This window comes from Flagellimonas taeanensis, assembly GCF_003584105.1.
In the GTDB taxonomy this organism is placed as follows: domain Bacteria; phylum Bacteroidota; class Bacteroidia; order Flavobacteriales; family Flavobacteriaceae; genus Flagellimonas; species Flagellimonas taeanensis.
This window is the reverse complement of sequence record NZ_QXFO01000006.1, coordinates 115,343-299,234: the sequence shown is the minus strand read 5'-3', so window position 1 is coordinate 299,234 and position 183,892 is coordinate 115,343. Positions and strand designations below refer to the sequence as shown.

The window sequence follows — 183,892 nt, the reverse complement described above, 5'->3', positions numbered from 1 at the left end:
AACGGCAACATGACTTCCGACCTGAATCGGGGGATAGCAGCAGGCGGTATCGAGTACAACCACCTGAACATGCCAGTCAAGATCACGGTGAGTAGTGGCGGCAATGCGGGAGTGCTTGACTATGTTTACGATGCCACCGGTGTAAAGCTCAGAAAGGTCAACAGCAACGGTACCACCACTGATTATGTTGGTAATTACGTTTATGAGAACGGTAACCTGAAACAGATAACCCATCCCGGGGGCTACATCGAACCCGATGGACAGGGCGGCTATGACTATGTGTACCGTTACGTTGACATCTGGGGCAATACCCGTGTCACCTATGCCGATGACAATGGCAACGGTTCCATTGATGGTGCTTCCGAGATACGGAGGGAGCAGAACTACTACCCCTTTGGATTGGAGCACAAGGGGTACAACTCGGCCTCGTATGGTGTGGAAAACAATTTGAAGACCTATCAGGGACAGGAGTTCACCGATGACCTTGGGCTGAACACCCATGAATGGAGATACCGTATCGGAGACCCGGCCATTGGCAGGTTCTGGCAGGTGGATCCATTGGCGGAGGACTATATGTACAACTCCACCTATGCCTTCCAAGAGAACAAGCTTGGCATGGGGGTTGAACTGGAGGGATTAGAGTTGGCGGAATGGTTCATGGACAATGTTTGGCACGGTCTTTTGGGTCAACCACGGGGAGGGAACACCAACACCCATTTGGACAACACTTTTACGGCCAACACTCCGACCAAGAACAAGACGGGGAACTATTTTGGCGATGTAGTTTATAATTTAGCCGGGGGCGAGACCATATCAAAGGCAATAGACGGAGATGACAGGGCCGAAGGTCAAGTGATAATGAACGCTATACTCTTGTTCCAGCCGGGACCTAAAGGAAGTGGGGCTGCTGATGACGTGGTCAAAAACACTGCTGATGATGTTGTAAATGCCAGCACAAAAAAAATGAGGGGTCGATTAGGGAATGCCACGACGAGAGCCCAAAATAGTGCAATAGCTGACGAACTTGAATCAAGAGGATATGAAATTACAGGTGGTGGGGGAAGAACGAAGGAGGAATATCTAAAGCCTTTAGATGGCGGAAGCACAGGAGGTTCTTATCCTGATATTACAGCAACAAAGGATGGGCGAACATTGAGAGTTAACACCGTAGATACAAAAGTAAGCGGAGCTATGACAAAGCGTGAGGCTGAGAATGCCGAAAGAATAAGAGCTCAAAGACCATATGATCACTTATTGATTATACCGAAAAGCCAATAATGGGAAAGGAAATATTTTTGTTGGAAACAAAAGAAGGCTTGATGAAACTATTAGATTTCATTGAGTCTTCTTTTGAAATAAAATATATCAGGGCAGGTTTATTAGATGAACACCCAAAAACTAAAAATTCCTTAACGGATAAATTAGAGTTAGGGATTGTGGATCACAAAGACTGGAACTTTAACGAGAAATATTTGATTTTAAAACAAAACGATGAGTTACATGTTCGAGAAGTTCCTCAAAAAAAGGGGGGCATCAAATATGCTATCGACCAGATGAAGAATGCAGATAGTTTGATTATCAGTCTGGGAGGTTATAACAAAACAGAGAATGCAATAATTGCGAGCAAAATAACTACTAAAAACAACACTTCGTTCACTAATCTTTTCTTTAAAAAGCTTAATGAGTTTTTAAAGGCTAACAATAAAAAAGTGGAGAGTTTTTACATTGGTGCCGATGCCTTAATCATGGCAAAAGAGGGAACCCGTTTAACGGAAGACGCACGCTTGGAAGAAACTCATGACATAAGTGCCTAAAGCGGTTCGAATATTGCATTTTCCACTTGATAGGTGATAAAATCTATCTCTTGTCTTACGCATTCCGAATCCAATTCTTCGGAAAGCACGGTATAGGAGAAGTTGACCAATCTGGTTTTATTGAATTGGATAGACTGGACTAAAGACCAATAATAGATGGTTATATCTAACCCATCATCCGTTGCCTCTTCATAGAACATTTTGTAGGCGTTTTTATTGGGTAGCACCATGGTTTTTGACCCTTTGTTAAGGGTCAAATCGTTTAATACATCAGCGGTATTTACGATATTGGAACTCTCAGGAACTTTAATTGAAATGATTTTTACTCTTAATGTGCCGGACTTTGGGGAGTTTTTGTAGAAAGTTCCACCATCGTTATCGTCGTATTCTTCAATCCAATTTTTTGGAATCTCAAAACTCAATATACCACGATAAGTTATTAGTTTTTTGTTTTTTAAATCTGAACTCATTGTATGGATTAAGCATACGCTTTTTTTGCCTTAAAATCACGAATGGACATGTCGATAAAGTAGAAGAGTTTCTCCCTAACCTCTTGTGGAAGTTCCTGCACTTCAAGGATGCGCTGCAAGGTCTTGGTGTCCAGTTCCACATCGGTCTTGCCCACCAAATAATCGAGGGAGACTTCTAAAAGGTCTGCTAATTTAGTGGCAGTCTCTATCGAAGGCTTCATCTCATCACGTTCATAACGGCCGATGACGGGTGCCTTGGTGCCAAGGTGCTTGGCGACTTCTTCCTGCGACAGTCCCTTGGACTTCCTTACTTCCGATAGGCGTTTGCCAAAACTCATAAGTACTGTTTGTTACGGATAAACCTAGTGTTCAACAAATGTACAGAACCTAAAAGTATTTATCAAATAGTATAAGTGTTGTCAATTTAGAATTGATTAGTTACTTTTGATACTGAAAAGTACTATCAAAATATTTTTGCGATGCTGAACACCACCGACCCGAACAATTACGAATACACCACAGAGCACCTAGAAATCCATATCCTCGGGGGCATGAAGGCCACCAAACTCGAAACCTTACGAGTGACGCTAAGCGTTCAGAAGCCAAAGTCCCACAACATCCTGCGCCACTCGATAGACCTGTACAACGACAACCAGACCGAAAGGTTGGTGAGGAAGGTGGCCGAAAGGTTGGAGATTGGTACGACCATCGTAAGGCGCACCTTGCAGGAACTGACCAAGGAACTGGAAAACCACCGCTTCCTGTTGTTGGAGCAACAGCAAGTCGCCTCACCCTCCAAGGAGTTGAACGCAAGGGAAACCAAAGAGGCTGAAACCTTCCTAAAGAAAAAGAACCTGTTACAACTCACCAATGAACTCATCGGAAAATCGGGTGTCATCGGGGAGCATACCAACCGATTGCTGATGTACCTGATATTCACGAGCAGAAAGACCAACAACCCGTTGCACTGCATCAGCCTAGGGAGCAGCGGGGCGGGAAAGACCCACCTACAATCCAAGGTGGCCGAACTCATACCACAGGAGGACAAAGTGGAGATTACCGTTTTAAGTGCCAATGCCTTTTATTACTTCAACAGAACGGAACTGCAACATAAGTTGATACTCATCGAGGACTTGGACGGGGCGGAATCCGTACTCTATCCGCTCAGGGAACTCCAATCCAAAAAGCGCATCACGAAAACGGTCGTCCACAAGGATGCCAAAGGAACCACCAAGACCATACACCTAACGGTAGAAGGTCCGGTGAGCGTTGCGGGCTGTACCACCCAAGAGTCCGTTTACGAGGACAACAGCAACCGAAGCTTCCTTTTGTACATTGACGAATCCGCCGAGCAGGACAAGCGTATCATGGACTACCAGCGGTTGGCAAGTGCGGGCAAAATCGATGAACAGGGACAACTAGAGGCTGCCGAACTGTTGTGCAACGTGCAACGGGTATTGAGGCCCATCAAAGTGATAAACCCCTATGCGGAATTTTTGGAACTACCGGGATCGGTGTTCAAGCCACGACGGACGAACAGCCACTACTTACAATTTATAGAGGCGATTACCTTTTACAAGCAATGCCAACGGGAATCGAAGGTCGATTCCCAAACAGGGGAAATGTATATTGAGACTACGATTGAGGACATCAGGGAGGCCAACGAACTTATCATGGATGTGCTGCTGCGAAAATCCGACATCATCACAGGGGCCTGTAGGAACTACTTGGAGGAACTCAAAAAACAAGGTGACCGCTTCACCGCCCTTGAAATGCGACGGAAACTGAAAGTGAAGAAAACGACCCAATGGCGTTACCATCAACAACTGTTGGAGAACGGTTATATCAAGAAAGTAAAAAAGAAGGGGGAGGGCCTTGTGAGCTACGAAGTGGCCGACCCCGACGAATACAGGGCATTGGAGGAAACCATATCCCAAGCCCTAAAGACCTGCCTTGATAAGATAACCGTCAACGGCGACCCTGCCCGTTCCACCGTTCCAAGGCGTTCCACTGCCAAAATGGAACAGGTAAAACACAGAAATAGAGCCAGTTGAACCATCTGTTCCACTAAAACTCCAAAAACACATACCCATGCAAAAATTACCGTTGCACAATCGTACCTATAAAGCATTGCTGCTCTCCTTCAAGGAATGGCTGGGCATCCTCGGATATAGCAAGAGCTGTACAAAATACTCGCCCCTTTACCTACGGGAGTTCTTCCACTGGTTGGAACAGAACGGACATACCGACCTGAACACGGTAATGCAACAGGACATCACCGAATACTATGTCTATCTGCGCCAACGTCCCAACCAAAGCTATGGCGGGGCACTGGGCAATCATAGCCTGAACAACCATATCAGTGCCCTGAAACGTTTTAACGAATACCTGAAAAGACACAATGCCAGACCGCTGTCCATCCACCTGCGTTCCGAAAAGACGGACAAACTGGATGCGACCGACATCGTGAGCCAAGAAGAGATAAAGGAAATGTTCGCCGCTGCCGAACACAGCTATGTGATGCCCCACGTATGCCTGCGTGACAGGGCCATGTTGGTGGTGCTGTACAGTTGTGGGCTTAGAAGAAATGAAGCCGTGCACTTGAACCTTGGCGATGTGCTCTTTGGACGCAATCGTATACTGGCACGATGGACGAAGAACGGAAAGGAACGCCATGTACCGCTCAACGACCACAACATGGAAATCCTCGAGGAATATATCTATGACGGTCGCCCGGTCTTCTACAAGGCCAACGAAACGGATGCCCTCTTTGTTAACCAACAGGGCGGACGGATGGGAGGGCAGAGCTTTAAGCTACGGTTGCGTGCCATCATAAGGGCCACGGGGAACCCCGAACTGATGGAGCGGCGTATCACGCCCCATAAAATGAGGCACAGTATTGCCACCCATTTATTGGAGAACGGGGTGGCCATCGAAACGGTCAGCCGCTTCCTAGGGCATACCTCATTGGAATCCACCCAAGTATATACCCACTTGGCAATGCCAAGAGATAATTAAGATGATATGGACTTTAGAGAATATTTATTGCAGAACCGATACAGTGAAAGCACCATCAGGGTACATCTGTTACGAATCGGACGTTTAGGGGACTGGCTAAAAAAGCAGGGCATCAAAGAAAACGGGATGACCTATCCGCAAATGTTGCAGTACACCAAATACCTACAAACGGAAAAGGGCTACGAAAGGCAATCCATCAACAACGAGCTGCGGGCGGTAAAACTCTACCACGATCATCTGATAGAGGAAAACAGGGCCATGGAGAACCCCGCCACCGATATGTCCATAAGGGGAACCCGTACCAAGGCCATCGGTGATGTATTGGACGAAGAGGAACTGGAAGACCTGTACTACAGTTATGGAACGGAGCACCATGATACTTTTTTTAGGGCAAGCAAATTGAGGGACAAAACCGTGGTCGGGCTAATGGTCTTCCAAGGTGTCACTGTCATGGAACTGCACCATATGCAGGAAGAGCACTTACAGTTGAAAAAGGGCAAAGTGGATGTTCCCAGTACCCGAAGGAGCAATGCACGTACCTTGAACCTACAGCCCTGCCAAATGATGGAGCTGTTGCAGTACATGCAGGAGGCCCGTCCCTATCTATCGGAAAGGGACAGGGGAGGCAATCCGGAGAAACTGTTCTTTGGCAGCATTGACCAGATGCACAGCATAACCAGTAGGATATTGAAGGCCATGAAAGGGAACAACCAAAAAGTAAAGGGATGTTCCTCACTGCGGACAAGCATCATCATCAACTGGCTAAAGAACCACAGCCTTAGAAAGGTCCAGTACATGGCGGGGCACCGATACATTAGCAGCACAGAAAAATATGTCCAGGACGACTTGGAAAACCTGCACGACATCGTGGAGAACTTCCATCCGATAAACTAAGGGCCTTCCACTTGCCACCACACCGCCCAAGCTATGTTTACATAACGTTGCATTATGCCTCCAAAAATGGCGCATAATAACGCTATGTAAAATAGCCGCTCCCTCCACTTCCAAAACCCGAAATAATACCAATATCAAGATGTGTGCGTGTCATGACAAACACCCCGTTCTCGCATGACGCTCAATCGCCGCTTGGCTACCATTTTTAAAGCTGACGGACGCCACCGCTCGACCCCTTGCAGTCCATCAACTTTAAAAACGTCCAGAAGCTCGATAACGTTTTAAAGAACGACAGGGGAAGTGGATGGCGGGCGGAGCCCTGTCGGTCTTTAAAATGCAACAACCCCGAGCCTGTCGAGGGGGCGTTAGATCACTTCATGTGTATATAGTGGGCGATTGCCTTCGGTAAATTGATAAGCTCGCCATAAATGAAGTGGTTCAATTGCATGTTTTGATCATTAAGGCGTGCATTTACATAGTTGATGTAAGCCTCAATATTGGTTTTTTTATCAAGTCCCGTATCACGCTTAAAATCTTGTTCAAAAGCGTTGAAATTGTTGTGAATTTTTTTTGCCATGACTCTGGTTTTAAAATTAATAAAGGCAAAGTAGCCATAAAAAAATAGAAAGGAATCTGGCATTGGTAATGTAGGTGCCTTAAACAATACTTTTATGTTTTTGAAATAAAACCTTCATGTTACAACTGAATCCAAGAACTCTTTGTTGATTAGCGAAATCCCAATAAACATGGGTGTGCAGGGGTGTTACTAGGCAATGTCCTTTTAAAGTGGAACTAAAAGACATAGCTTAAACCCGCCCGATTGAAAAGTTTTATCGCTTAAGGGGGCGAATCTTTAAAACATCGCTTATGGATAACAACGTTTTATACATCTTGATATGGTCGCTGGTGCTGGTGGTGTACCTGACCCAATTGCCCAAATGGCGGTTGGACATGTTCGGGAACTTCTTGAAGAAAGTGCTGGCCGTACTGCCCATTACAAAGGTGGCCGAGGCCATAATGAGGGGTCTGAAAGACCGACAAAGTCCCCGATAGGTATAACGGGGACTAACTCGACGCGTGAAATTTTTATGGTATAATATGCTGTAAACAAATGGGTTGCAATGATAGTAAAAATCGGTCGAACCACCGCAATCAGAAATGGGAACCCATCCCATGAACACATTTAGCAAGCTATGTTTTTGCTATCAAAAACCCTGTTCACTCTGTTCGTCAACAACAGGAATAGGGTTATCTTTATGCCACGTTCTTTTACATTTTTGGCGGCCCGATGTTCCAAAAAATGGTGTCGATAAATGCTTTTTTGCATAGGGTATGACCAAAACGGCAATATGACAAAAGATGATAACAAAGGAATCACCTCCATTGCCTATAACCATCTGAATCTTCCTACAAGCATTGCAACAGGTTCGGGAACTATTTCGTATGTTTACGATGCTGCGGGCACCAAGTTGGAAAAAGAGGTGTCTGTGGGAAGTTCTGTGACAGTCTATGCGGGCAACTTTATATACTTGGGCAACGCCACAACACAGACTCTACAGTTTTTCTCCACTCCCGAAGGGTATGTGACCCCGGACGGTATGGGAGGGTATGATTATGTGTACCAGTACAAGGACCATTTGGGGAATGTACGCTTGAGCTATTCGGATGGCAATGGGGACGGGGACATTGATGTCACGGCCGACCCCATGACCACGGAAATCATCGAGGAGAACAACTATTACCCATTCGGCCTTAAGCATAAAGGCTATAATGAGGGCACCTCAGCACTTGGAAACGATGTGGCGCAGAAGTTGAAGTTTGGTGGCAAGGAGCTATCGGAAGAACTGGGATTGGAGACCTACGACTTTGGTGCAAGGAACTACGACCCTGCATTGGGCAGGTGGATGAATATTGATCCGTTGGCCGAGGTAATGAGGAGGCATAGTCCGTACAATTATGCGTTTGATAATCCGGTGTATTTTGAGGATCCTGACGGTATGATGCCAATCGGTCCTGGAAAAGGCATATTAAAAGCAACAAAAAGCCTGAAAAGACAAGGAAGATGCGGTAGTCAGGCAAGATTAAGATCTCTGTTAAGTGATAATAATGTTAGCAAAGCTGACAAAGGATGGATAAGACAGGAAATTAATCAAATAAAAAGAGGGAAAAGGACATCAATTAGGAACCCCAAGGGAAAAGTGTTGGCCCATGAAAGAGGCAGAGAAGCAGCTAAAGGTTATAGTTATGAGCATTCTAAATTAAATGACAAAATGCTACATGATATTCAACACAAATTTGATGATAATGGCAAAAAGAATAAAGAAAGACCTATTGCAGAAGCAATTGTAGCTTTTTCCGAATCTACGGGAATAAGTTTAGAAGTAAATTCGGACAATACTAATACTGGAAGTAAAAATGCAGATACTGTTAGTGAAGGAATGTCTCTTGGAGAATCCATATCATCCGTTGCGGCTGAAGGTACTGGTAATGAAACTATTGATGGTGTATTTCAGTTTTCGTTAGGAACTATTGAAACAATAGATAATTTTGGCAAGAAAATATTTGGAAATAATGCTCTTGGTAATGCTGTAGATGATTTATTAAATCCATCTCCTGGGTTATCAGAAATCTGGCTAGATTCTAAAAAGAGGAAAGAAAATGGCAATAATACTAATGATGCAAACCAGCCCAAATAAAATTTATAATACCGCAATACTTTTGTAATGAATTCAAATAGTTGGAAAAAGTTATGAAATTAAACATAAAAGAAATTGAAACAGTATCAAATTTAGAGTCTTTTGCGAGATATAAGTACTTTTTAAAAAAGATTGCTGATTTTGAGGAATTCTGGACCATTGTCGACAAAAATGGTGAGATAGCTTTATCTGAAATAGAAGATGATACACTTATGTCATTTTGGACTGCGGAAGATTTTATTAAAAGTAATCTATTTGGCAATTGGGAAAAGTACAATCCATTTAAAGTTACCTTAGACGATTTTGAAGATACGTTAATCCCTTTAATTGAGAATAATAACTACTTGTTGAATATTTTTCCAGTTGATGGGAAATCTGGCTTTGTTGTAAATCTAGATGAATTCATAAGAGATTTGAATAATGAATTGGAACAATATTAATAGAATGTTTCACAATGGCAGTTCGGTTTAAACTGTAACTAAATAGATTTTTAACTTAACATAATAATCAACAGCAGCTCTTATTGGGTTGCTGTTTTGTTTTTGGCACTTTCAACCCTTTCAATGTTTTAAGTTGGAAACGTTTGCTTCTTTGGGTTAATAGGTGATAGGTTTTTTTAGAAATTTAACTGCTGTCCCAAGGATTAATGATTCAAATTGGTCTTGCACATAATACATTACATAGAAATCTTTTGAGTACATGAAAGAAAAATCCTATTTTTAATGGTAAACTAAACACAAACCACCAGTACTTGAACCTACGACCACCATTTTTCTTTTTTCTTGTCTTCTTTTGTTTTCCCTTCCTGTCGCTAGCGCAGTTGGAAGCATCTGTATGGTATTTTGGTAATAAGGCTGGGTTGGATTTTCGCAGTGGAACCCCGGTAGCCCTCCCTGATGGACAAATGGAAACCAAAGAAGGATGTGCCACGATTTCAGATTCTTCGGGCAAACTTTTGTTTTATACGGATGGCAGCAATATTTGGAACCGAGACCATCAAATCATGCCCAATGGTTCAGGCCTACTGGGCGATACCAGTTCCAGCCAATCTGCCATCATAGTTCCCAAACCAGAAGATTCGAATGTCTATTATGTTTTTACTGTGGACGAAGAACGGGGTCCCCATGGAATCAACTTTTCTGAGGTCAATATGGGGTTAGATGGCGGTCTTGGGGATATAGTTGTAAAGAACGTTCCTTTATATACCCCTTCCATGGAAAAATTGACGGCTGTGAAACATGCCAATGGTAGGGATGTTTGGGTGTTGACACACGATTGGTTCAATGCGGATTTTAAGGTATTCTTGGTCACACCAGCTGGGGTAAATACCACCCCGGTGGTCAGTACTGCAGGTTTGTTTATGACTTACTCAACCAATGGTACTGAGGGAATAGGATATTTGAAAGTATCTCCCAATGGAAAAAAAGTGGCCATATGCCATAGATTTAGGGCTTTGGAACTACTGGATTTTGACACCTCAACAGGAAGGCTCAGCAACGCCTTGGTTTTATCAAGGCATAGTGCAAACTATGGGGTCGAATTTTCTCCATCAAGTCAGGTACTCTACATGTCAGATCTTGATGGACCTATCTATCAATATGATCTAAGTGCTTCGGATATACCAGGGAGTGAAATTGCAATCAACCAAAACAACTTTGGCGAACATGCCTTGCAAGTTGGTATCGATGGAAAAATTTATATAACCAATCGCTACAGAAACACATTGAGTGTTGTCCATGACCCGGATGAAGTGGGCGCAGCCTGCAATTATGAATATGCGGCCATAGACCTAGGTACAGGTATTAGTGTTTCAGGACTTCCACAATTTATACAGTCCTATTTCTTGATCAGTGGAATAGTGGCCGACAAGCTTTGTTTGGGGGACACCACGGAATTCCACATCAGTTCGTCCCAACCCATTACTTCCATTTTATGGAATTTTGGGGATGGCGATACTTCTACGGATGTAAGCCCGACCCATTCCTATGCTGCACCCGGGACTTATACGATAACTTGCGCGGTGACAACAGCTCTGGGAACCGAAACAGAGACTAAGATCATCAGTATATCCGAAGTCCCAGTGGCGAATACAGTTTCCGATATTGAACGTTGCCAAGCAGGATCAACTTTCGATTTGGATTTGACAACATTGGATGCCCAGGTGTTGGGAACCCAATCCCCTTCTGAATTTTCCATACGCTATTTTGCCACTCAGCAAGATGCCGATGGCAATATAGATTCACTTGATCCCGTTACGGTTTTTAATGAAGGTACCACAACAATTTTCGCACGGATTTCAAATACTCAAAATCCAAGTTGCTACGATACCACAGGGTTTGATGTGACGGTAAAACAAGCTCCCCAGTTGTTTGTCCCGACAGATTGGATTGTCTGCGATGATGATGGGGACGGGACCTACCTTTTTGATTTGGGCATAAAGGACAGCGAAATTTTAAACGCTCAGGATGAAAGTGTTTTCAATGTTTCCTACTACCGCTCACAAACGGATGCGGACAATGGGACGAATTCGATCAATATGGATTATAGCGTTTCCGTTCCGAGCGAGACCATATTTTACCGAATAGAGAATACAATCCATACCAATTGTTATGAAACAGGCGATTTTGCCATAGGAGTCATTGACCAAGTGGTGGCCAACCCGCCCTCCGACTTGGAAATTTGTGACCCTGACAATGATGGGGTGGCCGAATTTGACCTGACCGAAGTGGAACCGGAAGTTTTAGGGGCACAGAGTGCCAGTGGGGTGACCATTACCTATCATGCATCACAAGCCGATGCGGACAGCAATAGCAATCCGTTGCCGACTGACTATACAAGCAGTACGTACCAACAAACCATTTTCGTACGCGTGTCCAATGCGCTGGATGTTTCCTGTTACGCCACGACTTCGTACCAACTGAACATTTTTGATACCCCTGTGGTCCCAGAAGTCTCCAATTGGTGGGTCTGCGATGATGATAACGATGGCCGCTATTGGTTTGACCTTGAAGAAAAAGCAGGTGAGATTTCTGGAGGTGCGAGTGCAGTTGCTGTAGCCTTTTACACCACTGAGGAGGATGCACAGTTGGCCCAGGATCCGATTCTTGGCAATTACCAGAACACTGCCAATCCCCAAACCGTTTATTTTCGGACAAGCAACAGCAACAATTCCAATTGTTTTTCGGTAGGAAGCTTTCAATTAAAGGTGTTCGATGTCCCAACGGCATACCGACCGGCCGATATCGTGGCCTGTGACGATGCGGAAACAGGTAGCTATGCATTTGTTTTATCCACCAAGGACGGTGAGGTCCTCAATGGCCAAGATCCCCTCATCTATCAAGTGGATTATTATGCTTCCGAAGAGGATGCGCTTAATTCCATCAATCCGTTATCCAAAGAGGCATATGCCAATGGCACACTGCAAGAGACTGTTTATGCCAGGGTACAGCACAGCCAACTTATGGATTGTTACGATGTCACAAGTTTCAATATCATCATAAATGAGTTGCCCAGACCTGACTTGGAGGAAATCTATGTAATTTGTCCGGACAGTCCCGATCTAGTTGTGGATGGAGGGGTTTTTGAGACCTATTCATGGGGTACGGAGGAAGGGAACGTCATCGGTAACCAGCAATTTTTGGAGGTCACTGAGCTTGGGACCTATGAATTGACGGTGACCGAAACCAAAAATGGGATCACTTGTTCGAATACATTGGCTTTTGAAGTGGTTTCCTCCGGAGCACCCGATAGTTTTACGGTGAACATGGATGGGTTTTCAGACCAGATCACATTGAACATTGAGGCAGTGGGAATTGGGGAATTTGAATACTCCATTGACGGATACAACTACCAAACAGCCAACCAATTTCAAGTGTTCCCAGGACGATACACACTTTATGTGAGGGACCCATACGGTTGCAGGACATTGACCAATGAAATTGTGGCCATAGGCTACCAAAAGTTCTTTACCCCGAACGGCGATGGGGTCAATGACCATTGGAACATTATAGGAGGGGAGTCGTCTCCCAATTCCCTGCTTTATATCTACGATCGGTACGGAAAGCTACTGCGCCAACTGTCCACGACGGCACAGGGTTGGGACGGCACATTTTTGGGAAAGTTGATGCCCTCGGCCGATTATTGGTTCCGCTATGAGGATGAAAATGGCATGGTCCAGACCGGTCATTTTTCATTAAAACGGTGAAACAATAAGTTTTAGAGCTTCCACACAACACTTTTGCAATAATTACGTTTTTTCTTTACCAGAATCTTATACATGAAGCCTACTATCCCATTAATGCTGATGGTATTGTTGTTTACGGCCTGTGGCCCATTACGGCAATTCCAGCAACCGGAACAGGGAATCCCAAGCTTAGGTTCCATTGGAAAACACAATGCAGGGCTGTTCAAAAAAGACGTGCAGAAAATCGGGGCACCTGTTTTGGGAACCCCTGTTGAAGTGGCCGTCCGATTTGTCCCATTTTCCAAAAAAAAGTGGAACCACTATGCAAAATATCGGGAAAACCAAGGATTGGAACCCATGCCCGCGGAGAAAGATACCACGAACACTAAAGAACAATACTATTTCGAGGCCAAAATCAGTGATGTGGTCGGCTTGACCGCCCAATTGAACCAATCCAATAATAAAGACTTGCTGGAATACCTAAGCGAGGACACCGACTTGGCACTCATATCGCAGATTTCATTTATGACTGATGAGGGGACAGCCGAAAAACTCAGTTCCGGAAAGCCCTTGTATTTGGCAGAAAATGCCCATGGTACTTTGGAGCTCCTATTGGGAAACGGTCCCAAGGCCCAGACCCTAGACTTGACCACCTTGCAGGTTTTTGACTTTGAGACTGCAGGATTCTGTTGGAAAAAGGACCAAAGAGGCCGATCCAGAATTGCCCATATCCTGATGGATGGTGGCACCTGCCCGGGAGAGACCGAAAAAGACCCTAGAAAGCTGGACAAAACCCCTGATTATTTAAAGCCATGAAAACAACCAAGATATGGATCTCATCCCTCATATTGATGGTGATGGTTGCCTGTGAGGATATTCTGGAGGTACCCGATATTTCAGAGCAACAGGTGACCCTTTTGGCACCGACTAGCGGAAGTGTACTGGAGACCAACACCGTGAACTTTAACTGGGAGACCGTGGAAGAGGCCACGGGCTATGCCGTGCAGGTGGCCACCCCCAATTTTGAGAATGCGGCACAATTGGTATTGGACAGTATTGTGGAGTTGGACACCCTTGGGTATGTGACCAAGCGTATGGAAATGAGCCTTTTCAACGGCAACTACGAGTGGCGGGTAAAGGCTTTCAACAGCGATTTTGAAACAGGATATTCCAGCAGTGCCTTTCAGGTCAACGGCGATGATGACCTGGACCTGGTCCCCCCGAACACCCCGCAATTGATCGCTCCGGCCAATGGAACATCACAGGCCAATACCACAGTGAATTTTTCATGGAGTCGGACCGATGTCCCCGGGACAGCGGAAAGGGACAGCATATTCATTTTTTCGGACGAGAATCTGGAAAATTTGGCCACCAAGGCACTGGGGGCCAACAAGACCTACTCGGGCACGGTGGCCGCAGGGGAATATTTTTGGTTCGTGCGTGCCTACGATGCGGCGGGCAATGAAAGTGATGCCAGCAACACCTTTTCCTTTACCATTGAATAATTGAGCAAGAATGTAAAGACATACGCACTTTTGGGCCTCGTACTGATTGTATGGGGAATTATCGGCTTTAAGGTGGTCAAGGCCCTGTCACCTCAGCCGGAACCCGTTGCTGCTTTTTCCCCAACAACCCTTTTTGCCGAACCTGTAGGGAAGAGGGATACTTTTGCATTACTGTCGGATTATCGAGACCCCTTTTTGGGTACCCTTCCCGCCGCACAAAGAAAAACCCCACCCAGACCAGCTCCCAAAAAGGCAGTGCCCAAGAAAAATATTGTCTATTCCGGGCTGGTCTCGCAGTCGGACAACGTGATGTTTTTTGTATCCATCGATGGGCAGCAGCACATCATGTCCAAAAACCAAAAGATCAACGATGTTTCCCTTTTATCGGGAAATGAAAAGAGCATCAGGGTACGGTACAACGGGATCACGGAAACCATAGCACGTTCGCAATGATATGGTCCAAGAAAATAAAGGCAGGGGCATTACAGTTCGTACTTTTTATAGGCGCCATCATTGCCGTGCTTTTATTGGCCTTTGTCCTACTTTCCCACACCCACGCCCTTTTTGACAAGAAAACGGACATTACGGTAGATCTTATCCAAGCAGTGGACAGGGCCATGTACCGATCCTTTGATCAAAATGAAGAACGTGGCCATCCTTGGGAGCCATCAAAAACAAATGAGCTCGGAATCCAGACCAATGTTCAAAAGGAATATTGGGGCGTATTGGAAAAAAGGAGCGTCACGGCCCAAAAAGGAAAGATCCAGTTCACCAAAACAAGTTTTGTGGGCCATGGAGATGACGACCGCTATGCCCTTTACCTGAAGGACAACCAACGTCCTATGGTCATTGCAGGGAGTGCCAAGATCACGGGGGATGCCCTTTTGCCCCAACGGGGCATAAAAATGGGCAATATCCAAGGATTTGGATATACGAGGTCACAATTGGTCTATGGGAGAACAAAACAAAGCAATGCTGCCCTTCCAAAATTGAACGATGGAATGCAACGGCAACTGGATAGGTTGACCAATTCTAGGGAGTTGCCCAAAGGAGACGGGCTGGACTTGGAGAAGAATATGGTGGTGGCAAATAGTTTTCTGGAGGAGCCCAAAGTGGTCCAAGGGGATTTTATCGACCTGGCAGAAGTTTCTCTGTCGGGAAACATATTGGTATGGGCCACAGATGCGATCAGGGTCCACCAATCGGCACAACTAAGGGATGTGGTCCTAATTGCCCCTAAAATCGAGGTGACCGATGGTGTTGCAGGCAGCTTTCAGGCCATTGCCAGTGAATGGATCACCGTGGGCCGTGACTGTACATTGGATTATCCTACTGTGCTCGCCGTGCAACGTTCCCGAACATATGGTGAAAAGATGAGCACGGAGCAAGACACAAGGATACTGGTGGAACGAGGGAGTTGGGTTTCTGGGATGCTCATTTACATGGACCAAAATGAGTATAAAGGGAACAGTCCATATATCAAGATTGAAGAAGAAGTGACCATAAAAGGGGAAATCCATTGCACCCAAAATCTGGAGCTCAAAGGAAGCGTGCTCGGCAGTGTGACCACCAATGCCTTTGTGGCCAAGGAGAATGGTAATGTTTATCTCAACCACCTCTTCCATGGAAGAGTGGATGCAAGTCTGTTTCCCATTGAATATGGAGGGATTTGTTATGAAAACAGCAACGCAAACCGTATCATGAAATGGCTGTACTGAAAAAATTGAGGGCATCGACCCTGATGGAGACCCTGGTCGCCACGGTATTGATCGTGGTCGTGTTCATGATGGCCAGCATGACCCTGAATTCGTTGTTCGCCAATACCATTGCCCAGAATGATGATGAGATCAGGCAGGAGCTGTTGTATCTGCAGTACCAATATGAGAATAGAAGGTTGTCCTTGCCCTATTATGGTGAAATGGGACCATGGAGCATAGCAGTGGAACAGGTGGCCAGTGTTTCCGATGTGGTCAAGTTTTCTGCAGTAAATGGCACAAGTGAAAAGAAAGTATCCTATAGCATTGGCAATGAATAAACGGATAAGAAAAATCAAAGCCTTTACACTCAACGAAATGCTGGTGGTTTTATTGATCACGGTCTTAGTGGTCGGTATGGCCTTTAGTGTACTGCGGTTGGTCCAAGTGCAGATGCACGGTATTTCTTCAAATTATGAAAAGAATACCGAACTGAACCTACTGCGCCAGAGCCTATGGGTTGATTTTAATCGATTTGACAGGATTTGGTATGATGGTGCCGAACAGAGAATGGTGTTAGAGAACGAAGTAACCAAGTCCTCATATCAAATATTGCCGGAAGCTGTTGTAAAGGAAAAAGATACATTTTGGGCCCCGGTTTCCCGGTGGGAGGTTTATTTCAATGGGGAAACCGTCGGAAAGGGGGAAATCGATGCCATCGATCTATATATAGGAAAAGAAGAGGAAGGTGGAAAAAGGGTTTTTGTTTTTAAACGCAATGCAGCGACCAGCTACATAAACCAATAGGCTATGGGATTTAAATTGGAACAATCACTGGATACCAAAGTTTCGTCGACCGATACCAAACAAGGTGTGGAAAAATGGCTGCAGAAAGAGATTGTTCTTTTCGGTACATTTTTCAACAATAAGCGCAAGGAGGACTTTTATGGAGAACTGTCCATTCTTTTGAAGGCTGGTGTCCAGCTTCGGGAAGCATTGGATATTTTAAGGGAAAACCAAAATAAAGAAAAGCTCAGGACCTTCTACGCCCAAATGCTGGAGGCTCTGGATGGCGGTAGAAGCTTTTCCCAGATATTGAGGTCGTTGAAGGAGTTTACCGAATACGAATATTACTCGGTACAGATAGGGGAGGAGAGTGGCAACCTGACGGCCATTTTTCATGAACTGTCCATTTTTTTTGCACAGAAGAATGAACAGCGCAGGAACCTGATCAACGCACTTACCTATCCGATGATCATCCTTTGTACGGCAATCCTTGTGGTCATCTTTATGCTGCGGATGGTGGTGCCCATGTTCGAGGATATTTTTAGGCAGAACAAAGTGGAACTGCCTACCATCACCCGATGGATCATTGCGGTGTCCAATTTTATCGGTGATTATGGGGGGGTCGCAATAATTGTACTGATTGTTTTGACCCTGCTCCGAAAGCCCATTTTCTATAGGGAAAGTTTGAAACGGAAAAAAGATTATATTACTTTAAAGCTTCCCTATGTGGGCAATTTTGTGCGGTCCATCTATTTGGCACAGTTTACACAGGCCGTGGCGTTGTTGACCTCCTCCAAGGTACCTCTTTTGAACAGTATCCAGATGGTCAAACGGATGATCCGGTTCTATCCACTGCAAGATGCCTTAGATCACATGGAAACAAGGATCATGCAAGGGGTAAGCCTACATGCGAGTATGAAAGAGGGCAAAATATTCGACAATAAGATGACCGCACTCATCAAGGTGGCGGAGGAGACCAATCAAACGGAGTATATCTTCGAAAAGCTCAACCAGCAGTATGCCCTTGAGGTGCAGCAAAAATCAAAGCTGCTCTCCGCCTTGATGGAACCCTTGATCATCGTCCTCATCGGTTTTTTTGTAGGGGTCATCTTGGTTTCCATGTACCTGCCAATGTTCCGATTGAGCAGTGTTCTGGGAGGGTGACACACATTCATTTTGTATTTGAAAAAATGATCGTGTCCAAAAATTCATATATTTATACCCGCAAAGCATCCATAAGTTTTGCCACTGAATGTACTGTTTTGATTACAGTTTAGAGTTCGGTTAATCAGTTTTTTAGGCTAGTGTAAAATATTGATTGTTAGCATGTTGAATTTTCAAATTTCTTCCAGTCATCCCGACGAACCGCCATATAGGCAGAAACAAAGCACTGTTAATTGAATGATTATCAGTGCTTTTCATTTTTTATGATACCATTTGATATCATTTGAAACCAAGTTTTTGGTGTACAATAAGGTGTGCACACTGGTGCACAGATTGTTGTAATTTTAGGTATGAACGATTGAGGTTAAAGGGCAGTCCGACCAGTATTGTTCACTTAAAAGATAACAACTTGTGGATATAAATCATCTATGCATCTTCTTTGACGTTACCCAACAGTTTCCAATAGAAACTGTTCCAAAAACTCTTGGACCGCACTAAAATTATTACTGAGAGGGTGTTGGGGTAAAAGTTCAGCAAAGTCATGCAAAGTCTGTGAATGACATTGGGGTCAGGAAATTAATATGCTGCAAGTAACCAAAAAAGGCCAACAATTTGATTTTGACTTTTGCCTGGTCGATATACAGATAAAAGGGGGGCAGGGGCCTATTCAAAATTTTACTGCTCACATTTTTCCATTTTTGGAGGTATACCATGACCGTTTTTCGCATATTGTGCTTTCAACCCGATCAACGCAGAAACATTGGAGCAAAAGAATGACCCCGCCGACAATTTAATGGGCAAAACCAATTCTGAACGGCTATATTTCATTGATGCACTTCGTGCTTGGGCCATTCTGATGATGCTTCAAGGACACTTTGTGTCCGCGTTATTGGTAAATAGCTATCGGGAAGAAGGAGGCCCTGTTTATTACGCATGGGCTTACCTTAGGGGAGTCACCGCCCCCGTGTTCTTTACCGTATCGGGATTTATATTCACATATTTGCTCTTCGGCAATTATGGAATGGGATGGTCAAATCCCCGTGTAAAGAAAGGAATCAGAAGAGGAGGACTGCTCATTGTCATAGGGTATATATTGCAGATCAAGTTTGGACTATTGTGGAAAGGTTCCATCAACCCGAGTTTCGATATCGTCCATGTTCTCCAATGTTTAGGACTCTCTATGATATTGATTGTTGTTCTATATTTGATGACCTACAGGCTCAACAGGTATATTTTCCAAACTTTATTGGGGTCGATTACCATTTTCCTTTTCATTTTTAGTGGAGCAATAAACCAGGGGGAGTACAACTTTCTGCCGATAGGCATTTCCAATTACCTTACAAGGGAAAACGGTTCGGTCTTTACAATGGCACCCTGGTTTGGCTTTGCAACGGCAGGTGCTTGTATTTCTGGATTTTTCCATTCTAATCTCATTAAGCAGGGGTTTTATCAGAAAGCCCTTCTGATCATCTTGTCCATGGGTTTGCTGCTGATCTTCCAATCCTACGAATTCATAAAGGATCTTGGAAACTTGGTTGATATAGAGGTTTTTCACGGGGCTCTTGAAAAAAGTTACCTTTTTGCCCGTTTGGGTGTGGTCCTTTTGGTTTTTGCAATCTTCATTTGCTTGAGAAATTTCTTTAGACATAAAATTGTGCTTAAAATTGGCCAGAATACATTGGCCATCTATATTCTCCACTCCATTTTACTCTACGGTAGTGTCACAGGGTATGGCCTGAGCAGATATTACCATCACTCCCTTTCCCTTTACCAAGTTATTCTTGGATCCGTGTTTTTTGTTACGGTGATTTGCGCTTTGGTCCTGATGGTCAGTAAAAAAGCAAAACAATTTTTTGGCTAAAAGACCATTTGGATAGCGAGGCCCCAACAGTATCTACCACGGACGGTACTCCCTTTATTTTATGGATGAAACCAGAATTTCAACTGAAAGCGACAATATCGGGATGCGATATGGTTTGCGGCAAACTGGGTTGGTTCCTTCAAATACAGATCAGACTTACCTGATTTAAATTTCTTATGTAAATCGATTACCTTAACGAGCCATTTAACTAGACTAAAGTAAAAATTGAAACGTAAGCTAACATTACTATTTATATGGATTTTTTTCCAGACTGCTTTTTCACAGGTCAGTAAACAGGTAACGTTTAAGCAATTGACCGTTGAGGATGGCCTGTCCCAGAACAGTGTGATGAGCATTGCCCAGGACAGTGTCGGTTTTATATGGTTCAATACGGAGGATGGCCTCAATAAATATGACGGACGGGAATTTACACACTACAATATTCCCACCAGTGATGCAAAGCGGGAAGTAAAGTACATATCGGGGGAAGTGTTCGTCGATAGAGCGGGCATTTTATGGGTGGTGGCAAGCTCTGGAAAATTGAATCGCTACCAACAAAAAACAGATAGTTTTCAAGAAGTTTCAAAATTTGAGCAGGTAATCACAATTGCCCAGGACAAAAAACACAATTACTATATCGGCACTTATGGCGAGGGACTTTTCAAAATTGACCACCAAACCAAGGATACAATTCAAATTTTAAAACCTGAAGACCGGCATTTTGCAGTTTGCAGCTTTGTTGAAACGGACAACAAGACCATTTTGGCCACTACCGATGACGGCATCATTGAGATAAAGGATAATGATTATACGTTTGTTGAGCTCGCCCCAGAGACCATATTCAGCCGATTTGCCAAGTCCGAAGCGGGGACTATTTTTCTTGGAAGCTATGAAAAAGGACTCTATTTAAAAACTCCAAATGATAAGGGATTTGAATCGTTTGCAGGTTTTGATGGTTTTCCCATTCCCTGGGATTTAATCGTTAAGGATTTGTTGGTTGATAAACAGGATCGACTATGGATTACCACAGAAAGGCACGGCATGTACCTGGTTGATTTCAATTTAAAAACCATCCAAAATTTCACCGATAGCAAGAAGGATCCAAATGCCTTGGGTTCCAATTCTTTGTATTTTTTACATGAAGACAGTGCCGGGACCATTTGGATAGGAACGCAAGGTGCCGGTGTGTGTTATTACGATGCGTATTTGACAAAATTCAATGTATTGACTGACGACCAAGTGCCTCATAATGTCAATATTGATGTCATAAGAGCTATAACCACAGATGACAAAAACGCTATATGGGTAGGTACAGAAGGCAAAGGATTGACGAAAATAAATCCATACGACCAAGAGTTTTTCACATATACAACTGCCAATTCCGATCTTTTGGGAGATAGGATTGCGAGTTTGTTTTACGATAGTGGAAACTTATGGATAGGGCATCTAAACAATGGACTCCAAATGATGGATGCCAACGGAAAAATAACCTCTTTTGAAGAAACGGCGCCCTTTACAGTCCTGAAGATCTTTAAAGATGCTACCGACAATATGTGGCTTTGCACCAACCGTGGTCTGCTACAGTTTGATAAGCACAAAGGCATTGTTAAGCAATTTACCTCTGAATATTCAAACCTGGCTTCAAATTATTATATCAGTACCATTGAGCAAGATATCAACACCATTGCGCAGGGTGACACAAATACCCTTTGGGTAGGGACGGAATTTGACGGATTATACAAGTTGGACACCAAAGAGAACAAGTTTTCCAAGATTGATGGAATACCTGATAGAATTTTTTCTTTGCATTACGATGATACTGTGCTTTGGGTAGGGACAAACGGCAATGGATTAAAGGCATTCGATATAAAGAAAGGTACTGTAACCACCTATACCAAAAAAGATGGTCTGCCCAATGATATCATTTATGGGATTTTATCAGATTCCGATGGAAATTTATGGTTGAGCTCCAATAGGGGCATCACCAAGTTAAACATTGAAAACGGGACCATATCGGCAATTGCAAACTATAGCAACTACTTTGGACTACAGTCCTACGAATTCAACGCAGGAGCTTATCACAAAGATGCAAATGGCATCCTGTATTTTGGGGGAATAAAGGGGCTTAATTGGTTTGACCCAAAACAGCTTGAAACAAATCCGTCCCGTCCCAAAACGGTCATTACCAAAATGGAGGTCTTCAATGAAGAACGTCCATTAGAGGATGGATTGAAATTACAACACGACCAAAATACGGTGTCGTTTACTTTTGCATCCCTGCAGTTTTCACAGCCAGAGCTGAGTCAATACAAATACCGACTTGTCAACAACGATGGTAACTGGATTGATGCTGGCAACAACAACGAGGCACATTATACCAACCTGCCACCAAATGATTATAAATTTGAGGTATTGTCCAGCAATTATGATGGTGTTTGGGGCATTGAGCCTACATCATATTCGTTCACCATTTTAAAACCCTGGTACGCAACCAACCTTGCCAGGACAATGTATGCACTTTTAATTTTACTGCTCGGTTATCTTTTATATTATTACTTGAAATGGCGGTGGAACCTAAAAAACCAATTGCGATTGGAACACGAAGAAACACATCGCCTCAAAAAATTGGATGAACTCAAGACCAATCTGTATGCCAACATCTCCCACGAGTTCCGTACACCGCTTACCCTGATTGCGGGCCCTGTTGAAAACCAATTGAAGAAACCCAACTTGACAGAAAGCGACAAAAAAGAACTCGGCCTGGTCAAGCAATATACCGACCGACTTGTGGAACTGATCAACCAGATGATGGACATCTCCATATTGGATTCTGGACAACGAAGGCTCAATCTCACCCAAGGCAATTTAAAGGCACTATTGATGCAACTTGTGGAGGCTTTTCAATACAAGGCCCAAGACAGAAAAATTTCCATACGAAGTACCATTCAGGGTTTGGATGATTGTTGGTTTGACAGGGATATGATGGAAAAAACCGTGTCCAACCTCCTTTCAAATGCCATCAAGTATGCGCCTGAAAACAGTGATGTGTCCATCCGTGCAAATAAACATAACGGAGACTTGGTCTTGATTGTGGAAAACGAAACCGAGCATCTGAACAGCAAAAATCCATCAAGGTTTTTTGAGCGGTTCTACCAAGGCAATGAAACCTCGGAAGGTGTAGGTATTGGACTGGCATTGGTCAAGGAGTTGGTGGAATTGGCCCAAGGCACCATTACGGCCAATACAATGGAAGATTCCAAAATACAGTTTACGCTACATATTCCCGTGGAGCAATCTACATCAATGGAAGGCAGTGTGCCGAATATTGGGCAAACAATGCAGACAAATACAGATAATTTTCAAACCGATACCGTTGCAAAGGTGCCCCGGGCTGTCAAAGAAAGCAAAAATCTGCCCCAATTGTTGATTGTTGATGACACGGCGGATGTCCGGATGTTTATTGCTTCAAATTTTGAAGATGAATATCAAATATTGGAAGCAGATAACGGGAAGACAGGCGTTGATTTGGCGCAAAAACATCTCCCCAGCCTAATAATCAGTGATGTGATGATGCCCATTAAAAACGGGTTTGAACTTTGCGATGAAATCAAACAAAACGCACTGACCAGCCACATTCCCGTAATCTTGTTGACTGCCAAAGTGGGAGAGGAAAACGAGATACAGGGATTTAAGACAGGGGCCGATGCCTATATTACCAAGCCATTCAATACCGAAAAACTAAAAATTAGAACCGAAAAACTCATTGATGCCCAAAAACGCTTGGCCGAACATTACAAAAGCACATTTAGCATCAATCCTGATTTGGCCATTACCAATACCGAAGCTGAATTTTTAAAGCGCTTGAAAAGTATATTGGACGAGCACATCACCGACACGGAATTCAACAATGAATCCTTTTGTGGTTTGATGCATATGAGCGAACGGCAATTGCACCGTAAACTAAAGGCCATTATTGGGATGACCCCCTCAGAATTCATCCGCAACGAACGCCTAAAATTGGCAGCGGAACTCCTTAAAAAATCAGATGCAACAGTTTCTGAAATTGCCTATCAGGTAGGTTTTAATACACCTTCTTACTTCATCAAATGTTTCAAGGAAATCCATGGGTATACCCCGAGTGAGTTCTCTTCCAACCTATAGCCTTACCCAGTTTACCAAATGTAAAAATTACGGACACGTATTTTACGATGTCTGAAAATACTACGCTTTTTAGGGATTGTCCGTTTTATTGCATCCTTTGGCAAATATGTGGTATTCGTCCGAATCCAGTGCCGCTACTTTTATCCCCAACGAATTGGAAGGCCTTTGTTGGTTTTAACAAAATCATAGAGACAATTATGGAGGATACAACCGGACCAAAAGAACCCTTTAAGGACAATAAGATTTATATGAGCATAGACCACCTAAAAAAAGGCATCTATTCACTTAATATTTTGGAAAAGGATAAAGTCATCAAATTGATAAAAATAAGAAAACAGTAATCCCACAAGTATACTAAAATCAAATAAAATGAAAACAAAAACAGTGATAACAACCCTACTGGTGCTGTGTTTTGCTGTGTCTTCACAGGCACAGTTCTTAAAAAAACTCAAAAAAGCTGCTGAAAATGCTGCGGAGCGCACCATCCTGAACCGCACGGACGAAGAAGTTTCCAAAGGAACGGACAACACCATCGATTCCATCACAAAAGGGAAAAAGGGCAAGAAGAACGAAAATGCCAACACCAAGGAAATAGGGGAAACCGAGAAAAACCTTGATTCAACAAAACAACAGAACCAAGCCAAGGAAGCTGCCATGCAGAAAAAAATGGCCGGACTTCTGGGCGGCGGAGGTCTGAAGGGCATTCCGGACATCTATGAATTCTCATACAGGGCCACCATGAAGATCACCACCCAAAAAGAGGAGACCGAGATACACTATTGGATGGAACCGGGCCAACGCTATTTTGGCAACAGGTACAACGACGGCAGAACAAATAGCATCACGGTCATGGATATGGAAAACCAGGCCATGGTGATGTTCACTGACGATGGCAAACAAAAAATGGCCATGAAAATCCCTGCAGGCAAAAAAAACATTGAAAAGCTGACCAAAAAAATGGAAGAAAAGGGCAAGAACTCCATGGAGGACATCAAGGTGATTCCCATTGGAGACAAGACCATTCTGGGCTACAACTGCAAAGGCTACCAAATCACCTCTAAAGATGGAGTATCCAAGGTTTGGATTACCAATGAAACACCTGTGGGGTACTTAGGTGGAATTGCCAACACAGAAAGTTTGCCCAGCAGTGTATTGCCACTTGGCGAGAACACTATGTTCATGGAAATGAAGTTTGAGTCGGCCAAGAAGAAAAAGGACAATTTCAGCATGGTATGTACCGAGCTAAAAGCAGAGAGCATGTCCATTACTAAAGGAGAATATTCAACCATGGGTGGGTTTTAAGACTACCCTGTAATAGTAAACAACAGAAAAAATGAAACAACCTGTATTTATAATTATTGGACTACTTCTTATATGTTCACTTACACTAAATGCCCAGGACAAGAAGTTGGGTGACGGAGGCACCGATACGGACCATGGCAATGATTTTGGCATCCCCATGGATGATCTGAACCTCACCATGGATGACATCAACGACATTTTTGGTGATTCCGATGACACCAATAGTTGGAGGCTTCCTTATAAGGGTTTTCTCGAAGATAGAAATAGGGAAGAATTTGCAATTTATAAATCCATTTTTAAAAACAAATTCCAAAAATATAACGAGTACATCACCAATCTGGACAACTACTCCCCCTATACCAAATGCTTTTACCTGATGGTGCGCTACATAAATGAATTGGAAGCGGTGAAAGCGGAAACGGCAAACGACAATGACTGTCGGAGGACCTACGATTTGTACGGGATGCAGTTGACGATGATGATGTCCAGCACCACCATCATGTTCTGTACGGAGGAATTATTCAATGCTATGAGTAGTGTGAACCACCTGGAATATTCGGGTGTTGAAATATTGGACAAACCGGAGGAACTCAAGCGGTTCGTGGAAGAAATGAATGCCGTAATCCAACTAGTACCGGACATGAATCGCGAAAGCAAAACAGATTTTGACAAAAGGATGGAAAAGTATACAGAATTTGAAAGGACATTGATTGTGTTCTTTCAGGTATATCCCGAGCTTAGGAATGAGGATAAGTTCCGTTTATACCAACTGAACGCCCTGTTAGAAAAATATTTTCATCCACTGTCCCTTATGAAAGATGGCGTGGCCATCAGTCAACAAATGGATAGGCTCAAACCCTGCACAGGGTATTAATGGCCAATCAAATCCCAAAAATAGTAAACATGAAAAATTTGAAATTTTTTGTTGCCCTTTTAGTGGCGATGACCGTTGCATCCTGCGGCAATAAGGCCGAAAAGGAAACCCACCAAAAATCCAACACCGTTGTAGAAAAAGTAAAACCGGGCAATAATTTGGTGAAAGGCGCACGTGAATTGGCAGCTGAATCGGAAGCCCTAAAAAAACTCGACCCAATTGCAATTGAGGACCTTAAGAAATGGTTTCCCGAATCTATTGGCGGCTTATCCAAAACCAATAGTGATGCCATAGCAATGGCTGGTGCCGTAACTGCATTTGTGACTTATGGCACACACACCAACAAGCAAATCAATTTGCAGATGATCGATGGGGCGGGAGATAAAGGAGCCGCAGCCACAGGAGTCTTCAGGGCCATCAAGTATGATAAAACCAACAATGAAAGTTATGGCGATTACAATAAAATAAAAGAGTATGAAGGTACTGTGGTAAGGGAAGATTTTGACAAAAACCAGAACAGATATATCCTGGGCTTTTTCTACAACGACCGTTTTGCCATAAAACTAAAAGTAACGGGGTTTGAGCAACATGAGATTTGGAACATTTTCAAGGAATTCAAGCTTGACGGTTTAACCAATTGATATACTAAATTAAATCACCCATGAAAACAAAAACCATTGTATTCGTATTCACATGCCTGATTATCAACACATTTATACAGGCGCAATCAAAGTCGACACCACTCAAAAATGGTGAAAAAATAATTTTGGCCATTGATGATGACACAAAAACCATTGTGGACGTCCTACCAGTGGAAGCCTTGCCCGACAAAGCCACGGCGGCCAAAAAATACCCCGGAAGCACATTTTTTACCGGCATGTTATACGGTGAGTCCAGTCGTTCGGTACGGCCTTATGAGTTTTCGGATATAAAAAAGAGAAAATTCGCCGTCACTAGTTCCGAATCGGGTTCCCGCTCGGTGCTTCCTTATGAGTTTTCGGATGTTGAAAAAAGACATTTTATGACCCTGAATGATACCAAAAAGCTTTCGGTCATGCCCCAAAAAGACGCCATACTGGTTTTTGATCTTTCGAAAAGCTACACTCCGGGTGGTCCATTTTTATTTAGGGATTATGTGTTGGAAAAACTCAACTTTACCCTAGGAAATCAGTTTCTTGTCATGTTTGATGAGAAACAGAAAATGGTAGTTTTAAAAGCAAGGTAACCCCAGCTAAAAATCAGATGATGTATTTTAAAAGATTAAATCCCTACAATTACCTCTTATCAGTTTTCATGGCAGTAGCATTGTTGGTTTCCTGTAAAAATATCGAGAAAAAGGATGTTACAGGCCTTACTGACAAGCCTACGGGCACCCATGCCGTTGAAGTTACCATGGAAAACCAGGTCTTCCACATACGCCAAGAAAACCTGTTATCGGTAAAGTCAACATTTACAAAAGACAGCATTTTGCTTTTGTTCAGAGCGGATAAGAACCCGTTTCAACTTAACTTGAACCTTACCCATACGGATATTTTGAATATGCAAAAGGCGACCTTTATAATTCCGGACACCAATGCCGGGAAGATAAAGGTGGACCTGAATTTCTTCAACGCCGACAGGGATGTCAGCAGGATAAACAAACGGGTCGTATTCAAAAAAGGAACCATAGAAATTAAAAAACTAACAGAAAACAAACTGGAAATGATCTTTACCGGCGAAGGTAGTGGAATGACGGAGTGGGGCGGTAATTTTCCCATTTCGGGCCAAATAAACGCGACCCTTAATCCATAAAACCAAGACAGATGAAGAAAACTTTAAAAACACTAAGCTTATTGCTCCTATTATTTTTAACAACAGATTGTAAGCAGAATAAAAAGCAATCCAAGATGGTGGAAGATCCTTCCGCAATGACTCAACCTGTGGCTAAAGTTGAAAAATCCATCCGTATTATAACCCGAAGCATGGAGTTTCAATCGGTGGACACCATTTCTTCAGGATGGAACACCTTTGTATACGACAATCTGTCCAACGAAGCCCATTTTTTTCTATTGGACAAATATCCTGACGGCAAGACCATTAAGAATACGCTCAGTGATGTGGCCCCTGTTTTTGCAGAAGGAATGGACTTGATCAACGCAGGAAGAGCAGAAGAAGGTTTTGCCGCTTTTGGCAAACTCCCCGCTTGGTACTTTGATATTGTTTTTAGCGGAGGATCTGGATTGATCTCCCCCAAACATACAGCGGTCAGTACCTTGAAATTAGATCCTGGGTATTATGTGATGGAATGCTATGTGAAAATGCCGAATGGCAAGTTCCACACCCTCATGGGTATGGCCAAACCACTTATAGTTACCGAAGAGGACAGCGGCCATGAACCCCCAGAACCGTCGGTGGATATAGTGCTTTCGAGTGAGGACGGTATCAGTTGGGATAGGCCCATTACCAAAGGCAAACATACCTTCTCTGTCTATGTGAAAGACCAAAAGCCACACGAGAATTTTATCTGGCACGATATCAATATTGCACGATTGGCCCCGAACGCCGATTTGGAAGCTTTGGAAAAATGGATGGATTGGTCGCACCCCAAAGGGCTCATCACCCCAGTTCCCGATGGAGTCACATTTCTGGGAGGTGTAAACGATATGCCTGCAGGCAGCACGGGGTATTTTACCGTGGATTTAGAACCTGGGAAATATGTGTTCATTTCCGAAGTGCCCAATACAAAGAAAAAAGGACTGCTGAAGGTCTTTGAAATTGCTGAATAACGGGATTCAATATGGAAGCGAAATGTGACAGAAGGGAGTTTATTGAATTGGTAGGGCTTGGTTCAGCTGGACTCTATTTGTCACCGTTAGTGTTCACAAGCTGTCAGAACAATGACTTATTGGTGCCGTTTGATGTTTGGAACGAAATGATAACCGCATTGGAGCAAAGTCCGGATCATCTCCCCGGCAGAAGAAAGGCTTTGGTGGCTGCCAAAGACCCTAAGGCCATGATTCAATTTGTGCGTGATGGCCTGCAAATGATCCCTGAAATTGGCCAGTTTCTCCACCAAGCCAACCGTTTGTCCATTTATGGTACGGATGCGGCCCTGCGTTGTGGATTGGCCACACCGCGCGAAAAAGCTGAAATATTGAAGGAGATGCTGAGCGAGGCCGGTTTTGAGGCAAAAGTGGTCTTGGAAGAAACCGAAATTACTGAAGAGGAGGTGAAGAATATCGTATTTCGTGAAAATCATGCGGTATTTGCACCACCCATCAGTAAAAAACAACTCAAGAAATGGAAAAGATTGTTAGGGGCGAATGATAGCAATGGAAGCGTTGATCAATTGTTGGATCTCGATGAAAAATGCACCCATTTGGCAGACGGCCTTATTTCAAATCTGAATGAAAAGCACTATTCCGCTATTAAACCCAATTCCTTCCGTTTCCACAAAAGCGAAGTCCCTTCAGTGGTATATGTCTTGAATGGAAAAGAACATTATGCCCATGTTTTTGATCCAAATGTAACGGTGGGGCAATTGCATCCAAGCAATAAGGGCAATACGTTTAAGGACGCTCCAAAAATTTCCGAGGTACGCGAGGAGGATATCAAGATTTCGTTGACCTATAGGACCGCCATTGATTATTGGGAAGAAAAAGAGCTCCTTTCCGGAACCTGGAAATTGAGCGAATTGATTGGTAGCACAATGCAGATCTTGTTTATGAAGAATATGGATTTTGCCCAGCAGGCCACAAAGTCCATTTCCGACATCAGCACATTCACACCCTGCTTTGCCTATCAGAAATTTGATCAGGACCTGTCCTACATGGAAGAACGCTCACTTGTGGGCGAGCCCATTACCTTGGAGGGCAAAGAAATTCTTAAAAACGTGGTCGTGAAAGAGAACAATGGAGCGTTTGGGGATGTTTCACAAGTGAAGACCTTTGAAATAAAGGCTACCCCCATGGCTTTTCCGAAAGTGAAATTGGAACTATACCCAAAAGATGGGTCGGGAACCATTGTTGAAGGATTGTCCGCTGCCAATTTTAAGATTACCGATAATGGTAAAGCCGTTACCGGATGGTTGGAACAAAATGTATTTTCTCCAAAGATCATGCTGCTCTATGATACCTCACTGAGTATGCCACAAGAATATCGGGGAGATGGTGCAAAAGAATTTGCGGCGTCGCTTGAGGAAATGGTAAAGGAAATGTACCCAAATGCGAGCGTCAGGAGCAAGGCGACCACTTCCAATGTGTATACGTCGCTTTTAAAGGCCAAACAAAGTAGTGCGGACTTGATATTGTACGCTACCGATGGCCACAATGACGACCAATTCCAGACCGAGTACAAAGATGTATACGAAACGGGGCCACCTGCCATTTTGTTGAATGTATTCAATGTTGATACCTTTTATAAACACTTGCGGGAAAATTTTGAGTTCAAGGAGATTCCTGCCGACGACCAATTAAAAACGAAAGAGGAGATTCGAAACATCATTTCGCAGATGTCATTTCCCCCGTATGTACTTACCTACCATTCTTTTGAAGAAGAAAACGAACATAGGATCAATGTGTCCATTAAAGAGAAAGAGCTTTCGGATGAGGCAACTATTGTATTTCCCAAACCAAATGATCTTTATTTAGGGGAACGGATTATTGGTTTATATGTAGAGATCAGTTGGAGAAGTAACCGAATAAAGCGCACTTTGGCAGGGTGGGACAATTACTTGGACAGAGACCGATTGACGCCCAGTAGAAAATATATTGAAGATGTGCACGAAATGATGTTGGGCGGTGCCATGCTGGCCTTTGAACGGGAAGCTCCCACCTTGTCTGTCAGACTTACCGAGTACCTCTGCTCCTTGGTAAGCAATAAAGAGTGGTTTATGGCCCAGCAGATGAACGATACCAAAAAAGCAGTGGAGGCACTTGAAAAAGGCACGCTTGGCTATCCACCCTTGTTGCTTACCATGATGCAACCTTTGAATCATCATGTTACAGAAAAATCAGTTACTTATCCTACCCAATTCCGTTCCTGTCTGTTAAGGATGAAGCCTGGCTATTATAAAGACAGCACTAAAATCCTGTTCGATTATCTACCGACCGCAAAATATGCCAGCATGAGCCGATCGGGGACCAAAAGGGAAAATCTGTACGAAACGGTTAAAAAGACGGCCCAGTTTGCCTTTTTGGAAGAGATGGAGTTTGATGACAGCGCGGTTAGGCAATTGCAGGGGCATGACTTGGTAAGTTTGCACAATATCAGAAACGAACCCGAATACGGGTATAACATATTGAAAAATAAGCACAAAGTCTTCCAGAACCGGATTTTTAGGGAGAACCAGTTGTCATTTTTTGATAAGGAAATGAATGTTCCATCCTATTTTGAAGTAGATCGGAACTCAGGTGAGTTGCGTGGAATCCTACCCGATGGCAGCGGCGGTGGAAGTTCTTCCACGGCGGAACAACTAAAAGCCCTAAAGAATGTGATCGACGAATACCAAAAAGTATTGGCCGGAATCCAACTCATGATGATGATCCCTGGTGCAGCTACCTCGGCGGCCCCAATAGTGGCATTGTACAGCATGACCTTGGTAAAATTATATGCCTTTGCCACAGAGGCCATTATAGTGATGAATCCCGATAAACTGGAAGGACAGGTAAGCATGGCCTTGAAAGAATTGGCCTGTAATGTATATAAAAGCATCATCATGACTTTTATCGGAAAAATGGGAAGAGGAGAAGCACAGGGAGTCATCAACGGCATGGACGGACTGGAAAACTTGATTGCCATGATGGGGGGTAACTTTTCATTTTTACCATGCCCTTCGGCGTGAACGTGTAACAATGAAAATCGTACTAAACCATTTGTATATCAAATCGTTGTGGTATTTTGAGTCACTGGTTAAATCTCGATCCTAGTGAAAATACCTATCACAACAGGTCATTTGATATGCTAGGTCTTCGCAATTTTTAGTGGTAGTGATTGTTGTAATTTTAGGGATGGACAATTGAGGTGAAAGAGTACTCCAACCAGTACTAATTGTTCAACTAATAACATTACAACATACAGGCATACAGCAGCATGATGATGAAAATTCAATGGATGTCAACTAAGTATGGTGGATTGTTATCTGTTCCCAGTAATCAAGAGACCGATCAATGCTGGAAGGGGGTTGCCAAAGCCAGCACCTGTTTTGAGAAGAGGTAATGATTCCCAAGATCAAATACGATCATTTGGAAGAAATGCAGCCTCACTTCAAAGAGATTTAAAGGATATTCTTGAAAATGGAAAGTTCATCTGAAGGTTTTTTGGGCCCTTTCAGTGCGAAACAAGTTTTGCTCGTTGACCTTCAAGACGATAGATCAATTAAATGATCCAGTACTGGAAATAATTATTTCAAAGGGCATCCTTTCTCAAAAAAAAACTGCAATTGAAGACGCATGGTTTTTCAAATAAAGACTTCCCATCAAATCAATAATGTTAATCAACAAATAAATGCTGTACTTCTGCAAATATGTATTCAAACATTACGGATATACATTGAAAGCATTTCATGGTTAAGAAAACCGGTATAATGTCATTCTAAGAAAACAGAAAAAACGTAATTTGCCATACATTGGAAAGAAATATAAACTATCCCATTGTAGGTATTTTACGAATATCACCATACATTTCTTGACCATCCATGGACCACAACAAACCAAAAAGTTGCTGACAAACTTTATGAACCTAACCCGTAACTTAGCGCTTTTTTGGTTTTGTTTTTTCCTTTTTGTTTGGAATGTAAAATCGCAAGGCAAAAAAATCGATAGTTTAAAAAATGCGTTGTCCGTTCATTCTGAAAAAGATACCACTAGGTTCAATTTACTATATGACTTGGCATTTTCCTATTTCCAAAGAGATTTGGAATCGACCTATCCCTATCTTGAAGAAGCCGAGCTATTGAGCGAAGAACTTGACTACACCCGGGGTAAGGCCCGAGTATTTTATTTAAAAGGAATCCTGGAAAACATCAAATCCAACTACGATAAAAGTCTTGAATATTTTGAGCGTTCCCTCGGCTATTATAGGTCCATTGGGGATGAGGATGGAATTGCCTCGAGTTATACCGCTTTTGGGATTACCTTTTACGACCAATCAAAATATGACGAAGCTATAAACTCCTATGGCAAAGCGTTCGATATTTATAAAAAAAGTGGTAATAAAAGAGAGCAGGTGACCATTCTCATAAATAGTGCCAATGCCTACTCCGAGATGGGGAGGTTGAATGAGGCAGTCTCAAATTATAAAAGGGCATTGGAGGAGAGCAAAGCACTGAATGACGAGGACGGTATTTCTTATGTTCATTCCAATTTGGGGGTGGTGTACAAAGTGCAGGGCAACTACCCTTTGGCCATAGATAACTTTAACAAAAGCTTGGATTATGACATAAAAACCCAAGACACTATGGGGATGGCCTTTAAGATGAATGACTTGGGCGAAGTATATAGTTTTCTGAAAAAATATGACAAGGCATTGGATTATTATGAGAAATCCTTGGAGTTTTCATCAAAACAAGGGAATGATCGGCTCATGGCGATTATCAATGGCAATATTGGAAAGATATACTTTCTTAAAAAAGAATATTTAAAAGCATTGGAATACCACAATACATCCTTGAAATCGAGTCAAGAGATCGGGAACTTAAAACAAATGGCCATATGCTTGAATAACATTGGAGGAATCAATCTGTTGCTCAATGAACCTTTGGCAGCACGAGATAATTTTGTGAAGGCAAAAGATATTTGTCAGCAAACGAACAACAAGCATGTCCTGCCCGAAAGTCTTTTAGGTATAGCCGAAAGTCACATTCATGAAAAGGACTATCGCAAAGCACTTTCCTTTACCGAAGAGGCCAAAAAGATAGGAGAGGAACTGAAGCTATTGGAAATACAGAAAAAAGCGTCGGAGCTACTCTCCGTCATTTATGGGAATACGGGGCAATATAAAAAAGCACTCGAGAACCATCAATTGTTCAAAACCCTAAACGACAGCCTGTTCAATAAAGAAAACATTGAAAAAATAACCCAGATCGAGTATGAATATAAGTACAAACAGGCCCTTGATTCTGCAAACATCCGGGAACTGAAACTTACAAAAACAGTTCTGGCAACCTCCCAAGATCTGGCAAAGTCCAGGCAAAACCTCCTGTGGGCCATAATAAGTATTCTTATGGTTTCCATACTATTGGGGTCCATGATTTTCTATCAGAAATTCACTAACATCAAGACCAAAAACCAAAACATCATTACCGAGCAAAAATTACTGCGATCGCAAATGAACCCCCATTTTGTATTTAATTCCTTGTCCGTTTTACAAGGAATGATTTTGAATAAAGAGGAGAAAAAATCAATCGATTACCTGTCGAAATTCTCAAGATTACTGCGTATAACCCTCGAGAATTCAAGGGACAAAATGGTCTTGCTCTCACAGGAATTAACGGCCATAGAAAATTATATGGCCCTTCAGAATCTGGAAAATGACGCCTATAAATTCTCGATTGCCATAGATGAAGACATTGATGGTTCTTTGTTTAAAATTCCCCCCATGCTTATCCAGCCATTTATTGAGAATGCCATAGAACATGCTTTTACAAGTCAAAAAGAGGATAGAAAAATTGACATGCACTTAAAATATTTTAACGAAGAGTTGATATGCATTATAACGGATAATGGTATTGGTATCAATTCCCAAAAAGAGCATAATGGCAACGGCAAGAAATCACTGGCCACCCAAATCACTACAGAGCGATTGAATATATTATCTACATATTTCAAAATGAAAGGGTCCGTTACCATTGAGGATAGGATCAAGTATAATGAGAAAGGAACGGTTGTAACATTAGTTTTACCCCACGAAAAACTTAAAATGGCATGAAAGCGTTATTGGTAGAGGACAAAGTATATGTTAGAAAAGGACTGCTTCATTTGTTACAGTCCATAGAAACAGATGTGGAGGTCATGGGGGAGTGCGGATCGGTACAAGACGCCGTTGTGGTCGCGAACACATGTAAGCCACAACTTGTTTTTTTGGATATCAACCTTATGGATGGTACCGGTTTTGATTTTTTAGACCAGACCGAGCACCTCGATTTCAAGGTCATCTTTATTACCGCTTATGAAGAATACGCCCTCAGGGCCCTAAAGATAGGGGCTGTTGATTATCTCTTAAAACCCGTTGATGTTGAAGAATTACGATTGGCCTTGGAAAAAATCAAAAAACTTCCGGTTGGTGAACAGAAAAAACAAATAAAAACCGCAAAGCAAGTCTGGCTTCAAAATGACTCCACATTGGTATTGTCACTTAGTGATAGCTTTCAGGTGATAGATCTTCAAGAATTATTGTTCTGCGAATCCGATAAGGGCTATACCACCTTCCATTTGGCCAATGGCAAAAAATATGTGGTGTCCAAACCCATAAAAGAATATGAGGAGCAACTTGAAAACGTAAATTTTACAAGACCCCACCAGTCCTTTATGGTTAACCTGAAATTCATAGATAAATATGATAAATCGGGCATTATTTTCTTAAAGGACGGAAGAAAAATACCGGTCTCTTCCCGTAAAAAAGAAGCTTTTGTGACCACCTTTCTCAAATACAATAACCTCTAGGATTTTCAGTAGAGGATACGTCACGGATATCGTTTTGGCATTTTCCGAAATACGCATACAAATTTAAACCCAACAAATATAGGTTGGCAGTTCACAGATATGAATTGCCTGTTTTTTGGTCAATTGCATTGTTGCACCTTTAGCATGCAATAACCATTTCTTACTCAAGCTAACCTATGAAAAATTCCATTTTTCCTTGGACAACCTTTGGTCTGAAATGCTATCAACCTAAAATTCATGGAAAATATTAAATCGCGATTAGGCCAGGTGGGCCTTTTGGCCGCTGCAATGGGCATTATTTCAATGCTATTGTCAATTTTCAACTACAACATAAGGCTTTTGGCCTGGATAGACATTTGGGGAAGTACCGCAGGATGGGTGATAAGGATACTCTTGATACTTGTGGGAGGCCTTCTATTCTTTCAATTTGGAAGAGATAACGAGTAATCAATTCAAAAATCATAAATAATGAAAAAACTGAAGATAAGTCTTTTAGGATTTATGCTGACCCTATTCTCCTGTGGAGGGGGAGCAAGCACACAAGAGGCAAATGCCAAAGGATTTGAAGCCATTGAAGACGTGCTAAAGAGCAAATTTGGGGACGAAGCCCATTATACAGAGTTGACCATAACCTATAATGAAACCATTGGAAATATTGTAGGGGTTACCGCGACCAAAGCCCCCGAATCCTTAAAAATGGAGCAATGGAGCCTTTCCCAAGATAATTGGACGCAAACCTCGGACGTAACCATTCAGGTGCCGGAGAACAGTAATGCATCAGACTTTATGTTTCAACTTGGAGATATGGTCAATCTGGAAAAGTTGGGGGGATTGGTCGAAAAATCAAGAGAAAAGCTGATAGCCGAAAAGGAGATTGAAAATCCTTCAATGCATATGGCGCTTATACAAATGCCAAAAAATGGTGATCGTTCCAAGATGGAATACGTAGTGATGCTTCGTCCCAAAAACGGAGGAACCACTTTTACATTCAATTACGCGTTGGATGGAACACTCACAAACATGGATTATTGAAAATTGAATATGAAATATATAAATCCCAAAATCATGAATAACAAAAACAGACTAAGCTATTTTTTTATTTTGACACTATTGTTAACAGCCCTAGGTTGTAGCAGTGATGATGCAAATATTGAAGTTAACCTCCAGAATTTGGAAACTACCTTGGATGAAAACCCTGCCGAAGGTTATACGGTGGGTACTATTGAGGCCACTGGTGGTACAGCGGTGAATTTTAGTATTACTTCGCAAAGTCCTTCCGGGGCTATGAACATCGATGCCAGCTCAGGTGAAATCACCGTTGCAGATGCATCCTTGTTCGACTTTGAGACCAATCCGATCATTACGGCAACAGTTACAGCCAACAATGCGGAAAATACGGCAACGCTTACTGTTAACCTGAACAATGTAGGTGAAGTGTCCGCCCAAAGTTTTGAGGCCACTATTGACGAAAACCCCGCAGATGGGCAAGTTATTGGAGCTATTCAGGCGGGTGGAAGTGCTTCCGGTTTTAGTATATCCTCACAATCTCCCAGTGGAGCTTTGAGCATTGATGCAAATTCGGGTGAATTGACTGTGGCAGATGCTTCATTGTTCGATTTTGAAACAAATCCGATCATTACGGCGACCATTTCCATAAATGATGCGGATAACCCTGCTACGGTGACCATCAATCTTAATGATGTTATGGAATGGAGTACCCAAGATTTTACCGCCGACCTGGATGAAAACCCAACTGATGGGCAAGTGGTAGGGACCATCCAAGTTAGTGGTGGGGGCACCTTTGGTTTTTCCATTACTTCCCAAACCCCGGCAGGCGCATTAAGTATAGATGCGACCACAGGAGCATTGTCCGTGTTGGACCCCAATTTGTTCGATTATGAGACCAACCCGGTAATCACGGCAACCATACTTGTCGATGATGGGGTGTTTACGGACACTGCTACCGCCACCATCAATCTAAACGACGTAGATGAAATCGTGGTTCAGCAAGCCAACTTTACCGTCGATGAAAACCCATCAAATGGAGATGTTGTGGGTACTGTACAGGCAACAAGTAATGGTAGTTTAACCTATGCGATCACGTTTCAAAATCCTGCAGGCGCCTTTACAATTGATCAAAACACAGGTGAGCTGACTGTTGCTGATGAAAGCTTGTTCGATTATGAGGCCAATCCCAATATGCTTGCGACCATTTCTGTGGATAATGGCACATATTCAGTATCGGCGAATGCATTTGTTGTCCTGACAAACATCAATGAGGTTGGTGACTTTAACCATGGTGGTGTTATTTTCTGGGTGGATCCTGTAGACAATGACCATGGTTTGGTTAGTTCAATTGCTGACCAAGGGGTAGCACAGTGGGGTTGCGATAGTGTTTTTATAAATGGTGCTACAGGAACCGCATTGGGTACTGGTAAAATCAATACCGAAGCGATAGTATCCGCATGCCCCGAAGTACAAATTGCGGCAAAACTCGCCGCAGAACTTTCCCTAAATGGGTTTGATGATTGGTTTCTACCAAGTGCAGATGAGCTTAATGAATTGTATCTAAACAAAAGCATTGTAAATGCGACCATAACCGCCAATGGAGGAAATGCTTTTACCAATTCGACCTATTGGAGCTCCACTCAAGACAATATTGAACCTGGCTTTGCCCTTTTTAAAGGTTTTAATGGGTTTGAAGGCAGCGATCTAAAGTACCTTACGTTCCATGTCAGGGCAATCAGAGAATTTGACCTTGGTAATTGATTGTAAATCAAACACCTCCGGCTGAAATAGTCGGAGGTATTTGTGCTTTGGAATCGACCACAAAACAGGTTTTGTTGACTTATGTGGTTTGTAACCGAATTTGCTTCTAGAATCACTCTGCTTAGTAAATAAAAGAAGAGTATGGAGAGTACAATAGTATGGTAAACAGAGCATAATGACACTGGTCCAAATAATACTTACCGCATCCGCAATATTTACCGCTCTGATATTGGGGCTTTTGACTTTGTCAAAAAGGAAATGGGTTACCGTAACATTGCTTTTAATGGCGGTACTTTTCCTTATGGCATCATCATTTTTTGCTTATTCAGAGTATTCGGCCTATCAAAAAAGAAAGGACCGCTATACCCTTCAAGCAATGAGGATTCTTGAAGCACCTAATGAGAATGGTTCCAGCCAAAATTCGCTTGACCATTTTAAGCCCTTTCAAGAATATCGAAATGTTTTGTACGGGTACGAGGCCTTCCTTTTGGATTTGGGGATGAATTATATGGGCTCTGTTTCCTATAAAAATACCATAAGGGATGAAATAATGGCCGGTCTGGAAAACCAAGAATATGGGGAAACCTACTGGAACACTGTGTTTAACATCACCTTTGAATATGAAAAGAATACCAAAGCGTTTCACAGGTCAAAATACGGGATATTCTATGTTGTGCCCGCTGATCTAGAACCACTGGATATGGAAGAGACGGATTACGGTGATTTGAACGATGCGGAAAACTATGCCTTTTTTGAACGTATGAGCCAACTATTATACATAGGCCAAAAGATAAAATCGTTTGACCGATCGCCAGAAAATATCGGTAACCTCTGGAATCACAACAAATCCCATATCTATACTTTTTTCTCCAAAAGCAAATACGACGAACTCTGCAAACAAGTTGTGGACGATTTAATAGAAGTACATGATAGCATAACCACAAAATCAAACTATGAAGAGTTTTATAAGATGTACGATGTTTCCGATGACGTTTTCCTGGATTTCCCATCAGTGGAGTATACCAGTTCCTTTGAATATTCATGGCCCTTCAGTTTTTGGGACCGTCGTTTTGCGGAAGACAACGCCTCCAAGGTGTATGCTATTTTAAAGGAAATTCAAAATCATTATAAAAATTGAAATGAAAAGCGCAATTGTCATTTTGGTGATCATCGGTCTTGGCTTGGTAGGCGTGGCCTATTATTTCTCCTTGGAATCGTTCAAGTTGATCGAAAGGAAGCAAGAAGGCGATTATCTCAACGAAGTAATTCTTGAGAACGAAATGATTGCGGAAGAATCTGCTAGGGAAGAATTGGTCTATGGGAATACCATCATCAATCAATACATGGATCTCACCAAACCCGAATATGCTGTTATCAACCCTTGTATGCAAAAATTTCACCATACAGGAAAATTGGATGCCTTGTGTTTAAATGAGGTATTGGACGCTGTGGTTGATGATTTTGGGGAAGATAGTTTTATAAAGGCAGTGATCGGCTCCAGTATTGATTATGAGAATCTTGCTTTGGACCATACTTTTTTAGAAAAGCTGTTTTCCGAACGCAGCTCGCTGGCCGATAAGCTCAGACTTGGTTTTTTGAACAGGTATCGAAACCCCGACTGTTTACAAAGGGCATTTGATAGATACAAGGACAATCTTTTCGGAAGTATTCCCAAAAGTCTCTATCAGAAAATCTTTGAAAAAAAGCTTGTTGAGTGTCTGTCCGCTTATGAAGAGATAGCCCGTCAAACCAATAAAGAGGCCTTTTTTGAAGACATTTATTATAAAGCGGACATGCGAAATCTGCATGCTCAATATTGGAAATATACTTTTTGGAAAAGAAGGGCGATCGAAAAGAACGACAAGATGCTGTATGCCATCTTGACCGAGATCAAAAACCATTACAATGACCAATAGCTTTTGTGCCAGGATTGTACAACCAATATCTTTCAAATGGAGATAATCATCATCGCCGTACTGATTTTGTTATTGGTTGTCTTGGTATTCCTCGGCTACAAACTACTACGGTTTATGTTCAAAAGTAAAGGGCATACCGTCGTCTCGCTTTCATTGTGTGTCCTTGGACTTTTGATTATGGGCTCCTACCACGTTTTTTTTAAAAAAATGGAATTCGTTCCGTCCAAGGTGTACCCTGATCTATACCTGATAAAAAATCCGTTCAAGAACAAAAACGAATTGGATACTGCTATAAAAGAGTTTGTTATTGATCATATGAAAGAAAAGTTCAGCGGTTTAAATGATTCGACCAAAAGTGTATCCCCATCTACTTATTCCTTGCGCTTTTATGAGTATACCAGAAGTTGGAGTATCCACCTATTTGCAGATGCAGGAACGGCCTATTTTTTAGAAAACGAGGAAGATCCCAGTGGTTTTGTCGTGGAAGAATTGTCCATGTACAGCGCATATCGGTTGGCACAGTTCCATGGAGACCTTTGTGAAAATGACCCTGGACAATATTGTGGCGAACTGATTTTTTTTGACAATGGAGAGATTTCAAACTCCTTGATAATGAAGGATATAACCCCAGACCAATCCAATGATCCCCAAGCGAAATGAGCATGGGAAAAATCAGATCACGGCCGTGGCGAACCAAAATAGTTTTGGAATATACCTTGTGGACAATAGTTGCTCTAATTATGGGCATTGGCTATATGTACCTTGTTTTGGGGCCATTGCCGGAAGCAAACAACCTTTGGGATTTTTTCTTTGGTAAACTGTACCTCTTCGGCCTCGTCCGTGTTGGACTTACCATTGGGAGTATTGTAGCGGTGTTGTTTATACTGTTCGATGTCTTTCTCATAAATAAGAAACAGATTTTCGGCAAGCGCAAAATGATGGTGCGGATGCTGACCTTGTTACTTATCCTGGCTGTTGTGGCCATTTTGCATTATCTGTTGGAAAAAACCTTTAACCTAATATAAACGCAATGAAATTAACGTATGCTGTCGTGATCATCTTATTGATGTCCTGTAATCAAAGGACAAAAGAGGAAAAAAGACCGGAGGTTATTGAAAATGAGCAGGATAAAAAGGCCACACATTTGGAATCCATGATTAACAATCAGGAAACCACGCTAAGCTTTGTTGAGGTAATTGCCCTTACCAAAACCAAGGAATTACCCCATATCGATACTACAAATTTTGACCGTTTTATTGAGGAAGAGGATATCAAAAAGGTCGATACCAGAGCGTTAAGCATCGAAAAGATATATCCTGATTTTTACGCTGAGGCCTCCAGATATCGGGCAATGGACTCGTACAAAGTGGCATTGTCCCCCGACTTTCATACGGTGGTGGTGACCTTTAGAAAAGGAGATTTTGAGATGGAATCCACATTGATCAACTATGATTTGGAGGGTAACATCATCGACCATCAATTAATTGCTTACGACGAAGTAGCCGAAGGTATGTCCAGAATCGAGTCAAGGATCAGTGGGAACAAAATCACAATGAACCGTATTTTTTGGACAGAAAAAAAGGAGATTGAACAAGAGGAATTCAGCATTAAGGACAATGGGAAAATTGAAGCATTGGATTCCAGGTCCCTAAGTGAAACTCTTACGGACTATACCATGGTTTTATCCGTTTTGAAAACGCTCGGTCTTCATCCTTTGGAGGTTAAAACGGATTTGATTGTCTCCAAGACCTGGAACCAATATCCGGGCAGTGAAATTGTGGTGATTCCAGAGATCGTAGATGAAGGGGAGCACTTTTTTGAACTCAACACTCATATCGCCATTGTCGATAATCAAACAGGAAATATTACACACCGTTTCTTTGAAAGTGTCAAAACGAACCAATGGGTTTCTGATGCTGTGGTACTTAAAGAAATAAAAATTGATACAGCACCTTACCAACTTTCCGAAGAGAAAATGGCTTTTGGCATACGGGTGCACTATTACGGGATGTCAAGGGCAAATCCATATGAGAATGAGACCCTATCGCTTTTTGTGAAATCCGGGGGTAGCCTACAAAAAGTCCTGACCAATTATAGTGTTATCGATTATGGTGGCGAATGGGATACCAATTGTCAGGGAGAATTTATGCGTACCGGGGGGACCCTCATTTTGTCCGAAGAGCGGACTAATGGCTGGTTTGATATTTTGGCGAAAAGTAAGATCACCAAAACCAAAAATGAAGAGAATGAGAATGGGGAATGCGTTGCCACAGAAACAACTTCAACCGAAACCATAGTCTTGAAATTCAATGGGGAGGAATACAAAACCGAATAAAACTTAAGTATGACAGCTATAATTATCATTTCCGTTGCGGCACTTATCGGCGTGATTGCCATTGTTGCCAATAACCAGATCATTGCAAGGAAGAACCAAGTTGCGCAAGCCTTTGGAAGTATTGAGATTTATCTAAAAAAGCGATTTGATTTAATTCCCAACCTTGTGGCCATGCTCAATAAATACATGGCCCACGAAAAGGAAGTACTGGTCAAAGTGACCCAGCTTCGCGGTCAAGTGGGCACGGCCACAGAACCGGAAGAAAAAATTCAGGTTTCCAACGAATTGACAAAGATTTTGGGTGGCATTCACCTAAATCTGGAAAACTACCCGAATCTTAAGGCAGATACCCAGTTCCTTGACCTGCAGTATAAACTGACCGATATAGAGGACCATATTTCCGCGGCGCGCAGGGCCTATAACGCGGCGGTTACGGTTTACAACACCAAAATTCAGGTATTTCCGGTAAACCTTGTGGCGCAAATGCGAAAGGACAAAGCTGCGGTATTGCTGGAAATACCCAAAGAGGAACAGAAAGCAATACACATTGACCAATTATTAAACCCGTAAACCATGCAAATGTTCGAGAACTTACCTTGGTACAGCTATCTGATACTGATTGTGGCGATTGCTTCATATGGCTATCGCTATTTTAAAATTGGAAAGAAGGAATATGATGCACCAGATTTGAAGGAAGCAAAATTCAAAAAGTCTTCCAACAGCAACCTGAATGAAGAACAACGCTTTGCCATTGCCCTGTACACACCAATTTCGGAATGGTGGGAGGCAGATTGTAATACCTTATCATTCCTAAATGCGAATGATGTAAAACCGTACCTCGAAGGTTGGTGGATCGATACTCCAGAAGGCTATTGGGGACTTACAGAGTATTTTATGAAAGATGGGCGTCGTTGGTATTTTGATTTCATCTATAATATGATTCAAAACGCACCTAAGGAGCAGTGGGAAAGCCTGATGGATGAAAAATTTGGCCATAATGAACGTGCTGACCGTTTTTTTGAATTTTTGAGTACAGGTGTAGTTTTGGATACGTTGAAGCAAAAAGGCATCTTACTGTTCGACTCCGAATTGGAACTCGGCGTAGCGGGTTATGATGCGGCGGTGTTGGTGGGGCAGGCCAGAAAGGCCTATACCGCAGGCCTCATTTCCGAAAAGGACGCATGGAAGGTCATCAATTTTGCAAGTGGACTGGCACAGCAGAATTTTTCATCTTGGGAAGAATTCGGGAAAAGCTTTGTAATCGGTTTTTCATTGGATATGAAAGCTGAGTATAATCCCTATAAAGAAGAGATATACCACATCTACAAACAGGTTCTGGAAAATCCAAACAGTCCTTGGAACACCATTGATTGGCCAAGATAAGACCATGCAGCACATCATACAAAAAGCCTATAACGAAACTAGTGGGGCGCTAAACGAGATTTATAAGAAGAGAAAACGTACGCTATTTTTTCAAAGAATAATGTGGGGCATTATGGGTTTGTACCTAGTGTTTATGACACTCCTGTTGGTGAGCAATTATTCTCCATCCCTGAAGCTTGGGATGCAATCCGTTTTAAAACCGATTCTGCCCACCCAAGACAACCCATATGCGAACGTTTACCCAATTGTGGGATTGTTGGTTTTGCTATACCCGACCACTTTTCTTTTTGTCAAAGCATTTCAAAAGTTTAAACGGAAGGAAAAGGAGACCATGGGCAAAATGATAAAGACGTTGTTCCCACAGGTGGAATTTAGCCAAGGTACTGCTGCGCCCATAAAAGAGGTCGCCTATAGTAAATTCTTTGCTTGGGTCAAAAAAGAAACACCAATGTACAGTTACGGGCAAATTAGGGGAAAGGTGAACGATACCTATGTTAATATAGCGGATATAGGAATTGTGGAACAGCATATATCCAATAAAGTGACAGAGGGTTTATTGCGCATTCCGGTTTTGAACATGCTTGTTGTATCATATCGATATGTGTTGAAGAATATGACTTCAAATACCTTGGCCGATAATCAATATTTCACATTTCGTGGAATGTTTTGTTGGCTACAGTTTAAGGGGAAACTGGATGGTCACACCGTGGTTTTGCCAAATGATCAAATGATGAAATTGGATAGGATTACAGGCTTTAACTTTAAGCAAGAGCATAGAATATATTTGGAAGACCCACGGTTTACCGAAAGCTTTGTAGTGTACGGTACAGATCAAGTGGAAGCCCGTTATGTCCTGTCTTCCTCCCTTATGGAAAGGATAGTGGCACTGAAGGAAAAATTTGCCCGTCCCATCTACTTATCATTCCAGAATAGGCAGATGTATTTGGCCGTGGTGAATGATAATGGAATATTCTCATTCCCTTCGGGGAAGCTGGAAGGGATAAAAATCGTAGAGGAGTTGGCAAAGGAAATTGAAACAGCTATGGAGATTCCTGAAGGACTAAACTTGTAAATGATATTTTATTGGTCAAAATTGATTCTATTCGGTAATTGGTCGAACTAGGCTAATTATTCTTATTCTTACCTTGTAAAAAAAATCAATAAGTTTTGCCACTGAATGTGCTGTTTTATGGACAGTTTAGAGTTCGGTTAATCAGTTTTTTAGAGTGGTTTAAAATATTGATTGTTAGAATGTTGTAAGTAACGCTTTCTTCCAGTCATGTAACTGAACTTTTGTATTTCTTTCTAAAATCTGTTGGTGTGGATCCTGCTTTGACTTTAAAAACTTTAGAGAAATGGGCATAATCCTTAAAGCCCAGAAAATCAGAGATATTTACTAAAGAATTTTCTGAATGTACCAAGAGTCGTTTGGCTTCCAATAATAAACGTTCTTGGATTAGTTCTGAGGGCGACTTGCCAATGGAGGCCATGGTGATTCTGTTCAAATGCTTTGTAGTGATGTTAAGTCTTTCCGCATAATACCGCACCGTTTTTTCCTTGCGATAATTTTTTTGGATCAAGGTTTCCAAGTTTCTTAGTGTATTGAGATAGGTTGTTGAAGCTATAATATTGTGCGATTCAAATGAGGAATATAAGCGGGTCAGGTCAATATAGATTAGTCTTATTAAGCTCTGTAACTTTTGTTCTTTAAAGGGTAGGTTCCTATAGTATTCGGAATTCAATTCGGCAAACCGTATCTTGAGTTGTTCAAGATTATCATAATTTATGTGAAGGTTTGGTGGATTTTCGTTGGAAAAGTAAAAAGGAAATTGTTCAAGTTTGGTATCCGAAAAGCCAATTTCAAAGAAATCCCTTGTGTGGAAAAATATGAAACCCTCTGGCTCGCTGTCAAATTTCCATAAATGGGTTTGGCCGGGTTTTAAGAAAAACACACTCCCTGGGCCAAGGTCATAATTGTTGAAATCAATTTCATGCGTACCTCTTCCCTTGGTAAAAAGGACGCATAAGAAAAAATCATGTTTATGGGCCGTACGGACTATATCGCTGTTGTTCATCAGGTGCTTTCCCAGTTCATTGCTGTATACCTCATTTGAGCGTATCTTTTTTTCAAACTCCGATATGTTTAAAATTGGAATCATGGATTTATTGCATGTAAATGTCCTAAATGTACAAATAATGGAGAGTATTGTATAAGACTAAAAATGTTTTCGTTTTTACCTTTGTTATTTAAATTAAAAAGGTTACCATTTTTAAAAACTGATTATGGAAATTTTTGAGGGTACAAAGGTCTATAGTGTTTTTACTGGTAAATGTCCTGTTTGTCAAAATGAAAGTATGTATGAGGAACCAAATCCTTATAGATTGCACAGTACATTGAAAATGAAAGAAAGATGCAGCCACTGTAAAACGAAGTATAAGATAGAACCTTCCTTTTTTTACGGTGCTATGTATGTAAGCTATCCTGTGGGCCTAGTTTTTGCCATTGCAACATTTGTGTTCGGATTTCTTATTTTTGATTTAAGCTTAATTACGACCTATTGTGCAATTGTGGTAGTAATGATCTTGGCATTACCCGTGATTTTAAGGATTTCAAGAAACATTTGGATCAATTTCTTTATGTCTTTTGACAAGAACAATAGGATTGCAGATTGAATGTATCTGGATGCTAATCTGGATTTATCAATTTAAAGCACGCACACTTATCGACCAACAAATAGTCAACTTATACCATTTAATATGAGATATTTTATTGTTCTAGGGGTCATTTTATGGAATACTTTGTCTGTAAATGCCCAAAATCAAGGAAAGGTTTATGAAGCCAAGACTCTTGAAAGCTCCATTCTAAAGAAAGAACGACACTATTCCATTTATTTGCCACAGGGTTATGATACTTCCGATAGGACCTATCCGGTTCTATATCTGTTGCATCCCGCTGGACCTCGAAACACGGTTCCAGATCATCGGTCTTGGCTCTATTATGGGGAATTGAAGCATTACTTGGACAATGCCATCGCAAATGGAGATATAGTGCCAATGATAGTGGTGACACCGGATGCCAACTATGGAGCAAAGAGAATCAGTTATTTTAATGATCCCGAAGGCGATTTTGATTTTGAGGATTTCTTTTTCAAGGAATTCATTCCACATATCGAACAAAACTATCGATGCCGTAAAGATAGGGATAGCAAGGCCATTGCCGGGGCTTCCTTGGGGGGTGTGGCCGTGATCCAATATGCCGTTCACCAACCGGAAGAATTCTCGGTGGCCTGCGCTTTGAGCGGAGCGGTAAGAAAATATGATTCCCAATACCTGAAAGGAAGGTATCCGAATGTCAGTGAAAAGATATTGATGGATTGGTACAAACCTTATGATGTGATATCATTTTTTGAAAACCAACCTAAGGATGCGGAACAAAACATAAAATGGTACATAAGCTGTGGTGATGATGATCATTTGTCGTCCAACAATGTAATGTTGCATACCGTGCTGAAGGCCAAGGGTCTGGAGCATGAGTTCAGAATTCAAAATGGTGCCCATGATTGGACCTATTGGCGTGGAATATTGCCCGACTTTATGACCTTTATATCAGATTCTTTCAAGAAATAATTTATCTTTTAAAGATAATTGGTGTTGCTTATGCAAAATATGGATTTAACCTTATGACAATGAAAAAGATAAGTTCCCTTACACTGTTACTGTTGATGGTATGCCTTACCTACGGGCAGTCGAAGGATGAAATGGAAATTCGAAAATTGGAAAAACAGTGGACGAAATTGCTGGACGAAGGGGATACAGCCGCATTGTTGGATATTTGGTCTCCTGATTATGTTGTGAACAATACCAAAGGAAAAATATTGACTCCAAGGAGATAGTCGCACTAATGGAAAATGGACATAAATTTCCCAAGGTAAAACGAATCATCGAGAGAATAACCTTTAATGCCAATGTTACCGTGGTTATGGGAAAGGAGTTGCAGCAACCACCGAGTATGACCACAGATGAAAATCAATGGATACCAAGGAGATTCACGAATATTTGGATATCCAGCGATAGGGGTTGGCTTTTGGCGGCAAGGCAATCATCAACCATAGTTTTGAATTAGGGTTAGACTATGGACAGGTCTATGGATTGAGAAATAATTTTAAATAGAGAATAGATTATTACTGTTTTTATCGAAGTTTAAACACATAAGATTTGTGTTCAAAAGTTGTTTTTTGCTTTTCGTGTCCATAATGGAATTATCTTCAAGATAGCAGTGGTTTCAAACAAATAAGATTTTGTCGATGATCCATTCACTCCGACTTAACCTTTTCAAGCAAAACCAAATCACTGTTAATGTCATGATTTTCAGTTTTTTATATCTCTATCTAACATCAATTAAAACCATGCTCTTGATGGCAATCAACTTTTGGCCTAGCTTATTTCTTTTTCAATGGCGCCTTAAAACTGTAAAGGTAAGGGGCCTTATGTGCACCCCCGTTATATCTTTTTTCATGGCGCTCCAAGGTGTTCGTGGCCAACATTCTTCTTTGAAATGCAGTGCGCTTTAACGGTTCTCCGTAAATACCCTCATAGAAGTTTTGCAATTCCTTCATGGTGAATTTTTCGGGCAACAAGTTCATGCCAAGCAATTTTCTGTCCAAATTGTCACGCAGGGTGTCGAGTGCTTTTTGAACAATTTCCTCATGGTCCATCATTAATGGGGGAAGTTTGTTTAGGGAATACCAATCAATGCTGTCTGCCAGGGCATCTGGGACCGGATTCACTTCTTCAAAATTGATAAGGGCATAATAGGCAACGGATATAAATCGGTCCAATAACCAATCATGGGCCTTGATGTTCATTCCATTCATTTCCAGTATTTGTTTCATTGCCTCAGGGTTGGCCCGACCGGGATTACTAAAGGTGTGAAACTGTTCTAGGTACAGGTTGTTGATTCCAGTTCGCTGTTTTACCCCATTGGCCACCGCTTCTTCCAAACTTTCGTTTCGTCCCAGAAATCCCCCAGGCAATGCAAATAGGCCGGTATTTTGATACTCCAATACTAATATCTTTAAATCCTTTCCATTGAAACCGAAGATGACAGAATCAAACGCGATATGGGGAAGATAGTCCTCTTTGTTGAGGCTAGTTAAATGCTTTTCGCTGTCCAAATTGTAGTTTTTTGTAAATAAAGCATACAAAGTCGAAAAAACAAAGTATTATTGTAACAACTTGTTACAATAACGAACTAATAAACGCACATGAAAAAATTAGCTGCAATCTTATTGATACTACACGGGTTTTGCATTACCGTTTCTGCACAGACTATCAATGCTTTTCCGGTACAAGTAGAACTGAAGAAAGGAACTATAGAGGGGCTTTACGATACCCATACGGGCATCCAAAAATATTTTGGGGTTCCCTTTGCAAAGCCCCCGGTGGGTGAATTGCGATGGAAGGCTCCCCAGCCCTTGGACGCCTGGGAAGGGATCAAGGAAACCAAAGAATTTGGTCCGCGTCCGGTACAGGCCATGGTATTCGGGGATATGAAATCCCGATCCAATGGGTTGAGCGAAGACTGTCTTTACCTTAATGTATGGACGCCGGCCAAACAAAATGATAAGGACCTCCCAGTATTGGTATATTTCTATGGTGGAGGCAATGTGGCAGGAGATGCCTCGGAATACCGTTACGATGGTGAGAGTATGGCCAAAAAAGGCATTGTGGTGGTGACCACTAACTATCGCCTGAACATATTTGGAAACTTGGCACATCCAGAGTTGACCGCAGAGGCACCGTACAAAGCGTCTGGAAATTATGGTCAATTGGATCAAAACATGGCGCTACAATGGGTACAGGACAACATATCCGCTTTTGGTGGAGACCCCAAAAAAGTGACCATAGCGGGAGAATCCGCTGGTTCTATCGGAGTGAGCGTCCAGATGGCCTCCCCCTTGTCCAAAGGACTGATCGCAGGTGCGATAGGGGAGAGCGGTGCTGCGATTTCACCAACCATGGCTCCTGTTTCATTGGCGGAGGCCGAAAAGCAGGGAATCCAATTTCTTGAAAATGCAGGCGTGGCCAATATTGCCGCACTAAGGAAACTCAGTACGCGGGAAATCTATGAAAAGTACAATGATTCCAAACGGTTCGGGTTTCCCATGGTCATTGATGGCTATCTGCTCCCTAAGCCATTGCCCGAAATTTTTGCTTCACAGCAACAGGCCCAGGTACCTCTATTGGTAGGCTGGAATTCGGCCGAAATACCTGGCATGGCATTTACGCAAGGTCCGATCACAAAGGAGACTTTTGTTGAAAAGGTAAAACAAAACTATCCAAATGATCATCAGGAAGTATTGGATCTCTATCCCCATGATACGCCCACAGAGGTCCAATGGGCGGCGACCGATTTGGCCTCCGATAGCTTCATTGCCTACAGTACCTGGAAATGGTTCGATCTGCACCGTAAAAACTCAAATCAACCGGTATATCGCTATTTGTACAGCAAAGTACGCCCCCCATTGCGGGACCAAAACCTCGTTTCGGGATTGGCCGGGGGAACGGTGCAAAAAGATTCCAATGCCCCTCAAATGCCCAAACCGATTGGAGCACCGCATGCCGCAGAAATTGAATATGCCATGGGCAATTTGCATCTCGTGGACGATTATGCATGGACTGCCGAGGATTATAAAGCTTCCGGGACCATGCAGCAATTTTTTGCGAACTTCATTAAAACTGGAGACCCCAACGGAGGCGAACTTCCCATTTGGGATGCAGCCAAAGCAAACGAAAGCAACCCCCCGGTGATGATCATCGATACGGAGAGTAAGTTGATCAAGGCATCAAATGATGCACGCTATAATTTTTTAGACAAAGTCTATAAGAATTGATTCTCTTTGCTGGAATAGCGATAACGGCAGTATTGCTGGCACTGATTCTCTCCAAAAAGGTCAGTGCCCTCTCCGCTTTGATCCTTGTGCCCCTCATCGGCTCAATGGTTGCTGGGTTTGGTTTGGATACCGCTGATTTTGCCTTACAGGGAATCAAGAATATTGCCCCGGTGGTCGCCATGTTCGTCTTCGCTATCCTGTTTTTTGGCGTTTTGACGGATGCCGGGATGTTCGACCCGATCATCAATACCATCCTTAGGTTGGTGGGGCGCAATCCAGTTAAAATTACCATAGGTACTGCCGTATTGTCGATGATTGTTCACTTGGACGGTTCTGGAGCGGTCACTTTTTTGGTTGCCATCCCAGCCATGTTGCCCCTTTTTGAGGAGCTGAAGATGGATAATAGGGTTTTGGCATGTGTTGTTGCCCTTGGGGCCGGGACCATGAACTTGGTCCCATGGGGAGGTCCAACCATTAGGGCAGCTACGGCATTACAGGTTGATATAACGGAATTGTATACCCCTGTTATAATACCCCAACTATTCGGAATATTGTTCGTTTTGGCCATTGCGTGGTATTTGGGGTCCAAGGAGGCCAAAAGGCTTCGGTTGGATTCCATGCATGTCAAGGGCAAGAGCTATCAACGTACAGTTTCCAAAGAGGAAATGCGCCTAAGAAGACCAAGATTGTTCTGGTTCAATATCGTGTTGACCATTGCGGTGATCGTATTTCTGATCATGGGCATTGTTCCCCCGGCACTACCATTTATGTTGGGGACCATTATAGCCTTAATGGTGAATTATCCGGACCTAAAAGAGCAAGCCTCTCGAATAGATTCGCATGCAAAGGCCTCACTATTGATGGCAAGTATACTATTGGCGGCCGGTGTCTTTATGGGTATCATGACCGAATCTGGTATGATTGCTGAAATGGCCACTGCCATGGCCAATGTCATTCCTGCAGGGGCCGGGGAGCAAATACCCGTTTTAATGGCGTTGACCAGCATGCCCTTGAGCTTTGTTTTTGATCCAGATTCCTTCTATTTTGGATTTCTACCGGTACTGTCGGAAGTTGCTGGTCAGTTCAATGTGGAACCCATTAAGGTGGGGCAGGCCGCTATTTTAGGGCAAATGACCACTGGGTTTCCCTTGAGTCCATTGACGGCCACTACATTCTTGCTCATTGGTTTGGCAAAGGTGGATTTGGCGGAACACCAACGGTTCACTTTCAAATATGCTTTTAGCGTGACCATCGTTATGACCATCGTATCCATTCTAATAGGGACTATCCCCATATAAAATTGATCATGCCAAAAAAAACCATTCGTATAGGATCGGGGGCAGGGTATTCGGGAGACCGGATCGAACCCGCTGTGGATTTGATAGAAAAGGGGAATTTGGATTATATCGTCTTTGAATGTTTGGCAGAGCGCACCATAGCATTGGCACAATTACAAAAATTACAAAACCCAGACCTTGGCTATGATCCATTGTTGGAAAATAGGATGAGGGCCTGCCTGCCGATCTGCGCAGGGAAGAAAGTGAAGCTGATCAGCAATATGGGAGCTGCCAATCCAACAGCAGCAGCGAAGAGAACCGCCACCTTGGCCAAAGAACTGGGACTGGAAAAAATTAAGATAGCGGCCGTATCCGGTGATGATGTGATATCCTTGCTTGATTACGGTTCACATACCTTTTTGGAGAGCGGCGATGCTATTTCAACTGTAATGGACGAAATCATTTCTGCAAATGCCTATTTGGGCGTAACGGGAATTTTATCGGCCTTAAAGGGTGGGGCGGATGTCATCCTCACTGGTAGGGTTGCCGATCCAGCTCTCTTCTTGGCACCTATCATATACGAATTTGGATGGTCCTTGGACAATTATCCCCTATTGGGCAAGGGTACGGCCCTGGGCCATTTAATGGAATGTGCAGGACAGGTATGCGGGGGCTATTTTGCCGATGGGGTAAAAAAACAAGTGCCGGATTTAGGAAATCTAGGTTTTCCCTTTGCAGAAATTATGGAAGAGGGTTCTTTTTACATAGGCAAGTTAAAAGATTCTGGGGGAATGGTGACCACAGGAACCTGCAAGGAACAGTTGTTGTACGAGGTCCATGATCCTTCCGAATATCTGACGCCGGATGTGGTCGCAGACTTTTCTGGGGTTACATTTCAGGAATTGGAAAAAGATAAGATTCAAGTTTCGGGTGCCACTGGAAAACCTCTGACGGGAAAATTAAAGGCATCCATTGGCTATCGTGATGGCTATAGGGCAGATGCCCAGATAAGCTACGGGGGGAGTTATGCCATTGAACGGGCCAACTTGGCTATCCAAATCATGAAGCAACGGCTTAGGGACACGAATTTGGATACAGCGGATGTTTTATTTGATATGATTGGGGTCAACAGTCTTTTTAAGGAGGATATTCCCAACATAGAGCCTCAAGAGGTGCGATTGCGTGTAGCTGCCAAGACAAAGACAAGGGAAGAGGCCATCCAATTGGTAAATGAGGTGGAAACTCTATATACCAATGGCCCAGCGGCAGGAGGAGGTGTCTCTAAATTGGTCGAGGAAATCATAGCCATTCAATCTATTTTGATCGATAGGAACAAGGTGACCGAAAACATTGAATATTTTGAAAGTTGATATATGAAACTAAAGGAGATAGCGCATTCACGTACAGGCGATAAAGGGGATATCATAAATATCTCTGTCATTGCCTTTGATGAAAAGAATTATTCCATACTGCAAGAGCAGGTAACCGTCACAAAAGTGAAAAAGTTTCTTGGGGAAACCGTCCAAGGTGAAATAAGACGATATGAGGTCCCAACTTTGGGAGCGATGAACTTTGTTATGCAAAAAGCCTTGCGGGGAGGGGTTACCCGCTCACTGCGATTGGACAGACACGGCAAGACATTATCCTCGATTTTGTTGGAAATGCCCATAGGTGATACGAACAATTAAAAACCAGATCGATGAAGACTTTTTTGAATATAGCTTTTATTCTCTTTGCCCTTCAGTTGACCCATGCACAAACAGTTGGGGGAACTATAGTGGTCGATTCCATTTACTCGGCGAATTTGGTCAATGATTTTGGGGAGAACCCAACGCGTAAAGTAGGGGTGTACCTGCCACCGGATTATGGGGACGGGACCAAAACATATCCAGTGATCTATTTTTTACATGGATTTTATGGTGACCATACCATGCTGGAGCCCATGAAGGAGATTTTGGATTTTGCCATTGCGACCAAACGGATCCGACCTTTTATTTTGGTGATTCCCAATCAAAGGACAACTTATGAGGGTAGTTTCTATTCCAATTCGGGAGTGTTTGGAAATTGGGAGGACTTTACCGTACAGGATTTGGTGACCTACATGGACAAGAATTATAGGACCATCGCCAAAAAGGAAGCCCGGGGAATAACGGGACACAGCATGGGGGGGTATGGTGCCCTGAACATTGCCATGAAACATCCAGATGTCTTCAATACGGTGTATGCCATCAGTCCAGGGGCCCTGGCCATTGTTAGGGAATATGGTCCCAATAGTGATACGTTTAGGGAAATATCGGAAGCATCCACTTTGGAAGCGTTGGGAAAAACATACTTCGGCAAAGTAATGATGGCCTTTGCACGCTCCTGGTCACCCAATCCAGATAACCCTCCTTTTTATTGTGATTTTCCATTTGGTTACCAGAATGGGGAATTGGTCATCCATCAAGAAACGCTTAAGAAGTGGCATGACAACATGCCTTTTTACAACCTTGAAAACTATATCGACAACCTGAAACGTTTAAAGGCCATCAAAATGGATTGGGGTCGGAATGCGGGGGAACGGTTCACCCAGCAATGTAAGATGTTCAGCCTCAAATTGGAAAATTTGGGCATTGACCATTTCGCAGAAGAATACATTGGGACGCATGTGAACAATATTTACACAAAAGATGGCCGTATTCCACAACAAGTATTGCCCTTCTTCGAATACTACTTAGAATTCAACTAGGTTGAATGGGGCCAGACCCGTCAGATGTTCATCAAAAAACCAGTAAGATTTTCTTTTCTGGACAGACCAAGTTTCTTTCTCAACCGGTACCGGGCCAATTCCACACCTCCATTGGATATGTTCATTACTTCGGCTATTTCCTTGGTGGACATGTTCATGAGCAAGTAGGTGGAGAGGTCCAGTTCCCTTGGTGAAATATTGGGGTATTTCTCCTTGAGCCTTTTCAAAAACTCAAAATGTACATTTTTGATGTGCTTTTCCAGGTCTTTCCAGCTATTGCCACTGATTTCCTTTGTTATACTTTTTTTCAATGTTGTCAGTTGGGACTTGGTTTCCTCGTTCATGGACTCAACATCCATTTCCTTTAGTTTCTGTACAATGTTGCTGAGGGTCTTGTTCTTTTTTACCACTTGGAGCGAGTTGTTCACCAATTCTTTGTCCTTGGCCAAGATCTTGGTCTTTAACCTGTCCCTGTTGAGTTTCTGTATCTTTTTCTCCAAGCGGTACTGTTCCATTCGGATTTTTGATTCCTTTTCCAGGTACAATTTACGTTGTTCAATGGTCTCATAATATTTGTTCTTCCTGATTTTGACCTGGACCTGTAGCCTGATCAAATAAATAATTAAACAGCCAAGCATAACATAGGCAGTATAGGCAAGGTAATGTCGGTACCAAGGAGGGTTTATGGTAAAAATCAGTGAGGCTTGGTCGGACACTACACCATAGCTGTTCTTTTCCCTTACTTTCATGGTATAGGTGCCTTCCTTGAGATTGGTGTATTCCTTTAGGGCCTGTTTGGACCAATTGCTCCACTCTTTATCAAAAGGTTCCAATTGGTAGGAATATTGGATGTTGTCACTGCTTTCAAAATCAGGGGATGAAAAAGTGAACCTTACGTTGTTATCGGAATAAGGAAGTTCATGCTCCTTGCTTTTATGTTGTGGATTGCCTTGGACAATGGTTTTATCCCCATAGGAAAAGCTTCGGATAAAGGCTTTGGGGCGGACCATATTTTCCCTGGAAAACTGAGAATCATAATGTGCCAGACCATTGATCAGACCTATGAATATATTTTTTGGGTCAATGGTGTTGACCGATAAATAATTGAACACAAGATTTCCTGAAAGGTTGGAAAAGGGTTCTAGCACATTGGTATATCCAGGTCCCTCCGACTTCATCAGAACACCAATTCCATTGGATTGCCCGTAGGTGTACCATAGATTTCCGTATGCATCTTTATAAATTGAATTTATTATAGGTAGATCACTGAACAATTCGCTCAAGGCCGTATCTTCCTTAAAGACACCCAACTCCTTGGAATAGGTGTAAAAGTGGTTTTCAGAAATGAAGTAAAGGGTGTCGTCAATTTTTTTAAGGGTATTTATTCCTGAGCCTTTACCATTCAAGGAAGTGAACTTGTTCTTTGTTGCAAATTCATTCAGATTTTCGGAGAATTCCAATTGGAACAGAAACTGATCGCGTAGGAGCCAAACATAATCAGTGTCCAACTCAAAATCCTTGGAAGAATTATTGAATCCAACAATCCTGTTCTGAAATTCCAGACCTTCGGGGCCTGTCTTGAAAAGAGCGAACCCCCCATAGTGGGATCCAATGATATGATCGGGATGGCCAGGGATTTCCTTGAACCCAAAATAACCGGTATGGTCCAATACCCGATCCACCCTGTCTTTATCGATGACCAGCGCCCCTTTGTTATTGGCGCAGATCAGTTGGTCCGCGATTACCTGTATATTCCATGATTGGGCAGTAGTCCCTTCGACCAAATTAAAAGAATCATCTTTGAAAGAGGCGTTTAACTTATGGTAGAAGACCCCTTGGTTGGTGGCCACATAAAGAAGTCCATTGTGGACAACAGTGGCATAGACAGAGCTCAAATTGAGGCTGGAACTAAAATAGGTAAAAGGGGAATTGATGTTCAGGTAGGAAATCCCATTATCCAGGCCTAGCCAAAGATTGTTCGAACTATCAATGAAAGAACTCAGGACCGTATTGTTTTTCAGGCCCTTGTTCAAGTCAATTTGCTGTACCACCTCACCTTCGGCGTTGCAGATAAGGATACCCCCCAGAACCGTGTTCAGCACAAAAAAATCGTCGTTGACCTTTACGCCTCCCAAAGAGCTGTTGTTTTTGATAAATTGGTTGGCTTCGGTGTCCCAAGGAAAAACAGCTTGTCCATCATGGATGAAAAGACCCGCCTCCAACGTTGCGATGAGCAGTTTGTTGGCCCCTAAGGAAAAAATCCCCCATATTTCATAGGCATTGAACACAGTTGTGCCCGGTAATTGGACCAAGCTACCATTTCTATACTCCAATAGTCCCTTGGTCACCTCTTGAAAGTAGAGTTTTTCTGCAGCCTTAAAGGAAAACTGAAACCTGCCATTCGAAGGTAACGGGGTTATGGTGTCATTTTTTAGGATATAAGCAGCTCCAAAAGACTGAAAGATGACCTCGTCCTCAAAAAGATGGATTTTCCAGATAAAATCAGTCGATCTGAATGCGGTATCCTCGATTTTTGGGATCAAAGAAACATAGGAGAGCGTACCACTTTCGTCAGATTCAAAATATCCAAACTCATTGTATGCCCCAACATAGACCCTCCCGGATTTGGGATCGAACTTTACGGACCTGACATTGTTGGAGTTGGGAATCTTATAGGTCTGCCATGTGGAACCGTCAAATTGCAACAAGCCATTATTGTTGGCAAAATACACATTGCCGTTGGTGTCCTGATCGATATCCCAATTTTGTGTGCCACTCTGGTACGTTGTTTTTGTATAATTGGTGATGCTGGGCAGTCCTATGCCCTTGATTTGACCATACAGTGGCGAAAGGCATTCCATAAAAATGAAAAAAGTGAAGAGGCATTTGAATGCGAATCTTTCACTGCCTTTCTTGATTCTCCAATCTAGTGTATAAAGCATATGCAAATGGAGGAAAACCGCTTGGTGACTACTCATATTGCCTTTGTTTAAGTGCCTGATGCGCAATTTATCGGTTTGTTGTGTTTTTTGCAAAATGAGTATAAGCTAAGATAAGTATTAATGTTAATATAAAATATTGATATATAGATAAATATGATATTATCTGATGTGTTTTTGTAAGATTAAATGTTTGACTTGATGTGTTTTTGTAGGGGAGTTTTATTGTGACATTGATAAAATCATACCTATTATCGCTGCAAAATGCACATTTTTTTAACAATAATTAACTTAAACTAACAACACATGAAGCTAACAAAGTCATATGTATTATGTGCTTTATCTTTACTGTTTACCATGCTCGTACAGGCCCAGGACACAACGGTCAAGGGCATGGTCAAGGATGAAAGTGGTGTCCCGCTTCCAGGGGCATCGGTTATTCTCAAAAACACATCCAAGGGTACCACCACGGATTTTGATGGGAATTTTGAAATTGATGTTCCACTGGATGGAACATTGGTGTTCAGCTACATTGGTTACAAGCCAGTGGAAGAGGCCATTGGAGGTAGGACCCAAATTGAGGTCACATTACAATCCGATGTGAGCCTTTTGGAGGAAATAGTGGTTGTTGGGTATGGCACCCAAAAGAAGAGCGTGGTGACCGGGGCAATTTCTGGGGTCAAGGAAAGTGATCTGCAGGATTTGCCGATCAACCGTGTGGAACAATCCTTGCAAGGAAGGGCCTCAGGGATTACCATTGCTGCAAATTCAGGGCAGCCTGGTTCAGCATCTACCATACGTGTCAGGGGAATCACCACCCTGAACAATAATGAACCTCTTTGGGTAGTTGATGGTGTAATTGTGGATGCTGGGGGCATTGGCTACCTTAACCAATCCGACATTGCTTCCATTGAAGTATTGAAGGATGCAGCCTCCGCAGCCATCTATGGATCGAGGGCAGCAGCAGGGGTCATCCTTGTTACCACCAAAAGTGGTAAATCTGGCAAGTTGTCCATCAATTATAATGGATACACGGGCATGTCGGCGCCAGCAAGAAAATTGGATCTGGTCAATGCAACCCAATATGCCACCTTGCGAAACGAGGCCTCTGTGGCCGGGGGAGGAAATATCCTCTTCCCAAATCCAGATTCTTATGGTAAGGGAACAGATTGGCAGGAACAGATTTTTAGCAATAGTGCCAAACGGGAGAACCATGAGATCAGTGTAAGTGGCGGAAGTGAAAAGTCTACATTTTATGCATCTTTTGGATACTTGGACCAAGAGGGTATCGTGGTTTCGGATATCTCACACTATATCCGAAAAAATTTCCGGTTGAATTCCACACACCAAATCAACGATTACATCAGGGTAGGCCAGACCTTTGGGTATTCCAATGAAAAAAATGCAGCTATTGATGGGAACACATTTTATGGTGGTCCACTATCCTCAGCGGTCAATTTGGACCCCATAACACCGGCTATAGAGACCGATCCCGCCGTTTTGGCGGGGGTTCCCTATGTGGATGGGACCGGAGGTTTGCGGCCAGACCTTATCTTGGCGCCGAATGGCTTTCCCTATGGTATTTCCACTTTGGTAGGGCAAGAGATGACCAATCCTTTGGCTTTCACCAAGACAAGGTTGGGGAACCATAGCTGGTCGGACAACTTTGTGGGCAATGCCTATGTTGAGGTAGAGCCTATCGAGAATTTGAGGGTAAGGAGCACCTTTGGTGGAAAGTTGGCCTATTGGGGTGGACAATCCTTTAACCCTGTGGCTTTTTTGACCTCTTCTTTTGTGACTTCACAAAATAGTCTGAGCAGGAACACCAACAAAGGATTTGGTTGGAACATTGAAAATACCGCTTCCTACAACAAGGCCCTTGGAGGACACGATTTTACCGTCCTGTTGGGCCAGGGGGTATATGTGGACAATATCACCGAAGGGCAGTCCATAACGTACAACAATATCCCGGTGAACAATTACAAGGATGCATCCTTCAATTTTGACATTCCCACGGAGCAGATCAATGCAGGCGCCTACACAGGGGTTGTTCATAAGGTTACTTCGCTTTTTGCCAGATTAAACTATGCCTACAAGGAAAAATACCTGTTCACGGGTATTGTACGAAGGGATGGTTCAAGTAGGTTCGGATCGAACAACAAATTTGGGGTATTTCCTTCATTCTCATTGGGCTGGGTAGCCGATAGGGAAAGCTTCTGGCCAGAGAACGATATTGTGAACCAATTGAAGATCCGTGGAAGTTATGGGGTCACGGGCAGTGACCAAATCGGGGATTTCAAATACCTCTCCACCATAGGTGATGGCCGAAATTATGCTGTGGGCAACACAGGATCTGTGGTCATAGGGAACAGTCCCGATGCACCTGCAAACCCTGATTTGAAATGGGAAGAGACCAGTCAGACCAATATTGGATTGGATGCCACCCTGTTCAATGGATTGAGTGTGACCTTTGATTGGTATTACAAAAAGACAACCGGCATTTTAAGGGATGTGCCCCTTCCAGGGTATGTCGGTGCCACAGGAAGCCCTGCTGGAAATGTGGCCGATATGGAAAACAAAGGAGTGGATTTCGGGTTGAGCTATAACAGAAGCTTTGGGGATTTTAGATTTTCATTGAGTGGCAATATGTCCACGGTGGACAACAAGGTCACCTTTTTGGGGGAAGGCGTCGAATTTTTATCAGGTGGCACCACAGTGCAGGCCAGTACCTTTCCCATTACCCGAACCCAGGTGGGGCAGCCTGTCAATTCATTTTATGGATTTGTGACCGATGGGATCTTCCAGAACCAAGCCGAGATAGATGCTTATGTGAATTCTGATGGGGAACCGATGCAACCTATTGCCAGACCTGGTGATTTCAGGTGGAAAGATGTCAATGGCGATGGTTCGATAACAGATGATGACAGGGATTTCATAGGAAGCTCCATCCCCAAAGTGACCTTCGGTATCAACCTCAATTTAAACTACAAGAATTTTGACCTGCTCATCTTTGCACAGGGAGCAGCGGGGAACAAGATTTTCCAAGCCTTGCGACGATTGGATATCGGTAGTGCCAATTTCCAGACCTCGGCCTTGGGCAGATGGTCCGGGGAGGGGTCGTCCAATTCCTTTCCAAGGCTCACCACCAACGATACCAACAAGAACTTTACCAATCCCTCCGATTTCTATTTGGAAGATGGGGATTACCTGAGGTTCAAGACCATACAGTTTGGGTACACCCTGCCACAAGAAGTTCTGGGCAAGGTGGGCATCTCCAAAATACGGTTATATGTGACAGGTGAAAACCTCATCACCTTTACAAAATATACAGGATTTGACCCGGAAATAGGGGGCAATGTATTTGGGATAGACCGTGGCTATTACCCACAGGCAAGGTCTGGAATGTTGGGCATTAATCTACAATTCTAAAAAAAAGAGTATGAAACTGAGAAACATAAATAAGCTGGTTTTTGGTTCAATCTTGGTTTTGGCATTCACTTCCTGTACCAAGGAGTTTTTGGATGTGGAACCAAAAGGGACCTATTTGGAAGAGAACTATTATAGCAACGAAAATCAAGCCTATTCCGGTTTGATAGCCATTTACGACGTTTTGGGAAAGGAATCCAAAGGATTTGAGAATATGGTCACCATGATGAACGCTGGATCCGACGATCACTACGCTGGCGGTGGAGGACCCGATGATGGCGCAGGGATCCATGCCTTTTCTCATTATACCATAACCGCGTCCAACATCCCGGCAAGTTATTGGAACGATTATTTTCAAGGGATATTCAGGGCCAATGTCTTGTTGTCAAAGTTGCCCGAAATCCCTATGGGCGAAGGCAATAGGACAAGGTTTACCGCAGAGGCCAAAGCCTTAAGGGCCTATTTTTACTTTCAACTGGTACGGATGTTCGGCAACATTCCCTTGATCGTGGAACCGCTTCCAACCGCGGACATATACAATGTGGAGCAAGCCTCAAAAGAAGCTGTATATGCACAGATCGAGACCGATTTGGAAGAGGCAAAGAACGGCCTTCCCGATATGGTGAACCTTTCCACAGAGGCAGGACGCTTCTCCAAAGGAGCGGCACAGGCTTTGTTGGGCAAGGTATATCTCTACAATGGCAAGAGCAGTCAAGCGGCCGCAGAACTGGCGGAAGTAAATGGAACACCCGGAGGTACCAGCAAATATGGGTACCGTTTGTTGGACGATTTTGCTGATCTATGGGATTTCTCCAACACGTTCAATTCGGAATCCATTTTGGAGACCACCAATACCAATCAGAGTAACGCGGATTGGAGTTTTTGGGGCTCAGGTGCCGATGAGGGGAACAGTATCAATATCATGGTGGGACCTCGTAGTTATGTAAGAAGCGCCACTTCCACCGCACCGGACTTTGCACCGGGATGGAGTTTCAATGTCTTTACCGAGGAGTTCTATGCCGTGATCGAGAACGACCCCAGGTTTGATGAAACCATAGCGAATTTGAAAGCATATGAAGAGGCAGGGGAAATAGAATACTTGAAAGGTGACCAGGACACAGGGTACTATTTGAAGAAGTTCATGCCACTGAACAGTGATGCAACTACGGGCGGTGGTGTGAAGGAACTGAACTATCAACAACACGTCTACATGATTCGTTTGGCGGACACCTACCTCTTGGAGGCAGAAGCCTTGGGTGGTTCCGGGACAAGGGCCCAGGCCCTATTGGATGCAGTCCGTGCCAGGGTAGGTTTGCCCTCGGTTCCTGTGTCCATGCAGGCCATATGGAATGAAAGACGGATCGAGTTGGCCGGGGAAGGACACCGATGGTTCGATTTGGTCCGTACAGGGAATGCTGCCACTGCCTTGGCAGATAAAGGGTTTGTTGCAGGTAAAAACGAAGTGCTCCCCATTCCATTGCGGGAAATGGAAAACACTTTGATCGTTCAAAATCCCAATTATTGATCAACAGTTAAATGAATTCTATTATGAGTTTAAAATATAAAATAACCAGTAAGTATAGATTGATCATTCTGGTCATATTTGGCATGATTACATTGACCTCATGTACCCCAGAAGATTCTTTTGGGAATAATGGATTGACCGATACCCATGTGGATGCATCCTTTACCATAACCCCGGTTGAGGGGCAAGCCAATAGATATGTGCTGAAAGCACAGACCACCAATGTCATTGCCTCCAAATGGAACATAGGCGAGGGGATATTCCAGGGCAAATCCACCGAGGAAATCTTTCTACCTGACGCGGGGAGCTACACCATTACCCACATTGCCATCGGCAGAGGAGGTTCAACCATAAGCAGTTCCCAAGAGTTGGTTGTGGAGGAATCGGACCCCAATGCAGGAAACCTGGTCGTAGGGGGCAAGTTTGAAACCGATGAGGATATTGCCCAATGGACCATTTTGAGCATAAGTGCATCAGGGGCAAATTGGACCTTCGGTTCAGGCACCGCTACCATTACGGCAAGTGATTGGAACCAACAGGGCCTCTTTCAGGCCATAGAGGTACAAGGCGGTAAAAACTATGCCGTTGATATGTCTGTACAGGGTGAAGGATCGGTGGATACCTGGTTTGAGGTCTATGTGTCCACAACAGCACCGGTCCAAGGATCCGATTATTCCGCCGATGGCACCAAGATAGGCCTGAACACTTGGAACGGTTGTGGCAATGCACCGTTTAGTGGAAAACTCTCCCAGCTAAGTTGCGCTGGTGAGGGAAACATGGTAAGTTTTGATACCGACACTACGGTCTATCTGGTCATCAAATGTGGAGGTGGAAACGTGGGAGCCATCACAATCGATAATGTGGAGCTTAGAGGAACCAATTGAAAAATGATTTAGTTGATTATTTGAGTAGAGTTAGTTTTTTAATTCAAGGCCCATGGTCTACTTGGCCATGGGCTATTTTTAAAATATTGAAGCAGTAAGGAGATGGTTGGGACACATGATCGTATATGCCCCTATCATCAAATGAAGAGGATGAAAATTTGTCCACCCAAAGGTTGGCTATAGAAAAAAATAAGCATATGATTAGAAAGAATATAGTTGTAATGGCAGTCTGGGTACTTCTACTTCCCATGACCTACTGCTCCTCTTCAGGGGACAGTGGTACCGATGATACAGGACAGACCCCGGATGATAACCCTCCGGGCAACAATCCACCAGCTACCACAAGTGATGTGGAAACTTGGCTGACGCTATCGGACCGGACCGTGTTGTTAAAAAAACAGGACAAGGTCCTGTCCTTTGGGACGACTACCAACACTTTTCCCACCATTACAGTGGACGAATCCTTGACCTATCAGGCCATAGATGGTTTTGGATTTACGTTGACAGGTGGTAGTGCAGCGGTCATCAATGAATTGGACACAAGTAAGAAAAATGCACTGTTGCAGGAACTTTTTGGTACTTCGAAAGGTGATATAGGCATAAGCTATCTCAGGATAAGTATTGGGGCATCAGACCTTAATGAGGCTCCTTTTACCTATAATGATATGCCAGATGGGGAAACCGATGAAGCACTGGCCCATTTTAGCTTGGAACCGGATATGGACGGTGTTGTATCCGTTCTCAAGGAAATTTTGAAAATCAACCCCAATATCAAGATCATGGGCTCTCCATGGTCCGCCCCAGTTTGGATGAAGGATAACGGGAGCTTTGTGGGAGGTAGTCTTCAATCGCAATACTATAGTGTATATGCGCAATATTTTGTAAAGTATCTCGAAGCTATGGAAACCGAAGGGATAGTTTTGGACGCCATCACCATACAGAACGAACCCATGCATGACGGGAACAATCCCAGTATGTTTATGACTGCCGAGGAACAGTCGGATTTTATCAAAAACCACCTTGGCCCCGCCTTTGCCGCCGCAGGGATTACCACCAAGATCATTGTGTGGGACCATAATTGTGACAATCCACAATACCCCATCACGGTACTGAGTGACCCGGATACCAATCCCTATGTGGATGGTTCCGCATTCCACCTCTACAATGGGGATATTGGTGCGCTCTCCACCGTACACAATGCCTTCCCTGAAAAAAATCTCTACTTCACGGAACAATATACCTCTTCGAGTGGCTCTTTTGATGGCGACTTGAAATGGCACCTGAAGAATGTGATCATTGGATCCATGCGCAACTGGAGCAAGAATGCCTTGGAATGGAACTTGGCCAATAACGAAAATTTTGGTCCGCATACCGATGGAGGATGCACCGTTTGTAAAGGAGGCCTAACGATCAGTTCTGGAGGGAACATTACCCGCAATGTGGGCTACTATATTGTGGCCCATGCCTCTAAATTTGTACCTTCGGGTTCGGTCCGGGTGGGCTCCAATATACAGGGCAACCTTCAAAATGTGGCCTTTATCACACCTGAGGGGAATATGGTCCTTATCGTGGAAAATGATGGTGACGCCATCACATCCTTTAACATCAAGTACAACAGCAAATGGGTGACCACCACTTTGGGCGGTGGGGCCGTTGCCACCTATATTTGGAAACAATAGCAATACTCGCATGAAAAAATCTATATTCTTTTTCTTTATTTTGATCAATTCCGTCGTTTTTGGACAAGGGTTTCTGCACACCGATGGACAGAAGATCGTTGATGCACAAGGAAACAATGTGCTCTTGAGAGGTCTCGGACTTGGTGGGTGGATGGTGCAGGAAGGCTATATGTTGCAGACGGCCAGTTTTGCCGGACCACAACATGTCATTAAACAAAAGATCACGGAACTCATTGGTAAGGAAAACACCGAAGCCTTCTATGAGGCCTATCTGGCCAATGGGATTACCAAACGGGACATAGATTCGCTTAAGGCGTGGGGTTTCAATTCGGTGCGGTTGCCCATGCACTACAATTTATATACACCACCTATTGAGGAGGAAAAGAATGGGGAGATCACTTGGTTGGAAAAGGGGTTTACCATGACGGATGATCTTTTGGAATGGTGTGCGGAGAATGAAATGTACCTTATCCTTGACCTTCATGCGGCGCCAGGGGGACAGGGTCACGACGCCAATATTTCCGACTATGATGCCACCAAACCTTCCCTATGGGAAAGTGAGGCCAATAAGCAGAAGATGATAGCCTTTTGGGAAAAGATGGCCGAACGTTACAAAGATCATCCATGGATGGGAGGATACGATATTGTCAATGAACCCAACTGGAACTTTGAAGGGGAAAACCCAAACGGCTGTGACGAAAAGAACAACGCACCCTTGCGCCAGTTGATGGTGGACATCACAAAAGCCATCCGTAAGATCGATACCAACCACATCATCTACATCGAAGGGAATTGCTGGGGCAATAACTACAATGGCATCTTCCCGCTTTGGGATGACAATATGGTCATCAGTTTCCATAAATATTGGAACTTCAATACCACGGAATCCATCCAGCAAGTGTTGGAATATCGCGAAAAGTACAACGCCCCGATATGGTTGGGGGAAAGCGGCGAAAATTCCAATGTGTGGTTCAAGGACGCATTGACCTTGATGGAATCCCACAATATCGGTTGGGCTTTTTGGCCCATGAAAAAAGTGGAAAACATTGCTGGGGTCACTTCGGTCACCAAAAACCCCGGATATGAAACGCTCTTGGACTATTGGCAAAATGGAGGGAAAAAACCTACGGCCGACTTCGCCAAAAAAGCCTTGATGCAGTTGGCCGAAAACTACAAAATGGAAAATGTGACGGTCAAGCCCGATGTAATTGACGCCATGTTCAGACAGGTACAGACTTTTGAGGCCAAGGCCTACAAGGACCATTCCATCCCTGGCCTCATCTATGCCACGGAGTATGACATGGGCACCAACAATTATGCCTACAGTGATGTGGATTACATCAACTATCGCGTAAGCACTGGGGAACAGGGCACGTGGAACAAAGGGCGTAAAATGCGCAATGATGGTGTGGACATCCAGAATTGTGCGGACAGCAAGAGCAATGGCTATGAAGTTTTTGATATTCAGGATGGTGAATGGTTGCTCTTCACCGCGCAAGTGAAAAAATCAGGCACCTATGCCATGGATGTCAGATACTCCAGCACCGTGGCCACAGGAAAACTTCATGTAAAGGTTGATGGGGCTGCCACTTCGGAAACCGTAACCTTGGGAACAACAGGAGGCGCAACCACGTATAAAACGGTCACCCTTTCAGGAATAGATCTCAAAGAAGGGACCCACAAGATAAAAGTGGCATTTGAAAAGGGCGGTTTCAATCTCAACTATGTGGAGTTTTTTGGAGAGTGATGAGTCACATAGGCATACAGCTTCAACAGTTTTATGAACTATAAGAACAGGATGCTATCTTATTCTTAAATACCATGATTTCTGTAGGGTATTTGGTGGAAACATATTCAGCGGGTTAGAATCTTTAGTCTGTAAAAAATCCATAGTGCCAAAAGTGCAAGTAGCAAGGCAGTGCAAAGAGGGATATAGAAGGCTCCGTCCAAGCCCAACGAAAGGGAGATGACCAGTGAACCGACAGAGATCAAAACGGCTGCTATGGCATAACCCATCTCGTCATAGAGCCAAGCATACGGGAAAAGATGGGCCCCGGTGATGATGGCATATCCCATAATAAAATATTCCGGATTCCTGTACAAAAGGAAAAACAGGAAGGGAAAATAGATCAATTGGGCAAAATTGAGCCAAAGTCCCAAGGGCTGAAGCGGGTTATTCTTTATCTTCCATTCGGTCTTGAATATCTTGGAGAACCCCAATGCCAAGGGTAGTAATAAGGCCCCTATCATGAACGTAAATATGCTTTTTGAAAAGGCAGGGCTGTCCAGTGTCCAGATACCATAGATCAAGAGCCATACCAGACTTGCGGCGGTTATAAAATCAATACCGTTCTTGGCCTTGTGTTGCAATTCGCTTTTCAGCACCTCAAATGTCTTCTGTTCCATTTTTTTAATAGGATATGGTTGATAAGTGAAACCGTTTTTGATTCATTCCAGATTCACGGGAAGTGTCAAGAAATTCTCCCTTTGCTTCAAAAAGCTCCGGGGATTGGTTCCCGCCAATTGCCTGAACTCACGGATGAAATGGGATTGGTCCGAAAAACCGGTGTCATAGGAAAGTTCTGTAAGATTCACCATCTCTGTTCCTTGCATGTATTGTTGGATAGCATTGAGCCTAGAAAGTCGCATATATTCCTTGGCCGTGATTCCGAACCTTCTTTTGAATTCCCTTTGGAGTTGCCTTGGGCTGATGGGCACCTGTTGAATCAATTCTTCCAAGGTCAACATCCCATGGTGTTTTCGGATTGTCTCCGAAGCCAATCGCACATAATCAAAATCCTGGGCGTGATCGGACATTTTTTTCAAAAGAAAATCTTCGGTCAACCGGATCTTTTGTTGTATGCTTTTTGCTTCCCGTAACCACGAACAATAATCCTTAAAGGCCACCCCAAGGATATCGGAACTATCCTCAAAGGTCGCGGTGAAAAGGGCAGGGGGGACCCCAAAAATATTGTAAATGCCCTCTGGATTGAACCGGATCCCAAAAATCTGGACCATATCATGGAACTTGACCTCATAGGGTTTGGTCTGTAGGCCGATCAATGTAAATTCAGGGGACTTCCCCCAACTTTCACTTTTGACAAGTTCACAGTGATCATGGGTCAAATGGATGATCATTTCGATACACCCGTTGGGCACTACCGATTGTACAAAGTTGTCTTCAGAATACAGGTTAAAATCACCTGTATAGTAAGCCTGTACAAAAGGGCTCAATGCATAGGATGGCCTGTATTCTGAAAACCTGACGTTCATGGAATAACTTTATTGCTCTATTTTAGGGTTTTAGTGTCGCTAAATTAAATATAAACATCTAATTATCAGCTAAAAAGAAGGGATGTATCCACGATATTGGATTCTGTCGGCAACATGGCTTTGTCGAAAGTAGCAACAATGTTATTGGCCCCTCCAAAAACTCCTAAGATCTTTGCGGTATTTGTGCCTGTGTTTTTTAAGTCATGGGGTACCATTTCAGGTACCAGGACCAATCCACCACTTTTGGCTGTTCTGGTCTCCGATCCAATTGTAACTTCCACTTTACCCTCCAATACGATCAACAATTCCTCGGCACTGTCCGTATGCTTTCCCAGGTTGTCCCCAGGTTCCAATTCGAAATATACAGTAGCCAATTGCTTGGAGCCGTGTGCTCCTATAAGGGGAAAGGTGGCCTTGCAGTGTTGGTTTTTGTCATCCTTTCCGATGAATTCGTTCAGCTCGATCTCGTTTATGTTTACGGTTATCATGATTCGTTTTTTAAAGTGAATATCCTTTTACGATCGCTTGGCCCGTGTTGAAGTCCACGGTTCCCAATCCTAGGACTTGTGTCCGGTTCAACCAGGTGTACCGCTTATCGTTGGTGTGGAATTCCATGTTCAGTTTCAAGGCCCCATTGTCATTGATGCCTGTTTCGGTGACCTGGATTTGAGCTCCGTCATCGGTCATGATTTTGGCATGCAGGTCAAGAAAGAACCGCCCATCCGTTCTTACTTCCAAATAATCGACCCCACTGATCTTTCCGTTGATCTTTTCCCCGATAAGGTCCCCTTCAAAATAAATATCAAATCGGGCCCCTTCTTCGGGAATAGGCTCCCCATTGACCAAGTCCTGCATGCTAAAACCGTATTCCACAAAATCGGTAAGCACTACCTGCTCCTCGAACAATAGGGCCAAATCTGTTTTTTCCAATGTATTTTCCATTATTATTTGTTTTTAAATGATAAGGCAAATCTAGAGTTACGGTGTTTCATGCAATTGTAAAAAAACGACTTTGAGCCCTTTGATTTACTTAGAAAGGGATTGCATTGCACTGGCAATGATTTGGTACAAATTGTCAATTTCCTTTTGACCTGTACGCCAGTTGGAAACTGCTACCCGGATGGCAAAACGGTCTTTGTATACTGTAGGTGTCAGGAAGACCTTGTTCGTTGCATTGATGTGCTCCAATAGGACTTTGGTATCGATTCCAGAATCGATTTTTGCAGCAAAACAGACAATGTTGAGCCGTACCTCTCCAAGAAGGTCCAATTGTTCATGGTCCTTGATCCGATGTCCAAGTTCACTGGCCAAATGACAGTTTCGGCCAACAATTTCTGCATATCCTTCCTTCCCATAGGCCAATAAGGTAAACCAAGCAGGAAGGGATCTCCATCGCCTACTGTTCTCGGGGACATAGTTCATGAAATCTTGGGTGGCCCCATCTCCTTCCAGATAAGGAACGTTTCCGTTTTGGAAGACCTGCCTTTGTAAACCTGGGTGTTTGGTGAATTGAAAAGCCGCATCATATGGTACATTTAACCATTTATGGGCATCGATGGCAATGGAATCAGCAGATTCCCAGCCACTGACAAGGTATTTATAATCATCGGCTACCGAGGCAAAGCCCCCAAAGGCACCATCGATGTGCAACCAGAAATTATATTTTTCCTTTAGCTTGCCCAAGGCGAGAAAATCATCAAAATCCCCTGTATTGACTGTTCCTGCACTGGCTACGACTATGCTTGGTTTTTCTGGGTTAACGGATAGGCGTTTTTCTAAATCGGATACATCTATGGCCTCCCGATTGGGAAGGCGTTGGACCAACTCCAGGTTGTCACGTCCAATACCCAAAATAGAAAGGGATTTATAGGTGCTGGAGTGTGGAGTGGCCGCAAACACCTTCAAGGTCCCTGAGCTGGTGTCCAGACCATTTTTAGACCCATCCTGGCCCAATTGTTGGTAGACCCATTGCCTTGCTCCGGCCAGGTTGACCATGTTCGATGTGGTACCCCCCGTGACAAAGCTCCCAAAAAAGTCGGTTGGCAACCCAAAAAGTTCTCGATAAAGGGCTATGGTATCCGATTCATGTTTTGCTGTGATAGGGGTCACGGAACTTACTTGGTCGTATGCAGAGGTCAACCAATCCCCCAATAAGGCAGCTGGGGTGGACCCTCCCGTTACATATCCATAAAAATTGGGTCCCGCAGTAGCTGAAATGTAGGGTGCATAATGGGACTTGAACAAATCCAAGGCTTTTTTTGCCCCTATACCTGCTTTAATGTTCCATGTTTGTTTGGACATGTTGGATACTCCGATGTTCGGAACGGCTTCGTTCAGATGGTCTAAATAGGATAATGAAGTGGCTTTGGCACCTTCCAGGATTTCGTCTATCTGCTCCAGATCTTTTTTAAGTAATGTGTCCATAATCTTCTATTTTTTAAGTTGTCATTGCTTATGGTCAGCGCTTCAATTTGTTCATTGAAAGTTGAACAGTCGTTTGAATTTCATTTTTCTTAGCTTAAGTTGGAAAGGAATCTCTATGTTGTGATAGGACCAGGCCGCTGAAACCATGTTCACGAACAGGAGGGACATCACCAAGGCAAGAAGGGTCCAAGTATCCGGGACGATTCCTGGCCTATCCGCCAACCAACTATCCAGTCCCATCCAATACAAACTCAACCAAAGACCCTGCATCATGTAAATGGAATAGGATATCTCTCCAAGGTATTGTGCCATGGGCCATTTCATCACCTGTTGTACCTTACCTTGGTTATAGGCAGCGGTCAATATTACGAGGGCAAAACAGGGAATGATCCAAACATCGTTTATTTTGATATGGAGCCCTAAAAGTGTGATAAGGGCTATCACAACAAAGGCTAGGTCCTTGGCCAGCCATTTTTTAAGAAAGCCTTCTTGGTACAGATTGTAAACAACGATACCCAATGTAAATTCTGCAAAGCACCTAAAAATGCCCCAATCAAAAGTGGTATCCAGAGAATGTTTCACATGGAAGTGGACGATCGATCCCAAGATTGTAAAGGAAATTATGGCCATGACCCATGGCCAAACCCCTTTCTTTTTGAAAAGGAACAAAAATAGCACCGGGGATAACATATAAATAGCCCATTCTGCGCTGATGGACCAAGATGGGACATTCCAAGTGAGCCAATAGTCAGAACCCCAAGCTTGACCTAGGAACAAATGCACAGGGATGCCCTTAAGAGCATACATATGACTGAATTTATCCCATACATTTGGAAATCCAAGAATCAAGAAGCAGGCGACCAATACATGGGTCAACAAGCAAAAAACATGCAGGGGATACAATCGACTGAACCGGGCCCAGAGATAATTCCACGAACTTCTGAGGTTGATTCCATGTTGAAAACGGCTTCCATAAACATGGGCCAGAATAAAGCCACTCAAAAGAAAAAAGAAGTCCACGAAAAGGTATCCCTTTGCCAAGAGCATGGTGGAGTCTTGGGGTACCAAATGGTCCAGTCCCGTGAATGTGGTCAATTGGTCATAATGGTACAGTACCACCCAAAGAGCGGCAATACCCCTTAATGGGGTCAAAGTATCAATATAGTTTGAGTTTTCCATAATGTATCAATATTTCACTTCCTGGAAATCCTTGACCAATAATGGACCCAATTGAGCAAGTTGCTGGTGTTTTGGATGTTCCTGATATAGTTTTTCCGCTGCCTCCGAACGGAATTTTAGTACAAAGGCCGTTTCAAATCTTTGGGAATAAGTAATCTCCAAGACCTCAAAAAGGTCAAAACCATCCACTTCCTTCACCAAGTCTTCAAACAAGGCGGCCATATGTTTTTTTTGCTCTTCGGAGACCTGTTCGTTCCATTTGAACAGCAACATTTTGGTGATGGGTCCATCATGGTGGATTACAATTTGCTGTTGGGAATGGCCTTGATTGGCAACTAGAAGACTTAGGGAAATCCATAGGATCGTTGCAATTGTTTTCATGTGTTTGATATATTTCATTTTGATGTCAAAAGTAGTTGGGGTACAAGGGCCTGAATTGTGAAAAAACGACATATTGCCCATGGGTTTTAAACCTTTGCCCTGGGTAGGCTTACAGAAATTTATTTTTTATGTAATACCCATCCAGGATTTGTAAAATTTGACTGAAGATGTTTTATTTACCGGAAAGGGGCACTATTCTTGCTTTTAGGACAATGCCCCTGAACAAAGGGGACGACCACGTCGAAAACCGATATGAAGTGCGAATTGTCATCTTATCCGGGATGGACCTTCCCAGTCCAAAGAGGACATTGCGTCTATAATGGTTTGCCAATGACGATACATTTTTTCTTTCCATTTTCTCATGGCTTTCCGCTATTTTTTAATTTCTAAAATGAGATTGACAGGGGTCCTTTGTGCGATTCGGAATTGGCTGAACCCAGCCTCTCCAATTATTTGTCTTACCCGTTCCGGTCCGGCTTGGGCCCCAAGACAATACCCTCCATCCTGTGAATGGGAGTGGGGGACACATAGGGTAGTTGAGGCCGCATAGAACATCCTGCCAATGGGATTGAAGTTTTTTTCAGGTTCATCAAAGGAAGCAGGTTCCACCAGCATGATGCTGCCCTCATCCGTCAATTTGGATTTGGCATGTTGAATGGCATTGAGTGGGTTGCCAAAATCATGAAAAGCATCCATATAACAAATAAGGTCGAATCCCGATTCCTCGAAATCCTGGGCAGATGCTACTTCAAAGATTGCATTGGTGAGCCCCGCTTCACTTGCCCTTAGTTTGGCTGTATCTATGGATTCAGCATGGTAGTCAAAACCATAAAAGAAGGAATTGGGGTATTTTGTGGCCATCAGGATAGTGGAGGCCCCGTGGCCGCATCCGATATCGGCCACTTTTGCGCCCTGCATCAATTTGTCCTCGACCCCTTCCAAGGCCGGAATCCATTCATTGACCAAGTTGGCACGATACCCAGATCGGAAAAAGGCCTCGGTTCCAAAAAACAGGTTATGATGGTGTTGGTGCCACCCAATTCCTTTACCTTCCTTGAAATCCTGTACCATTTTATCCTTGTCGTACCAAAGACTGGACACTACTTGGAACCCCGGGGCCATAAAGAAAGGACTGTTGCTGTCTGCCAAGATAAGAGCGTGTTCCTCGGGCAGGCTATACGTTTTTTGCTCCGGATTATAATCGATGTAGCCTCCTGCAGCCTGATTGTTGAGCCATTCTTGGATATAACGCTCAAAAGTTCCGGTTTTCAGGGACAATTTTTTTGCATTGGTTGGCCCAAGTTCTTGCAAGGCCCCGTATAGTCCCAGTTCGTCGCCTATTTGGACCAAAACTCCCGACATCCCCGCAGATAGGTCATCGATTACTTGTCCTGCAAAAGCTTGGACCTTTTCCATGTCAAGTTCCTTTTTCATGTTCTCTGAATTTGTCATTTCTAATTATTTAGAAGGCAAATCTAGAGTGAAGGCTCCCGAGCTAATTGGAGAAAAACGACATAAGCAGTTTTGTACTGAACAACCCGATAAAGTGAATGCAAAAGTTTAACACCCATTGGAGAAAAGATAAAACCATCCCAAGGACATAGGGCCATTGGTGGCATTTTTGGCATCGGCCGATGCCAATTTCATCACCGCGTCCATTCTTACCATTGATGGGGGAATGAATGCCTAATCAAATCCCCCTTTTTTAGCACAAAAGGGGGATTAAAAAGAACCTTAACGGATTGTTGAAATCATAATATATTGATTTATATATACTTAAATCTATTTTGATTGATAAGGCCAGAAACCGTACAATATTAGATTTTGGTCATTTATGGAAATATAATGGTTACCCCACAAGGGGGTGACCGGTATAATTTTGTCAGCAAAAGTAAAATCAAATAAGTAAGTCATGATAAAACTAGAATTCAACACAAAAAGAAATCTTTTCCTGGGAGTGGGAGGAGTACTGTTGGCATCTTTGATAGCCTTGGCGTTTACCACCACGGCTGATGAAGAAACAGTCTCACAAGCAGAGGTACCTGCCCTTCCCGTTGAAATAGCTGCCCCACTGCATGAAATGATCACGGAGTGGGATGAATATACAGGTAGGTTCGAGGCCAGTAGCCGCGTTGAGGTGAGGGCCCGGGTAAGTGGTTTTTTGGAGCAGGTGAACTTCACTGATGGGGAGCTTGTAAAAAAAGGCCAGGTACTTTTTGTCATCGATCAAAGACCTTTTAAAATTGAGTTGGACCAAGCAAGGGCGAACCATGCACAAGCCTTGGCCACTTTAAAGACTGCCCAGGACAATTTCCAAAGGGTTGAATCCTTGAGGGAAACGGGAGCCGTTTCCACGGAAGAATACGATCGCAGAAAACAGGCCTTGGTGCATGCAGAAGCAAGTGTGCAGTTGGCCCAAGCAACCGTTGATAATGCCAAACTGAACTTGGAATTTACCCAAGTCAAGGCCCCCATCTCCGGTTTGGTGAGCAGGGACAGAGTAAATGAAGGGAACTTGGTGGATGGTGGCAGCGCCAATTCAACCTTGTTGACCACCATAGTAGCCACAAGCCCTATACATTTTTATTTCACCGGGAGCGAATCCGATTATCTAAAATATGTACGCTTGGCCAAAGATGGAAAGCGAGGGTCGGCACGATCTGAAGGTTTGCCGGTACAGATCAAGCTTTTGGACGAGGATGAATTTTTGCACGAAGCCACATTGGATTTTGTGGACAATGAGATCGATAGTCAGACAGGGACCATTGAAAGCCGAGCGGTTTTGAGAAATGAAGATCACTTGTTAGAGCCCGGTATGTTTGGAAAAGCAAGGATCATAGGTAGTGATGAGCATAAGGCGATCATGGTTCCCGATGAGATCATCGGTACCAATCAATCGCTACGCTTTATTTATGTTTTAGGAGAAAACAATCAGGTAATGACCAAGAACGTGATTTTGGGACCGTTACATTCCAACGGGCTCAGGATTGTCAGGGAAGGACTGTCCCCCAACGACAAGATCATTACCAACAACCTCCAAAAAATTGGTCCCGGCATGGTGGTGAATCCACAGGAGTCGACCATCAGTCCACAAAAAGCAGATTTGGCATCTGTTCACTGATTTGATCGATATAGATAGTAATACTGAAAAATAGATTGCCCTTTTGGTAGGGAGCTCCTTTTCACCAGGTCACAATAGGTTTGGATATAAGGGAGCAAGGGAATCCTATTTCCCAACCTCAAATGACATAGAATTATGAAGTTTAGTCACATTTTTATAAAAAGACCAATTTTTGCAGCGGTATTGAGTGTACTCATACTCATCGTTGGAGGATTGGCATACATCTCCTTGCCCACTTCGCAATTTCCCGATGTGGCACCGCCCACTATAGAGGTGGTTGCCATGTACCCGGGAGCGAACGCAAAGACACTTTCAGAAACTGTGGCTGCGCCACTCGAGAAGGAAATCAATGGGGTGGAGGACATGATCTATATGACCTCGCAATCATCCGCTGACGGACGTGTCATTCTACAGGTAACCTTTGAGCTCGGCACAGATTTGGACAAGGCGCAGGTACAGGTACAGAACAGGGTGGCCATTGCAGAGCCCCGTTTGCCCGAATCTGTGAGAAGGTTGGGGATTACTACCAAAAAGGTGTCTCCCGATATGCTCATGGTGGTCAATATGTATTCGCCCAACAATACGTACGATCAAATCTACATGGGGAACTATGCCGTACTTCAATTAAAGGATGAATTGGCGCGGATCAAAGGTATTGGGGACATACAGATTTTTGGGGCCGCGGAATATGCCATGCGGATTTGGCTGGATCCCGACAAGATCTCCAGTCTCGATATGACGGCGGGAGAGGTAGTGGCGGCCTTACGTTCCCAAAACGTGCAGATTGCCGGTGGTACACTAAATGCTCTACCATCGGGAAGCCAAACTGCCTTTGAGGTGAACATCCAGACCCAAGGAAAATTGGTGACGACGGAGCAGTTTGAGAACGTGATCATCAAATCCCAGGACAATGGTCGTATTGTCCGGCTAAAAGATGTGGGAAGGGCAGAACTGGGTGCACAGAATTATGCCACTCGTGGCTATCTGGGAAAAAATCCCGCCATTGCCATGCCCATTTTCCAGCAACCGGGAGGGAACGCTTTGGAAACTGCTGCGGAGATCCAAGATCGGATGAAAGAGCTTTCAAAGAACTTTCCAGAGGACCTGAAGTATGAAATTGCCTATAATCCGACCGAGTTTATCCAAAAATCGGTGGATGAGGTCTACCGTACTATATTCGAGGCCATTATCCTGGTCGTATTGGTCATTCTGCTGTTCCTACAATCTTGGCGTGCAGCGATCATCCCAATTTTGGCCATCCCTGTTTCCTTGGTGGGAACCTTTGCCGTGATGCAGGCCATTGGGTTTTCCCTCAACACCCTGACCCTCTTTGGCTTGGTGTTGGCCATTGGTATAGTGGTAGATGATGCTATTGTGGTGGTGGAAAATATGGAACGGTATCTAAAGAAAGGATATTCTCCAAAAGAAGCGGCCTTCAAGACCATGGATGAAGTTGGAGGTGCATTGGTGGCCATAGGTTTGGTACTGATCGCTGTTTTTATTCCAACGGCTTTTCTCGAAGGTATATCCGGGCAGTTCTACAAACAGTTTGGGGTGACTATTGCGGTGGCCACGGCAATATCAGTTTTTGTTTCATTGACCTTGAGTCCCGCTATGGCCGCATTGTTGATGCGTCACGAAGAAAAAGAAGAGGGGAGAAAGACAATTCCCCTGCTCAAGCCTTTTGCTTACGTAGGAAACAAGTTCAATCAGTTCATGGAAACCCTTTCGGAACGGTATGGAAGAGGGGTCCAGAGATTAGTGAGGACATCGGTAATGGTATTGGTGGTCTATTTTGGACTGATCTTGCTCACTGGGTTGGAATTTGGCAGGGTACCCAAAGGGTTCATTCCTGCTATGGACCAGCAATATTTCATCACCCTGATCCAATTGCCCTCGGGGTCTTCCTTGTCACGGACGGATGAAGTGGTTCAGGATGTATTGGACATTTCCTTGGAGATCGAAGGTATTGATACCGCTGTGTCCTTCACGGGTTTCGACCCGGCATCGTTTACCAATGCGTCCCATTCGGCGGCAGTGTTCCAAACACTTGATGATTTTGAGGAAAGGAATGACAAAGGGATTGGATATGAGGAACTGTTGGCGACGATGCGTGGAAAATTGGCCCAAATCGATGATGCCATCGTCTTTGTGATACCACCTCCATCTGTGAGCGGTATCGGTAATGCCGGGGGATTCAAGATGATGGTGCAAGACAGGGCGAACTTGGGTACGGATAAGCTATTGGAAGCCACTAATGCACTTGCCATGGCCGCCAACCAAGATCCCGTGTTGAGCAACGTCTTTACCTTCTTCAACAACCAAACACCGCAGTTGTACCTGGACATAGACCGGGTGAAGGCAGAAAAATTGGGGGTTGATGTAGAGGACATATTCCAGTCCCTTGAAATCTTTATGGGTTCCGCGTTTGTCAATGAGTTCAATTACTTGGGACGGACATTCCAGGTGACCGCCCAGGCCGATGCCCCAAACCGGTTGACCCCTGAGGACATATCCAAGATAAGGGTACGCAACAATGCGGGGGATATGGTGCCCTTGGGAACCATTGCCAAGCAGGAGAATATTGCCGGTGCCTCGCGGATACCCAGGTTCAACTTGTATCCATCCGCCTCTTTGAACGGTGATTTTTCACCAGGATACAGTTCCGGGCAGGCATTGGAACGGATGGAGCAGTTGGCCGAGGAGATACTGCCCCAGGGCATTTCCTTCCAATGGACAGAAATTGCCTATCAGGAGAAAAAAGCAGGAAATACGGCAGGTATAGCATTCCTTTTGGCCGTGATCTTTGTCTTTCTGTTGCTCGCGGCACAATTTGAGAGCTTGGTCCTCCCACTTGCCGTGATCTTTATCGTGCCTATGGTACTGTTGTTCGCCATTTTGGGAATAGACCTTGCCGGATTGGACAATAACATCATGGTGCAGATCGGATTGGTGGTACTCGTGGGACTGGCCAGTAAGAACGCCATTCTGATCGTGGAATTCGCAAAACAATTGGAAGAGCAGGGAACGGAATTGAAAACAGCGGTGATAGAGGCATCCAAATTGAGGTTACGTCCCATTTTAATGACCGCAATGGCCTTCATTCTAGGCGTTGTGCCTTTGGCCCTGGCCACTGGTGCAGGTGCTGAGCTTAGGGTTTCTTTGGGAATTGCCGTGTTCAGTGGAATGCTCGGTGTGACCTTGTTCGGAGTTTTCCTTACCCCGGTATTCTACTATTTGGGAAGGAAATGGACGACACGTAGCAAAGAAAGAGAAATAGAACCGGTACCAAATGCATTGGAAGCATAAAAAATAAGATGATGAAGAATACACTATTAGTAATTGTTCTTTCGCTGTTGGTCAGCTCTTGTGGCATACAGAAGAAGACACACGACACAAGGGATATCATTTCGGTACAGAAGGATTTTCTCAAGACCGAATTGGAGGACGAAACATTTGAAAGTACTGCCATTGCGAAGGAATGGTGGTCGGAGTTCAACGATCCCGTATTGGATAGCCTGATCAATAGGGCAAGGGCACATAATTTAGATATCAACTCAGCGGTTGCCAATTTTCAGGCATCAAGGGCCATGCTGAAGGAGACCAAGTGGGACCGAGTGCCAAGCATCACCGCCAATGGCGATTATACAAGAACACGTTTGGGTGAAAATGTTTTTGTGTCGGGTGTCAACCCCACCTACAGCACCTACAACGCCAGTTTTGATGCTTTCTGGGAAGCGGATGTCTTTGGAAGGGTGTCCAATAGGATCAAAGGAGCTTATGCCAACAGGCAACAGGCCTTGGCCGATATGCATGGGGTGTACATCAGTATTTTTGCCGAAGTGGCGAACAACTATCTAGAGCTCAGGGGCAACCAATATTTATTGGACATCGCCAAACGAAATCTGGAAGGCCAGCAAGAGACCTATGATCTGACGGTCAAATTATCCGAGGCCGGTACCAGCAACAGTCTGGACGTATCGCGGGCACTGGCCCAATTGGAAATGACTCGGGCGAGCATCCCTCCGATAGAGGCAAGGATAGAAGCCTTGAAAAATAGCCTGAGCGTCCTAGTGGGCAGCGTTCCCGGAAATTTGGATGCTTCGGTGGTGGATAAGCAGCCGTTGCCAAGTTTGCCGGCTTCCGTCGCCCTGGGAGAAATTGGTGAAATGTTGCGGCGAAGACCAGATGTCAGACGTGCCGAAGCCATATTGCAACAACGAATAGCCCAGTATAATATTTCCGTGGCCAACCTTTACCCAAAGATTGCATTTGGAGGTTCCATTGGCTTTTCGGCCATAGATTTTTCGAACTTTGGTAGCAAGGAGTCGTTCACATGGAGCATTTTCCCCAATATTAGCTGGGCCGCCTTTGATTTAGGGCGTGTAAGGCAGCAGATCAAACGGGATGATGCCTTAACTTTGGCAGCGCTCAACCAGTATGAAAAAGCGGTTTTGGAAGGACTGGAGGAGATCAAGACCTCATTGAGCAATTTCACGCAGGAGATCAGAAGAAGGGAAATTTTACGAACTTCGTCCAAGGCCAGTGCCGATGCGGCCACTTTTGCCCAGCAACGTTTCAATGCCGGACTGGATAATTTCATTGATTACCTTAGTGCGGACAATGCATTGTTGCAGGCGGAGAATTCGTTGGCACTGAGCGAGATATCCTCTGCCAGATCATTGGTCGCCATTTATAAGGCCCTAGGTGGGGGATGGGAAATCGTTTCCGAGGAAGAATTGAACAACAAGTTGGAGGCCATGGACCTTGTAGGGGCCAAGCAGGACTGAAAAGAGTAAGACTATCAATTTGATGTGGACTAATGCATTGTCCATGTAAATAGAATATGGAGAAAAACTTGAGCAAGGCAGACATCCCTGTTTTTGAGAACCCACATGATCATCATGAGGCTATCGGTTTTGCTCATAAAAGTCATATTCCAAACTTTGATGTTTTTCAGATAGAGGATATGGGGCCATCCATCAGAAGCTGCATGCCCCCTTACCGACAAGGGTTTTTCCAAATTGGGTTACTCAATTATACCGGCGAGAGCAAGTTCAACCTCAATACGCATTTGCTGGATTTTGATGGACTCCCTCTTTGGTTCGTTGTTCCGGGGCAGGTTGTTTCGTGGTTTAGGGACAAGAACATCTCTGGCTTCTTTGTCATGTTCCGAAGGGAATTTCTGATCAATTCATTTCCAGATTTGACCCATGATTTCCCGTTTCTGAAAATGACGGAAAACAGTGTCATGATGCTCACAAAGGAGGAACACGAATCGTTGAACCTGGACATGGAAAGGATGCACTCCGTGTTCAAGAACCCACATCCTTATCAAGAAAGGATGTTGGAGGGTATGCTGGGCTCGTTGCTCTTTTTTTGCAAAGCGATCTATGAACGGCACAAGACGACCGAGAACCATCTGTCCAGGGCGCAGGTCATTGCAAATCAATTTGAGGCATTGGTCGATAAAATGTATGTGGATACCAAAAATGTGGGGGACTATGCGGAAGAACTGAACATAACGCCCAATTATTTGACGACGACCATAAAAAGATTAACGGGCAAAAGTGCCAAGGATATTATCCAGGAACGACTTTTGATGGAGAGTAAGAGCCTCCTAAAATACTCGGGATTGGATATTGCGGAGATTGCCTATCGATTGAATTTTCAGGAACCAACACATTTTACCAGATTTTTTAAGAACATGAGTGGAACCACACCCAACAAATTTAGAAAGATGTAAAAAGCAAAGTGCCATGTTTAGCAGCCATACCAATTGCATTATTTCGCAGGATTACTGCTGAAAAGCCAAATAGGTTTGATAAACTTGTGCACCATTTAAAACAGATTACCATGGATGAGAAGCATATTGCAGTGGTCACTGAAGCGGGGAACAGTTTGGGAAAGAAATTTGCCAATATCCTTTTGGAGCAAGGTTATGAAGTAATCCTTGCCGCTTGTCATGATAGTTTTGTACAACTTTCGCGGGATGAGCCCCAGCGCTCCTATGACTTGGTCGAGATTGACTTTACTTCATGTGCCAGTATGAACGACTTGAAGGAAAAAATAAGCACCTCGTATGGAAAACTGGACCTGCTCATCAATAATGCGGAAGTAGTCAATGGATTTGGACAAAAGATAGATCAGTTGAACATCGATGATGTCAGGGAGGTGTATGAGATCAATCTATTTTCTGTCATACGGATCATCCAATTGTTAAAGCCTTTGTTGGAAAAAGGCGAAAATCCAAAGATCATCAACATTACCAGTTCGTTGGGGGACATCAATAAGATGAAGGATGAAGACTTTTGTTATTCCAATTACTGCCTCACTGCATATTCCACTTCAAAGGCAGCGCTCAATTTGTTCACACATTTACAGTGCAAGGAGTTCAAACCCTCCAAGATCAATATATATGGCTTTGATCCTGTGGCCATGAAGAATTGCACCTATAACTCGGTTGCCATCAGTGATGGTGTCAAAGACGAGTTTATTTCACTGGTCAGATAAGCCCAGCCCCGAATAAGAACGGTCGTCAAAGAGCTGGACTCGTTAGTAGACTCTTCCTCCCCGAATGATTTTTCAGCACATAATGCATCCGTTCGGCTTGGTCATTTGTAAAAATGTTCATCATGGCGTCATCGCTGTAATTCATATAGTTACCGATCATGATGGTTTCCCCAGAGCAACCTTTGAAGGCGGTTGGGCCAAAAACAGGTCTATCCACGGCCGGAGTGTCATTGCAATAGTCGTTATGGACACAGTCTTTTCCACCCCAAGTATGTAAAAGTCCCAAATAATGTCCCATTTCATGGGTCAATGTCCTTCCAAACCTAGCGTGGCAATCGATATCCGATTCCCCAAAATGGATCCAGTTCACAAGAATGCCTTCGGCATCACCAGGTTGTGGCAATAAAAGTAAATCGGATCCAGATAAGTCAGTTTTCGGGCCCGTGGATGAACCCAATACCATACATGTAGTTTCCAAGGGCAATGGAGCGACCCAGATATTGATGTACTGTTCAGGATTCCAATAGGCGTATTGCGCAAAGTGGTTCTGGTTGTATCCTAAATCATCCACTTGTTTTTTTGAAACATCAATTCGGTTGATGCCATCAAAAGGTTCAGACTCAGGGTTGGATTTGGCCAATACAAATTCAATTTGGGTATCCGCTCCATCGGGATGCTCATTGTGTCCTTTTGTACCCTTTTTTTTGCGAAAATCCTCATTTAGTATTTCTATTTGTCGCAGAATACGCTCCTTGGACAAATTTGGTCCCTGGCCAATATCCTCCCCATTATGGATCATATGTACCACAACGGGAAGCTGTACCAATTGCTGTCCGGGAATGGGGATGTCTATCGGTTCAGGGCCAGCATCATTTTTGCTGCAACAGATCACGGTGATGCTGAGCAAAGCCCCGAGGAGGAGTTTGCATTTCATGCCGTCTTAATTAAGAAGTTGTACGTGAGTTGATTACTGGATACTCTTTTCGCAAGGGATGAATGCTCTTAAGATTATGGCTCAATCAAAAAGGCCCTGACGGCTTCGCCTATTTTGTCCATATCACACCCAAAGGTGTAATGGCCGCAATCGGAGTTCAGGTCCAGGGATTTGGCCTTTAAATCAGCTATGGCATCCAAATTTGCTGATGGGGCTACCAGATTGTCCGTGCTTGAATAGATGATCAAGGCCCTTCCCTTGAATACTTCTGACAAGGATTTTGCATTTCGCCTTTCCAGGTCCTCTTCCAAATTGTGCTTGGAAATGGCCTGTATTTGACTGTAAAGGTCCCGAACATCATAGTGTTGGGCTTCATCTTTGATTTTTCGCAAAACTTCATCGATGGATTCAGTACCATCCTGATAGTATTGAGGGGTAAGCCCCAATGAATACTCCAACATCAAAAAAGTTTCTTCCTTTGTGCCATGCAGTATCTCGCTGTTCAGTATTTTTTTGAAGATTTCATAGTTCAGTTGGTCATAGACGGATAGTTTGGGCGAGCCCACAATTGGGATGGCCCTATCAAAAAAATCTGGATAACTGGCCATCCATTTGTAGGTCTGCATGCCTCCCATAGATATTCCGATGACCGCGTATAAATGGTCGATCTTCAAAACATCCTTCACTAGTTTGTGCTGAAGGTCGACCATGTCACCAATACCAAATTCCGGAAATTTCGTGCCAGGTTTTGTGCTTGCATTGGAGGGAGATGAAGAAATACCATCACCCAGTGCATCCACTACGATGAGGTAAAATTTCGTGGTGTCTATCATGGTTTCCCTGCCAATGTATGGCTTTAGGCTTTCTCCCGTGCCACCATACCATGTAGGGAACAGTATGGCATTGCTCTTTTCGGGGTTGAGTGTTCCATAGGTCTGATATCCCAGTTTTACGTTTACCAAAATTTCTCCGTTCCTCAAGGTATGGTCTCCAATTTCTGCCATCTGGACTTGGGCAGTTATGCTTGAGATGAATATGATATATGCGGCCATTGCCAATAGTGTTTTTTTCATTTTTAAATAATAGGGTTTTGTGGTGTTTGTCTCCAATATCCAAGGTAGGTGAACAAGGAGCGGCACCTTTAATAGATATAGGTGCCGTCCATGATCATCGTATTTGATGGACATGGCAATGATTATCCATTGCCGGTACAAATGCCGTTAGTTATCCTTTGTACCGTTTTCTTCCGATACATCTTTGAACAGTAACATCTCCTTGATCCTCTTCGACGCCCCGATATAAAATCCAGTTTCGTGCGTATACCCCTTGGGATTGTTGAACGTCCCAAAGATGATATCGTATATGGGCAGGTCGGAATAGTTGTAGGCATGGATGCCCTTGGCATGGTGGACCGTATGGCTTTCGGGCCGTTGGATGATATATCCGAGCCATTGTGGGGTCACAATGTTGCTGTGCTGAAAAATTCCCAGAAAAACAGTGGTCAATAGAATAATCGTTGAGGCCCCAGGGGTGAAGCCTGCAACTCCTACAAGGCATAAGCTGCCCAAAAGGGTGAAACCGGCCACATCCATCGGACTAAAGTAGAATGCGCCATAGGTATCTATCCGCTCCGCACTGTGGTGCATTTGGTGAAATATCTTCCACAAAAAATTGCTTTTGTGTAGACTGTAATGCCAGAGGAAAAGCCCAAACTCATAAATGAGCACTCCAACTATGGCTCCTCCTACATCCCCCAAATAGGATAGGTCAAAAATCTGGTATTTGGAGATGGAACCGTCCCAGATAATGGGTAGATAGCTGGACAGGTAAAAGAAGACGGCAAAGGTCAACAATCCCCTTATCTTCCAGTTTTTGATCTTTGGGAGCTCCCTGGCCGGAAACAATGCTTCCCAAATCATGAGACTGGCATAGATGGCCAGGACCACCAAGGAAATAGGGTCTAAAAGAATCTCCAATGGAGTCGGTAGATTTTGTAAGATTTCCATGGTGCTCAGATTTTGGATTTAAACTTAGTGTCAAAGGCCATTTTCTTTCGCTTCCAGATGATCCTCAACCCGTCATTGGGTTGATAGCTCTGAATAAACAACTGTCGTTTCATGTTTGATGATTTAATTAATGATTGATGAATAAACACGGTTTTCCCGCTGATTTTTTGATGGGGCAAACTTAAGGGCAACATTTTTTGCCCAAAAGAAAATGGTTGGATACGGGGTGTACAGGGATAAAATAAGATGTAGACTACATTTGAAAACCGATAGACATTAGGTAGACAAATTTTGAAAGAATGGTTTCAACTAAAAGAAAATCAGATAATTGAAAAATTTAATTGAACTGCAGTAAAAAGTTGAAAAGGTCGGCTTCAGGGGACAGTCCCATCTTTTTGCGAAGACGATAACGGGCCGTTTTTGTGCTTTCAGGGGAGATTCCGAGGATATTTGAAGCTTCTTTGATCGATAAATTTAGCCTTGTAAGTGCGGCCACTTTTAGATCGTTGGAGCTGAGGTCGGGATATTTTTCTTTCAGTGAAGTGAAAAAATCTGGGTGCACATTCTCAAAATGTTGTTTGAAATCTTCCCAATCCTTTTCTTTTCCTTGGCTTGTTCTGATGGTCCTTTCCATTTCGGAAAGAATTTTCTCGATCCTTTCCATGGACTTCGTTTTTTTGGCCTCTTGTATCTTATTTTGGAATTCCTGCAACAGTTGATTTTTCTGGACAAAATTCATGGAGTAGGAGGTGAGTTCCCTGTTCTTGGTATCCAATTCGCCTTTCAGGTCTTTGCTCTTCAGTTGCTGGTTCTCCAATTCTTTTTGGGCTATGACCTGCTGTTGTTCGAACAGTTTCTTTTGGTTTTTGGTACGTTGCCTAAAGCTTTTGATCAACAAGAAGGATAAAAGAACAATAAGCCATATACCTATGATCAAAATCCACTGGATGGTCTTGCTGTTTTTTTGCTTCTCGGACAGTCGGTCGAGCTCTTGGTTTTTTTGGAGCAACTCGTTCCGGAATTCCAGCCCTGCTATTTGGCGCGATTTTTTGAGGGTCAGGAGGGAATCCTTCAAATCCACATATTGGGAAAAATAGATCAAGGCGGAATCGGGCTGTTGTGTTTCCCTTTTAAGGTCGGAAAGGTTTTTTAGGATTTCCAGCCTATAATTTTTGAGGTGCATTTCACTGGCCCTGCTCAAGGCAAGTTTGAAGTGCATATCGGCCAGTTCATATTCATGCTGAAGTTTGAACAACCTCCCAAACTGAAGAATATTGTTCACCAGTCCATCCTTATCATCGATTTTTCTGGTCAATGTCAGTGATTCCCTCAAATGATAATAAGCCTGTTCCAGATTTTCTTGTTCCAGATACAGACGTCCCAGTCTATTGTGGGCCTCGGCCATCCCATATTCAAAATTGTTGCGGGTGTGGATGTTCAATGCATTGGAGATATTGGTATGGGCCATGTCCAGCCTTCCATGCTCCATTTGGAGGGTGCCCAGTTTGGTATAGGCCGTGGCTACCCTATCGTCCAGATTAAGCTGGGTAAACCCGATGATGGCCTCGCCGAACTGTTTTAGGGCAAGGGAATCTTCGTCGATGTCGGCGTACACCATGCCAATGTTCAGCTTGCTATTGGAAATACCCTCTAGGTCATCCAGGTTTTCGTACAGTTTCAATCCTTCATAGAGGTCGAACAGTGCCTGTTTGGGTTCTCCCAAAGTCCAGTGTGCCACCCCGCTTACCCGTTTCGCAAAAGCGGCACCCTTTTCATACTTAAGTTCGTTTGCCAACCGATAGGCCTCTTCCCCTAATATGACAGACTGGGAGGGATCTCGTATCCAAAGGGTGTATCCTTTATGGGCAATACTGTCCACGGCCAATGTATCAATTTTACCCCCTTCGCTGTCTGGCGTATTTTGGGACAATATTGGGAAGCACCATAGAGCGCAAATAAAATATGTCAAGGAAATCCTCATCTGGCTAAGATTCAATAAACATATCAAAATGGTCTGTTCAATGAAAACAAAGCCTAAAAGTAACGAAATGGGTTCAATAGATGGACCTTTTGAGGGTAATCCCATCCCACTTCCGAGAAACAAAAGAATTATTAGATGGATAATTTTCAGAATATCTGAAGAAAAATATAATATATTTGTAATATTATAATTATGTACTACAATATAATTTTATGAATCGACTTATTTATTCCCTTTTGTTTTTGTTCGTATTGATGGCCAGTTGCCAAAAAGCACCTTATGAGACATCCCATACGAAAATGTTCAATTGGCCAGTTTTGAAGAACAAATCGGATAATCCGGTATTGCGCATCAGTTTTCCTACCTCTAACGACACTGTTATGGAAGCTGATATCGAATTTAAAATATCCCACGAAAACATTGAGACCCTAAAAACGATACGCCTCTATGCTTCAGGGAAGGACTCAATGTTTACCAAAGAGGCTATACTGGTAGGAGAGACCATTCCTGCCGAGGAAACCAAATTTGATCTGGCGGCGAAACTTGAGAATGGACCTAGTTATTACTGGCTGACCTATGAGCTACAGGATAAAGCGGACCTTACCCAAACCGTGAAGCCTGTATTGAGGGAAGCCAAGGTCAACGGAACGCAATTGGCGATCTCCAGTGAGAATGGTATTGATAAATTGCGTTTAGGTGTTGCATTGCGGCAGCACGGACAGGACGGAGTACATACCTATAGGATACCAGGCCTTACAACTTCCAATGAAGGAACCCTCATAGCCATTTATGACGTAAGAAGAGACCTCTCCAGAGATCTGCAAGGAAATATAGACATAGGGGTAAGCAGGTCATTTGATCAAGGCAATACGTGGAACGAAACCCAAGTGGCCTTGGATATGGGCACTTATGGGAACCTGCCTGAAAAGTTCAATGGGGTAAGCGATGCCTGTATTTTGGTCGATGAAAGAACAGGTACCATTTTCATTGCCGGCCTCTGGATGCACGGGGTAATCAACAAAGACGGACAATGGCTGGAGACATTGAACGAGGAAAGTGACGACTGGAACCATCAGTGGAGGAACAAGGGGTCACAGCCAGGATTGGACATCAGGCAAACCAGTCAGTTCCTGATTACAAAGAGTACGGATAATGGAGAGACTTGGGAAGAACCCATCAACCTGACCCCCATGATAAAGGACCCAAAATGGTGGTTGTTTGCACCGGCCCCTGGTCATGGTATAACCTTGGATGATGGCACACTTGTATTTCCCACACAGGGAAGGGACAGTGAGGGACTGCCTTTTTCCAACATTACGTATAGCAAGGACGGTGGCAAGACATGGGTCGCGAGCCAACCTGCGGCAAAAAATACCACGGAATGCATGGTGGTACAATTGTCCAATGGATCGCTTATGCTGAACATGCGTTACAACGCCAACAGAAAAAACTTTACGGATACCAATGGAAGGGAAATTGCGGTGACCCATGATCTGGGCCAAACTTGGGCGGAACATCCAACATCGAACAATGCCCTCATTGAACCCGTATGTATGGCCAGCATCCACAAACATTATTATACGGACGATGCAGGAAACAAAAAGGGTGTTTTACTGTTTTCCAATCCCAACTCCAAGGAAAGCAGGGTCAAACAGACCATCAAGATCAGTTTTGATGATGGCCAAACATGGCCAAGCGAACATTGGATAGAACTGGATGAGGGGAGGGGCGCTGGATACTCCTGTTTGACCAGTATAGATGAGGACAAGATTGGGATATTATATGAGGGAAGTCAAGCGCAAATGACCTTTCAGACCGTTCTTTTCGAAGAAATACTGAACGGTGACAATAAATAACAAATTCAGCGACCCCGGGGCAATATTATTTGCCCCCTTGTCTTAGAAAGTTCATTTCGTAATACGGGTTGAAATGGTTGTGCATCAATTCCCTGAACTCTTGGACAGAACCTTTTTCGAGACAGTCCACCAAATCCGAATGGGTGACCTTACTTTTGTTGATAGGCTTGTCCATCAACTCATTTTCCAGGCTCAGTACATAGTCAAAAACAATCTTGAGGTATTTCTGGAAACCACAGAGCGTTTCATTTTTTGAAATTTTATAGAGTTCTGAGTGAAAACTGATTTCGTGTTCAATTTTATTGGGCACTTTTTTGGACTCATAATCCTCCACAATTTGCCTTAGGGCAAAAACCTGTTCTGGTACAATGTTCCTATAGATGGCGTCGGCCATTCCAATTTCGAGCATGATTCTCAGCTCAAAAAGGTCGTGTAAGGTGGATTTGTCCAACACATTGGGGTCCATCACTCTTTCCAAGGCAGAAAAGAGATTGAATTTCTCCAAATGTATCCCACTTTTCTTGTTGGAGGATATCAGCCCCAGCATCCGGAACCTGCTCAAAGCTTCACGGATCACATTGCGGCTTACGTTCATGATCTGGGCCAGTTCATTCTCTGTGGGGAGATTGTCCCCTGGCTTGAACCCATTTTCCTTGAAATAGATACGTAGCGACCGCTCAACCTGATCCACCATGGTCATCTTCTGGACGGGTCTAAAAGTATTATGGTTTTCTTTCATATATCATTATATATAGCCCCAAAGGCAATTCGAAACAAAAATAGAAAACATTTTGGCGAAATCAATAGAATTGTATTATATTCGTATCATAATATTGTCCTACAATATAAATTAACAAACAAACTATGAACTCAATCTTATTAAAAAAACTCTTAGTTCCCTTTGTGTTCTTCTTTTCTTTGATAGCCACGGGACAGCAGGAAATAAAGGGAAGGGTAGTGGATGCCGAGGGAGTTCCCTTGCCCGGTACAAGTGTATTGGTCAAAGGCACCTCCAATGGTGTTGCTGCAGATTTTGATGGCTACTATGCAATCAATGCCAGCCAAGGTCAGACCCTTGTATTTTCCTATGTGGGTTTTGTGCCCAAGGAAATCATTGTGGGTACACGATCACAAATAGATGTGGCCTTGGCCATGGATACACAGGTATTGGACGATGTGGTGGTCATTGGCTATGGAAAACAGTCAAGAAACCTGGTTTCCAGTGCAGTTTCAAAAGTCAAAGTGGAACAAGTGGAGAGCAATCCGTCTGCCAATCCCATCCAGGCCCTGCAAGGAAAGGTGGCCGGATTGAGCATTCTGCCCTCTTCGGGACAGCCGGGTGAGGAAGCCCAAGTGTTCATTCGTGGAGGGACACAAGTATCTGGGACAAGTTCGGCCAATAGGCCCCTATACATCATTGATGGGGTTTTTAGGGACAACATGAATGGACTCAACCCACATGATATCGAATCCATCCAAGTGCTCAAGGACGCTGCGGCGACGGCCATCTATGGTGCGCGGGCGGCTAATGGGATTATTTTGGTCACTACCAAATCCGGGGAAAGAAACGGTAAGGGTACAGTTTCCATTAATTATAGGTCAGGTATCGCCCAACAATTGAATAGGTATCCATGGACCAGTGCCGAAGATTATATCCGGGTGTCCCGAATTGCCGCGGCCAAGGGAATAAATCTGGAAAACCCAGGGGACAGACTTTCCAACACCAACTTTGGATATAGTGTGCAAACGGTGAACAATCGTGGGAACTATGGCTTTAACAGGAACACTTTGGCATTTTTGGACAATGTGATCGGTGTGGAAGGACAGGCCTATGTAGCCGATCTTCTGGAAAACCAAGGGTATGGGACCATGAAAGATCCTGTGACCGGTAGGACGATGATCTTTAAGGACAATAACTATGATGATCTGATTTTTACCACGGCACAACTGCAGGATTTCAACGTTCGTTTTTCCCAAGGAAGTGAAAACGGGAACATGAACATCAGTTTGGGGTATCTAAAGCAGGATGGAACCTTTTTGGGAACCGGTTTTGATAGGATAACAGGCTTGTACAATGGAAATTATGATCTTTCGGATAGGCTCAGTGCCAATGCCGGGGTCAATTTTAGTTTTCAGCAGAACACTGAGGTCCAGAATGCCAACAACTCCATAAACAGGTCGTCGCGTCTTCCACATACGGTCAGAATATGGAATGATGATGGAACCCCTGCTTTGGGTGAAACCACAAGTTCTCCCAGAAACCGTTACCATGAGCTCTATTATCAGGATGCAGAACAAAAAACCTATTACTATACCCTGAACTTTGGGTTGGACTGGAATATTTGGGACAACTTACATTTCAAACCTTCGGTCTCCTTCTTTAGGGACGATTACAATTTCAATTTTTTTGAAAGGGCTTCCCCGGAAATTCCAGGAAGGCGTGCCGAAAGGAGCGAGGTGGCCAACAACCAATTGTTGTTGAACGGTATATTCACCTATGATCGATCGTTTGGTAACCACAATCTGGATCTGCTATGGGGGATGAACTACACCAAGAACCGCAGGGAATCCATAAATGGAAGTGGGTCCAATGGGGCAACCGACATCATCGAAACCCTCAATGCCTCTGCTACCGATATGGAGCGGGTATCCAGTTCCATCGTTGAGAACAAGCTGCTCAGTAATTTTGGGCGGATCAGTTATGATTTCAACGGAAAATATCTGGCCTCGGCAAGTTATAGAATAGATGGTGCCTCGCAATTTGCGGAAGACAACCGTTTCGCTTTCTTCCCAGCATTTTCTTTGGGCTGGAACATACATCAGGAATCATTTTGGAAATCAAAGACCCTTAGCCGTTTAAAGTTGAGGGGAAGTTGGGGACAGGCCGGATCTCTTTCCGGGCTTACCATTTCGGATACCCAAGGCGAATTTTCCACCCGCCTTTATGGCTTCCAGGGAGGGGCCTTGTTGACCCAATTGCCCAATACGGCCCTAAAGTGGGAAACCACGACCTCAACGGATATTGGCTTGGATATGGCGCTATTTGATAACAGGATAAACCTGCTCTTGGATGTCTATGAAAAGATCACGGATGATCGATTGATCGATAGGCCCATGCCTCAGCAAACCGGTTTTAGTTCCATACGGGACAACGTGGGAAGTATCAGAAACAGGGGGATTGAAGTGGAAGTTGGTGCTGATATCATCAAAGGAGAGGATTTTCAATGGCATACGGATTTCAACTTCGCCTTTAACCGGACCACTGTGGTGAAACTTCCCGAAAACGGGAGGGACAAGAACAGGATCAACTACGGGTTGGTCTATAACGAAAATGGGGACCTGATGGAAGTTGGTGGTCTTGCCGAAGGGGAAAGACCATACGGAATCTGGGCATTTGATATGATAGGGGTATATGCCACGGATGAAGAAGCGGCCAACGCGCCTGAAGATCTGTTGGTGTCAGGATCCAAATTTGGTGATCCCAAGAATGGCGGAGATGCTATCTGGAGGGATGTGAACAATGATGGGGTTATCGATAACTATGACATGGTATTTGTCGGCTTTGCTACACCGGACAAATTGGGCGGTATGGCCAATACGTTCACCTATAAAGGTTTACAGCTTCGTTTCTCGATGGACTATGCGTTCGGGCATGTAATCAACAATGGATGGAGGGCCAGGGCCAATGCCAATGCACGAAACAATGTGATGACCACCAAGGATGTCCTCAGGGACGACTTTTGGAAAGAACAGGGGGACATTGCTGTTTTTCCCAGATATGACAACGCATCCGACTTTGACAATGGTTATCGGAACCACCTACGTCCATGGGAGTCCAATGGAAACCTGACCCCGAGCAGTAGCGGAGGTTCTGCCAGTACGTTGTATTATCACAGGGGCGATTTTATTGCGTTCCGTGAATTATGGCTTGGATACCAGTTCCCAGAATCCGCAGGGCTGGACAAATTCGGGATTTCCAATTTGGATGTCAGCATCAGCGCCAACAACCTAGGGTATTGGACCAAATACAGTGGGCTCACACCAGAGGTGTTCGACGGCTTGGATGAAGGAATCTATCCCAGGCCCTTTCAGCTCATCATTGGATTGAATGTCTCTTTTTAAAAAATAAAAACTATGAAACTGTCTTCTATATATAAATTTCTAGTGCTGATATTCTTTTTGTCGGCTCAGTCGTGCATCAAAAGTGCACTGGATACGGAAATACCATCCAGCATAACCACGGGCAACTTTCCAAAGTCGGAAGGAGACCTAAGGGCCATTTTGACCGGGCTATACGATGGTGTAAGGGACGAATATAACCGCACCCAATATGGCGAGGATCGTGGAGATGCCTTCGATGTGGGCCTTATTGGTACGGTTTCAGATTCGTGGGCACACAATCTCAGCGGTGCAAACGGACCCAACTGGAGGGTGAACTATAATTTGATCAACAATGCCAATATCGTTATCAATACGGCAGATGAAATAGAGTTCAACAGCTCCCGGACAAGGGGGCAGATTTTAGGGGAGGCATACTTCATAAGGGCCTTTGTTTATTTTCAAATGCTCAAGATATGGGGAGATGTGCCCTTGATACTGGAGCCAGTGGACCAAACCACTCCTTCTGTGGGAAGGGCCCCGGTAGCACAGGTCATGGACCAGGTTCTGTTAGACCTGCAAAGTGCCTTGGAAGCATTCCCTTCGGATGGTTTCGGAGATAGCAAATATACAGCATCAGCACCTGCGACAAATGCCCTTTTGGCCGATGCCAGCCTTTGGAAGGGTAAAGTTTTGGGTGGGGGTACGGAAGATTTTCAGAGGGCAGTTGATGCCATAAACGATATTGACGGGGTAGGATTGCTCAATTCATTTGGGGATGTTTTTGATATCAAGGAAAACAATGAGGTGGTCTTTTCCATCTTCTTTGACTTCAATGAACAAGCTGGCATGTATGCAAGCACACTTACTTCCCGGGACGTGAACGTGGACAGGGAACTCAATCCCGATGTTCCCACGTCCACCAGTTTCAATGCAAGGCATAATTACAGGCCCAGTGACAAGATCATGGCGCTTTATAACAATCCCAATGATCAGCGAACAGCTCGGAGTTTTATTCCCATTCTAACGCAAGACGGGTCGGATGCCGATTCCGATCCAGATGTTTTGAGCATCAGTCAGAACAAGTTCAAGGGCACCGATAACAATAATGATACTTTTTATGACAATGACATTATTGTGTACCGATGGGGCGGACTCTTGCTTTTGAGGGCGGAAGCCTTGGCGGCACAAGGATTGACAACGGAAGCGATCATTGATATCAACACCGTTAGGGAGCGGGCAGGAACCGGAGCCTATACAGGTCCGACCGATCAGCCTACCGTAGAGCGAGAAATTCTGGATGAGCGGGGAAGGGAACTCTTCTTGGAACTCAAAAGATACTGGGATCTGGTACGGTTCGATGCGGCCAGTACCATCGACATCTATGCGGAAGTGCCCAACTTGGCAGGAAAGAACCTTCCGTTGGTATGGCCTGTGAACGACAATGTCATCGCACAGAACGAACTTATTGAACAGACCGAAGGATATAGAAACTGATTGATGACGAATATCCCAAGCGTTTTTTTGAACAAATAAAATCATACATGAAGAAATTGGAACTTAAAGGGATCATGGCCGCAGGGTTTAGTCCATTTGATGTGGACGGTAAACTGAAATTGGAGGCTATACCACCTCTTGTGGATCACTTGGTCGAACAAGGTATAGACGGGTTTTATCTCACGGGAAGCACCGGGGAAGGGATGTCCTGTAGTATAGAACAGCGAATGGCCATTGTGGAAACCTATATGCAGGCCGTTAACAAAAGGGTGCCCGTCATTATCTGTGTCAGTCATGCCAGCCATGAGACCAGTACCTTGCTGACCAAGCATGCCATTGAGGTAGGTGCCGATGCCGTTTCGGCCAATTTGCCCACCTATTACGGCATCAATAATTTGGACCATCTGGTCTATGGGGTGCAAAAAATGGTTGATTGCCAGGACGAATTGCCTTTTATCTACTATCATATTCCAGGGAAGACCGGTCTCAATTTCAAGATGTACGATTTTTTGGAGGCGATTGCCGGACGTTTGCCCCAACTGAAGGGGATCAAATACACTGCGGGCAATCTGGATGATTACATTCGCTGCGAACATACTTTTGGAAAAGCGTTGAAAATGTACTTTGGTGTGGACGAACTGTTCCTGCCTGCACTTTCCTTGGGTGCGGATGCCTTTATTGGCAGTACGTATAATTTCATGCTGCCCATGTATCAAAAAATTGTGGAACACTATAATAAAAATGACCCGAAAGGGGCCATCACCCAGTATCATCAAGTGGCAGAGATCATCAATGGTTTCTTGAAATACGATGGTCTATCGGCCCAAAAGGCCATAATGAAAATGATCGGTCATGATTTTGGTCCTCCCAAACCTCCGGTGCGGCCATTGTTGGAAGCCCAGTACAAAGACTTGAATTTGGTAATGGAGCGTCAAGGGCTTTTCAACCCAATACCACATTAAGATAGCTAATTCACAAACTGACAAACAATTACAAGCACATAAAATGAAATACGATTATCTCATATTTTTATTAGTACTGTTGTCTGCATGTACCGAATCCCCTGGAGGGAGCATTATAGTGGATGACGATGACCCGGTAGCTGAGGAGTTCCCGGGTACACAAGGAATCAATTACCTTTTTGAACAAGGGATAGGAGGATATGCATGTTACCGTATCCCTGCACTGTTGAGAGTGGATGATCAGACCTTGCTGGCCTTTGCCGAAGGTCGTAGGAACAGCTGCAGCGATACGGGGAACATCGATTTGGTACTGAGACGTTCCGAGGACAATGGATTCACTTGGGGGGAGACCATCGTGGTCTGGGACGATGCGGAAAATACCTGTGGCAACCCCGCCCCCATTTGGGATGCAGTAGCACAAAAAGTAGTATTGTTGGCTACTTGGAACGATGGCAGGGATGACATCGGCCCCATCAATGACGGTACCTCCATCGACACGCGCCGCGTTTATCATCTTTCTTCTACGGATAAAGGAAAGTCATGGACCTCTCCAACAGAGATCACTGAAGATGTAAAATTGCCCAATTGGCGATGGTATGCCACGGGACCGGGCTCAGGTATCCAAATTAAAAATGGAACCTATGCAGACCGTCTAATGGTAGGCTGTGATTATATCGATAGCGAAAGACAAGGTTATTCACATGTGATTTATTCGGATGACCATGGAGAAAATTGGGTGTTGGGAGGTGTTTCTCCGGAGGCCCAGACGAACGAATGTGAAGTGGCCGAACTTTCCAATGGAGATCTCATGCTGAACATGCGGAACTCTGGGAACGAAAAACGTAGGAAGGTGGCCAAAAGCTCGGACGGCGGCGATACATGGGAATATTTAGGGTTGGACAATACTCTCATAAGTCCGAAGGTACAATCCAGTTTGCACCGGTTTGATTTTGAGGACAACATTTTGCTGTTTTCCAATCCTGCCGATCAAATGGAGCGGATGAACATGACCATACGTTTGAGTACGGACGATGGAAGTACCTGGCCCCGCTCATACCTCCTGCACAGAGGGTTCGCGGCCTATTCCGATTTGGAGAACTATAACACGGAAAGGGTCGCTATCCTATACGAAACAGGCCCAACTCCCCAAGACCGTTACCAAGGAATCTCTTTTGAGACCGTGGGACTTGATGAAATAAAATAACCAAGACTAACAGTAAAAACTAAATTGATGGATATGAAAACAATAAAAATAATGATGGCCCTTTGTTCCTTGGCCGTTCTGTTCTCGTGTACTGATGACGACACCAGCACATTGGTGAAACAAGTGGATGCAGATTTTTCTGCCGAAGTGCAGAACGTCCAAGCTGGAAACAGTGTACAGTTCACAGACCTGTCCATAGGAGATGTGACCAGATGGGACTGGACATTTCCGGGTGGAACACCTCCAACATCCAATTTACAAAGTCCCGAGGTAGTCTATGAGACCCCAGGAACTTATAATGTCACCCTGAAGGTGGCCAACCAAAATGGCAACAAATCCATTACCAAGGAAGGTTTCATTGTGGTGAAATCACCCGAAGTTGTCGCAGATTTTGAGTTGAGTGCAAATTCGGTGATCATGGGAAATAACTTTACGATAATGGACAAATCCACAGGTGACCCAACATCATGGCAATGGGAGTTTATTCCGGAAACAGGAAGCAGCATCACTTCTACGGATCAAAACCCGACCATTGTTTTTGAAGAGCCAGGTGTTTATTCCATTAAATTGACTGCGGCCAATGCCGATTATTCGGATGAGGTGGTGATGAGCAATGCGCTTACCGTTTTGGACCTTACTTCAGTGGATGCCAACTTTGAAGCCTCGGCCTCTTATACGTATACTGGAAATGAGGTAACATTTACCGATTTGTCCGTGGGCAATGTGGATACGTATAGCTGGACCTTTGAAGGAGGTACACCGGCCACGTCAAACCAAACCAGTCCTGCCGTCACATACGCTGATCCAGGAAGGTATAGAGTATCCCTCACAGTTTCCAATGATAACGGAGGGGAATCTACCATTACAAAGGAAGACTATATTGTAGTGGTTCCCGGAGGTGATCTCGCCGCTTATTTCCCATTAAAAAATGGTGGTGCGGATGCTGGACCTAATACTCTTTCCACAAATATTGTGGGCAATGTACTCTTCACTGGGGAAGATCGCTTTGGAAATATAGGAACCGCAACGTTCGACGGGGCAAGTCTCATAACCGTTGCGGACAATGACGCATTGAATTTTGGCACGGACAACTTTTCTGTAGGGGTTTGGGTCAAAACAGAGAATACCTCTAGGATGATGATCTGGCAAGAAAGTGGGGCCAATGGGCCAAACGACAATCAGACGTGGTTGAGGATAGGAGACAATACCGATTCGAGGGTGATCCGTTTTGATACGGAGGACAACAATGGAGGTGCCATTATCAACATTGGTACCGATAGGGTTCCCAATGGTCTTTCAGACGGCCTATGGCATTTTGTGGTCGCTGTGAGGGATGGAAACACCAACTATGTGTATGTGGATGGGCTATTGATCCACCAAATGGATGTCACCCCGATCCGGAATGTGTCCAACGAACAGGATTTCAAAATTGGGGGACAAGAAATGGATCCCGGTGTATTTGGGAATTTCCTCAACGGGACCTTGGATGGAATGCTAATCTATAATAAGGCATTGACCCAAGTAGAAATTACCGAACTTTATAATCTGTAACATAGAACAGCAGAGAAGGCTGTCCAAAAGATTTTTATCTAAGGTCTTTTGGGCAGCCTCTTTATCAATAAAAAGATCAAAAGAATGGGAAGATTACGTTTAGTCTTATACACTGTTGTATGTATTTGGGTATCATATCAACCAACAAATGCCCAAGTCAAGCTTCCCGAACTCTTTTCATCCAACATGGTCTTGCAGCGCAATGCCCAAGTGGCCGTTTGGGGTTGGGCCAGTGCGAACGCCAACATCATCATCAATACATCGTGGATGGAAAGTCCAATTGAGGTGAAGGCTGATAACAATGGACATTGGAGCACAAAGCTGACCACCACCAACACAAAAGAACCACAATCCATAGAAATCAAGGAAAGCGGATCTAGCATCATTTTGGACAATGTACTCTTTGGGGAAGTATGGCTTTGCTCCGGCCAATCGAATATGGAACAATCCTTCAAGGGCTACACGGGCCAACCCACCTTTGGTGCCCTCACTGCCCTTTCCAACGCAAGCAATCCAAACCTGAGGGTCTTTTCAGTGGAGCACCATGGGTCAAAAACACCTTTGGACCATTTGAACGGATATCGACCATGGCAGGAGGCATCCCCAGAAACTATAAAGGATTTCAGTGCCATTGCCTATTTCTTTGGACAACAGCTCCAAGAAATATTGGATGTTCCCGTGGGACTTGTCCTTACCTCGTGGGGCGGTACGGAAATACAGTCCTGGATGGCCAAAGATGCGCTGGAGGGCTATCAACCTGTGGATCTGGAAGAAGTGGATATCAACCAAAACACAAAGCATATTCCCACCGTGCTGTTCAATGCGATGGTAAATCCATTGGTGCCCTATACCGTAAAGGGTATGCTCTGGTACCAAGGAGAATCAAATCGTTTGGAACCCCAACGCTACAGGCAGCTTTTGCCAGCGATGATCAAGGACTGGAGAGCTAGATGGGGCCAAGGGGATTTTCCGTTTTATTATGTGCAGGTCGCTCCGTATTTGTATGACAAAAGAAACGATTACTTTCAGGAAGTTGAAAATTCTGCGTTCATCCGAGAAGCGCAATTACAGAGTTTGGCCGACATTCCAAATTCAGGGATGGCCGTAACCATGGATATTGGGGAATCGCATACCATCCATCCACCACGGAAAAAGGAAGTAGCGGATAGGTTGCTCTATATCGCACTGAACCAAACCTATGGGCAAACTGCCATAGACCATCTAGGTCCAACATATGGTTCCCTTACGGTAAAAGATGAAGGAATAGTGTTGAATTTCAATAATATAGACGATACGGGCCTTTTTGCTTATGGCAAGCTCGAAGGTTTCGAAATTGCGGGTGAGGACAGGAAATTTTACCCAGCGGAAGCCAAAATAGTGGGCAATCACAAGCAGGTCTTTGTCAAAAGTCCAAAAGTGCCCAAGCCAGTGGCGGTCAGATATGCTTGGCGTAATTGGATCATTGGGACGTTGTATGATGTGAACTTATTGCCAGCATCTTCGTTCAGGACAGATGATTGGGACTATGCCACAAGAATAGAAGAATAGAATTTATGAGGGACCAGATATCAATGGGAATGAGGGATAGTGGAAAAAAAGCGAAGGCCTATGTTCTATTTTATGTATTGGTTTTTTTATTGGGGTATGCTTCCAAAGCGCAAGACCAGCCACAAAAAAAAGATGTTGTCCGATTTGATTGGCAAACATCAACACAAATGCCCCAAGGGCAGGGCTTTCCAAAAAAAGGAATGGCCGGAGGCTTTTCAGGGGTACACAACGATGCACTTTTATTGGCCGGAGGCGCCAATTTTCCCAACGGATACCCTTGGGAAATGGGTCAGAAGCATTGGGAAGACCAAATTATTGCCATCACAAAAGAAGGGGTAAATTATAACTGGCACAGCTCAAAGAGGGCAAAACTTCCTGTTTCAATGGGTTATGGTGTTTCCTTGCCTACAAAAGAGGGGTTACTATGTTTGGGAGGCAACAATGCCAAAGGCATTGTGATCAAAACGGTCTTGATTTCCTGGGACCCATTGGACAAGGATATTTCCCAACAACAGTTGGGGAACCTGCCCGAGAAATTTGAAGTGGCCTATGGGGCAGTGCATCAAGAACAGGTTTATTTAGGAGGGATTGCAAATGGAGCCAACAAGTTGTTCCAATTACCCCTTTCTGAACTATTGGGGAGTTCTTCCGAACAAAAACTGTCATGGAAAGAATTGCCTCCATGTCCAGGCCCGCCGAGAAAAATGCCTTCCTATGCCGTGCAGGGCAATGGACAGTCCGATGCACTGTACATCTTTAGCGGAAGGTCCGAAACCGAAGCGGGCATAGTACTGCTCGATGATGGATATAGCTTTGACTTTCCCAGCAAGGAATGGAATCGTATAATCAATGTGCCACCGGTCATGGCTGCACCAGCTTTGTCCTTTGGGGTGTCCAATATTCTCGTCTTTGGAGGGGATGGAGGGGATAGATTGCAGGAAAGGGATGTACTGTCCAAGCAAATACAAACCATGGAAGATGTAGTGGGCAAGGATTCATTGCAGTCCGTTCTGAACGGGATGTTAAAGAACCATACTGGTTTTTCCGATCAGATATGGTCGTTCAACACCATTACAAACTCCTTCCAAAAGGCAGGTAGATTACCGGAGAATCCACCAGTTACGACAAATACCTTTTTTTGGGGTGAAAAGATAACCCTTCCTATGGGTGAAATTAGCCCAGGTGTTCGGTCAACGGGAATTCTTCAAGCTACAGTGGAACATTCCAAAGGAACTTTTGGCTATCTGAACTATATGGTGCTGGGCCTTTATTTCATTGTTCTTTTGGGGATTGGAATCTATTTTTCGACCAAACAAAAAACAACGGACGATTATTTCAAAGGCGGGGGACGCGTGCCTTGGTGGGCCGCAGGTCTTAGCGTTTTTGGTACAGCATTGAGTGCCATTACCTTTATGGCCATACCCGCAAAAACCTATGCAACGGATTGGTCCTATTTCTTTTATAATCTGAGTGTATTGCTGTCCACTGCAGTGGTGGTATGGCTTTTCATACCCTTATATCGAAAGCTACAGCTCACCACGGCCTATGAATATTTGGAGCAACGATTTAATCTTACGGTGCGGATGTTCGGTAGTATTTCCTTTATGCTCTTCCAGATTGGTCGTATCGCCATAGTGCTGTATTTGCCTGCCATAGCTCTTTCCTTGGTAACGGGAATAGACATTTCGCTATGTATTGTGGTGGTGGGCGCTTTTAGCATTGCCTATACCCTGATCGGGGGTATAGAGGCCGTTATCTGGACGGACGTGGTACAGGTCATTGTGCTTATGGGAGGAGCGATCCTTTCCTTGGTTGTGATCTTTTTTGATTTGGGTGATGATGTTCAGCCCATGTTGAGTGATGCCATGGAAAACAATAAATTGACGTTGACCCATTTTGATTTTTCTTGGAACGAGCCCACGATATGGGTGGTCATCGTGGGAGGTTTCTTTGCCAATCTGATCACGTACAGCAGTGATCAGACCTTGGTTCAACGCTATCTTACCACCAAGGATGAATCCGGTGCAAGAAAGACCGCATGGACCAATGCTCTGTTGGTCATTCCCTCAACCCTTATCTTTTTCAGTGTGGGAACGGCCCTTTTTCTATACTACACCAAGTTTCCCGATGCATTGGACCCTATGGCCGAAAACAATGATGCCATCTTTCCGTGGTTTATTATCAACGAACTACCTGCAGGTGTTTCAGGTTTATTGATTGCAGGATTGTTTTCTGCGGCCATGTCCAGTTTGAGCAGTAGCATCAATTCCACAGGCACTGTTTTCACCATAGATATCTATAAAAGGTTTTACAAAGGTGTTGCTGAAAAGAAGTACCTGAAAGTTGCCCGCTATGCAACGCTTTTGTCGGGTGTGCTGGGTGTCCTCTTTGCGCTATGGATGGCCTCATTTGACATTGAATCACTATGGGACGAGTTCTTCAAGGTATTGGGATTGTTCACTGGAGGTCTAGGGGGACTGTTTCTTTTGGGGGTATGTTTTCCCAAAGCCAACTCCCAAGGTGCCGTAATCGGACTTTTGGTGAGCAGTGTGGTCCAGTTCTTCGTATCCACTCAGACCAATCTTCATATTTTCCTATATAGTGCCATAGGTTTGGGCACCTGTGTGCTAGTGGGGTATTTATCCAGTTTTCTTTTTCCGAAAACACGGAAATGATCCCATTGATTGGGCCGTTCTGCCAGAAAAAAGTAAGTCATCACCTTTGATTGCCAAAGCCCTTTTAGGCTACATATGGTTTTTGTGGGATGTTCTTTTTCATTTTGGAAAACAGCAAAGCCTCATTGATCGGTTTGGTGATCAGATCATTGGCCCCCAATCTAAAAATCTCCTTCCGGGTCTTACTGGTACTGTCTGCTGTGACCACAAGAATAGGGATTTGGGGATTGCAGCTGGCTTTCCCACTTCGGATCATAGAGGTTGTTTCGAAGCCATCCATTTCGGGCATTTGCAGATCCATTAGAACAAGGTCAAAAGTTTGCTCCTTCATGATTTCCAAAGCCTCCTTTCCATGATTGGCAATGGTAAGATTGATATCTTCCCATTTCTTGAACAATAGTTTCACCACGGTTTGGTTCATTTTGTTGTCTTCGACCAATAGAATGTCTCTTGCGCCCAAACTATCCGTAGCGGCCATCCCTTCATTTTGATCCAGCACCAATTCAGTATCGTCCATTTCATAGCCCAGGCTCAGTTCGCAAGTGGTGCCCTGCTGTGCATTGTTTGTGATATGGATAGTTCCTTCATGTAGGTCCACATAGTTTTTAACAATGTACAGTCCGAGGCCAAGACCACTGAATTCCCTCTTGTCCATAAAGGATTTTTTGGTAAATGATTCAAACACAGTGCTCATCTTTTCCTTGGAAATTCCAATGCCTGTATCCTCAATGGAAAAATCCAGGACCACTCCGTTCTTGCCTTTGTTTTTACAGCTTATGGCCACGGTTATGCCTCCAGCATTGGTGAATTTGATGGCATTGTCAAGCAGATGGTTCAACATCTGGACCAGTTTTCCCTTGTCCCCAATGATCCTCGACGGCAAGGGCCCCTGGAAGAAGAAGTTGAAATCCAAGCTCTTTGCCTCTGCTTTTTTCTGATAGGCCTCCATAACTTTTGATAAGGTCGATGGAAGCTCAAAAGAGACCAACTTTAGCTCTTGGGTACCCTTCTCGATGACGGTAAAGTCCAAGATATCCTCTATGCACCCCAAAAGGTTCTTCGAAGAGCTCAAGATGAGTTTGCATTTTTCCTCCAGATCGGCCTCTTCCTTGTTTTGTTGCAGCGAGGTTGCCACGCCCATGATAAGGTTCAGGGGTGTTCTGAGTTCGTGGCTGATGTTTGAAAGAAAAGACGACTTGATGTCGTTCATGTCCTCCGCACGCTGAAGGGCCAACAACTGGTTCTTTTCATTCTCCATACGAAGCCCCCGAATTCTATTGCTCATGGAAATGGAAAGGAAAACGATTTCCAGCCCAATGCCAAACTTAGCCCCATTGTTGGTGAAGAAAGAGTTTTCTATGGTATTGAAGTTATTCAGGATGAAAATGACAAAACCTAGCACCAAACAAGATATACCCATCACAAAATAGTGATCTATCCTCACTTTTTTCACTTTGACCACCACTAACGAGATGATCATATGGACCAGGACCAATATACCCACACCATTGGCCAAAGGATAGCAAAATGAGGGTAGGGTGGGTGCTGCGCAAAGGATAACCATTCCCACAAGTGTGCCAATGCCCAAAAGCTTGCCCACTAGGTGCAATGATCGGTTATGTTCCTTCAGGTTCAAAAAGGTATCCCCATATTTTCCAAAGAAGAAAAGTGAAACAAAGGCGGTGAGCAATACTGCCCTTTCGGAAAGCCAGCCACCTTGGGGGGTAAAGTATTGATGGAAAAAGCCATCAAGCGAAAACTGCATCAGGGCTATGAAGAGTACATAAAGCCCATAGTATATAAAGGCGCTGTCCTTCAGAGCAAAGAAGAAAAAAAGATAGATGATACAGGCCAGTATCAATATCCCATAAAAGAAGCCGTAAAAAACCTGCTCCTTATAGGTCAGTTCAAAAAACGTATTTTTTCGATACAATTGCAGTGGGGTCATCACTACTTCCCCATCACTTTTCAAGTGGATATAGACCTCCATTTTTTGAAGGGGTTCCAAACTAATGTCAAAAATGGACTTTCGGTGAGCAACGGTCTTTTTTGAAAACGGAATCTTATCTCCACTGTACTGTCGTTGAACTTCGCCATCTTCGTCCACCAAATAGAGATCTACAATATCCGTAATGGGCCTTGCAGTCTCCAGATAATACTCGGAAGCTGTCTGATCGGGGTTTTCCAAAGTGAACCTGATCCAATAACCTTCATTGGAAAAGCCCATGTTTTCCTCTAGACTGGAAAGCGGGACAAAGGATAGGTCGGTATTACTTCTGATATCTTCGAATGCGAGGTCTTTCTTCCCTGTCAAAAGAATGGATGCTTGGGAACGGAGCGAAATGATTCCGGAAAAATCATCTTTTTTATAGGATTGGGCATTGGAAATTAAGGGCAACATGTAAATCACCGCACACAAAAGCACACCAGCTATCATGGATAGAAAAGAGGTCAAGAAGCGCATAAAGTAGGTTTTTGTAGATACTGCCCTTTGGGAAGGCGGAATCGTATTTGGTTGTATATCCTTCGATATTGTGAAACTAAAGGAAGCCAAACCATGACGTTTCCACAATAATTGGGGATGTCATGCAAAATACATCGATGACCGGTAGTTTCTTGATGAAAAAACTGATTTAGGCCAAAACAGAAAAGACAGTAATTTCTTACCCTTGAGCGCTATATTGGGCTGTATTTATTAGATTTGAAAGGAAACGAACAACTTAAACCGACTCATGGGAATTCAACTACGCTCTTTTTACTTTTCTCTATCTTTTTTTGTTACCTGCGCTTTGGCCGCACAAGACTTCAAAGCATTGGAATATCGGACCATTGGACCATCACGGGGAGGACGGGTGACCACGGTTACCGGAACCCCTATGTTGCCCGGAACATTCTACCTAGGGGCTTCGGGAGGGGGTGTTTGGAAAACGGACGATTATGGCACTACTTGGAACAATGTTTCCGATGGCTATTTCAAAACGCCGTCCATAGGGGCCATCGAAGTGGCCGTCAACGATCCCAACATTGTGTACGTAGGAACGGGGTCGGACGGTATCCGCAGCAACATCATCGAAGGAAAAGGAGTGTACAGATCTATCGATGCAGGAAAAACCTGGGAGCACATAGGACTGGAAAATGCCGGACAGATAGGTGCCGTGGAAATAGACCCTACCGATTACAATACCGTATGGGTGGCGGCCATAGGAAATGCGTTCAAGCCGAACAGTGAGCGCGGAATCTTCAAGACCACCGATGGCGGACAGCACTGGGAAAAGGTACTTTTTGTATCCGATGAGGTAGGTTTTGCCGACCTGGAACTGCTTCCCGGTAATCCCAATGTGGTTTATGCCGCAGCATGGAAAGCACGTCGTACCCCATGGACCATCGATTCTGGTGGGGAAAATAGTGAAGGAGGCATCTATAAGTCCATCAATGGGGGCAAAGACTGGGTGAAACTGGAAAAAGGACTGCCCAAAGGCTTGATCGGCAAAATCGATCTAGCGGTTTCCCCTGTCGATTCACGGATACTCTACGCGGTCATTGAGGCCCCGGGAGAGGATAGGGGGCTCTACAAATCAGTGGATCAAGGAAAATCTTTCACCCATGTTTCGGACAATGAAGATTTGGTGAACAGGCCATTTTACTATACCAATATTGAACTGGATCCCACCAACCCAGATATTATTTATTCCAACGCCAATCCGTTGGTAAAATCCATCGATGGTGGTAAAACTTGGAAACGGATGAGCGTTCCGCACGGTGATAACCATGATATTTGGTTGAACCCCGATAACCCAGATCTGTTGATTCAATGTAACGATGGGGGTGCCAATGTGTCCCACAATGGGGGCAAGACCTGGTCCACCCAGTTCAACCAGCCCACGGCCGAGATTTATCAAGTTGCCGTGGACGATCAATACCCCTATTGGGTGTACGGTGCGCAGCAGGACAACACTACCTTGGCCATCCCAAGTATGGCCCCAACTGCCACGGGTACGCAGGGAACCCAGATGATGATAGACGTAGGGGGATGTGAAACAGGACCCGTTATTCCCATGCCCGGAAACCACTACATCGTGTACAACAACTGTAAGGGCCGTTTCAGTGTGTATAGCAAGAAAACGGGAATGGACAGGGAGTATTCCATTGGGGCATCCAATATTTATGGACACAATCCCAAGGATTTGAAATATCGATTCCAGCGAGTGGCCCCCATCCATGTTTCTCCCTTCAATCCCGAAGTGGTGTACATGGGGTCGCAATACCTACACAGAACAAACAATGGGGGGCAGCAATGGGAGACCATTTCTCCCGACCTGACAGCGAACGAGCCGGACAAACAGGTCATTTCGGGTAATCCCATTACCCGCGATATTACCGGTGAGGAATATTACAGCACATTGTATTCCATCAGGGAATCCAAAATCAGCCAAGGCGTTATCTGGACGGGTTCCAACGATGGGGTCATTTCCGTGACGAAGGACGGCGGAAAGACCTGGAAAAATGTAACCCCGAAGAAATTGCCCAAAGGAGGAAGAGTGGAATCCGTAGAGCCTTCCCAGTTCAATCCGGCAAAAGCCTATGTGGCGGTGGACCGACATTTGTTGGGAGATACCAAACCTTACTTTTACAAAACAGAGAATTATGGGGAAAGTTGGGAGCTCATCAGTACCGATTCCAATGGGATACCTTCTGATTACACAGCCCGTGTGCTACGGGAAGATCCCGTTCGTGAGGGATTATTGTACGCAGGAACGGAATTTGGGATGTTCGTTTCTTTTGATGATGGAAAAATGTGGAAGGAATTTCAACAGAACCTTCCCGTAACGCCCATCACGGACATCACACTTTTTCGGGGCGATTTGATCCTAAGCACCATGGGACGAGGTTTTTGGATTTTGGATAACATTACCTCCCTTCAGGACAAAAATATGGACCAGTTGAAAGATGAACCGCTATTGTTCAAGCCGGACAACACCATTCGGTACAGGACACCATGGGGAGGGGGGGATTTTCCAAATTACCCATCCACCAGTGTTATCATTGATTATTATTTGCCCAAAGAGGTAAAAGACGGGGTCAGCCTTCAGATTTTGGATGCTCAGGGCAAAGAAGTGGCCACCATTGTGAGCGACTCTACCCAACTGGAGTCCACGGAAGAAAAAGTGGAAGACATGGGGCTCAGCATGACCTTTGTCTATCTGGACAGCAAGCTGGAGACCAAAAGGGGCATCAACCGATTCAAATGGGACCTTCGCCAAAAAGGGCCTTGGGACAAGCGCAAGGGAAGACGCTATAAAAACGGCCCTATGGTGCTTCCCGGTACCTATACAGCCAAACTCACGGTGGATGGGCAATCGTACGAGAGATCTTTTGAGGTACTTATGGACCCCAAGTTGGAGGAAGAGAGCATTTCCCTATCGGATATGAAGGAGCAATTGGCTTTACAGCAAAAGGTGATGGACCTATTATCGGATGCGAGGAAGCTGCAGGACGATATGGAGGACAAAATCAAAAAACTGGAAAAGGACAAGACCGACGAAGTCCGATTGGAAGAACTCAAGAAACTGTTGCAACAACTGAAAAATGAGGAAGGTGCCTATCCCCAGCAGATGATGGTGGCCCAAATATCATATCTGAACAACATTTTGGGAGGAAGTGATAAAAAGCCGGGAGAAGAGGAAAAAACACGCTATCTGGATCTATTGTCCCAGTTCAATCAACTGAAACAAAAAGCGGGCATCTGATCCATAAGATCAGGATGCCGGCTTGTGCTGTTTAGGGGGGCGAATGGTCCAAAACCGGAACACTCGGTCAACATCCCTTGATCGGGGATCATACCCGATTTCTTTTTCATCGGTTGTGTTTCGGGAAACAGTTTCAATGGAGTTCTTCGCAACTAAATCCATTTTTTTTCAATAAAGTTGAAATAGTGTGTGCCTGTACGTTTTGGGTTTCGACCCGGAGAATGTTATCACAATCCTCCAGGTCAAAATTCCAATACCCGTTCCTGTCTATCAATTGGTTCAATAAGGGTCTGAGTGTCCTAATGTGGCCCTTGCCCAATACCGAAGTCCTAAATACCAAAACGGTCTTCATCACAATCGTTTTTAACGCTCGTAGAAAAACGGGGGTTCAATGCCCAAAGATCTCAGATAGACATAGCCCTGCCCTCGGTGGTGGATCTCATTGTCCATAAAATAGAAAATGGAGGATTGCACGGTGCCTTCATACTGGCCGAAGAGTTTTATATGGTCTTGGAAGCGTTCCAATTCGATTTGCCCCCAGAGCTTGTTGATCTCTTCCGTGTCCTGGTCCCATCTTTCCAAAATCTTGGCTTTTTGGTTCCCATGCTCAAAATGTTCCTGCAGTTCTGTGGTTTCGCGGGTAACGATTTCCTTCAGCCCGGGAACGGCTATCCCCAAAAGCTCCATGGTCATTTCGGCAAAGGTGCGCATTCCCCCAATGTTGTAGTTGAAGAATTCCTTCTCTGGAAACGCTTCGATTACCCTTCGGGTAAGTCCGCGGTGACCTTGGTAGTGTTCCAATAGTTGGGCAGGGGAGATGACTTGTGCTTCAGTTTGATTTTTAACGGTGTTTTCCATGACGTTTTATTTAAAGGTTTATGATTTCTGAAACCAAAATTAGAAGGGGGGTGTGACAGCCCTGTGTCAGTAGAAAAAAATCAATCGAAAAAAAAGTTCTTGACAAGCAGTTGTCACCCCATGGGTCTAGCTTTGCCACGAATAAAATGTTATAAATGAATCAAGATGGGAAAGAAAAGAACGCAGGTCCTTGGATTGAAATCCTATCTTTGGGAGATAGCTCACGCAATTATGGGAATGGACACCGCCAAACGTTTTGATAGGATAGTCGCCATTTTGATACAGCTACAATCCAAACGGATTGTGAAGGCACAGGAACTGGCAGATCGCTTCGATGTGAGCTTGCGTACCGTGTATAGGGACATCAGGACCTTGGAAGCTTCTGGCGTACCTATAGTTAGCGAAGCGGGTGTGGGCTACTCCATTATGGAAGGGTACCGCCTCCCCCCGGTCATGTTTACCAGGGAAGAGGCCGGAAGTTTTGTGGCGGCGGAAAAACTCATGCAAAAGTTCACCGACAAATCCCTTGGAGCCTACTACGAGTCGGCCATGTACAAATTGAAATCGGTACTCCGGGGTAAGGAAAAGGATTGGGTGGAAGCCTTGGAGTCGCAGGTATCCATCGTACCGGGGCAAGTACTGTTCAACGAAGAGGTGCCCAACGCCCTTGAAATCCTGTTCGAGAGTATTGCCGAGCGAAAACAGGTCTTTTTAAAGTACGAATCACTCCGGGAAGAAACCCCATCGGAACGCCGGATAGAGCCTGTGGGCCTTTTTCATGAAAACGGTTTTTGGTATATTCTGGGCTATTGCCATCTGCGGATGGATTACAGACATTTCCGAACGGACAGGATACACCACATCGCCAGGACCTCCATGGATTTTATGTTGGAGCACGGGACCATGGACGAACACCGTGAAAAAAGGGAAGAGGTAGAAAAGACCAAGGTGAGGATCTTGGTGGAAAAATCCGTGGCCAAATACATAAGGGGAGGTAGGAAGCATTATGGCTTTGTTTCGGAAAAACCTGTGGGTGGACAGATGGAAATGACCTTTTTGACCACCGATATGGAAAATGGTTTTGCTAGATGGTACCTCATGTTCGGGGACTATGCCACCATTGTGGAACCCGATGCGCTGAAAAAGAGGGTGGCCGACATCCTCAAGAAAAGCCAGGAAATGTTGGCAGGGTAAGTGGTTGCCGATCAATAGTCAGCAAGATTCGGGTTTTATGCTCCTGTTGGACCATGTACTTTTGGTTCAAATATGATAATTATGAACACGCAGGCAGAATTCAATTACGATAGGGTGGCAAGGGCCATCACCTTTATACGGAGCAATTTTAAAGAGCAGCCCTCCCTGAATGAGATTGCGGAATCCGTTCACTTAAGCCCATATCATTTCCAAAGACTCTTCACGGAATGGGCCGGGGTAAGTCCCAAAAAGTTCATGCAGTACATCAGCGTTGAACATGCCAAAAAAATGTTGAAGGAGGCACAGCTCACCTTGTCCGAAACGGCCATGGAGACAGGCTTTTCCGGCACGGGAAGATTGCACGACCTCTTCGTCAACATTGAAGGCATGACCCCCGGGGAATACAAGAACGGGGGAGAAAACTTGGAAATCAACTATAGTTTTGCAGAAAGCCCTTTTGGCAAACTAATCGTTGCCTCCACGCCCAAGGGCATTTGCCATATGTCCTTTGTGGATGATGGAAAAGAGGGGTTCGAGGATTTAAAATCCCGTTTTCCCAACGCTACCTACCGACAGCTGTTGGACAAGAACCAGCAGGACGGACTGGCCATTTTTAGGGATGATTGGAGCAAGCAGGAACAGATCAAGCTGCATTTGCACGGCACGCCCTTCCAATTGAAAGTGTGGGAAACCCTACTCAAAATTCCGACGGGAAGTCTGGAGGTGTATGGATCCATTGCGCAAAAAATGGAAAGACCGAAAGCATCCCGCGCCGTGGGCACCGCCATTGGGAAAAATCCCGTAGCCTTTCTGATTCCATGCCACAGGGTCATCCAATCGACCGGAAAAGTAGGAGGCTATATGTGGGGCAGTACCCGAAAAAGTGCCATCATAGGGTGGGAAGCTGCACAAATGGCCCCTGCTGAGTGAAAACATCAATCAAATCAATCAAAAAACGGACAGTCAACATGAATACGATAACACTCCAAAGTTCCAAGGTGAAATGGGACCAAGTGGAAGAAAGTCTCCATAACAAGGGATATGCCTTGGTCCCAGATTTTTTGGAACCAGATATGTGCGATGCCTTGAAGGAACTATATGATCAAAAAGAAGGATATAGAAAAACGGTGGTCATGGAACGCTATCGCTTTGGGTTGGGGGAATACAAATATTTTGATTACCCTTTGCCCGGACCCATCCAAGAACTCAGGGAAGGATTGTACCCCCATTTGGTTCCCGTTGCCAACCTTTGGATGAAAGCGTTGAACATAAAAAGGGTTTTTCCACAGACCCATCAGGAATTGATAGCTCAATGTAAGGAACAGCACCAGTTGAAACCTACCCCACTTATTTTAAAATATGGAAAGGGAGGGTTCAACACATTGCACCAAGATCTGTATGGAGAGGTCTATTTTCCCATCCAAGCGGTTCTTTTTTTGAGCGACCCCGATACGGATTACCAAGGAGGTGAATTCGTGATGACCCAGCAGACACCCAGGGCCCAATCCAAAGCCATTGTGCTCAGGCCCAAGAAAGGGGATATGGTACTCTTCACCACTAACTTTAGACCCGTAAAAGGTACAAAGGGATATTATCGGGTGAACATGAAGCATGGAGTGAGCGAACTGCACCGTGGTGAAAGATATACGATGGGAATCATTTTTCACGATGCCGTCAGTTGAGAAATGGTACTTCATTCCGACATCGATAACAAGGAAGTCCTGAACATGATCCGAAGAGGGGAGATTGTGCTGGCAGGGAACAGAAAGTTGAAAATATATGGTACCTTAGAGTGTGCTTCGGGCAAACGCATGAAGCGGGAGAACAGAGTTTTTTTCAAATCGGATGCCCAGGCACGGAAAATGGGGTTCCGACCCTGCGGACACTGCATGAAGGCAGCATATAAACAATGGAAAGATGGATTTGTTCACCTCTGAAATAGACCCCGACCATAATTGGTTGCCCAAAGAAGGCACCGTGAATTATTACGGTCCTGTTATGGCCCGAAATGTTGCGGATGCCTATTTTCAAGAGCTTTTGGCGAACATTGCCTGGACCAATGATGTGGCCATCATCTACGGCAAGCGCATAGAGACCAAACGCGAAGTGGCTTGGTATGGGGATCAACCTTTTGAATATACGTATTCCAACCATACCAAAAAGGCCCTGCCGTGGACAGATGCACTCTTGGAATTGAAGACGTTGGCTGAAAAACGAACTGGGGAGGCCTACAATTCCTGCCTGCTCAACTTATACCATTCCGGGGAAGAGGGCATGGCCTGGCACAGTGATGCGGAGAAAGACCTGAAGCGGAATGGGGCCATAGCTTCCCTAAGTTTTGGGGCCGAACGGAAATTTGCATTCAAGCACAAACAGACCAAGGAAAAAGTAGAGCTGATCCTTGACCACGGAAGCCTCTTGGTAATGAAGGGAACTACCCAGAGCTATTGGTTGCACCGTTTGCCACCAACAAAGTTGGTGAGGACGCCAAGAATCAACCTTACCTTTAGAACAATAGTCAGTGTTTAGCTAAAATCATTGGTCGGCACCATCTGCTTTGGCCCTATCTATGGTATATTGGGCCACGTTGCGTCCTTGTTCCGTGCCCACAGTGGCATCAAAGCTCCAGTGGATACCACCGTATACCCTCGAAATGGCCGCTTCTTCGGCCCAAGCCCTCATTTTTGATGCTTCCTCTGGGAAGACATAGGCCAGAACCTCAGATGCCGCAGCTGAAAACACACTGTGTCCAGAGGTATAGCTCGGAAAATTGGGTGTACCCGCAATCGTCTTGAATCCTTCGATCAACTGTATGGGCCTAGGATAATGGTAGTAGTATTTGGCATCCCAACAGCTTATTCCCGAATCCATGATGGCCATGTTCATATAGGCCAGGGTCCGTGTAGTTTGCAAGGGATTCAACCGATATTCCACCATAAGCTCATTGGCAATGCGGTTCCAGTGTCCTGGAGGTGTGTAGGTCCCAAGCCCGTCCTGCCAAAAATTGGCAATCCTACGGTGTTCGTCGGTCATGTTTTTGGCATAGTCCTTCAGGAGCTTCACATCGTCCAGAAATTCCTGTGAATCCAACTGCGGTGGGGCTATGGGACGGACGCTTTCCACGTCATCAATGCTCCACATGGTCACTTTGCCGAAAAGCGGGGTAAGGCCCACGGGGCGTACTGGGATTTCCAAATTGTCCCAGGCCCAGCCAAACCTGTCGAGGGCGGCCTGCTTGATGGAGTCCGATACGGCTTTTGGGGTCTGTGCATTCTTCATGCCGTCATTCGCAGCGCGCGCCAGGGCGGTGGTAGATACGGCATCGCCGATTTCCACTCCGGCATCGATATCACTCATTACATTGCCCCCGGAAAGCATTAGGCTTTCCAAATGTTCTTCCTCAAGGCCTTGCAAGTATTCGGCTTCCAAGGGAAACATGGCCGTAAGAATGTTCCTTGATGCCCGTGCGATCACCGCCCCATCCGAAGGATAGGAGGGGATATCGTTGTCCTCATAGGCATAGACAATATTTTCGTCCAGTTGGTAAGGTGCTGGTCTGTTGTAATTGTATTTGTGGTGCCACGCACTGATGAGCCCGTCGAATTGGGCCACGGACATATAGGCCAATGCCCTGCACGCATAAGGTGGATGGGCAAAGGGAAATGCCGGTGGTCCTTCTGGATTGGAAGGATTGGGCAGGGTATAGGTGCCGTCTGCATTGGGCCCAGGGATGAGATTGTATTTGGCGATCAGTTCCAGGGCAATCTCGTTCCAACGTATGGCCGGGTTGTTGGTCCAGTATTTTATTGCTTTTTTCTGTTCGGAAGTCATACTGGCCATAGCTTCTTTCATATCCTCCAGTTCATCCAAATAGGATTGCGAATCGGTCGATTCTGGTGCCGTTATCTCAATGGCGGCCCCGGATTCTTGAAGAACGGGAATCCAATCACCACCATCTTCATCGGTATCGGTGAAGGCATATCCTTCATACGGAAGGTATCTTGGGGTATCTTTCTCGCAGGAAGCCAAGGAAATAAGGCCCAAGGCCAATAATAGGGTGAATATTTTATTGTTCATCGGTCGCTTCAGTTTGTTTTTTAATGACATTGAATTGGTAGGTGATGCCAAAGCCCGTATTGCTCAGTTTGGGAACATTTCTTCCATCCACCACCCTATTGTGATAGGCCACCACTCCAAACCCTTTCAACGATTTGAAGAAATATTGTGCTGAAAATCCTATGCGGTCGGATTCCACTTTGTTGGTGGGCTGTGCTGCATTGTATGCCCGGATATCATCCCCACTGGTCGAAGAAAGGCTGAAGTAGCTGAACTCAAGTTTCAAGGACGAGTCGAACAACCATTTCCCGACAATCCCTTCATAGGTCCATGCATTGGGCACATCCATCCAAGCGGTGTAATAACTGCCATTGTTGTAATAGTAGTCACGCTCCGCTTCGGTATATCCGCGCCACAGATGGGCGAGGGAGGCACGGGCATAAAATCCGTTGTTCCATTGGTATTGGGCTATACCACGCAAGGAAAATTCAGGTGCACCCGCCCCAATACTATATGGTCTGTAATCCGAAAGATAGTTGGTAAAAGGGGTTGAAAAACCAGCTGTGGCCAAGGCAGTGAACTTTCCGCTGCCCAGATCTTGGTGTATGGCCCGGTACTTTAGGGCAAACCCAATATCCTGAAAACCCCTTGCGCCGGCAAAATTCCCTCCATTGGGTTCGGATGATTCGGTTTTGATATAGGGTAGACTGATGTAAAAATTAAGGTCGTCCAAAATACCGATGGCCGCCATGGGCAAGACCGTATTCTGGTCCACCGTGGCAATGGTCTCATTGGACCTTAGTAAAGATCCCTCCCAATAACGGTCGAAAGTCCCCATGTCATAGGAAAGTAGGACACAGATGTTTTTGGAACGCATCATCAGGGCATCGTTGGGTGTCTGCGCTCGAAGCGAAAGACCCATGCAGGCGAATACCAATAAAAAGGTCCAACGGAAAGCTTTTCCTCGCTGAACGGGTCTATTGGTGCAAGTATATTTTACTTGAATCATACTATAAATTTGGTTGGAAATGGTGCCAAGAAGTTTGTTTCAACATCTCGGTTTGCTGTGGCGCTAAAATAGAGCTATGGGATATGGTCACGGATTAAGGAGAAAACAATAAAGGTTATGGAAAGGGAAAAAGGGTTATGGAACGATTAAAATAGGTTAGCGAAGATTAAATAGGACTGGAAATGAGATGAATACCTTTAGTGGGATTATTGGTAAGTAACTTTTTTGATAGTAGAAAGGCAAAGGAAATGTGTTCCTGAAAAGAATTACATTGCAATACACATTGTTTTGTATATTAAAGGAAAGGAAAGACCTTTGATGATAGGTTAATCGAATAATATGCTTTATAGGTTCATCAGGACTTGGATTCTCTTTTTTCCACTATGGTTATGTGGGCAGAACATGTTGCCGCCCATTTATAACTACCGTTTGTTGGAGTACAAAGGGGCAAGCAAGAACTGGGATGTTTCCGTGAACGATGATGGAGAGCTTTTTGTGGCCAACAATAAGGGGTTGTTGCATTTCAACGGAGAACAATGGACCCTCAACAAACTGCCCAATAATACCATTATCCGATCGGTGGAATCCATAGGGGACAGGGTGTATACGGGTTCCTACGAAGAGTTTGGCTATTGGGTGAAAAATGCCATCGGGCAACTCGAATATACATCGCTCACGCATTTGATTCAGGAGCATACGTTCACCAGTGAGGAATTTTGGGAAATATTCCCTTCCAAGGATAATAAAGTATTGTTCCGTTCCTTCTCGGCCATTTACAGCTATGACGGGAACGGAATAGAGGTGGTGGATCCCCCCAATTTTGTGTCCGACTTTATCGAGTTCGATGATAAACTCATTGTTGCTTCCGGGCCACTTGGCCTTTTTGAACTGAAAGGCGAAGAATTGGTTCCTTTGCCTGACCAAGACCTGCTCATGGGAAAAACGATTACCGATATGGTGGTCTTCAAGGGCAGTTTGATGATAGGCACCAAACTTAGTGGATGTTACCTTTTTGATGGAAAAAACCTCCGCCCCTGGTCGGCCAAGATCAACGAGGAACTCAAACAGCACCAATTGAACAAGATATCCCTGCTTGGCGGCGATCGATTAGGTTTTGGTACCATCAAGAATGGGATGTACCTTCACGACTCATTCACAGGAGACTATCAAATATTGAACCGGGAATCTGGATTACAGAACAATACCGTCCTCTCCATATTGCTGTACAATGACCAACTCTGGTTGGGACTCGACAATGGTATCGCCCGCGTTAAGCTCAACAACCCCATTTCCTATTATACCGATCATACAGGTGTCTTGGGGATGGTATATGACATTGCTTCATACAAAGGGAAGCTGTACTTGGGCAGCAATACGGGAGTTTTTTATTTTGAGGGCAATGAACTCAAGTTTGTGAACGGGTCGCAAGGACATGTATGGGATTTGGTTGAACTGGAGGGAGACCTGCTCTGTGGACACAACACAGGGACCTATAAAGTGGAAGAAGATGGTTTCAGACCTTTAGGTTCCATAACAGGGGGGTATCAGACCATAAAAGTGCCTGGACAGAACGCCATGTATGTACAGGGGACCTACAATGGACTTTCAAGATTTATAAAGAAGAGTGACGGGGATTGGGAAATCACCAAGATCAATGGGTTTGATTTTCCGGTAAAACACCTTTGTTTTGAGACCCCCACAACACTGTGGGCGGCACATCCCTATAAAGGCTTCTACAGGATCCATTTTGATGGGACCGAATACAATGAAGTCGATCGGGTCCAACAATTTGATTATGACGGAGGCCCAAGCGAGTATAATGTAAAAATCTACAATATCAAGAATCATATTGTACTGAACAGTGAGGGCAATTGGTATTGGTACAATCCTATTGCAGACCAAATTGTACCCTTTGGGGAATTCAAGGATTATGAAGACAAGGAGCTTCTCTTTGTTGATGAGGAACATTATTGGTTTGTGGATGGTGAGGATAAAAAGGCCATTATATATACCGATTTGAAGAAGGATAGCCTCATGATCACCGATCTTCCCTTGCGTGAACGTTTGGCTCCCGATTCGCAGAAAGTGATCAAGGTAAACGATAGCTTATCATTTATTACGCTCAGTGATGGATTTGCCAGGATAAACCCATCCAAGCTTGAGGGGCAATCACAACAGTTGTCCTTACCAGTGCCTAAAATTATTGTGTTACGGGACCAAAAGAGCGTATATCCGATTGACCAAGAACAATTGGAGATACCCTATAGGCATTCCCAGTCCATCACTATAGATGTCGCTTCCCCAAAGTATATTGCACCCCAGTATTATTTTGAGCTAAAGGGCCCCAAAGAATATTCGGAACTGGTGGAAAGCGGTTTCATCCATTTTCAGAACCTGCCTTATGGGGATTATACTTTTAAGGTTTCAACAGCTGGTGGGGACAATCAGCTTTCTGAATCCAATATGTTTAGGTTCAGTATTTTGCCGCCTTGGTACCTTTCCACGCTCAGTTTGGTGCTCTATGGCCTATTGACGGTATTGGCCGTGTTCCTGGTACGCAGATATAACCGAAGGAAACTTGGGCGAAAACAGCGGGAACTGGAACAGCAAATGGAGAAGGAACAGCAAGAAAGATTGGCCCATTTGGAAAAAGAGGAACTCGCCAAGGAAATCCGCCTAAAACAGAACGAACTGGCCAGCACCACCTTGAACATTGCCAAAAAGAACGAGATGATGCTTGAAATCAAGAACATGCTCTTGGTGAACAAGGATAAGTTCTCCAATTCACAGCGGTACCGTTCGTTCATCAAAAAATTGGATAGCTCCATTGAAGATACGGAAGATTGGAAACGGTTTGAAGTCAATTTCAAGGAACTTCACGAGGATTTCTTCGAGCGACTTTTGAAAGCATACCCATCCTTGACCCCCAAGGACCTCAAACTTTGCGCCTACCTTAAAATGAACCTTTCGACCAAGGAAATTGCCCCTCTTATGGCCATTTCAGTTAGGGGTGTGGAAATACATCGGTACAGGCTACGGAAAAAACTGGAAATTGACAGTTCGGAAAATCTCTCCAATTTCCTGATTACGTTCTAGCCATACAATACTTGGCCCCAAGGCTATATTCCTACTTTTTGGAATTACATCATTACTACATCACTATGTTAATGTTTTTCACAGTCATTACAGATAAACTACTGCAAATGCAGTGAAATATGGCCTTTTCAAGGGTAATTGCATGATGTATTTATTATGTATTGCATCTACACGTCAACCACTTGGGGTTTTGTTAATTTAGTAAAAATCTAACTCTATTTTTGCACAATTATGAAAATTAAAAGCAAACTTTTGCTAATCTCGTTTATGTTGTTTCAGGCAGTACTTTTTGCCCAAAACAATATCACGGTTTCGGGAACGGTAATGGACGATCAGGGCCAACCGTTGCCAGGAGCCAGTGTCATCTTAAAAGGTACAACAACGGGAATCCAAACAGACTTTGATGGTAATTATAGCTTGGACAACGTGCCAGACAACGGTACCCTGGTGTTCAGCTATATAGGTTTTGCCACCCAAGAGGTCCCTATTGGTAACAGGACAACTATTGATGTTACCCTGCAGGAAGACACCCAAAGCTTGGATGAGGTTGTTGTGGTGGGTTATGGTACCCAAAGGAAGGCAGATCTCACAGGATCCATTGTAACGGTGGATGCCGAACAGATTGAAAAAACGCCGTCGGCCAATCCCGTACAATCGTTGCAGGGAAAGGTGGCCGGGGTACAGATCGTGACCACGGGTAGCCCTGGAGCATCACCAACCGTCAGGATTCGAGGATTGGGAACGTATTCTGATGCAACAGAACTATTATATGTTGTGGATGGGATGTTCTACAGCAACATCGACTTTTTGAATCCCAATGACATCAAAACGATGAACGTGCTCAAGGATGCCTCATCTTCTGCCATTTATGGAGTACGGGCAGCCAATGGGGTCATCATCATTGAGACCAAATCTGGTGGTAAGAACAGGAAACCACAAATCGAGTATAACGGTTACACAGGTATACAACGCGCCCAAAATGTATTGCAGATGGCCAACGCAGAGCAATTTGTGACCATGGCCGTGGAATCAGGTTCTGCTGCAGATGTCCAATTTGTGCTCAATGCAATGCAGCGCTATGGGAGAAGCCGTGTCAACCCCAATGTGCCCGATGTAAATACGGACTGGTTTGATGAGATCATCAGGGATGGGATCATTCAAAACCATGGTTTGAGTGTTACTGGAGGAACGGAGAATGTGGCCTATGCCATAGGCACCAACTATTTTTCCCAAGAAGGTCTTCTCGATATGAAGAATAAATATGAACGGTTCAATATCCGCTCAAAACTGGACGTGGATGTGTCTGACAATGTAAAAGTAGGGGTGAACACAGTGTTCAGTAATGCCACACAATTTACTCCTGAAAACTCAGCATGGTTCAAGGCCTATTTTGCGGTTCCCATACTTCCAGTTTTTGATGAATTGAACACAGCTGCCACGCCGGTACGCTATGCCAATGCACAGGCATTGGGATACAGGGGAACGCAAAACCCATTTCCAGACATGCAGTACAATAACAATAGGCTGAAAATAAGAAAGTTGCTGACCAATATATATTTGCAGACCGACTTTATCAAGGACAAATTGACTTTCAAGACGACCTATAATGTAGATTTTTCCGCCTTGGAAGAGCGCTATGTGAATTTACCATACAACATGGGATTTGGCGACCAGCGTCTTTCGGATATCAACAGAAAGCAGAACAACTATTACAACCAGATCTGGGACAATATCTTGACCTATACCGATACCTATAATGAAGACCACCATGTTACCATAATGGCAGGTGCTTCATATAGGGACGAGGCATCGAACAGGTTCGAGGCCACAGGTACGGATATTGCGGGAATCGATTATGAAACATCATGGTACTTGGATTTTGCCGACCCACTTTCCTTCAACAACAATGTGGAGGAGGAGAACAAAAGGGTATATGGACAATCCTACTTTGGAAGGGTTTCATACAATTTCAAGGACAGATATTTATTATATGGAACGTTTAGGGCGGATAGGTCCTCCAAGTTCACGAAAGACCAATGGGGCTACTTCCCCGCAGTGGGTGCAGGATGGGTCATTTCAAAAGAACCGTTCATGCAGGAAAACTCCATTTTTGATTTCTTGAAGTTGAGGGCCGCTTGGGGCCGTTTGGGGAACGACAATGTGAATGCAAGTTCTGGTTCCAATACCATTAGCAACGTAACTGTGGATTTGGGAGACAATCCGGTTACCGGAATCACTGCTACGAGCAATTTTTCCGATTTGAGTTGGGAAGTGGTGGAAGAACTTGATTTTGGTATTAACCTCACCACCTTGAACAACAGGTTATCATTGGAGGCAGACTACTATATCAGGGATACGGAGAATGCCATTATGCCGGTTTACATCCCCATAGCCAATGTCACCATTGACAGAAATTCAGGGGTCATCCGAAACTCTGGGGTGGAAGTGGCACTAAACTGGAGCGATAACATCTCAGAAGATCTAAGCTATACCATCGGTGCCAATTTTACCACGGTTAAGAATGAAACCCTTGAAATTGAGAACGAGAGTGGATATATTGACTCAGGATCTGCCGAATTCCGTCAAAGGACCATAGTTGGGGAACCATTATATGCCTTTTATGGATATGAAACGACGGGAGTTTATCAAAACCAGGCGCAAATCGATGCCGATCCCGTAGCGCAGAATGCCATAAACAATGGACAGAATATCCAGCCCGGTTATCTGATTTATAACGATAGGAACGGGGATGGTAGCATCACGGATGAAGATAGAACAGTCCTAGGATCTTTCCTACCCGAGTTCACCTATGGTGGAAATATTGGGGTCAACTATAAGGATTTTGGTTTTACCATGAACTTCTACGGACAAACAGGCAATAAAATATTGAACAGAAAAAGGGGCGAGATCATCTTCACCACTGACACCAATATGGACGCCGATTTGGCCAAAAACCGTTGGCACGGGGAAGGTACCAGCAATACCTATCCGTCATCTGCGGGCCTTCGTAACAGTTGGAACCAGCGCCTCAGTAATTTCTGGGTAGAGGATGGGGATTTCTTCAGGATCCAAAACATCCAATTGGCCTATACCCTAAGAGGCGACAAGCTCAAAGGCAATGCGCCTGACTTCAAATTTACACTGACTGCCGAACGACCGCTCACATTGTTCAGCTACAACGGGTTCAACCCAGAAGTTTCCAATGGGGTAGACCGTCAAACATATCCGGTACCGGCAGTATACACCGTAGGTGTCAACATTAAACTATAAAAAAATTGAAATGAAAAATAAGAAAAACACAATCAGCAAATGGACGTTTGCACTCATTGCGATGTTTTTCATCCAATCGTGCAGCGATAAGTTCGACGATATAGAGGGACAGCTCAATGCAGATGACCTGGATTATTCGAACACCGAAAATATGATTCAGGCCTTGGCGGGATCCTATAACATTTTTGCCACCAGGGGATGGGAAGAGCCATTGTTGCTCTCCGTCCGCGGGGATGATGTCAATGCAGGGGGATTGGGCGATCAGCAGCAGTTTGCCGACACTGACAATTTTGTATATACACAAGATTATTGGATGTACAACTCCTTGTGGAACATCCACTACGGTGACATTGTCGGCCTCAACACCGAAATAGGATTGATAGAAAACTTTAAGAGCTTTGCCGATGAAAGCGGACAGGCCACTGCAGACCAGTACATAGCCGAGATCAAAGTGCTGAGGGCTTGGTTGCACTTCAATCTTGCAAGGGTTTGGGGCGATGTGTTCATTATCCAGACGACCACACCGGATACTGAGATTGCAGACGGACCGGCTTCCAAGGATGAGGTCATGCAGTTCATATCCGATCAGATGGACGAAGCGATTCCGTTGTTGCCCAACATGAGGCCCAATGAACGGACAGACGTTCCAGGAGGGGTGACCCGATACACCGCCTATGCCTTGAAGGCCATGGCCCAATTGGAAATGGAGAACTACCAAGGAGTGGCCGATGCCTGCGGGGCCATCATCAGCTCCAATAAGTTTACATTGTATCCAGATTTTTACAGCTTGTTCAAAAAACCGGGTGAGTTGAGTGATGAAAGTTTGCTCGAAATGCAATTTTCCGATTACGGCTCCAGTACAGGGGATACCTTCTATCATTTGTATGGACCTTTTGGTCCCCAAGGATGGACACCAGCAAGGGCAAACGCTTCCGACGGATGGGGCTTTTATGAGCCCAGTATGAAGTTCATCAAGTTCATGTTGGACAGGGATGAGACCGTAAGGTTGGAGACCAGTGTACTTTGGACCGATCGAGGTATTGCAGAGCTTCAAGCCGATCCCAACTACGCAACCCTTCCCTCTTTTGTGAACAAAACCACTCGTGATGGGGACATCATCAACGATTATGCAAGGGCGCTTTTTGCCAGTGGCAAACACTACCTGCCATCCGTTCAGATCACTACGGGACGCAATGATTATGGAGGAGGCAAAAACATGATCGTGATACGCTATGCTGAGATATTGTTGATGTATGCCGAAGCCCTGACACGCGGTGCGAGCGGCACGGGCATGACAGCGGACCAAGCCGTGAACCTGGTCAGGAGCCGTGCAGGTTTGGGCGGACTGTCAGGTGTTACCAGTGATCAGGTCATGGATGAAAAATTTGCCGAACTGGCCATGGAGTGGGGCATTAGGTACTACGACATGATCCGTTTGGACAATTTCTCCGAATTGAGTTATGACGGTAGGACATTCTCTGCTGATAAACAATTATTGCCCTATCCACAGGCACAATTGGATGCATTGCCTACACTTGGAGGTGGTGGCAACTAACATTAACCAAATAAACTACAAAAGATGAAATACACAGTTAAATCCATATATTTCCTGTTGGGACTGCTGGTCGTTTCCTGTAACGAAGGCATAGACCCGATCACTGCGGTGGATGCCGGAGTAGATGAGACGGCGCCTTTAATAGTCATTAACAAACCTATAGATGGTTTTCAGTTAAAAGTACCAGAAGCTGTTGCAGCTATAACCATCGATTTTGAAGTTAGGGATGATATAGAGATCAGCACTGTTTCTGTTGCAATGGATGGGACCGAAATTGCCAGTTATACGGGGTTCTTGGATTACCGATACTTTATAAAGGATGATTTGGTTTATGACAATGTAACCACAGGGGTACATACATTGACCATAACGGCTACGGACATAGATGGCAAAACCACCACATCTTCTATTGATTTTGAGAAAACACCACCTTATGTACCTATATATGATGGAGAAATGTTCTATATGCCTTTTGATGGCGATTTTAATGAGCAGGTTACCATTACAGCAGCTACCGAAGTGGGATCTCCGAGCCTTGTTGGCGGGGTATCTGGAAATGCATACCAAGGAGCTGCGGATTCCTATCTGAGGTTCCCATCAGCCGATTTGGCCAAAGGAAATGAATTCAGTGCCACGTTCTGGTTGAAAGTCGATCCATCGGATACGAGGGCGGGAATAATCAATATTGCGCCGGCGGAACCGGCATCTCCATCCGATAAGCCCAGTGGGTTCGGATTGATTCGCGAAGGAAGTGCGGACGCACAGAAATTCATACTTCTTGTGGGCAATGGCACCAATGCCACCTGGGTGAACCCAGGAGTCCCCGCAACCATAGACCCGACCCTTGACGAGTGGGTGCATTTTGGAATCTCGATCTCAGCAACTAATGCAGCACTGTACATGAACGGGGAATTGGTTGGAGAAACTGCTTTTACCGGAATAGACTGGACAGGCGTGGGAGATTTGGTGATCATGTCCGGTGACCCCAATTTTAATGGGTGGGACCACAAAACAGAGAAAGGGCAAATGGATGAGTTGAGGCTGTTTAACAAAGCACTTTCGCAACAGGAAATTCAAAAGCAGGTCACGGAGTCGAGTTCTACATTCTATTTACCCTTTGATGGAAGTTATACAGACGTCCTAAGCGGTGAAAATGCTGCCGAAGTGGGATCTCCGAGCCTTGTTGGTGGAATATCGGGGAATGCATACCAAGGGGCTGCGGATTCCTATCTGACGTTCCCATCTGCCGATTTAGCCCAAGGAAATGAATTCAGTGCCACGTTCTGGTTGAAAATCGACCCATCGGATACGAGGGCGGGAATAATCAATATTGCGCCAGCAGAACCGGCATCTCCATCCGATAAGCCCAGTGGGTTCGGATTGATTCGCGAAGGAAGTGCGGACGCACAGAAATTCATACTTCTTGTGGGCAATGGCACCAATGCCACCTGGGTGAACCCAGGAGTCCCCGCAACCATAGACCCGACCCTTGACGAGTGGGTGCATTTTGGAATCTCGATCTCAGCAACTAATGCAGCACTGTACATGAACGGGGAATTGGTTGGAGAAACTGCTTTTACCGGAATAGACTGGACAGGTGTGGGAGATTTGGTGATCATGTCCGGTGACCCCAATTTTAATGGTTGGGACCACAAAACAGAGAAAGGGCAAATGGATGAGTTGAGGCTGTATAGCAAAGCACTTACACAACAGGAAATTCAAAATTTGATACAATAATTAGTTTAGTCGAGTTAGTTTAGTTTTTTATGAGGTTAATTTTAGTTCCAATGGCTGTTGCATCCCTGATTATGGGGTGCAATGGCCATAAAAACAAAAAAGAAGGAAATTCAACAGGCAAGGGCAAGAACACCATAACGTATACGGATGAGGCATTGATGGATTCAGTCCAGTACCAGACCTTCAATTACTTTTGGGAAGGTGCGGAACCCGTTTCTGGTCTGGCAAGGGAACGTTTTCACATGGATAACGAGTATCCCAACCATGACAAGGACATCATCACCACGGGAGGTTCTGGTTTTGGCCTTATGGCCATCCTAGTGGGTGTGGAGCGCAAGTTCATCACAAGGGAACAGGCTTTGGAGCGATATGAAAAGATCGTGGACTTTTTGGAAAAAGCCGACCGCTTTCATGGAGCATGGCCCCATTGGTTGTTGCCATCAGGAAAAGTGACCCCTTTCAGTCCAAAGGACAATGGAGGCGATTTGGTGGAAACGGCATTTTTGGTACAAGGGCTTTTGACCGTAAAGGAATATTTCAAGGACGGAAACGAACGCGAACAAAAATTGGCACAAAAGATCCAACAGCTTTGGGAAGAAGTCGAATGGGACTGGTACACCAAAGGTGGTGAAGATGTCCTCTATTGGCATTGGAGCCCCGAATATGCTTGGGAAATGAACTTTCCCGTTGGTGGGTACAACGAGTGCCTGATCATGTACGTCCTCGCAGCAGCGTCCCCCACACATGCCATCCATAAAAGTGTCTATGAAAAAGGATGGGCACTGGATGGAGCCATTGCCAAAGACACCACCTATTACGGGCTGGAAACCGAGCTCAACCATTTTGAGCATGATGATGCTCCGGTAGGCCCTCTTTTTTGGGCGCACTATTCCTATTTGGGGCTAAACCCTAAAGGACTTACTGACCAATTTGCCGACTATTGGAAATTGAATGTCAACCATGCCATGATCCATTATAAATATGCGGTGGATAACCCAGAGGGATACGAAGGTTATGGTGAAGATTGTTGGGGGCTCACCTCCAGCTACTCCATCAAAGGATATGCGGGCCACAGGCCAGGCGAGGACTTGGGGGTAATATCGCCAACGGCGGCACTTTCCTCCATGCCCTATACACCCTGGGAGAGCATGCAATTTTTAAGGTATATGTACACCCAGCAGGATAGTTTGATCGGTAAGTACGGTCCCTATGACGCTTTCAGTTTGGAAAAAGATTGGTACCTGCCACGGTATTTGGCGATAGACCAAGGTCCCATTCCCGTGATGATAGAAAACCATAGGAGCGGTCTTTTGTGGAAACTGTTCATGGCGAACGAAGAAGTGAAAAATGGATTGACAAAATTGGGCTTCGATAGCCCATATCTAAAGAATGATGATTAAAAAAACATGGAGTCTGATCCTTCTCCTGGCCCTAATGGTCTCGTGTGGGGGAGGTGATGACTATACCTATGTGCCAACGCCACCAGTACTCCCTGGGGAAGGCTCAGATGATGATGAGCCGACCATAACGGATGCTGAACTGATGGATTTGGTACAGGAAGAAACCTTCAAGTATTTCTGGGATTTTGCCGAGCCAAACTCAGGAGGTGCCAAGGAAAGGTACCATCCCGACGACCCGAACAGGGACTCGCAGGTGGTGACCTCTGGCGGGACCGGTTTCGGGCTTATGGCCATTATTGTGGGAATCGAACGTGGCTTTATTTCCAGGACCGAAGGTGTGGCACGAATGACCACCCTTTTGGAGTTTTTGGAAAATGCGGACCGTTTTCATGGGGCATGGTCCCATTGGATCAATGGTTCGACAGGAACAGTAATCCCTTTTAGTCCTTTGGATGATGGGGGCGATCTAGTGGAAACCGCTTTTTTGGTGCAAGGATTGATTTGTGTCAAGGAATACTTAAAAAATGGTTCGGAAGAGGAACAAGCATTGGCACAACAGGCCGACGACCTTTGGAAAGGTGTGGAGTGGGATTGGTATACCCAAAACCAGAACACCCTTTATTGGCATTGGAGCCCCAATAATGGCTTCAGCATCAATTTGGAGCTAAAGGGCTACAACGAAGTCCTGATTACCTATGTCTTGGCCGCAGCCTCCCCCGATTTTGGAATTGAAAAAGAAGTATACGCCAATGGTTGGGCATCCAATGGGGGCATCCAATCTTCCAACACCCAATATGGATTACCCCTCTTAGTGAAGCATGTAGGGGCCGAGCAGTTTGGAGGCCCTTTGTTTTGGGCTCACTATTCCTATTTGGGGCTCAATCCCAAAGCCCTTTCCGATGAATATGTGGATTATTGGGACGTGAACGTCAACCATTCCAAGATCAATTACCAATATTGTGTCGCCAATCCTAAGGGTTTTGAGGATTATGGGGAGGAATGTTGGGGGCTTACCGCCAGTTATTCCAGGAACAATGATGGAAGTATAGGGTACAATGCCCACAGTCCGTCCAATGATACAGGGATCATATCGCCCACTGCGGCCATAAGTTCCATTCCTTACACTCCTCAGGAATCTTTGAAAGCAATGCACTATTTTTACAAAAATAAGGACAAACTATTGGGGCCTGCCGGTTTCTATGATGCCTTCAGTCCGGAGTACAATTTTTGGGTGGCCGAGGCCTATCTGGCCATTGATCAAGGGCCGCAGATCATTATGATCGAAAACCATCGCACAGGATTGCTCTGGAACCTGTTCATGGGCAATGAAGAAGTGCAGGCAGGACTCGTTAAACTCGGATTTTGATATGAAAAGACAATTCTTGTTACCGCTATTATTTTTGGCCTGTGCCTTGGGAAATGCCCAGTGGCAATCCAAGTATGAGCAAAAAATGCTCATTCAAGGAAACGATACCTTAAGGTATCGGATCATGTACCCCAAAGATTTCAAGGAGACCGAAACCTATCCCGTCATCCTCTTTTTGCACGGTGCAGGGGAACGTGGAAACGACAATGAGAGCCAACTGGTCCACGGGGGCAAGCTCTTCGCCACGGATTACCTTCAGGAACGCTATCCTGCCATTGTCATATTCCCACAATGCCCCAAGGAAAGTTATTGGTCCAACGTGGATGTGGACCGAAGTACCTACCCTATAAAACTCACTTTTAAATATGATAAGGGTCCTACCAAGCCCATGCAAATGGTGATGGACCTGTTGGACAGTACGATACAACAGCCCTATTCAGATGATGATCAGATTTATCTGATGGGGCTTTCCATGGGAGGAATGGGTAGTTTCGAACTTTTGAGCCGTAGGCCCGATACTTTTGCGGCAGCCATTCCCATTTGTGGGGGCGGTGATCCCAATTCAGTTTCGGGATATGCAAAAAACACCCCATTGTGGGTATTTCATGGTGCCCAGGACAATGTGGTAAACCCACTCCAGTCCATGGAAATGGTCAGTGCACTGCTTAAGACAGGGGTCTACCCAAAATTCACCCTATATGATTTCGCCAATCACGGCAGTTGGGATCCTGCTTTTGCGGAACCAGAACTCTTGCCATGGTTGTTTTCACATAAAAGGCAAAATCAGTAAGCAATGGGATTGAAAACAAGGGTGTGCTGCATATGTTCCGTAGTTCTGTTGTCATTCCAAATGGAGTTACGGGCGCAGCAAAAAACCTATTGTAATCCCATCAATATTGATTATGGATATACGCCCATCCCCAATTTTGCCACCCACGGCAAGCATAGGGCCACGGCAGACCCGGTAATTGTCACATTCAAGGACAAATACTTTCTCTTTTCTACCAACCAGTGGGGCTATTGGTGGAGTGATGACATGTACGACTGGAAATTCATCCCAAGAAAATTTTTGAGGGAAAGGAACAAGGTTTATGACGAGCTATGTGCCCCTGCAGCCTTCGTGATGAAGGATGAACTGTATTTGATCGGCTCCACGCACGGCGCTGCATTTTCGATGTGGAAAAGCAAGGACCCGACCACGGACAACTGGGAAATCGCAGTGGATTCCTTGAAGGCAGGCGCCTGGGACCCCGGTTTTTTGTACGAAGAAGATACTGACAAGCTCTACATGTATTGGGGTTCCAGCAATGTATTCCCTCTTTTGGGTACCGAGATCAACACCAAGACCCTACAATCGGAAGGCTACGTAAAGCCGCTGATTTCCCTAGTCCCGGAAGACCACGGATGGGAACGTTTTGGTGAGCATAACGACAATACGTTTCTCCAACCTTTTATGGAGGGCGCTTGGGTGACTAAGCACAATGGAAAATATTACCTTCAATACGGAGCCCCCGGTACCGAATTTAGCGGTTATGGCGATGGGGTGTATGTGAGCGATAAGCCTTTGGAGGCCTTCGCCTATCAAGATCATAATCCCTTTTCATACAAACCCGGAGGTTTTGCAAGGGGAGCAGGCCATGGCGCAACCTATCAAGATACCTATGGCAATTGGTGGCATGTATCCACCATCATTTTGAACCAAAAGAACAGTTTTGAACGTCGAATAGGCATTTGGCCAGCTGGTTTTGACCAAGAGGATGTCATGTACTGCAATACCGCTTACGGTGATTACCCGACCTATCTTCCAAAGGAAAATGCAGATCATATCCAAGGGCTGTTCACAGGCTGGATGGTCCTGAACTACAACAAACCCGTTCAAGCCTCTTCCACCTTGGGAGGGTATCAACCCAATTTTGCCGTGGACGAGGACATGAAGACCTATTGGAGTGCCAAAACAGGCAACAAGGGCGAATGGTTTCAGACCGACCTTGGAGAAGTCTCCACCATTCATGCCATACAGATCAATTATGCCGATCAGGACGCCGAGTTTTTGGGAAAATCGGAAGGCGTCTATCACCAATACAAAATCTATGGTTCCAACGATGGAAAAAAGTGGACCCTGTTGGTGGACAAGAGCAAGAACCAGATCGATGTGCCCCATGACTATATTGAATTGAAGAAGGCGGCACAGGCCAGATACCTAAAGATCGAGAACATCAAAATGCCCACGGGAAAGTTTGCCCTGAGCGGTTTTCGAGTCTTCGGCAAGGGCGCCGGTGAAAAGCCCGCTAAGGTTGACGACTTTGTCGTGTTGCGCTCCAGTCCGGAAAAGTTTGGGGAACGAAGGAACTCTTGGCTTAGATGGAAGCAAAACGACCTTGCCGATGGCTATGTCATTTACTTTGGAAAATCGGAGGACAAGCTCTACGGAAGCATCATGGTCTATGGGAAAAACGAATATTATTTCTCCGGGATGGACCGAACGGATGCCTACTATTTTCAGATAGAGGCCTTTAACAACAATGGAATCTCCGAGCGGACAACCATTGTCAAATCAGAATAGAATACCAAAACAAAACAACCGAATCATGTCCACAAAAAAAATAGTGATAGCCCTAGTTGTGCTCTCTTTCTGGGGAGCAAATGCCCAACAACGAATCCCCGAGGTGGAGGCACTTTTGCAAAAGATGACCATAGAGGAAAAGATAGGCCAACTCAACCTTTTGACTCCTGGTGGGGGTGTCGCCACAGGGGAAGTGGTCAGTAAGAACGTGGAGGCCAAGATCAAGGCTGGCCAAGTGGGTGGCCTATTTGGCGTGGCCGGACCCGATAAAGTACGGGTGGCGCAGGAACTGGCCGTAAAGGAAAGCCGATTGGGTATACCGTTGCTCATTGGTTCCGATGTGATCCATGGCTACAAGACCACCTACCCGATCCCTTTGGGATTGTCGGCCAGTTGGGACATGGAGTTGGTGGAACAAGCTGCCCAGATGGCCGCTCGGGAAGCCACTGCAGATGGCATCAACTGGAATTTCTCCCCTATGGTGGACATTGCCCGTGATCCACGTTGGGGACGGATAGCCGAGGGAGCAGGGGAAGACCCCTATTTGGGTTCCAAAATTGCCGAGGCCATGGTGAAGGGATATCAAGGCAATGATTTGGCTGCAGCCCACACCATGCTGGCCTGTGTGAAACACTTTGCCCTCTACGGTGCCGCAGAAGCGGGCCGGGATTACCATTCGGTGGATATGAGTAAGGTGAAGATGTTCAATCAATATCTGCCTCCTTATAAAGCCGCTTTGGATGCAGGGGCCGCCAGTTTCATGACCTCGTTCAACGATGTGGACGGCATTCCTGCAACGGGCAACAAATGGTTGCTGACCGATTTGCTTCGCGATCGATGGGGTTTCAAGGGATTTGTGGTGTCGGACTATACCTCTCTCAACGAAATGATTGCACATGGCCTAGGCGATTTGCAGGCCGTTTCCGCCCTGGCCCTCAAAGCAGGGTTGGATATGGACATGGTGGGCGAAGGTTTTTTGACCACCTTAAAAAAATCATTGGATGAAGGAAAAGTGACCGAGGAAGAGATCACCAGTGCCTGCCGAAGAGTTTTGGAAGCCAAATATATTTCCGGACTTTTTGAAGATCCGTACCGATATTTGGACAGCAAGCGTCCCGAAAAGGATATCCTTACCAAAGAAAATAGGGCCTTGGCCCGGAAATTGGCCGCACATTCCTTTGTGTTGTTGAAAAATGAAAACCAACTATTGCCGCTTCAAAAAAACAAAAAGATTGCCCTGATCGGGCCGTTGGCCGATAGCCGGAACAATATGTTGGGCACTTGGGCACCCACGGGAGATGTAAGCTTGGCCGTGACCATTTTGGAAGGTTTCAAAAATGTGGCTCCCAACGCCACTATCCAATATGCCAAAGGGGCCAATGTTTCAGATGACCCTGAGTTTGCCAAAAAAGTGAACGTATTCGGTCCCCGTATCGAAATTGATAGACGTTCCCCAGAAGTGATGGTGGAAGAAGCCGTTGCCTTGGCGAAAAATTCCGATGTGGTCGTGGCAGTGGTGGGCGAAGCAACCGAAATGACAGGAGAAGCGGCCAGTCGCACCGATATTTCGATTCCGGACAGTCAAAAGAAACTCATCCAGGCATTGGTCAACACTGGTAAACCCGTGGCCTTGGTCTTGATGAGTGGTCGCCCCTTGACCATCCCCGAAGAATTTGAACTGCCTGTTGCCATCCTGCAAGTTTGGCATCCCGGTGTGGAGGCAGGCAATGCCATTGCCGATGTGGTTTTTGGCGATTACAACCCTTCTGGAAAATTGACGGTGACCTGGCCACGGAATGTGGGGCAGATTCCCATTTATTACAGCACAAAGAATACCGGTAGACCGGCCCCAGAAAGCGATGAATTCCAGAAATTCAGGTCCAATTATCTGGATTCCCCCAACTCCCCTTTGTTGCCTTTTGGATACGGGTTGAGCTATACCCAGTTTGCATATTCCGATTTCAAATTAGACAAACAATCTATTGGTCAGGGAGAATCGATTTCTGCTACCGTGACTGTTGCCAATACGGGCAATTTTGATGGGGAAGAAGTGGTACAGTTGTATGTAAAGGATATGGTACGGAGCATAACCCCTCCCAAACGCGAATTGAAAGGCTTTCAGAAAGTGTTTTTGAAGAAAGGGGAAAAGAAGGAAATCACCATCATCTTGTCGCCCGACGATTTGAAATTTTACAACAGTCAATTGGAGTTTGTTTCTGAATCTGGGGAGTTTGAAGTGTTTGTCGGAACCAATTCGGATGCCCAATTATCACAAGCATTCATTTTAAAATAGAATATCATGCGGATTGGATGGATATTGGTAGGTTTGGTACTGGTTTTGGCCTGTAAACGACAGGAAAAACCAAAAGAGGAAGTGGTCAAGGGTCCGCCGAATATCATTTTCATCATGTCGGATGACCATGCCTTTCAGGCCATCAGCGCTTATGGGCACGAACTGGGCAAATTGGCGCCCACGCCCAATATTGACCGCATTGCCAAGAACGGTGCCATCTTTCAAAACAATTTTTGCACCAATTCGATATGTGGCCCGAGCAGGGCGGTGATCCTGACCGGGAAGCACAGCCATATCAACGGCTTTCGCATGAACGGGGAACAGTTCGATAACAATCAGCCCACATTGCCCAAACACTTGAAAAAACTGGGCTACGAAACGGCCATCGTGGGAAAATGGCATTTGCATGGCGAGCCCACTGGGTTTGATTATTGGGACATCCTGAACGATCAGGGAAATTATTACAATCCGGAATTTATCCAAGGTAAGGATACCACGGTGGTGGAAGGTTATGCCACGGATTTGATCACGGAGAAAAGCCTGGAATGGTTGAAGCAAAGGGATAGTGCCCAGCAACCATTTTATTTAATGGTACATCACAAGGCCCCACACCGCAACTGGATGCCCGCCCTGCGCCACCTGAACGTCTACGATTCCATCACTTTTCCGTTGCCGGACACCTATTTTCCTGAATTTGTGGACCAAAAGGCTGCTGCCGAGCAACAACAGACCATTTATAAGGATATGTACGAAGGGCATGATCTCAAATTGAGCAAAGCACATGGCAGTACCGAACTGGCCCACAATCCTTGGACTACGGATTTTGACCGTATGACCCCGGCACAACGTAAAGCTTGGGACGAAGCCTATCTGCCCAAGAACAATGCTTTTTGGGAAGCTGGCCTCCACGGAAAGGAACTGGCTGAATGGAAAGGTCAACGCTATCTACACGAGTATTTGGCCACCGTCAAAGCTGTGGATGAAAGCGTGGGCAAGATTTTGGACTATTTGGAAGAAACCGGACTGGACGAGAACACTTTGGTGGTCTACACCTCGGACCAAGGATTTTATTTGGGGGAACACGGGTGGTTCGACAAGCGTTTCATGTACGAGGAATCCATGAAAATGCCCCTGTTGATGCAGTTGCCGGGTGTCATCAAGCCGGGGACGGATATCGATGCCATGGTACAGAACCTGGATTTTGCGCCGACATTCTTGGATTTGGCAGGAGGGGCCGAATATGCCTCTGAAATGCAGGGAAGGTCGTTCCGCGAAGTCTTGGAAGGGTCCACGAATGAATTCAATGATGCCGTATATTATCACTACTACGATTTTCCAGCCTTCCACATGGTAAAACGGCAATATGGGGTACGGACGGAAAGGTATAAGCTCATCCATTTTTATGATGATATTGACGAATGGGAATTCTATGACCTTGAAAAAGACCCCAAAGAACAGCACAACGCCATCAATGATGAAGAATATAAAGATATCGTAACAGTAATGCACAAAAAATTGGATAGTTTGCAGACCTATTACAAAGTGACCGAGAAAGAGTTTGAGACCACTCCCAAGGAAAAAGTGGACAAAACGTATGAAGCATTCAAAAAACTGAGAGGAACACCCATCCAATGAAAAATATTTATATAGCCCTTTTTGCGATAGGTACTTTTTTCAATGTACAAAGTCAAACAATCGATGTCATTTCCTATAATATTCGGTATGACAACCCCGATGACAAACCTAATAATTGGGACAATCGCAAAGAGTTTCTCATATCCCAATTGAATTTCTATGCCCCGGATGTTTTTGGCACCCAAGAAGGCCTTGTCCATCAGTTGAAGGATATCGATAATGGTTTGGAAGACTATACCTATTTTGGGGTTGGGCGTGACCAAGGGGACGATAAGGGAGAGTTCACCGCCATTTTTTATAATACCAAAAAGTTGAAATTGTTGGGACAATCCACCTTTTGGTTGTCCGAAACACCAGAAACCCCATCCAAAGGATGGGATGCCGCTTTGCCACGTATCTGTACCTATGGACTTTTTGAAAATATAGGGGACGGACGCAAATTCATGGTGTTCAATACGCATTTTGACCATGTTGGTGAGAAGGCGAGGGAGGAAAGCTCCAAACTTATCCTCAGAAAAATCAAGAAACTGAATGCGGATGGATGGCCCGTGGTCCTCACAGGGGATTTCAACCTAAGCAGTGAAAGCATTGGGGTCCAGGTGATTTTGGGTGAAATGAAGGATGCACACATCGCAGCCGGCAAGAATGCCTTTGGTCCCACAGGGACTTTCAATGGTTTTGATTTTGACAAACCAGTGGATCGTAGAATAGACTACATTTTTGTTTCCGATGCCTTTGAAGTGCACAAAAGTGCCATTTTGAGTGATTCCAAAGACCTTAGGTACCCCTCCGACCACCTTCCCGTCTTTGCCCGGTTGAAGTTTCGATAAGATTGGACCGTATGCTGGACCTGAAAACCATATATAAAAATAGACTTCTTATTTATATTGGTTTTAAGTAGTCCTCCAAAACGTAAAATCAGTGTTAATTTTTTAGGGTTGTTTGAGGAAAGTGATCCATCTTTAGAAGGAAATCTTTAACTTCAAGAGGAATTTTTCACATCATGGCAACATATACACTAAACATCAACGGAAAAAAACAAGAGGTGGATGTAGATCCATCCACGCCGATCCTATGGGTTTTGCGCGATCATTTGAGCTTGGTCGGCACCAAATATGGATGTGGCATAGCACAATGTGGCGCCTGTACCATACATTTAGATGGCAAGGCGACCCGATCATGCGTACTTCCCGTATCCTCCATAGGGGAACAGAAAATCACTACCATTGAAGGACTGTCCGAAAATGGGGACCATCCCGTACAAAAAGCATGGCTTGAGGTGGACGTGCCCCAATGTGGATATTGTCAGGCTGGCCAGATCATGACGGCATCCGCGCTTTTGGAGAGCAACCCAAATCCATCGGATGAGGAAATAGAAAATGCCATGAATGGCAATATCTGTCGTTGTGGTACTTATCTTAGAATACGCAAGGCCGTGAAAATGGCGGCAAAATCTTAATCCACTACACCAAAAACATACGATCATGACACTTGTAAAGACAAAAATTGGCCGACGGGCCTTCATACGAAATACAGGTTTGGCCGGTGGAGGACTGGTTCTGGGATTCAATTGGTTGGCATCCTGTAAAATGACCCCAGAACAGGTCAGGAGTTTGCCCAAGGAATGGTTCGAGCTGAATGGCTTTCTCAAAGTGGGGGACAATGGCCTGGTGACCATCATGTCGCCCAACCCAGAGATTGGTCAGAACGTAAAGACTGCCATGCCCATGATCATTGCAGAAGAACTGGATGTGGCCTGGAAAGATGTGATTGTGGAACAAGCTCCTTTGAACACCACAATTTTTACAAGACAATTGGCCGGAGGTAGCCAGTCCATCCGACAAGGGTGGGAAAGCCTCCGTATGGCCGGTGCAACTGCCCGTCATATGTTGAAAGAGGCCACCGCACAGGCTTGGCAGGTCCCTTTCAGTGAAATCACTACAAAAGAAGGGCAATTGATGCATGAAGCCAGTGGCAAATCGGCCGGTTTTGGTGAAATGGCCTCTGCCGCCACGGGCATTGAAGTGCCAGAGGAAGTTGAACTAAAAGAAAATACGAATTTTTCGATCATAGGTACGGACATCAAAAATGTGGATGGAGAAAAAATCGTCACAGGAAAGCCATTGTTTGGTCTTGATGTACAGCGCGAAGGGATGTTGACCGCCATGATCGTACATCCTCCCGCTTTTGGGATGAAATATAAAGGAATGAATGCCGAATCGGTGAAATCGATGCCCGGCATCAAAGATGTGTTCCATTTTGAGGTTTATCCGGAAGACACGGAAAAGCAATGGTCCGATGGGGGAGGGATTCCCGAACTTGTGGCCATTGTGGGCAACAGTACCTGGGAATGTATGCAGGCCAAGAAAGCACTGGAAGTGGAATGGCAGGAAGATTCCAAACTGGAAAGCACCGCATACCATGATGAGGCCTTGACCGCGTTACTTGAGAAAGCTCCCGAGCAACCGGCACGTAAGGATGGTGATGTGGAAGCGGCCTTTAAAAAAGCGGCCAAGATTGTGGAAAGCACCTATTCGGCGCCCTATCTGGCCCACAATACCATGGAACCGATGAACTTTTTTGCGCACGTCACTCCCGAGAAAGCAGAACTGTTGGGACCGATACAGACCCCGGAGTTTTTGGAGCTGACCTTGGCGTCCAGGTTGGGAATGCCCGTTGAGAAAATAGATGTGATGATGACCCGTATGGGCGGTGGTTTCGGTCGACGTCTCTATGGGACCTTTGCCGTGGAAGCGGCCGTCATATCCCAAAAAATGAACGCCCCCATAAAGTTGGTCTATACCCGGGAGGACGATATGACCCAAGGAACTTATCGACCAGCTTATAAAGTAAAATATAAAGCAGGGTTGGATGAAAAAGGCAACCTTATCGCTTGGCATGTAAGGGGGGCAGGCACCAATGACGACCTCATATTTGAAAACCGTTTTCCAGCGGGTGCCGTGGACAACTATTTGGCAGAAAAACACAGTTTGCAGACCAATGTGACCACAGGTGCATGGCGAGCGCCACGTTCCAACTTTATAGCAGGTGCGGAACAGGCCTTTATGGATGAGGTGGCAGAGGCTTCTGGAAAAGACCCCATTGAGTTCAGGTTGGAGCTCTTTGACAGGGCCATCAACAATCCTGTGGGCGAACCTGAGACAAACGATTACGACCCCGAGCGTTATGCCGGAGTACTCAAGTTGGTGAAGGAAAAATCCAATTGGACCAGCAATCCCAACGGAAAATCACGTGGAGTGTCTGCATACTATTGCCATAATTCCTATGTGGCCCAAGTTTTGGATTTGGAGGATGGTGATGGAATGCCGAAGGTGGGCAAAGTATGGTGCGCCGTGGACTGTGGTATTGTGGTAAACCCATTGAGTGCCAAGAACCAGGTCGAAGGTGGTATAGTGGATGGTATCGGCCATGCTACCTATAGTGCCTTGTCCTTCAAGGATGGTAAACCGGAACAATCCAACTTTGACAGGTACAGATTGATTCGGAATACCGAGGCGCCCAAGGAAATAGAGACCTTCTTTGTGGACAATGGTATAGACCCAACGGGTCTGGGCGAACCCTCATTGCCACCAATTGTGGGTGCACTGGCCAATGCGTTGTACAAAGCTACGGGCAGGCGGCATTACAGCCAGCCCTTCATCAATGAGAGGCCGCCCTTGGTAGGGTAACATGATATTTGGAATGCCGATGGAGGTATTCAGGTTCTTATTTTATTGCCTTTGGAACAAATAGCAGCAGGGTGAAGGATTTTTTCAAAATTTAATCACCTGTTTTTCAGTGAATTGTATTGGTTTATTTTTTTATTATAAAAAAAGTTGACGTATTTGTTTTTTGTTTATGTTTGACCCCTGAATGAGTCCAGAATATTGGGACACATTACCTAATTGCGTTGAAAACTTTTTTCATGTTCGGGCTTTTGGGAATAAGGAAGTCAACCCAAAAAGCCGTCTTGAGGTCAAGACACCGGATTTTTGGGTTGACTTCCGAAAAACACTCCATAATTCGTGATTTTTCACGGACACCCTTCTTTGTTGCATATACTGTATTTGAGTTTCGTATCTGAGAACTTGCTGCTCATTTGTCCACAAAAATTAGCTATCAGTTTTTTTATCAATACGAAATTTAAATGAAAACAAAATATATCGATCTCATCGATCAGACCTACGATTTTCCACAAGAGGAATTTACACTACAGGACAACAAACTACAGTTCCATGGCATAGACCTGTACGATTTGATACAGCGCTATGGCACCCCCTTGAAGTTTACCTATCTGCCCAAGATATCGGACAACATCCAACGGGCAAAGAAATGGTTCGGGGAGGCCATGAAGAAATACAACTATGCGGGTTCGTACCATTATTGCTATTGTACCAAAAGCTCCCATTTTGAACATGTGCTGAACGAGGCACTGAAGAATGACATCCATATAGAGACCTCATCGGCATTTGACATCGATATAGTCGAGCATTTGAGGAAAAATGGCAAGGTGACCAAGGACACCTACGTGATCTGCAATGGTTTCAAAAGGGACCAGTATATACAGAACATAGCCCGTTTGATCAACAATGGGCACAAGAACTGTATCCCGATCATAGACAATTATGAGGAAATCGACTTGCTGAGTGATGTCATCGAGGACAAATTCAAGGTAGGCATCCGGATCGCCTCGGAGGAAGAGCCTAAATTCGAGTTCTATACCTCCAGATTGGGCATTGGCTACAAAAACATTGTTCCGTTCTATAACCAATCCATAAAAGAGAACCCAAAGGTAGAGCTGAAGATGCTCCACTTTTTCATCAACACAGGTATCAGGGATACGGCCTATTACTGGAACGAACTTTTGAAATGTTTGAAGGTGTACATCAGCCTCAAAAAAGTGTGTCCAACCTTGGACAGCCTCAATATAGGTGGCGGATTCCCTATAAAGAACTCCTTGGCGTTCGAATATGATTATGAGTACATGGTGGATGAGATTATCCATCAAATCAAACAGGCATGCGATGAGGCCGGGGTGGAAGTACCCAACATCTTCACCGAATTTGGAAGCTTTACGGTGGGTGAAAGCGGTGGCACCATCTATGAAGTACTCTACCAAAAACAACAGAACGATAGGGAAAAGTGGAACATGATCAATTCGTCGTTCATCACCACAATGCCCGATTCATGGGCCATCAGCAAAAGGTTCATCACCCTGTCCATCAATAGGTGGAACGAAGAGTATGAAAGGGTGCTGTTGGGTGGGCTCACCTGCGATAGTGACGATTATTACAACTCGGAGCAGCACATGAACGCCATTTATCTTCCGAAATACCGAAAGGACAGGCCGCTTTACATCGGATTCTTCAACACAGGGGCCTATCAAGAAACCATTGGTGGGTTTGGGGGACTGCAGCACTGCCTTATCCCACATCCCAAGCACATATTGATCAACAAGGACAAGGAAGGGAATATGAAGACCTCTGTCTTTGCGGAGCAACAGACCGCTGGCGAATTCCTTTCCATCTTGGGCTATGGAGCAAAAAAGACATCGGACACCCTAGTGGATTCGCAGAAGTTGCCCGTGCCAAGCAAAAACTGATTACGAACAATAATCCCAAATGAAAACGAATAGAATATATGCCGGTATTCCAAAGGAATACGCCTCTCCTGAAAAAGCAAAAGTAGTATTGTTGCCCGTTCCCTATGATGCGACCAGCACTTGGGGAAAAGGGGCGGATAAGGGTCCCGAGGCCTTTTTGGAAGCATCGGAGAACATGGAGTGGTATGACATTGAAACAGATACCGAAGCCTATAGACAGGGAATTTATCTGGCCAATCCCATCGATGTACTGGATTCCCCTGAAAATATGGTGGATGCCGTCCATAAAACCGTAAAGGAATACATAAAAAGGAACAAGCTGGTCACCATGATCGGTGGGGAGCATTCCATTTCCATTGGGGCCATCAGGGCGTTCAATGAATGTTTTGAAGACCTCACCGTTCTGCACATAGATGCCCATGCCGATCTGAGAAAGGAATACAACGGTTCCCCTTACAACCATGCCTGCGCCATGCGCGAAGCCAACGAGACCACCAATTTGGTACAAGTGGGTATCCGGAGCATGGACCATTCGGAGACATTGGTCATGGACAGGGACAAGGTGTTCTTTGCCCATGAAATGGTCACCGATGATTTTTGGATGGACACTGCTCTGGATTTGATGACTGACCATGTGTATATCAGTTTTGACCTGGACGCTTTCGACCCCTCCATATTGCCATCTACCGGAACACCGGAACCTGGAGGGCTTTTCTGGTACGAGACCCTGGATTTCCTAAAGCGGGTCTTTGAGGAAAAGAAGGTGGTGGGCTTTGATATTGTGGAACTGTGCCCCAATACGCAGGAAAGGTCTTCCGATTTCTTGGCAGCAAAACTGTATTACAAGATGTTGAGCTATAAATTTTTAAAAAAGAATGATTACTTAGAGGACGGATTTGATGAAAACAATGATAACTTTAAGAAATCCGTAAACCCAATTGACGATTACGATGAACAATAAAGGAGAGATATCACAATTCATTCAAAAATATTTTTTGCACTTCAATTCTGCGGCCCTCGTGGATGCGGCCAAGGGCTATGAGGACCAATTGAACCAAGGTTCCAAGATGTTGGTGTCCCTCGCAGGGGCCATGAGTACGGCCGAACTGGGCAAGATCTTTGCCGAGATCATACGCACTGATAAAGTGCACATAGTTTCGTGCACAGGGGCCAACTTGGAAGAAGATCTCATGAACCTTGTGGCCCATTCCCATTACAGAAGGGTACCCAACTATAGGGACCTGACCCCACAGGAAGAATGGGAGCTGTTGGAAAAGGGACTGAATCGGGTCACCGACACCTGCATCCCCGAAGAAGAGGCCTTTAGGCGCCTGCAACAGCACATTTACAAGATCTGGAAAGATGCCGATGACAAAGGGGAACGCTATTTCCCCCATGAATTTATGTACAAGCTCCTGCTTTCAGGGGTTTTGGAGCAATACTACGAAATAGACATCAAGGATTCGTGGATGTATGCCGCCGCCAAGAAGAACCTTCCCATAGTGGTCCCCGGTTGGGAGGACAGCACCATGGGGAACATCTTTGCCAGTTATGTGATCAAGGGTGAGCTCAAGGCAAGCACTATGAAATCAGGTATCGAGTACATGACCTTTTTGGCCGATTGGTACCAGAAAAATTCTGAAAAGGGTATCGGTTTCTTCCAAATTGGGGGAGGCATTGCAGGGGATTTCCCCATTTGCGTGGTACCCATGCTTTATCAGGACTTGGAGCAGACAGAGACCCCGTTCTGGAGCTATTTCTGTCAGATCAGCGATTCCACAACAAGTTACGGATCCTATTCCGGTGCCGTGCCCAATGAAAAGATCACATGGGGGAAACTGGATATAGACACCCCCAAGTTCATTGTGGAATCGGATGCGACCATAGTGGCGCCCCTGATTTTCGCCTACCTTCTAAACATGTGATGATGAAGAACAAACAACCGATGACATTGAAGCGTGTTATAGTGGACTATAAAAAGCTGGACAACCACATGCTGAACCTGCTCGTGGAGAAATTTCCCGATGGGTATGATGACGATGATATTGTCACCTATCGGAATGCCAGCAATGAAGTGGTGGAATGCATAGAGGTGCGCACTGAAGACACCGCTTATCTTGTGAAAGTGAGCAAGCGTTTGGTGATGGCCATGGAAGACCATGAGGACACGGATACCGATACCGAAGCCGACGAGGAAAGATCTCTGGACACCGAAGGTCTGGAAAACACCGAGGAGGAGTAACCTCTTTTTTTAAAGACTGCACAACATATGGAGGAAAAAATATAGGCTTGGAAGCATTGAAACCAGACTATATATGCGTAATTTCCATTTACATTCCTTAAGTAAAAGAGGAGACTTATGAAAAAAACAGTCAAATCCCGATTGATTGCCATACACAAGGATAAGATTCTTGTGTTGAGAAAAGTGGGCAGTCCACTAAGGTACACTCTGCCAGGTGGTGTGAAGAAAAAGAAGGAGACGGAGAGTGAAACACTGATTCGCGAAGTGAGTGAGGAAATAAAATTAAAACTGTCCCAATCGCAGCTCAGCTTCTATCTTTCCCATATCAAGAAAGGGAAGATGGGGAACATGGTGAAGAATTATTTTTTGGTCCAGATGAAGTCAAAGGCCATCAAAGTAAAGGAGAAATACAAGTTTGAAGAAGCCCTTTGGCTGGAATGGAAAGAAGCCCTACCCTTTATGGACAAAATGGACCGTATGGCCGTCAGGTCCTATTTTAAAAGTATAGGAAGAAAAACAAGCAAAACAAATGGATATAAAGTTCCACCTCGCCTTGCCATGTAAGGACATAGAAGAGACCCGAGCCTTTTATCAGGACGTGGTCAAAGCCAATTTGGGCAGACATACCGAAAAATGGTTGGATGTTGACCTCTTTGGCAACCAGTTGACCTTTACCCAGTCGGGGAACTTCAACTTTGATTTCAAGAATTACCGTTTGGAGGATTATATTCTGCCCTCCTTCCATTTTGGGGTTATTGTCCCAGTGGATGTCTGGGGTGAACTGTATTCAAGACTGTTCCAACTGGATCTGGAAGTGACCACCGAGGCCACGTTCATGCAGGACAAGGTCGGTGAGCACCTGTCCTTTTTCATACAAGATCCCAACGGCTATATGGTCGAGTTCAAGAGTTTTAGGGATCCCGAGGAGATCTTTGCAACCTGAGGAAAATGGATTCAAAAGCCATAGCCCTGCATCTTGCGGGCAACATAGACATCTCTGCTTGCAGACAGGCCATCGGAAGGCAACTCATCTTTGGAGACAGGGACGAGCTTTTCTATGCCGATGGACTCCAATATCTTTATGTTTTCAGGTACGGGATTGTCTCTTTTTATGGTTTTGATGAAGTTTCCATGACCGAAGTCTTGGATGGACTGAAACCTTTTTGTGAAGGATGGAACCGATCCGAGCTTACGGATGAAATGGAGATAGAACTCGTTTCCGATGAGGAGCCTGTAAGAGTGACCAACAGCAAGATAGAACTGCAAAAATCCAATGTGGAAGGAATGAGGTTGGCCCTGTTGCACCTATCGCAGTCCGTGGCTTTGGACCACTTTGCCGGACTTTCGGACCAAATTATGAAGGAGACAAGGGAGCACACCAATTATTTGGAGCATAACGGACGATTGGACCTAGGAGGAAAAAAACTCAAACGATACATTGCCAGGGTTCTCAACATCAACAATCAGATTTCTGAAAACCTGTATATTTTTGATTCCCCGGAAGTGGTTTGGGAAGATGAGGCCCTTGATCGGTTGGACAGAAACCTGAAACAGATCTTTGACCTGAAGGAACGTTATCGGACCATCAAGGAACAGGGCTACATCATCAAGGAGAATCTGAGCCTTTTCAAGGACATCATGGACCACAGGGAGAGCAGCAGGCTGGAATGGATCATCATTTTGCTGATTTTGGTCGAAGTGTTGGACTTGTTCATCATGCGTATAATCAATTAAAAGCATTTTATTTTGGACAATTTGGAAATATTGGGCAGCGAGGAATGGTGCCGTTTTGAGGAACTAGGAATACCCGCCATCAAGGCCAGGGTAGATTCCGGCGCAAAGACATCGTCCATACAGGCCAGTAAGATCAAGGTCTTTACCAAAGGACTGGAAGACTGGGTGAGGTTCGAGGTAAACCCATTGCAGGACAACAGGAGCATTTCCATATTGTGCCAGTCCAAGTTGGTGGATATGCGTAGTGTGAAAAGTTCGCAGGGCATATCCGAAGAACGGCCTGTGATAAAGACCCCCGTGAACCTTGGGGGGAAGATCTTCGATATTGAACTAACCCTGGCCAACAGGGACACTATGGAATACCGTATGCTGTTGGGGCGGGAGGCCATCAACGAGAGGTATTTGGTGGACCCCTCCAAAAGTTTTAGCATGGGCAATATCTCCCCAGAAGAAATGGCCATCAAGTACCGTCCCTATAAATCGGACAAGTCTGGATTGACCTTGGGACTTTTGGCCAGTAACCCAGAACTGTACAGCAACAAGCGAATCATTGAAGCTGGCGAGATGCGAGGGCACAAGGTGGTCTTTTTGAACGTGGAGAACGTTTATATGAAACTGGACGCAGGTTCACCAGAGATCAGGTATAGGGGAGGCAACATTTTGGATAAGTTCGATGCCGTGATCCCAAGGATCAAACCATCGGTCACTTTCTATGGTTGCGCTCTATTGCGACAGTTTGATACCCTAGGGGTGTACTGCCTGAACACGGCCGATGCAATCAGCAAATCAAGGGACAAGTTGTTTGCCTCACAACTCTTTTCCAAGAACGATATCCATATCCCCATTACGGGATTTGCCAAATCCCCAATGGACACCAAGGACCTGATCCGAATGGTGAACGGGGCACCTTTGATCATCAAATTATTGGAAAGCACGCAGGGCAAGGGCGTGGTGTTGGCTGAGACGAACAAGGCCGCCGAGAGTGTCATCAATGCCTTTAAGAGTGTCCAGACCAATATTTTGGTACAGGAGTTTATCAAAGAGGCCAACGGACAGGATATCCGTTGTTTTGTCGTGAACGGCAAAGTAGTGGCCTCTATGCAGCGCCAGGCGCAAAAAGGGGAGTTCAGGGCCAACATCCATCAAGGCGGGGCCGCATCATTGATCAAGATCACATCGGAGGAACGAAAACTGGCCATTAAATCGGCCAAAGTCCTTAATCTGGACGTGGCCGGGGTAGATATCATCCGTTCCAACAGAGGGCCTTTGCTTCTGGAAGTAAATTCGTCACCTGGATTGGAAGGTATCGAGAACACCACAGGAATGGACATTGCCAATGTAATGATCGAGACCATTGAGCGAAAGCTCAAATACAATTCCTGATTTTATCGATTTTACAACAATATACTCACAATCAAACAGTTGAATATTTAGTCCGTACTTTCTTACGAGTGCGGATTTTTTTTTGAATATAAATTGAAAGCGGCCATCCGTTAGACCAGAAGCCCCATCCGTTAATTGGTTCCCTCAAATTATAAAATCCAGTAGTATGTTTGTCCTGAAATCAAAAGAAAGCCACCTAAATAGGATGGGGTGATAGTAGGGTACTCAAGTGTTCTTTTGCCCAAAATCTTATTCAAAAGGAGGTTTACGTTGCGCCAGGGGGTTTTTGAGGTTGAGCCCCCTCGGCCGTAACGGTTTCAGATTAAAATATTTGTTCCCGTAAATTTGACCTACTTTTATTTGGAGAGGAGCCATGAAAATGGCTCCTTTTTCTTTTGGTCAATCCCAATTGTTCACATCTTTTAAGAAAACATGGAAATCCCACGGTGTAAGTTTTTGTGCAAAAGACCTACTTTTGTATGAGAATGAACAGAGGAAGTTTTTTGTTATGTCAGAACAAATGGAAAGAATAAAAACATTGATCATTGGCTCGGGACCGGCCGGGTACACTGCTGCAATATATGCGGCCAGGGCAGATTTGAAACCTGTAATGTACACGGGTATGGAACCAGGTGGGCAGTTGACCACCACTACGGAAGTGGATAATTTTCCAGGATACCCCGAGGGGATAGACGGCCCTACCATGATGATGCAACTACAGCAACAGGCCGAACGGTTTGGAACGGAGGTAAGGATCGGTATGGTGACCGCAGTGGACTTTAGTGATGAGATTGGGGGAATCCATAAAGTGACCGTTGACGAATCCAAGGTCATAGAGGCGGAAACCGTAATCATTTCAACAGGAGCTTCGGCCAAATACCTGAACATTCCCAGCGAACAACGATTAAGGGGAGGTGGAGTTTCCGCCTGTGCCGTTTGCGATGGGTTTTTCTATAAAGGTCAGGAAGTGGCCATAGTAGGGGCGGGGGATACCGCTGCCGAAGAGGCCTCCTATTTGGCCAATATCTGTAAAAAAGTGACCATGCTGGTGCGAAAAGACCACATGAGGGCCTCCAAGGCCATGCAGCACAGGGTAAACAGCCTGGACAATATTGAGATCAGGTATAACACCGAAGTGGATGAAGTGCTTGGAGAGCAAGTGGTGGAAGGTATCAGGATGGTGAACAACCAGACGGGTGAAAAAGAAGAGATTGCCGTGACCGGATTGTTCATCGCCATTGGCCACAAACCCAATACGGATATTTTCAAGGGTCAGTTGGACATGGACGAAACAGGGTATATCATCACCCAGGCCAAGTCCACAAAGACGAACAAGCCAGGAGTATTTGCCAGTGGCGATGCACAGGATAAAATATACAGACAGGCGGTCACTGCTGCCGGAACGGGCTGTATGGCCGCTTTGGATGCCGAACGCTATTTGGCCGCCGTGGAAAGCAAGGAAGTATTGGCTTCCTCCTAGGAGAGTTGATAGAAGTCATAAATAAAAGGCGCTGTCATTAACAGCGCCTTTTTCTTTTGCGGATATTTCAGTCAATTCTTCTGTAATTTTCAGAAAAGGTCCTGTTGCCATCGTTATCCACGGTAATCTGGCTAAAGGAATCCTCAGTGAGCAGCAACTCAAAGGTAAAGTTGCGCATAGTGTCCAAGGCCTTCATCATTTCATCATCCCCGTATTCAATAATTTCTATCAGGGAAGAATCCGTTGTTCTGTACGAGCCATAGCCAAACCTTCCATTGGGGTCATCGGGCACATACCTGGTCCACATGATTTTTTCCTTGGAATACATCTTGACCTGCCGATATCCATCAGATTTTTCAATAGTATCTACCACGTTTCTACCGTCATAGCTATAAAAACTCTGTAATTCCCACGTACCCTCGATGGAGTGACGATTTTGTTCAATTCCCTTAAAGCTCCCGGCCATCAAGAAAAAGACAAAGCACACAATGATAAAAAATGATTTTTTCATAGAGATTGACTTAATGGAGGTTAAAGAATATCTAAAAGATAGTGATAATTTTTGTTAAAATTGGATTTTATCCATGTAAATTTTAACATTTTATTAATTATAGGATCCTGAATTGAATGGATGATATTTTTTTGAAAAAAAGTTTGGCGGAAAATGTCTTTTTCAAAAGATTTGCAGATGATCTAATAATAATTGCAAAAAACGGCATCATTTTTACACTATGAACATTTTTTGACTTAAATGTTTGATTTGTAAAATTTTTTAGGCAATTTTCAGAAGTATTAACACAAACTAAAGAAATGAAAAGCATTTATTTAACATTTGTTGCAGTGTTTTCTTGCATTGCCGCTTTTGGACAGACCATAACTGGTACGGTATCCGATACTTCAGGGACACCACTGCCAGGGGTGACCATTGTGGTGAGCGGCACGAACAACGGTACAACTACTGATTTTGATGGAAATTACTCCATTAGTGCCTCTAGTGGGCAGGTACTCAGATTCTCCTATTTGGGGATGACGACCAAAGATGTTACGGTAGGGTCGGCAACTACACTAAATGTAGTGTTGGAAGAAGATTCAACCCAACTCGATGAGGTAGTGGTAACTGCCTTCGGTGTCGAGCAAAAACAGAAATCCTTGGGATATTCGGTTACGAAGGTGAACACGGAAGACCTCAACTTGGCCGGGCAGGCCAACCCGATTGAAAGCCTTCAAGGTCGTGTAGCCGGGGTGCAGATAAACAGATCTTCCGGTACATCGGGGGGTGGTGTTGACATTTTGATCAGGGGGGTGACCTCTATAAATCCAAACAGGAGTAACCAACCCTTGATCATCGTGGATGGGCTTGCCTTGGACAATGACACTTTTTCCGGAGAAGTAAGGCCTAGTGCCGGTTCCAATTCACCCAACAGTTCAGAGCAGTTTGCCTTTTCGAACAGGGCAGGCGATTTGAACCCTGAGGACATTGAGAGCTTCAACGTGCTGAAAGGTGCTGCCGCTACTGCACTATATGGCGTAAGGGCGGCCAATGGTGCTATAATCATTACTACCAAGAAGGGGAAACAAGGGCGGGCCAAGATAAATATCACAGCTTCTACTACTTTTCGAAATGTAAAAACAACGCCACCGCTCCAAACCAAATATAGGGAAGGGTTTGGCGGTGCTCCGAGGACACTTTATGACCCTACCTCCGAGACGGGCTTCAATAGGGTCCAAAACTCCACATCGTTCTATTCATGGGGTCCGGAATATGCACTGGATTCCTATGATTTGGGTGGGGGAAACATTGTTGACCTTTCCGATGACAGGTTCTACAGCCCATACGATATCTTCAGGACAGGGTTCAATTCCCAGCTCAATCTTAACCTGAGTGGAGCCAATGACCGATTAAACTATTATTTCTCTGTGGGTAACAACAGTGAACAGGGGGTATTGCCAAACACGGATTACAAAAAGACCAATTTTAGGTTGAAGGCCGGATATAAAGTAACCGACAACTTTAACATAGACGGTTCCATAGCCTTTACCAATTCTGGGGGGAAGAGGGCCAATGGTGGTGATAAATCTGTGATGAGTGCCCTGTATTATTATGCAGGAACCTTTCCCATAAACGATTACCAAAATGCAGATGGCAGCGAAAGGGATTACTCCTTTGGAATCATTGATAACCCGAGATATTTGTTGGAAACCAGTAATTTGGAGGACGATGTGAACCGTTGGATTGGGAACACGACCCTTACGTGGTCTCCTAAAGATTGGGTAACCATCACCTATGCGGCACAGATAGACAACTATTCCGATGCAAGGAACCGATATGTAGGGCCTGACCTGGATGGTGGTGCACAAATAGGCGGTTTCATTTTGGAGCAAAATATAAACTTCACAGGTCTGGAGTCCAACTTCTTGGTGGCCCTGAACAAGGCTTGGTCAGAGGATTTCACCACTGACCTTACCTTGGGACACCAATTGTCCGATTCCAAGAGATCTTATTTGGAAGCAAGGGGAGAAGGTTTGAATGTACCTGGCGTGAACGAGATCGGGAACACCACAAACTTTTTTATAAATAAGGAGATAGTCCAGTTAAGAAACGTTGGAGTCTTTGGTGAACTGAAATTTGGATACAAGGATAAATTGTTCCTTTCGCTTACGGGTAGGAACGACTGGGTTTCCACCCTGCCCAAAGAGAACAGATCGTTCTTTTATCCATCAGTGAGCTTGGCCTATGATGTTTCGGGCCTCTTTGGAGAAAACGATATCTTCACTTTCGGAAAACTTAGGGCCTCATGGGCCGAGGTCGGTAAAGGACCAGGCTTTGGCGATGTTGGCCAGTATTTTGTCGTAGATAGCGACTTTCCATTTGGAGGCGTAGGAGGGTACCGAAGAAGTACCTTGTTGGGAGATTTGGATATCGTACCTGAAAGAAACCAGTCTACTGAGTTTGGGGCTGACCTTAGGTTCTTGAACGATCGAATCCGACTGGATTATGCCTACTATAACACACGGGTCAAAGACCAGATATTTACAGTGGGCACGGCCTATTCTTCTGGACTTTCGGGAATCACAAGAAATGCTGGGGATTATGAAATCTTCGGTCATGAATTTTTGTTGAGTGCGGACATCATCAGAAACCAAGACATTAAATGGGAAGTCATCCTGAACTGGTCCACCAGCGAAGGAAAGGTATTGGAAATACCAGAGGACATAGAGTCTGTGGTCTTTGCCGATTCAGGATTTACCGGTATAACCTCCGAAGTAAGGGCCGGCGACAAAATGGGCAATCTATATGGATACAAATGGAGGTATGAAAATGGGGAACGGTACATAGATGCTAACGGTTTCCCTGTCATCAACACTGAGGAAAAGGTAGTCGTGGGAAATGCTTTTCCAGATTTTATCTCTTCATTGGGAAGCAATTTCAAGTATAAGGGGATTGGCTTGAACTTCCTATTGGAATGGAAAAAAGGAGGAGACCTGTATGATGCGGGTATCCGAAACGCTATCAGAAATGGTACTCCAACGAGTACACTGGAAAGGTATGTCAATGTGGTCCTGGAAGGTGTGATGGACAATGGAAGTGGCGGCTTTGTGCCCAATACGACCGAAGCCTTCATAGACGAGAATTATTATAGGAATTCCAATGTGTACAACCGTGCTGCTGAGATTTTGGTACAGGATGCCTCTTGGGTGAAGCTGAGGAACATTTCCCTTTCCTACGATTTTCAGAGCAGGTTCATCAAAGACCTTAATTTGGATAGGGTAAGCATATCTGCCAGTGCCAACAACATACTTCTTTGGACTCCTTTCGATGGATATGATCCAGAGGGCAACCAATATAGTGCGGGCAGCAACGTATATGGTTTCACAGGATTGAACATACCATTGGCCGAAAGCTATTCTTTTGGATTGAACATTGCATTTTAAAAAAAGAACTATGAGAAAAATACATATAATTAAGGCATTTATACTACTCTCCACTGCTGCCTATGTGGGGTGTAGTGAAGATTATTTTGATGTGAACACGCCTTCCAATACGGCGCCATTGGAAGATTTGCGCATGCAGGACCTTATGGCCCCGGTCATCCACAGTACATTGGAAGGACAAAGGTCGGCAGAGCTTGCCTTTGGCAACTACGTGCAGAATTTTGTGAGCACGGGCGGCGGCGCAGCAGGGCAAACTTCTGCTGATGGGCTTTGGAGCCAGGTTTATCTCTATGTATTACCCAATCTTAAAGCTGTCAAGGTAAAGGCCGCCGAGACGGGAGCAACCCATATTGATGCCATTGCCGATATCCTGATTGCGGCCAATATTGGAATTGCTACCGATTCTTGGGACAATATTCCATACTCAGAAGCCACACAAGGCCCTGATAACAACTTTGCGAGTTTCGATACCCAGGAGGAAATTTACAATGAGGTGTTCACCCTATTGGACGGCGCCATAGCAAAATTGAGCGCACCCGATGACTCTGGTTTTGGACTTGGTTCATCGGATTTGATCTATGGTGGTGATGTTGAACAATGGCTAAGGGCAGCCTATTCCCTAAAGGCCCGTTATCAGTTGCATTTGGTGAACAAGGGAGTGGTAACGGCCGCTGAAGTGCTTTCAACGGTTGAAAATGGATTTACTTCAAATGATGACAACTTTGCCATGTACTATAATGAGAAGAACATCAACCCGTGGTATTCCGAAGAGATACTGGCCAGGGAGACCGGTAACCTCAGTAAGGATATTGCCAGCCAATTGGTAAGCTCCATGAACGGGGATTATTATCCTTTCTTGGGCGGTGTTGTGGAAATTGACCCAAGATTGCCCTTGTTTGCCGAAAATGGCGATGAGGCCGAATATAAAGGCTTTGTCAGTGGTGGGGGTGGTATAGCCCCCGATGGCACAGATGCCAACACAAGGTTCAGGGAAGACGGTTTTTATACCAGTGTGGATTCGCCCCTCATTCTCATCAGCTATGCCGAAGTACTTTTTATAAAGGCTGAAGCCGCATTTTTGGCCAATGGGGGCACTACAACCAGTGTAGGTTCCAATGCCACTGCCTATGCAGCCTATATGGACGGTATAGCCGCCAGTATGGAAATGTATGATGTGGATGGTGCGGACTATATGGCCGATGCCGCCATCGATGTGGGAGAAGGAGCACTGATGCTACACCATATCATGAAAGAAAAATACATCCATAACTTCCTGAATCCTGAGACCTTCGTGGATTATAGGAGATATGATTTTTCTGATGATGTTTTTACTGGACTTCAGATTAGGAGCGAAGAGGAAAGTGCGGATACCGAGTTCCCCGGACAGTGGTTCAGAAGGGCCAATTATCCCCCTACAGAGCTTACCAGAAACGAAGCAAACGTATTGGCCAACCAACAGGATCCCGTGGTTCCCGTTTGGTGGGATGAATAGGCTCATACAAATCTAGTCACTGAATACAAAAAGGCCATCCCATCGGATGGCCTTTTTATTGGCGTTCACTGGATTAAAAAACATCTTGTTCCGTCAAGTACAAAAGGCCTTCGTCCTTTTGGTTCAGAATACGTTTGGTTCTCAAGTAGCGGTCATAATTGTACGCGTCAAAATTGTCCGCATTTTTGGCCATACTGCTGATGTGTACATTCCCGGCAGAATGGATAAACTCATTGTTCCCGATCCACATGCCCACATGGACCACCCTTTCGGAAGTTGAATCTGTGGCTTTTCTTCCAAAAAAGAGCAGATCTCCAGGAATGAGTTTATCAAACTCCCCTGAATCGTCAACCAAGGTTCCCTCATGGATCTGTTGCGAGGCATCACGGGGGATGATCATGCCGTTCATAAAATACACGGTCTTGGTAAAACCACTGCAGTCCACCCCTTTTGTGGAGGTGCCTCCCCACAGATAGGGTACGCCCAACATCGTTTTGGAGGTTTCAACCAAGGCTTCCTTGGTAAAGGACAAGTTCGATTTCCAGTCCAGATATGGAGACGCTTCGGATTTGGAGACATAGGCATTTCTTCCATCAGGATATTCTACCTGATAAAAAGCTACATTTTCAGTGACCAACTTTAAAATATTCCCTGCAACAAGGTCCGATACCACTTGGGAAGAAGCATCCGCTTCAATAAAAGAATGTCCATAGGTTTTGGTGTAGATCAATTTTTCTGAGCCCTTCCAATCTTCAAATTGGGTCTTGTCCATCAATGCTATTCCTCTACTGTCCACCCATCCCAAATAGTGGTCAGGGGTCTGGATACGGTACCAGCTATCTTGCTTTTGGTACACCTTTACGGGCATTCCCAAAGTTCCTTGGGTGACCATTTCCGCGGAATGGGCCGGACGGGACCTTAAATTGGCCACGGAAAGTGCTATGGCGCCATATATTTTTCCATCCAAACTCGCTGAAGGAAGTACCTCCACACTGTCCTGAAAAACAATTTGTTTCTGTTCCAATTGTTTTCGTAAGGCATCCAAAGCTTCTGGGAGGTTTGTGCCCCCTTTTAAGGTATACCCCTCGGGGCCTTCTACGGCTTCGATGTCGAAAAGGGCGACCCGTGTATCGGGAGCGTATGTGCTTTTAACGGAGGAAATGGCTTCTTCAGCTTTGTTGGGTACAGTGGACGTCTTTGTTTCGCATGCCATGAAAACAAAGGACAGCAATGCATAAAAACAGCATCTTTTTTTTAAGGGAAATTTCATAATAAACTAATTTTAATAGTTATAAAACAATTAAGCTTGAAGCGAGTTCAAACAGTAGGCTAATTGTTGGATATCGTCTTTTTCGTGATAGGCGCTCAAGACCACCCGGCCCACAATGGGCCCGTCTGCATCCGGATAGTTGAAATAGGTGGTGATGAAACCATTTTTTTCCAAAGCCTTGGCCAAATCCGCATCTTCAAACTCATAAGTAGGATGCCCTTCCATGTGTTTGAAAAGGGAAGGATGATCCAATAGATCTTTAAATAGTGCATCATTTTCCATGAGCTTTTTTCTTCTTTCGGCATAGATGTCGGTAGAATCCAACAGCGTACCCATGAAAGCGGGTAGGGGAGGGCTCGCTCCTCCAAAAAAGGGAGTGTTCCGAAGCATTTCTACATCCTCGTGGTTTCCCAATATGGCGCCGGCCTGAATTCCAAGGCCTTTGCCCAAGGAACAACAGACCATCAACTTGGCCGGATTCAACGTTTTGAGCATACCATAACAACCGCCCCCACCTTTTCCGACAATACCGATGCCGTGAGAATCATCACCAACGAGCATTATCTTTTCCAAAGGAAGTTTTTTTAGGACATCGAAATGCGGGAACTGGTTTCCTGAAAAGTCAATGGTGTCAAAAAGAAGTACAGGTATTGGACCACCCCTGTTGATTTCTTTCAGGAGCCTATCCGTAAGATCTTTAAAGCTTTCCGTTTTGGTCACTCCGTTCAAATGGAGTGCGGTGTGTGCATTGGGAGCGGCAAACAAGGAGTGTCCTTGCTGCAATAAGGTCTGGATGACCAATTGGGCGGCCAAATATCCCGAAGACAGGGTAAGGCAGCTTTCCGCCCCGACCCATTTTGCCAAATGGTCCTCCGCAATTCCATAGATGTCCAACGAGACATTTGATTTTCTTGATGCTCCGTAATGCATGCCATATCGCTCCACATTTTTGGAAAATAGTTCCACAAAAGGAGGATAGGATTGAAGTCCCAGATAGGCGGTGCCTCCAAAGTAGAGGTACGTTTTGCCATCTGCTTGAACCAGTCGGTCGGGTATGCGGGCGATGGAATACGCCATTAGATCAGCTCTATCCCACTTCCGGGAAGTTTGGGAAAAATGACCTTTCCATCATCCAAAATCTGGACCCCTAGGGCAATGTCATGTTTGAGCAGCAACGAACCGTCCATGTCCACATAGTCCAGTTGAGGGGTCAGTTGTGCAATGGCAGAAATCCCAACCGTGGATTCCGTCATGCAACCCACCATGATCTTCAGCCCCAGTTCTTTCCCTTTTTTGATCATGCGTCGGGCAGGGGTCAGTCCGCCACATTTGGTCAGTTTGATATTGATCCCATGGAAGTAGGGACCACATTTTTCCACATCGCTTTCCACAATACAACTTTCATCGGCAATCACAGGAAGTGCGGAATGTGCTCTCACCTTCGCCATGCCCTCCCAGTCATCGGCCTTGAGGGGCTGTTCCAAAAATTCAACACCGAGATCCTTCAGCAGTGGTGCATTTTGGATGGTTTCCTCAGCAGTCCATGCGCAGTTGGCATCTATACGGAATATACTGTCTGTATGTTTGCGGAGCTCCCTCACTATGGCAACATCGTCCTGGGTGCCCAGTTTGATCTTGTAAACGGGCCATGGTTTTTCCTTGAGTTTTTCCACCATCTTTTCAACAGTGTCAATGCCGATGGTATAGTTGGTGGTCGGGTAGTGGCTATTGTCGGTGCCCCAGATTTCATAAAGAGGTTTGCCCAGTAGTTTTCCGTAGAGGTCGTTGGCTGCTAGGTCCAGTGCGCACAAAGTGAACTTTTCAAGGTTCAGGGATTCCAAATGCCGATAGAAATTTTCCGGATCGTCAAAATCATATCCTTCAATGGCTTGCCTCACTGCTTCAATCTCGGCTGTCATGCTCTCCACGGTAATCTTGTAATAGGGGTTGGAGGTGGCCTCACCATATCCTGTTTGTCCCTTATGGGAAAGGGCCACGATCATAGTGTCCTGGGTATCGTGGGATTCCCTGGAAATGGTGAACGTATGGGCGAGTTGCAAGGTATATTTTTTAATCGCTATCTGCATGGAACTTTCTTTTTATGATCATGCTAAGATAGGGCTTCGGGCCTATTTATTAAAGACAAAGGCCCACCGAAATCGGGCGGGCCTTTTGTTTTTTTGAGGTATGGATCTTAGTACTTGCGTACGCTTCCTGAAACCGATTTTTTGGTCTCTACACTGGCATCACCGGTATAGGAGATGTCCGCACCGCTGCTGGCATCGGCCACTAAGGATTCGGATACGTTTACGGAAATGTCCGCACCGCTACTTGCATCGGCGTGGCAGGTCTTTACGGTCAGGTCCCTTGCTTTGATGTCGGAGCCACTACTGGCATCGGCATAGAGCATATCCGCTTTGCCCGATATTCGGATATCCGCGCCACTACTGGCATTTGCAGAGATCTCATCGGCCACCACTTCTACCTGAAGGTCGGAACCACTACTGGCATCAAGATCTATTTTCCCGGTCTCGATGATGTTTTGGACGATAAGGTCGGCACCACTTGAGCTTTCCAATGCATCCACGTTGCGAAGGGTCACATACACATTCTTGGTGGCCCTTCCAATGTTCTCAATGGCATGGATTTTTAGTCTCCCCTCCCTGACATCTGTTCCTATCAGGTCGATGATGTTCTCATCCGCCTCAACGGTGATCTTGAACTCTGCGCCCTGTGTTACGAATACGTCTATTCCTTCCGAAGCGGATACCACCGTGAAATCTTCATCCACATTGCGGTTTTCCTCCACGACTTCGCCGTTTCCGGTCTTGCCGCTCCCAAAGTTCATGTCCATCATACAGGACGAGGTGAACAGGGATAATAGTACTGCGATTGCTAATCTTGCTAGTGTTGTCATGATTGTTGTTTTTTGATGCCCTACTTCACTGAGCACCCATTATTGATTGATTTAGTTGTAACCTGCACTGAAATTCAACAGTGTAAATGTCCTATTTAATAGGTGTGATATGAATTAATTTGTACCCAATTGTGGAATTTGAGTTCCCAATTGTAGTTTTTAGTTCCCGGCCTTTACCTTGATACCATCTTCATTGATCTTCATTTCAAAGGAATCTTTGTTGTCCTTGATGTTGATATCTATTCCATCTTCATTGATGATGATCTTGCCATTTCCGTCCCTCTCATTATCGTCATCTTCATCGGGGCAGTCCTGGCACTTTAGCTCGCCATCTTTGCCCATGAGCCATACATGGCCAACAATACTGCTTCTGTAATAATCCTTATCATTGGCTATGCCACGGCCCATATGGTATCTTGTGGACTCTTCGAACTGGACCATCCTGCCCTCAGGGATATAGATGGTGGTGGTCACTTCCTGGTTCCGTGCCTTGTTGGAAACATCCGTGATAAGATATTCGTCCAAAATGATAGCGTTGCCCGAAAGTTCGTAGCCATATTTGATGTTCTTTGCCCTGTCCCTGGCGGCCCGTGAGGAACTGCCATTGGAGTCCTTTCGTATGGACAGGGAAACGATGGAATCCTCTGCCTTTTTCACGTTGATGTCGACCTCATCGGAAATGAGCACCCTATTGTCATCCTTGTCGTAGGCAAAAGACATACGTCCAAAATGAATATCGTCCCTAGTATACTCGTAGCCGGGGTTTTTCATTCGGATGACGATCGTATCGGTTACATTTTCTAGGACAAGTTGGTCCTGTTCGTGCACACTGCCCGTGTTCGAAAATTCCGCAGCCTGACGAATGCCAAGGGCGATCAGGGCCCCAACGGAGATCAACCAAAGCCCCAAAAGAGTGAATTTGGCAATGTTCCCGATGGATTTGAGATTGTTCACCAAAATCTTCAGTCCCAAGTACAGGACAAAGAAAAAGGGAATGCCTATGGCAAAGAACATGAGCAGGGATACTACCCACACGGGCGCTCCTGTAGTGTTCACGATCTCATAGAAATCCACTCCTGGGAAATGTACCGCGTCGAACATGCCCACGGTGAACAGCCCAAAGAACAATCCGATAAGGGTGGATGCCCCAATAATGATCAGCAATATGCCGATGAACTTGCCGAATACCTTGAAGAGGAACAGGATAATGTCCCCGATGGTATCAAAAAAGGTCTTGGAGCTGCTTTTGACCTTATTGCCCACTTTTTCGTAGTCAACGTTTTTTACCTTGTCGGCAACATCATCAAACCCCTCTTTAACTTTGCGTTCTATATTGCTGATGTTGACGGGCTCCCCCCGCATATCCAATTTTTGGGAGGTAGTGGCCGCTTCCGGGACCAAGATCCATAGAAGAATGTAGGCAATAAGCCCAAAGCCCGAGGTAAAAACGGCCAGCAGGATGAAGATGATCCGTATCCAAATGGCATCGAACCCCAGGTAGTGTTCCAGACCGGCACAGACACCACCAATGTACTTATGATCGATGTCCCGGTACAGTTTTTTGGCCTTCGGACTGGGTTCGGCATAGGTTCTTTTGGGGTCGTCCTCAAAAATGTCCTCGTCCACCATATAGTCTTCGGGCTGTCCCATCACATCGATGACCTGGTCCACTTCCTTGTGGGTGATCACCTGTCGCTCGTTTTCCATTTTCTCCAAAAAGAGCTCGGCGATCCTCGCCTCGATGTCGGCTATGATCTCATCACTTCCCTTGGTTCCCGCAAACGATCGTTTGATGGACTCCAGGTACCGTCTCAGCTTATTGTACGCATCATCGTCGATGTGGAAGAGCGTATTTGCCAAATTTATATTTACTGTCTTGTTCATTTTTTGATTGTTATTTTGTGTTGGTTACCAGATTGACTGCATTTCTTAGTTCGTCCCAGGTGCCGTTGAGTTCCTTGAGGAACAGTTGGCCTGTTTCTGTCAGCGCGTAATATTTGCGAGGAGGTCCCGATGTGGATTCTTCCCAACGGTAGTTGAGCAATCCGGCATTTTTCAGCCTTGTGAGCAAAGGGTATATGGTACCTTCCACCACCAGCATCTTTGCGTCCTTCAGGGCATCCAGAATCTCCGAGGCATACTTATCGTCATCCTTTAGGATGGACAGGATGCAGTATTCCAGGACCCCTTTGCGCATCTGTGCTTTTGTGTTTTCTATGTTCATAACTTCATGGGTCTATTAAATTAACTGTTCGTTTTTGATTGACCAAATCGGGTCTGGCCTTGTTCCCACTCCTTCCCCTGTGATGAGCAGGGGAGAGGAAACGTTTTTTGATTGATTGATGATTGATGAACTTTTCGTTTTTTGATTGATGAATGAACTCCTGTTTTTTTGATTGATGATTGATTTTAGTGAAGGCTAACCACCCTGCTTATTTTCCATTGATCCCCCACTTGCTTCCAAATAACGATGAACTTACTTGGATGGGATGGTGCATTTGGCTCTTCTTTATTATGGAACTTGTGCAGTGCCATTTCAACGGCACCGAAGCCATTGATAGGGTATACTTCCATACTGCCTGGAACTAATTCCCGGGTCACTTTTCCGCAAATGTTCTTTTCAATGCTCTCCAAAAGACCCTGTTTGTCCTTGGAAAGACCTCCCATGTCATGATAAAACTCCAAATCCTCATCATAGATCTCTGCCTGTTTTTCCATGTCGCAGGTGTTATAGGCATTGAAATAAATGCTGTCCATTCGGACAATGGTCTGGTATAATTCTGATTCTTTTTCACCCTGCGCATTAGCCAAAGTTGTCAATCCGATTAAGGTAAGGGCGAATAATGTTTTTATCTGTTTCATTACTTGATGAATTTAATGGTGAAGGGATATTTAAATTGTTGCCCTTCGTTGGTACGGATGGTGGCCAAAATGGTGAAAACAATGTTCATAACGGCCAGTCCTACCTGTAGCAGCCCGGTAATGCTGGCAGGCCAGAAAAGTCGCCCAAACTTAAAATCATCACTGCTGATATGGATGTTGAGGTTGTTCAGATTACTTAGACGGTGAAAACCGAAAACATCCCAGTCAAAAAGGTCCGGCATGAATCCGATAAAGAAAGGTATGGTGATCAAACCGGCCACAATGGCATACAGCAGCATACTGATTTGAAAGTTCAATGCTTGTTTGCCATTGTAATCGACAAAGTCGTACTGTTTTTTGTTGGACATCCAAAGGATCAAGGGCATAATAAAGTTTCCGAAGGGGATAAAGTACTTCGAGAACGTTGATGCGTGGATGATCGCGGATAAGTTTCGTTCGTGTTTGGTTAATGTAGTTGCCATTTTTGATTGATGATTTTGATGTGTAAACGGGTAAACCTATTAGCTTACGATGCAAATATATATTCAAAGAACAGTACTATGCAAAACAAAGTACTATAAATTAACATATTTTTAACAATTTAAAATAGAGATAATTTGTCTATTTTTAAGCCAAAGAATAATTTCTTATGGCACTGACACCCAGTAAAATCAACACATTCACGTTTCTAAAACTGCCTTCGGCCTGGTGGTGCGGCATTCGCCTCAAATATATAGATGAGCAGAAGGCCATCACCACGGTTAAGCACAAATGGGTCAATCAAAATCCGTTCAAATCGATGTTTTGGGCGGTGCAGGGGATGGCAGCCGAACTCAGTACGGGGGCTTTGGTGATGAACGAAATCCAAAAAAGTGGCAAAAAGATCTCCATGCTGGTGGCCAATAACAAGGCCACCTTCACCAAAAAAGCAACGGGTCGTATTTCATTTACCTGTGAAGATGGACCATTGATTGCCGATGCCATCAGAAAAACCGTGGAAACCGGGGAAGGACAAACCTGTTGGATGAAATCCGTAGGAGTAAATGCGGATGGGGTAGAGGTCTCTACCTTTCATTTTGAGTGGACGGTGAAGGTGAAGGGGTAGATATGGTAAAAGGTGAATGGTAAGCGGTAATTAGGAAAAGATGATGCACCTTTCTAAACAGATAATTGTAACAAAACCCCAAGCCAACCAACATATAAACAGTAATCAAAAAACAATCAAAAAATGAACGCACACGAAATAGACTATCACATTTACGGAGAGGAAATGCAATATGTGGAGATCGAACTAGATCCACAAGAAGCCGTTGTGGCCGAGGCTGGCAGTTTTATGATGATGGATTCGGATATAAAAATGGACACCATCTTCGGGGACGGTTCCAATCAGGACACTGGCGTATTGGGCAAATTGTTCTCCGCAGGCAAGCGTTTGCTCACCGGTGAAAGTTTGTTCATGACCGCCTTCCTCAATATTGGCCACGGCAAAAAGAACGTAAGTTTTGCTTCACCCTATCCAGGCAAGATCATCCCCATTGACCTTTCGGAAAAAGGAGGGAAGTTCATCTGCCAAAAAGATGCCTTTTTGTGTGCGGCCAAGGGCGTTTCAGTAGGGATAGAATTCTCCAGACGCTTGGGCCGAGGTTTCTTTGGCGGTGAAGGTTTCATCATGCAAAAACTGGAGGGCGATGGTATGGCCTTTGTGCACGCAGGCGGAACCATGGCCAAAAAAGTACTGGCTCCCGGGGAAGTACTCAAGGTGGATACGGGCTGTATTGTCGGCTTTTCCCAGACCGTGGACTACGACATCGAATTTGTGGGCGGCATCAAAAATACAGTGTTCGGAGGGGAAGGCCTTTTCTTTGCGACACTTCGTGGACCGGGCACCGTTTATATCCAGTCCTTGCCGTTCAGTCGATTGGCCAGCCGTGTATGGGCCGCCGCTCCCAAAGGAGGCGGAAAGGACAAGGGCGAGGGCAGTATCTTGGGCGGATTGGGCGACCTGCTGGACGGGGACAACCGATTTTAGAAACAGATCAAGAGAAGTTGGATGTTAGGTTTCAAAGCTTAACATCCAATTTTTCATTTAAGCCCTTTGGAAACCAATTGCCATATGATTCAAAAAAGAAGCTTTCCGATGAAACTGAAAACCCTAATTACCATCTTTTGCTGCCTGAATCTCATTGTTTCCTTGGCTCAGGATGATGTGTTGACCAAGGCACAGATTACAAATGATATTGAATTTTTACGAAAGACCCTTAATGACAAATCTTCCTATGTGTATCTGAATGGTTATGACTTTAATACTGATTTTGATACTTATCTAAAGAAAATAGGGGATTCCACCACACTCGAAGATTTCGGTCTATTCCTTACCCAAACACTGGGAAAAATTGGGGACAGACATTCTTCGATGACCACCATAAGAGGGTATGACTTGAATGAATCCCTCTTTTTGCCATTTATCTATGCGCCGCTTGGCGATAAAGTCGTTGTTTTGAATTCGGACCAGGACAACGAATTGGAAATACTTTACCCCCAATTCCCTTTTCTCAAAAAAATCGATGGAACCGATATTCAGGATTTTCTGCAAAAGACGCGCCCCGAAGATATAACTGCCCCGAAGCAAACCTATTTCACTTTAGCTGTGAGGGATATTCGGGACATAGAAAAAAATTACAGACTGCTCAACAAACCCTTGCCCAAAGGAATCAAGTTGACACTTTCAGATGGCAATTGGCAAAAGGATACAGTCGTGGTGGTACCTGTAGTTGACAGGTCGGAAAGATTACACCCCTGGGACGAAAAGTTTGAAAGTCAATATCTTTTTGTAAAAGATGAAGATTATAACAAACCTGAAATCATTGAAAAGTTATTCAATGTGGAAGACGGCATTGCGTATATCAGGCTCCCTGAAATGGCAGACAAAGAGGAGGCCCCCCTTCTTTTTGACAAGCTGAACTCATTTATGGAATCCATTAAAGATGATAGCGAAGCATTGATCATCGATGTAAGAAGCAATGGTGGTGGAACCCGTGACCTACTTTATGAATTTGCAAAATATGTGGTGCACCCCGATTCCATCCATGTGGTGAACGTTACCAGACAAAGAGGGCCAATTCCATTACCGGAAGATTACAAACAGAGTTTGAACAATCGATTTTTGTATTCCATCGATGAACTGACGGAACGGGAGCGGGCAGCTGTTAAAGCGTTTTTGAACACCTTCGAACCGATATATGAACTGGATGACACCAAGTACAGCGAATATTATTTTGGCCTGTTGAACGGGAAAAAATTGACCGGGCAATCCTTTTATTATGACAAGCCTGTCTATATCTTAGCCAATGAAAAGACTTTCAGTGCAGCATCAATTTTTGTCTCGGTTTTCAAAGGGCTGCCCAACATGACCATTGTGGGCGCAACAACCGATGGCTCCAGTGGCAATAGTGATTGGTTCGATTTGCCCAATTCCAAATTGTTTGGAAAGATCAGTACCATGGTCTCCTTTCAAAAAGATGGAAAAATCCTAGACGGTTTTGGTACGGAGCCCGACATAAAAATTGAGCGGGACATGGATCAAATTCTTTGGAAATCCGATGCGCAACTGGAAAAATTGAAAGATATCATAAAGGAAAACAACTAAAAGAATCATATCATACATAAGGTCGTATCAAAAATTGACCCTCAAGCCCATGAATTTTAAAGACCTCTTCCAATTTCTGGAAAAACTGCAACAAAACAACAATAAGGAATGGATGGATGCGAACCGCAAATGGTACCGCTCCCTTCGACATGATTTCATTGCATGGTTGGACGATTTGGATCTGACCATGGCGCAATTGCATGACGATTACTATCCCACACCGGGCAAGAAAGGCATCAACCGCATCAACAACAATCTGATGTTCCACCCGAACAAGCCAGTGTATAAGGACCATTTTGGTGCGGGTTTGGACAAAGCGCCCCATTCGGCGGATTTCTATATTGAGATTGGATTGAAACAATGCCTGTTGGCGGGTGGTTTTTGGCGCCCCGACCCCAACACGTTGCGAAGCATTCGGGAAGGTATCGATTATGATGGAGAGGCATTTCAAGCTATATTGGACAAGCCTTCGTTCCAACAGACGTTCGGAGGATTGTATGAAGACGAAAAATTGACCAATGCCCCGAAAGGATTTTCCAGCGACCATCCGCATATCGATTTACTGAAGAACAAGACCTTTGCGGTGGCACATGAATTTGGAAGGGAAGAAGTGTTCCGACCCGATTTCAAAGAAAAAATCGTGGAAGTTTATAAGGAAATGCTTCCATTCCGCCGATATTTGAACAAAACCGTAACCGTTTAAGTCAACCCATGAAATACGGAAACATCAGGAACATTAAAAAAGAGCTGTTGTCCGACAATTGGTACACCCTCAACAGAGTCACTTTTGAATACCAAAGGGAAGACGGAACTTGGGAAGCCCAGGTCCGGGAAGCCTATGATCGTGGTAATGGAGCCGTCATTTTGTTGTACAATACCAAAAAAGGCACCGTTGTCCTCACCCGACAGTTTCGCATGCCAACTTACTTGAACGGCAATGCGGATGGCATGATGATAGAGGCATGCGCTGGCCTTTTGGAAAAGGGAAATGCCGAGCAGACCATAAAAAAGGAAGTGGAGGAGGAGACAGGCTATAAGATTGATAAGGTAAAAAAGGTGTTCGAAGCCTACATGTCTCCTGGTTCTGTAACCGAGATCCTCTATTTCTTCATTGGCGAGTACGAAGCCTCCATGAAGGTCAGCGAAGGAGGTGGGGCGGAAGATGAGACCGAAAACATTGAGGTGCTGGAAATCAGTTTTGATGAGGCACTCGAAATGGTGAAAACAGGCGAGATCAAGGATGCCAAGACCATCATGCTGCTTCAATATGCGCAGATCAATGCTGTTTTTGGTCAATAGTTGAGGTGGAGCTCCTTCAATATCGAGTACATGGTTTTCCGTATCTCGGAGGAAGGCACTTTGAAATGATTGTTCATAAAACTGAAGATGAGCAACCTGCCCTTCTTGGTCTTGATGTAACCGCTCAGGTTGTAATTGTTACCAAAAGACCCAGATTTGGCAAAGAGAAAAGGCTCGGTGTTGGGGTCTTCCCATTTCTCGACCGTACCTGTTGGTCCCCACATCGGGAATATGCCAAAAAGACGCTCTTCGGGTACTTCTTTATAGAGTTTCTGCAGGATCTGAACAAAAGAACGCGGAGTGAATAGGTTGTAGCGCGAAAGTCCGGAACCGTCCACCCATCTGGGCTGTTGCGCCAGATTGGCCAAGTCATGCTCCAACATATAGGTTATGACCCTTTGGGTCCCCAAAGTGTCGGATAGCATGGAAGAGGAGGCCATCAGCAATTGTTCGGCCAAAAAGTTGTCACTTTTGAACAGCATTTGCTTATAGATGGAATCCGTTTCCATACCATATAAGGTTTCTTTGGGTGTATCGGGAAAATGGTCCACCAATGCAATCTTTGTTTGGAGCACTTTTTCCAGGAGTTGCTTGGTAAGGCTGTCACTGGTGATAAAAGGCACTTCAAGCGTATCCTGTTCCGTAGGGGCTATATAAAAATGATTGACAAGCTCGTCCCTTTTAAACGGATTTTCCATAACATCAGTGGAATCAAGGAAAAGGGAGGGAGACACTTCCAGTTGTTCGGTATTGGAAATCGTAGCCACGTTGCCATATAAGGGGATAGCAGTCTTTTCAGGGGAAAAATAAGTATCATAATCTTCCCATGCCCAACCCGGGCCAAAGCGGAGCTCCTCCGAATTTTTGGTGTACAGGGCAATGGTCCCTTGGTTTTTCAGCCAGTGGATGGCCGTACTGTCCTTAAGATGGGGGTGCAGCCAGGATGGATCTCCTGTGCCTTCGATGAACAAGGTATCATTGGCAGTGGCATATCTTAAGGTGGGGATATTTTTGGGCAGCAGTTTTACACCCGTATAGAAAGTAACGATCTTGGTATTGCTGGCCGGGGTGAAATAGTTGTCCCCATTGGTGTCGTACAAGGTTTTTTGCGATTTTGCATCCACCACGACGAGGCCATGGAAAGAATGGGAGAGGCTCTCCTTCTCCAATTGACCGCTCACAAATCTACGCGTGGGGGAGCAGCTGGCGAGAAGGGCAAGCAGAAAGGAAAGGAGATAAATTGGTTTTTGAAGGAGGTTTCCAGTTGAAATATCCATGCACTTTGTACGTTGTGGTTAACACGAAGTTATTTATTTTTTAACTGGATTTTTGGTTTTTCAAAAAGGTTTTTTAGCTAATTTAGAGCACAACCAATTACCCAATTTAATCAAATTTCTATGCCAAGAGCTATGTTGGATTACACCAAAACCATCCTTCAAAAGGTAAGTTTTGATGCTAAACTCTTCAATAAGGAATTGAAGAAAGCTATTTCAAGGCTATTGCCCAGTGAAATTGAGGAACTTAAAATCTGGTTGCAATTTTACATTTTGGACAAACCGGAGTTGCAACCCACATTACTATTGTTAAAAGCTTAAAACTAGGGCCGCAGAAATGCGGCCCTTTTAATTTTTGGACAACGGGCTGATGATCTTCACGTCCTGAAAGGTGATGGCACCCCTAACGATGCTGGAAATCACATCCCTGAGGGCCTCCGTGATTTGGATTTTCAGTTCACTTTTGTGGTAGATGAGGCTTATTTCCCGTGCGGGTGAAGGGCTTTTGAACGGCTTCAGGTTTTCCTTTTTTTGCAGTCCCAGTTGAAGGGTGTTCAAGTAGGGCAACAAGGTCATCCCCATGCCTTCGTCAGCAAGACTTATCAAGGTTTCGAAACTCCCGCTTTCTATTTTGAAGTGTTCCCCATTCATATTTTTGGAGGCTTTGCACAAATTGATGACCCCGTCCCTAAAGCAGTGTCCGTCCTGCAACAAAAGGACATCGTTCACATCCAAATGGTCCGTGGTCAGTTGCGTCTCGGAGGATAATCGGTGGCTTTTGGGCACATACCCCACAAATGGTTCATAATAAAGCGGTCTTTCCTTGATGAACTCAATTTCCAGGGGAGTGGCGGCAATACCGGCATCCAAGTGCCCATCCAAGATGTTCTTGATCAGGTTGTCGGTGGACTGTTCTTTGATGATGAGGTTCACCTTCGGATATTTTTTGATGAAGGTATTCAGGAACATAGGCAGTAAAGTGGGCATTACGGTCGGGATGATCCCCAAAGTGTAGTCCCCACCGATGAATCCCTTGTCCTGGTCCACAATATCCTTGATGCGCTCGGCTTCCGCTACAATATTTTTCGCTTGGGCCACGATTTTCTTGCCCACTTCGGTGATGGAAATGGGTTTTTTACTACGATCAAAAATGAGTACACCCAGCTCATCCTCCAATTTTTGCACTTGCATGCTCAAGGTAGGTTGGGTAACAAAGCTCTTCTCGGCGGCCAAAGTGAAATTTTTATGCTCGGCAACCGCAAGCACATATTGAAGTTGGGTGATGGTCATCTAACAATAAATTTGAAATATAAAAGTATGAAAAACCATCAGGATAATCTATAAGAAAAGCCCAGGATTGGGATAAAACAAAAGGGGTTGTCTAAAAAGTGTCATTCTGAATGAAATGAAGAATCTTTCAAGAATTCAACTATATGATATCAAGGCAGTAGAGATTTTTCGACTGCGCTCAAAATGACAATTTAACCTCTTTTTAGACAACCTCCTTTCGGATTGAAAAGCGTTCTAGAACCTTATGGTCAGCTCTAGGTCCTCTTCTCCGACCTCAAACTTGGAGGCTGAAAAATTGGGCGGTCCAAAGGACATGTCATTTCCGGAGGAACCATAACTCTCTTTGGGCATTCCATTGGACTCGTAATCCATTCGGTTGTTTCCGTTCGCATCGTGCATGGCCATAATGGCATAAGTGCCTGGGGCAACAGCAGTAAAGGTCAGCACCACTTTTCCGTTTTCGATGGTGCTTTCAAGGTTTTGGACACCTGGTCCCTTCATAAAGGTCTCTGCCGTGTGCAAGCCGACCATTACCTTTCCTTCATTGCTGGTTACATTGTCGATGGTGACGGTAATGCTTGTTCCAATCTTTTCTTGTGCTTTGGATATCATGCTCACCAAGAAAAAACTCAATACTAGGGCAACAGTTTTCATAAGGATTGTTTTTGATGTTAATGTTGATACAAATCTCGGGTAGGAGAGCCTTTCTAAAAATTGTGAAACACCGAACTGTTATTTTCCAGGGTTGAATTGTAGAGGACAAAACGGCATCCCGATCCATCATCAAAAATCCACAGTTGGGTACTTCCTTTTGGTATGACAAACAAGGTCGGGGCAATTTTGTGGCAACAATCAAACGAACAGTCATGAAAAACATTCTTATTGTATTCACTCTATTTTTCAACCTTGGTTTTATGATGGCCCAGACGACCGTGTCGGGCACGGTGACCGATGCCAAGATGAATCCCATTGAAGGGGCCAATGTATATGTGGAGGGCACCTATGATGGGGCATCTACCGACAAGGGCGGCCACTTTAGTTTTGAAACCTCGGAGACGGGCACCCAAACCTTGGTGGTTTCCATGTTGTCCTACGAATCTCATTATGAGATCGGTGACATTGTTTACTTCAAGGATTTGAAGATCCAGTTGGTGGAGGCCATCAATTCATTGTCAGGGGTCACCTTGAGTGCAGGAACTTTTGAAGCGGGCGATAATTCCAAAGTCTCGGTACTGAAACCGTTGGACATTGTGACCACGGCCGGAGCTGCGGGCGACTTTGTGGCCGCATTGCAGACATTGCCGGGAACGACCACCATAAATGAGGACGGACGTCTGTTCGTTCGGGGAGGAACAGCGGGGGAAACCCAGGTGTTCATAGACGGGCTCAGGGTCTTCCAACCTTTCAGCGCCACGGCCAACAATATTCCTACACGGGGCCGGTTCTCACCATTCCTTTTTAAAGGGATCACCTTCAGTACGGGAGGGTATTCGGCCGAATACGGACAGGCGTTATCCAGTGTTCTTTTGCTGAATACCACCGATGTGCCCGATCAGGAGAAAACGGATATTTCCATCATGTCCGTCGGGGGAGGATTGGGTCATACCGAAATCTGGGGCGATCAGTCCCTGAGCCTGAACACTTCCTACATCAACTTGGCCCCCTATGAGGCCTTGATCCCTTCCAAAAATGGGACTCGTTGGAACAGTCCTTACGAATCCATTTCCGGGGAAGCGGTCTTCAGGAGCAAGGGAGATAGGAGTATGTTCAAGCTCTACACAGGTTTCAACCATGCCAATCTGGATATAGAACAGGAAGACATCAATTATACTGATTTTGTGAATTTTCAATTGACCAACAACAACCTTTACTTTAATTCTTCATACAAGTATTTTTTTGAGAATGACTGGAGCCTTGCCTCAGGAGCTTCCATTTCTTGGGATACCAACGATGTGGGGTTTGAAGGAAACGAAATCGACTCCAAGGAAACGGCCTCCCATATCAAGGTGAAGGCCAGAAAAAACTTCAACAGTCGATTTGACCTTAGCGTCGGTGCAGAGCTTTTCATCTCGGATTTCGAAGAAACCTATACCAATGCGGAGGATGCTGTTTTTGGTACGGGCTACAATGGACAACTTAGGGCGGCTTTTGCAGAGTCTGATATCTTTTTGAGCAACAGGTTTGCCATGAAACTCGGGGTCAGGGGAGAGCACAGTACCCTGTTGGATGATTTCAACTTTTCACCGCGGGTATCGTTGGCCTACAAGCCAGGGGAAAATGGACAGTTCTCCTTGGCCTATGGCGATTTTTACCAAAGACCTATTTCAGATGTTGTCAAGTTTGATGGGGCCTTACATTTTGAGAAGGCTTCGCACTATATCCTGAACTATCAATATGTGGGCAATGGTAAGACCTTCAGGGCTGAAGCCTATTACAAAGACTATGATGATTTGATCAAATACAACACCGAAACGCCTGAATATGGTTCCACTTTTGCCAACTCAGGCGCAGGATATGCCAGTGGTTTGGACCTCTTCTGGAGGGATAACAAGAGCATTGAATATCTTGATTATTGGGTCTCCTATTCGTATTTGGACACCCAGAGGGACTATCAAAATTTCACGGAAAGGGCCACTCCTAATTTTGCCCCAAAGCACAACCTGTCCGTAGTGACCAAATATTGGGTGGACAAGCTCCGCTCGCAAGTTGGGCTTACCTATTCCTACGGTTCTGGAAGGCCCTATGACAATCCCAACACCCCAGAATTTATGGCCGAGAAGACCAGGTCTTTCAACAATCTTAGCTTCAATTGGGCGTACCTGATAGACCAACAGAAGATTCTCTACTTTTCTGCAAGCAATATTTTGGGGTTCAACAATGTCAGCAATTACCAATACGCGGACACTCCCAACATGGATGGAGTCTTCGACAGACGTGCCATTACCCCGGCAGCGGACAGCTTTTTCTTTGTGGGCTTCTTTTGGACGATCAGTTCAGACGGTAAGAGCAACCAGTTGGATAACCTTTAGGTTATTTTTCCATTTTGAGGTAATAGTCCACCGAATGTTTCCCTGATCCATAGACAATAAAGAATAGACAGGCAAGCAAGACCAATGTTGCGATGGATAGATTGCCCACATCCATGGTGCCCAAAAAATTGGTAAGGATGGCCCCGAATAGAATAGGTAGCTGTGCAATGGCTGCCCAGCGGGTCAGGAGTCCCACAACAATGAGTATTCCTCCCACAAAATGGGCAGGTGCAATGTAGTGGAGAATGATCATGCCCCCGGGCATGCCTTCAAAAGGCTTGGCCATTTCTGCCATTTCCGCATGATTGGCCATAAATTCCACTCCCTTGATGAAAAGGAAAACTCCCAGTGCCACCCGCAAAAAATCCAACGGATAATAGGTGTGGGCATTGGCCCATTTGTTCAATTTCTTTACTGTTCCCATGGCTGAAAGGTTTTTTAGGTTGAACAGTATTAAGGTACTCATTTTTAACAATATGTGAAAATTAGGGACCAAAAGAAGATATAGGTCCAAGACATGGTTACAAGTAATGGTCAAATTTCAATGAAGGACCCCAATCGGACAATGAAGAAGAAATAAGCGGTTAGTTTAAATGATGTTTCCGTCAATTGAAATGCACCATAGATCAATTGTCCGTCTGTCCAGTATTATATTTTTCTACTTTTCATGGATGAAAATGTCGATACCAATAAGAGCATTCACTCAATTATTACTTAAATGAAAAAGATTTCTTGCTTGATTATTTTGGCTTTACTGATTTTGGGTTGTTCTGACGACAGAAAGTTTGTGGGCATTGCCCTTAAAAAAGACCATAAGGTATATTTAATGCCAACCATTGCGGACAAAGATGTATTGGAGCACCAATTGTCCGAAAATATGATTCCTAGTGTTTCCAGTTTTGTTCAAATTGTTGAGGATGAGGGCGCTTTGTTTGTTGAACCAAGGGACTTTGAAAGAGTTTTGAATTTAATCGCCAATAATTACATATTATATGAAAGAAAGGAGAAAACCCATGATGGCTATGTGGTCTTTGGGGACAATCAAGTTTATAGCTACTCCATAAATCATGCAAATACCGATAAGATAGGCAAACAAATAAGCTTGGAAACCATAGTCATAAAAAACAATACATCCCATGATTTACTCGAAATTGTGTGGACAAGCTTTCCCAAACCTAGGGCCGAAAAAAACTGTACCATCAAAAGAATATGGGTAGTGACGAGTCCCCATCCGGGCACAACTATTGGAAATTATGAAGAAACTGTATTGATCAATCTAAATGAAATTGTTGATTTTTATGGCAATGGTGTCCGATTGGAACATAATGAAAAAGAAGGGATGTTGTATATTCTCCAATAATGGCCAAAATCCCATTGGATAAGTTTAAAAGTTATCCAAGTGCAGTTCCATCTGGATGTCGCTACGTTCATAAGGGGAAGTGACCCCTATCATTTCCCTGAAACCCAACTTTTGATAGAGGGAAAGGGCGGGTCCAAGAACCCGGTTGCTCTCCAGATAGAGTTTTTTGGCACCCATCTCCTTTGCTTTATCAATGACGTGCCGGGCCAGTAATTTGCCTATTCCCTTGCCCTGCAAATGCTCGGACACACCCATTTTGGCCAGTTCAAAATCATACCCTTCCTTTTGGCTTGGGATAAGTGCACAGACCCCGACGGCTTGGTTATCCAAAATGGCCACCGCAATATAGCCACCTTTGTCCAAAATGTATTCTTTTGGGTGATCAAGTGCGGCATAATCCATCTTCTCCATCTTAAAATACTTGGTGATCCAGGCCTCGTTAAGTTCCTTAAATTCTTGCTGATAGGAATCGGAATATGGAATTACGGAGATGGTGTCAGATATTGGCATTTTGGAATATGTCTATAAATCAAAATTAAGAGGATTTTTTAGCTTTTTTTGAAGATTTGCTCCAATATTTTGAGCTGTAACACGTTATATATTCAATTCACCTCACCGTTCAACGAAAAAATTGGCGCTTAGCCGATAATTTACGTAATATTACATTACAATTAGTAATAAAACTCTTACAAGTCCCCAAATCTTGCTAATGAGACCTAGTAATAAACATACAAACCTGACCCAAATCAGGAAGCTTAACCTACAAATTCCAATCGGCTATGGATGTAAAACTACTTTTATTCCCCCAAAAATTTCCCCTACCTAATTGTAAAAGGGTCTTTTATGTTCTGGCAGTCTGCCTTATGATGGGCCAGAATACTGTTGCCCAAGAGAGCAACCCTTATGTGAGCTATGATGTTCCTTTTCAGAACTTGTTGAAATTCAATAGGTTCTTGATAAATCCTACCTTTTCGGCAGTGAGAGAGGATAAATCCTACATCAACCTTTTTCATAGAAGTCAAAGTGCGGATTTTGACAACAACAGGCAGAACTATTTTCTCAGCTACAGCGGAAGGATCAATGATATGATCGGTATGGGCTTTAGCCTTTATAACCAACAGGAAGGAGTCATTTCCAACTTGGGGGTCATGGCCAATTATTCCCACGGGATCAAACTGGGAAGGGAGAGCAGTCTGACCTTTGGGGTGAACATCCCTTATTACGTGAGCAGTTACGACCCCAGTCGTGCAGTGGCCCTTGAAGAGGACCCCTTGTTGAGCGATGCTTCCCAGAATTCCATTATTTCTTTTCAGCCGGGTCTCAACCTGTCCGTAGGAAAATTTGACTTTGGGGTATTTGCCCAAAACTTGGTGGATTACAACATCAACTCGGGTAAATCTTTGACCGACTTGGGCCAAAAGACCTTCTCTGGTCACATCCAGTTCACCCATGAGTTTGCGAACGGTGCCGGAATATTTGAGGATGGTAGGCTTTTGCCTTTGGCAAGGGCCCGTTTTGATGGGGAAGAAGATCCCATTTTTGGAGGTGGTATTATTTTGGATCTTCCCAAATTGGGTTGGATCCAAGGAGGGTACGATCAGTTGTACGGTGCTTCGGCCGGAACCGGTTTCAACCTGAACAGACGACTCTCCTTTGGCTATAATTTTGAAAAGAACATCAGTAACAGTATTGCCAACCTTGGGGTAACGCATGAAATTTCGATAGCTTATTCCTTCGTTCCCACACTTTCCAAGAACACCTTTGTGTCCAATGAGGAAAACCCAGATGGGGAGACCAAAAAACCGATAGAAGGAACCTTTGTGGCAGATGCCGATAAGAAAGAAAACAAGGATAAGGACGGTTCAAGGAGCAAATTGGATGTCCAGACCACTTTACGACCCACCAACAAGGAAGACTTGGCCTTCTGGGAAGAGCAGATTGCCCAATTAAGAGAGTTGCAAGAAGACAATTATGCCGTGATCAACGAATTGGTCTATCGGATGGACTCCTTGGAGAGGAATAGGGAGCGAGACATGGAGAAGCGCTTCGAAATGGTCATGCGAATCGTGAAACGACACACAGGAGAGAAAAACCCTGAAATCGAGGCGAAGGCACAAAAACTTTACTTGGCGGACAGTAAGGACCTGGATTCCATTTACAGTTCTATGGAAGGTTCTGCATTGGCCCAAAACTCCAAGCCCCAAAAGACTCAAAAAACAGTGGAGAAAGAGAAGGAGGGAACCTTTCATGGAGGTGCCTTCAAACCCATCGAGAAATTCATCAACCTTGATGGGGTGGGGCAAGGACACTACATTGTGGCCAATGTTTTTAAAAATGAAAACTACCTAAGGGAATTCATGGGAAAACTGAAGGATCAAGGCCTGGAAGCCCAATATTTCAAAAACCCGGACAATGGCCTCAATTATGTGTATTTGGCCAAATATGAGGAAAATGAAGATGCCTATGCGGCCTATCGCTCCAAAATGAAAGGGCAATATACCGATGAGCTTTGGATCATGCACGTGGAGAATCCCAGATATTCCAATTGGGCAGATGCCATTTTTCAGGATGTGGAGTAGATTTTAGGAACTGCTTTTGTCCATTTTTTGGGCAATGGCCTTGCTCCCGGCATCCCGTTCGCCAAGTTCGGAAATGATCTTGGGGTGGTCTTCAATACGGGTCTGAGATAGTTTGTAGGTGGCCTGTATGTCCGTGATCTGGATTTGGAAACCCACTACTCCCTTTACCTGCCGTAGCGTTTTTGAGGACATGTTTTTCAGGGAAATGGGGTTCTTGGAGTCGCTCTCGTATTTTTCCACCAATCGGTGCATGGATTGCATGGTCTCCGCTTCACTCAACACCTTCAATTTGCCATAGACGTGCACGGCTATGTAGTTCCAAGTGGGTACTTCCTCTTCCTTGTACCACGAGGAGGAAACATACGCATGTGGTCCATTGAAAATACATAACACCTCCGCTCCGTTGTCAAAACTCTTCCGCTGGGGGTTGGCCTTGGCAATATGTCCCACCAGAATATCATGCCCATTTTCGTCCGTCTCCAGTTCCAGGGGGATGTGGGTGCCCCAGGGTTTGTTGTCCACAATGTTGATGAGGATGCCAAAACTGTTATGGATCAGGAAATCCTTGATTTCATCCATGTCATTGTTTTGATAGTGGGGTGGGGTGTACATATAGCTTCAGAGATTGTTTTTCTTTCTGCTAAAATAGAAATACCTCTCCAATTTGAATTGAAAATGGTGGGCTGTGATCAAAAAAAAGCGGGGCATTTGCCCCGCTCTAAATAAGTATATGGTGGATGGGGTCAATTTCCCTCTTCAACAGCTTCAGCTTCCAAAATAAAATCTTGGATGGTTTTGTTGGCGGCAATGATCTCCACATCCAACGTATCGCTGTTCACGTAACCGTTCATGGATGAGAACACTTTATAGGTGCCGGCCTCAAGGCCCATAATGGCATATGCGCCATCAACATTGGTGGCTCCTGAGGTAACAGGTTCTTCATTGGTGTCCAGGATGGAAATCTGTGCGTTTTCCAAAGGAACTGCTGTTTCGCCGTCCATTGTGGCCACAGTTCCGCTCAAGGTGCCTGCGGTGGAAAGATTACTGGCTTTGATCACGGGCTTAAAGTTGAACCCGGTAATACCATCTACACTGTTGGTGCTTCCCTTGGCAACGAATGACCTACTTACATCGAAATCAAGTAGAAGGTCACTGCTCAAGCCTCCGGCAACGGTCAATCCTGGATCGATGAAGATTTTTATGCCGGTCTGTTCACCGCTGGGAACGGTAAGGTCGAAGCTTCTCTCGTCGGCTAGGACCACATTGACTCCCTTAACATATACCCTGATCAGGTTGTACGTGCCAACAGGTACGTCAATATCGGCCAATTCTTCTGTAACGCCATTGGTAAGGTCCAAAAGGTTTACAGTTATTTCCTCTTCCATAAGGGTGACAAAAGAAGATCCACTTTCGTCGTCGTCCATTTCATCATCATCGTCATCATCATCGCTCACTAACCTGGCATCTACCTTAAAGATGGTCACATTGGCTTCGGTCACCAAATCAAAAGGGAAAGGGGCATCGGTCAATTGGACGCTCAGTCTACCCGTTTCGCCATTGGGTCCATTGTTGTCGTCTCCAGAGCAGCCCATCAGTACTAAAAAGGCCAGACTCAGTGCATAAAAAAAGATCTTTGTTCTCATAATATGGGGTTTGTTAAACATATGATAAAATATATACGGCTGAAAATGCGAAATTGATGTCAGGTCCTATGTTTTTCGATGAAATGCACATTTTTTTGAAACGGTTCATCCCTTAAAAACCACAGTTCGGTAAACCTTCTTTTCCTTGTTGATTTGGCAGATGCACTTTTGTGGCACGAAAATCATAAATAATCAATAACGGATACCCTAAGAGGGAATCAACAAAAACGACAATCATGAAAAAACTGACTTATTTACTTCTATTTCTAGTAATTTTTGCGGCCAACGCACAGGACCGTTACACCAATGGAATGGAAAAGGCCTTTCAACTCTGGGAAAATGGCCAGACAGTGGAGGCCTCCAATCTCTTTGAGCGGATAGCCACAGCGGAACCTGACAATTGGTTGCCCTACTACTATGCATCCCAGATCAACACGATCATCTCTTTTGGTGAAAAGGATGAGAAAAAGTTGACTGTCCAATTGGAAAAGGCCAAGGAATTCTTGGACGTGGCCAAGGCGATATCGCCGGACAACCCAGAGCTGCTGATTCAGGAGGCACTCATCAACACGGCTTGGATCGCTTTTGATGGTGCCACTTATGGCATGACCCTTTCCCAAAAGAACGTCCAGCTCTACCAAACGGCAATGGAACTGGCCCCGGAAAACCCAAGGGTCGTACTGTCAAAGGCTGAGTGGGACATGGGGACGGCCCGGTATTTTGGAAAGGATACGGCTCCCTATTGCCAGGATGTGGAAAAGGCGTTGGAACTTTTTGCTACCTTTAAATCCGAAACCCCGTTTTATCCTTCCTGGGGCAAGGAAAGGGCAGAGGAGGTTTTGGCAAGTTGTAAATAAGATCGGATGAAACTCTTTATCAGGGAACTTTTCAAATCCATTTTAGTGGGGATGGCCATTTTTGTGGTCTTCCTCATTATCTATTTTGTGAATGGATGGGATTTTAGTGCAGGGGAGCTTTGGGACGATTTTTTGGAGACCATGCTCTTTTCCATTATTATCTACCTCTTCAATGCATGCTCCTTTATCCTTTTGATGCGGAAATACAACAAGGAACTTTTTACCCGCAAGTATATCGCCTATGGTTTGGGGGGGAACATAGTGGCCTCCATTTTGGGCATCTTTCTCTCCCGATTGGTGATACGCGTGTTGGTGCATAGGGTTCCGTTGGATCAATTTCTTATGGGCGAACGCCCACAATATTATTTGAACTCCTTTCTGATCTCCATGGTTGTGGCAATTCTCTTCTATGCCGCTTACTACTATAAATACTACAAGGAGAAACAGGTAAAGGAGCAGAAGATCATTGCGGGCACGGCCTCGGCACGTTTCGATGCCCTCAAGAACCAATTGGACCCCCATTTTTTGTTCAATAGCCTGAACGTGCTCACAAGTTTGATAGAGGAAGACCCAGGACAGGCCCAAAAGTTCACCACATCACTCTCCAAGGTGTACCGATATGTCTTGGAGCAGAAGAACAAGGATTTGGTGACGGTGGACGAGGAACTCAACTTTGCCAAGACTTATGTGGGGCTTTTGAAGATGCGTTTTGAGGACAGTATTGTTTTCGATATCCCTGAAAAGTGTTCCCGACCCGATGCCAAAATCGTCCCTTTGTCATTACAGCTCCTTTTGGAAAATGCGGTGAAGCACAATGTGGTCAAGGCATCCAGACCATTGCACATCAAGGTATTTGAAAAAGGTTCTATGTTGGTGGTGAGCAACAACCTTCAAGAAAAACAAGTGGTGAACAAGAGCAGTGGAGTGGGTTTGCAGAACATCAAGCAACGCTACAACATCCTTACCGACCGAGGGGTGGTCATCAACAAAACGGTTTCGGATTTCAGTGTGGAATTGCCCATGCTCACACAGGAGTTCTCCGTGGTGGAAACCCAGCAAAGCTATATTGAAGAGAAACGCTATATGAAGGCCAAGGAACGGGTAAAAGCCATTAAGGACTTCTATGGGAACCTGACCGCATACTGTATCGTTATTCCTTTCCTATGGTGGCTCAACTCTAGAACGACGGATTTTCTCTGGGCCATCTTCCCGACCTTGGGCTGGGGCTTTGGCGTGTTGATGCATGGCATGGAAGCCTTTGGCTATAACCCGCTTTGGGGCAAGCGATGGGAGGAACGAAAGATAAAGGAGCTCATGGAAAAGGATGATTTTTGATGGAGGGCCAGGGGTGAGGTCCAAGCTCAAGCTCAATGTCAATGACAAGTTCGTTTCTTCCAATTTTGCATTTTCCTTAACCCTTAACCCTTAACCCACACAGTTCATCCCCCAAAAACAACAGTTCGAGAAACTACTTTTTCCCTGCTCACAGTGTATGGCGAATTTTACAGTGTAATCAAAAAACAATCGAACAATGGAAGATGTAAAACAATACAGTTACGACAGGGCCAAGAAGCGAGTGGACGACCTGAAGTCCTTTTACTATAGTCTGGTGGCCTATTGCATTGTGATTCCTTTTCTATGGTGGGTCAATTCGTGGACAACGGATTTCCTGTGGGCCATTTTTCCAACAGTGGGCTGGGGAATAGGGCTTGTGAGCCTCTGGATGACCTCCCATGGCTACAACCCCATTTTTGGAAAAGAATGGGAGGAGCGCAAAATCAGGGAATTCATGGACAATAAAGAATTCTGACAATGAGTATATTTAACTGTCACATTCCGTTAAAAAACAACACTATGGAAAATTTTGACAAACAGAGCAAGTACATCAGGGCCAAGGAAAGGGTGGAAGAACTTAAAAAGTTCTATGGCAACCTTTTCTCCTATGTCGTGGTCATATCAGGTCTGGCGCTGATCAACTACTTTACTACCGGATTTGGATACATGTGGTTCCTATGGGCCGCATTTGGTTGGGGCATCGGACTCATTTTCCACGCCTTGAAGACCTTCGACCTCAACCCATTTTTTGGAAAACAATGGGAACAACGTAAGATAGAGGAGTTTATGAACGAGGATGACAAAACCAGAAAATGGAAATGATCATGGAAGACATCAAGACGGACAAATACAAACGTGCCAAGAAGCGGGTAGAGGAGCTCAAAGGGTTCTACATCCACTTGGCGATCTATGTGGTGATCAACGCATTCATTTTGGTGAATGTATATCTTAGAACGGACCATTTTTGGCAATGGCCCCATTTCATCACCCTGTTCTCCTGGGGATTGGGTATTGCGTTCCACGCCATGTATGTGTTCGGGTTCAACCCCATGCTGGGGAAGAATTGGGAACAGCGCATGATCCAGAAGTACATGGACGAGGACAAAAAGGAAATGGACAAATACAAATGATCATGGCCCAAAACCAAACAAGTCTCGAAAAGGCCAACAAGCGAATCAAGGAACTGAAGGGCTTTTATAGGCACATACTGATCTTTATCGTGGTGAATGGTTTTCTGTTGCTGCTCCAAAGTGGGGTGTTGCATCCTTTCATGCCGGAAGGTTTCCCGACAGAGCCCTACTATTTTGACTGGGTCAATGCCAACATTGCTGCATGGGCGCTGATATTACTGGTGCATGCCATAATCCTGTATCGTTGGAAATTCCCGTTCTTCAAAAAATGGGAGGAACGCCAGATCCAGAAATATATGGAAGAGGATAGAAAGGAAATGGACAGATTCAAGTGAACGGGCCATAGCCCAAAGAATAAAATAAGAAGATTTCAAAAAAACATAGAACCAAAACCAAACAACAATGAACGTGATCATCATTGAGGATGAAAAACCGGCCGCAAGAAGGTTGGCCAGATTATTGGCTGACTTGGACATGGAGGTTTCCACCATGTTGCATTCGGTGGATGAATCGATTGAGTGGTTCCAGAACAATCCCCATCCCGATCTTATCTTTTTGGATATCCAATTGTCCGATGGTCTTTCCTTCGAGATTTTTGATGTGGTCGATGTAAAGAGTGCCATTATTTTCACCACTGCTTACGATGAATATGCACTCCAGGCATTCAAGCTGAACAGCATCGATTATTTGTTGAAACCCATAGATGATGAAGAGCTCGAAAGTGCCGTTAAAAAGTACAAGAACTTCAAACCGGAAAACCGGAAAATATCGGTCGATTTCAACGACATCAAAAACCTATTGGTGAACCCCTTGGAGCGGGAATACAAAAAACGGTTTACCGTAAAAGTGGGGCAGCACCTTAAGATCATCAATGCCGATGAGGTGGAATGTTTTTACAGCGAGAACAAAGGTACTTATGCGGCGACCTCGGACGGTAGAAATTACCTTTTGGACACCACCTTGGAACAGTTGGAAGAGGAACTCTCGCCAAAGATTTTTTTCCGGATAAGCCGCAAGTTTTATGTGAACATCAACCACATCGGTGATATCATTTCCTATACAAATTCAAGGCTCCAGATCAAGCTGAAACGCTTCAATGAGCATGAAATCATAGTGAGTAGGGAACGAGTTAAGGACTTCAAGTTATGGTTGGAGTAATTTAGTATAAAAATTTGATTGCCAAAATTTTAAATATATTTTAAAAGTCACTATAAATTTTTCTTATAGTGGCTTTTTTGCTGAAAAAGGCTCAATTTTCCTCAACCCTGTTGTCGTCAAAAGCGGAAGGAAGCAACTTGGGGATCAGCTTGATGAAAATAGGCAAAAGAACGGCTCCACCGGGCAGCATAAAAATGGCCAAGGAAGGGATACTTTTAAAAATATCCACCAATTGCTCCTGTACTTTTTTCTTCTCTTCCTCGCTCAAATCTTTGACGGTGGATTTGGACAAAAGTGATACCAGTTCCCGACTTTGGGCCAACTCTTTTTTGAGCCTTTTGCTGTTTCTCAAAATGAGTTTGCTTACATTTTTTGACATGCCCTCATAGAACTGAACGGCCAAATTTTTGTCATTCAGGTAAGGGACTTTTTCCTTGTTTCGGTCAAAGAAATGTTTGACAAATTCCAGCTCTAATTTTACCTCTTCTTCGGACTTGCCCAGGTCCTTTCCGAGTCCAAAAATGTAATCGGATTCTGTATAGTCAATTGACTTGTCTTCCCAAATGGTCACGCAGGCCATGTCCAAAAAATAGTTCTTTTCATACCGGGTGAAGTTGTTGTCCAATAGATCTAGATAGGAGCCATCGAATTTCGTTTCCCCAAGGTTGACATAAGTAAGCGAAGAAGCCAAAAGTTGGATGAGTTTTGCATCGTTGCCATCGGTTTCTTTTGAATTGAGTGCATGGTAGGCTATGTTGATGGTCACGTATTCCAGAAGTTGGGCATGTCCTTTTACATCGGCCTTTCCTTTAAGATATACCATAAAGATGAGCACATCCACATAGAGCAGGGAATTGGTAAGGCTGTTTCCAAAGGCCCGGTTAAAGGCATTGCCCCCCAAATAGATTCGGGAGTCGATGAGTTTTTCAAGCTGCGACTCTGTTTTGGAACCGCTGAGTATTTTGTTCAGGAACGATATCCTGCCTACGTCCAAGGATTGGTAATATTCAAAAACGGTATTGACAAAATCGGTAAAGTCCGTTTTTCCCTTTTCAAAAGTATAGGTATAGTAGAGTGCGGTGAGCAGGTTGATCTTGGCAATCTCGTCCTCGCTCAGGGTATGCTCCACTTCAATGAATGAAGGTATGTTCAAGTGCACCCCATAAACGAACCCATTCTTCTTGAGCTCCAGGTACAGGCTATTGAAATCGGCAAAACCCGCATTTTCTTTATTGGCAAGATGACCAAACTTGTTGATCCATCCAGAAGCAGAAGGGTTCATTCATGCATGGTTTGAACTCCAAAGTAAAACAAATTATGGGAATTTTAAGGTAGGTTGATGAAGATAGGCATTAAAAGTCTGTTAAGATTTTTTTAACATTTAATTCCAAACCCGCTCTAAAAAGGTTCCGTAGGTAAGGGTGTAAGAAACATTTAAAATAAAACAACATGAGAAAAAAAATGAAATATGTGATGGGACTGTCCGCTGCAGCGATTGCAGCTGTCATATTGGTGGCCGCAGACCATATCGACGCTCCGTCAACAGCAGGAACAACAGCGGATATCGCTGATTTTTATGCCTTTGAGCCCAGCGAAGGTTCAGACAATACCGTTTTTGTAGTGGATTTGCAATCTGATGTGCTGCCCGAGCTTGCCTATGGCACCTTTGATGAGGATGTGCTTGTGGAAATCAATATTGATTTGGATGGGGATTTGGTAGAAGACAGTGTTATCCAAGCGATAGCCAAAGAGGGTAGAATGTATTTCTTTGGACCTGCGACCCCACTACAGACCGGGTTGAACAGTGAGGTATATGTGGATGAGGTTTTGGGTGACGTTGAAATATCAGGGGCATCGGCCATTGTGGAGACCACGTCCGATGGGGTGTCCCTTTTTGCAGGACCCAGGCAGGACCCCTTCTTTTTTGACTTTTTTCAGTTCAATGCAGTGATCTCACCCGAATTGGAGTCGGCACCTGGAGGTTTTTTGCCCCCTGAGGAGGCGGCCGATACCTTTGACGGCGCCAATACCATGTCCATTATCATTGAAATACCCAATAGTATGTTGGGAACCCCTACGGCAACCAATGCATTGGGGCTGACCGTGTACAAAACTTGGGTGACCACAAACAAGAAACAATAATCCTTAAAACGATATTATGAAACTAAGAAAAGCAATATATATAAGTGCCATGGCCATATCCTTGGGATGGGTCGTTGGCTGCAGTAATGATGACAATGCGCCATACATGAATGACGATGATGGCATGATGGGGGTAGATTTTTCGGGAACCTATGCGCAGGTAGATCACTTGGGACGCCCTGGAATCAATACTACCCTTAGTTTTGATATGGAAGGGGAAGCCAGCATCAAGGATGCCCACAATACAACGATCCCTTCCGAAATGACCGCTAATTTTCAAGCAGGATTTCAGGCCAGATTGGAACAGTACCATGATGTATATGCCCTGAAACTTGGTTTGGATCCAGCGGCAGTAGATTATGAGAACAATATTCTTGGTTTGGATGCTGCCACCCTTACGACGGTTTTGGCCGCAGATGTATTGGAAGTTTCCCCAGACTTGCCCACAACATATTTCAATCCCGGTACTGATTTTGACAACGATGGACGGATTCTCGTCCCGGATGGCGATGAGGTCGCTCTGACCGGTAGACATCCCAATGACGATATCATAGATGTTTCCTTGATATTGTTCTTCGGGGGCATGGAAGGTACCCGTTTTAGTGGTCAAGATCTGGATGATGACGGAATGGCGGATCTGCCGAGACTGACCTCCGATGGGGTAGGACTCACTGCCACTATTTCTACAACTTTCCCTTATTTGGGAAATCCTGAGTAATTGCTATGAAAAGGAGGGGGAGGGGAGAAATCCCTTCCCTTTTTTTAAAACAACAACACACACATGATGAAAACAAACGCATATATCAGTCTATTTTTAGCTGGCCTGTTCTGCCTTTGCTGTGCCGAAGAGGACCAATTCAAGACAAAGAGGGAGGACTATGACCAATTTTTGATGGCAGAGCCTGTAAAAACCACTTCCAAGTATTTTGAGCTTTGGGACAATAAGATCATGCAGGATAGCGTACAATTGTTGAGCTTGGGAAATGTGGCCGGTGAATATACCCGTTTTTTTCAGGGAACAGGGGATATCAAGCATTTGAAGAAAGCAGAACAATCCTTGAAAAAGGCAGTGGACATTGCAGCTGTGGGAAAGGCAGGGTACCTAAGGGCCTTGGCCAGGAACAATATTTCCCAGCACCGGTTCAAGGAAGCATTGGAACTGGCAAGTGAGGCCATGAAAATGAGGAGCGGTGTGAATGCCACCCAAAGTCTCTTGTTCGACATACATATGGAACTAGGCAATTATGGGCAGGCACAATTGTACTTGGACAGTATACAGAACATGTCAGATTTTGGATACTTGATCCGTGTGGCAAAGTGGAACGACCACAAAGGAGATCTGCAGACTGCGATCCGTTTCATGGAAAAGGCAAAGGAGAAAGCGGAATCCTCCAACAATAGGAACCTGCTATTATGGTCCTATACCAACTTGGCGGATT

General features: G+C 44.7%; 155 protein-coding genes (1 of these 155 only partly in view). 114 read left to right on the top strand and 41 right to left on the bottom strand.

Features of this window, described 5'->3' with window-relative positions; genetic code table 11:
* Positions 1–1,278: RHS repeat-associated core domain-containing protein (locus D2V93_RS18585; protein ID WP_470299661.1), on the top strand; the 1,278-nt coding region annotated here is incomplete at its 5' end.
* A complete protein-coding gene (locus D2V93_RS02250; RefSeq protein WP_119618205.1) occupies positions 1,278–1,814 on the top strand; it encodes a hypothetical protein in 537 nt (178 codons plus the stop codon). The genes D2V93_RS18585 and D2V93_RS02250, both read left to right, overlap by 1 nt.
* Here the strand turns inward: D2V93_RS02250 and D2V93_RS02245 are convergent.
* Together D2V93_RS02245 and D2V93_RS02240 are read right to left on the bottom strand one after the other, a co-directional pair.
* Complete coding sequence (locus D2V93_RS02245) at positions 1,811–2,284, bottom strand: hypothetical protein (RefSeq protein WP_119618204.1); 474 nt, start codon at positions 2,282–2,284, stop codon at positions 1,811–1,813. The genes D2V93_RS02250 and D2V93_RS02245 overlap by 4 nt on opposite strands.
* Before the next feature lie 8 nt (positions 2,285–2,292).
* Positions 2,293–2,622, bottom strand: coding sequence for a helix-turn-helix domain-containing protein (locus D2V93_RS02240; protein WP_119618203.1), 330 nt, complete (start codon positions 2,620–2,622; stop codon positions 2,293–2,295).
* 141 nt (positions 2,623–2,763) lie between these two features.
* Here D2V93_RS02240 and D2V93_RS02235 point away from each other — a divergent pair, with 141 nt between their 5' ends.
* From D2V93_RS02235 to D2V93_RS02225, 3 genes are read left to right on the top strand one after another with little or no spacing between them, the layout of a single operon-like run.
* Complete coding sequence (locus tag D2V93_RS02235; RefSeq protein WP_119618202.1) at positions 2,764–4,338, top strand: hypothetical protein; 1,575 nt, start codon at positions 2,764–2,766, stop codon at positions 4,336–4,338.
* A gap of 37 nt (positions 4,339–4,375) precedes the next feature.
* The gene (locus tag D2V93_RS02230) at positions 4,376–5,302 is read left to right on the top strand and encodes a tyrosine-type recombinase/integrase (RefSeq protein WP_119618201.1); all 927 of its coding nucleotides are present in this window, start codon (positions 4,376–4,378) and stop codon (positions 5,300–5,302) included.
* A 6-nt stretch (positions 5,303–5,308) separates the two neighbouring features.
* Positions 5,309–6,196, top strand: a complete 888-nt coding sequence (locus tag D2V93_RS02225; RefSeq protein WP_119618200.1) for a tyrosine-type recombinase/integrase — start codon at positions 5,309–5,311, stop codon at positions 6,194–6,196.
* Positions 6,197–6,566: 370 nt separating this feature from the next.
* Here the strand turns inward: D2V93_RS02225 and D2V93_RS02220 are convergent, their stop codons facing one another.
* Positions 6,567–6,773 (bottom strand): hypothetical protein, encoded by a 207-nt coding sequence (locus tag D2V93_RS02220; protein WP_147377343.1) that lies wholly within the window; start codon positions 6,771–6,773, stop codon positions 6,567–6,569.
* A 290-nt stretch (positions 6,774–7,063) separates the two neighbouring features.
* On the opposite strand from D2V93_RS02220, the gene D2V93_RS02215 reads away from it, so the two are divergent.
* The 33 genes from D2V93_RS02215 to D2V93_RS02050 all read left to right on the top strand — a co-directional run bounded on the left by D2V93_RS02215 (position 7,064) and on the right by D2V93_RS02050 (position 45,535).
* Positions 7,064–7,249, top strand: a complete 186-nt coding sequence (locus tag D2V93_RS02215) for a hypothetical protein (RefSeq protein ID WP_119618198.1) — start codon at positions 7,064–7,066, stop codon at positions 7,247–7,249.
* Positions 7,250–7,545: 296 nt separating this feature from the next.
* Positions 7,546–8,892: an RHS repeat-associated core domain-containing protein gene (locus D2V93_RS02210; RefSeq protein WP_245978060.1), complete on the top strand. Its 1,347-nt coding sequence runs from the start codon at positions 7,546–7,548 to the stop codon at positions 8,890–8,892.
* 53 nt (positions 8,893–8,945) lie between these two features.
* Complete coding sequence (locus D2V93_RS02205) at positions 8,946–9,332, top strand: DUF2750 domain-containing protein (RefSeq protein WP_119618196.1); 387 nt, start codon at positions 8,946–8,948, stop codon at positions 9,330–9,332.
* Positions 9,333–9,796: 464 nt separating this feature from the next.
* Entirely contained in the window at positions 9,797–13,096 is a 3,300-nt protein-coding gene (locus D2V93_RS18935) for a T9SS type B sorting domain-containing protein (RefSeq protein ID WP_147377342.1), read from the top strand.
* A 72-nt stretch (positions 13,097–13,168) separates the two neighbouring features.
* Positions 13,169–13,891 (top strand): hypothetical protein, encoded by a 723-nt coding sequence (locus D2V93_RS02195; RefSeq protein WP_119618194.1) that lies wholly within the window; start codon positions 13,169–13,171, stop codon positions 13,889–13,891.
* Entirely contained in the window at positions 13,888–14,580 is a 693-nt protein-coding gene (locus tag D2V93_RS02190) for a hypothetical protein (RefSeq protein ID WP_119618193.1), read from the top strand. The genes D2V93_RS02195 and D2V93_RS02190 overlap by 4 nt, the downstream gene beginning before the upstream one ends.
* Positions 14,581–15,033, top strand: a complete 453-nt coding sequence (locus D2V93_RS02185; protein ID WP_119618192.1) for a hypothetical protein — start codon at positions 14,581–14,583, stop codon at positions 15,031–15,033.
* Positions 15,030–16,298 carry a hypothetical protein gene (locus D2V93_RS02180; protein ID WP_119618191.1) on the top strand — a complete coding sequence of 423 codons (1,269 nt, stop codon included), beginning with the start codon at positions 15,030–15,032 and terminating at the stop codon, positions 16,296–16,298. The genes D2V93_RS02185 and D2V93_RS02180 overlap by 4 nt, the downstream gene beginning before the upstream one ends.
* Positions 16,286–16,615 (top strand): hypothetical protein, encoded by a 330-nt coding sequence (locus D2V93_RS02175; protein ID WP_119618190.1) that lies wholly within the window; start codon positions 16,286–16,288, stop codon positions 16,613–16,615. Before D2V93_RS02180 ends, D2V93_RS02175 begins: the two co-directional genes overlap by 13 nt.
* Complete coding sequence (locus D2V93_RS02170; protein WP_119618189.1) at positions 16,608–17,081, top strand: hypothetical protein; 474 nt, start codon at positions 16,608–16,610, stop codon at positions 17,079–17,081. Before D2V93_RS02175 ends, D2V93_RS02170 begins: the two co-directional genes overlap by 8 nt.
* A 3-nt stretch (positions 17,082–17,084) precedes the next feature.
* Positions 17,085–18,224: a type II secretion system F family protein gene (locus D2V93_RS02165; RefSeq protein ID WP_119618188.1), complete on the top strand. Its 1,140-nt coding sequence runs from the start codon at positions 17,085–17,087 to the stop codon at positions 18,222–18,224.
* A 793-nt stretch (positions 18,225–19,017) separates the two neighbouring features.
* Positions 19,018–20,085, top strand: a complete 1,068-nt coding sequence (locus D2V93_RS02155; RefSeq protein ID WP_147377341.1) for an acyltransferase family protein — start codon at positions 19,018–19,020, stop codon at positions 20,083–20,085.
* A 225-nt stretch (positions 20,086–20,310) separates the two neighbouring features.
* Positions 20,311–24,246: a hybrid sensor histidine kinase/response regulator transcription factor gene (locus tag D2V93_RS02150; RefSeq protein ID WP_119618185.1), complete on the top strand. Its 3,936-nt coding sequence runs from the start codon at positions 20,311–20,313 to the stop codon at positions 24,244–24,246.
* A 369-nt stretch (positions 24,247–24,615) separates the two neighbouring features.
* Positions 24,616–25,548: a DUF4412 domain-containing protein gene (locus D2V93_RS02145; RefSeq protein WP_119618184.1), complete on the top strand. Its 933-nt coding sequence runs from the start codon at positions 24,616–24,618 to the stop codon at positions 25,546–25,548.
* A gap of 31 nt (positions 25,549–25,579) precedes the next feature.
* The gene (locus tag D2V93_RS02140) at positions 25,580–26,422 is read left to right on the top strand and encodes a hypothetical protein (RefSeq protein ID WP_119618183.1); all 843 of its coding nucleotides are present in this window, start codon (positions 25,580–25,582) and stop codon (positions 26,420–26,422) included.
* A 29-nt stretch (positions 26,423–26,451) separates the two neighbouring features.
* Positions 26,452–27,063, top strand: a complete 612-nt coding sequence (locus D2V93_RS02135; RefSeq protein ID WP_147377340.1) for a hypothetical protein — start codon at positions 26,452–26,454, stop codon at positions 27,061–27,063.
* A gap of 20 nt (positions 27,064–27,083) precedes the next feature.
* Positions 27,084–27,647, top strand: a complete 564-nt coding sequence (locus D2V93_RS02130; protein ID WP_119618181.1) for a hypothetical protein — start codon at positions 27,084–27,086, stop codon at positions 27,645–27,647.
* Between the two features lie 68 nt (positions 27,648–27,715).
* A complete protein-coding gene (locus tag D2V93_RS02125; protein WP_147377339.1) occupies positions 27,716–28,213 on the top strand; it encodes a hypothetical protein in 498 nt (165 codons plus the stop codon).
* A gap of 170 nt (positions 28,214–28,383) precedes the next feature.
* Positions 28,384–29,187: a hypothetical protein gene (locus tag D2V93_RS02120; protein ID WP_245978059.1), complete on the top strand. Its 804-nt coding sequence runs from the start codon at positions 28,384–28,386 to the stop codon at positions 29,185–29,187.
* Between the two features lie 11 nt (positions 29,188–29,198).
* Positions 29,199–32,243 (top strand): hypothetical protein, encoded by a 3,045-nt coding sequence (locus D2V93_RS02115; protein ID WP_119618178.1) that lies wholly within the window; start codon positions 29,199–29,201, stop codon positions 32,241–32,243.
* A 992-nt stretch (positions 32,244–33,235) separates the two neighbouring features.
* Positions 33,236–35,326, top strand: coding sequence for a tetratricopeptide repeat protein (locus D2V93_RS02110; RefSeq protein WP_119618225.1), 2,091 nt, complete (start codon positions 33,236–33,238; stop codon positions 35,324–35,326).
* Entirely contained in the window at positions 35,323–36,060 is a 738-nt protein-coding gene (locus D2V93_RS02105) for a LytR/AlgR family response regulator transcription factor (RefSeq protein WP_119618177.1), read from the top strand. Before D2V93_RS02110 ends, D2V93_RS02105 begins: the two co-directional genes overlap by 4 nt.
* 237 nt (positions 36,061–36,297) lie before the next feature.
* Positions 36,298–36,507: a hypothetical protein gene (locus D2V93_RS02100; RefSeq protein ID WP_119618176.1), complete on the top strand. Its 210-nt coding sequence runs from the start codon at positions 36,298–36,300 to the stop codon at positions 36,505–36,507.
* Between the two features lie 21 nt (positions 36,508–36,528).
* Positions 36,529–37,092 carry a hypothetical protein gene (locus D2V93_RS02095; RefSeq protein WP_147377338.1) on the top strand — a complete coding sequence of 188 codons (564 nt, stop codon included), beginning with the start codon at positions 36,529–36,531 and terminating at the stop codon, positions 37,090–37,092.
* A gap of 33 nt (positions 37,093–37,125) precedes the next feature.
* Positions 37,126–38,829, top strand: coding sequence for a cadherin domain-containing protein (locus D2V93_RS02090; protein WP_182849921.1), 1,704 nt, complete (start codon positions 37,126–37,128; stop codon positions 38,827–38,829).
* A 283-nt stretch (positions 38,830–39,112) separates the two neighbouring features.
* Positions 39,113–39,967, top strand: coding sequence for a hypothetical protein (locus D2V93_RS02085; protein ID WP_119618173.1), 855 nt, complete (start codon positions 39,113–39,115; stop codon positions 39,965–39,967).
* A gap of 1 nt (position 39,968) precedes the next feature.
* Entirely contained in the window at positions 39,969–40,745 is a 777-nt protein-coding gene (locus D2V93_RS02080; protein ID WP_119618172.1) for a hypothetical protein, read from the top strand.
* Between the two features lie 36 nt (positions 40,746–40,781).
* On the top strand, positions 40,782–41,405 hold the full coding sequence (locus tag D2V93_RS02075; RefSeq protein ID WP_119618171.1) for a hypothetical protein: 624 nt from the start codon (positions 40,782–40,784) through the stop codon (positions 41,403–41,405).
* A 2-nt stretch (positions 41,406–41,407) separates the two neighbouring features.
* Positions 41,408–41,770, top strand: coding sequence for a hypothetical protein (locus tag D2V93_RS02070; protein ID WP_147377337.1), 363 nt, complete (start codon positions 41,408–41,410; stop codon positions 41,768–41,770).
* A gap of 5 nt (positions 41,771–41,775) precedes the next feature.
* Complete coding sequence (locus tag D2V93_RS02065) at positions 41,776–43,080, top strand: PA3715 family protein (RefSeq protein WP_147377336.1); 1,305 nt, start codon at positions 41,776–41,778, stop codon at positions 43,078–43,080.
* 9 nt (positions 43,081–43,089) lie between these two features.
* Entirely contained in the window at positions 43,090–43,650 is a 561-nt protein-coding gene (locus D2V93_RS02060; protein WP_119618168.1) for a LemA family protein, read from the top strand.
* Between the two features lie 9 nt (positions 43,651–43,659).
* On the top strand, positions 43,660–44,463 hold the full coding sequence (locus D2V93_RS02055; protein WP_182849920.1) for a DUF1266 domain-containing protein: 804 nt from the start codon (positions 43,660–43,662) through the stop codon (positions 44,461–44,463).
* A 133-nt stretch (positions 44,464–44,596) separates the two neighbouring features.
* Positions 44,597–45,535: a DUF3137 domain-containing protein gene (locus D2V93_RS02050; protein WP_182849919.1), complete on the top strand. Its 939-nt coding sequence runs from the start codon at positions 44,597–44,599 to the stop codon at positions 45,533–45,535.
* A gap of 205 nt (positions 45,536–45,740) precedes the next feature.
* Here the strand turns inward: D2V93_RS02050 and D2V93_RS02045 are convergent, their stop codons facing one another.
* Complete coding sequence (locus D2V93_RS02045; RefSeq protein WP_119618165.1) at positions 45,741–46,622, bottom strand: AraC family transcriptional regulator; 882 nt, start codon at positions 46,620–46,622, stop codon at positions 45,741–45,743.
* Positions 46,623–46,746: 124 nt separating this feature from the next.
* On the opposite strand from D2V93_RS02045, the gene D2V93_RS02040 reads away from it, so the two are divergent.
* From D2V93_RS02040 to D2V93_RS02030, 3 genes are all read left to right on the top strand, one after another.
* Positions 46,747–47,136: a DUF983 domain-containing protein gene (locus tag D2V93_RS02040; protein ID WP_119618164.1), complete on the top strand. Its 390-nt coding sequence runs from the start codon at positions 46,747–46,749 to the stop codon at positions 47,134–47,136.
* Positions 47,137–47,220: 84 nt separating this feature from the next.
* Positions 47,221–48,090: an alpha/beta hydrolase gene (locus D2V93_RS02035; protein WP_119618163.1), complete on the top strand. Its 870-nt coding sequence runs from the start codon at positions 47,221–47,223 to the stop codon at positions 48,088–48,090.
* A 59-nt stretch (positions 48,091–48,149) separates the two neighbouring features.
* Positions 48,150–48,356: a nuclear transport factor 2 family protein gene (locus tag D2V93_RS02030; RefSeq protein ID WP_147377335.1), complete on the top strand. Its 207-nt coding sequence runs from the start codon at positions 48,150–48,152 to the stop codon at positions 48,354–48,356.
* Between the two features lie 546 nt (positions 48,357–48,902).
* Here D2V93_RS02030 and D2V93_RS02020 read toward each other — a convergent pair.
* Positions 48,903–49,637, bottom strand: coding sequence for an NUDIX hydrolase (locus D2V93_RS02020; protein ID WP_119618224.1), 735 nt, complete (start codon positions 49,635–49,637; stop codon positions 48,903–48,905).
* A gap of 90 nt (positions 49,638–49,727) precedes the next feature.
* On the opposite strand from D2V93_RS02020, the gene D2V93_RS02015 reads away from it, so the two are divergent.
* Genes D2V93_RS02015 through D2V93_RS01995 form a run of 5 tightly spaced genes read left to right on the top strand, consistent with a single transcriptional unit; the run spans position 49,728 to position 55,361 of the window.
* Positions 49,728–51,356 carry a carboxylesterase/lipase family protein gene (locus D2V93_RS02015; protein WP_119618160.1) on the top strand — a complete coding sequence of 543 codons (1,629 nt, stop codon included), beginning with the start codon at positions 49,728–49,730 and terminating at the stop codon, positions 51,354–51,356.
* Positions 51,353–52,654, top strand: coding sequence for a CitMHS family transporter (locus tag D2V93_RS02010; protein ID WP_119618159.1), 1,302 nt, complete (start codon positions 51,353–51,355; stop codon positions 52,652–52,654). The genes D2V93_RS02015 and D2V93_RS02010 overlap by 4 nt, the downstream gene beginning before the upstream one ends.
* A gap of 8 nt (positions 52,655–52,662) precedes the next feature.
* A complete protein-coding gene (locus tag D2V93_RS02005; protein WP_119618158.1) occupies positions 52,663–54,003 on the top strand; it encodes an acyclic terpene utilization AtuA family protein in 1,341 nt (446 codons plus the stop codon).
* A 3-nt stretch (positions 54,004–54,006) separates the two neighbouring features.
* The gene (locus tag D2V93_RS02000) at positions 54,007–54,321 is read left to right on the top strand and encodes an AtuA-related protein (RefSeq protein ID WP_072882201.1); all 315 of its coding nucleotides are present in this window, start codon (positions 54,007–54,009) and stop codon (positions 54,319–54,321) included.
* An 11-nt stretch (positions 54,322–54,332) separates the two neighbouring features.
* On the top strand, positions 54,333–55,361 hold the full coding sequence (locus D2V93_RS01995; protein WP_119618157.1) for an alpha/beta hydrolase: 1,029 nt from the start codon (positions 54,333–54,335) through the stop codon (positions 55,359–55,361).
* Positions 55,362–55,381: 20 nt separating this feature from the next.
* Here D2V93_RS01995 and D2V93_RS01990 read toward each other — a convergent pair whose 3' ends face one another.
* On the bottom strand, positions 55,382–58,222 hold the full coding sequence (locus D2V93_RS01990) for a triple tyrosine motif-containing protein (RefSeq protein ID WP_245978057.1): 2,841 nt from the start codon (positions 58,220–58,222) through the stop codon (positions 55,382–55,384).
* A gap of 435 nt (positions 58,223–58,657) precedes the next feature.
* Between D2V93_RS01990 and D2V93_RS01985 the strand changes: the two genes are divergently transcribed.
* The 5 genes from D2V93_RS01985 to D2V93_RS01965 all read left to right on the top strand — a co-directional run bounded on the left by D2V93_RS01985 (position 58,658) and on the right by D2V93_RS01965 (position 67,561).
* On the top strand, positions 58,658–61,729 hold the full coding sequence (locus tag D2V93_RS01985; RefSeq protein ID WP_245978054.1) for a SusC/RagA family TonB-linked outer membrane protein: 3,072 nt from the start codon (positions 58,658–58,660) through the stop codon (positions 61,727–61,729).
* A gap of 10 nt (positions 61,730–61,739) precedes the next feature.
* Positions 61,740–63,251, top strand: coding sequence for a RagB/SusD family nutrient uptake outer membrane protein (locus D2V93_RS01980; RefSeq protein WP_072882198.1), 1,512 nt, complete (start codon positions 61,740–61,742; stop codon positions 63,249–63,251).
* Between the two features lie 23 nt (positions 63,252–63,274).
* Positions 63,275–64,135 carry a hypothetical protein gene (locus D2V93_RS01975; RefSeq protein ID WP_119618154.1) on the top strand — a complete coding sequence of 287 codons (861 nt, stop codon included), beginning with the start codon at positions 63,275–63,277 and terminating at the stop codon, positions 64,133–64,135.
* A gap of 197 nt (positions 64,136–64,332) precedes the next feature.
* Positions 64,333–65,814 (top strand): glycoside hydrolase family 30 protein, encoded by a 1,482-nt coding sequence (locus D2V93_RS01970; protein WP_245978052.1) that lies wholly within the window; start codon positions 64,333–64,335, stop codon positions 65,812–65,814.
* A gap of 10 nt (positions 65,815–65,824) precedes the next feature.
* The gene (locus D2V93_RS01965; RefSeq protein ID WP_119618153.1) at positions 65,825–67,561 is read left to right on the top strand and encodes a cellulase family glycosylhydrolase; all 1,737 of its coding nucleotides are present in this window, start codon (positions 65,825–65,827) and stop codon (positions 67,559–67,561) included.
* Positions 67,562–67,668: 107 nt separating this feature from the next.
* Here D2V93_RS01965 and D2V93_RS01960 read toward each other — a convergent pair whose 3' ends face one another.
* From D2V93_RS01960 to D2V93_RS01925, 8 genes are all read right to left on the bottom strand, one after another.
* Positions 67,669–68,220 (bottom strand): DUF7010 family protein, encoded by a 552-nt coding sequence (locus tag D2V93_RS01960; protein WP_072882195.1) that lies wholly within the window; start codon positions 68,218–68,220, stop codon positions 67,669–67,671.
* A 42-nt stretch (positions 68,221–68,262) separates the two neighbouring features.
* Complete coding sequence (locus D2V93_RS01955) at positions 68,263–69,087, bottom strand: helix-turn-helix transcriptional regulator (RefSeq protein WP_119618152.1); 825 nt, start codon at positions 69,085–69,087, stop codon at positions 68,263–68,265.
* A gap of 65 nt (positions 69,088–69,152) precedes the next feature.
* Positions 69,153–69,575, bottom strand: coding sequence for a cupin domain-containing protein (locus D2V93_RS01950; protein ID WP_119618151.1), 423 nt, complete (start codon positions 69,573–69,575; stop codon positions 69,153–69,155).
* A gap of 10 nt (positions 69,576–69,585) precedes the next feature.
* A complete protein-coding gene (locus D2V93_RS01945) occupies positions 69,586–70,029 on the bottom strand; it encodes a DUF3237 family protein (protein ID WP_119618150.1) in 444 nt (147 codons plus the stop codon).
* Between the two features lie 84 nt (positions 70,030–70,113).
* Entirely contained in the window at positions 70,114–71,511 is a 1,398-nt protein-coding gene (locus D2V93_RS01940) for a pyridoxal phosphate-dependent decarboxylase family protein (RefSeq protein WP_119618149.1), read from the bottom strand.
* 51 nt (positions 71,512–71,562) lie between these two features.
* Positions 71,563–72,690: an acyltransferase family protein gene (locus tag D2V93_RS01935; protein ID WP_119618148.1), complete on the bottom strand. Its 1,128-nt coding sequence runs from the start codon at positions 72,688–72,690 to the stop codon at positions 71,563–71,565.
* Between the two features lie 6 nt (positions 72,691–72,696).
* On the bottom strand, positions 72,697–73,071 hold the full coding sequence (locus D2V93_RS01930; protein ID WP_182849918.1) for a Dabb family protein: 375 nt from the start codon (positions 73,069–73,071) through the stop codon (positions 72,697–72,699).
* 372 nt (positions 73,072–73,443) lie between these two features.
* Positions 73,444–74,505: a class I SAM-dependent methyltransferase gene (locus D2V93_RS01925; RefSeq protein ID WP_119618222.1), complete on the bottom strand. Its 1,062-nt coding sequence runs from the start codon at positions 74,503–74,505 to the stop codon at positions 73,444–73,446.
* 178 nt (positions 74,506–74,683) lie between these two features.
* Here D2V93_RS01925 and D2V93_RS18930 point away from each other — a divergent pair, with 178 nt between their 5' ends.
* The 6 genes from D2V93_RS18930 (at position 74,684) to D2V93_RS01895 (ending at position 82,705) form a co-directional block, all read left to right on the top strand.
* Positions 74,684–74,761: a hypothetical protein gene (locus tag D2V93_RS18930; protein ID WP_272611120.1), complete on the top strand. Its 78-nt coding sequence runs from the start codon at positions 74,684–74,686 to the stop codon at positions 74,759–74,761.
* A gap of 222 nt (positions 74,762–74,983) precedes the next feature.
* Complete coding sequence (locus D2V93_RS01915) at positions 74,984–76,192, top strand: efflux RND transporter periplasmic adaptor subunit (RefSeq protein WP_119618146.1); 1,209 nt, start codon at positions 74,984–74,986, stop codon at positions 76,190–76,192.
* Between the two features lie 135 nt (positions 76,193–76,327).
* Positions 76,328–79,501: an efflux RND transporter permease subunit gene (locus D2V93_RS01910; RefSeq protein ID WP_119618145.1), complete on the top strand. Its 3,174-nt coding sequence runs from the start codon at positions 76,328–76,330 to the stop codon at positions 79,499–79,501.
* Positions 79,502–79,509: 8 nt separating this feature from the next.
* Complete coding sequence (locus tag D2V93_RS01905) at positions 79,510–80,982, top strand: efflux transporter outer membrane subunit (RefSeq protein WP_245978048.1); 1,473 nt, start codon at positions 79,510–79,512, stop codon at positions 80,980–80,982.
* 56 nt (positions 80,983–81,038) lie between these two features.
* Entirely contained in the window at positions 81,039–81,938 is a 900-nt protein-coding gene (locus tag D2V93_RS01900; RefSeq protein ID WP_245750713.1) for a helix-turn-helix domain-containing protein, read from the top strand.
* 110 nt (positions 81,939–82,048) lie between these two features.
* Positions 82,049–82,705: an SDR family NAD(P)-dependent oxidoreductase gene (locus tag D2V93_RS01895; protein WP_072882183.1), complete on the top strand. Its 657-nt coding sequence runs from the start codon at positions 82,049–82,051 to the stop codon at positions 82,703–82,705.
* 25 nt (positions 82,706–82,730) lie between these two features.
* On the opposite strand, the gene D2V93_RS01890 is transcribed toward D2V93_RS01895, so the two are convergent.
* From D2V93_RS01890 to D2V93_RS01870, 4 genes are all read right to left on the bottom strand, one after another.
* Positions 82,731–83,639: a M43 family zinc metalloprotease gene (locus D2V93_RS01890; protein ID WP_119618143.1), complete on the bottom strand. Its 909-nt coding sequence runs from the start codon at positions 83,637–83,639 to the stop codon at positions 82,731–82,733.
* A 74-nt stretch (positions 83,640–83,713) separates the two neighbouring features.
* Positions 83,714–84,712, bottom strand: a complete 999-nt coding sequence (locus tag D2V93_RS01885; RefSeq protein ID WP_177190089.1) for an alpha/beta hydrolase — start codon at positions 84,710–84,712, stop codon at positions 83,714–83,716.
* Positions 84,713–84,859: 147 nt separating this feature from the next.
* Complete coding sequence (locus D2V93_RS01880) at positions 84,860–85,645, bottom strand: sterol desaturase family protein (protein ID WP_072882180.1); 786 nt, start codon at positions 85,643–85,645, stop codon at positions 84,860–84,862.
* A 337-nt stretch (positions 85,646–85,982) separates the two neighbouring features.
* Entirely contained in the window at positions 85,983–87,575 is a 1,593-nt protein-coding gene (locus D2V93_RS01870) for a tetratricopeptide repeat protein (protein WP_072882178.1), read from the bottom strand.
* A 263-nt stretch (positions 87,576–87,838) separates the two neighbouring features.
* Here D2V93_RS01870 and D2V93_RS01865 point away from each other — a divergent pair, with 263 nt between their 5' ends.
* Positions 87,839–89,482 carry a sialidase family protein gene (locus D2V93_RS01865; RefSeq protein ID WP_119618142.1) on the top strand — a complete coding sequence of 548 codons (1,644 nt, stop codon included), beginning with the start codon at positions 87,839–87,841 and terminating at the stop codon, positions 89,480–89,482.
* 25 nt (positions 89,483–89,507) lie between these two features.
* Here the strand turns inward: D2V93_RS01865 and D2V93_RS01860 are convergent, their stop codons facing one another.
* Complete coding sequence (locus D2V93_RS01860; protein WP_072882177.1) at positions 89,508–90,221, bottom strand: FadR/GntR family transcriptional regulator; 714 nt, start codon at positions 90,219–90,221, stop codon at positions 89,508–89,510.
* A gap of 125 nt (positions 90,222–90,346) precedes the next feature.
* Here D2V93_RS01860 and D2V93_RS01855 point away from each other — a divergent pair, with 125 nt between their 5' ends.
* The 7 genes from D2V93_RS01855 (at position 90,347) to D2V93_RS01825 (ending at position 103,017) form a co-directional block, all read left to right on the top strand.
* The gene (locus D2V93_RS01855) at positions 90,347–93,604 is read left to right on the top strand and encodes a SusC/RagA family TonB-linked outer membrane protein (RefSeq protein WP_119618141.1); all 3,258 of its coding nucleotides are present in this window, start codon (positions 90,347–90,349) and stop codon (positions 93,602–93,604) included.
* A 12-nt stretch (positions 93,605–93,616) separates the two neighbouring features.
* Entirely contained in the window at positions 93,617–95,077 is a 1,461-nt protein-coding gene (locus D2V93_RS01850) for a RagB/SusD family nutrient uptake outer membrane protein (protein ID WP_119618140.1), read from the top strand.
* Positions 95,078–95,124: 47 nt separating this feature from the next.
* Positions 95,125–96,039: a dihydrodipicolinate synthase family protein gene (locus D2V93_RS01845; RefSeq protein WP_119618139.1), complete on the top strand. Its 915-nt coding sequence runs from the start codon at positions 95,125–95,127 to the stop codon at positions 96,037–96,039.
* Between the two features lie 43 nt (positions 96,040–96,082).
* Positions 96,083–97,243 (top strand): sialidase family protein, encoded by a 1,161-nt coding sequence (locus tag D2V93_RS01840; protein ID WP_072882174.1) that lies wholly within the window; start codon positions 96,083–96,085, stop codon positions 97,241–97,243.
* Positions 97,244–97,276: 33 nt separating this feature from the next.
* Positions 97,277–98,794 (top strand): PKD domain-containing protein, encoded by a 1,518-nt coding sequence (locus D2V93_RS01835; RefSeq protein ID WP_182849917.1) that lies wholly within the window; start codon positions 97,277–97,279, stop codon positions 98,792–98,794.
* Between the two features lie 186 nt (positions 98,795–98,980).
* Positions 98,981–100,342: a sialate O-acetylesterase gene (locus tag D2V93_RS01830; RefSeq protein WP_182849916.1), complete on the top strand. Its 1,362-nt coding sequence runs from the start codon at positions 98,981–98,983 to the stop codon at positions 100,340–100,342.
* A 29-nt stretch (positions 100,343–100,371) separates the two neighbouring features.
* Positions 100,372–103,017, top strand: coding sequence for a sodium:solute symporter family protein (locus D2V93_RS01825; protein WP_220473610.1), 2,646 nt, complete (start codon positions 100,372–100,374; stop codon positions 103,015–103,017).
* Positions 103,018–103,081: 64 nt separating this feature from the next.
* On the opposite strand, the gene D2V93_RS01820 is transcribed toward D2V93_RS01825, so the two are convergent.
* A complete protein-coding gene (locus D2V93_RS01820) occupies positions 103,082–105,481 on the bottom strand; it encodes a hybrid sensor histidine kinase/response regulator (RefSeq protein WP_147377334.1) in 2,400 nt (799 codons plus the stop codon).
* A gap of 268 nt (positions 105,482–105,749) precedes the next feature.
* Here D2V93_RS01820 and D2V93_RS01815 point away from each other — a divergent pair, with 268 nt between their 5' ends.
* Positions 105,750–108,764, top strand: a complete 3,015-nt coding sequence (locus tag D2V93_RS01815) for a hypothetical protein (RefSeq protein WP_119618134.1) — start codon at positions 105,750–105,752, stop codon at positions 108,762–108,764.
* 133 nt (positions 108,765–108,897) lie between these two features.
* On the opposite strand, the gene D2V93_RS01810 is transcribed toward D2V93_RS01815, so the two are convergent.
* Together D2V93_RS01810 and D2V93_RS01805 are read right to left on the bottom strand one after the other, a co-directional pair.
* Positions 108,898–109,116, bottom strand: a complete 219-nt coding sequence (locus tag D2V93_RS01810; protein ID WP_072882170.1) for a hypothetical protein — start codon at positions 109,114–109,116, stop codon at positions 108,898–108,900.
* Between the two features lie 11 nt (positions 109,117–109,127).
* The gene (locus D2V93_RS01805; RefSeq protein WP_119618133.1) at positions 109,128–109,622 is read right to left on the bottom strand and encodes a DinB family protein; all 495 of its coding nucleotides are present in this window, start codon (positions 109,620–109,622) and stop codon (positions 109,128–109,130) included.
* A 231-nt stretch (positions 109,623–109,853) separates the two neighbouring features.
* Between D2V93_RS01805 and D2V93_RS01800 the strand changes: the two genes are divergently transcribed.
* The 5 genes from D2V93_RS01800 (at position 109,854) to D2V93_RS01780 (ending at position 113,345) form a co-directional block, all read left to right on the top strand.
* Positions 109,854–110,816: a helix-turn-helix transcriptional regulator gene (locus tag D2V93_RS01800; RefSeq protein WP_245978065.1), complete on the top strand. Its 963-nt coding sequence runs from the start codon at positions 109,854–109,856 to the stop codon at positions 110,814–110,816.
* 81 nt (positions 110,817–110,897) lie between these two features.
* On the top strand, positions 110,898–111,746 hold the full coding sequence (locus tag D2V93_RS01795; protein ID WP_119618131.1) for a bifunctional helix-turn-helix domain-containing protein/methylated-DNA--[protein]-cysteine S-methyltransferase: 849 nt from the start codon (positions 110,898–110,900) through the stop codon (positions 111,744–111,746).
* Between the two features lie 38 nt (positions 111,747–111,784).
* Entirely contained in the window at positions 111,785–112,498 is a 714-nt protein-coding gene (locus tag D2V93_RS01790) for a 2OG-Fe(II) oxygenase (RefSeq protein WP_119618221.1), read from the top strand.
* A gap of 3 nt (positions 112,499–112,501) precedes the next feature.
* On the top strand, positions 112,502–112,753 hold the full coding sequence (locus tag D2V93_RS01785) for an Ada metal-binding domain-containing protein (RefSeq protein ID WP_119618130.1): 252 nt from the start codon (positions 112,502–112,504) through the stop codon (positions 112,751–112,753).
* Positions 112,734–113,345 carry an alpha-ketoglutarate-dependent dioxygenase AlkB family protein gene (locus D2V93_RS01780; protein ID WP_119618129.1) on the top strand — a complete coding sequence of 204 codons (612 nt, stop codon included), beginning with the start codon at positions 112,734–112,736 and terminating at the stop codon, positions 113,343–113,345. The genes D2V93_RS01785 and D2V93_RS01780 overlap by 20 nt, the downstream gene beginning before the upstream one ends.
* Positions 113,346–113,351: 6 nt before the next feature.
* Here the strand turns inward: D2V93_RS01780 and D2V93_RS01775 are convergent, their stop codons facing one another.
* Together D2V93_RS01775 and D2V93_RS01770 are read right to left on the bottom strand one after the other, a co-directional pair.
* Positions 113,352–114,893 (bottom strand): vanadium-dependent haloperoxidase, encoded by a 1,542-nt coding sequence (locus D2V93_RS01775; protein WP_119618128.1) that lies wholly within the window; start codon positions 114,891–114,893, stop codon positions 113,352–113,354.
* The gene (locus D2V93_RS01770; protein ID WP_245978047.1) at positions 114,883–115,881 is read right to left on the bottom strand and encodes a transporter; all 999 of its coding nucleotides are present in this window, start codon (positions 115,879–115,881) and stop codon (positions 114,883–114,885) included. Before D2V93_RS01770 ends, D2V93_RS01775 begins: the two co-directional genes overlap by 11 nt.
* A gap of 339 nt (positions 115,882–116,220) precedes the next feature.
* On the opposite strand from D2V93_RS01770, the gene D2V93_RS01765 reads away from it, so the two are divergent.
* The 22 genes from D2V93_RS01765 to trxB all read left to right on the top strand — a co-directional run bounded on the left by D2V93_RS01765 (position 116,221) and on the right by trxB (position 147,237).
* Complete coding sequence (locus tag D2V93_RS01765; RefSeq protein ID WP_119618126.1) at positions 116,221–118,977, top strand: helix-turn-helix and ligand-binding sensor domain-containing protein; 2,757 nt, start codon at positions 116,221–116,223, stop codon at positions 118,975–118,977.
* Between the two features lie 231 nt (positions 118,978–119,208).
* Positions 119,209–122,247 (top strand): SusC/RagA family TonB-linked outer membrane protein, encoded by a 3,039-nt coding sequence (locus D2V93_RS01760; protein WP_119618125.1) that lies wholly within the window; start codon positions 119,209–119,211, stop codon positions 122,245–122,247.
* Between the two features lie 10 nt (positions 122,248–122,257).
* Positions 122,258–123,802 carry a RagB/SusD family nutrient uptake outer membrane protein gene (locus D2V93_RS01755; protein WP_119618124.1) on the top strand — a complete coding sequence of 515 codons (1,545 nt, stop codon included), beginning with the start codon at positions 122,258–122,260 and terminating at the stop codon, positions 123,800–123,802.
* A gap of 24 nt (positions 123,803–123,826) precedes the next feature.
* Entirely contained in the window at positions 123,827–125,539 is a 1,713-nt protein-coding gene (locus D2V93_RS01750) for a LamG domain-containing protein (RefSeq protein WP_119618123.1), read from the top strand.
* Between the two features lie 29 nt (positions 125,540–125,568).
* The gene (locus D2V93_RS01745) at positions 125,569–126,939 is read left to right on the top strand and encodes a glucoamylase family protein (protein ID WP_119618122.1); all 1,371 of its coding nucleotides are present in this window, start codon (positions 125,569–125,571) and stop codon (positions 126,937–126,939) included.
* Positions 126,932–128,305, top strand: a complete 1,374-nt coding sequence (locus D2V93_RS01740) for a glucoamylase family protein (protein WP_119618121.1) — start codon at positions 126,932–126,934, stop codon at positions 128,303–128,305. Before D2V93_RS01745 ends, D2V93_RS01740 begins: the two co-directional genes overlap by 8 nt.
* A 1-nt stretch (position 128,306) precedes the next feature.
* Positions 128,307–129,095 (top strand): carboxylesterase family protein, encoded by a 789-nt coding sequence (locus tag D2V93_RS01735; protein ID WP_119618120.1) that lies wholly within the window; start codon positions 128,307–128,309, stop codon positions 129,093–129,095.
* Positions 129,096–129,155: 60 nt separating this feature from the next.
* Positions 129,156–130,868: a discoidin domain-containing protein gene (locus tag D2V93_RS01730; protein WP_245978063.1), complete on the top strand. Its 1,713-nt coding sequence runs from the start codon at positions 129,156–129,158 to the stop codon at positions 130,866–130,868.
* A gap of 25 nt (positions 130,869–130,893) precedes the next feature.
* The gene (gene bglX, locus D2V93_RS01725) at positions 130,894–133,161 is read left to right on the top strand and encodes a beta-glucosidase BglX (protein ID WP_119618220.1); all 2,268 of its coding nucleotides are present in this window, start codon (positions 130,894–130,896) and stop codon (positions 133,159–133,161) included.
* 6 nt (positions 133,162–133,167) lie between these two features.
* Positions 133,168–134,796, top strand: coding sequence for a sulfatase family protein (locus D2V93_RS01720; RefSeq protein WP_119618118.1), 1,629 nt, complete (start codon positions 133,168–133,170; stop codon positions 134,794–134,796).
* Entirely contained in the window at positions 134,793–135,626 is an 834-nt protein-coding gene (locus D2V93_RS01715; protein WP_119618117.1) for an endonuclease/exonuclease/phosphatase family protein, read from the top strand. The genes D2V93_RS01720 and D2V93_RS01715 overlap by 4 nt, the downstream gene beginning before the upstream one ends.
* A gap of 173 nt (positions 135,627–135,799) precedes the next feature.
* Complete coding sequence (locus D2V93_RS01710) at positions 135,800–136,255, top strand: (2Fe-2S)-binding protein (protein ID WP_072882155.1); 456 nt, start codon at positions 135,800–135,802, stop codon at positions 136,253–136,255.
* 25 nt (positions 136,256–136,280) lie between these two features.
* On the top strand, positions 136,281–138,485 hold the full coding sequence (locus tag D2V93_RS01705; RefSeq protein ID WP_119618116.1) for a xanthine dehydrogenase family protein molybdopterin-binding subunit: 2,205 nt from the start codon (positions 136,281–136,283) through the stop codon (positions 138,483–138,485).
* A gap of 458 nt (positions 138,486–138,943) precedes the next feature.
* On the top strand, positions 138,944–140,398 hold the full coding sequence (locus D2V93_RS01700) for an arginine decarboxylase (protein ID WP_072882153.1): 1,455 nt from the start codon (positions 138,944–138,946) through the stop codon (positions 140,396–140,398).
* Positions 140,399–140,417: 19 nt separating this feature from the next.
* Positions 140,418–141,359 (top strand): agmatinase, encoded by a 942-nt coding sequence (gene speB / locus D2V93_RS01695; protein WP_119618115.1) that lies wholly within the window; start codon positions 140,418–140,420, stop codon positions 141,357–141,359.
* Entirely contained in the window at positions 141,349–142,323 is a 975-nt protein-coding gene (locus D2V93_RS01690; RefSeq protein WP_119618114.1) for a deoxyhypusine synthase family protein, read from the top strand. The genes speB and D2V93_RS01690 overlap by 11 nt, the downstream gene beginning before the upstream one ends.
* Before the next feature lie 20 nt (positions 142,324–142,343).
* Entirely contained in the window at positions 142,344–142,640 is a 297-nt protein-coding gene (locus D2V93_RS01685) for a hypothetical protein (RefSeq protein WP_409557884.1), read from the top strand.
* 117 nt (positions 142,641–142,757) lie between these two features.
* Positions 142,758–143,204, top strand: a complete 447-nt coding sequence (locus D2V93_RS01680) for an NUDIX hydrolase (RefSeq protein ID WP_072882150.1) — start codon at positions 142,758–142,760, stop codon at positions 143,202–143,204.
* Positions 143,170–143,583: a VOC family protein gene (locus D2V93_RS01675; protein ID WP_072882149.1), complete on the top strand. Its 414-nt coding sequence runs from the start codon at positions 143,170–143,172 to the stop codon at positions 143,581–143,583. Before D2V93_RS01680 ends, D2V93_RS01675 begins: the two co-directional genes overlap by 35 nt.
* Positions 143,584–143,588: 5 nt before the next feature.
* The gene (locus D2V93_RS01670; RefSeq protein ID WP_072882148.1) at positions 143,589–144,374 is read left to right on the top strand and encodes an RMD1 family protein; all 786 of its coding nucleotides are present in this window, start codon (positions 143,589–143,591) and stop codon (positions 144,372–144,374) included.
* Between the two features lie 9 nt (positions 144,375–144,383).
* Positions 144,384–145,757 carry a 30S ribosomal protein S6--L-glutamate ligase gene (gene rimK, locus D2V93_RS01665; RefSeq protein WP_409557885.1) on the top strand — a complete coding sequence of 458 codons (1,374 nt, stop codon included), beginning with the start codon at positions 144,384–144,386 and terminating at the stop codon, positions 145,755–145,757.
* A 508-nt stretch (positions 145,758–146,265) separates the two neighbouring features.
* Positions 146,266–147,237, top strand: a complete 972-nt coding sequence (trxB, locus tag D2V93_RS01660; RefSeq protein WP_119618219.1) for a thioredoxin-disulfide reductase — start codon at positions 146,266–146,268, stop codon at positions 147,235–147,237.
* A 67-nt stretch (positions 147,238–147,304) separates the two neighbouring features.
* On the opposite strand, the gene D2V93_RS01655 is transcribed toward trxB, so the two are convergent.
* The gene (locus tag D2V93_RS01655; RefSeq protein ID WP_119618113.1) at positions 147,305–147,748 is read right to left on the bottom strand and encodes a hypothetical protein; all 444 of its coding nucleotides are present in this window, start codon (positions 147,746–147,748) and stop codon (positions 147,305–147,307) included.
* A 299-nt stretch (positions 147,749–148,047) separates the two neighbouring features.
* On the opposite strand from D2V93_RS01655, the gene D2V93_RS01650 reads away from it, so the two are divergent.
* Positions 148,048–151,170 carry a SusC/RagA family TonB-linked outer membrane protein gene (locus D2V93_RS01650; protein ID WP_119618112.1) on the top strand — a complete coding sequence of 1,041 codons (3,123 nt, stop codon included), beginning with the start codon at positions 148,048–148,050 and terminating at the stop codon, positions 151,168–151,170.
* A gap of 10 nt (positions 151,171–151,180) precedes the next feature.
* Positions 151,181–152,662, top strand: a complete 1,482-nt coding sequence (locus tag D2V93_RS01645; protein WP_119618111.1) for a SusD/RagB family nutrient-binding outer membrane lipoprotein — start codon at positions 151,181–151,183, stop codon at positions 152,660–152,662.
* A 73-nt stretch (positions 152,663–152,735) separates the two neighbouring features.
* On the opposite strand, the gene D2V93_RS01640 is transcribed toward D2V93_RS01645, so the two are convergent.
* The 8 genes from D2V93_RS01640 to D2V93_RS01605 all read right to left on the bottom strand — a co-directional run bounded on the left by D2V93_RS01640 (position 152,736) and on the right by D2V93_RS01605 (position 160,193).
* Positions 152,736–153,932, bottom strand: a complete 1,197-nt coding sequence (locus D2V93_RS01640) for an SH3 domain-containing protein (protein WP_119618110.1) — start codon at positions 153,930–153,932, stop codon at positions 152,736–152,738.
* A gap of 30 nt (positions 153,933–153,962) precedes the next feature.
* Positions 153,963–155,009 (bottom strand): pyridoxal phosphate-dependent aminotransferase family protein, encoded by a 1,047-nt coding sequence (locus tag D2V93_RS01635; protein ID WP_119618109.1) that lies wholly within the window; start codon positions 155,007–155,009, stop codon positions 153,963–153,965.
* Positions 155,009–156,019, bottom strand: coding sequence for a dipeptide epimerase (locus tag D2V93_RS01630; RefSeq protein ID WP_119618108.1), 1,011 nt, complete (start codon positions 156,017–156,019; stop codon positions 155,009–155,011). The genes D2V93_RS01635 and D2V93_RS01630 overlap by 1 nt, the downstream gene beginning before the upstream one ends.
* 107 nt (positions 156,020–156,126) lie before the next feature.
* The gene (locus D2V93_RS01625; protein ID WP_119618107.1) at positions 156,127–156,849 is read right to left on the bottom strand and encodes a head GIN domain-containing protein; all 723 of its coding nucleotides are present in this window, start codon (positions 156,847–156,849) and stop codon (positions 156,127–156,129) included.
* A 159-nt stretch (positions 156,850–157,008) separates the two neighbouring features.
* Positions 157,009–158,733, bottom strand: coding sequence for a PspC domain-containing protein (locus D2V93_RS01620; RefSeq protein WP_119618106.1), 1,725 nt, complete (start codon positions 158,731–158,733; stop codon positions 157,009–157,011).
* Positions 158,734–158,743: 10 nt separating this feature from the next.
* Complete coding sequence (locus D2V93_RS01615) at positions 158,744–159,073, bottom strand: PadR family transcriptional regulator (protein ID WP_072882137.1); 330 nt, start codon at positions 159,071–159,073, stop codon at positions 158,744–158,746.
* Positions 159,074–159,258: 185 nt separating this feature from the next.
* A complete protein-coding gene (locus D2V93_RS01610; RefSeq protein ID WP_245978043.1) occupies positions 159,259–159,711 on the bottom strand; it encodes a nuclear transport factor 2 family protein in 453 nt (150 codons plus the stop codon).
* The gene (locus D2V93_RS01605) at positions 159,711–160,193 is read right to left on the bottom strand and encodes a DUF4870 domain-containing protein (protein ID WP_119618105.1); all 483 of its coding nucleotides are present in this window, start codon (positions 160,191–160,193) and stop codon (positions 159,711–159,713) included. The genes D2V93_RS01610 and D2V93_RS01605 overlap by 1 nt, the downstream gene beginning before the upstream one ends.
* A gap of 167 nt (positions 160,194–160,360) precedes the next feature.
* Between D2V93_RS01605 and D2V93_RS01600 the strand changes: the two genes are divergently transcribed.
* The 5 genes from D2V93_RS01600 to nudK all read left to right on the top strand — a co-directional run bounded on the left by D2V93_RS01600 (position 160,361) and on the right by nudK (position 164,656).
* A complete protein-coding gene (locus D2V93_RS01600) occupies positions 160,361–160,816 on the top strand; it encodes a DUF4442 domain-containing protein (protein ID WP_119618104.1) in 456 nt (151 codons plus the stop codon).
* A 123-nt stretch (positions 160,817–160,939) separates the two neighbouring features.
* Positions 160,940–161,740 carry a TIGR00266 family protein gene (locus tag D2V93_RS01595; protein WP_119618103.1) on the top strand — a complete coding sequence of 267 codons (801 nt, stop codon included), beginning with the start codon at positions 160,940–160,942 and terminating at the stop codon, positions 161,738–161,740.
* Positions 161,741–161,848: 108 nt separating this feature from the next.
* Positions 161,849–163,357, top strand: a complete 1,509-nt coding sequence (locus D2V93_RS01590) for a S41 family peptidase (RefSeq protein WP_182849915.1) — start codon at positions 161,849–161,851, stop codon at positions 163,355–163,357.
* 49 nt (positions 163,358–163,406) lie between these two features.
* On the top strand, positions 163,407–164,060 hold the full coding sequence (locus tag D2V93_RS01585) for a DUF2461 domain-containing protein (RefSeq protein WP_119618101.1): 654 nt from the start codon (positions 163,407–163,409) through the stop codon (positions 164,058–164,060).
* Positions 164,061–164,068: 8 nt separating this feature from the next.
* A complete protein-coding gene (gene nudK / locus D2V93_RS01580) occupies positions 164,069–164,656 on the top strand; it encodes a GDP-mannose pyrophosphatase NudK (protein WP_119618100.1) in 588 nt (195 codons plus the stop codon).
* Here the strand turns inward: nudK and D2V93_RS01575 are convergent.
* Positions 164,650–165,933, bottom strand: a complete 1,284-nt coding sequence (locus D2V93_RS01575; protein WP_119618099.1) for a D-alanyl-D-alanine carboxypeptidase — start codon at positions 165,931–165,933, stop codon at positions 164,650–164,652. The two genes, nudK and D2V93_RS01575, sit on opposite strands and share 7 nt — an antisense overlap.
* Positions 165,934–166,053: 120 nt before the next feature.
* Here D2V93_RS01575 and D2V93_RS01570 point away from each other — a divergent pair, with 120 nt between their 5' ends.
* Entirely contained in the window at positions 166,054–166,251 is a 198-nt protein-coding gene (locus tag D2V93_RS01570) for a hypothetical protein (RefSeq protein ID WP_072882128.1), read from the top strand.
* A gap of 27 nt (positions 166,252–166,278) precedes the next feature.
* On the opposite strand, the gene D2V93_RS01565 is transcribed toward D2V93_RS01570, so the two are convergent.
* Positions 166,279–167,220 (bottom strand): LysR substrate-binding domain-containing protein, encoded by a 942-nt coding sequence (locus D2V93_RS01565; RefSeq protein WP_072882127.1) that lies wholly within the window; start codon positions 167,218–167,220, stop codon positions 166,279–166,281.
* Between the two features lie 234 nt (positions 167,221–167,454).
* Positions 167,455–167,874, bottom strand: a complete 420-nt coding sequence (locus D2V93_RS01560; protein ID WP_119618098.1) for a DUF2141 domain-containing protein — start codon at positions 167,872–167,874, stop codon at positions 167,455–167,457.
* Between the two features lie 212 nt (positions 167,875–168,086).
* Between D2V93_RS01560 and D2V93_RS01555 the strand changes: the two genes are divergently transcribed.
* The gene (locus tag D2V93_RS01555; RefSeq protein ID WP_119618097.1) at positions 168,087–170,249 is read left to right on the top strand and encodes a TonB-dependent receptor; all 2,163 of its coding nucleotides are present in this window, start codon (positions 168,087–168,089) and stop codon (positions 170,247–170,249) included.
* A gap of 1 nt (position 170,250) precedes the next feature.
* Here D2V93_RS01555 and D2V93_RS01550 read toward each other — a convergent pair whose 3' ends face one another.
* The gene (locus D2V93_RS01550) at positions 170,251–170,673 is read right to left on the bottom strand and encodes a DoxX family protein (RefSeq protein WP_119618217.1); all 423 of its coding nucleotides are present in this window, start codon (positions 170,671–170,673) and stop codon (positions 170,251–170,253) included.
* A gap of 294 nt (positions 170,674–170,967) precedes the next feature.
* Between D2V93_RS01550 and D2V93_RS01545 the strand changes: the two genes are divergently transcribed.
* Positions 170,968–171,609 (top strand): hypothetical protein, encoded by a 642-nt coding sequence (locus D2V93_RS01545; RefSeq protein WP_119618096.1) that lies wholly within the window; start codon positions 170,968–170,970, stop codon positions 171,607–171,609.
* Between the two features lie 24 nt (positions 171,610–171,633).
* Here the strand turns inward: D2V93_RS01545 and D2V93_RS01540 are convergent, their stop codons facing one another.
* Positions 171,634–172,119, bottom strand: coding sequence for a GNAT family N-acetyltransferase (locus D2V93_RS01540; RefSeq protein ID WP_245978041.1), 486 nt, complete (start codon positions 172,117–172,119; stop codon positions 171,634–171,636).
* Positions 172,120–172,388: 269 nt separating this feature from the next.
* On the opposite strand from D2V93_RS01540, the gene D2V93_RS01535 reads away from it, so the two are divergent.
* Positions 172,389–174,188: a PorP/SprF family type IX secretion system membrane protein gene (locus D2V93_RS01535; RefSeq protein WP_119618095.1), complete on the top strand. Its 1,800-nt coding sequence runs from the start codon at positions 172,389–172,391 to the stop codon at positions 174,186–174,188.
* Positions 174,189–174,191: 3 nt separating this feature from the next.
* Here the strand turns inward: D2V93_RS01535 and D2V93_RS01530 are convergent, their stop codons facing one another.
* Together D2V93_RS01530 and D2V93_RS01525 are read right to left on the bottom strand one after the other, a co-directional pair.
* On the bottom strand, positions 174,192–174,800 hold the full coding sequence (locus D2V93_RS01530) for an FMN-binding negative transcriptional regulator (RefSeq protein ID WP_119618094.1): 609 nt from the start codon (positions 174,798–174,800) through the stop codon (positions 174,192–174,194).
* 131 nt (positions 174,801–174,931) lie between these two features.
* Positions 174,932–175,831: a DUF4382 domain-containing protein gene (locus D2V93_RS01525; protein WP_119618215.1), complete on the bottom strand. Its 900-nt coding sequence runs from the start codon at positions 175,829–175,831 to the stop codon at positions 174,932–174,934.
* Positions 175,832–176,067: 236 nt separating this feature from the next.
* Here D2V93_RS01525 and D2V93_RS01520 point away from each other — a divergent pair, with 236 nt between their 5' ends.
* From D2V93_RS01520 to D2V93_RS01490, 7 genes are all read left to right on the top strand, one after another.
* Positions 176,068–176,688: a tetratricopeptide repeat protein gene (locus D2V93_RS01520; RefSeq protein WP_072882120.1), complete on the top strand. Its 621-nt coding sequence runs from the start codon at positions 176,068–176,070 to the stop codon at positions 176,686–176,688.
* A gap of 6 nt (positions 176,689–176,694) precedes the next feature.
* A complete protein-coding gene (locus tag D2V93_RS01515; RefSeq protein WP_119618093.1) occupies positions 176,695–178,023 on the top strand; it encodes a 2TM domain-containing protein in 1,329 nt (442 codons plus the stop codon).
* Between the two features lie 196 nt (positions 178,024–178,219).
* Positions 178,220–178,498: a 2TM domain-containing protein gene (locus tag D2V93_RS01510; protein ID WP_072882118.1), complete on the top strand. Its 279-nt coding sequence runs from the start codon at positions 178,220–178,222 to the stop codon at positions 178,496–178,498.
* Positions 178,499–178,542: 44 nt separating this feature from the next.
* Entirely contained in the window at positions 178,543–178,845 is a 303-nt protein-coding gene (locus D2V93_RS01505; RefSeq protein WP_072882117.1) for a 2TM domain-containing protein, read from the top strand.
* 2 nt (positions 178,846–178,847) lie between these two features.
* Positions 178,848–179,153 carry a 2TM domain-containing protein gene (locus D2V93_RS01500; RefSeq protein ID WP_083569750.1) on the top strand — a complete coding sequence of 102 codons (306 nt, stop codon included), beginning with the start codon at positions 178,848–178,850 and terminating at the stop codon, positions 179,151–179,153.
* A gap of 2 nt (positions 179,154–179,155) precedes the next feature.
* Positions 179,156–179,488: a 2TM domain-containing protein gene (locus D2V93_RS01495; protein ID WP_182849913.1), complete on the top strand. Its 333-nt coding sequence runs from the start codon at positions 179,156–179,158 to the stop codon at positions 179,486–179,488.
* A 67-nt stretch (positions 179,489–179,555) separates the two neighbouring features.
* The gene (locus tag D2V93_RS01490) at positions 179,556–180,311 is read left to right on the top strand and encodes a LytR/AlgR family response regulator transcription factor (protein WP_119618091.1); all 756 of its coding nucleotides are present in this window, start codon (positions 179,556–179,558) and stop codon (positions 180,309–180,311) included.
* 91 nt (positions 180,312–180,402) lie between these two features.
* Here the strand turns inward: D2V93_RS01490 and D2V93_RS01485 are convergent, their stop codons facing one another.
* Entirely contained in the window at positions 180,403–181,593 is a 1,191-nt protein-coding gene (locus D2V93_RS01485) for an LETM1-related biofilm-associated protein (protein ID WP_119618090.1), read from the bottom strand.
* A gap of 167 nt (positions 181,594–181,760) precedes the next feature.
* Here D2V93_RS01485 and D2V93_RS18870 point away from each other — a divergent pair, with 167 nt between their 5' ends.
* The 3 genes from D2V93_RS18870 to D2V93_RS01470 all read left to right on the top strand — a co-directional run.
* Entirely contained in the window at positions 181,761–182,453 is a 693-nt protein-coding gene (locus D2V93_RS18870) for a DUF4331 family protein (RefSeq protein WP_119618089.1), read from the top strand.
* Between the two features lie 16 nt (positions 182,454–182,469).
* Positions 182,470–183,171 carry a DUF4331 family protein gene (locus tag D2V93_RS18865; RefSeq protein ID WP_072882111.1) on the top strand — a complete coding sequence of 234 codons (702 nt, stop codon included), beginning with the start codon at positions 182,470–182,472 and terminating at the stop codon, positions 183,169–183,171.
* A gap of 63 nt (positions 183,172–183,234) precedes the next feature.
* A protein-coding gene (locus D2V93_RS01470) for a tetratricopeptide repeat protein (protein ID WP_245978038.1) crosses the window boundary here: on the top strand, positions 183,235–183,892 show its 5' portion. The gene runs 626 nt beyond the window's last position; only the first 658 of its 1,284 coding nucleotides appear in the window; it begins with the start codon at positions 183,235–183,237; the stop codon falls past the right edge of the window.

Bases quoted from the DNA above. Each gene is read 5' to 3' on its own strand.
- D2V93_RS01915 (WP_119618146.1), top strand. From the start codon at position 74,984: ATGATAAAACTAGAATTCAACACAAAAAGAAATCTTTTCCTGGGAGTG.
- D2V93_RS01515 (WP_119618093.1), top strand. From the start codon at position 176,695: ATGAAACTCTTTATCAGGGAACTTTTCAAATCCATTTTAGTGGGGATG.
- D2V93_RS02245 (WP_119618204.1), bottom strand. From the start codon at position 2,284: ATGAGTTCAGATTTAAAAAACAAAAAACTAATAACTTATCGTGGTATA.
- D2V93_RS01575 (WP_119618099.1), bottom strand. From the start codon at position 165,933: ATGGATATTTCAACTGGAAACCTCCTTCAAAAACCAATTTATCTCCTT.
- D2V93_RS01530 (WP_119618094.1), bottom strand. From the start codon at position 174,800: ATGTACACCCCACCCCACTATCAAAACAATGACATGGATGAAATCAAG.
- D2V93_RS02035 (WP_119618163.1), top strand. From the start codon at position 47,221: ATGAGATATTTTATTGTTCTAGGGGTCATTTTATGGAATACTTTGTCT.
- D2V93_RS01755 (WP_119618124.1), top strand. From the start codon at position 122,258: ATGAAAAATAAGAAAAACACAATCAGCAAATGGACGTTTGCACTCATT.
- D2V93_RS01610 (WP_245978043.1), bottom strand. From the start codon at position 159,711: ATGAAACAGATAAAAACATTATTCGCCCTTACCTTAATCGGATTGACA.
- D2V93_RS01780 (WP_119618129.1), top strand. From the start codon at position 112,734: ATGGATTTGTTCACCTCTGAAATAGACCCCGACCATAATTGGTTGCCC.
- D2V93_RS01960 (WP_072882195.1), bottom strand. From the start codon at position 68,220: ATGGAACAGAAGACATTTGAGGTGCTGAAAAGCGAATTGCAACACAAG.
- D2V93_RS01525 (WP_119618215.1), bottom strand. From the start codon at position 175,831: ATGAGAACAAAGATCTTTTTTTATGCACTGAGTCTGGCCTTTTTAGTA.
- D2V93_RS01690 (WP_119618114.1), top strand. From the start codon at position 141,349: ATGAACAATAAAGGAGAGATATCACAATTCATTCAAAAATATTTTTTG.
- D2V93_RS01905 (WP_245978048.1), top strand. From the start codon at position 79,510: ATGATGAAGAATACACTATTAGTAATTGTTCTTTCGCTGTTGGTCAGC.
- D2V93_RS01970 (WP_245978052.1), top strand. From the start codon at position 64,333: ATGATTAGAAAGAATATAGTTGTAATGGCAGTCTGGGTACTTCTACTT.
- D2V93_RS01600 (WP_119618104.1), top strand. From the start codon at position 160,361: ATGGCACTGACACCCAGTAAAATCAACACATTCACGTTTCTAAAACTG.
- D2V93_RS01850 (WP_119618140.1), top strand. From the start codon at position 93,617: ATGAAACTGTCTTCTATATATAAATTTCTAGTGCTGATATTCTTTTTG.
- D2V93_RS01535 (WP_119618095.1), top strand. From the start codon at position 172,389: ATGGATGTAAAACTACTTTTATTCCCCCAAAAATTTCCCCTACCTAAT.
- D2V93_RS01855 (WP_119618141.1), top strand. From the start codon at position 90,347: ATGAACTCAATCTTATTAAAAAAACTCTTAGTTCCCTTTGTGTTCTTC.
- D2V93_RS02135 (WP_147377340.1), top strand. From the start codon at position 26,452: ATGAAAAATTTGAAATTTTTTGTTGCCCTTTTAGTGGCGATGACCGTT.
- D2V93_RS01680 (WP_072882150.1), top strand. From the start codon at position 142,758: ATGAAAAAAACAGTCAAATCCCGATTGATTGCCATACACAAGGATAAG.
- D2V93_RS01590 (WP_182849915.1), top strand. From the start codon at position 161,849: ATGAAACTGAAAACCCTAATTACCATCTTTTGCTGCCTGAATCTCATT.
- D2V93_RS01540 (WP_245978041.1), bottom strand. From the start codon at position 172,119: ATGCCAATATCTGACACCATCTCCGTAATTCCATATTCCGATTCCTAT.
- D2V93_RS01675 (WP_072882149.1), top strand. From the start codon at position 143,170: ATGGATATAAAGTTCCACCTCGCCTTGCCATGTAAGGACATAGAAGAG.
- D2V93_RS01620 (WP_119618106.1), bottom strand. From the start codon at position 158,733: ATGAACAAGACAGTAAATATAAATTTGGCAAATACGCTCTTCCACATC.
- D2V93_RS01735 (WP_119618120.1), top strand. From the start codon at position 128,307: ATGAAAAGACAATTCTTGTTACCGCTATTATTTTTGGCCTGTGCCTTG.
- D2V93_RS02180 (WP_119618191.1), top strand. From the start codon at position 15,030: ATGATATGGTCCAAGAAAATAAAGGCAGGGGCATTACAGTTCGTACTT.
- D2V93_RS01520 (WP_072882120.1), top strand. From the start codon at position 176,068: ATGAAAAAACTGACTTATTTACTTCTATTTCTAGTAATTTTTGCGGCC.
- D2V93_RS01640 (WP_119618110.1), bottom strand. From the start codon at position 153,932: ATGAAATTTCCCTTAAAAAAAAGATGCTGTTTTTATGCATTGCTGTCC.
- D2V93_RS01595 (WP_119618103.1), top strand. From the start codon at position 160,940: ATGAACGCACACGAAATAGACTATCACATTTACGGAGAGGAAATGCAA.
- D2V93_RS01885 (WP_177190089.1), bottom strand. From the start codon at position 84,712: ATGAAAAAAACACTATTGGCAATGGCCGCATATATCATATTCATCTCA.
- D2V93_RS02030 (WP_147377335.1), top strand. From the start codon at position 48,150: ATGAAAAAGATAAGTTCCCTTACACTGTTACTGTTGATGGTATGCCTT.
- D2V93_RS01565 (WP_072882127.1), bottom strand. From the start codon at position 167,220: ATGACCATCACCCAACTTCAATATGTGCTTGCGGTTGCCGAGCATAAA.
- D2V93_RS01570 (WP_072882128.1), top strand. From the start codon at position 166,054: ATGCCAAGAGCTATGTTGGATTACACCAAAACCATCCTTCAAAAGGTA.
- D2V93_RS18935 (WP_147377342.1), top strand. From the start codon at position 9,797: ATGGAAACCAAAGAAGGATGTGCCACGATTTCAGATTCTTCGGGCAAA.
- D2V93_RS02075 (WP_119618171.1), top strand. From the start codon at position 40,782: ATGGAGATAATCATCATCGCCGTACTGATTTTGTTATTGGTTGTCTTG.
- D2V93_RS01705 (WP_119618116.1), top strand. From the start codon at position 136,281: ATGACACTTGTAAAGACAAAAATTGGCCGACGGGCCTTCATACGAAAT.
- D2V93_RS02080 (WP_119618172.1), top strand. From the start codon at position 39,969: ATGAAAAGCGCAATTGTCATTTTGGTGATCATCGGTCTTGGCTTGGTA.
- D2V93_RS02175 (WP_119618190.1), top strand. From the start codon at position 16,286: ATGGCTGTACTGAAAAAATTGAGGGCATCGACCCTGATGGAGACCCTG.
- D2V93_RS01935 (WP_119618148.1), bottom strand. From the start codon at position 72,690: ATGGAAAACTCAAACTATATTGATACTTTGACCCCATTAAGGGGTATT.
- D2V93_RS01740 (WP_119618121.1), top strand. From the start codon at position 126,932: ATGATTAAAAAAACATGGAGTCTGATCCTTCTCCTGGCCCTAATGGTC.
- D2V93_RS01795 (WP_119618131.1), top strand. From the start codon at position 110,898: ATGAACACGCAGGCAGAATTCAATTACGATAGGGTGGCAAGGGCCATC.
- D2V93_RS01550 (WP_119618217.1), bottom strand. From the start codon at position 170,673: ATGGGAACAGTAAAGAAATTGAACAAATGGGCCAATGCCCACACCTAT.
- D2V93_RS02070 (WP_147377337.1), top strand. From the start codon at position 41,408: ATGGGAAAAATCAGATCACGGCCGTGGCGAACCAAAATAGTTTTGGAA.
- D2V93_RS01985 (WP_245978054.1), top strand. From the start codon at position 58,658: ATGCTCGTACAGGCCCAGGACACAACGGTCAAGGGCATGGTCAAGGAT.
- D2V93_RS02195 (WP_119618194.1), top strand. From the start codon at position 13,169: ATGAAGCCTACTATCCCATTAATGCTGATGGTATTGTTGTTTACGGCC.
- D2V93_RS02125 (WP_147377339.1), top strand. From the start codon at position 27,716: ATGGCAGTAGCATTGTTGGTTTCCTGTAAAAATATCGAGAAAAAGGAT.
- D2V93_RS02235 (WP_119618202.1), top strand. From the start codon at position 2,764: ATGCTGAACACCACCGACCCGAACAATTACGAATACACCACAGAGCAC.
- D2V93_RS01715 (WP_119618117.1), top strand. From the start codon at position 134,793: ATGAAAAATATTTATATAGCCCTTTTTGCGATAGGTACTTTTTTCAAT.
- D2V93_RS01815 (WP_119618134.1), top strand. From the start codon at position 105,750: ATGGGAATTCAACTACGCTCTTTTTACTTTTCTCTATCTTTTTTTGTT.
- D2V93_RS01730 (WP_245978063.1), top strand. From the start codon at position 129,156: ATGGAGTTACGGGCGCAGCAAAAAACCTATTGTAATCCCATCAATATT.
- D2V93_RS01800 (WP_245978065.1), top strand. From the start codon at position 109,854: ATGGGAATGGACACCGCCAAACGTTTTGATAGGATAGTCGCCATTTTG.
- D2V93_RS01980 (WP_072882198.1), top strand. From the start codon at position 61,740: ATGAAACTGAGAAACATAAATAAGCTGGTTTTTGGTTCAATCTTGGTT.
- D2V93_RS01950 (WP_119618151.1), bottom strand. From the start codon at position 69,575: ATGATAACCGTAAACATAAACGAGATCGAGCTGAACGAATTCATCGGA.
- D2V93_RS02145 (WP_119618184.1), top strand. From the start codon at position 24,616: ATGAAAACAAAAACAGTGATAACAACCCTACTGGTGCTGTGTTTTGCT.
- D2V93_RS02100 (WP_119618176.1), top strand. From the start codon at position 36,298: ATGGAAAATATTAAATCGCGATTAGGCCAGGTGGGCCTTTTGGCCGCT.
- D2V93_RS02225 (WP_119618200.1), top strand. From the start codon at position 5,309: ATGGACTTTAGAGAATATTTATTGCAGAACCGATACAGTGAAAGCACC.
- D2V93_RS01685 (WP_409557884.1), top strand. From the start codon at position 142,344: ATGACATTGAAGCGTGTTATAGTGGACTATAAAAAGCTGGACAACCAC.
- D2V93_RS01700 (WP_072882153.1), top strand. From the start codon at position 138,944: ATGAAAACAAAATATATCGATCTCATCGATCAGACCTACGATTTTCCA.
- D2V93_RS02105 (WP_119618177.1), top strand. From the start codon at position 35,323: ATGAAAGCGTTATTGGTAGAGGACAAAGTATATGTTAGAAAAGGACTG.
- D2V93_RS01625 (WP_119618107.1), bottom strand. From the start codon at position 156,849: ATGACAACACTAGCAAGATTAGCAATCGCAGTACTATTATCCCTGTTC.
- D2V93_RS02050 (WP_182849919.1), top strand. From the start codon at position 44,597: ATGACACTCCTGTTGGTGAGCAATTATTCTCCATCCCTGAAGCTTGGG.
- trxB (WP_119618219.1), top strand. From the start codon at position 146,266: ATGTCAGAACAAATGGAAAGAATAAAAACATTGATCATTGGCTCGGGA.
- D2V93_RS01485 (WP_119618090.1), bottom strand. From the start codon at position 181,593: ATGAACCCTTCTGCTTCTGGATGGATCAACAAGTTTGGTCATCTTGCC.
- D2V93_RS01585 (WP_119618101.1), top strand. From the start codon at position 163,407: ATGAATTTTAAAGACCTCTTCCAATTTCTGGAAAAACTGCAACAAAAC.
- D2V93_RS01990 (WP_245978057.1), bottom strand. From the start codon at position 58,222: ATGGAATGCCTTTCGCCACTGTATGGTCAAATCAAGGGCATAGGACTG.
- D2V93_RS02215 (WP_119618198.1), top strand. From the start codon at position 7,064: ATGGATAACAACGTTTTATACATCTTGATATGGTCGCTGGTGCTGGTG.
- D2V93_RS01910 (WP_119618145.1), top strand. From the start codon at position 76,328: ATGAAGTTTAGTCACATTTTTATAAAAAGACCAATTTTTGCAGCGGTA.
- D2V93_RS01835 (WP_182849917.1), top strand. From the start codon at position 97,277: ATGAAAACAATAAAAATAATGATGGCCCTTTGTTCCTTGGCCGTTCTG.
- D2V93_RS01720 (WP_119618118.1), top strand. From the start codon at position 133,168: ATGCGGATTGGATGGATATTGGTAGGTTTGGTACTGGTTTTGGCCTGT.
- D2V93_RS02085 (WP_119618173.1), top strand. From the start codon at position 39,113: ATGGCGGTACTTTTCCTTATGGCATCATCATTTTTTGCTTATTCAGAG.
- D2V93_RS01750 (WP_119618123.1), top strand. From the start codon at position 123,827: ATGAAATACACAGTTAAATCCATATATTTCCTGTTGGGACTGCTGGTC.
- D2V93_RS18865 (WP_072882111.1), top strand. From the start codon at position 182,470: ATGAAACTAAGAAAAGCAATATATATAAGTGCCATGGCCATATCCTTG.
- D2V93_RS02120 (WP_245978059.1), top strand. From the start codon at position 28,384: ATGGAGTTTCAATCGGTGGACACCATTTCTTCAGGATGGAACACCTTT.
- D2V93_RS01840 (WP_072882174.1), top strand. From the start codon at position 96,083: ATGAAATACGATTATCTCATATTTTTATTAGTACTGTTGTCTGCATGT.
- D2V93_RS01605 (WP_119618105.1), bottom strand. From the start codon at position 160,193: ATGGCAACTACATTAACCAAACACGAACGAAACTTATCCGCGATCATC.
- D2V93_RS02055 (WP_182849920.1), top strand. From the start codon at position 43,660: ATGTTCGAGAACTTACCTTGGTACAGCTATCTGATACTGATTGTGGCG.
- D2V93_RS01505 (WP_072882117.1), top strand. From the start codon at position 178,543: ATGGAAAATTTTGACAAACAGAGCAAGTACATCAGGGCCAAGGAAAGG.
- D2V93_RS01955 (WP_119618152.1), bottom strand. From the start codon at position 69,087: ATGAACGTCAGGTTTTCAGAATACAGGCCATCCTATGCATTGAGCCCT.
- nudK (WP_119618100.1), top strand. From the start codon at position 164,069: ATGAAATACGGAAACATCAGGAACATTAAAAAAGAGCTGTTGTCCGAC.
- D2V93_RS01895 (WP_072882183.1), top strand. From the start codon at position 82,049: ATGGATGAGAAGCATATTGCAGTGGTCACTGAAGCGGGGAACAGTTTG.
- D2V93_RS01880 (WP_072882180.1), bottom strand. From the start codon at position 85,645: ATGGAAATCTTACAAAATCTACCGACTCCATTGGAGATTCTTTTAGAC.
- D2V93_RS01770 (WP_245978047.1), bottom strand. From the start codon at position 115,881: ATGATTCAAGTAAAATATACTTGCACCAATAGACCCGTTCAGCGAGGA.
- D2V93_RS02230 (WP_119618201.1), top strand. From the start codon at position 4,376: ATGCAAAAATTACCGTTGCACAATCGTACCTATAAAGCATTGCTGCTC.
- D2V93_RS02155 (WP_147377341.1), top strand. From the start codon at position 19,018: ATGGGCAAAACCAATTCTGAACGGCTATATTTCATTGATGCACTTCGT.
- D2V93_RS02000 (WP_072882201.1), top strand. From the start codon at position 54,007: ATGAAACTAAAGGAGATAGCGCATTCACGTACAGGCGATAAAGGGGAT.
- D2V93_RS02095 (WP_147377338.1), top strand. From the start codon at position 36,529: ATGAAAAAACTGAAGATAAGTCTTTTAGGATTTATGCTGACCCTATTC.
- D2V93_RS01995 (WP_119618157.1), top strand. From the start codon at position 54,333: ATGAAGACTTTTTTGAATATAGCTTTTATTCTCTTTGCCCTTCAGTTG.
- speB (WP_119618115.1), top strand. From the start codon at position 140,418: ATGAAAACGAATAGAATATATGCCGGTATTCCAAAGGAATACGCCTCT.
- D2V93_RS02090 (WP_182849921.1), top strand. From the start codon at position 37,126: ATGAATAACAAAAACAGACTAAGCTATTTTTTTATTTTGACACTATTG.
- D2V93_RS02060 (WP_119618168.1), top strand. From the start codon at position 43,090: ATGACAGCTATAATTATCATTTCCGTTGCGGCACTTATCGGCGTGATT.
- D2V93_RS01965 (WP_119618153.1), top strand. From the start codon at position 65,825: ATGAAAAAATCTATATTCTTTTTCTTTATTTTGATCAATTCCGTCGTT.
- D2V93_RS02045 (WP_119618165.1), bottom strand. From the start codon at position 46,622: ATGATTCCAATTTTAAACATATCGGAGTTTGAAAAAAAGATACGCTCA.
- D2V93_RS01765 (WP_119618126.1), top strand. From the start codon at position 116,221: ATGCTTTATAGGTTCATCAGGACTTGGATTCTCTTTTTTCCACTATGG.
- D2V93_RS02115 (WP_119618178.1), top strand. From the start codon at position 29,199: ATGGAAGCGAAATGTGACAGAAGGGAGTTTATTGAATTGGTAGGGCTT.
- D2V93_RS01860 (WP_072882177.1), bottom strand. From the start codon at position 90,221: ATGAAAGAAAACCATAATACTTTTAGACCCGTCCAGAAGATGACCATG.
- D2V93_RS02170 (WP_119618189.1), top strand. From the start codon at position 16,608: ATGAATAAACGGATAAGAAAAATCAAAGCCTTTACACTCAACGAAATG.
- D2V93_RS02205 (WP_119618196.1), top strand. From the start codon at position 8,946: ATGAAATTAAACATAAAAGAAATTGAAACAGTATCAAATTTAGAGTCT.
- D2V93_RS01785 (WP_119618130.1), top strand. From the start codon at position 112,502: ATGGTACTTCATTCCGACATCGATAACAAGGAAGTCCTGAACATGATC.
- D2V93_RS01790 (WP_119618221.1), top strand. From the start codon at position 111,785: ATGAATACGATAACACTCCAAAGTTCCAAGGTGAAATGGGACCAAGTG.
- D2V93_RS02065 (WP_147377336.1), top strand. From the start codon at position 41,776: ATGAAATTAACGTATGCTGTCGTGATCATCTTATTGATGTCCTGTAAT.
- D2V93_RS02040 (WP_119618164.1), top strand. From the start codon at position 46,747: ATGGAAATTTTTGAGGGTACAAAGGTCTATAGTGTTTTTACTGGTAAA.
- D2V93_RS01940 (WP_119618149.1), bottom strand. From the start codon at position 71,511: ATGGACACATTACTTAAAAAAGATCTGGAGCAGATAGACGAAATCCTG.
- D2V93_RS01900 (WP_245750713.1), top strand. From the start codon at position 81,039: ATGGAGAAAAACTTGAGCAAGGCAGACATCCCTGTTTTTGAGAACCCA.
- D2V93_RS01890 (WP_119618143.1), bottom strand. From the start codon at position 83,639: ATGAAATGCAAACTCCTCCTCGGGGCTTTGCTCAGCATCACCGTGATC.
- D2V93_RS01930 (WP_182849918.1), bottom strand. From the start codon at position 73,071: ATGAAAACAATTGCAACGATCCTATGGATTTCCCTAAGTCTTCTAGTT.
- D2V93_RS01945 (WP_119618150.1), bottom strand. From the start codon at position 70,029: ATGGAAAATACATTGGAAAAAACAGATTTGGCCCTATTGTTCGAGGAG.
- D2V93_RS01630 (WP_119618108.1), bottom strand. From the start codon at position 156,019: ATGCAGATAGCGATTAAAAAATATACCTTGCAACTCGCCCATACGTTC.
- D2V93_RS01845 (WP_119618139.1), top strand. From the start codon at position 95,125: ATGAAGAAATTGGAACTTAAAGGGATCATGGCCGCAGGGTTTAGTCCA.
- D2V93_RS01830 (WP_182849916.1), top strand. From the start codon at position 98,981: ATGGTCTTGCAGCGCAATGCCCAAGTGGCCGTTTGGGGTTGGGCCAGT.
- D2V93_RS01975 (WP_119618154.1), top strand. From the start codon at position 63,275: ATGAGTTTAAAATATAAAATAACCAGTAAGTATAGATTGATCATTCTG.
- D2V93_RS02250 (WP_119618205.1), top strand. From the start codon at position 1,278: ATGGGAAAGGAAATATTTTTGTTGGAAACAAAAGAAGGCTTGATGAAA.
- D2V93_RS02165 (WP_119618188.1), top strand. From the start codon at position 17,085: ATGGGATTTAAATTGGAACAATCACTGGATACCAAAGTTTCGTCGACC.
- D2V93_RS01670 (WP_072882148.1), top strand. From the start codon at position 143,589: ATGGATTCAAAAGCCATAGCCCTGCATCTTGCGGGCAACATAGACATC.
- D2V93_RS02220 (WP_147377343.1), bottom strand. From the start codon at position 6,773: ATGGCAAAAAAAATTCACAACAATTTCAACGCTTTTGAACAAGATTTT.
- D2V93_RS02140 (WP_119618183.1), top strand. From the start codon at position 25,580: ATGAAACAACCTGTATTTATAATTATTGGACTACTTCTTATATGTTCA.
- D2V93_RS01655 (WP_119618113.1), bottom strand. From the start codon at position 147,748: ATGAAAAAATCATTTTTTATCATTGTGTGCTTTGTCTTTTTCTTGATG.
- D2V93_RS01500 (WP_083569750.1), top strand. From the start codon at position 178,848: ATGGAAGACATCAAGACGGACAAATACAAACGTGCCAAGAAGCGGGTA.
- D2V93_RS01645 (WP_119618111.1), top strand. From the start codon at position 151,181: ATGAGAAAAATACATATAATTAAGGCATTTATACTACTCTCCACTGCT.
- D2V93_RS01865 (WP_119618142.1), top strand. From the start codon at position 87,839: ATGAATCGACTTATTTATTCCCTTTTGTTTTTGTTCGTATTGATGGCC.
- D2V93_RS02130 (WP_119618181.1), top strand. From the start codon at position 27,084: ATGAAAACAAAAACCATTGTATTCGTATTCACATGCCTGATTATCAAC.
- D2V93_RS01710 (WP_072882155.1), top strand. From the start codon at position 135,800: ATGGCAACATATACACTAAACATCAACGGAAAAAAACAAGAGGTGGAT.
- D2V93_RS02190 (WP_119618193.1), top strand. From the start codon at position 13,888: ATGAAAACAACCAAGATATGGATCTCATCCCTCATATTGATGGTGATG.
- D2V93_RS01810 (WP_072882170.1), bottom strand. From the start codon at position 109,116: ATGAAGACCGTTTTGGTATTTAGGACTTCGGTATTGGGCAAGGGCCAC.
- D2V93_RS01760 (WP_119618125.1), top strand. From the start codon at position 119,209: ATGAAAATTAAAAGCAAACTTTTGCTAATCTCGTTTATGTTGTTTCAG.
- D2V93_RS02210 (WP_245978060.1), top strand. From the start codon at position 7,546: ATGACAAAAGATGATAACAAAGGAATCACCTCCATTGCCTATAACCAT.
- D2V93_RS01555 (WP_119618097.1), top strand. From the start codon at position 168,087: ATGAAAAACATTCTTATTGTATTCACTCTATTTTTCAACCTTGGTTTT.
- D2V93_RS01560 (WP_119618098.1), bottom strand. From the start codon at position 167,874: ATGAAAACTGTTGCCCTAGTATTGAGTTTTTTCTTGGTGAGCATGATA.
- D2V93_RS01495 (WP_182849913.1), top strand. From the start codon at position 179,156: ATGGCCCAAAACCAAACAAGTCTCGAAAAGGCCAACAAGCGAATCAAG.
- bglX (WP_119618220.1), top strand. From the start codon at position 130,894: ATGTCCACAAAAAAAATAGTGATAGCCCTAGTTGTGCTCTCTTTCTGG.
- D2V93_RS01490 (WP_119618091.1), top strand. From the start codon at position 179,556: ATGAACGTGATCATCATTGAGGATGAAAAACCGGCCGCAAGAAGGTTG.
- D2V93_RS01510 (WP_072882118.1), top strand. From the start codon at position 178,220: ATGGAAGATGTAAAACAATACAGTTACGACAGGGCCAAGAAGCGAGTG.
- D2V93_RS01615 (WP_072882137.1), bottom strand. From the start codon at position 159,073: ATGAACATAGAAAACACAAAAGCACAGATGCGCAAAGGGGTCCTGGAA.
- D2V93_RS01745 (WP_119618122.1), top strand. From the start codon at position 125,569: ATGAGGTTAATTTTAGTTCCAATGGCTGTTGCATCCCTGATTATGGGG.
- D2V93_RS18870 (WP_119618089.1), top strand. From the start codon at position 181,761: ATGAGAAAAAAAATGAAATATGTGATGGGACTGTCCGCTGCAGCGATT.
- D2V93_RS02015 (WP_119618160.1), top strand. From the start codon at position 49,728: ATGAAAAAATTAGCTGCAATCTTATTGATACTACACGGGTTTTGCATT.
- D2V93_RS01775 (WP_119618128.1), bottom strand. From the start codon at position 114,893: ATGAACAATAAAATATTCACCCTATTATTGGCCTTGGGCCTTATTTCC.
- D2V93_RS01805 (WP_119618133.1), bottom strand. From the start codon at position 109,622: ATGGAAAACACCGTTAAAAATCAAACTGAAGCACAAGTCATCTCCCCT.
- D2V93_RS02005 (WP_119618158.1), top strand. From the start codon at position 52,663: ATGCCAAAAAAAACCATTCGTATAGGATCGGGGGCAGGGTATTCGGGA.
- D2V93_RS01825 (WP_220473610.1), top strand. From the start codon at position 100,372: ATGAGGGATAGTGGAAAAAAAGCGAAGGCCTATGTTCTATTTTATGTA.
- D2V93_RS01650 (WP_119618112.1), top strand. From the start codon at position 148,048: ATGAAAAGCATTTATTTAACATTTGTTGCAGTGTTTTCTTGCATTGCC.
- D2V93_RS01545 (WP_119618096.1), top strand. From the start codon at position 170,968: ATGAAAAAGATTTCTTGCTTGATTATTTTGGCTTTACTGATTTTGGGT.
- D2V93_RS01635 (WP_119618109.1), bottom strand. From the start codon at position 155,009: ATGGCGTATTCCATCGCCCGCATACCCGACCGACTGGTTCAAGCAGAT.
- D2V93_RS01925 (WP_119618222.1), bottom strand. From the start codon at position 74,505: ATGAAAAAGGAACTTGACATGGAAAAGGTCCAAGCTTTTGCAGGACAA.
- D2V93_RS02240 (WP_119618203.1), bottom strand. From the start codon at position 2,622: ATGAGTTTTGGCAAACGCCTATCGGAAGTAAGGAAGTCCAAGGGACTG.
- D2V93_RS01820 (WP_147377334.1), bottom strand. From the start codon at position 105,481: ATGCGCTTCTTGACCTCTTTTCTATCCATGATAGCTGGTGTGCTTTTG.